The organism is Marinomonas alcarazii (assembly GCF_003208215.1).
Lineage (GTDB): Bacteria > Pseudomonadota > Gammaproteobacteria > Pseudomonadales > Marinomonadaceae > Marinomonas > Marinomonas alcarazii.
The window spans coordinates 1-230686 of sequence record NZ_QKLW01000005.1 but is presented as its reverse complement, the minus strand read 5'-3'; the positions used below and the strand labels follow the sequence as shown (position 1 = coordinate 230686).

Genomic DNA, 230686 nt, shown 5'->3' with positions numbered 1-230686 from the left:
TTACTGTTTTCGGTGAAGAAGGTCGAAATAGTATCAAGAGGTCGAGTCATCAAGGCATAGCTTATCGTCCCGATAACACCACCAATCAGAGAGGCCAGACCCAGATCTCGTACAACGCGACGCGGCGATGATTCTTTTGGGGTTTTTTGTGGCAAAAAGAACAAGGCTAAAATTAATAGAATGACTGTCACAACCTCGACCGATAACTGCGTCAACGCAAGGTCAGGAGCGGAGAACTGAGCGAAAGCCAATGAAACAATCAGCCCCACAACAGACAAAGTAAGCAGTGCAACCACACGACGTCTGTGCCAGATTACCGTCGCCAAGGCTGAAATACACAGCAATACGGCACAGGTAATCGACAACGCATCCAAAGGTATTTCAGGACGATGACCTGCGGTGGCGTTTAGCTTCATCAGAGAAGAGGCCGTCATCACCACAGCCAAAACAAGAGTAAAGAACACATAGCGCTGCAAAGAGCCATTTTCCGTGAAAGCAATAATCCGACCTGCTTTCGCCACAAGGTATTGAACAATGCTTTCAAACACCAATTTTGGATCACTGGTTGGGAACTGAGCTTGGAACTTAAACATATGAGAGCGGTTGTAATACATCACCAAACCGCCAATCAAAGCCACCACACTCATTAATAGAGGGAAGTTTAAACCATGCCAAATTGCTAAGCTGTACTCAGGGGCAGGGCCATTTAGAGTAGCGTTGGCGGCGGCAAATAATAGATCGCCCACAATTAAGCTTGGGAATATCCCGACAATCAAACAAAGAGCAACCAGTATTTCAACCGGAACGCGCATATAGCGAGGCGGCTCATGAGGCGTTTTTGGCAGGTTAATAGGCTCGCCATTGAAAAACACATCGTGGATGAAACGCGTCGAATAAGCGACCGCAAACACACCGCCCAATGTCGCCAAAACAGGAATAAACCAAGACAAGGAGCCAAGTGATGCTTGATGCAAGGTTTCTGTGAAGAACATTTCTTTCGATAAGAAACCATTCAACAAAGGAACGCCTGCCATCGACGCCGATGCCACCATGGCTAGCGTGGCTGTATAAGGCATGTACTTCCATAAACCGTTTAGCTGGCGCATATCACGGGAGCCAGACTCGTGATCGATAATACCAGCCGCCATGAACAAAGACGCTTTGAAAATCGCGTGGTTGATTATGTGGAATATGGCGGCCACTGCCGCAAGGTCTGTCCCCATGCCCAGCAGCAAGGTAATTAAGCCTAAGTGACTGATGGTCGAGTTCGCCAATAACCCTTTTAAATCGTGCTGGAAAATTGCGATGTACGCGCCGACAAGGAAAGTCGCCAGACCTGTCAGACTCACGATCAAGAACCAAAGGTCCGTATCCGCAAGCGCAGGATAAAAACGCGCCATTAGGAAAATACCGGCTTTTACCATTGTCGCCGAGTGAAGGTACGCACTCACTGGTGTTGGGGCCGCCATGGCATTGGGTAACCAGAAATGGAACGGGAATTGCGCGGATTTGGTAAAAGCACCAAGCAATACCAAAATAACAATCATTGGGTAATTTGCACTGGCTTTGATCAAATCGCCACTGTCTAAAACATCTTGAAGGCTAAAGCTGCCAACCGTATTACCCAAAATCAACAAACCAGCCAACAAGGCTAAGCCGCCAGCACCCGTGACGGTGAGCGCCATTCTGGCCCCTTTCCTAGCGTCTGATTTATGTCCCCAGAAACTGATCAATAGAAAAGAGCTGATACTGGTCAATTCCCAGAAAAACCATATCTGGATTAAATTATCAGACAGCACCACGCCGAGCATGGCGAACATGAACAGGATCAAATAGGCGTAGAACTTACCAATCGAGTCGCTCGCGGAAAGGTAATAGCGAGCATAAAGAATAACCAGTAAGCCAATGCCCAAAATAAGTATGGAGAATAATAAGGCTAAACCGTCTAAGCGGAAGGCGAGTTCTAATCCGATCGCTGGTATCCACGGTAGTGCGGCTTGGAAACGTTCGCCCTGAAATATATCGCCAGCATGAGACAGCACAAGAAACAGCGTCAGCGCAGGCAATGCGGCCGTCATAAACGCACAAGCGGTTCGACTAAAGCGCGCAGTGAGAAGGGGGATTAATGTACCTAATAAGGGGAGAAAAGGTAGCCAAATCAGTGAGCTCAAGAGCAAAACTCCTTTCTTGTAAACGGTAATGTCGTCTCAATATACTGTGCGAGCATGGTTGTTGTCCTAACAATCGATCTCTTAGTGTGGTTTGTTACTTAGCTTATCGAATAAACAAACAATATCAAACTTTGTAAGCATAGCCTTTTACTAGTTTAATCAATAGCCTAAAACAGCCATAAGACAAAAAAAAGCTCGCGCTTTTTTGCTTATCGGCACAGGGTAAGAGCATGGAGTAGTGGAAAAGTTCCACAAAAATGGACGCAGCGATAGCGCGACCAGAATGGATAAAAGCGAGAGCGAGATTTGTAAAACACGAAAGGGCAATTAAGCTTCGAAATGCAGCCAAATTGTCGTAAGACGGTGAAATAACACAGAGTCATTGGAATGAGTACAGTGTCGCCTTTATAGCAAGGCGGCACTGTACTCATTTCGTGAAAGGACGTTCATTATCTTTTTTCGTACATTAAACTAGCTGGCTACTGAAAAAAGCGCCATACAATACTGTGTTCAGAGCCAAGGCTCCACAGTAAAACAACCGCAGCCAGTAAGGCTTCTAAGACTAAAACACCAATACCAAGGGTGGTACTAGACAGGATGAAACCTTGTTTATGGCTAATTCCCAAGAAACTAGGCGTGCCTTTGTATAATAAGTATCCGGTATAAGCGATACCCGCTACACAAGCCAATAGACAAAGCCAAATAACAGGGTAAATAGCGAAAATACCACTCAAGAACATGGGTGTGGCAATATAACCCGCAAAGACGATACATTCTTGGCGTGGTGGGCGACTGTCAAAGTTGCGCGCCATCCAATGGATTAGGCTGCCAACTGCCGCCACCGCCACCAGTATCAGCGCATAGAACATAATACCCAAGCCAATGCCGTCCATTATGGACACCTTAATGGCTTCCTCACCGCCGAACGTCCAACCAAACTGTGTCGTCCCTATAAAGGTACTAACAACCGGAATAGCCGCCATCCAAAGAACATGGTGAAAGTACAAATGACTAACCGACTCATGCTCCTTATTTATTTCGCGCCATTCCTTATCTGGATGATGAATAAGACCCCAAACATGATTGATCATGGATTCCCCCTTGCAACACAACGTGAGCATAATGGATTTGGAAAAAGTCCTGATACAGCCACGCCCAAACAATAGTGGCTTATAATCAGTATAGATGGATACGCAGAAATAGACTGAAAAGATGATAACGTTTTTTTATAAGTGTTTTGCTGTTCAGACGAATTGGTTGTAAGCAGAGAGGGGAAAAACAACAGCCAAGAACACAATATGGCGTCTAGGCTGTTGTTTCAAATAGCGTTATTGGCAACTATAGTCTTCTGTCATTTCCACCGTGTAAGGTTTGTCGACTGGGTCGTTAAAGTTGGCTCGTAAAATGGCGTCTTTTGCCAAGAACTCGAACATCTTCCATTTTGAACACTCCTCATGCATCACAGTGTTGCTTGAATCCAGAATAAGATTGCCCGCTTTATCCGTTAGCTTATATTGAAAAGTGTAAAGGTTAGTGGGTGTTTCTACCTTGTCGTAGCCTTTCACAATAGGCTCCATAAAATGGCGGTAGCGCGTGTAGCAGGTTCTTGCGTTCGTTGTTGGGTTTCTATGGCAAACGGTATAAGGAATATTCCGTTCATTATTAAAAATAGGCACCTTCTTCGTTTCGGTGATTTCTTCCGAAGTAAAGTTGATCGCTAAGCGATAGTCGGGATTGCTGGTGGAATCGGACACATTGCTAAACCCACGTTCTTTCAGCGCGTTCATAACATCGGCAATGTAGCGCTTGTTGGTCAACTGATCACCATCCTTATCCGGAACCACAGTAATGCTGGCCGATTTATCGATATCGACAGTGGCGTCCACATTACTAACATTATGGCCCGACAGCTTCACATTAGATGAACAGCCCGTGAGAAACACTGAAAACAGCACCAAAAAAGAGAAAAACTTCATAACCCCGAACTCCATGGCGTATCAAACACAACAAATACCAGAACGATATCAAAGCACAAATTATCCACAAAACCGAGTCATGTCATTCGTCTTACACGCGTTTTTCAAAAACCTTACTTAAATAGGAGCGTTTCAGTGTGACAGGCTTATTCGGATGATTATTGAAACATGCATGATATAAAGTTACCCAAATTCGCATTGAATTTTTTGGTCGAGGTGCTGACGCGGCTTGGGGAAGGAGATATTGTTCAAATGACGCCAATGCACGCTGAGCTTATTGCTCAGCAAGCTGCCGACATACTCAATATGTCACGCCCGACTTCAATTAAGCTTTTAGACGATGGTGCGACACCGTTTAACCCCATAGGAAATCATCGAACTGTCGCCTATGTTGATGTCATGAAGTACAAAGAAACGTTATTAAATTAATGGTTAGCGGGCTTAAAAGAGCTAACTGCACTCGATCAGGAAGACGATATGGGGTACTAATGATGATACTATTATTATGCTTATCTAAATTAAAAATGATTGGCTGCGTCGTGCGGTCAGATCATCCGATGATATAGGGAAGGGAGTAGAAGGGAAACATGAATATTTTAGACAATTTAATTGTACAGACTGTGGACGATTTACTTCCTAAAAAAATCACTGCAACTATCTATAAAGTCTGTAATTTCTTTGATCTTAGAAACAAAGAAATTTCTGAAGTAGGAATTAAACTAACAATAATTTACTTTGTTTTTGTACTTGTAATAATTTTTTTCCTTGATGCGAAAAGACCCACTGAGTTGAGTGGATATGGTGATTTTCTAGCTGGATTCTTTAGTCCTATAGCTTTTGGGTGGCTGGTAATTGGCTATTTAATGCAAAATAAAGAGCTTAAAAATAGTGTGGAGCAAACAAATGAGGCGCAAAGACTAGCAAGGGATCAGCTGGAATTTCAAAGAAAGTGTAAGGAGCGTGAAGAGCTAAGTATTTACAATAATTCTCAACCAATATTAGATGTAAAAAGCTTAATTTTAGAGGATGAAGTCGATGATGGCTTTTTTGCAAACTTTAAAGCAGAAATAAAAAACTATGGATCGACTATCTATGACTTATGTATTTATGACTGTGAAATTAATAAAGAAAATGAAGATTTATTTGTGCCTACGAGTTCTCCTATAGGAAAGCTTGTGGAAAATGAAACTGCTGAAGTCTATTTTTCGTATCGACTTACAACTTCAGATTTTGGAAGTGAATCAGTTATAAGAATAAAATTGCCTTTGACATTTCTTGACTCCAATAGGAATAGACAACATACATACATACAAATTACTACGCTAGAGCTCATTGCAGATAATGAGTTTAGTGCGCATATTGGGAAAACGTTTAAGGAGTACGCTTACAAATAAGAGGTAATAAATTTTAAGAAAATCGCCTTTTTCAATTGTAGGGTTATTAGGTCTTTAAAGTATGAAACCCAGTCTGGCACTAAGCCATGGCTAGAAAAGCCCAAGGACTCGCGCAAGTTAAGTGAATTGATAGAGCTATGGGACGACACGCACGGCCATTTTTTGCGAGATGGTAAGCGCCGTAAAAGTAAGTTACTGATGATAGCCGAGCAATTGGGCGATCCCGTAGGCTCTAACCTTACTCGCTTGGAGTACACTCGATGGCGCACCCAGCGATCCAAGGAAGGCAAAAGCCCCAAAACGTTAAACAATGATCTGGGGTATTTGTCGTCTATGTTTAATACCTTGGTCAAAGCGGAAGAGATTCACTACCCGAACCCGTTAACCGCCGTCGATAATGTGAAAGTTCCAGAGAATGAGCTTTCGTATTTAACACACGACCAGATAAAAGAATTACTAGACGAAACTAAGAAGGGCGACAACCCACACGTTTACCTGATAACAAAGATTTCACTTTCAACGGGTGCAAGATGGGGCGAGGCCGAAGGCTTAACCGTACAGCGTGTGCGAAATAATCAAGTCAGCTTTACCGATACCAAAAGCGGCAAAAATAGAAGTGTACCGATCACCCAAGCGCTGTACGACGAAATACACGAACACGCCAAACTAACAAGCGGCAATGCGATTTTTACTAGTTCAATCAGCAGCTTTAGAAGAGCATTGAAACGAACGACAATTGGGCTGCCTAAAGGCCAGCCAGCCCATTTTCTAAGGAGCTCTTTCGCTAGCCATTTTATGATTAATGGCGGCAACATATTAGCATTGCAAAAAATACTTGGTCATAGCGACATTAAAAGACCATGCGATATGCCCACCTATCGCCAGACTTCCTAGAAGAAGCGATTAGGTTAAATCTCTTGTCGTTCGCCTAGGGGATAAAATGACTTTTAAAAAGAAAACTTCAAATTACATAGATCATATACTTGCTAGAAATAAAGAAATAGAAAAGCTATCAGAAAATGGAAAGTCAAAAATTCATTCCTATTTTGAAATATTAAAATCTAGGTGGGTTCACTATTTGGGTTTTTTAACTGTAAATTGCTGGCTGGTTGGGCATGTTGCAGCATGGGGGTATTATCAGAGTATTGGTGTAAATTATCAGCATTTCGCGAATATCGATACAGGGCTAGGTTTTGCTATTTTTAACTCTCCAGAATATCTTCTGTTTGGAGTGTTTTGTGTGATTTTCCTTTCGCCATTATTTAGTATACCTGCATTAGTGGGAGTGTGGTTTCCAAAGCGTTTCGTTATTGTAGACTACTTGGATTATTTGGGAAGGTCATATCAGAATCTGTTTTACTTTGCAGTTATTGTTTTTGTTTTAGATTTTTGTCTATTATACGCGGCATTTTGTGGTGAGCATGATACTGCCAAAAAAGGCTACTTAATTAGTTACAATGGGAGTGCACAAGAATGCTTGATGTACATGGGAGAGCTTGGTGATTATCAAGTCTATTTAGCTGAGAAGTCCAAGCCTGTATTATTGCATGCTAGTCAAAATCCTGTCTTAGTTGGTTGTGAAATAAAAAAAGCCGCTAAAGATTAGCGGCTTTTTTTATTTGGTGCCCCATATGTGCACAGACTTCATTTAAAAAGTGCAAACTCTTTTAAAATCAAGCGCTTGATTGGTGGAGATGGGGGGATTCGAACCCCCGTCCGCCAGTCCTCTGCCATTGGATCTACATGCTTAGTCACTTCTATTATTTGACCACGAACCGCCCGAAGGACAGGGTGTTAATGGCGAGCCTACTTAATCTTATAACCTTATCCCTAGGCGGGGCATCAGTTAGCATCTTGTAATTTATGATACTGCAGAATCTCTGGCTACAAGCAACCTGAGGGCAGCACACTAGCAGCGGTTTAGGCTGCTAAAGCGTAGTTTTCGTCGTTTGCGACTATTAAATTGATACGGGGGATTTACGAGATCACGTATCACTCTCGACATGCACCTCAGGTTTTGTAACCGGCGTCGAAACCAAGTCATCCCCGAAGTTGGCGTTATACTAGCGGAAACAATTAATTTACGCCAGCGGTAACGCATAAATGCTAACTATCTACACGTTTAATCTTACGATTAAATGTTGTGCTTCATTAGTCTTTCTTTGTCTCTTGACCAGTCGCGATCACGTTCGGTATCCCGTTTGTCGTGATCTTTTTTACCGGTTACTAGGGCTACTTCGCATTTGATCTTATTGCCTTTCCAGTACAGCGCCATGGCCGCACAGGTTTTGCCTTTTTGCTCGGTAACTTGGATGATGCGATCAAGTTCTTTGCGGTTAAGTAATAGTTTGCGCTGGCGTAACGGTTCGCACACTACGTGCGTGGAAGCACTTAGTAGTGGAGTGATACGGGCGCCAACAAGCCATGCTTCGTTTTGGTGGATAATAACGAAGGAATCGACAAGTTGGGCTTTGCCTTCTCGCAGACTTTTTACTTCCCAGCCAGATAAAACCAATCCGGCTTCGAACTTCTGGTCGACAAAGTAGTCATATTTTGCACGTTTATTAAGCGCTATAGTGCCCGTGCTGTTGGATTTTTTCTTTGCTTTACTCATAGTCAGAAATTATACGGTCGATAGAGGCAAAAACCTATGCTTTTCTTGAGGTATGCGCCTGAATGTTAGAAAATTCGTACTTGTTGATTATTTTGTCTGGGTAGGAGAGGCGGATGTGTTGGCCACGTTCGCGTTTTCTTCCTATCCTTAACCAATGTTGTGCAATTAGAGCCTAAATTTATGCCGGAAAGTCGATGTTTACAAGGTATCTGGTCAAGTCCGTGGATATTTATTTTTGCGGCCAGTGGGTCGGCTGTTGGGTTGGGGAATATTTGGAAGTTCCCTTATGTGCTCGGTGAGAACGGTGGCGGTGCATTTTTGCTGGTGTATTGCCTTTGTTTGATATTGGTCGGTTTGCCTGTTTTGATGGCAGAGGTTGCTTTGGGGCGGACGGTTCGTTCTAACCCTGTTGATACTGTGAATGATTTAAGCGAACGCCGGATTATTCACCCTGCGTGGGTGTGTGTGCCTTGGTTGGCTGGTTTTACGGGCTTTTTGATCCTGACGTTTTACAGTGTGATCGCAGGGTGGTCGTTGGCTTATTTAGATCGTGCTGTAACAGGCGATTTTGTGGCGGTTACGCATGATGGTGCCTTGAGCATGTTTGAGACATTGCTTTCGACGCCAGCGGAAATGCTGTTGTGGCACACGGTGTTTATGGGACTTGTGGTGCTGACAGTAGGGCAGGCTGTAACACGCGGTTTGTCTGCTGTGGTTCGTATTTTGTTGCCTATTTTGGTGGTGACTTTGCTGCTACTGGCGGCTTATTCCATGATGATCGGGAATATGAGTAAAGCGTTGAGCTTTATGTTTCGCTGGTCTTGGGAAGACATTACGTTTGATGTGGTGTTGTCGGCGGTAGGTTTGGCGCTGTTCAGTTTAAGTGTGGGCATGGGGGCGATGTTTGCCTATGGAGCCTACATGAGTAAGCGTATGTCGATCGCGCGAGCGTGCAGTATTGTCGTTGCCGTAGATTTGTTGGTTGCCATATTGGCGGCGTTGGTTATTTTTCCGTTGGCTTTTGCGTTTCAAATAGACGTTGAGGCGGGGCCTAGTCTGACGTTTGTGTCGCTTCCTATTATTTTTGGTGGTTTGCCTGGCGGACAGCTGTTTGCGGGTGTGTTCTTTTTATTGCTGGTGGTGGCTGCGTTAACTTCTGCGATTTCTATGTTGGAGTTGTTCGTCGCTTGGTTGCATGAAAAGTTTTACATGGCGCGATTGAAGGCGGCTTTTTTAATGGGGCTTGCGGTTTGGTTTGTTGGTATTGCTGTGTTGTTGTCTTTTAACCATTGGGACAGCAAGTTTTTGTTTGGCTTAAACTTTTTTGAATTGTTGGATAGGTTTACCTCGTTGATCTTGCTGCCCGTTGGCGCGATTGGGTTGTCCATTTTGGTTGCGTGGTTCATTCCTCACACTATGTTGCAAAATGAGATGATTACTAACAAGGTTAGCCATTTTCAGTGGTGGTATAAGACGTTAAAATACATCAGTATTCCAGCAATGATTGTTATTACATTTGCAGGTTGGATAGGAGTTTAGTTTGAGTCATATAGAGCGTTTTGCTCATGTAAATTATAGCTGCGAGCAGATGTTTGCTCTGGTGAATGACATTGATTGTTACCCTGAATTCTTGCCAGGCTGCTTGGACTCTACGTTGATTTCTCAAACGCCTACAGAGATTGTGGCGTCTTTGGAAGTAGGCAAAGGGCCTGTTCGTCAGTCGTTTACAACTAAGAACTTCTTACAGCCTTGTCATAAAATAGAGATGACTCTAGTGAAAGGGCCGTTTAAAAGCTTGCATGGCGTATGGACATTCACGGAATTGTCTCCAACCAGTTGTAAAATTATGCTTAGCATTCAGTTTGAATTGAGCGGGATGCTAAAGTTTGCTTTTGGGGGCGTCTTTAGCCAAATTGCGAATACGATGGTAGATTCCTTCAGTAAGCGTGCAAAAGTGGTATACGGTGAATAGTATGAGAGTTGAAGTAGCTTATGCTTTGCCCGAAAAGCAAAAGATTATTGCTTTAGAGGTAGAGGAAGGTTGTAGTGTTCGCGACGCTGTACGTCGTTCTAATATTAATGCTTTTTTCCCTGACGTGGATCTGGAAACCGTGAAAGTCGGGATTTTTGGTAAAGCGGTTAGAAATGCGGAAGAACAAGTGTTAAAAGAAGGTGAGCGAGTAGAGTTGTATCGTGAACTGAAGGTCGACCCTAAACAAGCTAGGGCCAACCGTGCAGCAAAAAATGGCTAGTTGTTTTTGATTTCTTTCAAAATGCCATTGTCGAAAATGAGCACTAAATCGTCGACCTCACTTTTTTGAGTGTCTGGTGTTCCATGGATTGATGTGAACATGTAGTGCCATTCATTTGGTTTGAAGGTGTCTCTTAGCATGGGGTTACCCAGTAGATAAGTGACCTGAGACTCTGACATGCCAATTTGTAACTGTGATAACTGATCCTTTGTTACTAGGTTCCCTTGCGATACTGGAACTTTGTAAGGGTCTGGAAATAAACTGCAGGCGCCAAGTGAAAGCGCTGCACATAATATTAAAACTGTTTTTTTCATTTGTATTATCCTTACTCTGGTATGCTAATGATAAAGTAATTATCAACAAGATCGAATAGAGAATGACTCATGACTAGCGAAAATCAAGAGCTAAAGAAAGCGGGACTCAAGGTTACCTTACCTAGAGTGAAAATTTTACAGATTCTTGAAAGTGCGGGAGACCGTCATATGAGTGCTGATGATGTTTATCGCACTCTATTGGATCAAGGTGAAGATGTGGGTCTGGCAACGGTTTACCGTGTGTTAACTCAGTTCGAAACGGCGAGTTTGGTTCAGCGTCATCATTTTGAAGCAGGTACGGCTGTATTTGAATTGGCAAAAGGCGATCACCACGATCACATGATTTGCTTAGACTCAGGTAAAGTTATTGAATTTGTTGATCCGATCATCGAAAAACGTCAGCACGAAATCGCAGAAGAACATGGCTTTGAAATCGAAGACCATAGTTTGATCTTGTACGTGCGCCCTAAAAAGAAGTAATCGCGCGCTTACTTTTTAGTTGCAGATAAAAAATGCCCAAACTGTCCAGTTTGGGCATTTTTGTTTGCTAAGCGATTAGTTGCTTATGCTTGATATCGTTTGCGCTGGTCGCTCTTATTGTAGTTGGACGTTGCCCAGCATTTCGCGGGCGTGGGCTAACGTTTGTTCTGTGAGTTCTAATCCACCCAGTAAACGTGCGATTTCCTGTGCGCGGTCTTGATCTTTGAGCAGTTCCACCTGAGAAGAGGTTGCTTGGTTTTCGACCAACTTGCTAACACGTAAATGCTGGTTACCCTGCGCGGCGACTTGCGCCAAGTGTGTTACGCAGAATACTTGTCCTCGTTTGCCGACCGAGCGCAGCATACGACCCACCACCTCAGCGATGCCACCACTGATACCAACGTCGACTTCGTCAAAGACTAAGGTTGGGATAATAGAAGTGTGCGCAGTGACTACCTGAATCCCCAAGCTGATACGAGATAGCTCACCACCAGATGCTACTTTGCGTAGTGGTTGCGCTGGTTGCCCTGGGTTAGAGGCGATCATGTATTCGATGTCTTCAAAACCGTTGGCAGACACTTGAGTGAGTGGTTGGCACTGAATATAGAAGCGGGCATGGGGCATGCCTAAGCCGTGTATTTGCTCTTCTACTTTCTTGGCTAATATGTCTTTTGCCACAATGCGTTTTTCGGTCAGCGTGGTCGCCAAGGCTGTGAGCTTTTCGTAGGCTTGTTCTTCTTTTTCTTTCAGTGATTCGATGCTTTCTTCGCTGCCTTGTAGGCTGGCTAGCTCCGCTTCAACACTTTCACGAAGGGAAATTAGGCCTTCTGGTAAGGTTCTGTGTTTGCGAGCGGTGTCGTAAATTTCTGATAAACGCTGTTCTATGTCGTTTAGACGTTCTGGGTTTTGTTCTAGCGTGTCCTGATAATGATGCAAGCTGTCGGCGGCTTCTTGCGCTTGTATTAAGGCGACGTTCATCATTTCGAGTGCGTTTTCTAGTTCTTTGGTTGCAGGGCGGATTTGGCTTGCGCTGTTAATCGCTTGGTGCAGCAAGGAGCACACGTTGCCTTCGTCGCTATCGATCAGGATGCCGCTGGCTTGATACGCTTTAAATTGTGCATCGGCGATGTTTGACAAGAAAGCTTGCTCGTTTTCTAGCTCTTCGATTTCGCCTTCTTTTAAATCAAGCTGCTGTAACTCTTGTGCTTGGTAAGACAAGAGCTGGATCTTGGCGTCTTGTTCGGATGAACGGTTTTGTTGTGCTGATAGCTCTTCTTTAAGTTGGCGCCATGTGGAATATTGGCTGCTGACTTTTTTGCTTAGCTCGGTGAGTTGACCGTATTCATCGAGCTGTTGTCTTTGGGCATTCTTTTTAAGTAGGGACTGGTGTTCGTGCTGACCATGAATGTCGACAAGGTAGCTGCCTACTTCTTTTAGGTCGCTGAGCGTGCAAGGACGGCCATTAATATAGGCTTTAGAACGACCTTCTTTGCTGATGACGCGACGCAGAATACAATGTTGTTCTTGCTCTAAATCTCTCTCTTCAAGCCACTTAAAAACATGCGGGTATTGCTGAATATCAAAACTGGCACTGATATCGGCTTTTTTTTGTCCATGTCTTACTACCGCGGCATCGGTACGATCGCCTAAGCAAAGTGACAGGGCATCCACCATGATGGATTTACCTGCACCGGTTTCACCAGAAATCACGGTCATGCCTTTTTTGAACTCCAGTTCTAGGGATTCAACAATGGCGAAGTTGGAAATAGCGATGCTGGTCAGCATAGAGTGCTCCAAAAAAGAGAATATATTTATATGGTTATTTATACAGTACTTGGTTGTTTTTTGACAAGTACTGTCAGTAAATTAAATTCCCATGAAATTAATGCGGCTATAGTGTTGAAAGGTAAAAAGCTGTCCCCATATAACCAGCACAGACAAAGAATTGTTTCTGTTATTTGGAGTTGAAGAATGAGTGAGCAGCAAAAAAATCCTAACCTAGACGCGGAGCAAGATTTGAAAAGCGAAACGCAAAACGAATCAGTAGAAGAACTTTTAGAGCCAGAAGTAGAGACTTTAGAAGAAGTTACTGAAAATGATGAGCTTGCAAAAGCATTAGAAGAAGTCGCTCAGTACAAAGAAGCGGCACTTCGCGCTCACGCTGACGCGCAAAATGTTCGTCGTCGTGCAGAACAAGATGTCGAGAAAGCGCACAAGTTTGGTTTAGAAAAGTTTGCTAAATCCGTGGTGAACGTGGCGGACAATCTTGAACGTGCTTTGGCGTCTGCACCGGATACAGGAGAAGAAGACCCTGTACGTGAAGGCGTTGAGCTGACATTAAAAGATTTGCTAGAAACCTTGGCGCGTTTTGAGGTGAAAGTCGTTGATCCACATGGCGAACCTTTCAACCCAGAATTGCATCAAGCAATGACTATGGTGCCAAACCCTGAGCTAGAACCTAACACCGTAATGGATGTTGTACAGAAGGGTTACACCATCAATGGCCGCCTATTGCGCCCAGCTATGGTAGTGGTTTCAAGCGCGGCTTAAAAATACTGTCATTTTTTTGACACTGGACGCTTGAAATACTTTTAAGCGTACCCAAATACAGAATTATCATTGTTATAAACGAATTTATTGGAGATACAAACCATGGGTAGAATCATTGGTATTGACTTAGGTACAACGAACTCTTGTGTTGCTGTGTTGGATGGCGAAAAAGCGCGCGTTATTGAAAACGCTGAAGGCGATCGCACCACTCCTTCCATCGTTGCATTTGCAGAAGATGGCGAAGTATTAGTAGGTCAATCAGCTAAGCGTCAAGCGGTAACCAACCCAACAAACACTTTGTTCGCGGTTAAGCGTTTGATCGGTCGTAAATTTAAAGATGACGTTGTACAAAAAGACATCTCTATGGTGCCTTACAAAATCATCAGTGCAGACAATGGCGATGCGTGGGTAGAAGTGAAAGGCGACAAGAAAGCGCCACCACAAATCTCTGCTGAAGTTCTTAAGAAAATGAAGAAAACTGCAGAAGACTACCTAGGCGAGAAAGTAACAGAAGCGGTTATCACTGTGCCTGCTTACTTTAACGATTCTCAGCGTCAAGCAACAAAAGATGCGGGTAAAATCGCAGGTCTTGAAGTTAAACGTATTATCAACGAGCCAACAGCGGCTGCCTTGGCTTACGGTCTAGACAAGAGCTCTGGCGATTCTACTGTTGCGGTTTATGACCTTGGTGGTGGTACATTCGATATCTCTATCATCGAAATCGCTGACGTAGATGGCGAGAAACAATTCGAAGTATTGTCTACAAACGGTGATACTTTCCTAGGTGGTGAAGATTTCGACATGCGCGTTATCGAATACCTAGCAGCTGAATTTAAGAAATCGTCTGGTATCGATCTACACAACGATCCACTAGCGCTACAACGTTTGAAAGAAGCGGGTGAGAAAGCGAAAGTTGAGTTGTCTTCTTCTTCTCAGACAGAAGTTAACTTGCCTTACATCACTGCTGATGCAACAGGCCCTAAACACTTGAACGTTAAATTGACTCGTTCTAAGTTGGAGTCTTTGGTTGAAGAGTTAGTATTGAAATCTCTTGAGCCTTGCCGTCAAGCTCTAAAAGATGCGGATCTTTCTGCTTCTGATATCGACGAAGTTATCTTGGTCGGTGGTCAAACTCGTATGCCACTAGTACAAGCGAAAGTAACGGAATTCTTCGGTAAAGAGCCACGTAAAGACGTGAACCCAGACGAAGCTGTTGCAATCGGTGCATCTATTCAAGGTGCGGTACTTTCTGGTGATGTGAAAGACGTTCTTCTTCTAGACGTTACGCCTCTGTCTCTAGGTATCGAGACTATGGGTGGTGTGATGACTACGTTGATCGAGAAAAACACAACGATCCCAACGAAGAAATCTCAGACGTTCTCTACAGCAGAAGACAACCAAAATGCGGTAACTATCCACGCATTGCAGGGTGAGCGTAAGCAAGCGGCTCAGAACAAATCTCTAGGTCGTTTCGACTTGGCTGACATTCCACCTGCTCCACGTGGTGTGCCACAAATCGAAGTAAGCTTCGACATCGATGCCAACGGTATCTTGAGCGTTTCTGCGAAAGACAAAGCGACAGGTAAAGAGCAGTCTATCGTAATCAAGTCTTCTTCTGGCCTAAGTGATGAAGAAGTAGAAAAAATGGTTCAAGACGCTGAAGCGAACGCGGAAGAAGACCGTAAGTTCGAAGAGCTTGTACAAGTTCGTAACACAGCTGACGGCATGATTCACGCGACTCGTAAAACCTTGACTGATGCTGGCGATAAAGCAACAGCGGAAGAGAAAGAAGCGATTGAAACTGCGATCACAGAACTTGAAGAAGCACTAACGTCTAACGACAAAGAGAAGATCGAAGAGAAAACCAATGCGTTGACTCAAGCGTCTGGTTCTTTGGCTCAGAAGATGTATGCCGATGCTGAAGCGGCTGAACAACCAGCAGGCGAAGGCGAGCAAGCTAAGTCTCAGGACGACGCTGTTGATGCAGAGTTCGAAGAAGTAAAAGACGATAAAAAATAAGCGTTAAACACTTATTTTGCCTCTATTGATGGGGCGGTTTATGGCAAGCACGGTTTTGAACCGTGCTTTGCTGTTTACACTATCTTCGATTGATGAGCGCTTAGCGGCATGGTTTTATTCTGACGTTTTTCGGCTCTGCCATCTTAGATAAAGAAGACTTTTAAATTCAGACTTTTCAAAATTCAGGAATGCCTGCGATGAGCAAAAGAGACTATTACGACGTTCTTGGTGTCGCCAAGAGTGCGGATAAGAAAGAGATTAAAAAAGCTTATCGTTCTTTAGCGAATAAGTACCATCCAGACAAAAACCCAGATAACCCAGAAGCGCTTGATAAGTTTAAAGAGCTGGCTGAAGCGTACGAAGTACTGTCTTCTGATGATAAGCGTGCTGCCTATGATCGATTTGGGCATGAAGGCGTAAATGGTCAGGCTGGTGGCGGTTACGGCGGTGGTGCCGGTGGCTTTAGCGACATTTTTGGTGATGTTTTTGGCGATATTTTTGGCGGCGGTGGTGGCGGTCAAAGCCGTACGCGTCGTGGTTCAGACCTACGCTACACACTAGAGCTAGATCTTGAGCAAGCTGTCTGGGGCTGCGAAGAAAAAATTCGCATTCCAACGCTGGTTGGTTGTAAAACGTGTGATGGCTCTGGTGCGAAAAAAGGCTCCTCTCCAAAAACGTGTGGAACTTGTGGTGGCGCTGGTCAAGTGCGTATGTCACAGGGCTTTTTCTCTGTACAGCAAGCGTGTCCAGAGTGTCATGGTCAGGGCCAAGTAATCAGTGATCCTTGTAAAGATTGTCATGGCCAAGGCCGTGTTCAGGAATATAAAACACTGAATGTTAAGATTCCTGCGGGCGTTGATACTGGTGATCGTATTCGTTTGTCAGGTGAGGGTGAAGCTGGAACACATGGCGGTCCTGCTGGCGACTTGTTTGTTCAAGTGTCCGTTAAGCAGCATGCTATTTTTGAGCGCGATGGGGCGAATCTGTATTGTGAAGTGCCGATTAGTTTCACTACCGCAGCATTGGGTGGCGAAATTGATGTTCCTACACTGGATGGCCGTGTGCGATTAAAAGTCACCCCTGAGTGTCAGTCAGGTAAGTTGTTCCGTTTGCGTAACAAGGGTGTTAAACCTGTTCGTGGCGGACCAGTAGGTGATTTGATTTGTAAGGCGGTTGTTGAAACACCGGTTAACCTTACTGCTCGTCAAAAAGAGTTGCTTACGGAATTGGCTGATAGCATGGGTGAAGGTACAGACCATTCGCCTAAGCAAAAAAGCTGGTTTGATGGCGTAAAACGTTTTTTTGATGACATCAAAAAATAGCTAGTTACGGCTTATGTAATATAGAAAAGGCGCCGGTTTTGGCGCCTTTTTTTATTGTCTTGCGTTGGGTTATTTTTGAAGGTTTTTTTGAAGGTTTTTTTGAATGGTTTGGGTGTACCACTCTAGGAAGTTCATTACACCGAATTCAAACGTTTCAGAATATGGGCCAGGTTGATAACCTATCGAATTGATTCCCCGTTGATTTTCCTCACCAAGTACTCTGTCTTGATCGTTGGTGGCATCCCAAACTTGACGTAGACGCTCTGGATTATAGTCTTCGCCTTCTACTGCATCTTTGTGCACGAACCATTTTGTTGTCACCATAGATTCTTGTGCTGAAATCGGTAGCACGCGAAAGACAATAAAGTGATCGGATTGCATGTGGTTCCAAGAATTCGGTAAGTGCAAAATTCGCATTGACCCTAATTCTGGGTTTTTGATGTTACCAAGTAATTTTTTGCAGCCTGCTTCACCGTCGATGGTCATGACTTTTGTGCCTTTCTTCAGCGGCATACGAACAATGCGGTTGCGTTTGCCTGGACCGAAGCTACGGTGCTGGTGGGGAATGCCTTCAGCGTCCCATTTGGCAGCTTGCTCTGCGTAGTGGTCGAGAAAGTCCTGTGGTGCTCTTGGGTCGTTTGTGTCGTCCCATTCGAGGATGGTGTTTAGTAGTTCTGGATGGCTGCCAACACAGTGATAACACTCACGGTTGTTTTCGAGTACGAGTTTCCAGTTGGCCTTTTCGTACATACTGGATTCTACCGCTAGCTTGGTGTTTTCTACATCGTAAGGTGACATGTATTCTTCCAGAGTAGCAAGAAATTCGTCGAAATCACCTTGAGGCTCTTCTTTGCCTAGCGCAATAAATATGAAGCCGCCAGCGGTTTTGCAGTGTGCTTTTTTTAATCCATGCTTGGATTTATCGAAGCTATCGCCCATCTCAGAGCCTGCAAACAGTAGGCTTCCTTTTAGGTCGTATGTCCACTGATGATAAGGGCATACTAGATTCGCTGCTTTACCACGATGTTCTAGGCAGATTCGAGACCCACGATGGCGGCAGGTATTGTGGAATGCATTAACTGAACCGTCAGCGTCGCGAACAATAAGGATTGGGTTTTGTGCGATCTCAACAGTGAAATAGTCGCCACGCTTTGGTATTTCACTGGTCATGCCAACAAATAGCCATTCTTTCTGGAATACTTCTTCCACATCGACGCGGAACATATGTGGGTCGTTGTAAAGTGGTGCGTCCAGCGAGTAGTTTGCTGGACGTGCCTCAAGCAATGTTGACATTTCTGTGCGAGCTTCTTGAATAGTCGCGTAACGCATGTTTAACAGATCGTTTTGATTCATTAGAGTGGTCCTCTATAAAAGCCTAGTTGATGTGGCTTCTCTCGCTAGTTCGGTGATTCCAGTCGGGCGTTTAGGCGCGCCTTTTTCACCGTTATAATTATGGCTATATCCTTACTTATTTTAAGGATATTGGAATGACTAGGCGCGACACGTTCCTGTGCATAAATCGACGATCTTGTTGTGGATGGCGCAATGTTGGCAGGGTGTGACGAGGAGGGAATGGATAATCTGTTTTTGACTGTGTAGCCAGAAGGCGCCTATTTGGCGCCTTTTTCTTTTAATAGATAGTCGATGTAGTTACGTAATAAGCTAGCGGCATTGGTGAAGCTTTTATTGTTTGGAATAATAAAGTCCGCTTTGCTGCGAATGTCGATGGTCTTTAGGGACGCTTGGCGAACGTGTCGCATGTATCGGCTGGTAACTTCGTTTACATCGCGACCGCGCTCTGCGATATCGCGTTTTAGTCGACGTACGATGGCAATGTCCATGTCGGTGTCAACGTAAAGCAGGTAATCTACGGCATCACGAATTGCTGCGTCTTGGAACATCATGTGACCTTCGACAAGCACGACATGAGTTGGATCAAGGTTACGATAACCAACGCGTTTGTGCTGAGAGTGGTCGTAAACTGGGATTTCGTTAGGCTGTTGACGATTTTTGCAATTGTGAATAGCAAGGGTGATGCTTTCTAGATCGAGCGAGCTCAGGTCGTCGAAATTGTATACGTCAGGGTCGATGCTGCCGCAGCCATTATAAAAACTGTCTTGGCATAATACGGTGATTTTATCGCCTTGGTCTTCTGCCAATAGGGAACATAGTCGGCTTTTTCCACTTCCGGAAACGCCAGTAATGCCAATTACAAGTGCCATTGATTACCTCTGAAAATAAAGTGCTAGCGCTTCTTGAAATGGAGGCGCTTATAGTGTGATATTATATATCAGCTTTGACTGATTTTGCCTGATAAACTGAATTAAGACTTTAAATTGAGATGATTAATGCCTAGAAAAGTGGCTCCAATGTGGATGGCGTTTGCTTTGGTTGCTTTAGTGAGTAAACCGGTTTTTGCTATGGCAGAAACAAACGAAAGTGCAACATCTTCAGATGTGGCGGAACTGTTTGGCTTGCCTGTGAACGGATTGTCATTGGCTAAGTTAGAGTCTCGGTTAGAGAGTATGGGGCTGCAAAGTTATCCTTCCTATAAACCCGGTATTGTAAGCTATAGCTTAGGTCCCGAAGGTATTTTAGGCGTAACGAACGCCACAATTTATTTCAACAGTTCTAAATACGTTAGCCAAGTGCTGTTATCGGGCGTGGTAGAAAGTAGTGAGAAACGGAAAAACTTAGGTGAGTTATTGGGACGTAAGTACGGCGTTCCTACTGAAGGGTCTTTGAAGAATGGCTTGGGGCGTTCGACATGGAGCTTTCGAGATGGGACGACAATCAATCTTCGTAATACGACCTATGATGTGTCTATTTTGTATGTGGATGAGCAGCCAGAAGTCATGACTCGTTCTAACAAAATTGATGTAGAAGCCTTGTCTAATAGAAAATAATGGAATTTATTCTGCCTTGTTCTCGGTGTAGTTAGCTGTATATGTTTATTTTAGATCTCAACCTTCGTTTAGCGCATTTCATTCAACCTCACTTACAAGATATTTCTTTGGCGCTGGTGGCGACCTGTTTGGTGGTTTATGGCGACAAGGTGAATGGCATTTTGAAGCGATGGGTATCTTCTTGGGTTTTTATCGCTAGGGTATCGGCGTTTATTCTTATGTGTACATTTGGTTATGGCTTGTTAACCTTGTGGAGTCAGCCTCTGGTTTATTGGGGAATTACGCGTATCGATTTTGTCTATCGGCCTGCTTTTGTCTTCTTATGCTTTTGTATTTTGGGGATTTTGGCTGAAAGAAAGCGTCATTTGTAAAATAATTCATGAAAGTTCCTGTCAGTTTTTGTTGCCCAATTACCACATAATCCCGTTGTTCTGAGTGATATGCCATTAAAAGTCGGGATTATGTAGTAAAGTTTCTAGACCCTTCTGTTTATTTCGTTATTTCTATAAAAAAACGCTCTAAAGTCCCGATTTTAAAGGTTTTTTGTAGTCTTCTTACAATTTGTTTTTGTCCCATTCTGCCGTTAGACTGCGCCCATATTGATACAACAAAGTCTTTTTTCGGGGGCAGAAAATGACAAGCACTTGGTTACAGGCACTTTCACAAGCAGAATCTATGATTCCTCTTTTGGGTAAACTAGGTCGTGAGAAAGCGGTAAAAGTTCAACTAGCAGGCAACACCTTAATGGCGGATTCTGTTACTGGACTGATGGCTGCATTCGATCAGCATCCTGAATTAGACCTTGTTCAAGTCTATCAAGTGTTAGAGCAAGTATTGGCAAGCGACGTTTCTAATACGGTGGTTGAGCTAGAGTCTTTGATTGCAGAGGCGGATGTTGCAACCGTATTGGCGAACCAATCCACTGATGGTTCTGAAACTCCAGTTGTGCTTTACGGTTTTGGCCGCATTGGTCGATTGCTTGCGCGTCGTATGTGTACTCTTGGTCACACAACTCCAGGTATGTCACTTGCTGCTATCGTTGTGCGTAAGGCTTGCGATAACGATCTTGCGAAGCGTGCTAGCTTGCTTAAGTACGATTCTGTCCATGGCACTTATGACGGACTGGTTAAAGTTGATGAAGCAAACCAATCTTTGATTATTAATGGTTCGCCAGTAAAAGTTATCTACGCATCAGACCCTGCTGAAGTGGATTACCAAGCTCACGGTATTAACAATGCTTTGTTGGTTGATAATACAGGCCGCTGGCGCGATCACGATGGTTTGAGTGTTCACTTGAATCGTCCTGGTATTGAGCGTGTTGTGCTAACGGCGCCAGGTAAAGAGATGAAGAATATCGTCTTTGGGGTTAACGATGGCGATGTCACGGATCAGGATCGTATTGTGTCTGCCGCGTCTTGTACGACAAATGCGATTACGCCTATCTTGTCTGTACTTGAAGAAAAATTCGGCATCGTATCGGGCCATGTTGAAACGGTTCACGCCTACACCAATGACCAAAATCTAATTGATAATATTCACAAAGGTGATCGTCGTGGACGCGCTGCCGGAATGAATATGGTGATGACTGAAACCGGCGCTGCAAAAGCGGTATCTAAAGCGATTCCTTCTTTAGAAGGTAAGCTAAGTGGCAGTGCGATTCGTGTTCCAGTGATTAATGTGTCTATTGCAGTACTGAGCCTGAACCTTAAATCAGCCACTTCTGTTGATGAGATCAATCAATTGTTGAAAGCCGCATCAGCGAGTGCTGAGCTGACGGGACAGATTGGTTACAGTGATGAAGCCGATGCTGTCAGCTCTGATTTTATCGGTTCTCAGCAAGCGGGCGTAGTCGATTCTTTATCAACTAAGGTGCGCGACAATCAAGCGATCTTGTATGTTTGGTACGACAATGAGTACGGTTACAGCTGTCAGGTTGTTCGCTTGATGGAGAAACTGGCACAAGCAAATTTTATGAGTGCTGAGTTGCTTAAGGATGAAGCAGCTTAAGCAAGTGAAGAGATGACCGAACACATTTATGTGTTGTTGTACGGCGGCCTTAGGGTCGCCGTTTTTTTTTGCCTGTTAATTAGGTGAATTTAGGCTAAAAAAAAAAGCCGGACAAGTGTCCGGCTTTAAAAAAGTAACTAGCAGTTGCGAATAACATCATCCTGTGGGAGATGGTGTTATTCATCTAAATCATGACTGTGGGGGCATGATTTAGGGGGGATACAGTTAGGGCTGTATCGATACATATTAGGCCGCTGTTCAACCTAAGAGATGAGCGTATTCTAGCTTTTCGAGCTGTTCTTACAAGCGATATAAATTGATTTGTTGGATTAGAATAATTAATGCAAAATACGCTGTATGGCTTCTATTGAAGCAATCGAATTTCGATATTTTTTAATTTTTTTGTGATTTTCCTGAAATTACTATCATATAGCGTTCTTTCACTGTCTGTTCTAGGGTGTTTTTCTTAGAAGTCTGTGCTGTATTGGAGGCTTGGTTAGTTAGTTGAAGGTTTTGCAGTAGCTGAGGTTGTCTTATGGTGGGACTTATATGAAGTCTATTCCTTTGTCTGGTTTGGGTACGTTTGCTATTGCTGCACGTCATTTGAGCTTTACGAAAGCCGCTCAAGAAATGCATTTAACGCAAGGTGCAGTTAGCCAACAAATTCGGCAATTAGAAGAGCGTTTAGGTTTAACCTTATTCGTTCGTTACCATCGTCGACTGGAGCTGACTGTGGCTGGGGTTCGGCTGGCGGTGCAGCTGAATCATAGTTTTACTGAGATTAACGATCTGATTCTTGAATTGCAGGAAGAAGAGACTTCCAATATTTTGACAGTGTCTGTGATGCCTTCTTTTGCAACCAAGTGGCTGATTCCTCGATTGGGAAGTTTGCAAGAAGCGTATCCAGATTTGCAGTTGCGAATTCAGGCGAACGATAGGGAAGTGAATTTTCAGCGAGATCGTATTGATGTGGCCATTGTGCATAGCCATGTTCACAGTTCAAAAGGCTACATTGTGCCATTAATGAAAGATAAGGTGTTTCCTGTTTGTAGCCCTGCTTTTGCCCATGCTCGCTCGTTAAGCGAGGCGAATCAGTTAGCGCAAGTGCCTTTGTTAAATGATGACTCTGAGTGGCGTTTTTCTAGTCCATATGCCGAATGGGAAAAGTGGCTTTTATTAGCCAATGCTAAGGGGGTCAAACCTTCCCGTGGCATCAGTTTTAACCGTGGTGATCTGGCTGTGCAAGCCGCCGTAGCGGGTCAAGGTGTCGCGTTAGGGCGAACCCCCTTGGTGATGGATGATATCCAGCAAGGCCGATTAATGCGGCCATTTAATGAGACTCTAGACGAAGGTCACGCCTACTTATTTGTCTGCCCTGAGATGCAGCGTCAGCGGGAGCCTGTTCAGCAGTTGCTGCGCTGGTTAGTGACAGAATGTTATGAATATTCACCCGGTGATGCGCTGACGATGTTGAGCGAGCTTGGCTAGCTTGTTGAAAAATTAGTTATCCAATAACAATTTGATTGAAATCGCCAAACACATAATGATCACCATTGGGCGAATGAGCTTCGAACCTTTGGTGATCACAAGGCGAGAGCCTAGTTGCGCGCCAAACCATTGTCCTATTCCCATCACAATGCCTAAAGCCCAAATAAGATGACCGCTAAAGATAAATATGGCTAAAGATGACAGGTTACTCGTTGCATTGAGTACCTTGGTGTGAGCGGTTGCTGAAACGACAGTGAGTCCCATTAGACACAAGTAGGCGGTTGAAAAGAAAGCGCCAGTTCCAGGGCCGATTAAACCATCATAAAAACCGATGCTGGTGCCGATAATTATCGCAAACTGTATATGGGTTAACGATAATTTGCTGGCAATATATGGCTGAATTTTGGGAAGGAATAAAAAGAAAATGGCGACAGCGATCAAGATGATAGGAACCGCTTTGAGCAACAAACTGCTGTCCAAATACGAAACCAATAAAGTACCTAATATTGCTCCAGTGGCTGTCATTGTTATGGAGAGCCACATTTCTGACAGCTTAACTTGCCCTTTTTTAATAAAATGATAGGACGCTGATACCGTTCCTGCGCAGCCTTGAAGCTTATTCGTGGCGAGCGCTTCGGCAGGAGATAGGCCCGCAGCCAATAAAACAGGAACCGTAATGAGTCCGCCTCCGCCTGCTATCGCATCAATAACGCCGGCAAAAAAAGCGGCGCAAAACAGAGCAATATAAATCCATATAGAGAGATCGAAAAATACTAAATCCATGAAGTGCTTATTCCTATTGATGCTGCTGTGCGGCGTGGTGTGGGTAGGGGGTTCCTTTCTAGTAGATCAAAAAAAGCCTATCTAGACAATGAGCTAGATAGGCTTTAGTGATGATATTGTGTGAGAAGAGGTTATAGCTTGCTTTGTAGATAACTCTCTAATGCACTGACTTGGTCTGCAGTGAATTCAAGGCCAAGTTTGGTGCGACGCCATAAAATGTCTTCTGCTGAACGTGCCCACTCGTGGTCGATCAAATAGTCGACTTCAACCTGATAAAGCTGGTTGCCGAAGTGTTGACCAAGGTCGCTTTCGGAATTGGCTTTGCTCAATAGTGTGTGAGTCAGTGAACCGTAGCTATTGGCAAAGCGATGAGCAAGGTGTGCACCGATAAATGGGTAGTCTTGTTGCAATTTCATTGCGAAAGCATCAAGAGACATGCCCAAGTCACCTCCAGGCAAGGGTTTTGAGTGTGTCCACTCATCGCCTAGGTTGTCAAAATAAGGCGTCAGCTTCTTCATTGCTGATAATGCAAGCTTACGGTATGTGGTGATTTTTCCGCCAAAAATACTGAGCAACGGTGCCTGATGGTTTTGGTCATCAAGATGAAGCGTGTAATCGCGAGTTACCGCTGATGGATCTGAGGATTCGTCTTCTAATAAAGGACGAACTCCAGAATAGCTCCAGATAACATCCGCAGGAGTTAACGTTTTTTTGAAATGATCGTTAGCCACTTTTAGGATGTATTGCGTTTCTTCTTCGGAAATCGACACACCTTTTGGATCACCTTTGTACTCAACGTCCGTAGTGCCCAATAATGTGTAATTTTCGCGGTAAGGAATAGCGAACACAATACGTTTGTCGGTGTTTTGCATGATGAAGGCATTGGAGTGTTGGTACATTTTAGGTACAACAATATGGCTGCCTTTGATCATACGGATTCCGTATGGTGCTTTTTCTTCGACTTTGCTTTCGATAAAGGAAGATACCCATGGACCCGCAGCGTTAACCAAGGCTTTGGCGGTTATTTCTTGCGTTTCCTTAGTGATTTGATCTTCTAAGGTGATTTGCCATTGGCTGTCGACACGTTTTGCAGAGGTACAGCGTGTACGCGCAAAAATAGACGCTCCATTCTGTTGAGCGCTTAGGGCGTTGGTTACCACTAGGCGAGCATCGTCAACCCAGCAATCAGAGTATTCAAAGCCCTGTTTAATATCGTCTTTTAATGGGCTGTCTGAACCGTATTTAACGCCTTTCGAACCTAAAAGAGTCTCGCGCTTGCCGAGGTTGTCATAAAGGAATAAACCAATGCGAATTAGCCATGCAGGGCGTAGATGTGGTCTGTGTGGCATTTGAAAGCGCAAAGGAGTCACAAGGTGCGGAGCAACTTTTAACAATACTTCTCGCTCTGTTAGGGCTTCTTTTACAAGGCGAAATTCATAATGCTCAAGATAACGCAAACCACCATGAATTAGCTTACTGCTTGACGATGATGTTGCATGGGCTAGGTCTCCCATTTCACAAAGGCCAACATTTAAGCCGCGTCCGGCCGCATCTGCAGCGATTCCTGTACCGTTAATGCCGCCGCCAACAACAAATAGGTCGAAATGGGAGTGATTCATGTAAAGCCTCACGATTAAATTCGAATGTATATGTTCGAAAATGAACATTTAGTTTCGATATTAAACCTCTAAGCGGCTTATGACAATAACGCTTTGTGAAGTTTTGATGATTATTCATGCTTAATTTGCAAGCAAAGGGGAGTGTCTGGGACTGGATGATGAGGTGTTATGTTGCCCAAGGGGTTACTTGGGCGAGCATATTTCTAGGCGTATTTTGTGTTCTTTGATGAGTTTCAAAATGGCTTTTGGTGGTTGTTCATCCGTAAAAAGTCTATCGACTTGTGTGATATTGCCTAGGCGTACAACCGCATTTCTACCGAACTTTCCACTATCCGCGGCAAGAAAGACCGTGCGGGAATTAGAAATGATGCTCTGCGCAACACGCACTTCTTGGTAATCGTAATCCAGCAAAGAGCCGTCGTTTGGATCGATACCGCTGATGCCAATGATGCCAAAATCGACTCGGAATTGGTTTATGAAGTCGATGGTTGCTTCCCCCATAACACCACCATCTCTGGAGCGTACCGTGCCGCCAGCGATGATGACGGTAAAATCTTCCTTGCCACTTAGGATGGCTGCGACGTTAAGGTTGTTGGTGATGACTTGTAAACCTTGATGGTTGAGTAGCGCTCGAGCAACGGTTTCGGTCGTAGTACCGATGTTGATAAACAAAGAGGCATGATTGGGGATTTCAGCAGCGATGCGTTTGGCGATTTGCTCTTTTGCAGGGAGTTGCAAAATTTGTCGAGTCGCATAAGCCACGTTTGTTGTGCTGGAGTCATAGCTTGCGCCACCATGATGTCGGCGTATTTGGCCGGCTTTGGCTAGCTCATTAATGTCGCGTCGAATTGTTTGCGGCGTAACAGCAAATTGGCTGGCCAATTCGTCAATGGTTACATAACCTTTTTCTTTCACTATGGCGACAATTTTGTCTTGGCGAGATAGCTGGCCCATGTTGTTTTCTTCTCCTGAAAAAGGTTACTACTTGCTAAACGAGTACTCATTGGTTTTTAATAGAGATATTCGTATTTGAATATTTATGTTCAAAAAACAAAATAACAATGTAAGTCGCTTACTATCAAGCGACTGTGACTTCTAAGAGCATTCATCATGACTCATTATATTCTTGCTATCGACCAAGGCACCACAAGTTCTAGGGCTATTTTATTTGATGAGAAAGGTTCACGAGTTGGCCAGTCCCAACAAGAGTTCCCGCAAATATTCCCTGACGACGGTTGGGTTGAACATGACCCAGAAGACATTTGGTCATCTACTTTAGCTGTGTGTCAGTCTGTTCTCAAGGATACAGGCATAGATGCGCAAGCGATAGCAACAATAGGCATTACCAATCAGCGTGAAACGACCATCTTATGGGACACTGAAACAGGTAAGCCCGTTTACAATGCGATTGTATGGCAAGACCGCCGCACAAGTTCCTTTTGCCAAACACTGACTGATCAAGGTTTGAGCGAAAAGGTACAAGAAAAAACCGGTCTACTGATTGACCCTTATTTCTCTGCTACCAAAATTCGTTGGATATTAGACAACGTTGAAGGTGCTAGAGAAAAAGCGCAGGCTGGCAAATTGGCGTTTGGGACCGTTGATAGCTTTTTATTGTGGCGGTTAACGAATGGCAAATCTCATAAAACCGATGCCACCAACGCGGCTCGAACCATGGCGTTCAATATCCACACTCAGGAGTGGGACGATGAGCTAATTGAATTGCTTGGTATTGGTGATGTGTTGTTTCCTGAAGTGATGGATTGCAGTGCCGATTTTGGTGTGATTGATTCATCTTGGCTAGGTGCTGAAATACCAGTCAATGGTATTGCTGGCGATCAGCAAGCCGCTTTGGTTGGTCAGGCATGCTTTACTCCAGGTATGGTGAAAAGTACTTATGGAACAGGTTGTTTCATGATACTCAACACGGGTGACAACGCCATTCGTTCCGAGCATAAGTTGCTGACGACGGTAGGTTATCGTTTAAACGGAAAAGTGACTTATGCCCTAGAAGGCAGCATTTTCGTGGCTGGCGCTGCCATTCAATGGCTCAGAGACGGTTTGAAATTGTTTTCTGACGCCAAAGAAACACAAAGTTTGGCGAAAAAAGCGCTAAACGATGACTCTGTTTATTTGGTGCCGGCATTTACTGGTCTAGGAGCGCCTTATTGGGATCCTGATGCGCGTGGTGCCATGATAGGTTTAACACGCGACACGAGTGTGTCTGACATAGTGAGTGCTGGTTTGCGTTCTGTGTGCTATCAAACTCGAGACCTTGTCGGTGCTATGGCGCAAGACGGTGCGACGTTTAGCTCGTTGCGTGTTGATGGTGGCATGGTCATTAACGATGTGATGGTGCAGTTTTTAAGTGATCTATTAGAGATCACGGTAGAGCGTCCTTGTGTGACAGAAACCACCGCTTTAGGAGCGGCGTTTTTAGCGGGCTTGCACGTTGGTCTTTATAAATCTTTGGACGAAGTGGGTGATTTATGGGTTGCTGACAAGCGCTTTGAGCCAACGATGGAGAAAGGGACGGGCGATAAATTGTATCAAGGTTGGCAAAAAGCCGTTGATCGTGTGAGAACTCGTAACTAGTTTTTTACGATTTAATACACTCTTAGGCTTGTACGATTAAGTGATTATGGCTACTTTAAAGACAAGGATATCTTTTATAAAGGGTTGAGAGAATGTCAAAGCAGTTTGCCGAAGTACAGCAAGAAGATTTTATGAAATTTGGTGGTGAGCGCCCAAGCTATTTAGAGATCGAAGATGCTTTGATGAAGCTAGGTGGTCATGGGGTTAACGGTAACAATTTCAAAAATGAAATGGTGAAATTGGCTGGTTGGACTGGTGGTGCGTTAACGACTTATGCCCAACGTGCAGCGGTTGCTCAGGCGGCGTTTAACCGTATTCGCGAAGTATTGCCTAAAGTGAATACGCCCGAAGAATTAAGAGCGCTTCTGAAAAGCTTAAAATAACCTTTTCTTGCAAGCTTAAGCCTTTAAAAAAAGGGGAACAGATATTTGTCTGTTCCCCTTTTTTATTGGTAATTTTTAGCCAAGTTACTCAGCGTCAGCAATAGCCTTCATGCCGTATTCTTCATCTAAGATGCGGCCAATCACATTGTTGCCCGCTAAATGATGGGCGTATTGCATATGTAGACAACGCACTTGGTCCCAATTAGCGATACCGCCAATGCCAAGTTTATCAAACAGAGGCTTGAAGCCTTTTTCTTCAATAATGGCTTTGTGTTCATCGCTCATTACGGCCCAGCGTCTGGCAATGTAATCGCGGTGGGAAGCATGATGGGCTTCTCGTAATGCTTCGTCTTCCTTGATTCGCTGTTCAAGTTCTTTTACAACACCGCGGCTTTCTATTTTTGCCAAGGCTTTGTCTATGGCTTTGCTGGAAAGCCAATACAGAGTAGGGAAGGGCTGGTCGAAAACCCAGGTTTCCATTTCTAATACTTGCGGAATACCGTTAGGCGAATAGTGTGCAATCGCACTTATTCCACTCGGGGTGCGTCCGAGCTGTGCTGTGATGATGTCAATATCACCTTGAGAAAGAGTTTTCATAATGTCTTACTGAGTTGGGTCTTCTAAGTAGAAGAATTAAATAACAAACGCAGGGAAACTTGCGGCGAATTTCTGTATCCATTCGGCGGCGGCTTCATTGTAGTTTAGTCGTCGACCTTGGATTTTTTCTTGGCGTCGATAATGCTCTATCTGGGAAAGCTGCTCTATCATGCGAACACAGTAACATTCTTCTTTGGTCGGAAACTCGATGGCGATGTGGTAACCGTCATCTTTTTTGTTGCACCAAACTACACGGCCAGACACGCAAAAATTTGGGTCAATTTCTTCCAATGTAATTCTTACTGATCGTCCATTATCAAACGGACGAAGGGCAACATATGTGATACCGACAAACCCAACTCTTTCTTCACTAATGGGAGGGAAGGGTTGATCTTCTATTAGTGTAATTTCTAAAGGAAGATCTTTCGGATGTGCAACAAATTCCATCGCAACAAGCCAGCTACTATTTCAGATATTTATGTTATCGGCCAATGTGGCAGAGTGTTTAAAAAAGAATGGGAATTGTACGCTTTTTGCTCTGCCTGTACAGACGAATTTTAAGATGTGTTGAGGCAAAATCATAACTTTTACTTATATAAGTGATTGCTCTGTATTGCCCCCAGCGTACGGGATTGCCCTGTTTTTATAACTCGTAACGTTTAGCTTAACTGCTGTTGGCAAAGTTTGCCTAATTCTTTTAGTGCGGAGTCGGTTTTATTGTCCCAAGTGAGTGCGTAATTTAGTCTGAAATGATGGTCAAATTGGGCGGTTAAACTGAAGGCTAAGCCGGGTAATAGACCTATGTTTTTTTCTAGCGCTTGGACGTGTAGCGTCATGGCGTTTACTGAGCTTGGGAGCGTCACCCATAGTAGGAACCCACCTTTAGGGTGTGAAGAGGTTGTGCCTACTGGGAAGTGCTCGCGAATGATCGCTTGGCAACGAAGCAGGTTATCTTGGTAGGTTTGTCTGGTTTTACGCAAATGACGGTCGTATGCGCCATTTTCGAGAAAGTTGGCGATGGCGGTTTGAGTCAGTGTTGGAATCGCAAGAGATTGCACGTAGGCATAATGTTCTATCTTAGCTTGGAATTGACCGCCAACGATCCAACCAATGCGGAATCCTGGAGCAATACTTTTGGAAAATGAACTGCAGTAAATAACCGTGTTATTGATGTCGTCTGCTTTCAATGCGCGTTCACGTTTGTCTTTGTAACTCAATTCTCCGTACACGTCGTCTTCAATGAGTGTAAAGCCAAACTGTACAGATTGTTGAATTAGGCGTTGTCTTGCTTGATGGCTCAGTGTTGCGCCAATCGGATTCTGGTTATTGGGTGTAACAATACAGGCTTTGATATCCCATTCTTTGGCCGCATTCTCTAATACGTCTAAGTCTATCCCTGTTTCAGCATGGCAAGGGATCTCAACGGCTTTTAAATTTAACACTTCAATGGCTTGGAGTACGCCATGATAAGCGGGACTTTCGATGGCGATCGTGTCGCCTGCTTTGGCGACAGCCTGCAATGACAGCATTAAGGCATTTTGACAGCCAAGGGTGATGGTGATGTCGTCTGGTTGTAACTGGCAACCGCTGTCTAGCATTCTTATCGCGATTTGACGGCGTAAGTTCAGAGAGCCTGGAGTGAATTCATAGGCTGCACATATTTCTGGCTCTAAGCGCATTAAGCGACCAACTGAACGTTGCAACTGTCGGATGGGCAAGAACTGGCTTTTCGGAATCGCAGCACCGAATTGAATGATGTCGTCATTTTGTGACGCGTGAAGCAAACGGCGCAATAACGTGTGAATGCTCGCGTCGTTCTGGGTCGGTGTGATTTTTGCAGGTTCTTTTTGTTGTAATTGGTTCTCTTGAACAAAGTAGCCTTTTTGAGGGCGAGCTTTGATGACACCGCGATCTTCTAACAAGCTATAAGCCTGTAGAACCGTAGCGACACTGACTTCCATTTGTTTGCTGGATTTACGAACCGATGGGATTTTTGCTCCAGGTAAGAAAATACCTTCATGAACTTGTTGTTCAATCTGGTTAGCAATTTTTTCGTATAAGGGGCAATCCATAAAGCGCAGGTCGAATTCAAAATGAGAGGCAGTAAATTTACCAGATTGGCGGATTGAAAGAAATCAATGGAGGAGCGGATCACTCGTTAAGTAAGTTTATTTGCATTAAGTCAGTTTTAAGATTTCATGGTGTTACTAATTGTAAGTAAATTGTTATCTTTTTCCTGTATGATTGGTCAATTTTGATTGTTTTGTATGTGCTCTTACGTGCGCGCAGGCAAGAAATACATTAGCTTTTATTTAGAGGTCGATTTATGTCGTTATCCGTAATCCAAAGGATTCTGTTTGGCTTTGGTATTTTGTTATTGCTCTTATTGATGATCGCCGCATCGGGTTTTTTTGGGATCAATAAGATTGAAGACAGGCTGAATGTCGTGACAGGTAATGTTGCGTCTATCTCATCGACCAGTAATGCTTTAAAAGACGATTTAAATTTATCTAATGCGGCGGTATTACAGTACTTATTGAGTAAATCACCAGATTCATTAGAGAGCTTATCAGAACGTTTTTTGAATTATAAACAAAGCTTTAATGATGTTTCAGAGCAACTTGCTACTCAGTTGCAAGATTTGCCTGCTATGCGCAGCGTCTTGGAAAAAATCAATACAGAGGTAACGGATTTTTTCAGTTTGACCGATATCGCTTTCTCTAATCATAAAACAATGTTGCAGCTACAGGCTGTGATTCCAAATGAGAAACTCGATCTAAAGGACTCTATCTTATTTGCAGCAGAGGACTTAGAGCTGTTGGTATCGGATGGGGATACTCCTGAAATTCAATTTGCCGCTTCTTATATGCATAGCCAAGTGGAAAGCCTACAGGTGACTGTAAATGACTATTTTGATCTGCGCAGCTTAGAGAGAATGCAAGGGCTTCGAGATTCAATGGCGTCGATTATTTCCAGCCTGAAAGATAAGCAACCGTACCTAAAAGATGACAATATTAATGAGTTGGTAAGCGAGATTGAGACGGGCGTTATCTCTGATGATGGGGTAATCGCTAAGTTTTACAAAAATGCCAGCTTAGTCCAAGAGTCTGAAGTGCTTGCTAAGCAATTATCAGACAGAATGGATGTGGTGAATGCCTCTGTACAAGAGTTACTTGCTGAAGCTTCTTCTATCGGAGAGACCGCAAAACAGGAAGCAAATGATGCTGCGTCTTTGTCTACTTTGATTATTCAGGCCGTGCTCGTTATTTCTGTAATTATTGCTGTACTGGTAGCGATGTGGGTAAGCCGTAGTATTCGTCTGCCACTAAAAGAAGTGATGTCGGTACTTGGAAAGATTGCCGATGGCGATTTTACCCAGCGCAGTAGAGTAAAAACCAAAGATGAGTTTGGTGAATTATCTAATTGGGTGAACGGGCTGGTGGCGAAACTGCAGACGGTGATGTCTGAAATTGACCAAGCATCGAATGAAGTAGCGGAATCTGCTGGCAGCAATGTTCGGTTGGCGAGTGACTCTAAGCGTTTGATGAGTGCGCAAAATGAAAGAACGACGGAAGTGGCTTCCTCTATGTCCGAGATGGTGTCTACGGTGGACCAAGTCGCACAAAGCTCGGAAGTGATTTTACGTCAGATTCAATCGGTTGATGAAAGAGCCAGTCAAAACCGTGAGCAAATGGATACTAATATTCATAAAATCGAACACCTTCTCAAACAAATTGAAGCCTCCACAACCGTAGTGAATGAGCTTGATGAACACTCGAAAAGCATTGATCGTATTTTAGAGGTGATTCAAGGCATCGCAGAGCAGACGAACTTGTTGGCATTGAACGCGGCTATTGAAGCGGCTCGTGCTGGCGAGCAAGGTCGAGGTTTTGCGGTTGTTGCTGATGAAGTTCGGACTTTGGCGACTCGAACGCACAGCTCTACGGAAGAAATTCAGACGGTTATTGCACAATTACAACATGGCGTAACCAGAACTGTTGGCAGTATGGAAGAGAGCCGTCAAAGCGCTACTTCTAGTGTTGAAGAAGCTCGAGCGGTAGGGGCATCGCTGATTGAATTGCAAGGCAGCATGGCTGAGATTCGTGATTTGAGTACGCAAATTGCGACAGCGGCTGAAGAGCAATCGGCTGTAGCGCAAGAAATAAAACAGAATGTGTTGGAAATCTCAGAGATGTCTGAAGAAGCAACCTTAGGAGCGGATCAAACTGAGCAAGACAGTCAGGGATTATCAAAACTGGCTTCTCATCAAAAACAGTTGTTGAGTCAATTTAAGATTGTTTGATGGTTTTTTTAAGACGTGTTGCGTTAATATGAGAGCAACTTAATTCTCAGGAGATACGGTCTATGTCAATTCTTGTTGGTGATATGTTGCCACATGGTGCGTTTCAGGTGATGGGGGAAGAAGGGCCTGAAACAATTGATGTCACCGAGTTTTTTTCAGGAAAGACGGTATTGATGTTTGCCGTTCCTGGTGCGTTTACCCCAACGTGCAGCGCTAGCCATTTACCGGGTTATGTTGTGCATTATGACGCTTTAAAAGAGAAAGGCATTGACGAAATAGTCTGCCTTTCCGTTAACGATGTTTTTGTTATGAACGCATGGGATAAAGCCAATAACGCTGAAAAACTTGTTATGGCAGCGGATGGCTTGGCTGAGTTTACTTGCTCAATGGGCTTGGAGCTTGATATTTCAGCAGCAAAAATGGGGATTCGCAGTCGCCGTTATGCCATGTTAGTCTCGAATGGCATCATTCAGCAGTTATGGTTGGATGAGCCGGGTGAATACAAAGTTAGCTCTGCAGAATACGTTTTATCTCAGTTATAAGTTTTTTATTAAATCTTTTTAGTTAGGTTAAAAACAGTTAGTCAAAAAAAACGACGCATCGCGTCGTTTTTTATCTCTAAAATTTATAGCGAATTACTTCATCGTCAGTAACCAAATAGCGTTGGTAAAAATGTTACCGTGCTTGGCACAAAGGTTATTAAGATCAAGACGGCCAGTTCTACTAAGAAAAGTGGCATGATCTGTCTCGAAATAGCAGCTATCCCTACATTTGCTATCGAGTTAGAAACGAATAGACAAATTCCCATCGGCGGTGTGACAAGTCCTATCATCAGGTTGAAAATTACCACAATACCAAAGTGGACTGGATCAATACCAAGGCTCATTGCAATAGGGTGCAGAATCGGTAGCAATATTAGCATTGCTGCTATCCCTTCAAGGAACAGACCAACGACCAACAAAATGACGTTTACTAGGATCAAGAACATCCAAGGACTAGAGACTTGTTCCAACACCATTTGGCTGACCGTTTGCGGTACTCTTGAGAAGGTTAATAACCAGTTCGCAGCTGCGACCACACCTATCACAATCAGAATCACAGACGAGTCACGCATTGCTCGAATGAAAATGCGTGGCAAACTCGATATTTTCAGGCTTTTCAGGATGAATATACCTGCCAATAAAGCATAAGCAGCAGCAAAGGCAGCGGCTTCTGTTGGTGTCACAATACCGGTAAGGATTGAGCCCACAATGAAAATTGGCATGAATAGCGGAATCCAAGCCTCAACAAAGGCCTTCCAGCGCTCTTTCATAGACAGTTTTGCTTTTAGTGGTGCGTAGTGACCTGCAAAAACGTAAACATACACAGATAAGCCGACTGCAAGTAGCAGGCCTGGTGCCACGCCTGCAAGGAAGAGAGCAGGAACAGAGACGCCGGTGGTGATAAGTGCGTAAATGATGACCGGAATGCTTGGTGGAATCATCGGCCCAATAACGGACGATGCGGCTGTTAATGCTGCAGCAAAAGCACGCGGATAACCTTCTTTTTCCATTGTCGGGATAAACACACGTCCAAGTGCTGATGTATCTGCCACGGCTGAACCTGATAATCCTGCAAAAATGACCGACGCCCAGATATTTACGTGAGCAAGCCCCGCTTTCATGTGACCAACTAATGCATTAGCAAAGTTGATTATTCGGCCAGTGATGCCACTTTCATTCATTAGCTCGCCGGCCAGAACAAAAAGCGGAATCGCTAAAATAGAGAAAGAATCTAGCCCGCTAAAAATGCGTTGAGCGACGAGACTGACATTAAAAGGTAGTGTGTAAATATGACTTACGACGCCTAATAAAATGGCGAACGCAATAGGGCTGCCAATAAACAAAAGAACAAGAAGAATTCCAAAACCTAGCATGATTATTGTCCTTTCTCTAACTTTTCAGATTGAAAATACTCGACGAGACGGATGAGTGCCGCGATCGCAAGGCACGCACCACCTATGACCATGGCTACTTGGAAATAGTACATTTGAATACCTGTGCCAGGCGCTTGTATTGCACCTCGTTTCATCATGAAAATGTAGCCAGAATAGGTTAGTACACAGCCACTTACGAGTGCGATAACGTCAGATATGAAATGCAAGGCATGACGAATTTTGGCGGAAACCATATCTTCTAAAAAAGTAAAACGAATATGAATACCTTCTAAATAACACAATGCCATACCAAACATAGTGCCGTAGATCATGGCGTATTTTGCGACTTCCTCGCTCCATTGGATCGGTGAGTTAAATAAGTAACGGCTCAAGCTACTGACTAAAACAACGCCAAAGATAACGAATAAGGAGGTGCCAGTTAACATTGTGAGAGTATTTTTGTAGAGGCGCTTCATGGTGAGCTTTCCGGGTTGTGACAAAAGAAAAATAATCGAAAGCTATAAAAAGCTTTCGATTATTTGATATCAAGTATTGAACTTATTGCGAATTACTAACAACTTTTACAGACATTTGAGCGCGTTCGATCCACTCTGGCTGTACTTCACCTTTCAACCAGTTGATAACCGCTGGCTGCGCAATATCACGGAACTTAGCCATTTGTGCTGGTGTTGGAGTGGTGATTTGCATGCCGTTTGCTGCAAGAGATTTAAGGCCTTTCGCAGAGTTAAACTGCTGAACTGCGCGGCCTAAAGTGCCTGCAACTTTTGCTGCACGGTCAATAATAGCACGGTCTTCATCACTTAAGGATTGATAAATATCTTCATTGATTAGCAAGAAGTCTGTGCCGTATACGTGACCGTCTAGTGTTAGATATTTTTGGAACTCGTAGAATTTATTCGCTTCGATAACACTTACAGGGTTTTCCTGTCCGTCAACTACACCCGTTGTTAATGCAGAAGGCACTTCAGGCCAAGCGATTGGCGTAGGTTCTGCTCCCATCGCTTTTACCATTTCTACGTACAGAGGTAATGTTTGAACGCGAATCTTTAAACCATTCAAATCTTTTGGTTCTGCAACAGGACGTTTTGAGTTGGTGAAGTTACGGAAGCCTGTTTCGCCATAGGCAAGTGTGCGTAGTCCACTTTCTTCTAAGCAATGTTCAGACAATGCTTTACCGAATTCGCCGTCTAGAACTTCCCAGGCCACTGGGGCTGATGGGAATAGGTAAGGAATTTCTAGTACAGATGCTTCTTTACAAACTTTAGCAAAAGCGCCAGATACCATAGCCATGCTTAATGTGCCTTCCTGAGCAGACTGAACAAGATCAGTTTCACCGCCAAGCTGGCCAGAAGGGTATACATTGACCTCAATACGGCCGCCAGACTCGGCTTCAACTAAGTTTTTGAACACTTCAGTTGCGGCGCCTTTTTTAGAAGTTGTCCAATCTTGAGGATCTACGTGACCAATCGTCAGGGTTAGGTCTGCTGCACTAACACTGCTTACGGCACCTGCGGCAATCAAACCAAGTGTGATTTTTTTTGTTAGATTCATTTTTACGTCTCCAAGCTCGGGATCTTGTGTCCCGGTTGTTTTATTTTTGTATTTTCTACCCTGCTTTGCAGTAAGGTAGGCTGTCCTGTATTGAAACTAGCATTTATAAGCCCCCTAAATAATATAGGATCATTTTAAAAATGCCCTATATTTTTTTCTCGAGGCCCACAATTACCTCAATATGAGCTGGGTCTACATTTCGCCTTTGAGTTTCACTCAAAATTTACTTTTCAGTCCGCTTTGATAAGCAACATAACCAAAATGTCGTAGTTTTTGCTTTTTTAGAAATGAATTTTTTATGTCTCTTATATATCGGAAAAGGAATATAAAAAATGAATAAGTTTTTGATTATATATAAAAAGTCATATTAATCATAATCTTACGATTTTTATTAAGCAGGCTTAGACGTTTTTTTGAGTCAGGTTCTTCCTAATAAATATATGAAATGAGCAGATGTTCTCATTGTACTAAAAACAGCTATATCAAAATGCAATACTCTTTCGGCTAAATTGAAATAGCCAAGTTGTCCGTACATAAAGAATACTCTCCTTAGATGATGATCGAATGGCTGTAAAAACAAGCAAGACTTAGCGACGACAGCGAGTCTTCTTTTTTGCAGCGTTTGTTACCTTAAATAAGAATAGAGAGTAGTGACATGATTATAGATTGCCATGGACATTATACGACGACGCCACCAGGTGTTGGTGAGTATCGTGATAAGCAAAAAGCGCAGGTTGCTAAAGATCCTGCCTTTGTTGGTGAAAAAGGCAAAGTTATTGTTTCGGATGACGAAATTCGCGACAGTATTATCAATAACCAGCTACGTTTACAGCAAGAGCGCGGCACGGATTTAACTATTTTCTCTCCTCGTGCTAGCTGGATGGGACACCATATTGGTAATGAGTACACTAGCCAATATTGGACTGAACATCAAAACGATTTGATTCGCCGCGTTTGCGACCTGTTCCCCGAAAACTTTGCCCCTGTTGCGCAATTGCCGCAATCTCCTGGTGTCGACCCGGCTAAATCGGTTGGTGAGATTGTTCGTACTGTCGAAGAAATGGGGTTTATCGGTATTAACCTTAATCCAGATCCAAGCGGTGGTTATTGGCAGGATAAGTCTTTGGCGGATCGCTCTTTCTATCCTATTTACGAAAAAATGTGTGAGTACGATATTCCAGCCATGATTCACGTGAGTGCCGCGTGTAATGATTGCTTCCACACGACTGGCTCACACTATTTAGGTGCTGATACCACAGGTTTTCAACAGCTGATGATGTCGGATGTTTTTAAAGATTTCCCCGACCTAAAAATCATTATTCCTCATGGCGGTGGTGCGGTTCCTTACCATTGGGGGCGTTTCCGTGGCATGGCGCAAGACCAAGGCTTTGATCTTGCTGAACGCGTTCTAAATAATATTTATTTTGATACCTGTGTTTATCATCAGCGTGGTATTGATCTACTACTAGACATTATTCCAACGAAGAATATCTTGTTTGCCTCTGAAATGATTGGCGCTGTACGTGGTATTGACCCAGAAACAGGTCACTATTTTGACGATACAAAACGTTATATCGACAACAACACAGTGCTATCCGCTGAACAAAAACAAGCCATCTTTGAAGACAATGCTCGTCGCGTCTTTTCAAGACTAAAAGCATAAGACGCTTACTAGGAGTGAGGAAGGAATCATGCGAAACAATGTAGTAGTACAAAATATAGAACGTGCAGACCAAGCGGTAATCGACGGTCTAGCTGAATGCGGTGTCGCGACAATTCATGAATCTCAAGGTCGTGTTGGGTTATTGGCCCATTACATGCGCCCAATCCAAATGGACAAAACTATTGCGGGTTCAGCGGTCACAATTTCAGGTGCCGCGGGCGATAACTGGATGATGCACGTGGCGATTGAACAATGTAAAGCGGGTGATGTGATGGTGTTTGCTCCCACATCTCCGTCTAACCATGGTTTTTTTGGCGATCTATTAGCAACCTCTGCACAGTCTCGAGGCGTGGTTGGCTTGATCATTGAAGGCGGTGTGCGTGATACGCGAGACCTGCGAGAAATGAATTTTCCTGTCTGGTCAAAAGCGGTGTTTGCTGAAGGGACGATCAAAGAAACGGTTGGTTCTGTTAACGTCCCCATCGTTTGCGCAGATGCCCTAGTTAATCCTGGTGATGTTATTGTGGCTGACGACGACGGTGTGGTGGTTGTGCGCCGAGAGAATGCCGCTGAAGTGTTAGAGCTTTCTCGTAAACGAATGGCGAATGAAGAAGCAAAACGTGTTCGTATGGCAAATGGTGAATTGGGCTTGGATATCTATGAAATGCGTCCACGCCTAAAAGAGAAAGGTCTAAAGTATGTCTAATCATGCAGGCGTAATAAAAAGTGCGCCTTGTATGTGGATGCGTGGCGGCACATCAAAAGGCGCGTATTTCCTGGCTGAAGATTTACCCGCTGATGCTGATGCTCGTGCGCAGTTTTTATTGCGTGTGATGGGCTCGCCAGACGAACGTCAGATCGATGGTATCGGCGGTGCAGATCCATTGGCATCCAAAGTCGCTGTGGTTAAAAAATCTCAGCGTGATGACGCTGATGTGGATTATTTGTTTCTTCAGGTTTTTGTGGATCAAGCCATTGTGACGGATTCACAAAACTGCGGCAATATCCTAGCGGGCATTGCGCCGTTTGCCATTGAGCGAGGCTTGGTTGAAGCGCAAGAAGGCGAAACGTCTGTACGTATCTTTATGGAAAATACGGGTCAAATTGCGGAAGCAAGAGTCGCAGTAAAAGACGGTGAAGTGCAGTACGAAGGCGATGCTCGCATTGATGGCGTGCCTGGGTTTTCTGCAGCGGTGCCTATTGTGTTCCAAGATACGGCAGGGTCAAGCTGTGGGGCTTTATTGCCGACAGGTAATGTGGTCGATGTGATTGACGGCGTAGAAGTGACCTGCATTGATAATGGAATGCCAGTGGTGATTATGCGAGCGGCGGATATGGGCATTACCGGTACAGAGTCTCGTGAAGAGCTTGAGGCTAATGACGCCTTACGTGCCAAACTGGAATCCATTCGTTTGCAAGTTGGGCCGATGATGAATCTGGGGGACGTGAAAGAGAAATCTGTGCCTAAAATGACCATGGTGAGCGCTGCAACAAACGGCGGTGCGATTTCTACGCGTACGTTTATTCCTCATCGTTGCCACGCTTCGATTGGTGTATTAGGTGCGGTGAGTGTGGCGACGGCGGCGGTCCTGAAAGGCTCGCCTGCTAACGAAGTCGCTACGTTTCAGCCAAGTGCTCGTATTACCTTGGATGTTGAACATCCTATTGGCGCGATGACAGTGATTTTAGATCAAGAAGAAAATGGCGATGTGGGCTCAGCGGCAATCCTACGTACCGCAAGAAAGTTGTTTGATGGGCAAGTGTTTGCTCACAGTAACGGTCTTTAACACGCTAGTTTTCGTCATCGACTGGTTAATTAGAACGAATAATAAAACAGGTATTTGAACATGATGGACAAAGATTATATTCCATTTCATCCAAGCCCAAGCAAGCCAACTTTTATTGCTCCAGCGGGGGCGGTTGATGCCCATTGTCACGTTTTTGGCCCAGCGGATAAATTTCCCTATCATCCAAAACGTAAATACACGCCTTGTGACGCCTCTAAAGAACAGCTGTTTGCATTGCGTGATCACCTAGGTTTTTCTTGCAACGTTATTGTTCAAGCATCATGTCACAGTACGGATAACTCGGCTTTGATTGATGCCTTAGAAACAGCGGGGGATTTGGCTCGTGGTGTGGCGTTTGTTGATGATTCAATAACGCATGAAGACATCGAAAAAATGCACGCTGTGGGGATTCGAGGTGTGCGTTTTAATTTTGTGAAGCGTCTTGTTGATAGTACGCCAAGAGAAGTATTCTTTTCTATTGCTGAGAAAATTCGTCCTTTTGGTTGGCACATTGTTGTTTATTTTGAAGCAGCCGATCTAGAGGATTTGATTCCGTTCTTGAAAGAATTGAATACCACCATCGTGGTTGACCATATGGGCACACCAAATGTTGCTAACGGTGTGGATCACCCCGATTTCCAGCGTTTTGTGAACTTTATGGCGGATAACGATAATGTGTGGTGCAAGGTAAGTTGTCCTGAGCGCTTAACGCAGCACGCACCGGATTATTCTGATGTTTATCCTTTTGCTCGTACGTTAGTAGAAAAATTCTCTGACCGTGTATTGTGGGGGACGGATTGGCCGCATCCTAACATGAAAGTGGAAGCGCCAAATGATGGTCATCTTGTGGATGTGATTCCTCATATCGCCCCAACACCAGAGCTACAGCAAGCTTTGTTGGTGGATAATCCAATGCGTCTTTACTGGTCATAACGTTTTAGTCGAAAGACCAATAAATAAAATAAAAGGTGTTTACCATGACAGCAAACGATCCTACTCAACCTATACCAGGAACCTATTTGTTCGACGGTAAGATGGCAAAGAAAGGCTATGGTCTGAACAAAATGTGTTTTTCTTTTAACGAGCAGTCTGCTCGCGATGAGTTTAACAAAGACCCAGACGCTTATTGTACAAAGTTTGGTTTAACCGACGCGCAGATTAAAGCAATTCATGAGCGAGACATTATCGGTCTATTGCAGCAAGGTGGCAGCATTTACTATGTGGCAAAATTTGCTGGCCTTCTTAAATTGAACATGCAAGATATCGGTGCGATTCAAACAGGCATGAGTCTTGACGAATTCAAAGCTATGTTGGTTAGACGTGGCGCAGGAGAAGAATAATGGCGAATATTATTGGTGCAGTTACAACCTCACATATTCCAGCGATTGCCAATGCAATGGCAAACAAAGCGGAAGAAACGCCTTATTGGAAGCCTTTTTTTGATGGCTATCCGCCAGTGCGTAAATGGTTAAATGAAAAGAAACCCGATGTGATTGTGTTGTTTTACAACGATCATGGTTTAGAGTTTTTTATCGATAAAAAACCGACATTTGCGATTGGTGTAGCGGATGAATATCACAATTCAGATGAAGGTTGGGGGATTGCTACTATTCCGCCCGTTACTGGTGAATCTGAATTGTCTTGGCATATTGCGAACAGTCTAGTGGAAGACGGTTTTGATATGACCATTTGCCAAGAAATGAAAGTCGACCATGGTCTCACTGTGCCACTGAGCTTGATGTGGCCCGGTAATGATTATGGGCATGTGAAAGTTATTCCTGTTTGCATAAACTGTGAACAACATCCAATGCCGCAGCCAAAACGTTGTTATGCATTAGGCCAAGCGATCGGTAAAGCGATTGAATCTTTTGACTCAGATATGACTGTAGCGATTTTCGGAACAGGCGGCTTATCTCATCAATTAGATGGTGAGGCAGCTGGCACACTTAACCGCAAGTTTGATCTTGAGTGTATGGATAAGCTGGTGACGAATCCTGAAGAGTTAACAAAATACTCTAATCTGGATTTGGTGAAAATCGGTGGCGCGCAAACTGTTGAGCTAAACATGTGGATCGCCATGCGTGGTGTTTTACGAGGTAAAGTGACAGAGTTGCATCGTAATTACCATGCGCCTATTTCGAACACAGGCGCTGGTCTTTTATTGCTTGAGCATGAAATGCCTAAATAAGACATCTTCTTGTTAGTAGGTTTGATGGCAAACATAAAAAATCCGCTATCTATTGTCGTAGATAGCGGATTTTTTTTTAGCTCTTCTCAATATCCAGTAATTTGTTGACGGTATTGGAGACGTGTATTGCTCCTTTTAGTATTTCATCAATGATGCCGGATGCTTCGTCTATTAATTGGGCATTTTCTGCGGAGCGTTCGCTCACTTTGCTCATACTTTCTTTGGCTTGACGAGTTAAGTTGCTGTTCTGTTTTACCATGTCATCAATTTCGATTGTTGACTTGCTTGTTCTTGCAGCGAGTGTTCGAACCTCGTCGGCCACTACAGCAAAGCCACGACCATTTTCACCTGCGCGAGCTGCTTCAATGGCGGCGTTTAACGCCAGCAAGTTGGTTTGATCGGCAATAGAGCCAATGGTTGTTACTATCTTGGCTATACTTTCAGACTGATGATTTAATTGCTCAATCAGCTCTGTAGAAACTTCAACATCAGCGACAATCTTGTCAGATGTTTCGACGGTGCGGCGTAAAATGTCTGCCCCGTTTTCCGATACTTGCGCTGTTTCTACTGATGTTGCGTGAGCAACTTCAGCCGCATTTTGTATTGCTAGTTGCATGTTAACGCGCTCCGTAATATCGGAGGCAACTTTTAGTACCTTAAACACTTTGCCAAATTGGTCAAAAATCGGATTGTAGCTGGCTTCTAGCCAGACAATATTGCCCTGTTTGTCGATGCGTTTAAATTGCCCGGTTTTGAATTCGCCACTGGCAAGTTCAGCCCAAAAGTGTGGGTTTTCTTGATAAAACTCGGGAGAGCAAAATTGTTTATGGTGCTTGCCCTCAATTTCGCTGACGGATCTGTAGCCCATGGCATTAATGAAATTATCATTGGCTGTAATAACGGTGCCATCGGGTAAAAATTCTATGGTGGCTGAAGATCGGTCTATGGCGTTATAAATAGCGGTTTGACTATCTGAAACTATTTTATGTTGGGTCACATCCGTGGCAATTTTGACCACTTTGGTCACCACGCCATCGACTTCAACGGGAAAATAAGTTGCTTCAAGCCAAATGTCTGAGCCATCTTTGTGTCTGCGTAAGACGGTTCCTTGTTTGCTTTTGCCTGCAGCTAAATCTGACCAGAAATGTTTGTAGTCTGGGCTGGAAGTCACTTGGCTAGGACAAAATAGTGCATGTTTTTGCCCTTTAATTTCTTCTAGGGAATACCCTACAGTATTCAAAAATAATGAGTTCGCATCGAATATCGTGCCATCAGGAGAAAAGCTAATTGTTGCGCAAAATTTTTCCATGGCTTTTATGAAGGCTTTGTCTTCATTCTGAGAGGCTGCCTGTTCAATCGCTTTATTTTTAGCGATTACTTTATCTTTAGTGTTAAAAAACATAGCGCTTCCTCAATCATAGTTGTCATGGTGTTGACATATGTCTTGTAGGTTTTTCCCTACAAGATCGAGCAAACTTTAAACGATTTTTACTGCTTTTAATGTTGTTTATTTGTTAAATCCTTGTGACGTGTTGTATACGTGCGATACGAATAAAGTAAATTCATCAACTTTTTGTTCAGAAGAGCTCGAATTAATTCTATTTACCTTTCATTCGAGAGAACATGGTTTCAAACTGTCCGATATTTTGTTGAATATATTCAATAAAAGAGCGCATGGTTGGAGTTGGGTGTCGACTTTGAGGGTAGATCAAACACCAAGATCGACGCAGGGGAAAGTCTTTGACTGGTACTTCAATTAAGCTTCCAAGTGTCAGTTCAGAGAGAACGCCTAGCTTTGGAAGTACTGCAACACCAAGCCCTGCAATGACGGCATGTTTGATCGCGTCGTTAGAGCCAATTTCCATTTCTGCTTGCAGGCGGACTCTCTGCTTTTGACAATGCAGTTCGAGTGCTAATCGACTGCCAGAGCCTGCTTCTCTGAGTAATAGATTTTGTTCAAGGAAGGTGCCAAGCGTTATGTCTGGCAGGGTTAATATTGGGTGATCTTTGGGGGCTACTGCGACCAATTCATTGTTCAGAAATGGAATACTAACCATTGGCTTATCATTGGGAACCATCCCCATGATAATCAATTCGTCATGATTTTCGTTGAACCGTTCAATGGCGGCGGCGCGGTTCATTACTTTTACATTAATTGTAACCTTGGGATGAAGGTTGGAGTAGGCCCGCAGCAAGTAAGGTACGACGTATTGCGCTGTGCTAACGGCAACTAAAGTTAATTCACCTGCGACTAATCCTGTCTCTGCCGATACGTCGTTCTGAAATCGCTGTATTTCATCAAACATGGTATCAATACATTGCGCCAAGCGGTTGGCCGTCGCAGTGCTATAAAGTTGGCGACCAACGTATTCAAACAGCGGTTGTTCTAATGCATTTTCAAGCTGTCGTATTTGATTGCTCACAGCCGGTTGGCTAAGCCCCAGCATATCTCCTGCTCGACTGTAACTATTCAATTCATAGACACTTTTAAACACCTGTAATTGTCTAAAAGTAAGTCGATTGACTAAACTTTGTACGCTTTGAGGCATCGCTTTTATCTCTTTTTAATTTATCTATCACGAATAGCTTATACATAAACGCTGCAATATCAATTTTTACTTTGGTTGTTCTTTGAGTAGTCTGAATATTCAGAGATATTTGTACAAAAAATGTTCTCGCTACGTTGTGCAGTGATCTCTTAAAACAAGAAAGGAGTGACTCATGTTAAAAAAAGTGTTGATCGCTAACCGAGGTGAAATTGCGGTTCGTATCATTCGCGCTTGCTCAGAGGCTGGGATTCGCTCTGTCGCGATATTTACGGAACCGGATCGATATGCGTTGCATGTTAAGCGAGCAGACGAGTCTTACTCGTTAGGCGATGATCCACTTGCCGGTTATTTAGACCCTTTGCGTCTAGTGAACCTAGCCATAGAAACGGGTTGTGATGCGATTCACCCAGGTTATGGTTTTTTGTCTGAAAATGCGCATTTTGCCGAGTTGTGTGAGCAAAAAGGTGTCGCATTTATTGGACCTCATTCTTCCGTTATTCATAAAATGGGGGATAAAACTCAAGCTCGCGATAGTATGCGTGCTGCTGGTATTCCGGTGACACCAGGCTCAGAAGGAAACCTAGCAAACTTAGATGAAGCATTAGCCTTAGCTGGGAAAGTAGGTTATCCGGTGATGATTAAGGCTACTTCAGGTGGTGGTGGTCGAGGTATTCGTCGCTGCGATACGCCGGAAGAGTTAGCCTCTCAATATCCTCGTGTTATTTCTGAAGCGACCAAAGCATTTGGTTCAGCTGAGGTGTTTTTAGAAAAATGCATTGTTGATCCTTGCCATATTGAAGTGCAGATATTGGCTGACACTCAAGGCAATGCAATTCATTTATATGAGCGTGATTGTTCGATTCAGCGCCGTAATCAAAAGTTGATCGAAATTGCGCCAAGCCCACAACTTACTCCAGAGCAACGCCAGTATATTTGTGATCTTGCGGTTAGAGCTGCCAAAGCAGTGGATTACGTTAACGCAGGCACTGTTGAATTTTTGTTGTCTGGCAACGAAGTGTATTTCATGGAAATGAATACGCGAGTACAGGTCGAACACACGATTACCGAGCAAATCACGGGTGTCGATATTGTGCGTGAGCAGCTTCGTATTGCTGCAGGCTTGCCCCTTAGCTTCCGCCAAGAAGACATAAGTTATCGCGGTTATGCGATGCAGTTCCGTATTAATGCGGAAGACCCGAAGAACGATTTCTTACCTAGCTTTGGGCGTATTACTCACTACTACGCACCGGGTGGTCCGGGGGTTCGTGTTGATACGGCGATTTATACAGGTTACGAGATTCCACCTTACTTTGACTCCATGTGTTTAAAACTGGTGGTGTGGGCGCTGACCTGGGATGAGATGGTAGCACGTGGTCGTCGTGCCATTGATGACATGCGTTTGCATGGTATTAAAACAACCGCTAATTATTATCAGCAAATCCTTAAGCATCCAGACTTTATTAAAGGGGAGTTCAACACAGGGTTCGTTCCGGCGCATCCCGAGCTATTAAATTATTCCGTTAGACGCCATCCAAGTGACATCGCTTTGGTGTTGGCAGCCGCTATTGCAGCGCATGTTGGTCGATAATCCGCAGGAGGAAAAAATGAGTCAAGTGAAACAAAAAATAGAAGTGACAGATGTAACCTTGCGTGATGCTCACCAATCCCTTATCGCTACACGTATGCGTACGGAAGACATGTTGCCGATTTGTGAGAAACTCGATCAAGTAGGCTTTTGGTCTTTAGAAGTATGGGGCGGCGCGACCTTTGATGCTTGCGTTCGTTTTTTGAAAGAAGATCCTTGGGAGCGTTTGCGCCAGTTGCGTGCGGCTTTGCCAAATACCCGTTTACAAATGTTATTGCGTGGTCAAAACCTACTGGGCTATCGTCATTATGCGGATGATGTTGTCGAAGCATTTGTACAAAAGGCAGCGGATAACGGCATCGATGTGTTCCGTGTGTTCGATGCATTAAACGATCTGCGTAATATCGAAACCGCGATGAAAGCGGTGAAAAAAGCCGGCAAACATGCCCAAGGCACCATTTGTTATACGACCAGCCCAGTGCATACGCTCGCTTTGTTTGTCGAGCAAGCCAAAGCCATGCAGGCCATGGGGGCCGATTCTATTGCCATTAAAGACATGGCGGGGTTGTTAACGCCTTATGCGACCTATGATCTGGTCAAAGCCATCAAAGAAGCGGTGGATTTGCCTTTAGTAGTGCACAGCCATTCAACCTCAGGTTTGGCGCCTTTGTGTCAGCTTAAAGCCATTGAAGCGGGTGCAGATCGTATTGATACCGCGATTTCATCCTTTGCCAGCGGCACCAGTCATCCAGCGACGGAGACTCAAGTAGCGGCGTTAAAAGATACGGACTACGACACTGGATTGGATTTGGCTCTGTTGTCAGAGATTGCTGACTACTTTCGTGATGTTCGTAAAAAGTATCATCAATTTGAAAGTGAGTTTACTCGCGAAGATGTGTCTGTGCAGATCAATCAAGTGCCGGGTGGTATGATGTCCAACTTGGCGAATCAGTTAAAAGAGCAAAATGCGTTAGACAAAATTCGTGATGTGTTTGCCGAGATTCCTCGTGTTCGTGCTGACTTAGGCTATCCACCTTTGGTGACACCAACGTCGCAAATTGTGGGAACGCAGGCGGTTTATAATGTGTTAGCTGGTCAGCGTTATAAAACCATCACCAACGAAGTAAAACGCTATTTATTGGGTGGTTACGGTCAGCCTCCAGCAGCGGTGAACCCAGAAGTGCAGAAAAAAGCTGTAGGCAATGAAGCGGTTAACGACGCTCGCCCAGCGGATTCCTTGTCGCCGGAGCTGTATAAGTTGCGCAATGAAATCGGTGAGTTAGCGAAATCTGAAGAAGATGTACTGACCTTTGCTATGTTCCCTGAACTAGGCCGTGAATTTTTACAGCAACGTGCTGACGGGACCTTGGTTCCAGAAGTTTTGCTGCCGCCAGAACAATCGGGTCAAGGTGCAGCCGCAGGAGGCTTGGCTACTGAGTTCAAGATTGATGTGCATGGTGAAGTCTACAACGTGGAAATTACCGGCGTGGGTGATTTTGGTGTTGGTAAGCGTAAGTTGTATTTGTCTTTGGACGGTATGCCAGAAGAAGTGGTGTTTGAATCGCTGAATGAATACGTTGCGGAAGGTGGTGCGGGTCGTTCTCGTGCGACAGAGCCAGGCCACGTCAGTGCTGCTATGCCGGGCAATATCATCGATGTCTTAGTAAAAGAAGGCGAAACCGTTAAAGCGGGTCAAGCTGTGCTTGTTACAGAGGCGATGAAGATGGAAACCGAAGTTCACGCCAATGTGGCAGGTACGGTAAAAGGGGTTTTTGTTAAGAAAGGTGATCGAGTCACACCGGGTGAGCTATTGATTGAGATCGGCTAGTTTAGGCGCTGTTCGTCTTTAGATGTGAAAATCCCCCTTTGCTTTGTCTTCCCTTGTTGGGTGACTGCAAAGAGGGATTCTTTTTTTGATAAAAGTCTTAAGGCGTGTTTAGAACTCTTCCGTATCGATTTCCGCTTGTTGTGCGGCTGTATAGCGGGTGCCGTGGACGTTATTTTGATTAATCATTTCGTCTAGCAAGCTGACTTGTTTGGCATCCAGCTTTAATTGCGCCGCTTCAAAATTGTCTCTCATGTGATTAACCGAACGAGTGCCTGGAATAGGGACAATATTATCGTCCTTTGCTGTTAGCCAAGCTAAAGCCAATTGCGCTGGTGTGCAGCCAATGTCTTTTGCTAAAGCAAAATAATCATTTAGCAAGGCAAGGTTATGCGGATAATTCTCGGCGTTAAAACGCGGCATGTTGTTACGAATATCTTTGGCTTCTAAATCGGCAACGTCTTTTAATGTGCCTGTTAAGAAGCCGCGTGCAACTGGACTGAAAGCAACAAACGTAATGCCTAGTTTCTTACAGGCTTCTAACACAGCAATTTCTGGGTTGCGGGTCCATAAAGAATATTCAGATTGAATCGCGGTAATCGGGAATTCGTTATGAGCGCGAGTTAGTGTTTCAGCGGACACTTCGGATAAACCGACAGCGCCTATTTTGCCTTCTTTCACTAACTCACCCAGAGCACCTGCACTTTCTTCGATAGGCACATTGAAGTCGCGGCGATGTAAATAATACAAATCAATGTGGTCGGTTTGCAGGCGCTTTAGGCTGTCTTCACACTGTTTGCGAATGTTTTCTGGTCGGCCGTTAATCTCTTTTTTGCCGTCGACCATCGCCATGCCGCATTTGCTGGCAAGGAAAAACTCATCACGGCGATCTTTCAGCGCTTTGCCGACCAAAAGTTCGTTTTTACCACCGCCATATAAAGTGGCGGTATCAAAATGGCGATAACCCATTTCAAAGGCTTGATGAAGGGCTTTAATGGCTTGTTCTTCTTCAACAGGTGAGCCGTACGCATGGGATAAATTCATGCAGCCTAGGCCGATGTTTGGATTGGCTAAATATGGGTGTTTTGACATAACAATATCCTTAATAAAACAGGGAGCCGAGGCTCCCCATTTGAGTGTTGTTGAATCACTTTAAAGTATTGCGACTTAGGCTTCTAGGCATTCTTCTAAACGATGCAGTGTTTCCATTGCATCAATGGCTTGAGTAACGCAAGCATTGGGTGCACGGCCTTCTTGAATGGCAGAAATGAACTCGCGGTCTTGCAGCTCGATACCATTATTTGAAACGGCGACACCAGATAGGTCAATTTTGTTTTCGCTGCCATCAAACAGATCATCATAGCGTGCGATATAAGTGCCATTGTCACAGATATAACGGAAGAAAGTCCCGAATGGACCGTCGTTGTTGAATGACAAGGATAAAGTACAAATCGCACCGTTAGGCACTTTCATACCAATACTCATGTCCATGGCAATGCCAAGTTCAGGGTGGATTGGGCCTTGAAGAGCTTGTACTTGACTGGCGGTTTCGCCAGTTTGGTATTGGAACAAATCTACTGTGTGGCAAGCATGGTGCCATAGTAGGTGGTCTGTCCAAGAGCGGGCTTTACCAAGTGCATTTTTGTTAGAGCGACGGAAAAAGTAAGTTTGCACATCCATTTGTTGAACCTTTAACTCACCCGCCATGATTTTATTATGGATCCATTGATGAGAAGGGTTGAAACGGCGTGTGTGGCCAGCCATAGCAACTAAGCCCGTTTTTTTCTGAACTTCTACTACTTTGCGGGCGTCTTCAATGTTGTCTGCCATTGGAATTTCAGACATTACGTGTTTGCCTGCTTCAAGGCATTGAATCGTTTGTGCGGCGTGCATTTGTGTTGGAGTCGCTAGAATAACAGCGTCCACGTCGTCACGAGCCAAACTCTCGGCTAGGTCTGTGGTGTAGTGAGGTACGCCGCGTTCTTGCGCAAAGGCTTTAATCGCATCGATTTTTGTGCCAACAACAGAAACGACTTCTGCACCTTCGATCGCCGCAATGGCGTCCATGTGTTTCATGCCGAAAGCGCCAGATGCGCCAGCGATACAAATTCTCATTAGTCTACTCCTAAAAGTGCGAGTGTTTATTGTTAGGGCGTGAACTTGCCCGAGCCTTATGTTATTCACAAATCTATCATTCGCTACTCAATGGGGATAATCAATAAACCGCATTAGCTATTCAATTTTTGCAATAGCGTTTTTTTTACGCTATCTAAAATGTTCGGAAATCTCTCTCAGCAAGCTTAAAAAGTGAGACTGAGTAACGGTTGGAAGCCAGCTTTTACGTACACAAAGACCAATAGGACGGCGAGTGTGTTCCAGCGGAAAGTTAATAACATCGAGCAATTTAATATTAATTTCTCGCTCTACTTGGTGAGCAGAGATTAACGTTAGGCGGTCACTTTCGATCAGCAGTTCACGAATCAGTATTTGTGAGCTGGACTCAACCAGTCTTTTGGGCAGAGCGACACCAGCATCGTGGAAAATGTCTTCAAAAGCTTGTCGAGTTGGTGTGCCTTTGGCGGGAACGACCCAAGCATACTCGGCGAGATCTTGTGCGCTGATAGTGTCTTTGTCCATTAAGGGATGGCCGTTACGTGCAACCACAGACAACGGCGGCGACCATAATTCTTCTTGTACAACATCATCAGCTGGCGCCGGATGACGCAGGGCGCCCAATATAATATCTATGTCGCCTTGACGTAAGTGATGAAGCAAATCAGCGTACGGGCCTTCTGTCACATTGATGTTTACGTCGGGGTGGCTTTCGTTAAATTGCAATATGGATTTAGGCAGAATGGTCATACGTGCAAGAGGCATGCTTCCAACCGTTATCATGCTGACATCTTTGCTTTGTAAGGCGTTGATCTCATATATGCCTTGGCGTAATTCACTAAAGGCCAGTTTGGTCGCTTTGGATAAGGTCTGCGCTGCTTTCGTTGCGCTGGTGCCAAGGCTGTTTTTTTCAAATAACACCACACCCAGCAGTCTTTCTAAGTCTCTGGCTGCACGATGGACTGATGATTGAGAAACGGCCAAATTCCGGCTAGCAATGCTAAAGTTTTGTGCTTCGCTTACGGCAATTAAAGCTCTTAATTGGGTCGTGCTGATTAAAGCGATTAAGTTCTTGGGGGCACGCTCTTTTGGAGAACTGTCTTTGACAATCTCTTGTGTCGCACGTTGGATGTGCTCAATCGCACGACCAACACGTTTTTGCCAAACTTCGCCGGCCGTTGTGGGATACATGCCATCTGAATGTCTCTCAAACAAAGGTGAGCCCAATAAGGCTTCAAGTTTCGCAATGGCTTGAGTGATGGCAGGTTGAGAAAGAAAGATATGCTCAGAAGCACGTGTAATGCTTTTGAGTTCAGCCACGGCAAGAAATACGCGCAGATGTCGCAAGTTTGGTATCGCTATTTCCATATGACCTCCTTATGTTCTCCTAACTATATCAAAAATGAATGGCAAATAAATTATAAAGAAGGGGGAAATGCTCACTTTATAATGTATTAGCCTAAAATAGTCCTCTTATTAGAAAATTGCCAAAATTCATACGTTCTATTTTTTAAATGGAAAAAGGGTTATGAATGAGAGTCTATGACCAAGTTATCTGTTTTGGCTTGAAAGGAAAATGGCTTTAAAGGTGTTGAGTCTGGCTATGCGTGGTGCATTACAGAGCACGTTAACTGAGCTGCATCTTAGTTATCATTTGCCGATTTCAAACACAGGTGCTGGTTACAATTGTTGGCTACAACAGAGGCACTATAAAAAGAATCTATGCTGATATAATTTTTCCAATTAAAATACATGCCAAATTGTCATACAACAAATCATGAGTTTTGGTATACGCTTCCTCTACTTTAGTAAAGGGAGCGTTTTTTTATTCCCTTTAGGACTCAAGCAATAACATTATTACATTCTTTTTGGGAATACGTAGGAGGCAATCACAATGTTACATTTAGGTCTAATTGGTCAGGCTATTGCTGCTTCTCGATCTCCTTCTTTACACATGATGTTGGGCGAACTGAATAAGTTGCCAGTGGATTACCAGTTACAAGTGCCTGAAGACGATACCGCCGAATCCTTTAACGCTAAGCTTGCTGAAATTCGTGCTTTAGGTTTTGTCGGTACGAATGTAACGTTTCCCTATAAGCAAATCGCTATCGACAGTGCAGACGAAGTTAATGACGCCGTAAAAAAAGTCGGTGCCAGTAATACCTTATTGCTAAAAGACGGCAAAGTTTGTGCATTCAACACCGATTACACTGGGTTTATTCGCGGCTATAAAGGCCGTGTGGGAGATTTGCCAGCAGGTAAGGTGTTAATGATTGGTGCTGGTGGCGTGGGTCGAGCGATCGGTTTTGCCTTGTTTGAAGTGGGCGCAACAGAAGTATTGGTCACCGATTTAAGCGAACGCAGCGCACAGTCTTTGGTCGATGCTATTAATGAGGCGGGCTATAAAGCGCGCGTTGTTGCGAAAGAGGACGTTGCTTCCTCCGCAGCAGAAGCTGATGGCTTGGTTAACTGCACGCCTGTTGGGCACTTGAAAACGCCTGGCATGCCATTAGCGGCAGAGCTAATTAAAGGTCAAAAATGGGCGTTTGATGCGGTTTATACGCCAATGGATACTGAGTTTTTGATAGAGGCTAATAAAAAAGGTTTGCAAATAGTATCTGGCTTTGACTTATTTTTTTATCAAGGCATTGATGCCTTTGAAATTTTTACCGGTCAAGAAATCACTGATGTGAAACCTGTTTGGGATCAATTTCGTGAGAAATACGATGTTGTGAGTTCGCTCATCTAGAGTTTATTAACCAATAGAATACATGACAAAAAAGACGTCAGATGGCGTCTTTCTGTTTGCCTATACATTAGAATGCCTTTGCTCGTGTTATAGTACAGATGTCTTAAAAGAAAAAGAAAGGCCCTTTGAATTTTCTATGATTAACTCCGATGACCGTAAATTGGTTGGGCAATCTGTTTATGAACAGTTGCGTTCAGATATTGTGACGGGAAAGCTTTTGCCTGGCGAAAAGCTTAAATTAAACGCTTTACGAATCCGTTATAGTGCTAGTGTGAATACCTTACGTGAAACCTTGATGCGTCTTGTATCCGATGGTTTTGTGCTATTCGTTGATCAAAAAGGGTTTACTGTAAAACCTGTATCAACGGCTGATTTGCATGAATTATTAGAGCTGAGACAGATGTTAGAGCTGTCGGCTGTACGTAAATCCATGGAAAATAAAACGGGTCAAATGGAATGGAAATCGGCGTTGATCAGTGCACAGTTTCGCTTGAACTGCGTTGAAAAACAGATGATGGAAGATGAGGCAAGTCATGTTGAAGCATGGGAAAAAGCCGACCGAGATTTTCACGTTACTATGGTGTCCCATTGCGGTTCTCAGCAGTTAATTCGCTATCACGCTTCGGTCATTGAACTTTATATGCGTTATCAGGTTCTTGCCTTAAATCGTCGTCCATTTCGTGGTCAAGCCTCAATGGAAGAACATCAGCAATTACTAAAACACCTTCTTGATGATGAAACAGAGTTAGTACTGTCCATTTTGGATTCGCATATTCAAAAAGGGTTGTTTTTACCTGATGCTGAGAAAGTGCCATTAGACATGAAGTCGAAAGCCATCGCCTAATATTCATCCGCGAGGATATTGTAACGAATGAAAAACACAAAGATCCTATGTCAGGCTGCTGTGTGTAATCACGAGGTGATTATTGCATGGAAGCCGTAATCAGCATCATAGCTCCAATATTTTTTATCATCCTCATTGGTTTTCTAAGTGTTCGATACGCTTTTTTGCCGCAAGCGGCGATACCTGGATTAAGTCGTTTTATCTTATATCTTGCTTTGCCAGCATTGATTTTTATAAAGCTCTCCAGCATGGAGCTCAACGAAGTTCTGCATTTTGACTATCTTGCTGTGTACGCTGCGAGCGGTTTAGCGACCTTTTTTATTATTGTGTTGCTGAGTTGGCGATTACTGCAAAGTGGATTGGTAGAGGCTGGTGTGCGAGGCGTTGGGGCGACTATGTCAAACAGCGCCTTTATTGGTTTTCCTATCCTATTGCAGTTCTTTGATGATTCATTGACTCAGGCCTTTGTCATGTCGTTGATGGTCGAAAATATTATCTTATTGCCGGTTTGCCTCATTTTTATCGAGACTATGCAGGGGAAGAGCGAGAGTAATGGGAAAAACCTATTTATGGTCGTTTTAAAGCGTATCTCGACGAATCCGCTATTAATCGCTTTGGGCGCAGGTCTGGTGTTTTCTGTATTTGGGTTTAGTTTGCCGAGCTTTGTCGGTAAAGGTTTTGATTTATTGGCATCGGCGGCTTCCTCGGTGGCTTTGATTGTTATTGGTGGGTCTTTGGTCGGCGTATCGATTAAGGGTCAATGGACTCCGATATTATTAGTGGCGATTGGCAAGTTGATTCTGTTTCCTGTGATTGTCACCTTGTTCTTGTTCCTTACACCTAGTATGCCCAACGACTTAAAAGCGGCATTGGTTATATTTGCTTCGGTATCCATGTTTAGTTCTTATCCAATTGTTTGTGGAGAATATGGCGCGCGCAGTTTTTGCGCCAGTACCTTGTTGATCACCACCGTATTGTCATTTTTTACTTTGAGTGTCTTGTTACGCTTCTTTGTGTGAATGTTTGGCTATACAGTGGATTGAATATTTATGCTGATTTATAGGAGAAAGTAATATGTCTACCATCATGGTATTAAATGGCCCAAATTTAAACTTGCTGGGCACGCGTGAGCCTGCAACCTACGGCTATGAGACGCTCGCTGATGTGGAAGTTATGTGTCGCGAAGCCGCTTTGTCATTAGGTCATGAAGTGGAATGCCATCAATCTAACCATGAAGGCGTATTGATCGATCTTATTCATGAGGCGGGTCGCCGTATTAAAGTGGGTGAAGTCTTGGGCGTGGTATTCAATCCAGGTGCTTATACTCACACATCTGTTGCGCTGCACGATGCGATAAAAGGCGCTGATGTGCCTGTTATTGAAGTTCATATTTCTAACGTTCATGCTCGCGAAGCTTTCCGTCACCACTCTTATATCTCGCCTGCCGCGGCCGGAATCGTCGTTGGTATGGGCGTGAAAGGTTATGTGTTGGGGATTCAAGGGTTAGTGCATAAACTTAAAGCTTAGCGTTTTGTGAATGTAATGCTGCTCCTTGTCTCTAGGATGGGAGCGGCAAAGCAAAAGACATTAATTTTCTTTCCTATTGCAGCGATTACTTATTGTTCATCAAATGGCTGGGCCATCTTTATGGTGATGATCAATGGGTTTGTAATAGCTGTCTAACGTTTGTGCCGTATCTCGAATCGCATTCATAAAGAGTTTAAGGGCCATAGACGGAACCGAATCCGCTCGTGTTGTTAAGCCAACCGCTCCTAATGTTTCTTTTGTGTCGACAGGCAATTCATCCAATTCGCCATCCGAAATTTCTCGCGCGACTACGCCGCGGGAAATGATCCACACTGCGTCGTTGTTACGAATAAACTCCTTACCAAACGAGTCCGAAACGGTGTCAATTCTGTCCGTTAGCGTCCCAACGCCTTGTGACAATAGGAAGCGATCTACATAGGGAGCTGTTATAGAACCTTTTGGTGGGTAGAGCACAGTGTAATCAGCGATATCGCTGATTTGGAAGTTTTCTTTTGTTAGCAATGGGTGGTTTGGGCGAACGGTAAAAGTGACTTGTTCAGAGTATAAATGCTGAAATGACAAGCCAGACATGGCTTCCGGAACCCCTAAGCGGCCAACCACTAAATCTAATTCACCAACGCGTAACTGGCTCATTAACAAGGCGTTTGGACCAGAGACTAAATGCAGACGAACATCAATTCCCCCAGTACGAAAGCGCTTCACGGATTCTGGCAAAATACTGGTCGCGACGGTCGGTAACACACCAATACTAATACGGCTGATGCCTTTTTGTTGCGCTTGGGCGACACGTTCGGTGCCTTCTCGTAATGCGGCGACACTGGTACTGGCATGCTCTAGGAACACATTGCCGAACGGTGTGAGTTCAACGCCTTTTTTACTGCGCTCTAAGAGCCTGACACCCAAAATGTCTTCTAGTTCTTTGAGTTTTTTTGATACGGCGGGCTGGGTGAGCGCCAAGACATCTGCGGCGCGAACAACGCTGCCTTGGCGAGTGACTTCTAAAAAGCATTGAAGGTGGCGATATTTAATACGGTTTTCTAACATAAAAAGTCTCCCATCGTACACGCATGGTTTCAGTCGCTGCTAATTGGTTATTAGGTAGTCAGCGACTAAGTAAGAAACACTAAGGAATTAGGCTCGTTACAAGCGCTAATAAGGGAATGATTTTCCTATATTACACTCCTATGTCACGTTTTTGGAAAGATGCTATGTATTCCTTTTTCGATATATTTTTGGCGCTTTATTTCATTCTTAAGATGACGTTCAATCTCAAAATCTTGTGCTAGCATCAATATTAGTAAATATAGAAGCAAAAAACAGGTTTGTTTCTCATATATCGTTTTCGTTATGAAATGTAGACAGTCAGGGCGTAAGAATGAAAACAGCACTCGCAACCGTAACCATATCTGGCACGCTGAGAGAGAAATTCGAAGCGGCGGCAAAAGCCGGTTTCCAAGGCGTGGAAATCTTCGAAAATGACTTAACTCAGTTCGATGGTACGCCAAAGGATGTACGTCGTATGGCGCAAGATCTAGGCTTGGAAATTATTGCTTTGCAACCATTCCGTGATATGGAAGGTATGCCTGAGCCAATGCGCTCTCAAAAGGCAAAGATGCTGCAGCACAAAATCGATGTTGCCCATGAATTGGGTACCAATCGTTTGTTGTTTTGCAGTAATGTTCAGCCTTACTCTTCTGCAGATCGTGACGTTTGCGCGGCGGACTTATTTGCTCTTGCTGAAATAGCCAAGAAAGAAGGCATCATGCTGGGTTATGAAGCCCTTGCTTGGGGTTACCATATTGCTGATTACCATGACGCATGGGATTTGGTTAAACGTGTTGATCATCCGAACTTGGGGATAATTTTAGATACCTTCCACATGTTTTCCCGTGGCAACACCTTAGATGTGTTACGTGATGACATTCCGCTAAACAAGATTGCCCTTGTGCAAGTCGCTGATGCGCCAAGTCTACAAATGGACGTGTTGCAATACAGCCGACATTTCCGTTGCTTCCCTGGCCAAGGCGACATGCCAGTGGTCGAGTTTTTACAAGTTCTGAAAGATAAGGGCTTTGATGACTATTTGTCTCATGAAATCTTCAACGACGAATTTCGTTCATCTTCTCCTTTAGAAAAAGCCATTGATGGCATGCGTTCATTGATTTGGCTTGATGATCAAACGGTGAGCAAACGTGAAGAGAAAACGGCTCCAATTGAAGCGCCACAAGTGAGCGATGTTGAGTTTATTGAGTTTGCCATTGAAGGCGAGAGCGGAGAAGCGTTAACCAATACTTTGGCCCAGTTAGGTTTTCATGAAACCCATAAACACCGTTCTAAAAACGTTAGCTTGATGCGCCAAGGAAATATTAATCTGATTTTAAACCGCGAACCGAAAAGCCAAGCCCACGAGCATTATCAAAAACATGGTGTGTCAGTTTGTGCAATGGCGTTTGCTTCTGAAGATGTTAAAGCGACCTTGTCACTGGCTGAGCGTTATCGAGTAGAGCGTTTTGAAAACCAAGCCGGTCCTGGGGAATTAAACATCCCAGCGCTTCGAGGTATTGGTGATAGCTTGGTGTATCTTGTTTCTGCAGACGCTGCGGTACGTTTTTTTGAGGTGGACTTTAAACCCATTCAAGGCATTCAAGGTGAAACAGGCGTGGGCTTAACTCGCTTTGATCACATCGGCCAAACCGTTTCCAATACTGACTTTTTGTCGGCGTCTTTCTTCTATAAATCCGTGTTTGGTTTCGATATCGATGCCAGCCAAGATTTGCCCGATATTCACGGGTTAGTGGTAAGTCGTACCGCACTGAGCAAAGACAAACGTGTGCGTATTCCATTGAACATGACCAATGCTCGTGATGCTTCAGCACAGCGTTTTATCCAAAAATCCAAAGGCTCTGGTGTGCATCAAATTGCGTTCGCTTGTGATGATATTTTTGCTGCGGCAAAAAACATTGATAGCGAAAAACAGCTGCCAATCCCACAGAACTATTATCGTGATATTGAAGCGCGTTTTGGCTTGTCTTCAGAGATGATTAAGAAACTGCAGTCACACAACATCATGTATGACCAAAATGACGAAGGTGAATTCTTCCATTTCTATACAGAGGAAGTGCATGGCGTCTTTTTTGAAGTGGTACAACGAGTTGGTGATTACAGTCGTTATGGCGAAGCGAATGCATTTGTCCGTCTTGCCTCACAGGCGCGCCAAGAGAAAAAATAAATCATTGTCATTGCGGGGAATGATGTATTTTAGGCGTATCCTTTTGTGAGGAAACTATGCCGGAGGAAGTTAACTTCCTCCGGTTTTTTTTATGCTAAAAATAGTACTGCTGTCAGGCTTTTCGCTTTGGTAACGAATAGCCTTGTTTTAGCTTTTTATAGCGCGTTTTCAAAAGCGATTCGAGTGAGGTTCTCGGGCTGGTCATTTTTCACTACTACGTTGTCTTCGATGCGAATGCCGCCATAAGGCATGAAGTGTTGGATGCGCGTCATGTCACAACCATGATTAGGGATTTCAGCTTGCATTTTATCCAGTAGCATCGGAATAAAGTACAGTCCCGGTTCTATGGTGATCACCATGTTTTTTTCTAGTGTTCTGGTAAGACGTAAAAAGGGAGCGTGCTCGTCAGGCATGCTCATAGTGTCCATCTTATCTGCTTGATGTCCGCCAACATCATGAACTTGTAAGCCTAGTAAATGCCCTAAACCATGAGGAAAGAAGACTTGTGGGATGCGCTTGGCTAATTGTTCTTCAACACTTAAAGAGCAGATTTTATGCTCACTCAATAATGTCGCAACGCCTGCGAGGGTGTCTTGATGCAAATCTTTAAAAGCAACGCCAGACATGGCGCTGCGGCAAAGCTTTTGCTCCATTGTATCTAGATCATTGATCAAAGCGTTAAAGTCATCATCATGACGAGTAAAAGTGCGAGTAATGTCACTTGCGTACCCGTGTTGGTTGGCACCAGCGTCAATTAGTAATGTGCGAGAGTCAGAAAGTTTCTCGATGGATTTATGCTCATAGTGCAGAACGGCAGCGTGCTCGTTTAAACCGACGATTCCTGGGTAAGGCTCTTGTGTGGCAGTTTGTTGGCTGGCTTTTAAAAAGGCTAAATGGATCTCTAGCTCGCTCATGCCCGCTAAGAAAGCTTCTTTCGCCGCGATATGACCAGCTGCGCCGCGAGTACTAGCTTGGCGCATGGCTTGGATTTCGAAGTCTGTTTTTACTGCTTTATCGAAATCTACATAGGCTTTTAAGCCTTCACAAGCAACAGCGAATGACATGGCTTGAGGGCCAAGCCATGCTGTTTGTTTTGGTAAGTTTGCAAACCATTTGTCTGTTTTTCTGGCGGTAATAATGTTCCAGTTCTGTTGCCAATCCCCACTAGGAACAGGGTTGGGAGCGTGCCAGAAATCGTCACGAATAGGCCAAACTAACGTTGGTTTTTCGCCTGTTTTTAGCACCACATAGGTTTCTGCGCCTAGGGTAAAAGGTAGCCACTGTTGAGCGCCAGAATAGGCATGAAAAGGGTGAGTGTGGTCATCCTGAAAGTAATAACTTTTTTCCCCTGAAGCTAAAACAATGGCGTCTAAGTCGAAGTGCGCCATAGCGGCTTCGTAGCGATGTGAAAGAACGCTAAGGTGTTCTTGGTAGGCTGTCGTCATAGAAAACTCATGTATATCAGTAGTGTTAGATCGAACGCAGGCTTGTGTCCTTTTAGCCTGCGTTATGTCGTATTCAGGGGGAATGATGTTCGTTAGGATACGCTAAAAATGGCGTGTTTTGACATTACTTTTTTGTTGTCACTTTATTGAACGCAAACATTAAAATACGAAAAGTCACGAACCCACAAAGTACGGAAATGAAGGCCAACAATAAGTCGTTTTCTGTATGCCAGAAAAGCTTAAAAATATAGAAAAATACGATGGTTAGAAGGATGCGTACCAGGCTATCGATCAATGGATAAAGTTTTGTCACGGTTGTGTTTCCTTATGGTCCAAAGGAGAAAATAAAGACTGTCCCATAAAATGTCTATTAAGCCAATTATTTGATCGGCAAATACACGCAGGTTACGTAATCTTTGGTGATATGCGTTTGTAATGGCCCGACTTCGAAAAATTCCACACCATAGCGTCGGCGATTCACACGTATGTTGTTTAAGCGCATAAAGGTATAGAGCACGTGCCAAGCTAGGGACAAGTTCTGATAACACCCTGTGTAGCGTAGGTGCAAATAGTTGCCGCGTAAAATGATTCGCTCGGGAGTGAGTTCACAGGGCGCTAAATTCTGTATAGGGATGCCAAGCTTGCCCGAAAAATAATGATGGATAATGTCTGCTTTCTTATAAAGAGCGAAGCTGGGGCCCGCTGGTGGGTTTTCTGGGCCCAGTTCGGTCATTAAATCATGAAATCCTTGGTCCATTTTTTGAGACATTGGCTGATTGTTTACAACGAAAGGGCGGGTGACGGCATCGATATGATCTAACTTGGTTTGCGCCAACCATTCGAATGTAGGGGCGTTGTATTCATGGTCTGATGTCGTGTTGTATTTGCTCAGATATGACAGGACTTTTAATAGTGCCAATTCCGCGTCTTTATCCGCTCGGATATTAAAAGCACGTTGTTTCCAGCGTTGAAAGAATGGCAAGTTTCCGGCGATTTGGATGGTCACTAAAGTGCGATCTTTTTGTTTGGTTAGATCAATATTGAAATGCACGTCGCATGGGTAAAAAGCGGGCGCTTCTAATAATGTATGAAAGTAATGAGCCCCAGAACGTGACGGTTCTAAAGTGATATACCCATCTTTAATCAACGTCCCTTGCCATGCTAAACAAGAAGGCGATATGGAGTGAATACCCGAATTTAAGTATTCATAATCAATGTGGGCTTTCGGCTCATAAAGCAGCCAAGGCAACCAGCTTTGCCAGTTGGTTAAGTCGCTTAGGTCTTCTGAAATAATATCGATAGGGGCGTCAATAACCGCATTTTGACGGCTAAAAAACCGACCTTTTAAGAAAATAAGATACGCAAATATTAGAGCACTTAAAAACGTAACCAGTAGTAACATGACAACCATATTTGCCTCACTTTTCATGTGCGTATGCAGCATTCGATTTAGCGTTTATCAGCTAATTTTTATCATTAGGCAATCAGAATCTTGCTTTTTACAGCATAGTGTTTAATGTCACTATTTTGCAAGAGAGCGTTTTTTGAACAAGTTTTGTGATACCTAAGAGGCTATAAGGAGATCGTTAAGATGAAGTCGACATTAGTATGGGATTGGCCTGTGCGAATTAGCCATTGGCTGATAGTGCTTTTGTTTACTGGACTCATTGTCACAGGGAAATCAGAAAGCGATTATGTCCAGTACCATTTTTATATGGGCTATGGTTTGTCTGCGGTGATTATTGCTCGTGTGCTTTATGGTTTTTATGGTTCTTATTACGCGCGTTTTAGTCAGTTTGTGAAAGGCCCAAAAGCGGTTTTTCGTTTCGCTAAGTCTATGTTGTCTGGTCGACCTAAAAAGTATTTAGGTCATAACCCTGTTGGCGCTTTAATGGTGGTAGTGTTGTTTCTAGCCCTTTCCATTCAGTGGGGAACAGGGTTATTTACGAGTGATGAAATCTTTTGGTTTGGGCCGTTTTATTCTTTGGTTTCAGAGGAGTTGGCGAGCCAGTTGGCCTCTATCCATCATTTCTTGCCTAACGTCTTGCTTGGCTTAGTCGCCATACATGTTCTGGCAGTGCTTTATCATGAATTATGTCTTAAAGAGCGCCTTATTGATGCTATGGTGCACGGTCGTAAAAAGCATCAAACGATGGCATCGGTTGAAGTAAAAACGCCTCGTTGGGGTGTTATTTTCTCATTATTAATGGGGCTTTCTTGGTTAGCGGCACTTTGGATGATGCCCATTTAATAGCCCATATTTTAAGATGTATAGACAAGTTGATTGTTTGTTATAATCGACTCGCTATATAATCATTTTTTAATCTTCTGACTATTTGGAATCTTGAGTGTCTGACGTAACAATTCACAATTTAGCGAATCTATTTGATGATTTACCTGATGCGCCTTTGCCTATATATGCCAAGCTTAAGCAGGCCATTTCGCTGAAAATCTCATCGGGTGAATGGCAGACAAACCAACGTATTCCATCTGAATCGGAAGTGGTAAAGGCATTGGGCGTGAGCCGCATGACGGTGAATCGAGCATTGCGTGAATTAACCGCAGAAGGTTTTCTGGTTCGTCATCAAGGCTTGGGAACTTTTGTTGCGGAGAAAAAAGCCCATTCCGCCTTATTTGAAGTGCATAACATTGCGGAAGAAGTGGCGGCACGAGGCCATAAGCATCGTTCAGAGCTACTTGTTTTAGAGTCGACTAAAGCGAGCATGGAAGAGGCCATGACATTGGGAGTTCGTACCAATCATGGGATTTTCCGTTCTGTTGTGTTGCACTTTGAAAATGATTTGCCGATTCAAATAGAAGAGCGCATTGTGAATGCCACATTGGCACCTGATTACGATAAACAAGATTTTGCCAAACACACGCCTTATGAATATTTAATGAGCGTGGCACCAATGACAGAAGGTGAGCACTTGGTAGAAGCCATTTTACCAAATGCGGTTGAATGCGAGCGCTTACAAATTCAAGCCTCAGAACCTTGTCTACAAATAAAACGCCGCACTTGGGCGGGCGATGACATTGTCACCGCCGCGCGTTTATTGCATCCTGGTTCTCGTTTTCAATTATTTGGTCATTTTGGCCGCTAATTCAACTTGTCAATTTTGATAAACACGCCACGGCCATTTTTTAATGTGGCGTTTCTACTTTCTGTACCAATCACCATACTGTGTGCTTTGACCTGCAAGGCGTCTGTCTTCTCTGTTGCCAATACACTGTCTTCAATGGCGTAAAAACCACTGAACAAGGTGTCGTCATTTGTAAATGAGAGAGAATGGGGCGCAGTGCATGCTTGAACTATGGCTTGCGTGTCAGTGTCTCTCACCATGATGTTCAGGTCTTCAATCTTGCCGTTTTTCAGTGTGGCACGAGTTTCATCCCCGCCGGAAAAGCGCGCCATGTCCAATGGCTTGTTGAGAGTATTAAGTTGGCGCTTGCTACCACTTTTGTGTTCCAGGTTCATGCCTTCGCCAGACAGCAAGACCAAAGTGCGATGCAGTCCGCTGAAATCAGAAAATACGCCATCTTCCACGACAGAGGCTTGGCTGATACGAAAACGAAGGCCTATTTCATCTTCATGGCGTTGAATTTCTAAGGTTTCCCCAAGGCCATTTTTCCATGGCATTCGCTGGTATTGTGATTGTTCGATAATGGTGAGATTAGGCATGGTACATGGCCTTTTTAATGACTTGAGTAAAGGCTAGCCGGCTGCTTTCTTCTTGCTGGTGGTGGAAGTTTTGGATGGTGTGATTGCCAGCGACAAAAACGTCTTTCACTAGGTTTTCATTGGTGGCGAATAACCAGCGGTTGAGTAGATCTTTTGCTTCGCTTGCGGCGATAAAAGGATGAGACTCATCCAGCACCATAAAGTCCGCTCGGTTGCCTTTGGTTAATCCTAATGACACGTTGCAGGCTTGGTTGCCGCCCAGCAAAGCCTGCTGATAAAGATTGTCGCCAACGCTGGTTTGGTCGAGACGATACAAGCGGTTGCGCTGCTGATCCCGTAGACGTTGTCCGTATTCATACGTCCGTAACTCTTCGACAATCGATAAACTCACGTGACTGTCCGAGCCGATGCCCCAGCGGCCGTTTTCTTGCTCGAAGGCGACGCCTGGGAAAATACCATCGCCTAAATTCGCTTCGGTAGTAGGACAAAGTCCTGCTACCGCTTGGCTCCTCGCAATGGTTTGGCGTTCGGCATCAGTTAGGTGGGTAGCGTGAACCAAGCACCAACTCGCATCTAAACCGATTTCATTATGCAGCCATTCCACTGGACGTTGTCCGCTAAAGGCTAGACTGTCTTGCACTTCTTTTTGTTGCTCAGCAATATGAATGTGAACCGGACAATCTTTGGCAAGAGATTGTAATACCCTTTCTATTTGCGGTTTGGTCACTGCGCGCAGCGAGTGAAAGCAAATACCCAATTTATGAATAGGATGATTGGCGAGTGTTTTATCGCAGGATTGATGTAACGCCAAATAAGAATCTGTGCTGTTGATGAAGCGCGCTTGTCCGGCGTTCGGTGCTTGTCCACCAAAGCCCGAGTGAGAATACAGCACAGGCAACAGTGTTAAACCCATTCCTGATTCGTTCGCAGCAGAAATGATCTGATTCGCCATTTCTCCGATCTGGCCATAATGTTTGCCGCCAGCATCGTGATGCAAATAGTGAAATTCCCCGACCTGTGTGTAACCGGCCTTCAGCATGTCTATGTAAAGTTGTTTGGCGATAATGTACGCATCTTCTGGCGTGAGTTTTTGTACGATTTTGTACATTAAATCGCGCCAACTCCAAAAACTATCGTTTGGGTTCAAACTGACTTCTGCTGCGCCTGCCATGACTCGCTGGAATGCGTGAGAGTGAACGTTGGCAATGGTTGGTAAAACGGGACCAGATAAAACGTGACACTCAGCCGTCGGTGCACAGTCTGTTTTAAAAGAGTGAAACTGGCCATCTTTTACAGAGAAAAGTACCTCTTTTGCCCAACCAGATGAAAGCAAAGCGCGTTGTGCAAAAAAGTATTGAATGCTATCGCAATGAGTTGATTGTTGGCTCGTCACAAGTCATTTCCTAATGAATATCGATGATTCGAGTGTAATAGAAAATATAATGTATATACAAGTGTGTTTTTTAGCAGTTTATGAGCTTGTAATTCTACTGTGTATTTTGTGGTTGTTTCTTAAGGTTTTTTTCATTTCATGAGTGATGCTTTGCCCATTTATGTGGATTTTTACTCGATCTATTTTAAAAAATGGCTTGCATCTATAAAAATTAGATTTTATCTTAATGTTAATTGTATATACATGTTCGTTAAATCTTCCTTTAAGCAGAATAAAAAAGACATTCTTTGATAGGTGAAAAAATGACTAAACAAACACTCGCTCAAAAACGTTACCGCGCTGGTGTCGTGAAAGCCGCAACAGGAACGACATTAACCGCCAAATCTTGGCTTACAGAAGCGCCAATGCGTATGTTGATGAACAACCTAGATCCTGATGTGGCTGAAAACCCAGAAGAATTGGTGGTTTACGGCGGTATCGGTCGTGCAGCGCGTGATTGGGAGTGTTATGACAAAATCGTTGAATCCCTAAAAGAGCTAGAAGAAGACGAAACCTTGTTGGTGCAATCGGGTAAGCCAGTAGGCGTATTCAAAACCCACAGCAACGCACCACGAGTACTGATAGCGAACTCAAACCTAGTGCCACATTGGGCCAACTGGGAACACTTTAATGAGTTGGACGCGAAAGGTTTGGCAATGTACGGCCAAATGACAGCGGGCTCTTGGATTTACATTGGTAGCCAAGGCATTGTGCAAGGTACTTACGAAACTTTCGTTGAAGCCGGTCGTCAGCATTACGATGGCAAGTTAGCGGGTCGTTGGGTATTAACAGCGGGTCTTGGTGGCATGGGCGGCGCTCAGCCTTTAGCGGCAACCTTGGCTGGTGCGTGTTCATTGAACATCGAATGTCAGCAAAGCCGCATTGATTTCCGCCTTCGTACTCGCTATGTTGACGAGCAAGCGACAGACCTAGACGACGCTATGGCACGTATCAAAAAATACACCGCAGAAGGCAAGGCTGTGTCTATCGCGCTTTGCGGTAACGCGGCCGAAATTCTACCAGAAATGGTAAAACGTGGTATTCGCCCAGACATGGTGACAGACCAAACCTCGGCCCACGATCCATTAAACGGCTACTTGCCATTAGGCATGAGTTGGGAAGAATACCGAGCAAAATCTCAGACAGAACCTCAGGCCATTGTAAAAGCCGCGAAACAGTCCATGGCGAAACACGTTCAAGCCATGTTGGACTTCCAAAAAATGGGCATTCCAACCTTTGATTATGGTAACAACATTCGTCAAATGGCGATGGAAGAAGGCGTAGAAAATGCGTTTGATTTCCCAGGCTTTGTCCCTGCTTACATTCGTCCTTTGTTCTGTCGTGGTATTGGGCCTTTCCGTTGGGCCGCTTTGTCTGGTGATCCAGAAGATATTTACAAAACCGATGCCAAAGTAAAAGAATTGATTCCTGATGATGAGCATCTACATCACTGGTTAGACATGGCCCGTGAACGTATTCAGTTCCAAGGTTTGCCAGCACGAATTTGTTGGGTGGGTCTTGGTCAACGTGCGAAACTTGGCCTAGCCTTTAATGAAATGGTTCGTAGCGGTGAGTTGTCTGCCCCGATTGTTATCGGCCGTGACCATTTGGACTCTGGTTCTGTCTCCAGCCCAAACCGTGAAACAGAAGGCATGCAAGATGGCTCTGATGCGGTATCGGATTGGCCACTATTGAACGCGTTGTTAAACACAGCTTCTGGCGCGACTTGGGTCTCTTTGCACCACGGCGGCGGTGTGGGGATGGGCTTCTCTCAGCATTCAGGCATGGTGATTGTGTGTGATGGCAGTGACGATGCGGCTGAGCGTATTGCTCGCGTGTTGCATAACGATCCAGCGACCGGTGTGATGCGTCATGCGGATGCAGGTTATGATATTGCCATCGATTGCGCGAAAGAGCAGGGGCTTAACTTGCCAATGATTACTGGTAAAAAATAAGGCGTTTCATAACCATAGCCACGATTGTCATTCCCGCGAAGGCGGGAAACCAGTGGTGTTGTATAAATAGGGTTATTTTCGATGACCATAAGTAATTGATTCCCGCCTTCGCGGGAATGACGTATGTACATAACTTAGTGTTAGTCCTATGAAACACCGATACCTCGCCCCGTAGGGCGATGTGGTTCATTAAATCAATAACTAAAAACTTAAAATAATATTGCAGAACATCGCTTAGAAACTGGAGAACACCATGTTTGAATTAACCATAAAACCAGGCCAATTGACGCTGAATGAATTGCGTCAAATCAGCCGTCGTCACGTTAAATTGGCCCTAGACGAAAGCGCTTTCCCTGCGATTCACGCCAGCACACAAGTGGTTAACGATGTGATTGCACAAAACCGCACGGTATACGGTATTAACACTGGTTTTGGGTTGTTGGCGAATACACGTATCGCGCCAGAAGATTTAGACGAGTTACAACGCAGCATTGTGTTGTCTCATGCGGCGGGCATTGGCGAATTAATGGAAGACAAAACCGTTAAATTGATCATGGCGCTGAAGGTAAACAGCTTGGCTCGTGGTTTCTCGGGCATTCGTCTGGAAGTGATTCAAGCTTTGCTGACTTTGATTAATAAAGAAGTGTATCCATGCATTCCGAAGAAAGGATCGGTAGGCGCATCGGGCGATTTAGCACCGTTGGCGCATATGAGTACGATTCTATTGGGAGAAGGCAAAGCTCGCTATCGTGGCGAAGTAATCTCTGGCCAAGCGGCTTTGTCTATCGCAGGGCTTGAGCCAATTGCTTTAGCGCCTAAAGAAGGTTTGGCGTTGCTAAACGGTACGCAAGCATCAACTGCGTTTGCCTTAGAAGGTTTATTTGAAGCGGAAGATTTGTTCGCTTCTGCTGTTGTGTGTGGCTCTTTGTCTGTGGAAGCGGCGCTTGGTAGCCGTAGCCCATTTGATGCGCGAATTCATGAAGTACGTGGTCATCAAACACAGATAGATGCTGCAGCAGCGTATCGTCATCTATTGGGGGAAACATCAGAGCTAGGCGATTCTCACCAAGGTTGTGAGAAAGTCCAAGACCCGTACTCTCTGCGTTGTCAGCCGCAAGTGATGGGCGCATGCCTTGAACAAATTCGTAGCACAGCAAAAGTACTGTGTGTCGAGGCCAATTCCGTATCGGACAACCCATTGGTGTTTGCAGAAGAAGGCGACATCATTTCTGGTGGTAACTTCCACGCAGAACCGGTTGCTATGGCGGCCGATAACCTTGCCTTGGCGATTGCCGAAATTGGTAGTTTGTCTGAGCGTCGTATGGCGTTATTGATCGACAGTAACTTGAGCAAACTGCCTCCATTTCTAGTAGACAATGGTGGTGTGAACTCTGGTTTCATGATTGCGCAAGTAACGGCAGCGGCCTTGGCGAGCGAGAATAAAACCTACGCACACCCTGCGTCTGTTGATAGCTTACCAACATCAGCGAACCAAGAAGATCACGTTTCTATGGCGACTTTTGCGGCACGCCGTTTGAAAGACATGGCGGAAAATACTCGCGGTATCTTGGCTGTAGAGATTCTATCTGCCGTACAAGGTTTGGATTTCCGTGCGCCATTGAAGTCTAGCAAACGGTTAGAAAATGCTCGTGCAACACTGCGTGCTCGTGTGCCTTTCTATGATAAAGACCGTTACTTCGCGACTGACATCGAAAAAGCCAATGAGCTGTTGTTGGAAGCGGTGCATAACGACGTTATGCCAGAAGGTTTGTTGCCAAGTTTAGCGGTTTAAGAAAAGGAAAAGTTATGACAAGCGATACTCCAATGAAGTTAGACAGCTTATGGCGCGGTGCTCATATCGCTACCATGAAAGATGGCTTGTATAGCGTGATTGAAAACGCAGCGATGGGTGTTGTCGACGGGCGTATCGTTTGGATTGGCGAAGCGCAAGATCTGCCCGTCTATGAGGCTCAAACAGAGCATGAGTTAGAGGGCGGTTGGATTACGCCAGGCTTGATCGATTGTCACACGCACCTTGTGTTTGGTGGTAATCGAGCAGGTGAATTCGAACAACGATTGAATGGGGTAAGTTATCAGGAGATTGCCAAGCAGGGAGGTGGCATTGCTTCCTCTGTTAAGGCAACTCGTGATGCCAGCGAAGCGGAATTAATCGCCAGTGCATCGCGTCGTTTGCAAAGTCTAATGGCGGACGGCGTGACCACAGTTGAAATCAAATCTGGTTATGGTCTGTCCCTCGAATCAGAGCTGAAAATGCTGAATGCGGCGACGGATATTGGCAAACAGTTTCCCGTGACGGTGAAGCGCACCTGCTTGGCTGCCCACGCTATGCCGCCAGAATTTGACGACAAAGACGCGTACATTGATTATCTTTGTGACACCGTTTTACCAAAAGTTGCCGAGCTTGGCATAGCGGATGCGGTTGATGCCTTCTGTGAAGGTATTGCCTTTAGCACGGAACAGGTCGCACGCTATTTTAAAACAGCTGACTCGCTAGGCTTGCCGGTGAAAATCCATGCGGAGCAATTGTCTTCGTTAGGCGGCACTGCTATGGCATCGTCTTTCAAGGCTTTGTCAGCGGATCATATTGAATTTATTGAAGAATCAGACGTAAAAGCCATGGCAGAATCGGGCACGGTTGCTGTGTTATTGCCGGGCGCGTTTTTCACGCTAAAAGAAACACAACGCCCACCGATCGCCTTGCTGCGCCAATATGGTGTGCCCATGGCGATAGCTACGGATGCAAACCCTGGAACCTCGCCCGCGTTATCGCTTCGACTGATGATGAACATGGCTTGCACCTTATTTGCTCTAACCCCCGAAGAATCCCTTGCTGGCGCGACGATTCACGCTGCAAAAGCATTGGGAATGGAAGCGTCTCATGGTAGCTTAGAAGTTGGAAAAGTTGCCGACTTTGTGTGTTGGGACGTAGAAAGTCCTGGCGAGCTAAGCTATTGGTTGGGAGGCAACTTAGTAAAAGAAAGGGTTTATGAAGGTAAAAGTAGCTAAGGGGAGATCGTATAATGACCACGCATGCATCATTAACTGTGCCTGCATTTGAATTTAGCCAAGGAGATTCGCCGTTATTGGTGAGTATGCCGCACTCAGGGTTAAATTTAACCTCGGAAGTACAAGCAGGACTGACCGATCAAGCCAAAAAGTTACCAGATACGGATTGGTTTATACCTGAGCTTTATGACTTCTTAGAGTCATTGGGAGTAGGTTGTATCAAGGCAAATTACTCTCGCTTTGTCATCGATCTGAATCGTCCTTATGATGATAAGCCGCTTTACACCACTAAAACGACAGGTTTGTTCCCTGATATTTTGTTTGAAGACAGTCCCGTCTTTGTGGAAGGCAAAGCGCCAAGTGACGAACACAAAGCGTTTTGTAAAGAGCATATTTGGACGCCATATCATGGCACGATTGAGCAAGAACTCGCTCGACTCAAAGCCAAATTCGGCTACGCAATCTTGTTCGACGCACACAGTATCGCCGCCGAAGTGCCGATGTTGTTCGATGGGAAACTTCCTGATTTCAACTGGGGGACAAACGAAGGCAAGTCATGCCACGAAGACCTTGCCAATGTCGTCACGCAAATACTGCGACCGAACTACACGCAAGTACTCAATGGGCGTTTTAAAGGCGGCTATATCACTCGTCATTTCGGTCAACCAAGTGAGGGAATTCATGCTATTCAGCTCGAGCTTTCTCAAGCGACTTACATTAATGATGAACTGGCAAAACAATCGGAATACCAGCTCGACGAGAACAAACGTCCTTACATTATGCAGCAGCTGAAAGACGTGATTGAGGCTTGTCAGCACATTCGTTTTTAGCCTCAGCTGTTTTATAGCTTAAGAATCCCTATGTTGTGAAAACGGCATGGGGATTTTTGTTTTTATGGCATTTGGCCTCTTCTCCCTTGATGATAGTGTAATGGCGTGTCATTGTTGTTGTATCAAATTTTATAAGAAAAGGAATTCTTATATGTTCAAAGGCTATTTTTTAGCGTCTTCTGCTGTTGTCAGTCGTTGTTCAATTATTAATCGACAAATTACGCCATTGGCGTATAATTTGGAGATATCATGGTAATTGTTGAAACACCCATTTTCACCAAACTTATTAATGAAATAATGAGCGACGATGAATACAAGGAATTGCAGGAAGCTTTGGTTATAAAGCCAGATCTTGGTGTGTTGATTAAAAACAGTGGTGGTTTAAGGAAGATTCGCTGGTCTGTGGACGGTCGTGGGAAAAGGGGTGGCATACGAATCATCTATTACTGGATGACTGAGAATGAGCAGCTTTACATGATGTATATTTTTCCTAAAAACACACAAGAAAACTTAACCGATGCGCAAACCAAAGCGCTAAGACAAATAGTAGAAAGGTGGTCACAATGAATGACGACATGTTCAATGAATTGCTGGAAAGCGTACAACAAGCCGATAGCATCATAAAAGGCCAAAATATAGCGGCACGAATTACGGAATTTGCAGACCCAGAAGTGAAGGCTATTCGCACCAAAACAGGCCTAAGTCAAAGTCGTTTTGCTAACTTGCTTGGTGTCAGTAAACGTACGTTAGAAAACTGGGAGCAAGGTCGCCGTCACCCAACTGGACCAGCACGAGCTTTGCTTAAAATCGTCGATGCCGACCCAGAGTATGCGCTGAAAGCGCTGCATGGTTAGCTCACGTAATATAAACCCTCTTAGATAAGTGTGCTTTATGAACCCCAAAGTTACTGCTGTTGAACCAATGGACTCTTATATTCTCAGACTTACGTTTGAGAATAATGATGTTCGTGTGTTTGATGTGTCACCTTTTTTGGAGAAAGGTATTTTCCAAGAGCTAAAGGATAAGAATTACTTTAGGCAAGTCTCAGTGGCGTTTGGTGGTGTTCAATGGCCTCACGAACAGGACTTCAGTAAAGATACGCTGTATGTATTAAGTGCACCTTTTAAGTGATCTAAAGGATCTCCATAAATCTTCCGCTCTGATCATTGATGTACAAAGCATTCTATTTGACCCTGCCTTTCGGCCGTTCGAGGCGCATCTTGTTGTTGAGCGGATAAACGTGTCATGTCGAGTTGTTGTGATACATGCAGCATGAACAAACGGGCTTTGAAGTTGAGTTTTGTTCCGCTGGCTGCAGCTGCAGACGTGATTAAGGTGTTAATGGCGATTAAGCTTTAGTTTTCCTACGATATAAAAAATACAGTGATTGGAATTTAACAGTTCTAACCACTATATTTTTAGTTACTCTGTAAGTGCGAGGCTGACGTTATGTATCAAGATGTTTTGGACTTTTGGTTTGATGATATTGAACCAAAGCAATGGTTTCAGAAGGACATCGACTTTGATAATAAAATCATCACTAGATTTGGCAAACTTCATCAACAAGCGGTTCAGAGTGAGCTGTCCGCTTGGCGTCATTCTCCTAAAAGCGCCTTGGCCGAAATAATCATACTGGACCAATTCTCACGTAATATTTACCGCGATCAGCCAGAATCCTTTGCTGTTGATCCAATGGCTTTGGCGTTGGCTCAAGTGGCTATTTCCAATGGTTTCGACAAAGAACTAACACCAACTGAACGTAGCTTTTTATATATGCCCTTTATGCACAGTGAATCCGTCGTGATTCATGAAGAAGCAGTCAAATTATTTAGAGATTTGGGAATAGTAAATAATCTGGATTTTGAGCTAAAACACAAAAAAATTGTGGATCGTTTTGGTCGTTATCCACACAGAAATGCCATTTTAGGTCGACAATCTTCTCCTGAAGAGTTGGCATTTTTGGTTGAACCGAATTCTAGTTTTTAAAAACTCTATATTTAGCTTATTTTGCGTGCGATATTTTTAAGTATAAAAAAAGAGCAAGTCACTTTCATGGTTTGCTCTTTTTGCTTTTTAAAGAGGCTTTAAAGTACGGTGACTACGTCTTCCATAGCTAGGCGCGATTTTGGCAATGCGGCGTTGTAGTCTTCGTCTTTGTGGTGATAACCGATCGCGAGGGCGACGTCGCATTGGTAGCCTTCCAGTTCTGCACTGAAAATTTCTCCGATTAATTCTGGATCAACACCTTCCATCGGCGTGGAATCAATACCAAGGCGCGCTGCCGTGTGCATGACGTTACCAAGGGCGATGTAAACTTGAGACTTTGTCCATGCCGCGTTGTTGCCGTTATCGTCCATGTGCATTTCTGCAAACACAAAACCGCCGAAAGCTTGCTCTCTGTTTTCAAGTTTGGTGCGGCCATCCTCAATGCCTTTATCGACAACTTTTGCGTAATCATCGCGGCTATAGTGCGTTTTGTGAGCAAATAGGATGATGTGTGACGCATCTTTGGCGTGCTTTTGGTTGAACTGGAATTTGTTTGCAAAGGTGTCATGAAAACGTTGTTTTGCAGCGTCGCTTTCAATCACGATAAATTTCCATGGCTGCGAGTTAATAGAAGAAGGGGACAGGCGCATTGCTTCGTAGATAACGTCTAAGTCAGCTTGAGAAATTTTCTTCGAAGCGTCGTAATGTTTTGCCGTATGACGGTTTTCTAGATCAGTAATAATCTGGTGTGACATGTTCTCTCCAAAATAAGTAAAACTGTTTGGCACCCTAAAAAGTTAGAGTCGCTCAATTCAATGGCGCTATAGTAACGAGGCTCAGTTAAATGAAAAACAGGGTTTTCATTGAATTATTATCAAATATTAATTGATAATGAGTGATGTTTTTCTTATCCAATAGAGGCTAAATCCATGCAACTTGAAGATCTTCGAGTCGTGCTTAAGGTCGCAGAGTTTCGCAGTATTACCGCTGCAGCCACGCATTTAGACATGCAAATTGCGACAGCCAGTGCTGCTGTTAAGCGAATAGAGGCCGCACTTGGTGTTGAGTTGTTTGTGCGCACCACGCGTCATTTACGCCTTTCTAGTGCGGGGGAGCGTTACTTGCCCAAGTGTATTGCTGCTATGTCTATGTTGGATCAGGCAAAACAAACTATTCATAACGATTTGGATATTATCAGTGGTGAAATTCGCTTGGCTGTTTCATCTGATCTGGGGCGCAATATTGCTATTCCTTGGGTAGATGATTTTATGAAGCAACATCCACAAGTGACTTTAAGAGCGCATGTTAGCGATAGTAATGTCGACTTTTATCGAGATGCCTTGGATATCGCTCTGCGTTATGGCGCGCCAGCAGATTCCAATTTGTATGGTTTTAAAATCTGTAATGTGCCTCGATTGCTGGTTGCTAGCCCAAGTTATCTTGAATTAAAGGGGACGCCGGAACAGCCAAAAGACTTGCTTAATCACCAAGGCTTATTTTATCAGCTGCAAGGCATTTTGAACGATACCTGGCACTTCTCATGTAAAGAGTCAGACGTGGAACGATCTTATAAGATTAAGCCGAAAGCCTATTGTGCTGCGAATGATGGTGATTTAGTTAGGCGTTGGTGTGTGGCTGGAAAAGGTGTGGCGATAAAGTCTTCGTTAGATATTGCCAATGATCTGCTTGCTGGCCGAGTGGTTTCTCTTATGCCGAATTATAAAATTTCCCAAGTTGAGCTTTGGTTGATAAGCCCAAGTCGTCAGTCTATTACGCCAACGGTGCGTTTATTGCGTGATATGTTTCGAGAGCGTACTAAGGCGCTTTTGACCCAATTGGTGGAGCAGGGATTTTTGGAACAAAGCGTGTTGAAAGAGTGAGTGAGCTAAAAGTAGTTGTTCATAAAAAATATTTATTTATATAGGAATTTTTTTTCTATAAAGAGTGCTTGAAAATTTTCTTGTCGATCCTATTTTGCATAATGTGACCGCTTCGTCTGAATGAGAAGTTGGTTACGACTTTTGATGATTAGTATTTTGCTTCAAATTAGGAGGAATTATTATGAACTCAATTGATTTTACCCCACTTTATCGCAGTAGCATTGGTTTTGATCGTTTGGCGTCGTTGCTTGACAGTGCGCTAACATCCGACAATGTTTCTGCTGGTTACCCACCTTACAATATCGAAGTAGTCGATGATAACCGCTATGCTATTTCACTTGCTTTAGCGGGGTTTGAAGAAAGCGATCTCGATATTAAGGTGGAAAAAAATGTGCTGACGGTCCGTGGTGATAAAGCGGATTCTAGTGAGCACAGATATCTCCATCAAGGCATTGCGAACCGCTCGTTTGAACGCAAGTTTAACCTTGCTGATTATGTTGAGGTGACCGATGCTGTGCTGAAAAATGGGCTGCTTACCATTAGCTTGGTGAAAGAAATCCCCGAAGCAATGAAACCAAGAAGCATTGCGATTAATCAAGCAAGTAATGGGGTTCTTGAGCATCAAAAAGACGACTCAAGAGAAAGTAAGTCTAAAGTAGCGTAAGCAAAAATCGCTTATTAAGCTCAAGGGCTGTGAGAAATCACGGCCCTTTTTTGTTTTTGTTTGTGTTGTTCTCTCTAATGTCGTTTGGCTCATCTATACTTGATCTTGCTATAGTATTGAGAGTAAAAAATTCATTGGAATGATGTCGAGGAAGGGATATGGCGGAGTTTCTTGTGTTAGGCGCAGGAATGGTCGGAGTGAGCAGTGCGTTGGCGTTGCAGGCGCGAGGTCATCAGGTAACCATTGTTGATCGAACTGGTGCTGGGTTAGAAACGAGTTACGGCAACGCAGGCATGATTCAAGTAGAGGCTGCTGAGCCTTATGCGTTACCACGAGATATGGCAACCTTGTTCAAATATGCGCTGGAAATCAGTAACGATGTGACTTGGAAAATGAGCGGGGCGTTACCAATGCTGCCTGCTTTATGGTCATATTTTCGTCATTCGTCATCCGAAAAACACGCCAAGATTTCTCGTATTCATTCTCAATTAACCATCCGTTCCACGGCAGATCATGCTCCTTTAATTCGTGATTCCGAGTCTGAAGATTTGATCTCACGCTGCGGTCTTGTCATGTTACATAGAGACGAGGCGGAATTTGAAAAAGCCTCTAAAAAGGCCAATTTTCTGCTACGTGAATATGGTGTGACGTCGAATGTTTATGACGGCAAAAGCTATATGAAAGAAGAGCCTGCGCTGAAAAAAACGCCAGCGGGGGCTGTGCATTACACCCAAAGCTGGAGTTGCTCTTCACCGGGAGGATTGACCCAAGCGTATGGGGATTTGTTCATCAAGCGAGGCGGTCGTTTTGTTACGGGTGACGTGCGTACTTTGCAACATACCACGCAGGGATGGAAAATACTTACCAGTGAAGGTGAGCTTCATGCTGAGCAAGTTGTTGTCGCGCTTGGGCCTTGGTCGCCAGAGCTATTAAAGCGTTTTGGTTATCGAATTCCTATGGTGTACAAACGTGGCTATCACGGGCATTTTAATGCACCAAAAACGCTTCAACGCCCCTTCTTAGACGTGGCAAATGGCGTACTGGCAGCGCCCATGGTGAAAGGGTTAAGAGTGACAACAGGCGCGGCCTTGGTGTCACTTGATGCGCCAATGGACACCAAACAGCTTAAACGTGGAGCGGCAGCGCTTAACGGCATAATTGATTTAGGTGAGCAGGTAGAAGAACCGCAATGGATGGGGACGCGTCCATGTATGCCTGACATGTTGCCGCTTGTGGGTGAAGCGCCTAATCATAAAGGCTTGTGGTTCCACTTTGGGCATGGACATCAAGGTTTTACGCTTGGTCCGACAACCTCTCAGTTGTTAGTTCAAGCGATTGAAGGGGAGCGAAGTGAGTTGCTAGATGCGCTTTTACCGATTAATCGTTTGTCATGACCATAAAAAAGCAGACGCTTGTTAAAACGTCTGCTTCTGTTCTATTTCCCATGTTAACGGATTTCAGAAAAACTCTGAAATCGTCTTAATGTGAATTAGTTGCTTTTCAAGTAGTTCAACATGGTATCGGCATCAGATACTTCAAATGGATCGCTTGGAGCGTCGTCTTGGAAGCCTGGTTCAGAGAACATTTTCTTGATCTCGCCGTTTTCGACAAGCATAGAGTAACGCCAGCTGCGCATACCAAAACCTAGGTTGTCTTTCTTAACCAGCATGCCCATTTGACGTGTGAAGTCGCCGTTGCCGTCAGGTAGAAGGAAAACATTTTTTGCGTTTTGGCTTTTGCCCCACTGGAACATAACGAATGCATCGTTTACAGAGACACAGATGACCGCATCAACGCCTTGCGCTTTGAATTCTTCGTAAAGCTCTTCATAGCGAGGTAGGTGAGAAGTTGAGCAAGTCGGAGTGAATGCACCTGGTAAAGAGAAAACAACGACTTTTTTATTGTTGAACAAGTCGGCAGTAGTAACGTCTTTCCACTCGAATGGGTTTGGTCCGCCTAGCTCTTCATTGCGAACACGAGTTTTAAAGACAACACTTGGTACATTAGAGATCATGTTTTTTCCTTTTCCTTAGTAGAGTTAACTGTTTATTTTTTGCATCTTAGCGTTTTAAGAAACCGCGCTTCTGTAAGAAGCTTAACATATGCTCGCGTTTCTTTTTCTGTACTGCCGCGGCTGTCTGTTCTGACCAATTGCTGCTTTTCTGATTATCGCCACGGCTTTGGTAATAGGCCTGCATTTGAGTATCATAGGCTTTTACATCCTGTGCGCAACGGCTGTTATCGTAGCTGTCTTTATGCAGTATAACATCAACTGGCAAACGTGGTTTTAGATCAGGTTCTGCGTCAGGGTAACCAAGACACATTCCGAAAATTGGGTAGACCTGATTAGGAAGATTTAATAACTCGGCAACTTGTTCGGGGTCATTACGGATACCGCCGATAAATACGGCACCAAGGCCAACGGATTCGGCTCCCAGCATTAGGTTTTGCGCAAAAAACGTAGCGTCAGTTGTTGCGGCAATAAAGTGTTCAGTATTGCCTTCTAGTGCGCCCAAGCCTTGTTCTAGGCTGCAATGCTCAACACGAGTTAAATCGGCACAAATGATAAAGAATTCCGCGGCTGATTCGACCCATTTCTGACCGCCGGCAAGCGTAGCAATTTTCTGGCGATTGTTTTTGTCTGTTACTTGAACAAGGGAGTATGCCTGAATAAAACTTGAAGAAGCTGCGCCTTGAGCACATTGAATCAGCTGCGTGAGTAGGTCTTCCTCAATGGCTTGGTTGGTATATTGTCGGATAGATTTATGGCTAGATTGAGCTTGAAGAATAGGATTCATAATTAGCATCTTTTTTAAAACGATGCATAAATATTAGAGGCTTAGCCTTGTAGCGTAAAGGTTATGTTGTTGATATAACAAGGAGATATAAAGAAAGGGCTTACTCAAATGAGTAAGCCCTTTCTTATGCGGGTGACGCGCTTTTTTAGAAGCGGTATTCTGCACCGACACTCGCTTGGTTGAAATCTGTCTCGAATTTCGAATCAGAGTCGACGTTATCTGCGTTTAGGTCAACATCGTACCAAGTATACTGTGCATTAAGTAGAAGGTTTTCTGTGACTTTAAAGTTCACACCCGCACCAGCGAATAAGCTTTTATCGTCGGAGCTGCCTTTAATAGACGCGACTTCATAATCTGTGTCGTGCCATAGTTGGCCTGCTTTAACAAACAATTCAGTGGTTTGCGTGATAGGCAAGGTTCCTTTTAAAGCTGCGGTGTAGCCAGTAGTGGATGCATTCGCCAGACTGCCGCCATATTTACCAAAATCAATGTAACTACCTTCTAAAGCAAGAAATGAATTGAATCGATAACCGACAATCCCTTGTACAACATCGTTGTTGTCATCGAAGTCATCTTCGCTATCAACTTTCAGGTAACCGTAGTTACCACCAACATAAAGGCCGCTGTCGTTTGACATGTCTTCCGCTTTTACTGCTGCACTAAATGATGCGATGGCAATACTGCTGGCGATGATTGGAATGAATTTTTTCATAGTAAAACTCCTTTTCGTTGTTTATAAGAACTTAGCGAGTTGAGTAACCAATGTGATGTATGGGGGGCGGAAAGGCTAGGATTTCGGCGTTACTTACCTATTAGCTTCAACTTCTATGCGCTTAATGGAGAGAAAAAACGCTTTGCTGATAGTACGAAAAGTCAGAACACATTGTGTGCAGTTCATAATCGATTAGTGAGCCGCGTTGGAGCTGATTGATGAGTGTGATGGTAAAAAAAGGGGGGAGAGGGAAAGAGCTCAGCCAAAAGCAGGGTGAGCTCTTTTTGCTATTTTAATGATGCTTTTTGCTGGCGACCTCGCCCCATAGATCTTCAATGCGACTGTCACGGCCACAGCTTACGCGATAGTACGCGTAGCGAATTGGATTCTTTGTATAGTAGCTTTGATGGTATTCCTCTGCGGGGTAAAAGGTTTTGGCAGGTAGAATCTTGGTCACAATATCGTCTTTAAAGGGTTTTGATTTTTCCACTTGGGCTAAGGACGCTTCAAAAACAGCTTTTTGTTGCTCATCTTGGTAAAACATGGCGGTTTTATAAGGTGAACCTTTGTCACAGAATTGACCTTCATCATCGGTTGGGTCGATGGTTTTCCAGTAATAATCCGCCAGAGCCTTGAGTGACACTATCTCGTCATCAAAATAAATCATTACGCCTTCAAAGTGGCCAGTATCTCCAGCAGAGACTTGTTTATAGGTTGGGTTTTCTGTGTGTCCGCCGATATAACCAGAGACCACATCACTGACGCCTTGAACCATTTCGAAATCAGATTCCACACACCAAAAGCAACCGCCAGCCACTATCATGGTTTGTGGTGCCGAGTGTGAAACCTGACTAAATGTCGTCGCACCGGTAAAAAGTAGCAAGCCTAAGGCGCTGTTGAGAGCGTGTCGGATAATCATATTGAATGTCCTTTCGTTGATAAAAATAGAGGTTTGATGAGCATTCTTGAATGCGATTTAGTTATTAGTCGTGTTGTCTCGTCTATTTATTACAGATCACTTTACCCACAAAAGCAGAAGATAAAAACAGATTCTCAGCTGATGGCTTCTGTATTGATACGTTCGCTCAGCTAATGCATTAATCTTCCTACTTAATGACCCATTTTTTGTACATTTAGATGGCACACTAATACCACTTGTTAGGCGGTAGTCTTAACAATAGTTTGTTTTTTCTATATATGCTGAGCATATTAAATACATCTAGATAATCAATTAAACAAATATAGAGCTGTCTTGTAGTATGTTTATTAGACAATTCAACTCTCACCTGTTCATGGATACGATCACTGCTAACTCGCACTGTTAGGTAAGCTAGTTTTACCAAGGTGCTGTTTGAGGTTTGAAAAGAAATATTCTTTGTTACCAATTTTAATGAGGTAGTCATGAGTGCATTTGTTACAGAGCGCGTATTAAGTGTTCACCATTGGGATGAAAATCTATTCAGCTTTAAAACCACACGTAATCCAAGTTTGCGTTTCGATAATGGTCAGTTTGTTATGATCGGCTTAGAGACGGAAACACGTCCTCTAATGCGTGCATATAGTATTGCTAGCCCGAATTATGAAGAGCATTTAGAGTTTTTTAGTATCAAAGTACCCAATGGGCCATTGACGTCACGTCTACAGCATTTAAAAGTGGGCGATGATGTTTTAGTGAGTCGTAAACCAACTGGTACCTTGGTAACACGTGACTTACATCCTGGTAAAAACTTGTATTTGTTGTCTACTGGTACAGGTTTAGCGCCTTTTTTAAGTGTGATCCAAGACTTTGATGCCTACGAGCAGTACGAAAAAATTGTACTGGTTCACGGTGTTCGCCATGTGAGTGAATTGGCTTATGCAGACTTTATTGAAAAAGAACTGCCTGAAAATGAATTTTTTGGTGAGCAAGTTAGAGACAAGCTAATTTATTACCCAACAGTGACCCGAGAGCCTTTTCGTAACCAAGGCCGCCTGACAGACTTGATTCGCAGCGGCAAACTAGCAGAAGATATTGGTCTGCCTCAGTTGAATCCGGCACAGGACAGGGTCATGATTTGTGGTAGCCCAAGTATGCTTAAAGACACATCAGCTTTGCTTGATGAGCTTGGTTTTACGGAATCGCCAAAAATCGGTGTACCAGGAGATTATGTAATCGAGCGAGCTTTTGTTGAACATTAACTGTGAAACTTACCTTTTCGCCGACTAATAAATTTAGGAGATGTTATGAGTTCTGATGCAACAAAAAATGAAGAGTACGTCCCACCAAAAGTATGGCAATGGGATGCAGAAAGCGGTGGTAAATTTGCCAGCATAAATCGTCCAATATCTGGTGCAACACACGAAAAGGTTTTGCCAGTAGGTAAGCACTCACTGCAACTTCATTCCTTAGCAACACCTAATGGTCAAAAAGTCACCATCATGCTGGAAGAGTTGTTGGAACTAGGAATCAGTGCTGCAGAATACGATGCTTATTTGATTAATATCGGCGAAGGCAACCAGTTTGGTTCTGGCTTTGTAGAGATCAACCCAAATTCTAAAATTCCAGCGTTAATGGATCACAGTACGACACCACCGACTCGCGTTTTTGAGTCTGGTTCTATTCTGCAATATTTAGCGGAAAAATTTGATGCCTTGGTACCAAAAGACCTAGCCGCAAAAACAGAATGCCGTAACTGGTTGTTTTGGCAAATGGGTTCTGCACCGTATTTAGGGGGTGGTTTTGGTCATTTTTATGCGTACGCACCGACTAAAATGCAATACCCGATCGATCGTTTTACCATGGAAACCAAACGCCAGTTGGATGTGCTGGATAAGCAATTAGCGAACAATACTTATATGGCGGGTGACGAGTACTCGATTGCGGACATCGCGATTTGGCCTTGGTATGGCAATTTAGTGTTGGGTAATTTATACGATGCGGCTGAGTTCTTAGATGTCGCCAGCTATAAGAATGTTTTGCGTTGGGCGAAAGCGATAGAACAACGCCCAGCTGTAAAACGTGGTCGAATTGTTAATAAGTCTTTTGGCGACGGTGCACAGCTTCAAGAGCGCCATGACGCATCAGACTTTGATGGCCTTATTGACTAACAGATGAGCTAAGCAATATTGTCTATAAAGGGGTTAGCCATTTACTGGCTTGCCCCTTTTTCATTATTACAAATTAAGCCTTGAAGAAGGTATCATTGGAAACCTTTTGTAAGATGGCCCTTTATGTATTTTGAATGGCTAGAAAGCAACCGATAGATTCCCTATCAGATCAACTCAGTGACGAGTTGACCCACCCAGAATTGACTCGTTCGATGATTAGACTTAGCCACTACTTGTATCAGCTAAGAGATCTTCATTTACGGATATTTAAATGCTAAGCAATGTCACTGAACTCCAGCTTGAACCAATTGATGCCGTCATCACTTGGGTTGATGGAAAGGCTGAGAAACACCGTCAGAAACGACAAAAATACATGGCAAGGGAAGCTTTGCCTCTACATGAAAATGCAGCTAATCCTCATAGATGGATGTGTAACGACGAAATCTTATATTGCATTCAATCGATTGAAAATAATGCACCGTGGATAGGTAAGATTTGGATTGTTGTTGATGATAAAGGCCCCGATTTATCAAGCCTTTCAGAAAACATCAGAGCCAAGGTGCATCTTGCTTATCATGCGGAAATCTTTGACGGTTTCACACAAGTGTTGCCCACTTTCAATTCTCTGACCATTGAAAGTATGTTGTGGCGCATTGACGGTCTGAGCGAGCGTTTTATCTACTTCAATGATGATGTGTTTTTGGCCGCACCTCTAGAACCGACAGACGTTTTTGACGGTTTGGTTCCTATTTTACGAGGCAAGTGGGTCGATTATAGCGGCTTGCTGGGCTGTACCGATACACGAGAAGATCCTGCGAAATTTCATTATTTCATGCAGATAAATGCCGCTAAGATGATTGGTTTTTCTGCAACAGAACTGTTTTCTGCTGCTCACGTGGTACATCCTTTTCTACGTTCAAAGATGGCTGAGCTATTTGCGCTTTATCCTGACGAGTTTCTCAATAATATAAAATACCGATTTCGGAACTTGGATCAATTTCTGCCGCAGGGGTTACATAATCATGCATGCATCAGGGACAAAGAGGCCAAGATCAACACAACAGATGACCATCTTCATATTTATAGCGGATATGGTAAAGGGCAACCGCCTGCTGATACCTTGGCAATATTACAAAGAGCAACGGATCCTGACATCAAGTTTCTATGCGTTAATGACCTTCCTCAACTCATTGAGGTCATTCCAAATGCAGCAGAGTGGGTGGCTCAGGCCGTTGGTGGTTTTCCGTCAAGCGATAGCCATTCACCAGTGATGGATAACGTCTGTGAGCAGGTAGAGGCAAGATAGAGTCAGCAGCTCATGGGCAGAAAAAAGCCGAAAATCAATGATTTTCGGCTTTTTTGTATTTCGTTACCAGTGGTATGCAGATTAGTACTGAGAGTCTTTTAGCACTCGTTCACCGTAGATACCATTTTTTGGAATCGGCGTGTAGCTAGAGTTCGCTGAGCGCATTACACGAATGCCTTCAGCGCCCGCATCACGTGCTGAAATAATATCGCCATCCGCATCGCCATAATAAATTTTGATGTCATTCTCTTTTATGTACTTGGTTTTTGTGTATTCAGTACGGCTTGATCCGGCAAAAATAACATCATGCATGTCTTTGATATCAAATGCTTTTTTCAAGTAGTCTGTGGTGAAACTACAATCAGAACCAGTACGGCCTGTGATGAAATAAATGCTATCACCACGTTCTTGGTGCATCGCAATCAACTCTCTAGCAATGTTCTTAGGCATGCTGAATGCATCCCAACCGCAGTTTGCTTTATCCCAAAAGTCTTGATTGGTTAAGTAAGAATAGCCATTTGGGGAGAACTCTTGTTGACCGCGGTAAAAAACTGGCGTGCTAAACAAGCTAGTGTCATCAATATCTAAACCCACGGCAAACGGCGCCTTACCTTCTAGTTCTTTCTTGATGTCCGCAACAGAAATCATCTTCACATCTGCTGGCATACCTGCCGTCGTCATATCAATAGTGGAATAGCCTTTATGAGTGCCAGGTGTTTTTGGATCCGCGTTAGCAGACAAGCTAGCGACACAAGCAAGCGCAAGCGTTATAGAGCGTAGAGTATGATTCACATTGTTTCCTATAGGTTTCATTATTAATCGCACGCGCATTCTATATCTAAAATATATGACTTTCTAGCTTCTGGTTTTATGTTTATGAGCTGCAACAACCTAGCTATTTTTCTTCAACCCCAAGTAGTTCTCTATCCCTTTGGTCTTATCTTCTGCGTATTTATTTTTGTGCTAACAGCTCAACTAAAGTAAGGATATCCTGCTTGGCTTGCTTAACCGATGAAATATGTCGATTGTCTGCAAATTCTTGGTACTCTGAGCCAATCTCATAACAATGTCCCACTCCTAAGTGCTTAGCTAGCTCTTTGATATGTGAATTAAGGTGATTCATATTTTCGCGGACACCTCCTTCCCCAAAACCAAATTCTCCGGATGAGGTAAGTAAAACCAAAGTTTTTCCAGAAAGGACCGTTTCTATTGGAAAATCGCCTCGTGATAGATCGAAGGTAAAGGTTTTATTTACTCTTAGAACTTGGTCAAACCAAGCTTTTAAAACGGCAGGCATTCCATAATTATACATAGGTGCTGTAATCACGATGATATCCGCCTTGGCGACTTCATTAAAATATCTATCGGATTCAGACAATATTAAGTTTTGAACAAGCGTTCTTTCGGATTTTGGAGTAAAGGCAGCAGCAATCCAATCTTCTGATATAAACGTGGGAGGGTTTAGGCCAAGATCTCGATAGATGACTGTATTCTGATGATTTTTATTCATCCATTCTTCAATGAAGATACGCCCGAATGACTTTGATATGGAGTTATAGCTTTCTTTTGAATGGTTGGTATGACGCACGCTTGAGTCGATATGAAGAATATTTTTCATGGTTTATGCCTATTTATAGATATTTGATAGGCATAGTCTGTGGGCAAAGTATTTTTGTGACAAATGATCTTAATTAGTCTATAAAGTAGTTTTTCTCATCTATTGTGTTAACTTATGTTCCAGAAGCTCCCTCCATTAAATGCGATAAAAGCCTTTGAATCGGCAGCGCGCTTAAACAGTTTTAAAGCGGCGGCTAATGAATTGCATGTTACGCCTACCGCGATCTCTCATCAGGTTAAGCAGCTAGAAGAGTCTTTGAATGTTCGCTTGTTTGAACGCAAAACCCGAGCCGTAATACTGACGTCAGAAGGTGAGCAATTGGCAGCGGCGGCTAACCAATCTCTACAGAATTTAATGTTGACGGTAAATCAGCTTAAAAGTGCTCCACGAACCTTGACGATTAGTATGACAAATTCGTTCGCCTCTATGTGGTTGGTGCCCAATCTTGCCAGTTTTCAACAAGAATATCCGGATATCGACATTCAGATACGGGCGGAAGAGTCTCTGATTGATATTGAGTATGATCGGCGTGTTGATATGGTGATAAGGTACGGCGAGCTGGCGCATTTAGGGAAAAACGATTCCTTGAGTTATATCCCTTTGAGACAGGATTCAATCGGCTTCTTTGCTACATCAAATTATTGGCAAACACAGCTTGATAAAGCATCCGATGCGGTTTGGTTTTGTACTCGCTGGAAAAACGCTCATCTACCCAATCTTGGTTTAGAGAAAGAAATTGAACGAGTATCGGGCACAGGCATTCCCAATATCCGATATTTTAATGATGAAAACTTAACTGCCCAAGCGGCGCTCTCTGGGCAAGGCATTGCAGTTATCAGTGAGCTTGCCGCAGAGAATGCAGTACAGCAGTCTTGGTTAAGTAAAGGGACGAATACCATGGCGACTACCATTACCGGACTGTATTACTATCTTGTCATCCCGAGAAGGCAACTTGCCAACCCCGCAGCCATTTGTTTTAAAGACTGGCTATGTAAAAAATTGGCGACAGGTTCAGACCAACCCGCTATTAAGAATCTAATTTCTTGAGTTTTAGGTGCTTATGAATCCGTTGGATCGGTTAAAAAAAGTTGCTTGAAAAATGATCATCTGAAAATTAAAATGACCTTTTATTAGGTCGATTAAAGGTACTTTAAAATGACTTCTAGAATCCTTTCCGACGTGGCTGCAAGTATTACGGAATTTAAAGCCAACCCAATGAAAGTTGCCGCCAGTGCACACGGTAAAGCGGTTGCTGTATTAAATCGCAATGAACCTGCGTTTTACTGCGTCCCAGCTGAAGCGTATGAAGCCTTAATGGATAAATTGGAAGATATGGAACTGATAGCTCTCGCGAAGGAACGCGCCAATGAAGAAAGCATCTCAGTCAGCATCGCTGACTTATAAACTCGAATTCAAAAAGAGCGCTCTGAAAGAATGGCAAAAACTTGGAGCCACTTTACAGCAGCAATTCAAAAAGAAGCTGATCGAGCGTTTAGACCAACCACATGTTCTTGCTTCAAAGCTTTCAGGCGCTGACAGCCTCTACAAGATCAAATTACGCCAATCAGGTTATCGCCTTGTCTACGAAGTACAAGATGATGTCGTTATTGTCACTGTGTTGGCAGTAGGAAAGCGGGAGCGTAATGAGGTTTATAAAAATGCTATTAAACGGGTTTAGATAGCGAAGTCGTGCGTGATTAACTACTTTCTTTTTTTTCTGTTGTTTTATCGATCATATCAATTCCTGGAAGGACAAATGGGGCAACCGCTTCGGACATTTCTATGTTGTCTAATTTATGGTTTGCCAGTTCGATTACTAGTGGCGTTATTTTATTATCGGTTAGGAATTTTTCTTGTTCCTCGCTGAAAGTAGCGTTTCCAACATTAATCAGTTTTTTCAATGTGTATCGCTTTTGCATATCATCAAGATTATTTAGGTATTCAAAGGTAAATAACGTCACCATCATTGGAAAAGCATTTTCCGCTCCTACATCTTTGGCTGTAATTTTATTAATAATTTTGTCTTGACCATAGAAGTTTTGTAATAGATTAAAGCTGTTATTCAAACGCTTTATCTGGCGAGGATTGGATAGCTTGAAATGATTCAGCCAATATGAGAAGGCACGTTTTTGTTTTGTGGTAAGTTGTTCTACTTGTTTTACTTTATGGATTATCGTTTTTCTATTATCTGACTCACTAGATGGTTCGCTAGTATTTGTTTGAGCAATAGGTGTCGTTGGTTCTGTCTGGTTTGATGTTGTCGCTTTGGATAAAGAGCTAGGAGCCTGAAAATCATCAGCTGACTTAGCTTGTAAATAATCGAATTTATCTCCTGTTTCAACTTTACTTTTTAGCTCTTCACTTTTTTGTGGACCGTCATTCTTCCAGAGAGATTTTAGGTAGCCTAAGACAGACGCTTCGTCAGGCTCTGTTAATACGATAGGAAGGTGGATGATTTTTGCCAAGTAATCGCGGGCGATGAGTCGAGGATCTTCAATATGATGTTGTGTGGCGAGTTCTTTGTAATTAAGTGCCAGTGCCGCTAGGGCAATCCGCTGGTCTACAGCTATTACTACAATTACATTGTCTAAATCTAGAACCATACGAACTGCTTCGAGCACTTTGACAATCCCTTTGTGTCCACAGCGGTCTAAATCATCCACCACATACAGCAAGCGTTTCTCATTGCCCAAACGTACTTTGGTGAGTTTCTTAATGTGCTCACGCATTACCGGAATTGTTCCTAAGTGTTCTCCATAATCGGGTAATTTCAAATAGGTCAAAAACTCTTTTGCTAGTGGTCCTGCCAACACCTTTTTAATTTCCTTCCACGTAGGGTACAAAAAACCGATGAACCAAGTAGTAGCGAAAATATAAGTAATGGACTTATTGATCTGGTTAAATTGTTCTTTAAAGAAATATGAAAACCAAATAGGTACAAGAGCGAGAAAAAGAGGGATTAATGGCGCTAATATTTTTAGGCTATGTAGGCTCCATGCAAATCGTAGTGTTAGGCAAAGTTTTCTAAAAGGCCAATAGATTTTTTCCCAACAAATTGGTTTTGGCTCCGGACTAGAAAGTGCTTTTATCATTTCTTGAGCGATACCTGCTTGCAGGTTATCTGTGTGCTCGTATTCCCAAGCATTAAACTCAGCAAATAAAAATTCTGGTTTATTCTCTAGCTTTTTAGGTCTAAGAGCTTTCTCTAGTAATTTGATGACCGATGTTTTTCCCACTCCCCAATGGCCTAATAGACCAATAGTTTGATGGTGATGATTATTTTGGTCTTTTAATAAGACTGCTAAAGAATCTACAAGCTTTTGACGATTGAGTTTATCTTTATTAGCTGGTTTGTCGCTGTTGTGGCGACTACCTGAGATGGACTCTATGTCATCGTTTGTTCCATAAAAAAGCTCGTTGTTCTCTCCATAAAGTGGTTCATCATCTTTACCATAGAAGAGCTTGTTGCTTTCTGCTTCGTCAATGTCCTTATTGGAAAAATACTCTTCCAGTTGATCGAGTGCGTTATCTATTGCTTTCTGGTCTGGCTTGCCATCAAAAATTCCCTTATAAATGGGCCAAATACTATTTAGAATGCCTACAGTCAATCTATCTTCTTGCTCTGTCGATAGCTGGCGAAATGCTTCAGGAAGATGCTTTTCTAACCAAGTTAGATAGTCTAGTTCAGGCTTTTGCCATAAAGATGATTGTTTGAATAGACTTGGTTCCTTATTTTCTAATTGAGATATATCACTATCTAATGCTGCTTTAATGTCTGGAAAGTGTATGTGTTTATTATTGCTGGTAGCGATGGCTGCAGCGTCGATAGCAGTGGCAATAGATTCCTTCGCTGGAGCTAAAGCTCCATGTCTATCTAATTTGGCAGCACTCGCTCTGCCTGAAGCGTAGGCAATATAACTAGCGATAAATGACCCGTTTGCTGGAACTGATCCGATGGTTTCTGAGGTGCTAATTGACTTGTTACTTAGGGAGTAATTAATTAGTAATTCATGCCAAATAGCTAATAGGTACTTCGGCTTATCTTTGTCTGACCAGTAATAAAAATAGTCTTTATTATCTGCTTTATCGGCAAGTAATGGAAATACTCGTAGAACAGAGCGCGTAGCACAAAGCAATATGGCCTCTTTTTCGAGATTTTTTAATTTGTCTTCAAATTGCGCCATTTCATTACTAGTTAAATCTTGGCTTGTTTGCACAGCAATGTCCTTTTGCGACAATTTTTGTAGGCTAGTTAACATAATGTATCAGCTTTTGAAAACAAGTGTGACGCTTCATGTGAGGTAGGCGGTAGTTTCGAAAATGAAGCGTCACACGGTTTTCTGTCTAAGGCAGTGAGTCATCTAAAAGCTTAGTTCTTCTTCAACCCCAAGTAGTTCTCTATCCCTTCAATCTTATCTTCTGCGTGGTGGTTGACGTAGAGGACGGTGGTCTCTGAGCCTTGGCATATTTTCTCGATCAACGCGAGGACGAGCTGTCGGTTCATGTCGTCTAGTCCGAGGCAGGGCTCGTCTAGGATCAACAGCGGTGGGTGTTTGACCATGGCGCGGGCGATGAGTAGTAAGCGCTGGTCGCCGTAGGATAGTTTGTTAAATGGCTGGTCGGCGCGGTCTTTCATGCCGAGCAGTGCAAGCCATTGGTCGGCGATTTTCTTTTGGTTATCGGTGGATTTTGTGTACATACCAATGCTGTCGTAGAAGCCGGAAATGATTACGTTTTTGCAGCTGGTGCTGACGCGGTATTCCCATTGTAACGCTGTCGATACATAGCCGATAAATTGTTTGATCTGCCAGATGCTTTCACCGTTACCACGTTGGAATCCAAAGACGAAAATGTCGTTGGTGTAGCATTGAGGATGATCGCCAGTGATCAAAGAGAGTACGCATGTTTTGCCGCTGCCGTTGGGGCCGCTAAGTTGCCAATGTTGGCCTTGCTGAATGGTCCAATCCAGTTTATCGACAATGACAGTATCGCCGTATTTAATGGTGGCTTGGTTAAGTTTCACCAGTGGCTGGCTTGGGTCGAGTGCTGGCAGCTTGTTGGCTGGGTCTGCCTCAGGCACGCTTAGGTCGGTGGTTTTCAAATGCAGTAGTTGGTAAAGCTCGTTGAATGCATTGTCGTCTTTTTTATCAACCGTCAGAGTCAACTTGCCTTGGTCAACATAAGCTACATGGCTGATAAAGTCGGGCATTTCATCAAAGCGATTTAACACCATGACCATAGGTGTGGTTTCTATGATGGAGGCTAGGTGGGCTTGCAGCATAGCAAGGGTGTCGACATCTAAACCATCAAATGGCTCGTCCAAAATCAATAAATCTGGCTTGCTAGACAGCGCACGGATCAGCATGACTTTTCGAGTCTCACCCGTGGAGAGTTTACGAAATGCGCGATCAAGTAGTTTGCTTAGGCCGAATTTTTCTACTAAAGAGTGAGCCAGTTCTGGATCTTGGCAGTTGTCGAAGATCATTTCATAAACGGGCGTGCCAAGGGAGATAACATCCATGATGTCGGCATCGTCTTTCTTCAATTCTTTAGCAATCAGCTCAGCTTGCGCTTCAAATGAGACCAATCCAACATTATTTGGCAGACCTGTTACTGTACCATTTTCAATATCACCCACACCGGCTAGGACAGCAGCTAGAGCTGATTTCCCCGCTCCGTTTGTTCCTGTAATCACCCAATGTTGGTTTGGTTCAATCGTCCACTCTATGTTGTGCAGATTAAAGCGATCGTCAAAGTTAACGCAAAGATTTTCAAGGCGAATGATAGAGCCCATGGGGGATTCCTTATCGGTTTTTAGCGAATAGCAAAAAGAAAGCGACAAAAAAGCCGAGTACTCAATGAGTCACTCGGCTTTTTATTAGTAAATTACGATGTCATGAGCGAAGCCAAGACGAGGCAAAAATAGACGAGAAAGCAGAGTTTATAAGCATAAATGAGCATTTCGAGTCTATTTTTAACAAAGTATTGGCGAGCGCAATAATCGTATTAAACGATTTTTTTCATGTCCGCCATATGACCACGAAGTACCGCACCAACCGCTTCAACAGGATGAGAGCGTAGCGCTGTGTTGACTTCGATCAAGCGCTTGTTATCAACGCCAGTATCTTCTACAGAAAGACCTTTACCGATAACGTCGGTTTTGATGCCTTTCATGAAGTCCGCTAGTAGAGGAACACAAGCGTGGTTGTATAGGTAGCAACCGTATTCCGCAGTATCAGAAATTGTCGCGTTCATTTCGTACAATTTCTTACGAGCGATTGTGTTCGCAATAAGCGGTGTTTCGTGTAGAGACTCGTAGTAAGCAGATTCTGCAACAATGCCTGCTGCTGTCATTGTTTCGAAAGCAAGTTCAACACCGGCTTTAACCATAGCAACCATCAAGATACCGTTGTCGAAGAATTCTTGTTCAGAAATCTCTACATCGCCAGCTGGTGTTTTCTCGAAGTTAGTTTCTGCTGTTTCTGCACGCCATTTAAGAAGGTTTGCATCGTCGTTTGCCCAGTCTTCCATCATCACGCGAGAGAAAGTTCCGTCGATGATGTCATCTTGGTGTTTGTTGTACAAAGGACGCATGATGACTTTAAGTTCTTCAGAAAGATCAAATGCTTTGATCTTAGCTGGGTTAGAAAGACGATCTAGCATGTTTGTCACGCCACCGTATTTCAATGCTTCTGTGATGGTTTCCCAACCGTATTGGATCAAGCGAGACGCATAACCTGGGTCGATGCCTTCTTCAACCATTTTGTCGAAGCAAAGGATAGAACCTGTTTGCAACATACCACAAAGGATAGTTTGCTCACCCATAAGGTCAGATTTTACTTCCGCGATGAAAGAAGACATCAAAACGCCTGCTTTGTGACCGCCAGTGCCAACAGCGTACGCTTTTGCTAGTGCAAGACCTTCACCTTTAGGATCGTTGTCTTCGTGAACAGCGATAAGTGTTGGAACACCGAAACCACGAACGTATTCTGCGCGAACTTCAGAACCTGGGCACTTAGGAGCAACCATGATGACAGTTAAGTCGTCACGGATTTTCATGCCTTCTTCAACGATGTTGAAACCGTGAGAGTAAGATAGGCAAGCGCCTTCTTTCATAAGAGGCATAACGGCTTTAACAACAGCTGTGTGTTGCTTATCAGGAGTAAGGTTTAATACAACGTCAGCTGTTGGAATCAATTCTTCGTAAGTGCCAACAACAAAGCCGTTTTCAGTCGCGTTCTTCCAAGACTGACGCTTTTGTGCAATGGCTTCTGGACGCAAAGCGTAAGAAACATCTAGACCAGAATCACGTAGGTTTAGGCCTTGGTTAAGACCTTGTGCGCCACAACCGATAACAACCATTTTTTTGCCTTTTAGCGCTTCTACGCCATCAGCAAATTCAGAGCTGTTCATGAAGCGACATTTTGCTAGTTCTGCTAGTTGCTCACGTAGCGGCAAAGTATTGAAGTAGTTAGCCATGTTAAACACACCTTATTAAATTAATGTATCTGCGATGAAAGCACGCCGATATTAAAAATGGATTACACAGTCGCCAACAAATGATTTTGATGCCGTCCTGCGAGTAAGGTTAATCTATCCTAGTGATACCTTTTCGTAAATTGATATATTCGCAATATAGTATCCCATTTTTTGCAATCATGATTTATCATTGCCTTATCCTAATAAAATTGATGTTGCATCATGAATATAAAGACACTGAAACAATTTCTCGCGTTAGCGGAAACGTTGAATTTCGGACGCGCCAGCGATGAATGTCATATTAGTATTTCTGCTATGTCGCGTAACATTCGGCACTTAGAAGATGAGCTGGGGGTTGCGCTGTTTAATCGTGATAATCGCACTGTGGTATTGACTCAAGAAGGTCAGAAATTCCTCAAGTATGCCCGAGACACCAGCCGACAGTGGAACTTAATTCGTCACGAGCTGACGGATAATTCCGATCAGCTCAGCGGTGAAATCAGTCTCTATGGGTCGGTAACGGCGAGTTACAGTTTCTTATACGAGTTGCTGCGTCGTTTTCGAATTGCCTATCCAGCGATTGAAATTAAGCTGCGTACTGGCGATCCTGAGCATGCGATTGCACATATTTTGGATGGCAAAGAGGACATCACCATTGCGGCTCGCCCCGCTAATTTGCCTCGTGGCTTGGCCTTTAAACCTATCGCCATCTCGCCATTGTTGTTTATTGCGCCGCTTGAACAGCAAGTGCCGAACGTGCCAACGCATACGCCAAGTACGCCAGAAGAATGGGCAGATATTCCGATGATTCTTTCGGAAAGTGGTGTGTCTCGTACGCGTGTTGATGAGTGGTTTCGACATCATGACATCGCACCTAAGATATACGCGCAAGTAACGGGTAACGAAGCGATTGTGAGTATGGTGAGCTTGGGCTTTGGTATCGGCGTAGTGCCAAAAATTGTTCTGGATAACAGCCCATTGGTGGATCGAATTAAAGTGCTAGATGTACAGCCCGAATTGGAGCCATACGATATTGGTCTGTTTACGATGAAGAAAAGCTTGAAGAACCCCTTGGTTGAGGCGTTTTGGGAACTGATGTAAAACGGAACGAAGCTCAATAAATGACACTATATAAACATACGCTGAATTATAACAATATTGCATTTTCTATTATTGTTACTTTATTCAGGACACTGAAACGATTTTAGGTCAGTCAGCACTGCATAGTAAGTTAGCCCTTTATTAGAGGTTTCTTGTGATTTGTTACCTGATTTTTTACCTATTAAGTATCCGCTGGAGGCAATATTAGAAGAACTGGCAAGCGCTGCATTTATGCTTGCCTCTATATCCGAGTCAAAAATATTTTTAAGTGTTTTTAACTCATTAGGCGAGAAGGTTAGATTAGCATTAAAGGCTGCAGTTTTATCTTCACGAGCATCATAGTAAAGTTCATCTGCGCTTAGGGTCATGGTAACGATTTTAAGGCGATCATGATCATTATGCTTTGCGATGAGTCCTTTTATAGCTTCACAATTGATTTGAACACGCTCAATACGAATGCCATTAACGACTGTGTAACCACTTGCTTCTTTATTATAACTCCCAGAAGCTGCATTTTTTGGCTGCTCTAGAACCACTGCACCTCCTTCAAACTTTAGTGATTCTGCCCAGTTGTAAATAACTCGATTGGGAACCAAAGAGTGTTTCTGTACAGCAATTTGCTTAGTACTTAGTGCGTTGTATGTAGCGTCTCGCATATTTTTCTCGTTAACACATATACTGCCATTGTCGATTTTCTCTTTAGTGGCTTGCGTTGACTTCTTAGTGTCGAGGTTTTGTTCCTTGTGTATTTTTGTATTTTCTTCGGTAACACATGCATAGTAAATTCTGCTCGCTTTCACATAGGCTGCCGCCGCTTCACGCTCTGTATATATTGCCGAAAGCAACACAGAGAGTTTCTCTCCACCGTTGTTTGTAGACGAGGGGTAATACTCGCTATAAAACGAAACATTTACCGCTTGATTCTGATCCATATTCAAATCTTGGCAGTTGTTGGTGAAGGGTGAACGAAAACGGCTGGCAATACACACTTGACCTGCTCTTAGGCCAAGTTGTCCATTGAGTGATACATAGGTCGTTTGCACTGGGTGCCCCGAAACTATCCAACGAGAAGGGTTCATTCCTATACCATCATTGGCTGCAACGAGTGTTAAACCGTCGACAACATTTAATTGAGAGTTAGTCGAGCAAGCGGATAATAGCAGCACAGCAGGCAGTAGAGCGGAATGTTTCATGAACCTCTCCTTGGCAAAGCTAATGGGGATACTTTTAAATTAAGCAAATAATCGTCAAAAATCCAGAAAATAGTAAAAAATACATATTTATATATTTACATGTTAAATCTGAGATAAAGCGTAATGCCCCTATTGTTTGCTTTCTACCACCTGCATTTTATTTAGATATCGTGACTCGCTTTTGATGGCTTTACAACGTCCATTTGGTTGAGGTGTTTATTTTTTACTTAGGGGATGAAAGTGAATAGAAGTGACAAGATGTAACCGGAAAGTACTTTGGTTTGCAGTAACGTTTTATGAAGGATCTGCTTTGTAACGCTCATTGCTTTATATAGAAAGCAAAGAGCTTTTCAAGCATCTACTTGAAAAGCTCTTGCGTTTAAAAGACAACTTTAATCTTTTTATTAAAAAGGATTTACTTCCAACCACCTTGGTCCATTAATTTAACCGCTTGGCGATTGTTTTCACCTAATACGCTTAAAGATACCTGATCAGCTTTAAACTCACCGAATGTTGATAAACTTTTTGGTGGCGCAACGCCTTCAATAACAGCGTATTCATTGTTAACCTTCGCGTACCATTCTTGGCTTTGTTTATTGGTTAAGAAATCGATTAATTGCTTAGCGTTTTCAGTGTTTTTAGAAGATGCCGTGATACCAATACCACTGACATTAACGTGAGCACCACGTTCGTTAGCCGCTTGGTTAGGCCAGAACATTTTTAGCTTGTCAAAAACGGCGCGATCATCCGCTTTGTCACTTAAGCCTAGGCGACCAAAGTAATAAGTATTCGCCACGGCGATGTCACAAACGCCTGCTGCAGCGGCTTTAATCTGGTCTGTGTCACCGCCAGCTGGTGGACGGGCAAAGTTAGCAACCAAGCCTTTGATCCATTCAAGAGTTTGTTTTTCACCGTTTGCATCGATCATGGAAGCAACCAAGGATTGGTTGTAGATGTTGCTAGAAGAGCGAATGCAAATTTTGCCTTTCCACTTAGGATCCGCTAAATCTTCGTAGGTTGATAGATCATCAGCAGATACTTTTTCAGGGTTGTAAAGCACTACGCGAGCACGCTGAGACAAGCCATACCAGTAACCGTCACGGTCTTTTAGATGATCCGGTACTACTTTATTGAGGTGGCTTGTTTCAAAAGGCTGAAGCACACCGGCTTCTTTTGCTCGATACAAACGTCCTGCATCAACGGTAATGAATACATCCGCTGGGCTGGCATCACCTTCAGATTGTAGGCGGCTTAGCAAAGCGTCAGCACTGCCTGTGATTAAGTTTACTTTGACGTTATTTTCTTTTGAATAGATATCAAGCAGAGGAGCAATCAGCGCTTCACTGCGTGCTGAATATACGTTGACTTCACCACTGGCGTGGGCAGATGTGCTGCTTAATGCGAGTAGGGTTGTTGCGCCCGCTAGGGTGAAAAGCGATGTTTTTGTTGTTGGACGTTTCATTACAAGGTTCCTATCTATCAGGGTGGGATTTATCAGTTTCTTTTTCTGTGACAGATAGTAATGTAAATCGTTCCCGTTAACATTTATTTTTTTTGATTTCAATTCACGCTGTTGGGTTATGTGGTCTAGTTTTAGTAGAAAAGAAAGACGCCTATCAATGTGACAAAATCGATAGGCGTGGATGAGAAATGCTGGGCGTTTTAAAGTTTAAAAAAGCCGAGTTGTTTTTGAACATCTACACTGCTTTGGGCCATATCAATACCTGAACGTTTGGCCATTTCTGCGCTTTGGTTCGTCAGGCTCTGTACAGAGTGCATTTTCTTCGTAATGTCTTCCGATACTTGAGTTTGTTCTTCGATTGATTGTGCTATTTGCTGTGCTTGCTCAGAGACTCGTTCAATTCCCATGAGAATATTGCTAGTAAGCTTGTTTGTTTCCTCAACTTGCTCCTTAGATGAGTCGGCTAATAATAAGCTGGACTCCATGCTCTTCACAGCTTGACCACTGGCGGTACTGAGTTGTGCTAGGAGTGTTTCGATCTCATTAACGCTGTCTTGTGAGCGCTGCGCTAGCGTTCGCACCTCGTCAGCAACCACTGCAAACCCTCGTCCTTGCTCTCCAGCGCGGGCGGCTTCAATAGCTGCGTTAAGAGCTAACAGATTCGTTTGCTCAGCAATACCACGAATAACTTCTAAAATGGTTTCGATATTGTTCGTTTCTTGGCGTAACTGAGTGACAACTTCTCCCGTATTTTTAAGAGAAAATACTAATTTATTGATGGCGTCTAAGGTGCCATTTGCCGTGGATAAGCTGTTTTGTGCCACGGCTCGGATATCACCGGCGGCCTCGGCTGATTGCTGTGTATTATCGGCGATGGTTCGATTATTGGCTGACATCTGATCTAACGCGACGACCACCTGAGTTGTGTTATCCATAATCTGCACGGAAAACTCACCAACCTCTTGATTCACCTTCAATACCTCTTGGCTATTTTCATTCACCTTGTCTACCGAGCTTAGAACACTTGATATAACAGAACGTAGATTTTTGGTTGATGTATTGATGGCATTGCCAAGCTCTGCGATTTCATCACTGCCTGATATTTGCACTGGCTTGTTAAGATAGCCTTGCGCCATGTTCTGTGCAGCATCACGAACCGCCAAAATGCCTCGTACTATGTTGTTAGAAATTAGGTAACTGAGCGTGATTGAGATGGCGATAGCGATCAGAATAGACGTCCAGAAACCGATTTCAATGTCGCCAATTAGGTCTTCTGTTTGTTGCTTTGCTTGTTTTACTTCTTGGTTTGTTTTGTCCGTTAGTGTCGAGAAATAAGCTAATAGTTCATTGTAGGAACCTATGAAAGCCGAAAATACAGGGAAGGGTGCTTTGTTATCCGCTGAATTTTCCATGGCGGTGACGAAGGTCTTGGTTTTGCTTTGGAAATCATTAACGAGAGTCTGAAGTTTTTTAGATTCGCTTGGCTTATTAGTTAGGCCTTTATTTAGCTCATTGATCAGCGAAGGCGTTTTGTTGTAACTGTTGGAAATTGCCTCTAGGTAACCCGGTATTTGTTTATCGAGTGATAATAGATACGCAATTTGTAAGCCTCGCACATTTAGCATGATATCTATTTGAGCTTCCTTCACGCGTTCTACATTGAGTGAGACGTTATGATTCTCTTCATAAAACCGATTAAAGCGATCTGCTAACTCTGTGCTTTTTGACTTTATTAAACTTAATGCCACCAAGAATATAATAATAATTGAGAAAATAAGGGTAATAAATTTCGCTTTCACAGATAGACTGTTCATGTCGGTTCCTTCAACGTAGGTGAGTTTTTTTGGTGCGATTGTTTGCTTTGTTTTAGTGCATACCTTGTAGGGCATTTCTCATGAAAAATCAAAGTAATTCTTATTAAAGAAACATTTACTTTGTCAGAGAAAATGAGAGGTTTGGAATTTCTGTATTTATGCGAGTTTGTATGAGTGTAACTATCAATAAACATTCATATTTCACTATTCCGTTAGGCTTCAAAAAGTGGACAATAGTGGCTCTCTTATCGCTCACTAGTCCATAGGCCATCATGATATCAACCCACTCTACTGAAGATACGGCTTCCCGCCGCGTCCAATACCTGCGCGTGTTTATTTTGGGATTCAGCGCTTTTATCTTTAATACGACAGAGTTTGTTCCTGTTGGCTTGTTATCTGATATCGCGGATAGCTTTTCAACTTCCCCTGCTCAAGTAGGCTGGATGCTGACGGTTTATGCCTGGATAGTGGCGCTGATGTCATTGCCTATGATGCTTCTGACTCGCAAGTTAGAGCGAAAATCTCTGCTAATGGGATTGTTCGCACTTTTTATTATGAGTCATATCTTATCGGTGATTGCGTGGGATTTTACGACCTTGCTGATTAGTCGTATTGGTATTGCTTTTGCGCACGCTGTATTTTGGTCTATTACGGCTTCTATTGCGATTCGAGTCGCTCCACAGGGGAAACATACTTTTGCTTTGAGTGTTTTAGCCACAGGCACTGGATTGGCTATGGTGCTTGGTGTTCCGGCTGGTCGTATTATCGGTCAGTTTATGGGCTGGCGTACTACTTTTGCAGTTATTGCTGTGATTGCGCTGATCATCATGCTGCTTATATATAGACTGTTACCAAATTTGCCTAGTTTGTTTTCTGGCTCTATGAGTAAAGTACCTGAAGTCTTACGCAATCGTGCGTTATTGGTAATGTATTTATTTATCTTCTTGGTGTTCTCCGCTCATTATACTGCTTACAGCTATATAGAACCTTTCTTGAAGGAAGTGGGTGGAGCAAGTGGGCAATTTACTACCACGATTCTACTGTTGTTTGGGATGGCTGGGATTCTGGGGAGTGTGCTATTCAGCTATTTTGGTGATAAGGCTAATGCACAAATGTTGGTATCTAGCGTTATGATCGTCACATTGTGTATGGGCGTGTTGTATCTTGTGACCCCGAATAAATACTCGCTTATAAGTTGTGTGCTGCTGTGGGGAGCGGCCCTCATGATTATTGGTCTGAGTATGCAGATTCGAGTACTTAATGTTGATGGCAGTGCGGCGGATATTATTATGTCTTTGTACTCAGGCATCATTAATTTAGGTATTGGTGCTGGGGCATTGATTGGCAGCCAAGTTATTCAGGTTGTTGGTTTAGAAAGTGTTGGATTCTCTGGCGCTGTATTAGGAGTATGTTCTTTGGGTGTCGCTGTTATGATAGTCAAAAACACGAAAAAATCGGATGGATAGCAGGCTCTTATGTTTACTTGGTTAAATGCGTCTATGACCAGAAAAATCAGCAGCCTTTCATTTGTGCTGTTGGCGTTTCTTTTTATTGTGATTCTCTACACAGCTTATAAATCCCAGAAAATCCATAAAGATATTCAAGAAGTCTCTAAAATAGATATTCCTCTATTGGAAGTGATTGCTGATATCGAGATCTTACAACTTAAACAGCATCTACAGATGGAAACTATCCGTTTGAAAGGCGATGCTTTCTTTAAAAGTGAAGCATTAAAGTCCAAGAGTGTAAAAAGGTTCAATGAGTTTAATTATCATTTGTCAGGACAACTTGATAAAGCGGTTAACATTCTTCATCAAGGCATGAAGTTTGGCACTGTTCGCATTGGTGTGGATGAGCATTTGTCCTTGATTGAACAAATCAATAAGTTACACAGTCATCGCATCGCTTTTGAAGATGAATTTTCACAGTTTATTGAGAGTGACAATACAGGGTATGAATCGTCTTGGGAAGCGTTGGAGAAGCAGGATAGCTTATTAGATGACGAAGCGAATGACTTGTTGATTAACATTGATCAATTGACTGTAAAAGTCGCCTCGCTGGTTGAGCAGCAAGAGCTTGATTTTATGATCATGAATGCGATTTTGGGTCTTTCCGCTTTGGTTATCGGGGGCTATTTAACGCTTTATACGATTTTGTCTTTTCGACGTAAGGTAGGGGCTTTGCGTGGGCAAATAGAAACGCTGCATCGTACTATTTCTCCTGATGAAGATAGCCATATCTCCCGTCATCAAGGCTCAGACGAACTCGATGAACTGGAAAGAGACTTAAAGCTATTAATGGGACGTTTGTTCCTTGAAAAAGAAAACCGTGATGAAGTCGAAACTCAACTGCTTGAATTAGCAACCCGAGATAAACTCACGGGTGTGTTTAATCGCCATAAATGGGATGAACATATTAAAGATGAATTGGCGTTGGCCAATCGCGGGCATCATTTTAGTTTGATCTTGCTCGACGTCGATCATTTCAAAAAGATTAACGACACTTATGGTCACGATGTGGGCGATACGGTGTTAAAGCTGTTGGTTAAGGCTTTAAAAAGACGGCTTCGTGAAACCGATATTCTTTTTCGTGTTGGTGGGGAAGAGTTTGCAATTTTACTAAGGGACACGCATCTTGAAGATGCAAGTCGGTTGGCTGAACAACTGCGTAGAAAGGTTGAAGCAATTGACGAAGACAATGTGCCTCAATTTACCATCAGTTTAGGTGTGACCGAATACCAAAATTCTGATAATCAAAAAAGCATCGTAAAACGTGCTGATGTGCTGTTATACGAAGCCAAAGATGCAGGGCGTAATAGCGTCTTTTCAGGCTGATATTGCTCTGTTTTTTTGTTTGGCCTTATGGGATATCGGTCGATATAAAGAAGAAACTTTTAAAAATCGACAGACCATTCACAAGAATGTCTACTTCATGCAAGCTATCGTAATACACCCGAGTGGTGATGGCTTTGTAAGGGGTTGGTCTATCATCAATTGTTCAGCAGTGTCTGCTAAAAGGTCTGGGTTTTTGTAATAAAACCCTTTTCCCTGTATTAATGCTACACTGGTTTGTCACCGCAATGATCCATGCCTGCCATGACCGACTAGCGTTTACCGCTAAGAATTTCTTTCAGTCCACTTCATATCTTTTATCCATCAATAAATGACGTAAGCATTTTAATATTACTTTAAACATCAGTTTGTCAGCGTTCTGATCGCGCGTTCATGAACTCAAACAGGTTTTATTTTTTTAAGGAAACAGTATGAGTCAATTAACTTTCGGCGTGATTGGTACATCTAGAAAAACAGATGAGCGACGTTACCCTATTCATCCAGAACACTTAGCGCGTATTCCTGAATACCTTCGTCACCGTTTAATCTTTGAAGAAGGCTATGGCGCAGCATTTAATATTTCTGATGATGAAATCGCTGCGCAAACAGGCGGTATTGCCACAAGGCATGACATTTTGGCCGACATTGGTGCCGTGATTATTGCCAAACCTGTCTTGGCTGATTTAGAAGAATTACGTGAAGGCGGTATTTTGTGGGGGTATGTTCATTGTGTTCAGCAACGTGAAATTACTCAAGCAGCATTAGATCGCAAACTCACTCTGATCGCTTTTGAAGATATGTTTGTCTGGTCACCATCAGGGCAAGTTGGTCGTCATACGTTTTATAAAAATAACGAGATGGCTGGCTATTGCGCGGTGATTCATGCCTTGCAGTTAAAGGGGATTGATGGTCATTATGGAAATCAACGTAAGGTCATTATTTTTAGTTTTGGCGCAGTAAGTCGTGGTGCGATTTATGCCCTAAAAGCCCATGGCTTTCGTGATATCACTATCTGTATTCAGCGGCCAGACCACGAAGTGCGAGAAGAGGTGCTTGATTGCCATTACGTAAAAATACGCGAGGGTAAAAAGGGGGAAGCCCGTATGGTTGTTGTCGAACACGATGGTATGGTTCGTCCTTTGACGGAGTTGATCAGTGAAACGGACATTATCGTGAATGGTACTTTCCAAGAAACGGATCATCCGACCAATTTTATTATCGAATCCGAAGCGGATTCATTGAAACCGAATTGTTTGATCATAGATGTGAGCTGCGATGAAGGCATGGGCTTTTTCTTTGCTAAGCCGACCAGCTTCCAAGAGCCAATGTTTCAGTACAACACTATCGACTATTATGCGGTCGATCATACGCCAAGCTACTTGTGGGAAAGCGCTACACGCTCGATTTCTGCCGCTTTGATTGTCTACTTAGAAAACGTCTTAGAAGGCCGTGAGCATTGGCAGCAAAACGAAACCATTCGCCGCGCGATAAACATCGATGAAGGCGTGATTAAAAATCCGTTGATCTTATCTTTCCAGCATCGAGAAACCACACCGCCTTATGCCGCTTTAATGGCTTAATAAAAACGATATTGGATAACCTAGCGGGCTATTTTTCTTAGTCACGTTAGGTTTATGCCATGATATTTTGATCAACGGTTTACACTGTTTTTAACTAGTACTAGATGCGGAAACGATCTACTAATTTGCTTGTGTTGATAGATCTTCGGTCAATTTTCTGTGAAGAGCGCATAACTTGTGCGCCATCTTCTTAGTCTCTCTGGGTACGTTCTACATCGAGCAAAAATGAAAAGTATCTATATATGCCCCTGGAGTGATTGAGCTAAACCAACGGGGTTCTATTTAAAGTAGTCACATGTCTGAGTTGCTTGAACATATAATGTAACAAAGTGTTAATGTTTGTTATTATTTGAAATACTATTTTAATGCATAAACGCTATACGAAATGTCAGTGACCAAGGGGTAAAAGATGTTCATCGCTGTTTATGAGTTTGAAATCAAAGAAGGGACAGAAACGTCTTTTCGTGCTGCATGGCTTGAAGTTACGAAGGCTATTTATAAGAACTGTGGTAGCTTTGGCTCAAGGCTGCATACGTCCGATAAATCGAATGTTTTGGTGGGTTATGCGCAATGGCCCAGTCGAGAACAATGGGAACAAATTAGCGACCTTGATGACGAGAGTTACCAACGTGCCCGTAAAGAAATGCGTAATTGTTTAGTTAAGTCGAAAACGGTTTACGAGCTGGATGTATGTGAGGATTATTTGCAAACTTCTGCTGCATTAGAGTGATATCCAAAGTTTTATAAAATGGTCAGCTTTACATTTGTATTTAATCTAAAAGGATCTTTAGTTGGGGCAACTATACAATAAACTCTTTCATCCCGTGAAAGATGATACCTCTAATTGGACGCCTATTGGTCGTTATAATAAACGAGTGAAGAATCTCATCTTGTTTGGTGGTTATGCGACCGTTTTTTGCAGTCTTATTTGGGGCTTATATTATTTGAGCCGAGAAAACTGGCCACATTTCATTATTAATCTGATTTCTATCATTACCGGTATCACAATACTTTTGCTGGCCTATGGCAACCATTTACGCAGTGGTGCAATTATTATGTGTCATGCTCTGCTGTTTACAGTGGTGATGGCGTCTTTGAGTGATATCCCAATGAATGGCGTGCCTCGTTCTGTTCATATGAACCTGCTGCCAGTCATTGCCGCTACCTTTCTTATTTTCCATCGAGAAGGGTTTTATCTGCGTTTGATTTTACCGATTATTGGTCTGATTTTCTTTCTTGCTCTCGCTCTCAATGTGATGCCAATTCCCTCGACTGATTTGGCGGCTCCTGCTGAGGGGCGTTTAGTCGGTGTATGGATAAATCATATCACCGGAATTGTTGGTGTGAGTATTGTCATCGTTATGATGCAGTCGGATATGAATGCACGTAGCGCTTTGGAAAAGGATATGCGCCAAGCGATTGCCCGTGGTGAATACCGTTTTCACTATCAACCACAGATTGATGAATCGGGCCGTGTTTTTTCTGTAGAGGCGCTTTTGCGCTGGTACCATCCTTCTCGGGGGAGTGTCTCTCCGATGGAGTTTATTCCGTTAGCGGAGGAAACCGGGCTAATTATTCCTATTGGTGAATGGGGGTTGCGAACGGCTTGTGCACAGCTGGCAGAATGGGCGAAGTCTCCACAAACCGCTCACCTTATTATCGCGGTTAATGTTAGTGCCACGCAGTTTCGTCAGCCAGACTTCGTTCAGGAAGTGAAGAGTATTCTATTATTGAATGGTGCTGAGCCTTCAAGGCTGAAGTTGGAGCTTACTGAAACCGCATTGGCGGATGATATCGACGCTGTTGTGACAAAAATGCAGGCTTTGAAAGAGATAGGAGTTACTTGGTCATTAGATGACTTTGGGACAGGCTATTCTTCGCTAAGTTTACTTAAGCGTTTACCTTTGGATCAGCTGAAGATTGATAAGTCTTTTGTCAGCGATTTGTTGTCTGATGAACGTAGTGTTGCCATTATTAATACACTTGTTGATTTAAGCAAAACTTTGAATTTGACGGTGATTGCCGAAGGGGTTGAAGATGAAAAACAGCTCTCGGCGCTTAAATCAATAGGCTGCTTGTCCTATCAAGGGTATTTGTTTAGTCGTCCTTTACCTATCTCAGAACTAAACGATTTAATTATGAGTGAACATGCGGTGAGTCACACTCCTAACTCTTTAGAGTTGGTGTACTGACACATTTAGTGGTCACTGCCATCATTAAATAAATGGATAATTTATGCAGTACGTATTTGTGCTGCTTATTCCTTTAAATGAATCTTGTTTGCTGGCCTTTGCCCTTAAAAGAATGGACGAAAGCACGTGTCGAAAATACTTGTATAAGAAAATAAGTACTTAGAGTCACTATTGGTAGGTTTTAAAGAATGGTCGATTAGACGGATAAACTCCGCCTAATCTGTTTTATATCGATTTTTGTTAGCTATTTCTTATAGCCTAGCTTCTCAGAAATACTGCTCGCTGCTTCTTGTAGCAAGTTGACATACTGATCGAATTTTTCGCTAGAGTGGCGCAATGTCGGAAAGGACACGCTAAGCCCAGCTATAACATTGCCGAGTCTGTCATATATAGGAGCCGCGATGCAGCGCAATCCTTCTTCTTGTTCTTCATTATCGACGCCATAGCCCTGGCTTTTCACCTCTTTTAATTCTTCCAATAGTGAATCAACAGAGACGTGGGTCTTTGAGGTCGAAGGAATAAAGTCTACTTTTTCAAAAATTTGTCTAATGTCACTCTCTGAGCGTTCAGCTAAAAGCACTTTACCAATCGCCGTTGAATACAACGGATTGCGCCCACCGATACGTGATTGCATTCGCAGATTGTATTGCGCATCGACTTTGTAGATGTAGATAATACTATCGCCATCCCGAACACCTAAATGCAGTGCTTCTTTTGTCTTCTCGCCAATGCTTGCCATGTAAGGCTCGGTCAAAGACACTAGATCAACATACTCCAAAGCCTTTGAACTGACTTCAAATAACTTTAGTGTGAGCCAGTAACGGTCATCGTCGCCTTCTTGGGAAACAAACCCTAGCATCTTCATGGTTTGTAAGAAGCGATAGACTGTGCTCTTTGAGCTCATGACTATTTGTGATAACTCGGTGATGCCAAGCGATTTGTGTTCAGCTAAGGCTGTGATAATGGCGAACATTTTCATCACAGATGAAACTGGTTCAATTTGCAGGCCGTTTTCTTCGTTTTTCATAAATTTCATTTTTTTTGAAATGGGATTTTGTCTGTCAACTATATGACATTTTTATATCTAACAACACCCCATTCCATTTAAATGCACGTTAACGTGCAAGCCAACCGCCATCTACAGCTATGGTATAGCCATGAACATAACGAGAAGCTTCTGATGCTAAAAAGACGATTGGGCCAGCCATGTCGTCAGGTGTTCCCCAGCGAGCGGCAGGGATTCGGCCTAAAATTTCTTCAGATCTACTTTCATTGGCTCTTAGGGCTTCCGTATTATTAGTCGCCATGTAGCCCGGAGCAATGGCGTTTACATTAATGCCATGTTTTGCCCACTCGTTAGCGAGTGATTTTGTAACGCCCATAACCGCACTTTTCGATGCTGTGTATGAAGGGACTCGAATACCGCCTTGGTATGACAGCATAGAGGCGATGTTAATGATATTGCCTTGCGTACCTTGAGCAATGATTTGTTTGGCAAAGCCTTGAGACATAAAAAAGAGCGTTTTGATATTGAGATCCATGACCTCATCCCAGTCTTTTTCGGTAAAATCTATTGCATCGTTACGACGTATGATTCCAGCATTATTCACAAGAATGTCGACTTTTCCAAAAGTGGAAACAGCTTCTTTTAGAACATGATCAATGCTTTCCATTTTGCTCATGTCTGCATTCACGTTATGAAATTTTCGCCCTGTTTTTTTTATCAAATCAATTGTTTCTGCAGGGTTGCTTCGATTAACCCCAACGATGTCTGCGCCAGCATTTGCAAGTGCGAGCGCCATGCCTTGTCCAAGACCTGTATTGCATCCAGTGACAATGGCTACTTTACCTGTCAGATCGAACATAGTAATTCCTCTTTATTATAGTGACAGCTGTATGCATCACGGCTGTATGACGTATTGTAGAGCTATACTAGAAGAACAGAGCATAAATGACAATGTTGATTTTATTTTATTAAAACATCATTTCATTTTTATTTTACTTGCCTATGAAAAATATTGAATATTGTTTTTCTATTGGTATAGTTGGGTGGCGTGATATGAGCATATAAATCATGGCTGTTGCCTAACCAAAAAGCTGGAATGCAGTGGTTTTTGCATGAAGCGAGTGTCTTGCTTATTAATTCAGAACTGCGATACCGCAGCTTCTACAACAATAATCACTTAGAATTATTCAGACAAATTAGGAGAAGATGATGAAAATTGCACTAATGATGGAGAATAGCCAAGCGGGGAAAAACGCAACGATTTTGGAGCAACTCAATACAGCGGTAGAGCCATTTAATCATGATGTATTCAATGTCGGAATGGATGGCGAGAACGATCATCATCTGACTTATATCCACTTAGGCATCATGGCAAGTCTGTTGTTGAACTCAAAAGCGGTGGACTTTGTTGTTTCTGGCTGTGGCACAGGGCAGGGCGCTATGATGTCGCTTAATGCTCACCCTGGCGTAGTATGTGGTTACTGCTTAGAGCCATCTGACGCGTTTTTGTTTAATCAAATCAACAACGGTAATGCTATTGCTATGGCATTCGCTAAAGGGTTTGGTTGGGCTGCAGAACTGAATGCTCGCTATATCTTTGAAAAAGCCTTCTCAGGCCCTCGTGGTCAGGGCTATCCAGTAGAGAGAAGAGAGCCGCAAGTGAAAAATGCGGGTATTCTTAATCAAGTGAAAGCGGCGACAATGAAAGACAGCTATTTAGATGGGCTAAAAGCGATGGACCAAGAATTGGTTCGTACAGCCGTAGCAGGAAGTCGCTTCCAGCAATGTTTCTTTGATAATAACCAAGACCCAGAGATCGAAGCTTACGTACGTTCATTGATTTAATCTAAGCAGTATCCTTCATTCTTAAATAATAAAGGCGCTTCAGCATTGAAGCGCCTTTATTTTTTCGACTTTTTTCCAGCGATTCCTAATTGAGCTTTAAACCAACATCCTCATAGACCGAAGAATTTCGGTAAGAATAGCGTGATCACTGGCACATAAGAGATCAGCGCGAGCAAGCTAAATAGAACGAAGTAGAAAGGAGCAAGGGCGACGATGACTTTTTCGACTTTCACCTTGGCAACAGTGGCGCCAACGAACAAGCCAGTCCCGACAGGCGGAGTGATGGTACCGATGGCGAGGTTGAACACCATGACAACACCGAAGTGCACAGGGTCGTAGCCAACTTTCATGGCTATCGGAAGCAAGATCGGCGTGAAGATCAAAATCGCCGGCCCAATGTCCATAAAGCAACCAATAACCAGTAATAAAATATTGATGATCAGCATAACCATGATCGGATCGTTAGAAATTCCTAGAATCAAAGCCGATATCGCTGCAGGAATGCCAGTGAATGCCATGGCGAAGGATAAGGTGGCTGATGCCGCTAAGAGCAACATGATGGTGCCAGTAATGTGTGATGTTTCAATTAGGAACTTAGGCAAAGCACGAAGCGGTGTGGTCTTGTGAATGAAAAATGCCAAGATCATAGTGTAAATGACCGCAATCCCAGAGGCTTCTACTGGCGTCACTACGCCCATGACAATCCCACCAATAATAAAGACGATGAGAAATAAGCTAGGAATCGCATCAAGAGTGATCTTAACGGCTTCTTTAAACGGTACTCGATCCGATAAAGGGTATTTGCGTTTTTTGGCAATAATAATTGTGACCAACACTAATCCTAGAGCCCAAATAACACCAGCCACAGCACCGCCCAAGAACAAGGCCGCGACAGATGTCCCACCGGAAATTAACGAGTAAATGATAAAAGCCGTGGTTGGTGGCACCAACATGCCCGTTGGGGCCGAGGCAATATTTACAGCCGCAGCAAATGATCTGTCATAGCCTTCTTTGGCTTGAATCGGCACCATGACGCTGCCAATAGATGTTGACGCCGCAATGGCAGAACCTGAAATACAGCCAAATAATACATTACCCGCGATGTTGGTTTGGGCTAAAGAACCAGGAATGCGTCCAGCGAGCAGTTTGGCGAAATTCACCAAACGAATAGCAATGCCGCCAGAGTTCATGATGACGCCAGAGAGAATGAAAAACGGTACGGCTAGTAGAGAAAAGCTATCTAAGCTTGCCACCATTTTTTGGGCGGAAGTAAAGAGCGCCATGTCCACAGGCACCATCATAGTGACAGCGGCTAGTGACGAAGCAACTAAGGAAATGGCCAGTGGTAACCCTAAAAGAGACAGGATAGAAAACGTAATAATGAGCACAAGGCTCGCTTCACCCGCCATGTTTATTCTCCCATGCTTAGTGGTTGATCGATATCAGAGTCAGTCTTGGTGTTCATTGGCTCTTTTAATACATCAATCAAATTCAAAATAGCGTACAAAATCAGCAATACTCCGCAGACGGGTAAAGCAGCGTAAAAACTCGACATCGGCATTTGCAGTACAGCGGTGAGTTGTTTAGATGCGATTTGCATGCTGTGCAAACCACCCAGAATCAGTACATAGATGCTGAAAATAATAAAACTAATAGGAACTAACATCTTAAGGAGTTTTTGAAATCTACCGCGCGAAAGATCGCGCAGTAGATCAATGGCCATATGAGAACCACGGCCAGCAGAATAAGCAGCTCCTAATAGAGACAACCAAACCAATCCTAACCTTAGTAACTCTTCTGTGTAGGTCGAAGGGTCGTTGAATACATAGCGGCTGATTACCTGCCAGCTAAGTATCACGACCATACTAAGAAGTAAGAAGGAACACGTTGTCCCTAGACAGATGTCTAAGAAACGTCTTATTTTGGGCATTATTTTGACTCCGCTTGCTGGCGGATTGCCTGATAAACCTTATATTTTTCCGGATCTGATTTTAGCTCGTCATACATCGGCTGAACGGCTGCCTGGAACTCGCTGACATCTGGATAATAAAAGGTTACGCCAAATTGCTCTTCGCTCATGGTTTTCGCGTCGTTTACGGCTTTTGTCCATGCTTGCTTTTGAAACTCAGTAGACTCTTGTGCCGCTTCTTTAACCGCTTTGCGCTGATCTGGCGTCAAGCGATCCATGGTGGCTTTAGATATCAAAACGATATCAGGTACACGAGAATGCACATCGTAAGAGTAGTGCTTAGCCACTTCGGCATGACGAGCAATTGTTAGGGCAAACTCGTTATTCTCTGCACCATCTAGTACGCCTTGTTGAATCGACGAATAGACATCAGCTTGGCCCATAGCGATAGGTGAGCCACCCAGCATTTTGACCATCTTAATGGAGGTCGGGCTTTGCATTACGCGGATTTTAAGACCTTTTAGGTCATCCACATTGCGAATGATTTTTTCTGAGGTATAGAAGCTACGAGCACCACTGTCGTAATAGGTTAGTCCCAAAATGCCTTCGTCTTTTGATGACTCATAAATCGGTGTGGTGATTTTCGGGTTATCCATCACATTATAGAAATGCTCTTGGCTATCAAATAAGTATGGCATAGAGAAGACACCATACACAGGGGCGAAGCTTTCCATTAGGCCACCACTGACTTTGGTCATATCCAAAAGGCCTGCTTGTAGTAGTTCGACCATTTCTCGCTCGCCGCCAAGTTGGCTATCAGGAAAAAAGGTGACGGTCACATCGCCTTTTGTTTTCTGATCAACCAATTCGGCAAATTTCTTCATCGCTTCTACGGTTGGTGTCGCGTTGCTCGCGTAGCCAAAACGTAAGTTTTCCGCATAAGCGGATGCGGAGGCTAGCCCTAAGCTTATTAGGGTAAGTGCGGTAGTAAATAATTTGGTTTTCATTTTCTTATCCTTTTTATGTTTATTGTTGATCTAAGAAATTGATAGCTAGATTTCCAATTAATCTCAGCTAGATATAGCGACGTAGATACTCGCTAAGACATAAAATCGCCATGGCTTGTCCATAAGGCATCGAGGTGATTTTGATGTTTTTGTAATACTCTAAATCGTCACCCATAGCGGTCCCGAAAGAGGTGTTTTGCAGTTCGCCTTGTGCGTCAATGTTGCCATAGACCGCTTTGATGGCTTTTTCTGCAACAGGTAAGTAATCACTGGAGAGATAACGTTTGCGTACGGCTTTTAAAATGCCATAGGCAAATCCTGCGGAGGCAGAGGCTTCTAAATAAGTGCTGCTATCGTCTAGTAATGTGTGCCAAAGGCCGTCACTGTGTTGTAGTGCGCTGAGTGCTTTCACTTGGCGTTCTAAAGTAGACAATAAGAAACGGCGAATCGGATCGTTTTCGGCCAAATCCAATAGTTCAATGAATTCAGGAATCACAATGGTGACCCAGCTATTACCGCGGGCCCATAAAGCATCGGCAAAGTTGTGGTTACCTTCAAACGTCCAGCCGTGAAACCACAGGCCACTTTTTGAATCCATCAAGTATTGAATATGAGTTAAAAATTGGTATTTTGCTTCTTCCACATAATCGGGTTTATTAAGCAATTTACCTATCTTGGCGAGCGGTAAAACACTCATCATTAAGGTGTCGTCCCACATTTGGTTGTGGTTCACGCTGTTGTAAACGATATGTTGCAAACCGCCTTCTTGAACGCGCGGCATTTCGTACATCACCCATTCTGCCCATTCTTCCAGATAAGGAATCCAGGACTCTTTTGGTGTGCGTTCATGCAAACAGGCCAGCGTTAAAAAGGGCGCAACTGTATTGATGTTCTTGGTTGGCGTGCCTTCGCTGAGGCGTTCTTCAAACCAGTCGTGAATAATTTTTAGCGTGTCTGGGTTATTGGTTATTTGCCAATATTTAAACAAGCCATATAAGCCAATGCCATGGGTCCATTCCCAGCCAGCCCAACCTTTGGTGTCAATAACTCGACCATCCTCAAGGCGTAGCAAAAAATCGCCAGTAGTGTCTTCAATATTGATAAGGTTTTGAGTCAAAAGATCGATTGCTTCTACGGTTTGAGGCTTAGAAATAACGTACTTCTTTTGTCTTAGTAGTTCATGCATTTTTAATCCCTTTATTATTTTTGGATTGGCTTCATGTCTTGTTGACTATAAATGACAATATACCTATTTAAAACGAACGTCTAAAATTATGCTTTTGTCATTTATATTTTAATAAAACATCGTTTCTAAATTGAAAAAAAACTAAAAAAATATAGCCTCTATGCAAGACTATATTTTCTCTTATGCTTTCTCGCTTGCTAGTTACACAATTCCCGACCCTGTTTTAGTCGGGTCTGCAGGTCGAGATTTAGCAACGGCAGCACGATAGCCACTTGCTCGGTAGCAGCCAACTGGATCAATGGCGCCACCTGTTTGTAAACGGGCCATTTGTAAGATAGGCTCAACATCCAAATTGTAGGCCTGCTTTAAGCTGGCCTGTGCCATCATTGGATCATTTGCTTCTTGATATTGAGCTAAGGCTTGGCGATCAACGAGTAAACTTTTCACGAAGGCGCGTTGTACTTCGGCCGCACTGTACATCAAACTTTCGACAGGATCAGTCACGTTGTGGGATTGATCCAGCATATAGAATGGGCTGTACGCAGGGTCTTGGCTGCGGATGTCTGTTAGCTCGTTGAATATCAAGAACAGCTGATAAGGATTGATAGAGCCACTGTCTAAATCGTCATCACCGTATTTACTGTCGTTAAAGTGGAATCCGCCAAGCTTGCCGAATTGCGCAAGACGGCTAACGATCATTTCGATATTGACGTTAGGTGCATGATGCCCTAAATCGACTAGAGACAAACAACGTTCACCCGTTTCTTTGGCGGCAAGATAGCTGCTGCCCCAGTCCTGAATCACGGTCGAGTAGAATGCAGGTTCAAAGATTTTATGTTCCAACAGCATGTTCCAATCGTCTGGCAGGTTGTTGTAGACCTCTTTGATGCTTTCTAAATAATGCGTGAAGCTGTTTTTAAAGTGTTGTTGGCCGGGAAAATTTGAGCCATCACCTACCCAAACTGTTAATGCTTTAGAACCGAGCTTTTGGCCTAATTCCACCACGTCGATATTATGAGCAATTGCTTGCTCTCGCACAGCTTTGTTGGTGTGCGTCAAACTGCCGAATTTGTATGATTCTTCTTGGCCAATTTGGTCCTGGAAGGTGTTGGAGTTCATCGCGTCAAAATGCAGGCCGTATTGTTCGGCATACTGGCGAAGTTCGTTTGGATCGTTTGGACGATCCCAAGGGATATGTAGAGACACAGCTGGTGTCGCTTGTGATAACAATTGAATAACTGAACAGTCATCCAGCTTTTCAAAAATATTGCGTGGTTCGCCTAAGCCTGGGAAGCGAGCGAAACGGGTGCCACCTGTGCCAACACCCCAAGATGGAACAGCAACGGTAAACTGCTTAGCTTGCTCCAAAATAGTGTCGATTTTCACACTGGAGCGATCCAGCTTTTCCGCCAGCGCGTTGTAATCACTTGTGACGGCGGCTTCCTGCTTGGCGTTGTGTTCTTGCAGCAAGTTTTGATCAATGAGCTGTTTCATGATGAATCCTTTTTTATTTTTAGGGACTTTGCGCAAAGTTTCTAGTGCGCAACGTCCTCGTTACTCTTTGGGTGCAAGTTTCTTTTCACTAAACTAGCGAGTAAAAGATGGCGCATGCCCCGCATCGACATTAAGAATATTCCCCGTCGATTTCGACGACGCATCAGACGCAAAGAAGTAAATGGCCTCGGCAATGTCTTCAGGGAAAACATTCAGCTTCAGCATACTGCGTTGGCGATAATGTTCTTCTAAATCATCGGTAGACAGTTTGTATGCACTGGCTCTTTCTTCTTTCCATTTGCCGGTCCAAATTTTTGAACCACGTAAAACCGCATCTGGGTTTACCACGTTTGAGCGGATGCCAAGCGGCGCACCTTCCAAAGCAACACAGCGAGCAAGCTGAATCTCAGCGGCTTTTGCTACGCAATATGCGCTGGCGTTTGCACTGGCCACCAAGCCATTTTTACTGGCGATAAACACCATATTGCCGCCCATGTTCTGTTGTTTTAGCAGACTAAAGGCTTCACGAGCAACTAAGAAGTAACCAGTTGATAAGATGCTTTGGTTTTTATTCCAGAGAGCAAGAGTGGTTTCTTCTAATGGTGCAGAAGACGCGATGCCTGCGTTGGAGACAACAATATCCAAACCACCAAAGGCGACAGCGCAATGTTTCACTGCACGGATAACATCGTCTTCGTTAGTCACATCCATCTTGATGCTAGAAGCGGAATCTTTACCAAACTCGCCGATGATATCTGTTTGTGCCGTCGTCAGAGCGTCTTCGTCTATGTCCATCAATACTATGTTGGCACCTTCTTTGGCGAGACGTTTAGCCGTCGCCAGACCAATGCCGCCAGCGGCACCTGTTACCAAGGCGATGTGGCCTGCTAAGGATTTTGGTTTTGGCATACGTTGCAGCTTGGCTTCTTCCAATAACCAGTATTCAATGTCGAAGGCTTCTTGTTCTGGCAAACCAACGTATTCGCTCACGCTGTCTGCGCCACGCATGACATTGATGGCGTTAACGTAGAATTCCCCTGCGATACGAGCGGTGGCTTTGTCTTTGGCAAAAGACAGCATGCCGACGCCAGGTATCAAGTAAATCACTGGGTTTGGATCGCGCATGGCTGGGCTGTTGTCGCGTTTACAACGGTTGTAGTAACCCGCGTAATCTTCACGGTAGTCAGCAAGGCTTTTGTCTAGCGATTCAATCACTTCATCTAGGTTGTCTTTCTGGGGATCATAAGCCACCACAAATGGACTAATTTTCGTGCGTAAAAAATGGTCTGGGCAAGACGTACCAAGCTTGGCAAGACGGTCTAAGTCTTTGGAATTGACAAACTGCAATACTTCTTCGGACGCATTGAAGTGACCAATTTGACGTTGTTTTTCACTGGTCTTTCCACGAATCAATGGCATCAGGCTTGAAACCACTTGTTGGCGTTTGTCTTCAGGCAGTGTTTTAAATCGCTCGCCCCCAAATGCGGCTTTGCCAGCGCTTTTTTGTTCTAGCCAAGTTTGCGCTTTGTTGATTATGTTTAGTGAGTTCAGGTAACAATCTTTGTTGCCATTGGACCAAGTGAATAGGCCGTGACTTTCTAGTACGACGCCTTTCAAGTGTGGGTTTTCGGTGGCGATTTTATGTAAGTCCATGCCTAACTGAAAACCCGGACGACGCCAAGGAAGCCAGCCAATTTCGCCATTAAAAATCTCTTCTGTTAGCTGCTTGCTGTTTTTGCTTGCCGCAATAGCAATGACAGCATCTGGATGAAGGTGATCCACATGTAGGTAAGGCAAATAGGCGTGAAGAGGTGTATCGATACTGGCTGCGCGGGAGTTTAGGTTATAAGTACAGTGAGGCAGGTAGGCTACCATCTCATCTTCAAATTCTACGCCACGATAAAGTGGTAAAAGTTGGTTTAGCTTATCCATATAAAGTGTTGAAAAGCCGTCTAACCCCATAGAGCCAATGTCACCGCCAGAGCCTTTTACCCATAATACGGTGGTCTTTTCTCCAGTAAGTGTGTCGTTCATTTCGATTTTTGCTGAGGTGTTGCCGCCACCGTAGTTGGTCACGCGCATGTCAGAACCAAGCAAGTTTGATCGATATTGCAATAGTTCAGGTTCGCTTAGAAGAGCTGCTTCAGCATCGTTCCAAAGATTGGGGAGTAGATTAGTAGACATCGTTTAACCTCAAGTTTTGTCTTATTTAACGGCCTATAGCTCTGTTTTATGGCCATTTATCAAAGACTTAAATTTTATTTTTGTTATGAACAATCAGCGGGTTAGAATGATTGATAGATTTCATGTTAAAACAAAAATAATCATTTTCAAGCATTATTTATCTTTTTATATGTTTTTATGATTGATAGTGCTTGATAATGATTGAAAATTAATTATATTGATTATCGAGGATTGAATCGATGCACGAAATTGAAAGGCATAGAGTGATCTTGTCTGAAGTTGAAGCTCGACCGATTGTGACGGTAGCGCATTTAGCCGATGTGTTAGGTGCTTCAGAAGCAACGGTTCGAAGAGATATCAGCTTTTTAGACAAGCAAAAGAAACTGCGTCGGGTGCGAGGTGGGGCGGAAGCCATTAACCCTCCTTCGGATGTGAGTTTGTTGGGAAGGCCTTACTCAGTTAGTCAAACGATTAACATGGACATAAAGCGCTGTATTGCAAAAGCGGCGGTGGATTTATTATCTGACAATATGTCAATAATGATCAGCGGCGGCACAACGACAGCGGCTATGTCTGAGTTTATGCGTGGCTTAAAGCTGCAGGTGCTGACCAATTCGTTTTCGATTGCTGATCAATTGATTAAAAAGAGTAAGTGCAGCGTGACCGTGCCGAGCGGAAAGATCCATCGGGAACAGAACATTATTTTGAGTCCGTTCCCAGATGATATTTCTAACCACACGTACGCTGATGTTCTTTTTATCGGTGCATACGGCATTAATTCTCACGGTGTGATGGAGACAGATCCACAAATCGTACAAGCGGTAATGAAATTGATAAATCGAGCAGATCAGCGGGTGCTTTTGGTTGATAGTACAAAGTTTCAAAACCGATCAAGTATGATCATTTGTCCTCTTTCACAGATAGATATCGTCATCACGGACGATGGGATAGATAACAAGAGTAAAGAAGTGATCAAAGCGGCAGGGTGTCGATTGATCATAGTAGAACAACAAAAACAATAAACCGCGTCTCTGATCCGACAATTTCCTGTTGTGTGATGATGAGCGCGCTCTTGGAGATAATTATGAAAAACAAACTCATCACGGCATGTGTGTTGGCTTCTGCAACTTTATTTGCTTCTGCTACGTATGCGGCGGATCAGGTTCGGGTGGCGTTGTTAGTAAAAGCGTTAGGTATTGGCTTTTTTGAAGCGGCGTACCGCGGTGCAGAAGAAGCTAAAAAAGAGTTGGGTGATGTAGAAGTTATCTACACCGGGCCAACTTCAACGACAGCAGAAGGTCAGATTGAAATAATTAACTCGCTTATCGCGCAACGTGTTGATGCCATTGCCGTATCAGCAAACGATGCGGATGCCTTGGTTCCTTCCTTGAAAAAAGCCCAACAGCGTGGCATTAAAGTCATTTCTTGGGATTCAGGCGTAGGCAAAGAGGGACGCCAAATTCACTTAAATCCTTCCAGTAATAGCCTAATTGGCGAAATGAACGTACAGCTTGCGGCTGACGCCATTAAAGCCAAAGGCAAGGAGTCTGGTACTTTTGCCATCTTGAGTGCAACGCCAACCTCCACCAACCAAAATATTTGGATTGGTGAAATGAAGAAATCCCTTAGTAAATTCCCTAATCTTAAACTTGTCGATACGGTTTACGGTGATGACTTAGCGGATAAGAGTTTCCGTGAAGCCACTGCCTTGATCAAAAATCACCCAGACCTAGATGTTATCGTGGCACCGACTACTGTCGGTATTTTGGCCGCAGCACAAGCCGTTAGCGACTTAGGCTTAACAGGCAAAGTGTATGTGACAGGTTTGGGTCTTCCTTCTGAATTAGCAGGTCATGTGCACAGTGGTGCCATTCATAGCTTTGCTATCTGGAACCCAATCGATCTTGGTTATTCAGCAACGATGCTGGCGTACAACCTTGTGAAAGGTAAAGGTACGAAAACTGAGATTCCAATGGGTCGTATGGGCACGCTTGAAGTAGACAAAAATGGTGATGGCGCAATGGCGAAGCCTTTTATCTACGATGCTTCAAATGTTGATGAATTCTCTTCAATTTTCTAGTGGCTATTGACCCCCTCCCAACCTCCCCCTTAGCAGGGGGAGGAGCTAAGAGCTTTTGTTCTTTCTACTTATGAAGGGAGGGCTAGGTTGGGGATTTAGAACGGACCCCCTCCCAACCTCCCCCTTAGCAGGGGGAGGAGTTAAGAGCTTTTATTCCCTCCCCCTTAGCAGGAGGAGCTAAGAGCTTTTGTTCCCTCCTCTTATGAAGGGGAGGGCTAGGGTGGGGTTTTACTTGTTCAATAATTTCATAATGAATAACAATAAGAGCAGCCGTTATGAACAATGCAATTTTTAGTCTAAAAAAGGTGAGTAAGGTTTTCCCCGGTGTGAGAGCGCTGGATGGTGTCGATCTTCACCTTTATCCTGGCCAAGTGACCGCTTTGATCGGTGAAAACGGCGCAGGTAAATCGACTCTAGTAAAAACCATGACTGGCATTTATCAGCCGGATGGTGGGGAGATTATTTTTAATGGCAAACCTGTGCAGTTTCACTCCCCTCATGATTCCCATGCTTTAGGCATCACAGCGATCCATCAAGAAACCGTGTTGTTTGATGATCTAACGGTGGCGGAAAACATCTTTTTGGGTAACTACCCAATGACCAAGCATTTTTCTATTGATTGGTCGACTATGGTGACACGTTCGCAAGAAATTTTATCCTCTATTAATGCTCAAATGGACCCCAATCAAATTTTACGCGAACTCAGTATTGGCCAAAAACACATGGTTGGTATTGCTCGTGCTTTATCTGTCGATGCCAAAGTGGTGATTTTAGATGAGCCAACAGCGGCGTTATCTCATCATGAAATTCATGAGCTTTATGAGCTGGTAAATACGTTAAGAGATCAGGGCAAGGCGATTCTTTTTATTACCCATAAGTTTGATGAAATTTTTACCTTGGCAGATCGCTATACCGTGTTCCGCGATGGTTGTTATGTGGGAGAAGGCTTCATCAAAGATACTAACGAAGCGCAGCTGGTGGAAATGATGGTGGCGCGCAGTATCGAAGCCACTTATCCGAAAAAAGACGTAGAAATTGGCGAAACACTTTTAGAAGTGAGTAACTTATGTCACACAACGGAATTTGCCGATATTAGTTTTAGTTTGAAAAAAGGCGAGATCCTTGGTGTTTATGGTCTGGTAGGTTCGGGCCGAACGGAAGTGATGCAAGCTTTGTTCGGCACCACGGATCATGTGACTGGCACAGTCAAAATGAATGGTAAAGAAGTGATTATTCACTCACCAAAAGAAGCTATCGATAACGGCATTGTGTATGTGCCAGAAGAGCGTCAGAAACAAGGCATCGTGTTGGAATTACCCATTTATCAGAACGTTAGTTTGCCGCAAATGGAGCGTTTGGCGAAGCATGGACAAATTGATGAAGAAGGGGAAATGGCACTGGCTCGCCAATACTGTGAGCGCTTGCAAGTCAAAGCCTCTTGTTGGGATGAGAAGGTGATGAATTTATCTGGAGGCAACCAGCAAAAAGTGGTTATCGCTAAGTGGCTCGCCACTAATCCTAAAGTCATTATCTTGGATGAGCCGACAAAAGGCATTGATATAGGCTCGAAAGCGGCGGTGCATGAGTTTATGTCTGAGCTGGTGGATTCAGGCTTGTCTGTCATTATGGTGTCGTCGGAGTTGCCAGAAATTCTTGGTATGTCAGATCGTATATTGGTGATGAACGAAGGTCTAATTGTCGGTGAGTTATCACGTGCTGACGCGACACCAGAGAAGGTGGTTTCTCTTGCCACGGGAGGAAGTGTCGCATGTTAAAACGTTTAATTTATTCCCGTGAAGGCGTGCTCAGTATCATTGTGCTGGCGATGTTTTTTGGTGTTGGCGTGATCAGTCCTGATTTTATTAGCCTGTCGAACAGTGTCAGTATTTTCAATGATACTTCGATTTTGATCATGCTGGCACTGGGACAGATGTTAGTCATCCTAACGCGTTGTATTGATTTGTCTGTGGCCGCTAATGTGGCGTTTACTGGCATGTTTGTCGCTATGGTGAATCAATATTTTCCAGAACTTCATATGTCACTTTTGATATTTTTATCGCTGTTTATTGGCGCTTTGTTGGGGGCGATTAATGGCTTATTTGTTTGGCTATTAAAAGTGCCTTCTATTGTTATTACTCTCGGCACCATGAGTATTTATCGCGGTGCGACGTTTTTATTATCAGACGGTGCGTGGGTGAATTCTCATCAAATGAGCGAGTCTTTTATAGGCTTGCCCCGCTATGAAATTTTATCCATGCCCGTGCTTGGCTGGATGGCCATTGCCGCCATTATTCTATTTTTCTGGGCAATGAAGTTCAGTGTATGGGGGCGTAATTTTTATTCGGCTGGTGGCAATCCAATGGCCGCTTTCTATTCCGGTGTGAACGTGGGTAAGGTGCAGTTTTATGCCTTCTTAGTGTCCGGTACCTTGTCCGGTTTGTGCGGGTATTTGTGGGTATCGCGTTTTGCAGTGGCCTATGTTGATGTAGCCAATGGCTTTGAACTGCAAGTGATAGCAGCCTGCGTAATCGGCGGCGTCAGTATCGTCGGAGGTTTGGGTACTGTGGTGGGCTGTGTGATTGGTGCTTTGTTTATTGGCGTGGTGAACAACGCTTTGCCGATTATTGGCGTATCGCCTTTTTGGCAAATGGCAATTTCAGGTTTGGTGATTATTATCGCCGTCATTGCTAATGCCACATCTGATAAAGACAAAGCGCGGATTATCTTACGTAATCCCAATGCAAATGACGAAATACGAGCTAATTAGAGGCGCATATGGATACAACAATAAAAAAATCAGCAACGCCGGATTCAATGTTTACTAGCAAACTACAGGGCTTGCTACGCTGGGAAAGTTTTTTGGTCTTAATCGTCTTTTTAGTCTGCGTGATGAATTCTTATCTATCACCTTACTTTTTAGACCCTTGGAATCTCTCGGATGCGACCTTTAACTTTACCGAAAAAGCCTTAATCGCTTTGCCAATGGCGATGCTGATTATCGCCAAAGAAATTGATATTTCTGTTGCCGCTATTATCTCGCTTTCCAGTACCTTGATGGGGTTAGTCGCACAAATGGGCGCACCCGTTTATGTCGTCGCATTTGTTGGTGTTTTGGCGGGTGCGGCTTGTGGGTTGTTTAATGGCGTATTGGTGACGCGTTTCAAGATTCCCTCCATTGTAGTGACAATCGGTACCATGAGTTTATTTCGTGGTATTAGTTATATCTTGTTGGGTGACCAAGTAGTTCGTGATTATCCAGACGGTTTTGAGTTTTTTGGACAAGGTTACGTTTATTGGGTGTTTTCGTTTGAACTGGTGTTGTTTGCCTTCTTCGCTTTGGTCTTTTATTGGTTGCTGCATCGCACTACGTTTGGTCGTTACACCTATGCGATTGGTAATAACCCGACAGCGTCTTATTACTCAGGTATTAAGGTAGATAAACACCGTTTGATTCTTTTTACCTTGGTCGGTGTGATGTCCGGAGTGGCGTCTGTTTTGCTTACTTCACGTTTAGGTAGCACGCGCCCGAGTATTGCTATGGGTTGGGAGCTTAGCATTATCACCATGGTTGTGCTCGGTGGTGTGAGTATTCTTGGTGGCAGTGGAACCATTGCTGGCGTGGTGTTGGCGGTTATTTTAATGGGCTTGGTTACCTTTGGTATGGGCCTACTGAACATTCCTGGCATCGTCATGACGATTATTGTTGGTGTGATGTTAATTACGGTCGTGAGCTTACCAGTGCTGATTACTTTATATAAAAACAAAAAGGCAAAAGCGTTATGAGATACGCCTCAGTGATGTATTTACACAAAGGCTGTGAAGAAGAATACAAAAAACGTCATGATGAACTCTGGCCAGAGCTTGCTGAGCATCTTAAGCAACATGGCATTCGTAATTATTATATTCATCTTGATCGAAACGAAAACCGATTATATGCCACTTTTGATGCAGACGATCTGGATGCACAATCATTAGCTGATCATCCTGTTATGCAGCGCTGGTGGGAATACATGGCGGATATTATGGCAACTAAAACGCCATCGTTTGAGCCAGTCGCTGATGCTTTGGAAGAGGTATTTCGCTTTAATGTGTTGCAACCAGATAAAACACGTGTTGTCGCGGTTTTAGATATTGGGAAAACCAACATTAAAATTTGCCTGATGGATGGGCAAACAGGCGCGTTATTGCATATTGAAAAACGCGTTAATGGTGTTGTTGACGCACCGCCATATCCTCATGTGGATGTGGATTCTATTTGGCGATGGATTAAAGACACGCTGGCGGATTTAGCACAGCGCTATTTTATTTCCAGCATTGCTATCACCACGCATGGCGCGACCATTGCTTGCATGAAGGGTGATCAACTGGCCTTGCCTATTCTAGATTATGAATACGATGGCGTGTCTGAGTGTAAAGACGAATACGATGCAGCACGTCCAGATTTTAGTGAGTCTTTTAGCCCGAGGTTGCCCCAAGGCTTAAACCTTGGGGCGCAACTTTTTTGGCAGCAAAAGCGCTTTGCAGATGAGTTCTCAACAGTCGATTCATTACTTTTGTATCCGCAATATTGGGGCTATAAACTCAGTGGAAATAAAGCCGCTGAAGTCACCTCGTTAGGTTGTCATACCGATCTGTGGAATCCGACTAGCTGTCAGTTTTCTACTTTTTGCGAACAACAACAGTGGGCAGAGCGCTTTCCAGAAGTGATCGAAACTGGCGCGAAGCTTGGCACTATTTTGCCAGACTTAGCCAAAGAAACTGGCTTACCAGCGAGTTGCGTTATCTTCAACGGTATACATGACTCTAACGCTTCGTTGGTGCCTTATATTGGCCAGCCGATGGAAAAGCTCACTGTCGTGTCTAGCGGTACTTGGACGGTCATCGCCACTATTAACGGTAAGCTGGATGCGCTACAAGAAGACAAAGACATGCTCGCCAATGTGGACGCCCTTGGCCGTGCTACACCGACGATTCGCTTTATGGGTGGACGTGAATGGGAGCAACTTCGCAGCGACAGCAAAGCCACCTTGAGCGATGTGAACTTCATTTTAGAAAACGGTATTTTGGCGATGCCTGCCTTTGCCAAAGGCGGCGGGCCCTTTGCCCACTGCGAAGGGCGTATTGTTGATCGTGGTATTGCATTAACGCCTGCTCAGCAGTCTGCTTTAGCCGATGTGTATGTGGCCTTGATGACGGATTATTGCTTGGATCTAATGGACACCAGCAATACTGTGATTGTCGAAGGCGCGTTCAGCAATAACCTCAACTTTCTTACCTTATTGGCTTGCATGCGTAGCCAAAATGAAATCTACGCCTCTCGGGATGTTACCGGCACCTCCGGCGGTGCAGCCTTGCTGTCTAACAAGAGCCTAAAACTAAAAGGCCGGCTCAGCCTCGCTCTGTGCGACCCACAGATAAAACCGCTGCTTAATCTTTATCGTCAGCAATGGCGGGATTTAGTGGGAGAGTTGTAGCTTTGGCTGTATGATAAAAACCACGAACAACGCCTCATTCCGACACTGGCGCGAATACTTCGTGAGGCGTTGTTCGTGTTTTTATAGTTTTGTAGATGGAAAAATCACACCAAACGAATTTCGAGCTTTTTACCTAGAGCGCTAGCAAAACGTTCAAGAGTCGATAGCTTTATATCATCAGAATGGTTTTCAATTCGAGAAATAGCGCTTTTTTGAGTATGCAGTTTCAATGCTAATTCATCTTGTGTTAAACCTGCGTTCTTGCGAGCTTCTTTGAGCAATATGCCAAATTTAAAGGCCTGATAACCCTCGTCGTAACCTTCAGCAAAATCCTTATCGATGGCTTTGCGGTCTGTTAAATACTTTTTTAAATCACTCATGTTTCTTCCTCGTTAAATAGTCGTGGCGACGACTCTCCGCAATTTTGATGTCTCTTGGTGGTGTTTTTTGAGTCTTCTTTTGAAAGCCGTGATTTAAAACGACTAAGTTGTCACCATCAAAGAATCCTAATAAACGAAATATATTGCCACCGACTTGTACGCGTACTTCCCATATATTATCGGTGTTCACCAATTTTTTAAGATAAGTAGTTGGAACTGAATCAAGCTCTTCAACCAATTGAAGTACCCAAGCAACTTTCTGTGCTTGTTTGCTAGAAAGCGAATCTAGAAACTCTGTTACTGGGGACTTACCATCTTCCGTGATGTAAAAATTTATATTCCTCATGACTTAATGTTAACACTAAAGTGAACTTTCTCAAGGATAAATGTATACTTTAGTGTTAACTTTATAGTGATTGAGAAAGTGGTAACTTTGACATTAAAACCACTAACAATGCCTCATTCCGACACTAGCCGAACACTTCGTGAGGCGCTGTTTGAAGAACTTGGCTTTATTCGTACTGTTTATCAAGGCTTGGAAGAAGCTCGTGACGGTAATACACTTTCACTTGAGGACGCGAAGAAAAGTTTAGGGATTTAGGTGTTATCAGTACAAATTGACCCCTCCCTAACCCTCCCCTTGGAAGACAAAAGGGGAGGGAATTGTTAGCTCTAAGACCGAAACCGTTAAGACCGAAATCGCAAGTTCTCTCTGGTCAGTTGATCAATCGAAGTTTTGCCCATGAGTTTCATGTCGCGTTCGAGTTCGGCTTTCATTAAGCCTAGGGCGCGTTCAACGCCAGGTTGTCCTGCGGCAGCGAGTGGGTATAAGTACATGCGGCCGATGCCGACGGCTTTTGCGCCGAGGGATAAGGCTTTGAGTACGTGGGTGCCGCGCTGTACGCCGCTGTCAAAGATGACATCGATTTCGTCGCCTACTTCATCAACAATTTCTGCGAGCTGATCGAAGGAGCTGCGCGAGCCATCAAGCTGGCGACCACCATGGTTGGAAATGATCACGCCAGTGCAGCCAATTTCTACGGCTTTGCGGGCGTCTTCTCGGCTCATGATACCTTTTAGACAAAACTCTCCGTCCCAGAATTTCACCATTTCCGCCACGTCGTCCCAATTCATGGATGGGTCGAGCATGTTGGTAAAATAGTCACCAATCGAAGTGGCGCCTGAGCCCATGTCTATGTGTTCTTCAAGCTGCGGCAAACGGAATTTTTCGTGGGTGACGTAGTTAATGCCCCACATGGGTTTGAGAACAAATTGCAGCATGCCTTTTAGGTTTAATTTAAAAGGAATGGCGAATCCTGTGCGAAGGTCGCGTTCTCGGTTGCCGCCAGTAATGGAATCGACCGTTAACATCATGACTTGTACGCCTGCGTCTTTGGCGCGTTGCATCATGGCACGGTTCAGTTCACGGTCTTTATGAAAGTAAAACTGATAGACCTGAGGTGTGGTGGTTTGCTTGGCAATTTCTTCCATGCTTACAGTGCCAAGGGACGACACGCCAAACATGGTGCCGTATTTTTCGGCAGCATTCGCAACCGCTCTTTCGCCATCGTGATGAAATAATCGTTGTAAGGCGGTAGGCGAACAGTAGATTGGCAGGGCGAGTTTTTGTCCCATCACGGTAACGGACAGATCTACGTCTTTTACGCCAGTGAGAACACTGGGCACTAGGTCGCAGGTTTCAAATGCGGCCGTGTTGCGGCGGTAGGTTGTCTCGTCGTCGGCGCCACCATCAATGTAATTGAAGATCGGGCTTGGTAGGCGTTTTTTGGCTAGGGTGCGAAAGTCTTGGAAGTTGTGGCAGTCTTTGAGACGCATGGATTCAGCTCCTTTTATTTTGTTTATTAACTATAGACACTGTTCTATTTGCGATAAATACGACATAAACTAATAAACTCTTTCCTAAAACGTCTTAATAAAAAAGGGGCACGACATTGAACGCAGCCGATTTAACGCTTTTCGTGAACGTTGCCGATGCGGGTTCGTTTAATAAAGCAGCGCAGCAAGCGGGTCTATCGACGCCAGCGTTGAGCAAACGAATTAGTAAGCTGGAACAAGACCTAGGTGCGCAGCTAATTCATCGTACTACAAGACGACTCAGCCTGACCGAAGCGGGTGAGAGCTTGTATGTTCACGCCAAAAATATAGAAGGCCAAGTGAGCGATGCGATTGCGTCGGTGTCGGCCTTTAGCCAAGGCTTAACTGGGACAATCAAAATGTCCGTACCAACTATTTCTGGTGAGTTGCTGTTGGCCGAAGCGGTGGCGGAGTTTTGTCAGAAATACCCCAATATCAACGTGGATATGCGTCTTGAAAATGATTTTGTCGATCTTGTCGGAGAGGGGCTGGATCTGGCGATTCGCACCGGCAAACTGGAAGATTCAAGCCTAATTGCCAAGCCTTTGATTCAATCTAACTGGATTGTTTGCTGTTCGCCAAGTTACATCGAGCGTCATGGCGAAGTCAGAGATTTAGATGCACTGAAAGAGCATAATTGTTTGGCGTATACCTACCAAGCGCAAGGTTCATTTGATTGGCGCTTTACCAAGCAAGGTGTTGGTCAAAAAAGAGTTGAAGAAAGTGTGCGCATCAGTGGTAGCTTTGCTACAAATAACGCTCAGGCTTTACGCAAGGCCGCCTTGGCTGGTTTTGGTATCGTCTATGTGCCGCGTTGCTGTGTGTATGAAGATTTACAGCAAGGTAAGCTGGTTGCTATTTTATCCGATTACCAACCACGGCAGCTCGGTGTCTATGCTATCTATCCCTTTACCAAATACTTGCCAGAAAAGTTGCGCTTATTAATAGAGCATATCAAGCAGGCTTATCAGGATAAAAAAGAGTATTTTTAGGTCTAACAAGGCAAATAAGGTACTTTCTATTTATTGGCTTTGTCCTTATTCTTATTTTTTTGTGGTTTTATGATGGGAGCACTTATGTCTGGTCAAGGTTCAGGCGGCAATGTGATTGCTGCACTTTGTAATGTTTTTATTCCTGGATTAGGTCAACTGGTGCAGGGGCGTTTTTTTATGGCGCTGTTCTTTTTTGTGACTGTCTGTGTGAGCTATGCATTAGGGGCAACAGTGATTTTGTTCTTTATGTGGCTAGTTGGTGGGATATTGCACCTTTGGTCGATTATTGATGCCGCTCGTTTTTCTCGGTTTCGTTCAGTTTTATGATGCGCAGGTAAGGCATCATAAAGTAAAGAAGAGCTTTATTAATGGGTGAAGGGAAGCAAAGCGTGAAGAAGAGAAGCCCCAGCTGGGCCTTGATGTTGTCTATCTTGTCGCCGGGATTCGGGCATGTATACGCAGGGGATTTGAAAAAAGGAGTATGGCTTTTTTTTCTGCAAGTTGGTGGGCTTATAGTCTTCGCAAAGCTGGGCTATCTTTCGACAGCTTACGGAATTTGGCTTTTTGTTGTCTTTATACTCTGTCTCTATTCGTACGCCATACTCAGCGCTGTGCGACTTGCTTTATCAAATAAAACCTACGAATTGAAGCCTTATAACCGCTGGTATTGCTATCTGGCTATACTGGCGTTGATTCTGACTTTTGGTCAAACACTTATCTCGTCTCGTGGTTCGTTGTTGGGCTTTGAGCTTTATAGTATCCCCTCTCGCTCTATGATGCCGACTTTACAGCCGGATGATTATATCGCCGTCGATACCCAAGACTTGTCTTTAAAAGTGGGCGATGTGGTGGTGTTTCGATACCCTAATAATAGACAAACCTTGCTAACCCAGCGAATCGTTGCTTTAGGCAACGACAGAGTGGCTATTGAAAATGGCCAAGTGATATTAAATGGCGAGCCTGAAATAGTAGCTTCGGTTGATGACAGTTTTAGGCGCAACGAGGTTTCTATTTCTATGGCTGAACGAGTTGTGCCAGAAGGGCAAGTGTTTGTCTTGGGTGATTGGCGAGATAACAGTAATGATAGCCGTTATTGGGGGACGTTTCCTGAATCGGATGTCATTGGTAAAGTGACGTATATTTGGTTTTCTAAAGAGTCTAATCGGCTGGGAAAGAAGATTAATCTGTAAAAGGTTTAAGACTTAACATAAGGAAATTAAAAGAGTTGTAATATTAGGGACGTTCTTAGCCAAGCAAAAGAATTAGCAAAAAAGAAAAATACTCGGAAGCTCTAGTCCAATATGAGTATTTCTTCGATCATGCCTTAGCTGAAGACATTTCATTAAGTGGCATTCATGCGTCTTATGGTTTGTCAGAATGGGCCGCTCTTGGGGATAAACTGCCTGAGACCAAAATTCATTTAGAAGTGAGGGGAATAGAAGTTAAGCTATATTTTCTTCGTATACAACAACTTTGTTTCGACCTGATGTTTTGGCTTGATAGAGAGCTGAGTCTGCTTGTTGAGCCAATTTATCATATTCTCGATTACACTCTTTGGGGACCATAACTAGACCAATACTGACCGTCGAGGGCAGATAGAATGTGTGGTCAATGTAGCAGGGACTGTTGGCAAAGGTGTCGCAAATTTTTTGTGAAATTGCCATAAGGTCTTGTTCTCTTTGTGATTGTAGGATAATAGAAAACTCTTCTCCACCGACTCGTCCTACGATGTCATTCTGTTTAATACAGTGCCTAATCGTCTGTACAAAATGTCGCAATACTTGGTCACCAGCAGAGTGCCCATATCTGTCATTAATAGATTTAAAATGATCTAAATCGAGCATTAATAATGCTGTAACACTAGAGTCTTTATGTTGAAGAATTTCCTTTGCTTTCTTATAAAAAGCTCCCCTGTTTAATGTCCCAGTGAGTGAATCGTGACTGGACGAATATTGTAGTTCTTCTATTTGTCTCAAACGCAATTGAGTATTACTGACGTTGATTAATGGGATAAGAGCGATGAAAGAAATGCTCAATCTAAGGGACATTAAGTTTCCCCAAGAAGAAAGCTCTGAAAATATATGGATGTAGCCAACAGAAATTGCAATTAATATCCAATAACAGAATGCAAAGGTGAGTATCGCAGTATGGAATATACTGTAACGCATACCACACCAAAGTAGACCTAAAATAGGGATTGCTATGGCACCAGGCCCTTCGATAACAGTGGCAAGAATACATAATAAAATGACGGAAAGAGCAGGACATAAATGAAAAAGAAGCGCTAGATTGAGTTTAGGAAGCGAACTTTTTTTGATAAAAAAAATGAGGTTAGGAGTCGTAAGAACAATGGGCAAAAACACTATATAGTTAGCGAGTTCAGTTATTCCCCAGTAAATGGCACCCTCGTGAATTTTCCCACCCCATAATAGCGGATAGGCGAGCATACCCACAAAGCTTGATCCTATTGATGCAGCTAATGCAGCCCCAACTAACTTTAGAATTCCAAAAGGCTGTGTGATAGGAAAGATACCTGAGGGTAATTTCTTTATGAAAAATAATCCCGCTAAAGTACCAATTAAGTTTCCTAAATTAAGAAAAAGATTCTTTTCAATAGGAGTTCCTACCAATAAGTCTGAGATAAAATAGCCAATAAAAGCGGCAAGGTAGCCTTTTATATTTCTTAAATTACTATATCGAGCCATCATCCCAAGTAAGAAGGCATTCGCGGGCCAAATAGCCGCTAGCGAACCCGCAGGACGAGAAAAAACACCAATAAGTGCAAGAGCACAAATCGGTAAGGTGATAAAAATAATCAGCTGAAGAAGTGTAAATTTCTTCTTTGATTGAGTGTTAATTATTTGATTTTTATCGAGTAAGAAGTTCAATAACAGTACCTTGGTAAGATAATTAAGTAACCATTTTTACATAGATTTTATTTTAAAGTATATGGTTTATTTTCCGGAAGGAGAGCTTGTATTTCTTCAAGTAGAAAATAGTAATCAGCCTCTACATTCATAGGATAAATAGATGCTGATTATTAACGGTGTGCTCTCTTAGAACTGTTTCCTAAATAGGCGATATAGCGATAAATCGCCCCTGCCAAACGCGGCAAGTAATAGTGCGCCAGTAGTCCAGAAGAAAGAAGCGCGTCACCGCCATCACCAAACGTTTTATGCCAGAAGTCACTTCCAGCGTTTAGTGCGTCTATATCAGCTTGAGTTAATATAAGGGTGAGCAGCATGGAACCGTAAAGTAGTGGCCAACATAACAGCGTTCGCGATTGCAAGTGATCGTGTGATTAATCCCACAGTAATGAACATATTGCCAAAGAACTGCATGCCAGCTTACATGGGCGAGCAAAGCTAACCGGGATAAAAGCCTAGGGTTTCCATAAAGCCGACTTGAGCAATAGGAGCAATGATTTTGGCCAGCTTTCCACAACCAGCATACCGCCGATAATAATGCGGAACAGCGTCCAGCCAAATGGTTGAGCGAAAGGCGTTATAGAAGTTGCTCATAAATGGCAAATAAAGGTGATCTTCTTCGTTTTTTAAGAACCGGTAAGTTAGACATGCTATCCCTCTCTACTATAGTCGTTTCCATAAGCTGAAGAGTGGCATTAGTCATTTTTATGGCTGCTGACTTGGGTTAAGTTATTGTTATTATTAGGAGAAAAAGAGTGGGTATGATGTAGTAGATAGCCTCTTGGCTATCTACTTAACAAATGTTGATTGGCGCAGTTCTTGGAAATATCGTCATTCAATGCATTAATAAGGTTGTCGACCGCACAGGTAACCATGGCAAGGTGTGTTTCTGTTGTTGCAGACCCAATGTGAGGAAATAGTACCGCATTGTCCAGTTTGCAAAGTGGTGAGTCACCAGGTAGAGGTTCGACTTCAAAGACATCTAAGCCAGCTGCGCGATAAGACCTTCTGCTTCCACTAGGGCCGCGATAAAGTCTTCTTCATGTTATGACTCCTTTTCTAGCTTATTTAGGGCCTCTCTAGTAGGTAGACCTTCGCTGTCGCCACGTACTTGAACGGTTATAGAGCCTAGTAAATTTCCTCGGCGAGCGGCCTGTTCAATGGTTTTTCCATCTAATAGAGCCGAGATCACACCAACAGCAAAGCTATCGCCAGCACCGACCGTATCCACTACTTTCTCTACAGGGAAGCCTGCAACGGTACCTGATTCACCGTTACTGGTTTTAAAGTAAGCACCTTTACTACCGAGTTTGACGATCACTGTTTTGACACCATGCTGAAGATAAAAGTCCGCAATCACTTCAGGTTCATCACTGCCCGCGAGAATTTTACCTTCTTCTATACCAGGTAGAACGATGTCACAGGCAAAGGCAAACTCATTAATGGATGCAACCATAGTGGCTTCATCAGGCCACAAAGTAGGGCGCAAATTGGTGTCAAAAGACACGCTGCAGCCTTGCTCTTTGGCTAGATTTAATGCATGTCTGGTCGCTTCACGCATTGTGTTAGATACCGCTATCGAGATGCCAGTTAGATGCAAATGGGTACCCGCTTTAAATAGTGCACTGTCAATGTCTGCCGTACTTAATGTTGAGGCTGCTGAGTTACGACGGAAGTATTCGACTTTAGGGTCGCTACCATCAGTTACGTTCGATTTCAGCATAAAGCCAGTAGCGTGATTTGCACCTTCAGAAATCCAATCAGTACGAATGTTTTCATTGCTGATTGCTTGACGAATGAATTGACCAAAGCTGTCTTTACCCACTTTACTGATATAGCAGGACTCAAAACCTAAACGCGCCATACCAATAGCAACGTTGACTTCCGCCCCAGCTAAAGAGCGATGAAACTCTTCTATCTGTGCCAGTTGTCCTGGTGTTTTGGCCACAAACATAGCCATTGCTTCACCAAGAGTGACAAAAGAGTGTGATTGATTGTTTTGCATGTTGATTGCCCCTGAGGTTTTTGTGTTTATGGAGGTCAAATAGTATGCGAAGAAAGTATCATGGAATCGATTCCATGAATAGGCTTTAACCACATCTGAGCAGTATTTTTATGAGGCTTTTTTAGTCAATAGGAGCTAAGTGGAATGTCGAATAACAAGTTCAGCTTTGAGCTTGATGTGTTGCGCTGGTTCTTCGTTGCCTTGTACTCTTGAAAGCAAACGTTCGCATGCGGTTTGGCCGATAAGCTGAGTGGGTTGGCGCATGACGGTGATGCCGCCTTCAAACAGTTGCGCCCATTCAGGGTCGTCTATACTGATTAAACCTATTTGCGAGCCGATACGAATGTCTAACTGCTTCAAGGCTTTCGCGGTACTCATCATAGCGACACCATTCGTCGTGAATATAGCGGTTTTGCTGTTTGGGTGATTAGTCAAAAAGTCTTGAATCAGGTTCACTAAAATACTGACGCTCAGCTTGTCTATTTCGATAACATCACATGTGATGTTTGGGGTTGTTTTACAGAAAGCTTGAACGGCTCCGACTCTTGCTTGGCGGGGCTCAATTCCAATGGATTCGGTTACGACCAGAATCGAATCGTAGCCATTAGCTTCTAAGTGTTGGCAGGCTTCTTTTACAGCGGTTTCGTTATCCAAGCCGATTGTGTCGAACCCGAGGGAAGTATTGATTCTATCAACCAGCACTAAAGGGCAGGACAGTTGTTTTAAATTGTTAATCTGTTTTTGTGCCATGCCTGCAGTGTTGACGATGATACCATCGACTCTGTGAGCTTCGAGTAGTGATAAATAGCTGTCTTGAAGCTCTTTTTTATTATCCGTGTTACAGACCATTAGCATGTAACCTTCACGGCGACAGACGTGTTCTATCCCTTGCAAGACATCGATAGAATACGGGTTAGTGACATCCGCCAGTAGTAATCCAATGAGTTTGGATTGTCCTGCCCTTAGCATACGAGCCGAATGGTTTGGACGAAAATCAAGGTGTGCAATGGCTTGGGCGATTTTTTCTCGAAGCGCTTCTGATAGCTTATCTTGTTCCCCATTGAGGTAACGTGAAACACTGGTTTTGCCAACTTTTGCGTGTTTTGCAACGTCTGAAATCGTGGTGAAGTTTTTATTGTTTTTCTTCAACAATGTGTCGTCTCAATGGTTGTATTAGCGGGTATTGGAATAAGTGATTTGCCGTACTGTAAACTATGATCCTAGCAAGGCGCAATTTTATTGAACGAATCAACAGCTAGATTCATTTTCATATTTTCTCTTTTAACATGGTGTTATATGAGAATACTCACTGTGGTCAATCTTGTTTGTCATTGGGTATTTACTCACATTTTTTAAGGGGTTGCCCAATTAAGTAAAAACCTTAACCTTCCTTCAAGTCTTGTTTCCTTTTTCCTGACTCTTTAATCACTTGTTCATGCATGCCGTAGCCATATGATTAAGTTATCGCAGGCAGCTTTTCATTTGCCTGCTGACTATTTGAGTTTAGTGGAGACATGAAGATGAGTAACGAGGCAAAGGGCTTAATTGATAGTTTGTTTGAACGTATTAATACCGCAGAGAAAAACACTGGTGAGCGGGACAAAGAAGCAGAAACGCAGATAAATAAACACCTTGTGGCGAATCCTGCCGCACCTTACTACATGGCACAAACCATTATTATGCAAGAAGCCGCGTTAAAGCAGTTGAATGCCCGTGTAGAAGAGCTCGAACGTAATGCATCGACTAAGCCCAGCTCTGGCGGTTTCTTATCTGGGCTATTTGGTGGAGAACAGGTTTCTTCTCAAACGTCCGCTCAGCAAGCTTCCGGTTGGGGCAATGGCAATGGTTCCCAGCAAGGCTTTGGTCGGTCGAGCAATCAACAGGCAAGGAATCAAACTGACAGTCAAACGCAAGCCTTTGCTCGGAATCGTTCTGGAGCGGGTAGCTTTTTAGGTGGTGCCTTACAAACCGCAGCTGGTGTGGCAGGCGGTGTTGTTGTCGGTAATATGCTGATGAATATGTTTAGCCATCACTCTGATGCAGATATGGTCAATGCCATTAACGAAGCGCCTACCGATTCGGACGTTGGACAAGAGTCTGATATTGGGTCAGCATCAGATTCTGAACAGAATGGTTTTGCTGATAGCGATAGCGCAGATCAAGGTGGTTTTGGTCAGGCAGGCTTTGATCAATCAGATGATGGTCTGGATCCTAACCGAGGCTTTGGGCAGGCTGGGTTTGACCAAGCCAATATGGATCAAAGTGATCTAGATTCAGGTGGCTTTGATCAAGGTTTTGATGATATTGGCGGTTTTGATGACTTCGGCAGCGATGATTTTATTTAGTCATTCGCTTTAAAAACACATCTCCAGATCGACAGTTTTCGATTTGGAGATGTGTTGATCGAGCAGACCATTTTTACGTCACCTCAACAAAGCTCATAAAGCCTGTTTTTAGGTGTTCGATTATATGGCAATGATACATCCAACGGCCTGGATTATCTGCCACAAACGCGGCCAAAACCGTTTCGTTTTCTCCCAATAAAACGGTATCTGAATGGAATGGTGTGATGGCTTTTTTATTGGATTTTAAAACTGTGAATGTATGACCATGGATGTGGATCGGATGGTGATACTGGGTCAAATTCGACAGCTCGAAGATATAGGTTTTGCCTCGCTCTAGTGTAGCAAGAGGGTCTGGAATATGGCCTTTTGACATACCTTCCCAAGAGCGGCGATTCATGGTCCAGAAGTTATAACTTACCTTGCCATCTTTTTCGATTGGCGTGATGTTGGCGTTCCATTCAAAAGCAAACTTAATGGTTTCTGCGTTATCTAAATCTGGTGCCGTAATTGGGTTGAGTGGTAGCTTAGGCAACTGACGATTTTTGAGCTGACTTGCTACTGTCTTGATCGTCACTAATGGTTTGTTCTTGTGCTTAAATGTGACCGTTTCACCTACTTTGCTAGGTGCAATAACACCAAGGTCAAGACGCATGCCTGGCGCGGTCATGTGATTGGTTAACGCAACAGGGTTGGCGATAGGGTTGCCGTCAATGGCGATAACTTGTGCTGCTGGATCGGTTGTGTTTATCTGGTACATCACTGTGTTATCTACGTTCAAAAAGCGAACTCGAATAGCGCCGCCAGCAGGCACTTCATAGGTAGGGTTGATCTGACCATTGACTGTCATCACGCGTCCAGGTGTGCCCATGCGAAAAGCATTTTGCGGTGTCGTTAGAGCGGTGAAAGAACCATCGTCTTTGATATGCCAGTTCTTCATGCACAACACCAGGTCTTCATCGAAGTCTGGCTTCTCTGCTTCCTCCACTATTAATGCGCCAACCAAGCCTTTTCCAAGTTGTTCGACGCTGTTCATGTGTGGGTGATACCAGAAAGAGCCTGCATCTGGCGGTGTGAATTCGTAGTCGAACGTTTCACCTGGCATGATGGGGGGCTGGCTTAAAAAGGGCACGCCATCCATCGCAATGGGGATTCTCATGCCATGCCAATGAATTGTTGTTGGTTCGTTTAGTTTGTTGATGACGCGAATACGAACAGGCTGATGCTGTTTGGCGCGAATAACTGGAGCTGGGTAGCCGCCGTTAAAACACAGCGCTGGCGTGCTGCCGCCAGGGACAATGTTCACATCGGCCGCTTCGACGATTAATTCATAGTCGAAACCTGCAGAAGGTGTTGCGGCGAGTACGACTCTAGGCAGTGTGCTCGTCATAGCGACTAGCAAGCTGGATTTTATAAAATTACGTCTGTTCAAAACGTCTGTCCTGTAAATTATTTTTCGTAAATTTAGCCAAGTGCGAATTTAATGATGCTGAGCATAGCAAAAAAGTTATCGTTATAATTTGGCCTTGATCAGGCTTTTAACGATATCCCTGCGCCTGTAAAGTAAATAAATGCGCATATTGGCCTTGTTGCGCTAGTAGTGAATCGTGGGTACCACGTTCTTGGATCTGTCCGTGCTCCATAACAATGATCTCGTGAGCGAGTCGTACGGTAGAAAAACGGTGAGAAATCAGAATCGCCATTTTATCCTTAGTATGCTCTTGGAAATGCTGGAAAATATTGGCTTCAGCCTGAGCATCCATGGCCGCTGTAGGTTCGTCTAAGACTAAAATATCAGCGTCTTCGCGCATGAAAGCACGGGCCAAGGCGATTTTTTGCCATTGTCCCCCCGACAATTCTTGCCCGCCACGGAACCAGCGTCCCAGTTGGGTCTGATAACCTTGTTCCAGTTCATCAATAAAGTCGGTCGCCTTACCAAGTTCAGCAGCTTTTTTCCAACCTGCTTGATCGTTAAATCTGTCATTGTCGCCAGCGCCAATGTTTTCGCCAACGATAAATTGATAGCGTACAAAGTCTTGGAATATAACGCCAATACGTTTTAGTAGTGCGCTTTCCTCCCATTCTAATAGATCTAAACCATCCAATAAAATTCGCCCTTTGGTGGGGTTATAAAGACGAGTGAGCAGTTTAATCAGCGTGGTTTTGCCGGAACCATTTTCGCCGACAATGGCCAGACTTTGACCAGGTTTAATATGCAGATTGATATTGGCAAGCGCTGGGCGCTCACTACCCGGATACTGGAAAGTAACGTCTTCAAAACGAATACCATCGTTTGGCATAGGGCCTACTAACAAACCGGATGTTGAAAGCGGCGTTTCTTGTTCTAGATATTCGTAGAGATTAGATAAGTATAAGTTGTCTTCATACATACCGCTGATGGCGGTGAGAGAAGCGGATACCGAGCTTTGCCCTTGTTTGAAGAGCAATAAATACATGGTCATTTGACCCAAGGTAATCGCTCCAATAATAGTGTCGCTGACGATCCAACCATAAGCGCCATAAAACACCAATGTGCTTATTACGCCAAGGGCAAAGCCCCAGCTTTCTCGACGTAAGATAAGTCGCTTACTTTCTTTGAATAGTTTGATGAATATTTCTGTGTAGCGTTGTAGAAATCGATCACCTAATTGGTACAGGCGGACTTCTTTGATGTTGTCTTCTCGAGCCAGTAGCGTTTCTAAATAGTTTTGTTGACGGACTTCAGGTGAGCGCCAACGAAACATTAAAAAAGCGTCACCGGAAAACTTAGCTTCAGCAATGAAGGAAGGTAAGGCGCCACATATTAATAGAATGAGTGCCCATGGCGAAAATTGCCAAAGTAGAACGGCAAAGCTAGATAAGGAAATGGCATTTTGCAGCAGAGCAAAAGTCTTATTAACGAGCGCGAGTGGTCGACTGGATGCTTCGCGACGAGCTCGAACCAGTTTGTCGTAAAACTCAGAATCTTCAAAATGAGACAGGGTAAGGCTTTGGGCTTTTTCTAAAATCATTAAATTAACTTTTTGACCTAGCAAGCCTTGTAAAATGGCTTGTTGGGCTGTCAAAGCACGTTGCGCTGCGGCAATTACCAATACTAAAAGACCTTCTAATAGCACGTAATTGAGTGCGGTCTGATAATGCACAACTTGATCTTGCTTGTAGCTTTCCATGGCGGCAACAACCGCGTCCACTATCAACTGCCCGACATACGCCATTGCCGCTGGAGTGACACCGGCAATCAGAGTCGCCAGTGCCAAGCCAATGGTTAACTTTGGAGAGGTTTTCCATACTAAATCAATGGCGCGTCGACTATAACGAAAGACGCCAAGCATGTTTTTATCGACAGTGTTATTCGGCGAAGCAACAGGTTTCATTAAAGACCTTAAAACGTTAGGAAATACATGCAGAGGAACGAATAGTATAAGTTATTCTGCCGATCTTTTATCCATTTTAAAAACACGACACTTGGTGCTTGATAAGATGCTCTTGTGTTTGCGTCGTTTGCCTATGAGTTTTTTATTGGTTAGTAAGGCTAGTGAGTAAACCTATTCGGTGCATAGCAATCGCTAGAAAATAGTTGATCCGTTGACCTTATCCTTTCGTATAACGCTCATTATGGTTACTGCTTAAGGAATGATTTTGACTCCAGACACGTCACGAATTATCGAAATGGCTTGGGAAGATCGTACGCCATTTGAAGCCATTCAAATGCTTTATGGGCTTTCTGAGCCGGATGTTATTTTATTAATGCGAAAAAATCTTAAATCTAAAGTTTTTAGAAACTGGCGAGCTAGGGTCTCTGGGCGTGCGAGTAAACATTTGGCGTACCGCAACCCTGAAATTTCGCGTGGCTACTGTAAAACACAGTATAAAATTCGTGCTAACAAAGGGCGCTAATAACGATTGGAAGACTGGTTGCTCCTAATCGTTATAAGTGGATGTGGTGTGCGCAAGAGAGGAGCTTATTTCCCTACACTCTGTGCTTTTACGAAATCAGCCAAGATATGAGTTGAATAAAGCCAACAATAATCCCTGCAATCGCTAAAAGCAGCAAGCTATTTACTGTGTATTTTAGACGCTTATAGGCTTTTCTATTTGTCTGCTTCAGCTCTTTACTTTGCTGCAATAGCGGTGTGACATTTTTGAAAATTCTATTTGCCAGTCCGCCTTTATCTTCACCTGTATTGGGTACGACAGACGCTCTCATCAACATTTTGTAGCAGAAATTAATGATCTTCCCGAAAATATTGACCGGTCGATTGAAGTCACACATTAAAATTAAGCGACTCTGATCTGTATTGTTCTTTACAAAGTGAAGGTACGTTTCATCAAACAGCAAGTCTTTGCCATCTTGCCAAGCGTATTCCTCTCCATCTACGTTAATGAAACAATCTTTCGAGTTAGGGGTTTCTAGCCCTAGGTGGTAGCGTAAAGAACAGGCGACAGGGTCTAGATGACGCGTCAGTTCTGAGTTTCCTGGCATGTAAGCAAACATGGCGCCATTGATATTTTTAATTTTGCTGAGTATCTCAACGGTTTTTGGGCATTGTTTTTGAGCGGAAACATGGTTGTATCCATACCATTTCAAGTAATACTTTCTCCAGCCGTATTTATGAAATGTTCTAAACCCCAAGTCATAGGACGCGTCAGAGCCTGGTTTGTTAATGTTTTCTAGTTCACCACAATGTTGCAGTGCCAGTGCTTCATCTCTTATCACTTCCCAGTTTTTGCGGAGTTCGTCTAACTCTTTGTATTGAAGCGTATCGATAATAGGGCGACGGACTTTTTTGGTGGAAAACAAATACAGTAAGCAATTTAAAGGGGCAAATATCGGCCAGCCTTTACGGAAGTATTCAGACCAGCTGGTGTATCGAGTGTTTCCTCTATACGTATAAATGTAGTACATGGAACACATGCTGAAAGTAGCAATAAATAACATGATAACGGCAAGCTGCATCTTTATTTCCCATTTCTTGACGATTGGTCTTTTTATTTGCTAATTATTTACTATTGGTCATGAAATGTGAATACCCAAAATAGGGGATGCGCTTATCCGCTTTTAAATTTTACATGGATGCTTCATTTTGAATGTTTCTTGTACTAAAAGAGGGGATGATGCAGCTTTATGCTGCATCACTTTCTGGAAAATCGCTGCTTTCATCAAGGTCAAATGTGAGAGCGCTATCGTCTTCGCTATAAATCATCTCTTCATCGGTTTCTATGACAAGGTCTTCAAGTGTCTTTTTTTCAGTAACTACTGCTGATGACGCTGTTTTTCCACTGGATTCTTTTGATGATGATTTTTTGGCTTTTGGTGACGTTTTCTTTTTGTTGCCTAATATATCTAATAGAGAATCCTTGTTCTCTGCTAGGTACATAGATAAAGCTTCTTTTTGATTGTGGTCTCCAGCTAAATTGCTCTGATCCAATACTTCATAAAGCGCTTCAGCGGTATCTAGAAGTTTGTCGTATGCATCGGCCTCGACTTTTGAAGTAAATGTCATTTTTTCGATTCCATCGCGTTCTACAACATATTTGATAATTACAGGCATGATCCACCTCATGAAAAATAATACTGTATAAATGTACAGTATTATTTTCCCGTTTGTCTAGTGCTTTTATTTGTTGATATGAGCAATGGTTGTTAAAGTTACGCCCTTGATGAAGGAAACCATTTTATGTCGATCGATTTCTCCCAGTTAGACTTTTCTATTGTAATGGATCATGTTGAGATCGTTTTAACACTCGCTTGGGTTTTGCTGTCCTACATAGTGAGACGTTATACAAAGCGAGCTATACGTCTTCACCAAAAAATCGAACATGATAAAAAACGTCAGAGAATCAACACGGTAGATAACATTTTCAACCTGTTTTTAGTGGTTGGTTTGGTGCTTATTTGGTCTTCTGAGCTGCAAAATATCGCCATTTCAATTGCCGCATTCATGGTGGCTTTGGTCATTGCCACAAAGGAATTTATTGCTTGCATTATTGGTGCATTTTATCGAGCAAGTACTCGCCCTTATCAGGTTGGTGATTGGATTCGAATTGCTAACTATGAAGGTGAAGTAACAGATAGCGATTGGCTATCCACTACTTTATTTGAAGTGGACTTAAAAGGTGGCACATATTCCTACACGGGTCGAACCACAGTTGTGCCCAACAGTGTGCTGTTATTACAAACGGTTCAGAACTTAAACTATATGCGTCGTTATGTGACTCACACATTTTCTATTGCGCGCGCCACGGATGATGTGAATTTGTTTACCATAAAAGAGCAAATACTGGAAAAAATTCGTGGTTACAGTGAGCATTTTCATGACGTTGCTATTCGTTATAACAGCCTTATTGAAAAACGTTTGGATATCAAAATTTCTGGTCCTGAACCTCGAGTGCGTATTACGACCACGGTGGAAGGCTTTAACATTTTTACGATTTCTCTTTTTTGCCCGACAGAAGAAGCGGTCGAAATTGAACAAAAAGTGACGGAAGATTTTATGGCGTTTTGGTACGCAAGTCGTGATGCTAGGTTAGATGCAGCGAGGGCAGATCAATGAGTCAAACTCGTACATTAACGCTAGTATGTTTAATTTGTATCACTTTATTAACAGCGGGCTGTAATAGTTTTCGTGTCACAGAAAGTAAGGTTAACGAAGAAGTCGCACAGCAACTTGCTAAACCTCAACAAAATCAAATTGAGCTAACACTAGATGGTAATACCCTAAACTTGGATTTTTTGGTTAGCTCTGCAAATATTGATTTTACTGAGCGTGATGGCGGTTTAGTGTTGGTGGATCTTATTGGCAAAATCACAGGAACCGTAACCGCATTCGGTCAGAACTTTTCGCTCACGACAAGAGTGAACCCTTCTTTTGAATCCGGTGTTCGGATTGAAGAAGATCGACTTTATTTAGTGGCACCAAAAATTACTAAGATTGAAGTCGAAGGCTCAAGCTTTAGTGATAAGTTGCTGCGTTCTACTTTAGGGCCATTACATGAAGATTTTGAAAGGGCTTTTGTACAGTACTTTGATGGGCATCCTGTGTATGTTTTGAATCACTCGCCATTTGAGAAGGCAGCAGCGGTTATGGTGAAAGACATTATTATCAAGGAAGACTCGTTAGAGCTTTCTATCTTTTAGGTAAGACTTTGGTTAAGGGTCTAGGTAAGTTTCTTCATAGCCACTATAATGCCCGAATATTATATAACCAGATATTAAGGAAACATCATGTCGATTGCAGACAATCAAGTCGTTCAATTTCATTATACTTTGCGCCATGGCGAAGAGCTGATTGAGACTTCTGCAGGTAAAGATCCTGCGGCGTATTTACATGGCCACGGTAATGTTATTCCTGGGCTTGAAAAAGCAATGGAAGGCAAAGAGGTTGGTGACGAGTTTGAAGTCACTGTTGCGTGTGCTGATGCCTATGGCGAGCGCCATGAAGATCGTCAGCAACAAGTGCCGGTAAAACATTTACAGGGTGCGAAACGCTGGAAAGCGGGCATGGTCGCTATGGTACAAACTGACAAAGGCATGCGTCAGGTGACCGTGGTTAAAGTTGGTTTGAAGCACGCTACTGTTGATTTGAACCACCCATTGTCTGGTAAAGATCTAACGTTCAATATTCAAATTGTTGATGCTCGTGAAGCAACGAATGATGAAATTGCGCACGGCCATGCGCACGGTGTTGGTGGTCATCACCACTAAGAGCAAGAGTGCTTTAACAACAAAATAAGGCTATTTCCCAAAAGCCCCTGTTGCGGATAACGCAGCGGGGGTTTTTGTATTTCTGAGCTTGTATTTTTTAAATGAGCAGAGAAAGACTGATTTTAATCAAGTGATTGCAGCAAATATTAAAATTTAATAAGAATCGTTATCAACTGCTTGACAGATCTCGTCGCCGTGCACATTATTGATAATAGTTATCATTTATATTTTGTGTGTTCTATTTTAGAGGGCGAAGCAATGAGTCATTATTTAGTGCCATTTTCAGTGCTCGAGCAGACTATTCAGGGAGGGCAGTGTGCAGACTCCCCAGAAGTGCTCTATCATTATTTGAAACTAACGGAAGAGTATGCCGAACGCTTAAGCATCCCCGATGCGACGTTATTGCATCAAAGAGTGTTTAATGTGTTGCTGGACACTGTATGTGATACCAGAGTGGTGCCTCATTGGCGACAAACGTGTTTAGACAAGGTGTATTTGCCTCTGTCGCATCTTAAACAATTAATTGTGACGTATCAGGATGCAAAAAATTATTTCAAGATGGAGCACAGTTTACGCATTTTGAGTCACTACTTTATCTCTTCCTTTGAATAATAAGGACCACATAGACTAATGAAAATGCGTATTGAAAAAGACAGTATGGGCGAACTAGAGGTCCCTGAAAAAGCACTTTACGGTGCTCAAACCCAGCGCGCTATTAATAATTTCCCAATCAGTGACGAGCCCCTTCCAGAAGCTTTTATTCGCGCACTTATTCTTATTAAAGCGGCCGCGGCACGAGCGAATGAGTCCCTTGAATGCATTACCCCAGAGATGTCGAAAGCGATACAAAACGCCTGTGATGAGCTGTTAGATGGTGACGACCTTATGCAGCACTTCCCTGTCGATGTTTTCCAAACGGGCTCTGGCACCAGTTCGAATATGAACGCCAATGAAGTGATAGCCACATTAGCCAACGCGTATTATCGTTCAGAAGAAGGCGGTTCAACGGTTAATCCCAATGATCATGTGAATTACGGACAGAGTAGTAATGATGTGATTCCAAGTGCTATTCATGTGAGTGCGACATTAGAATTAACTGGTCATCTGTTGCCCGCCTTGGTTCATTTGAAAGAGACGATCCTTGAGAAGGGTCATGCATTGGCTAAGTACACCAAAACAGGTCGAACACATTTGATGGACGCTATGCCTGTACGTTTGGATCAAACTTTTCATTCGTGGGCAGCGCAACTTCAAGACAATATTGATAACTTAACGTACCTAGAAGCCAAGACAACGAAACTTGCTCAAGGCGGAACCGCCGTTGGTACTGGCATTAATGCACACCCAGAGTTTGCTGAACTATTTGCCAAAGAGTTGTCTTATTTAACAAATGTGACCTTTAGCAAAGGCGATAATTTTTTCGCTTTGATTGGCTCTCAAGATACGGCCGTTGCCTTATCAGGTCAGTTAAAGGCTGTTGCTGTGACCTATATGAAAATTGCCAATGACCTGCGTTGGATGAATTCTGGACCACTAGCGGGGTTAGGGGAAATTTCTTTACAAGCTTTGCAGCCAGGTTCGTCTATTATGCCGGGCAAAGTGAATCCGGTGATTCCGGAAGCAACGGCTATGGTCGCTGCGCAAGTGATTGGTAACGATGCTGCTATCACCATTGGCGGTCAGTCGGGCAATTTTGAATTGAACGTCATGTTACCAATGATTGCTAAGAATCTGTTAAACAGCATTAAGTTATTGGCCAACAGTGGGCAAGTGTTGGCGGATAATGCCATTGCCACGCTAACCGTCAATGAAGATAAATTGAATGAAGCATTACATCGTAACCCAATTTTAGTGACAGCATTAAACCCAATTATAGGTTATGGTAAAGCAGCAGAAATCGCGAAAAAAGCCTATAAAGAAGGTCGCCCAGTGGTGGATGTTGCAGAAGAAGAAACAGAGTTAAGCCGAGAGGAATTGCTCTCCTTACTCGACCCTGCTAAGTTAACTCATGGTGGGCTATAGTTTCTTTATTTGGTTGTTCCCTTTCCAAATATAGAAAACCCGAGCCAGCGTTCGCGCTGGCTTTTTTTATGCTTAATTACTCTAGCGCTTTATCGACAGCGGCTTTAGCGTGAATATAAGTGGTGTCAAATAAAGGCACGGCAACGTGTTCTTGTTTTAACAATAATGTGATTTCCGTACAGCCTTCGATGACGGCTTGTGCTCCGGCTGCTTGAAGTCGATTAACGATGTCGATATAAATTTGTCTCGATTCAGGAAGAATTTTACCGAGACATAATTCCTCGTAGATAATTCTATGTATCTCGTCCCTGTCTTGCTTCGATGGCGTGATAACCTCTAAGCCATATTGATCTTCTAATCGCTTAATATAAAAATCTTCTTCCATCGAATAGCGTGTGCCGATAAAACCTACTTTTTGATGTTTCTGCTTCACAAGTTCCTTGGCTGTGGCATCGGCAATATGCAGCAACGGAATTTGCACCGCACTTTGAACAACGTCAGCCACCTTGTGCATGGTGTTGGTCGCGATAAGTATGAAATCAGCCTGAGCTTGCTCTAAACGTTTGGCTTCTAGAGCGAGTATTTCGCCTAACTGTAACCAATCGCCTTGATGTTGTAAGCGCTCAATTTCCGCAAAATCGACACTGGATAAAATAATTTTAGCGGAATGCAGTCCACCAAGTTTTTGTTTGGTCAACTCGTTGATGCTTTTGTAATACAGAGCAGAAGATTCCCAACTCATGCCTCCAATAATGCCGATCGTTTTCATGCTTGCGCCCTTTAGAATTTATAATAAGTTCATGAAGTCTAACGCGCTAACACACAGGTCGTAATGCACAGTTTGAAAAAATAAATAGCGTAACTGTGATGGATTGTTGGTTTAAATTTGTCTAGTCATAAATACGCTATGAGGATCCAGTTTGTAATTGGAAAAGGGGCCGCATTCTGAAAAGGCGTGTTTAGCGTACAGCTTCCTGGCTGGCGCGAAGAAGTCTTGTGATCCGGTTTCTAGGCTGATTTTATTGAGGCCTTTTTGCTTGGCGGTATCGAGAATGTGGCAAAGTAGGGTAGAAGCAACGCCCTTGTTGCGAGCGGCGCTGGTGGTGCGCATGGATTTAATTTCGCCATGTGTTTCGTCTAGTACTTTTAGCGCGCCACATCCGAGTAATTGGCTATCTTCCCAAACCGTCCAAAAGGTGACGCTTGGCTGTTTTAGACCAGTCAAATCCAAGGCATGTACGCTTTCTGCCGGTGATGTTGCGAACATGTCTTCAAGGTGTTCTGTGAGTATTTGTTTGACTTCTGGGCCAGATAAATCGTCGATTCTGATGTCCATTTAGTGTTCTTTCCTTACTGAAAATAATGGGCTATTTGATACGCCAAAGTAAGCAATTTTTGTACCTTAATTTAGTGTATTTTAGTCGTTAAACAAAAGTGTATACTGAAACGCAAACAGGCTAAAAGAGGAGACAGAGGCAGTATGGCAATTCCGTTTCGTTTACGCCCCGCTGAAATGAAAGACGCCGCATCTTTGCTTGCATGGCGTAATGATCCTGCCACGCGGGAAGCCTCTCATAATCAAGATGTCATTGGTTTAGATGCCCATATTAAATGGTTGAGTAATTCTCTGAATAAACCAGACTTACGCTTGTTGTGGATTGCTGAGATGGATGGTCTGGCGGTCGGAACCTGTCGTGCTGACAGATTAGAATATGCGTGGGAAGTGTCTTGGACAGTTGCACCAGAAGTCCGCGGAAAAGGCATTGCTCATCAAATGCTGTCCAAATTGGTGCATAACTTTAATGAACCATTAGTGGCGCAAGTGAAGCCTGATAACATTGCGTCTATGAAAGTGGCAGAGCGAGCCGGTTTTGTTCTAGATAAACAAGAAAACGGTGTGCTGCTTTATATTTATCCTAGCACCCCGTCTATTGCAGATTAATCATCAAAGCGAATGCGAACCTTAGGCTCGTCTGGCTTTTTCTCGGCAGGTTTACGCAGAGGATCGACCAGCTTTTCCAATCCATTGATTTTGATTTCCAATGCCAGCTGCAGCCATTGCCCCAGATTGCCATTCGGCCAGCCTTCGTGGGCAAACCATAATAAATAGGCTTCTGGCAGATCGATCAAAACACGACCTTGGTATTTCCCAAATGGCATGGTTTGACGAGCAACTTGGACGAGATCTTCTTGTGAAAACATGGGCTTCGCTTAGTGATGCTTAAAGGGTGAGTGTGTGGGCGTATTTAACCATACGTGAGTTATTTGGCAAACGGTGGATCTTGTTTAAAACGCTGAATCAGATAATCACAAATGCTTTGTAGCTTAGGCGATGGCTGACGTACTTTAGGGTAAACCAGCCAAACACCGCTGTAGGGATACTGATATTGCGTCAACAAGGGAATGAGCTTGCCACTGGCAAGGTCATCGGCGACGTAATAATCTGGTAGCTGAGCAATCCCTAAGCCTTTGCGAACGGCATCGAGCAAAGCGGGCCCAGAATTGCTGCGCCAGTTACTGTTTACTTTTACTTCTTTGCGCTGTCCATCTTGCTGAAACAACCAGTGGGTTTTTGAACCAATTAGGCAGCTGTGTTTGCTTAACTCAGCCAGAGTATGCGGCATGCCGTGCTGGTCTATGTATTCTCTCGACGCACACAGGTATTCCTCACGGTCACATAAGCGGCGTGACAAATGACTCGAATCCTTCATAGCACCCATGCGAATGGCAAGATCGTAACCTTCTTCTATCAAATCTACCGATCGGTTCGTTAGGTGAAAATCCAGTTCTATCTTTGGATGATTCAGCAAAAAGTCATTCATTAATGGTGCAATGTAACGTTCGCCAAAGGTCGTGGCACAAGTCATTTTAAATGAGCCTATTGGCGCTTGATTGAGTGTTGAAATAACTTCTTCGGCGCTACTTAAGGCTTCAGGCAAACCTCGGCAGTGTTGGTAATACAGCTCACCCGCATCACTTAAACGAATACGACGTGTGGTTCGAAACAGTAGGGTTGTTTCAAGTTCCGCTTCGAGCTGCGTAATCAATCGACTAATGTGCGAAGCGGATACGCTAAGTTTGACTGCCGCAGCGGAAAAGCTGCCCTGCCTGACAACTTCGACGAATGCTTCCATGGCTTCCCAGTTTTTCATAGTCTTTGGTACCGATAGGTTGAAGGTTAGCTTGTTGCTGGAGTTGTTATATTATAACTAAATTCATCGTTTTTAAAATGATTGTTGCTGTATGGCAATAATCATTTTCCAAATTGAGCATTATCCCTGTAATCATTTGCGTCTACACTGATTGCATCGAAAGTAAATTAAAAACATTTGGAGTGCGCAATGAAATGTAAAGCAGCTGTTGCTTGGGGCCCAGGCCAACCTCTTAAAATCGAAGAAGTTGATGTTCAAGATCCACAAAAAGGCGAAGTGCTTGTTCGCATGGTTGCTACCGGCGTTTGTCACACAGATGCGTTCACTTTGTCTGGTGAAGATCCAGAAGGTATTTTCCCTGCTATTCTAGGTCACGAAGGCGCGGGTGTTGTGGAAGCCGTAGGTGAGGGTGTAACTTCTCTTAAAGTAGGTGACCACGTTATCCCACTTTACACAGCGGAATGTGGCGAGTGTAAATTCTGTAAGTCTGGCAAAACAAACCTTTGCCAAGCCGTTCGTGAAACACAAGGTAAAGGCCTTATGCCAGACGGTACTAGCCGTTTCAGCATTAATGGCGAGCCAATTTTCCATTACATGGGCACGTCTACTTTCTCTGAATACAGCGTGGTTCCGGAAATTTCTTTGGCAAAAATCCATGTTGACGCACCACTAGAAAAAGTTTGCCTACTAGGTTGTGGTATCACAACAGGTATCGGTGCGGTACTAAACACAGCGAAAGTCGAAAAAGGCGATACCGTTGCTGTTTTTGGTTTGGGCGGCATTGGTTTGTCTGTCATCCAAGGCGCTCGTATGGCTGGCGCTTCTCGCATTATCGCCATCGATATCAATGAATCCAAGTTCGAGATGGCTCAGCAGTTCGGTGCGACAGATTGCGTGAATCCGAAAAACTTCGATAAGCCTATTCAGGAAGTGATCGTAGGTATGACTGACGGTGGCGTTGATTACTCTTTCGAGTGTATCGGTAACGTACAAGTGATGCGTTCTGCGCTTGAGTGCTGCCACAAAGGTTGGGGCGAATCTATCATCATCGGTGTTGCTGGTGCTGGCCAAGAAATCTCTACACGTCCGTTCCAATTGGTAACTGGCCGAGTCTGGAAAGGTTCTGCTTTTGGTGGTGTAAAAGGCCGCAGCCAATTGCCAGGTTACGTAGAAGATTACATGAACGGCAAGATCGAAATCGATCCATTCGTGACGCACACTATGCCGCTTGAACAGATCAACGAAGCGTTTGATTTGATGCATAAAGGCGAGAGTATTCGTACTGTTATCCTTTTTGACAAATAAACGAGATCTCACCGTTTTGATAAGCCCGCTAAGCGGGCTTTTTTAACACAGTTAAGGAGACAGCTATGGAATTGTTATCCAGTACCAAAAGCTTCGGCGGTTGGTTGAAGCGCTATAAGCATGAAAGCTTGTCAGTGAAAAGCGAAATGACCTTTGCTATTTACCTACCTCCGCAAGCAGAAACGCAAAAAGTGCCAGTCTTATATTGGCTGTCAGGTTTGACTTGTAATGACGAAAACTTCACACAGAAAGCAGGGGCGTTTCGTAAAGCGGCAGAATTAGGCTTGGCCATTGTTTGTCCTGATACCAGTCCTCGCGGTACAGATTATCCAAACGAACATGAAAGCTACGACTTTGGTTCTGCCGCAGGGTTTTATATCAACGCGACAGTTGAGCCTTATTCAAACACTTACCACATGTACGATTACGTGGTTCAAGAGCTGCCGCATTTGGTGGAAGCCAACTTCCCTGTGACGGACAAACGTTCTATCTCAGGTCACTCCATGGGCGGTCATGGCGCTTTGATTTGTGCCCTTAGGAACCCAGGCAAGTATCAATCTGTCTCGGCTTTTGCGCCAATCGTTAACCCAACAAACTGTCCTTGGGGCGAAAAAGCCTTCACCGGATACTTGGGCGAGGATAAGAGCACTTGGAAGGAATGGGATGCGACTTTGCTGGTGGAAAACGCAAGTGAACGCTTACCATTGTTTATTGATCAAGGCGAAGCCGATAACTTCTTGGTAGAACAACTTAAACCAGAAGCCCTAGAAGCAGCCTGTGAAAAAGCCGGACACCCGATTACGCTACGTCGTCAACCGGGCTACGACCACAGCTACTTCTTCATCGCCAGCTTTATCGATGATCACCTAGAACATCATTCTAGAGCCTTGAGTTAACACTTAGTTTTTCTTCATTGGAATCAAAAAAAGCGAGCCGCGGCTCGCTTTTTTATTGCTTGAAAACCTATTTAAAACAACGCGTAGGGCAGCATGAGCGAAGCGTGATCCGCCACTTTGTAGATTGGTCTTTAGGCCAACAACTGCAGATAGAGCAGGTCCGGCGTCTAATTAATTCAATAATGTATGAAGAGAAAAACCAATGTGCTTCTAATATTAGTAATATCTACTAAGTGCAAAGATGTAGTGAAGCAGTCAGATAATTTCGGCTGTATTTTTGATTTAATAAAAAGGAGCGTTAGATGGAAATTAATTATTATATTCCTAAAGACTTACCAATGAATTTTTTGCGTAGGATTAATTGTATTCCTATTGAAGAAGTAGAAATACAGCAATTTGAAAATACAATCCAAAACTACTGCTTGGATAATGTGACAAAGTATCTGAATTCAAACAATGGATCAATTCAATATGGTTGGATATTTTCAATGTTAGGGCGATTTGTCTTAAAGACACACGCTCATGCTGTAGTTCATATGGAGGATGGAAGATTAATTTGTGTTACTCCACCAGAATCAAAAATAGCGAAAATAAAGTTTGTCAGAGATGAATCAGTTAAAGACTTGATTGTTAATAATAGATTGCCAGTGAAAAGCTACGCGCTAGTTGAGAGTTTAATTATAGAAAAATTCGTTAGTTTTGAAAACGAACAAGATGTAGCAAGATTGAATGGAGATAGTGCTAAAGTTAATGAAATATATTCAGAGAAATTGCTGCTAGCATCAGAATTTTTTACTTATGTTTCTAATAATACTCGAAAAGACGATCCTTGTTATTGTGGATCATCTAAGAAGTTTAAAAAGTGCTGTGGAAAAAACGCTAGGTATGTTTAAGTAAAAATGCATTTAACAAGGAAAGTAATCCTATGAACTTCACCATCCGAACAGCAAGAATCGAAGACTTAGAGTTGATTCAAACATTAATTAATCGCTCGACTCGCGAGCTTCAGCGTGGGTTTTATGAGGAATCAGAGATTGACGCGGCGTTGGAGTTGATTGGTGGTTTAGATGTTCTCATTCAATCTGGACAGTATTTTGTTGCTGAAAATGATGGCTGTATTGCTGGCTGTGGCGGTGTATCTCTTTTATTGGATGAAGAAACGAGTGCCGAGATTCGAGGCTTCTTTGTTGCTCCTGAATACGCCAGAAAAGGTGTCGCTTCAAGTGTGTTTGATTATTGTGAAAAGTATTGTTCTGAAAGAGGTGTTAAGTCGTTATTTTTAGCCTCTACTTTGTCGGGTGAGCCTTTTTATAGTAAGCGAGGATTTACCGAGATTGGACGAGTGAAAGAGCCGCTTTCAAATGGCCAATTTTTTGAGTTGATAAATATGGAAAAGAGGCTTTAATATTTCAATAGTCGCAAAACGTGCGTCTTGATGTACGTACTTTAATAAGTATAAATTGCTCATAATTCAAACAAATTCGAGGTGTGTGATGGCTGGAATGACGGCAACAGAAGCACGTAGTAATTTGTACCGGCTTATTGATGAAGCGGCTGATTCTCATCAGCCTATAATCATTTCTGGTAAGCGTAATAATGCGGTTTTAGTATCGGAAGAAGATTGGTCTGCAATTCAGGAAACGCTGCTTTAACTATCAGTGCCTAATTTGCGTGAGTCTATCCGAGAAGGGATAGATGCTTCTGCTAGAGAGTGTGATGGGGAGCTTGATTGGTGATCTTTTTTAGCTGAAACTGTCTCTAAATCTGTTTCTCAGCGAAATATCGGTATCCAAGCCACAGGACCAATTATGCAATCTTTTGATGAGCTAATCGCATTTCGTAAAACCCTTCACCAGAACCCTGAGCTGTCTAATCAAGAGCAAGCCACGGCGGCCCGAATTCTCGAAGAGTTTCAAGCTTTCTCGCCGGATGACGTGATTACTGATCTTGGCGGAACGGGGCTGGCGTTTGTATTCAATGGTTCTGAAAGTGGTCCAACGACTTTGATTCGTAGCGAGCTGGATGCTTTACCGATTGAAGAAGCCAATAGCTTTGCACATCGCTCAAAAGTGAATGGTGTTTCTCATAAATGCGGTCACGATGGTCACATGAGTATTGTGACCGCGCTGGGTGCGGAATTGGCGAAACATCGTCCTAAGAAAGGACGGGTCGTGCTGTGTTTTCAACCTGCAGAAGAAACGGGCATGGGAGCGATTCAAGTCGTAAACGATGTGCGCTTTGTTAACCTTATTCCAGATTATGCTTTTGCTTTGCATAATTACCCTGGTTTAGAACTGGGTAAGGTTGCCGTACGAGCAGGCACGTTTAATTGTGCGTCTCGGGGGATGATTATCCATCTAAAAGGCAAAACTTCCCACGCGGCGCATCCTGAAAATGGCGTCAGTCCTGCCAATGCCCTGTGCAAAATTATTCAAGAACTGAATTCACTGCCAGCAAAGATTCCGCAACAAGTGGCCGCAGGGCGAAATTGGGTAACGGTTATTCATGCCAAATTGGGCGAAATTGCTTTTGGCACAGCGCCGGGTGATGCGGTGATCATGGCGACGTTGCGTAGTGAAACCAATGAAGCGATGCAAATTTTAATTGAGGAAGCCGAGCGATTGTCTCAAACGGTGGCTAAGACCGAAAATTTAAGCATTTCGTTTGAATACGATGATGTGTTTCAAGCCAGCGTTAATACTCAACAGGGTTGTGATTTGGTCGTCTGTGCTTGTGATAATACCCAAACGCCTTTTGTGTTGTTGGATGAGCCAATGCGTTGGTCAGAAGATTTCGGTCAGTTTACCGCAACCGCAAAAGAAGGCGCTATGTTTGCCTTGGGCGCTGGGCAAGCTAGCCCGCAATTACACAATCCTGATTACGATTTCCCAGATAGTTTGCTTCCCGTTGGTCGTGATTTGTTTCTGGATATTATTCGCCAGTTGAATGGGCTGTCTGTCGATAGTGCAATAGATACCAGCCGATGGACGTGACTATTGGCTGGTATCTATTACGAGTTGTTTGTTCATGACTACGTTGAAGTGCTACTTAAGCAAACACAAAGTATTTACGAACGGTTTCAACCACTTCCCAAGTACCTTTCATGCCAGGTTCGATGACGAACACGTCACCGGCTTTTAAATGCTTTGGCTCTTCGCCTTCTGGGGTGATGATGCAGTAACCTTCTAGGAAATGACAAAATTCCCATTTGTCGTAGTTCACTTCAAATTTACCAGGAGTACAGATCCAAGTACCCATGATTTTGCTGCCGTCTGCTGAAAGATAAGCGTTTAGATTGACAGTATGTGGATCGCCACCAATGCGAGTCCATTTTGTGGCGTTTACCACAGGAGTTGGGCAGGTTTCACGCATCACGGTGATAAAGTCAGACATAGTCGCTCCGGATTCTAGATAAGTTAAAGGAAAACCATTGTAGGGTGGTGGTGTGTGGCGAGTTTGTCTGTTTACGTCATAAATGCCTCTAAACAGTTATGAATAACAGCCGTGGCTCTTCATCCTGTTTAGCGCTAAAATTAATGCGTTTTTAATATATGATTTTACAAATCATTTAACGCATTTTGATAAGTGCTCATTTTGAAGGATTCACAATGAAAGGAATGTTTTTTAAATCGGCGGCTGTTGCGGTTTGCCTGTCTTCCAGTGCAGCGTTTGGCTTTAACTTGGATGTTTTTGGCTGGTTCCAAAAAGACAATTCGATCGACAGCATGATTGAATATGTCCCTGCTGACACGGCACTTTTTTTAGGTGGCGTCTCGAATGAAGAACTTATCACCAGCTCTGATGAGCTTATGGCGCAGCTTAAAGATAACGGTGACGCAGAAGTGATGATGGAGTTGCTTGGGTCTTTGCAACCTAGCAAGGGCTTGGACCTTGTTTCTTGGTTGGTGAAAGACTACTACGATGTCGCCCACAATGGTGGCTTAGAAATATACCAGCATTACGGTCTTGATATTGAAGGCGCGAGTGTTATTTATCTGGATGGGGTTTTTCCTGTTGCGCGCATCGCGTTAGAAAATGAAGAAACGTTTTTGAGCTTGATAAAGCAAGCTGCACAAGAAACGGGCGTTACCCTTGGCTCTGAAACGGTAGGTGGTCAAGCGTTAACCACCGTTGAATTAGTAAATGAAGATGGCATCGTGCTGAAGCTAGGCTTTATGATCAAGGATAACGTGCTTACCGCGGCTGTGATATCGGCGAAAGAGAGCAAAGTTGAGCAGGAGCAACGTTTCGCCTTATCGAAGCCTGCGCTGTCAATGCCGGCGGACAGTTGGAAGAACGATGGTGAGGCTTATAATTTCTTAGCTGCTTCCCATGGTTATATTAGTCTACAGAACATCGCGAATGCGATCTTAGATAAAAATTCTCGCGCTCACAAACAAGTAAAAGCATTGGCGGGTGATGACTTGCCAGAATTGAGTGCTGCACAAATGCAATGTAAAGCAGACATCGTCAATATTGTGTCTGGTGTGCCTCGCCTTGTGTTTGGTGTTAACCGCTATGACGTTCAGGGTGACGATATGGCACTGGACTTTTCTTACGCATTAGAAATTAAAGATGCCAATATTCTCGGTGAGCTAAACAAATTACGCGGGTTTATTCCAAGCTATTTGAATGCCAGTAACGATTTGGCTCTTGGCGTTGGTGTCGGTGTCTCATCTGATGCGTTATCGCCTGTTTTAACCAGCTTGTGGAAACAATTCACAACAGCTGACTTTAGCTGTGAACCATTACTAAAAGCGCAAGCAAAATTGCGTGAACAGAACCCTGCCGCACTTTCTGTATTTACCAGCATGGCGCAAGGTTTATCGGGTGTGAGTGCTGGTATCTTTGATCTTGCAAAAGATGAGAGCAGCCAAATAGGCGTGAAATACGATGCTATTGCGACTCTGACCAGCGATAAGCCAGACGTATTGGCTGCACTTGCCGCTCAGTATATCCCTATGCTTCGCGGTATACAGATTCCAACCGACGGAAGTGCGGTAAATCTAGCTGACAGCGGCTTGCCGATTGATGCGTTCGTGGCGATTAAGGGTAAGCATTTAGTCGCTTACACTGGTGAGAAAAGTCAGCAAATTGCTGAGCAGTTAGTAACGGAAGAAGTGACTCAAAATGGCATGGCTGCCATCGCCGTTGACAGCACCAAGTTAGGTGATTTGACCATGAATATAGGGCGACTAGGCGCCAACATGGGTCAAGATTGTACCGATCTGTACACTGTCTCAGCGGCACTTACTAGCTTGCCATTTAACTTAAATATTCAAGAAGGCTTTAATGACAAAGGCTATGAAAGTAATTGGTCTATGTATTTTAAAGACGTATCAAATTTCAAAAATATTCAGCGTAAGGATTTGCTAAACAGCTTCAATGTAGAGTACCTAAACGAGCAGTGTGAGTGGGTCGCGGCCGGTGTTGAAACCTTTAATGAAGGTGGCGAGGGGATATTTGTTGATCAGGATGAAGTAAACAGCTGTAATATTTACGAAAGCCGTTTCGAATGGCAGTATGCTTTCAGTATGATCGAAGAAACTGGTAGCGAGAGCCAGTACCGTAGTAGCTGCGATAGCGAATGGGAACAACAGGAAGAAGTTGATTTTGCTTGTCAGATTCTGGGAGCGAAAGAGAACAGCTTTTATTGCCTACACGATGATGGGTACAAGACACTTTATCGCTACACTCGATTGTAATTTATAGGTAAACGCGATAATTAGGGTAGGTGTGCCATCTGAGCCACCTACCATTCTAGTGTACTTGTAGAGTTGTTTAATGAGTCTTATTTAAACGCATTCAATGGAATTTTTAGATAAGACAACCCATTGTCTTCTGGTTTCGGCATGTGTCCTGCTCGCATGTTGATTTGTAACGCCGGTAAAATCAGGCGAGGCATGGCCAAGGTTTTATCGCGAGTTTCACGCAGTTCAACAAAGGTTTTTTTGCTGATACTTTCTTTCACGTGGATATTTAATTCACGCTGTTCTTTTACTGTGGTTTGGTATTTCAACTCACGACCATTCGGGCAGTAGTCATGGCACATGAAGATTCTGTACTCTTCAGGAAGTGCCAATATTTTTTGTACGGAATCGTATAGCACGCCAGCGTCTCCACCGGGGAAGTCTGCACGTGCCGTGCCAGCATCTGGCATAAATAAAGTATCACCAACAAAAACCGCATCACCTAAAACATGGGTGAAACAAGCTGGTGTGTGGCCCGGGGTGTGAATCGCTGTGCATTGCATTTCACCAATATAAAATTGCTCGCCATCTTCGAATAGAAAGTCAAATTGAGAGCCGTCATGCAAGAAGTCAGCGCCTTCGTTAAAGACTTTGGCAAAGGTCTCTTGCACTGTGGTGATGTGTTTGCCAATTGCAATTTTGCCACCCAATTTTTTCTGGATATAGGGTGCAGCAGAAAGGTGATCTGCGTGAACATGTGTTTCGATTAGCCATTCCACTTTTAACTTGTGCGTGGTGACGTATTCAATGATGGCGTCAGCGCCTTTGTGTGAAGTACCGCCAGAGGCATAGTCAAAATCCAATACGCTATCGATGATGGCGCAGCTAGAAGAGGCTGGGTCTTTCACCACATAGGAAAAAGTACTGGAGTCTTTATCAAAAAACGCGACAACACTGGGCTGGAAGAGAGAGTCAGTAGTCATTTTTTGCCTCGTTGAAGTTGTTGAGTCAAAGATGTCTTAATATTAGTTATATCTAATATAATTGAGTGTCGATATATTTAAAAGATATTTTTTAGCCCTGTTGATGTAAAACTTAACTCTTGTCTGCTCTGTCCTTGTTTGAAAAAATGAAAAAACAGTGTCTTATTACGAAAAGTATCAAATAAGTGATTATTGTTTGAAATAAGATACTCTTGGTCGGGTTTATGCTGTCTGAGCTCTTTACTATAACGACTTTAAAGGTTGAAACAGTAAGGTGAAAAACATGAAAAGAGTATTTCTTATAACGGCAGCGTTAAGCGGATTGGTCTCCATGAGCAGCAATGCGTTTGAGCTAACAAGCCAAGACATTCAAGAAGGGCAGAAAATCCCACAGGCGTTTGAATTTAATAGTTTTGGTTGTGATGGAGAGAATAAATCTCCTCAATTAGCCTGGACGGATCCACCTAAGGAGACGAAGAGCTTCGCTATTACCGTGTACGATCCAGATGCGCCGTCCGGTAGTGGCTGGTGGCATTGGTCAGCGTTTAATATTCCGGCTTCTGTGACGTCTTTGGCTCAAGGTGCAGATGTAACCAAACTTGGTGCGACAGAGCTGAAATCAGATTACGGCAGTGTTGGTTTTGGTGGTTTCTGCCCACCGAAGGGCGATAATATGCATCGTTATCAGTTTACTGTTTGGGCGTTGCCTGTGGAGAAGCTGGATTTAAATGCTGATGCTTCAGCTGCGTTAGCAGGTTTCACGGTCCGCAGTATGGCAATTGGTAAGGCTATCTTGGTCGCACCTTATAATCGTTAATCGATCACCTATTAGGAGTAAAAATGCGTCCTGCTTTTAAAATCAGTCAAATGTATGGTTTGCAAACACAGCGACTGCGCAATGTGGCCATTCTTACTCCTAGCCTTTTCAAAATTCGTTCAGGGCGCAAGCGCTTATTTTGGCAAGATGATGTGTTGGAGTTTGATTCTTCTACCTTGTTATTAACGAAAGCAGGACAACAACTGACGTTTGAAAATGAGCCAAGCAAAGAGCGTTTTTTGTCAGCACAGATGAGTTTTCAACGGCCGCCTCCAGAAGCGATGATAGAGCTTAGTATCACAGTGAATGCTCAGCGAACGCCAAGCTTAAAACCCAGTCGATCTTTGATGGCGAGTCTCGATTTTTTGTTTGAATTGGATACGGATGGATTGAGTGAAACGACTCAAGCGTATTGGTTAAATGGTTTTTACCAACAACTGGCCGAAGTAGGGAAGTTACATCTACTCTTTGATGGGCATTTTGTGCCTTTTGCGCAAAAAGTGACTGAACTGTTGCAACAAACGCCATGGCAAGGTTATCAATTGGATCAAGTTGCTGCGCATTTTTCAGTGAGTCGAGCAACATTGATTCGTCGTTTAAAAGACGAAAATACACAGTTTAGAACGCTGTTAACTCGTGTGCGAATGAATCATGCGATTAGTTTGATGCAACAAGGATATCGACAGCAAATAGACATTGCCGTTCGTTGCGGTTACCAGTCTCAAGAGCGCTTCAGTCAGCGTTTTTACAAGTCATTCGGAATAACACCAAGTGAATACATAAAGACACTTTAAGAGCTGTCTTTGAATGAAAAATTACCCTAGTTTCTTCTTGAAGCGTAACGATGCAATGATGATTCCTCCTATGGTAAACAATCCTAGCCATAGAGCATCTTTGCCTAATAAAAGCAGGCTGGCGTCGCGTAAAGCGATGGCGCGGATCATGCGCATGAAATGCGTGACGGGCAGGGCTTCGGCAATCCACTGGGCGGCGACCGGCATGGCATCATAAGGAAACATAAATCCCGATAGTAGTATTGATGGCAAGAGAATGAAGATTGTCATTTGTGTTGCCTGCAATTGCGTTTTGGCAATGGTAGAAAGCACCAACCCAAGGGTTAAACTGGCAAAAATAAACAGAATGGAACCACCTAGCAGTGATAAAAAACTACCCTGTATTGGTACTGAAAACATCCAATGACCCACGCTTAAAATAATGGCGACTTGTAATAGTCCAACTAAAACATAGGGCGCAATTTTTCCTATCATCAACTCCATTGATCGTACTGGCGTGGTAATGAGAAATTCCATGTTGCCATGTTCGTGTTCTCGAACAATGGCAGCGGAGGTGAATAAAATCATTGTCATGGTCAGAATAACGGCCACCAAACCAGGAACGATATTCACCACGGTTCTTTGTTCTGGATTGAAGTATTGCACCACTTCGAAGCTTGGTGCGGTGCGAGTCGCAGTATGGTTTGCCACTTCGTCCAATGGCATATTGCGCAGCGCTCGAATGGTGGAGGCAATGACCGTATCCGAGCCGTCTACTATCCATTGACCTATTGGCAAAGTAAGTGCTGAATCTAGCTGTTTATGATCGTAGAGCGGGTGATTGAATAGACGACGAGTCATATCGCTTGGCAGGTAAAGAGCGGCCCTTATTTCACCCTGGGTGATTGCAACTTCAGCCTCTTTTATGGAGCGATACCGAGCAATAAAGTCAACGGATTGCGTGGCCACCAAGGCTTGCTCCACAGCTCTGCTTTCTGCCGTCTGGCTGAGATCGACAAGACCGACAGGAATGTGTCTAGCGTCGGTATTAATTGCATAGCCAAATAGCATAAGTTGTACCAGAGGTATCATGATAATCATGCCGAAGGTCATTCTGTCTCGTGACAGCTGCTTTAGTTCTTTGATGAAGATGGCATACACTCTAATCCACATAGCGTTCTCCAGTGCAGGTGACAAAAACGTCTTCAAGACTAGGGCGAGCTAATATGCTTTCTCTGCCATTGCTGAGTTCAGATATGAAGAGCAGAGGATCGTGTACTTTTTTCTTCACCAAGACTCTAAGGTGGGCACCGATTTGTGCAGCACTGAGAATGTCTGGGTGATCAGTTAATGTCTGTTTAAGCTGCCTTAACTTATTGCCGCTGACTTCCACCACAGTGGCTGACATTGACTCCATTAAGGCTTGCGGTGAGCCATCAGCACGTTTATTTCCTTCTTCCATAATCGCTAATGCATGGCACCGCTCAGCTTCATCCATATAATGGGTGGACACCAAAATGGTGGTGCCTGCAGCGCACAGGTCAAACAATCTTTCCCAGAACTCGCGACGATTTTCTGGATCAACCGCTGAGGTTGGCTCATCGAGAAAGAGTAACTCAGGGGAGTGCAAGGTGGCACAGGCGAGCGCAAGGCGTTGTTTTTGTCCACCGCTCATGGAACCTGCGAATTGTTTGGTTTGTTTTTCTAGATCATACAATGCAAGCAATTCTTCGATACGGGCTTTTTTACGTTTTCCAGCAAAGCCATAAATAGCGCCAACAAAATCCAGGTTCTCTCGTACTGTGAGATTGTCATATAGGGAAAATTTTTGCGTCATGTAACCGATGCGTGTTTTTAGCGACTCTTCGTGGCCTTGTAGTGGTTTGCCCAAAATAGTGACGTCACCTTCGCTGGCTTCTAATAATCCAGTAAGCAGGCGAATGCTAGTGGATTTTCCGCAGCCATTGGGACCAAGAAAGCCATAAATACTGCCTTTGGGAATTTTTAAATCGAGCTTATTTACGGCAATGTTCTCGCCAAAGCGTTTGCTCAGTCCCTTGGCTTCGATGGCGTATTCTATTTGCTCTGAATTGTTGGAGGTCATGGTAAACGTACCTCAACCGCCAAGCCTGTGGGCAGTTTTTCGGCGTCGATGAGGTCGATATCTGTTAGGTACATTAGTCGAGCTCTATCTCGTTCGTTAAGTGCATAAAATGGTGTATAAGCAGGCTGTGAGCGGATATTTCGTACACGGCCTTGTATAGGTGCTTCGATGCCATCGGCAAACACGTTAATCGCATCGCCCGTTTTTATCTTGGTTAATGCGCTGGCCGGTAAATAGACTCTGGCATAAGGGTGATCAGAAGACAGCAAACTAATTAACTGCGTGTCGGCGCTAATACGGTCGCCCACGTGCCAAGGTAGCGTATCAATTGTTCCGTCAATGGGGGCTGTGATAGTGAGATCTTCGCGAGCTTTAGTTTGCCATGCAAGGGCGGCTTGGGCAGCTTGTACTTTAGCATTGGACTGAGCGATATCTTCCTCACGGGCACCATTTTTTAATTCTAACCATTGGTCATGGGCTTGCTGCGCTTTAGCTTTGTTGCTGTCTCTAGTCGCCTTGGCTGTATCGAAATCGGCTTTGCCAACGACATTGCTTTTATAGAGTTTTTCAATGCGTTGGTACTTGAGTTCCGCTTCTTTACTGGCGGCCAGGGTGGCTTTTAATGCAGCTAAAGACGCACTTAACTGTTCAGGTCGTGTGCCTGCTGTTAGGACGCTGAGGGCTGCATTGGCTTGGGCAAGTTCTGCTTCTCGTTGTGCTATTAATGCATCAAAGCTGCGAGTGTCTAGTTTCAACAAAATGTCGCCTTGGGAGACTTGTTGCCCTTCATTGACATTAACTATGACGATCTGCTCAGCAGCGGGAGCTGACAAGATAATTCTATTGCGCTCAATATTGCCCATGGCATAAGTCGACTCTTCTGATTGGCAAGCCGTCAGTAATGTTACTAGCAGTGCGGATAGTAGAATGTGATGTACTTTCATTCATGCTCACCTTTTTTCTTGTTAGAGGCTGACTGAAATGCAAAGAGGCCTTGCTCTAGCAATGTTTGATTGTGATCTGCAAGACTTAATAGACAGTCTTCTTTGAGTTCGACCCCAAGTTGTTGCTGAAGATATTTAGGTGCCAGTATTGGAAAAATCATTAAGCTGACAAAGCTAAGACGAAGCCATGCTGGATTAAGGTTGGGGTTAATGTGTTTTTGCTGTTCAAATGCCTCTATCCATTTTTCGGAACGTTTTAAAATATTGTCAATAATGCCTGTAACAATGCCAAAGGCTTGAGGGTTATCTTGTTGGCTGATGACTGGCAAAATCAATTTTGGCAGCATGGGGTTGTTGGCGATCATACGATAATAAGTCTGCATCAGCCGTAATGGATCGGGGGTTGTATTTGGGTCTATATCGACTTGGAATTGTTCAATTACTGGTGCCAAGGTTTCTTCTATTACCGCTTCAAATAACCCCGCTTTGGAGCCAAAGTAATAACGAATCATCGCGGCATCAACGCCTGCTGAAAGAGCAATTTTACGTGTTGATACCTTGTCGAAACCCTGTTCGGAGAAACAGCGCTTGGCGGCAGTAATTAAATGACCGCGAGCTGAATCTTGATGCTTGTTAGATTGTTTAGGGCGACCTATTCGAGTAGTCATTATTGGTTCCAACTATTAATTCATCTACTGATGAATATAGGCTATTTAGTCCCAATAAGTTATTAAGATAATTCCTCAAAATAGTATTAAGTGGGGGATTTGTTTAAATGCGGATTTGATTTGTGCTAGTTATGGACTTGCAAAAAAAGAGATGAGTATTTTTACCCATCTCTTTTTTATTGGTTGGGTGGGAGAATCAAGAAAACTGAAATTGTTTGATTTTTTTGCTTAAGTCGTCAGTCATTTTGGCAATCATGGTGCTACCTTCGGATACTTGTTGAGAATCTTCGAGGACTTTTTCAGAGACCTCTCGAATGCCCATGATATTGTGATTCATTTCTTCAGCAACGGTGCCCTGTTGTTCTGCCGCAGAAGCAATCTGATGACTGCGGACGGAGACATCATCAACTTGCCCCAGCATATTTTTCAATTTTTCGGCGGCATCATGCATTATGTCTGCACCGCGTTCAGCTTGTGCTGTACTGGCTGCCATGGACGTAGAGGCTTCTTTTGATTGGTGTTGAAGCTTTTCGATAATAGTACGAATTTCAACAGTGGAGCCTTGAGTTCGGCTGGCTAGGGAGCGGACTTCATCGGCGACAACGGCAAATCCGCGACCTAGTTCACCAGCTCGTGCGGCTTCGATGGCCGCATTTAAAGCAAGTAAGTTGGTTTGTTCAGAGATATCACCAATCACACCTAATACAGAGTCAATGTCGCCTGTTTGCTCAAGCAGCTTAATGATGACGTCATTTGCTCCTTCGATATTCTTGGTTAGGCTTTGAATGTCTGCGTTAGTGGCATCCAAATCTTGGCTGCTCTGACGGGTGATGTTTTGTACTGTCTGCGTAGCCTCAGCTGTGTCTTTGGCGTGCTGCGCGACGTCACGAATGGAATAAGACATTTCATTCATTGCAGTGGCAAGCATTTCGACTTCTTGGAATTGGTGATCCATGCCTTCCTTCGTGTGTAGGCTGTTGCTTTGCATTTGTACGCAAACGGCTTGCAGCTCGGTAATGGCATGATCAACTTCCAACAGGGTATCATTTAGTGAAACCGATACATGGTTTGCGGCATTGGCTAAAATGCCAATTTCATCTCCACGTTGCATATCTAATTGCTTAGTGAGATCACCATCCGAGATGTGTTGAAGATGTTCAGTGACGGACTTCAGTGGACGTGTGATGTTTCGAACAATGGTGACACTCGCAAGTAAGGCAAGAAGTATAAGAATGAACTCAATCGCAGCTGATTTTTGTGCAGCACTCCAAAAGATCGTTTTTACATCGCTAAACAGTACACCGCTGCCGATGACCCATCCCCATGGTTTGTAGCCTTTTACGTAAGAGACCTTGTCTTCAGGCTGTGAAACTTGTGGGCCTTTATAGGCGTAATGGACATAGCCTTCGCCCTTCTTTTGCACCACAGAAACCATTTCTTGCCAATGATGAAAGCCATTGACGTCGGTGACTGTCGACATGTCTTTACCTGTTATTTCAGGTTTGAAAGGGTGCATGAGCAGTTTTGCGTTCATATCATTAACCCAAAAATAGCCATCCTTTCCAAAACGCAGGGCAGCAATTGCCGCTAAAGCGGATTTTTTGGCTTGCTCTTCGCCAATGATAGACGCTTGATCGCCGTAATATTCTACGAGGGAGTAGGCATTATCGACTTGCTCTTTCACTTGTAGCTGTCGAGCGTTTAGCAATTCACTATGGAGTTCGCTATAGGCAATAGCACTGAATATGACGAGGAGCATTACCAAAGCACTTATTAGTGCCCAGAGCTTATAGCTTACTTTGATAGAACTAAGATTCATTTAGTATTCCCTCACTGAGTCGTTATTCGCTTTATAAGAAATGATTATGAGCCTAAGGGATCTTGCTGACTGTGATTGAAATCAAGGTAAAGGCACTTTGCCTGACATTTTGTTAACATCTAAAAACGACTGTTTCTCATCAAAAGGAATCGCAATGCAATACTCTGTACTTATCACTGGCTGTTCATCAGGGATCGGCCTTGAGGCCGCAAAAATGCTCCAAGAGCGTGATTTCATCGTAGTGGCAAGCTGCCGTAAGCAAGAAGACGTAGAGAGCTTGAAAGCAAAGGGCATAAAACACGTTGTACAGTTGGATTTAGCGGATTCCGCTTCTATAGAAAAGGGCTTGCAAGAAACACTGACCATCACTAACGGTCAGCTTTTTGCTTTGTTTAATAATGGCGCTTACGGTCAACCTGGGGCCGTAGAAGATTTACCCGTTGATGCGTTAAGAGCGCAGTTTGAGTGTAATTTCTTTGGTACTCATGAACTCACAACCAAAGTACTAAAAATCATGTTAGCGCAAGGTTTCGGCCGTATTGTGAATAACAGCTCTGTGCTTGGTTTGGTCGCTGCGCCATTCCGTGGTGCTTACAACGCGAGCAAATTTGCCTTAGAAGGCTTAACAGACACGATGCGCTTGGAGTTAGCAGATACTCCAATTAAAGTTAGCTTAATTGAACCAGGCCCTATTGAAAGTCGCTTTAGAGCGAATGCTTTGGTGGCTTTGCAAAACAATATTGATATGCAAAGCAGTCGTCATCAGGCTGGCTATGAAGAGGCGATTGCTCGCCTGAGTAAAGAGGGTGTGACGTCATCACAAACCTTGCCAGCCAGCGCTGTAGTGGATAAGTTGATTCATGCACTAGAGTCGCCACGTCCGAAAGCCCGTTATTACGTAACCTTACCAACGTATGGTGCCGTTATTATGAAGCGTGTATTGCCAACCTGTTTGTTAGATTGGGTGATGCGACGTCAAGGCGCTTAATCTAGGTGTTATCTTGTGTTTCCAGCCAGCTTGTCATTGCCGATAAGTAGGCCGTTCTGGCTGGTGGTTGGGATAAGTAAAGGTCGTGAAAGCCTTGCGGTATGACAGCATTTGATAGGTTGCTAAAGGTTTTATCTGCGGCGGCTTGCATACTGTCAATGTCTAACACCGCATCGCCTTGTTGAGTTTCCTGAACGGTTTTTTTGCCGATGGTGCTGCTGTCTGAGCGACACAGCAAGGTTGGAATTGTGATGCGCTGATTGGATAAGTTTCTCTGCGCAATAATAATTTCTCTTAGCCAATGGAAGGATAAATCAAAACCTTGCGCAGGTTTCCAATCTAACCGGTAATCCCATTCACCACCAAATGCACAGTGTATTGTTTTGGCATAAAGCGTGAACTTCTTGGCGCGTAAATAAGAAAAAGGCAACAATGATACTAGGATTCGAATAGGCCAGCTAACGCGCTTAAGCACCGCAGGAGGGAAAGGGAGAGCCAAAAATGGGCTGTTTAAAATTAAGCCGCTAATAGTTGGAAAGGCTTTTTGATAGTAACTTTCTCGTTCTGGTAAAGCATAAGGCTGAGCTAAATAAGTGGAGACGACAAGTCCGCCTGTTGAGTGTCCTAAAATGACAACATCGTCCACCCCATCTGCTTTCATCGTAGCCAGTGCAATGTCTAAATCTTGCCCGTATTGCTCAAGGGACTCGCACCAATTCGGCGGTGTCGAAGGGCGAATAGAGCGTCCGTAGCCTTGAAGATCAATCGCATAGAAACGATAGCCAAGTTGAATAAAATGCTCGGCTAATCCGGCTTGAAAAAAATAATCCGTATAGCCATGTACGTATAATATGGCTTTGGTTGCCGATGGGTTACCAAGGTGATTAATTAGAGTTGTGTGTACTTGTGTTTTTGGCCCAGCAAAGGCAAAGGTGCGTGCTCTAAAGTCGGCACCTAATAGGTCTTCACAGTCATTAATCAGTTTCCAGTGTTGTCCTATTGGTGCGCTCATAATTGCCTTATTTATCAATTATTTGAAAATACTATCGCCAAGTTGGTCAATCGTAAGCTTGGCTTTGCGTAATGTAATCTCAATACACTCGTCACGGTTTGGCATTAAATCTGAGCGAATGAAATTGTGTACTTTTTGCTCGTCGCCTTCACCTTTGGTAATGGTTGCCGCTATTCGGTATTGACCGCCATCTTTCATTGGTGCTGGTACAATTGAAAAGCCTTTGTGCTCTACGACGTCTTCTGTTTTTTCTGGTGCGCTTTCGCCGCCAGCAAATAGCCCTTTAAGGCTAGATAAGATACCCATTAATACATTCTCCTATACTTTTCTCTATTTTTCGGGGATTTATTGTAATAGTCAAACACCGTCGTATTATTTATTTCTATCGATTACAGAATTACCACAGGATAATCCTTCTGTCGAAGTATACTAACTTTTTGACGTTTCTTTTTCTTAGGATATTAGTTTGAAAAAAGCGATGAGTACGATTAGCCAAGTTGCAACCCTAGCGGGTGTGTCAAAAGCTACAGTTTCCCGAGTGTTAAGTGGTGTGGTTCCAGTTAAAGATGAGACGAAATCTCGTGTATTAGAGGCGATTAAGACACTATCTTATAGCCCTAATCAGGCGGCTAGATCTCTTGCCAGTAATAAAACTTATACCATTGGTTTGGTGGCGTCTCGTATCGATACTGCCTACTACGGACCGGCGGCAAGTGGTGTTGAAAAGGCCCTACGTGGCGGCGATCGTCATGTCATTATCGCCAGTGGCAATGGCTCGTTGGAGGGAGAGCGTGATGCGGTTGAGTTTTTGATTAAGCGTCAAGTCGATGCATTAGTTATTATTACTAATTTTTTATCAGAAGAGGAAATATCACAGATTAATTTACGCTGTCCTGTCTTTGTTTTGAACCAGACTTTTCCAGGTGGTGATGATCATGTTATTTCTTTTGATAACTTTGCGGGTGGTGAAATGGCGACCCAATATCTTATTGATAAAGGTCATCGAAAAATTGCGACAGTTACTGGTCCACTATGGAAGCATGATGCTAATCAGCGATATTTAGGTTGTCAAAAAGCGCTGCAAAATGCGGGTTTAAATCTGTATTTTCAACTCGAAGGCAACTTTAGTGCAAATTCCGGTATGACTCATATGCAATCTATTTTAGAGCGTGAAGATAGGCCAACGGCAATCTTTTTTGCTAATGATGTTATGGCGATGGGAGCACTGCATGTATGTGCTGAGCAAGGTATTAAGGTCCCTGAAGATATCGCAATCATAGGTTTTGATGACCTTGATATGTCTAAGTATTATTCCCCAAGTATTACCACCATAAAATTGCCGCTATACGATATGGCTGAAGCCACAGCATACCTGCTTTTAAACCGTGTTTATGATATTCAATTTCCTGTAAAAAACAGCTTTTTCCCAGAGCTAATCGTTCGCCAATCAGCTTAGGTCAAACATCCATACTGTAAAAAACAAATGAATGAAATGTATTGACGGGGTCATATTATTGTCTAATATTTGTTCATGTAAGCGGTTTCATTTCAAGTTTTACCGTTTTCAACTCAAGTCTTTCTTAAGGAAGTTTTGAGGACAAAAACCCAATAGAGGATAAAAATAATATGATGGGTAAAAAACTGTTTGCTGCCACAATTGGGGCAGGATTTATGAGTGCGTCGGTCCAAGCGGCCAATATTGAAGTCATTCATTGGTGGACATCTGGCGGAGAACAAAAAGCCGTCACAGTGTTGGCCGAGGAATTTAATAAACTGGGCAACGACAAGTGGATGGATACCGCTGTCGCATTAGGCGAAAACGCGCGAGCACTTACTATGCAGCGCATTCTAGGTGGTGATGCACCGGGCGCCGCACAATTCAACACCTCTCGTCAGTTCGAAGAATTGATTGAAGAAGGTCTTCTCCTAGATCTCACTCCGGTTGCAGAGAAAGAAGGTTGGACAAACTTTATTCGTCCTTCGAGTATCTTAAATCCTTGTATGAAAGACGGCGGCATTTATTGTGTGCCAGTCAATATCCATTCTAATCAATGGCTTTGGACGAATAAGAAAGTTTTTGCTGATGTTGGCGTGAAAGAACCTCATACATGGGAAGAGTTTTTGACTGTTGCGCCTAAAATTCGTGACGCGGGTTATATTCCTTTGGCCTTTGGTGGGCAAGGTTGGCAGGAACGCCATGTTTTTGATGTAGTGATGATTGGCGTGACAGATGAAAAATTCTGGAACAGTGTATGGAAAGATAAGGACCCAAAGGCTGCTAGCAGCGATAAAATGCGTAAGGTGTTTGAAACTTTTGGTGCATTACGACAATTTACCGATGAGGGTGCGCCTGGTCGAAATTGGAATGATGCCACTAACATGGTTATCACTGGCAAAGCGGCTGCACAAGTAATGGGTGACTGGGCTCGTGGTGAGTTTGCTGCGGCAGGAAAAGTTGCCGAAGTCGATTATGGCTGTATTCCGGGACCCGCTAAACGTCCTTCTCTCACTTTAGGCGGAGATGCGTTTATCTTTCCTAAATCCTCTAATAAAAACCTTGAAGCTGCGCAATTGAAGCTGGCTTCAATGATGTTAAATCCAACTATTCAAGCAAAATTTAACAATACTAAAGGCTCTTTGCCAGTACGTGCCGATGTTGACTTAAAAGTGGCGGATGCGTGTATGAAAAAAGGTCTCGCTTTGTTGGATGATCCCAAAGCGACTATTACACCTGCAAATAATTACATTACGGAAGATACGAATGGGCAGGTTCAAGATTTAGTCTCTACTTTTTGGAACGAACCAAGTATGTCTGTCGACAATGCACTTAGCATTTTCAAAGGCATTATCGAAGACGCTGAGTAACCTTCGATAATCAGAATAACCACCAGTTTTCTCTAGTATTTAGTGCTGAAGATGCAGTACTGGCGGTCAATTCTTGTGTTTCAAAAAGGAGTTTAAGATGGAAGAGACTATGGCTAATACAGCAAAAGTATCGACCCCGCGACGTACGAAACGAATTCAAATTTCTTCGTTATTAGCAAGTGCGCCCATGGCGATTGTTGCAATTGGCGTATTTGTGGTTTGTGTCGGTTATTCGGTGATGCTTTCGTTCACGAAATCACGCTTGTTTCCAAACTTTAATTGGGTCGGATTAGACCAATATGAACGCCTCTGGGGAACGTCCCGGTGGGTGGTGTCTGTAGAAAACTTATTTTTGTATGGAATTTTATTCATTGCCTTTTGTTTAGTCTCGGGCTTTTTTATGGCGGTGTTTCTTGATCAGAAAGTCCGTTTTGAAAGCGGCTTTAGGACTTTGTTTTTGTATCCCTATGCGATGTCCTTGGTCGTGACTGGCTTGGTGTGGCAATGGATGATGGAGCCTTCTCTTGGCGTTCAAAATGTTATTCAACGTATGGGTTGGGAATCATTTGAATTCGCGCCTTTGGTTGATCCGCAGTACGCACTTTATGGTGTATTAATCGCCGCCGTTTGGCAGTCGTCTGGGTTAGTAATGGCTCTGATGTTGGCAGGTTTACGAGGCATTGATGGCGAAATCTGGAAAGCGGCTCGTGTGGATGGTATTCCAGCGTGGAGAACCTACCTCTTTATCGTTTTGCCAATGATGCGACCAGTAATGATTACCTCCGTCGTATTACTAGCCGTTGGTGTCGTGCGAGTGTATGACCTGATTGTCGCGCAAACTGGTGGCGGCCCTGGTATGTCGACGGAAATGCCTGCGAAGTTCGTTATTGATCACATTACAGCCCGTGGCAATGTGGGCTTGGGAATGGCGGCGGCAACCATGATGTTGCTTCCAGTGCTCTTGGTAATTGGTCCCTGGATTTATCGCGAATATGTTCGTCCAGCCAAACATTAGGAGTCGATCATGGAACAGATTCAATTAACTGGTCCACATGGGCCAAAACCGAAAAAAACCACAGTCTCACGGCTTGGTGTTTATGCATTTTTATTCAGTGCTGCCGTTTTCTTTTGTATTCCTTTGTACGTGATGTTGATTACATCGCTAAAAGGCATGTCTGAGATTCGCTTAGGGGAGCTTTTTTCGTTACCTGGCGACCCAAGTTTTGCTGCATGGGTAAAGGCATGGGGCGAGGCATGTTCTGGGGTGGAATGTAATGGCATTCAAACAGGCTTTTGGAACTCGGTGAAGATCACCATTCCGAGTGTGGCGATTTCTATCATCCTAGGTTCGATTAACGGTTATGCTTTGTCCTTTTGGCGCTTTAAAGGCTCTAATTTATTGTTTGGCATTCTCTTGTTTGGGGCTTTTGTGCCATTTCAAGTGGTGATCTTTCCACTGATTATTTTCCTTCGTGAAGTGGGACTTTATGGTTCTTTAACTGGGATTATTTTGATTCACACCATCTTTGGTATGCCGATCATGACCTTGTTATTCCGCAATTATTTTTCATCGTTACCCGATGAATTATTTAAAGCTGCGCGAGTAGATGGCGCAAATTTTTGGCAGATCTTCTTTCAAATCATGATGCCGTTATCCATTCCTGTGACAGTCGTTGCGGTGATTTTACAAACTACCGGGATTTGGAATGACTACTTATTGGGGTTAATTTTTGCGGGTCGTGAGAACTTACCCATGACAGTGCAATTAAACAATATAGTGGCAACAACATTTGGCGTACGTGAATACAACGTGAATATGGCCGCAACGATTCTTACGGCGCTTGTGCCGTTGGCTATTTACTTGTTGTCTGGCAAATATTTTGTGCGTGGCATAGCGGCTGGCGCGGTGAAGGGGTAAGACTATGAACAGTATATCTATTAAAGAATTGGATCTTAAGTACCAAGATGCCCATGTTTTAAAGCAACTTAATCTTAATATTAAAAAGGGTGAGTTTTTGGTTCTTTTAGGGTCTTCCGGTTGTGGAAAATCGACTTTGCTTAATTGCATCGCTGGCTTATTGGATATCTCTGCAGGGCAGATTTGGATCAATGATCGCAATGTGACTTGGGAGGAGCCTAAAGATCGTGGTATTGGCATGGTATTCCAGTCTTATGCTTTGTATCCGCAGATGACAGTGGAAAAGAATTTGTCTTTTGGTTTGAAAGTGAAAGGCATGGCCAAAGGTGAGATTCGCGAGCGAGTCGATCGTGCTTCTAAAATTTTGCAAATAGAGCCTCTATTGCACCGCAAACCTTCAGAATTGTCTGGTGGGCAGCGTCAACGTGTGGCGATAGGGCGAGCCTTAGTACGAGATGTTGAGGTGTTTTTATTCGATGAGCCTTTATCGAATTTAGACGCTAAGTTGCGCGCGGATTTACGGGTAGAAATTAAGCGTTTGCATCAAAAATTAAAAAATACCATGGTGTATGTGACTCATGATCAAGTAGAAGCGCTCACCTTAGCGGATCGGATTGCCATCATGAAAAATGGCGAAATTCAGCAATTAAGTACGCCAGCGGATATTTATCATAAGCCCTGTAATCTCTTTGTAGCGCAGTTTATTGGCTCGCCAAGCATGAATTTGTTGGAAGGCCGCATCGTAGGCGAAAATTTCGTTTATCAAGATTACCGAGTCAACTTAATGGGCTATGAGTTTATTAATCAAGGTGATCATGACGAGAACGCTTTTTTGGGAATTCGGCCTGAGCATTTGGCGCTTGAACCTCGTGATGGTTATGTGAAATTGATTTCTGCCAAGATTGATATCTTAGAACCAATGGGGGATGAAACCATTGTTTGGTTTGATTTTATGGGCCGTAAATGGTCGGTAAAAGTTCATGGAGATCATCAGCTTAAATGGGATGAAGACGCTGATATTTATCTTGATCCGAAAAAAGCTCATCTCTTTGCTAAGCAAGGTGAAGTACGCCTTTAAGCCAATAATTATCGCAATAAAAATAAAAAGGAAACGATATGACCGAATTTTCATTTCAGCTTTATAGTGCCCGCAATACACAATCTCTTGATGAGGTATTTAGCCTTTTACATCAAGTAGGTTACAGAGAGGTAGAAGGTTATGGCGGCTTGTATGGCCAATTGGATGAGCTGAAAAGCTTATTAGTTAAGCATCAGTTAACTATGCCAACCGGACATTTTGATTTGGCTATGTTGGAAAATAACATTCAGCAAGCTTTGTATATCGCTAAGACGCTAAATATGCACACCATTATTTGCCCCTTTATTATGCCCGATCAACGGCCAGATAGTGCACAAGGTTGGTTTGAATTCGGGCAGCGCTTAGAAACTATTAGAGAAAAAACCATCAATGCTGGTTTTGAATTTGCTTGGCACAATCATAATTTTGAGTTTGAACCGTTAGCCGATGGCTCTTTGCCAATGTCGTTGATTCTAGAAGGTGGCCCGAATATTAAATGGGAAATGGATGTGTCTTGGGTAGTCAGAGGGGGTCAGGATCCGGCTGAGTGGCTCTCTAGGTATCGTGACCGAATTTGCGCTGTGCATTTAAAAGACATCGCCCCAGAAGGCGAATGCCAAGATGAAGATGGCTGGGCTGATTTTACCCACGGAACTTTGCCTTGGCGAGACTGGTGGCCAGTAGTGCGTTCAACGCCTGCCAACGCGTTTGTGATGGAGCATGATAACCCTAATGATTTATCGCGTTTTGCCAATCGAGCCCTAAAAGGGGCGCAGGCCTTAGCAAAAGGAGCAACAGTATGAAAACGATTTTAAATGTTGGGCTGATTGGTTGCGGAAATATTTCGGACAGTTATTTGTCTTTGGCGCCACAGTTTTGCGGTTTCAAAATTTTAGCCTGTGCGGATTTAAACACTGAATTGGCGGTAACGAAAGCACAGAAGTACGGCATTGAATCGCGTACAGTAGATCAATTATTAGCCTCACAAGATATTGATATTATTGTTAATTTAACCATCCCCGCAGCGCATTATGCCGTGAGTATGCAGGCTCTAGAAGCGGGTAAGCATGTTTATTCAGAAAAGCCTTTGGTTTTGAGTCTTGAAGAAGGGCAAAAAATGAAAGCGCTCTCACTCAAGAAGGGGTTAAAAGTCGGGAGTGCCCCTGACACCTTTATGGGTGGCTCCCATCAGTTTGCACGGCATTTATTGGACAAGGGAGAAATTGGCGAAGTGTACTCAGGTACTTGCCATGTGATGAGCGCAGGAATGGAGAGTTGGCATCCCAATCCGGACTTTTTCTTTAAACCTGGTGGTGGCCCTATTCTTGATTTAGGTCCGTATTATATTGCTAATTTAATTCAATTATTAGGTCCTGTGGAATCGGTAATTGCCAAGACAGCGATTCCTCGTAAACAACGCAAGATCACCAGCCAACCAAGATCTGGCGAGATGATAGACGTCGAAACACCGACGACTATACATGCTATTTTGACTTTTGAAAGTGGCGCAGTCATTACGTTAGGAGCAAGTTGGGATGTAAAGGCTCATCAACATTCCCATATGGAGCTATACGGCAGTAAAGGTTCTATGTATTTGCCTGACCCTAATTTTTTTGGTGGGAAAGTATCGCTGATTCAGGATGGTCGTGAGACACCCTTGCAAGTATGGGATCACCCATTTGGCGTGCCCAATCAAATTCATGGCGAGCTAGCAAAGGCGAATTATCGCACTGCAGGTTTGGCAGAAATGGTAATGGCGATCCATATGGGGCGAGATCATATGTGTGCGCTGGACAGAGCTTTGCATGGTGTGGAAGTCATGACGGCGATTTTGGCTTCAGGTGAGAGTGGGCAATCTATCAAGATGACCACCCATTGTGATCGTCCACGAGCGCTTGATCCAATAGCTGCTAAAGCCTTACTTGCTGCTTGTTTCTAGGAGGGAATTATGAAGACGATACAAGGACCCGCTATTTTTTTAGCGCAGTTTGTGGGCGATGAAGCGCCCTTTAATAGCTTTGATGCCATTTGTGGCTGGGTTGCTGCTTTGGGTTATAAAGGCGTGCAAGTTCCTACTTGGGATAAGCGTTTGATGGATCTGGAGCGGGCGGCGAGCAGCCAAAAATACTGTGATGAGTTAATTGCGACGGCAGCGAAACACGGCGTGGTTATCTCGGAGTTGTCTACGCATTTACAAGGTCAGCTGGTGGCAGTGCATCCTGCCTATGACGATGCGTTTGATGGTTTTGCGGATGCTAGCGTAAGAGGCAACCCTGCTGCACGACAAGCTTGGGCTGTGGAGCAACTTAAAATGGCAGCCAAGGCGTCACAGCGTCTTGGCTTGACGGCTCATGCGACGTTTTCTGGTGCTCTGGCGTGGCCTTATTTTTACCCTTGGCCACAACGACCAGCAGGCTTAGTTGAAGAAGCCTTTGCTGAATTAGGGCGTCGCTGGAAGCCGATCCTTGACGCTTTTGATGAGGTCGGTGTCGATCTGTGTTACGAAATTCATCCCGGTGAAGATCTTCATGATGGTGTAACCTTCGAGCGTTTTCTCGAGGAAGTAGATCATCATCCACGAGCGAATATCCTTTATGATCCGAGCCATTTTGTATTGCAACACTTGGATTATTTGGCCTTTATTGACCATTATCATGACCGCATCAAGATGTTCCATGTCAAAGATGCAGAGCTTAATTTGAATGGAAAATGTGGTGTTTATGGAGGTTTCCAGAACTGGGTAGATCGCCCTGGGCGTTTTCGTTCTATTGGCGATGGTCAGGTGGATTTCAAGGGGATCTTCTCTAAGCTCACCACTTATGATTTTGTAGGCTGGGCGGTGTTGGAATGGGAGTGTTGTTTGAAGCATCCAGAAGATGGAGCCCGTGAAGGCGCACAGCATATCCAAGACTTTATTATCCGCGTGACCGATAAAGCTTTTGATGATTTTGCTGACAGCGGTGTCGACGCGCAAGCGAATCGTCGTATGTTGGGGCTCTAATAGTTTGGAGGGAAAGAACATGTCGGGAAAACAAGAAAACACACAAAAGCGCCGTTTACGTCTTGGCATGGTTGGCGGCGGTGAAGGTGCGTTTATCGGTGAAGTTCATCGGTTTGCTGCTCGCCTTGATGATCATTATCAGCTGGTGGCAGGAGCTTTATCGAGCCAGAAAGATAAAGCAGAGCGATCAGCGAAGGTACTTGGCCTTGCTCGATCTTATGTGGATTTCGAGCAAATGGCACAGCAAGAAAGCGAGCGTAGCGATGGTATTGAAGTAGTGTCCATTGTGACACCTAATCACCTACATGCTCCCGTAGCGATGGCGTTTTTAAAGCAAGGGATTCACGTGATTTGTGATAAGCCTTTAAGCGCGACTCTTGAAGAGGCAGAAGCACTTTATCAAGTTGCACAAGCAAGCCAAGCGCAGTTTTTATTAACCCATAATTATTCAGCTTATCCTATGGTACGCGAAGCACGATCCATGGTGAAGGCGGGAAAGCTTGGCAAAATTCGTTCTATTCAAGTGGAATACGTGCAGGATTGGTTAACACATTCGTTAGAGCAAACTGGTAATAAACAAGCGGCTTGGCGGTCTGATCCGAGTCAGGCAGGTATTGCAGGTTGCATGGGAGACATTGGCAGCCATGCTTATCAGCTGGCGTGTTTTGTTGGTAATACTCAGGCAAAAGAAATCTTAGCGGATTTATCCACTTGGGTAGAAGGTCGAGCTTTGGACGATGATGCTAATATTTTGCTGCGCTATGAAAACGGAGCCAAAGGCCATTTGTGGGCGAGCCAAGTGGCGCCAGGTAATGAGAATGCCTTGTCATTGCGGATTTATGGCGATAAAGCTGGCATAGAATGGCATCAGGAATCACCTAATGAGCTGATTTATTCTGTGTTAGGTGAACCAAGCCAACGTCTCCGACGCGGTAATGGTTATCTAAGCGAAGCGGCCACATTGGTTTCTCGTATTCCTTCTGGTCACCCTGAAGGTTACTTAGAAGCGTTTGCTAATTTGTATGCTGAGTTTGCAGAGCAGCTATTGTCATCTACTTTTAACCCCGATTTACCGACTCTAGCAACAGGGTTACATGGAATGCGCTTTATCTCAGCGAGTGTACTTTCGAGCCAAAGAAATGGTCAGTGGGTGTCTTTAGAGCATTAGGTGTTGAGACTAAGTTAGGTTGAAACAAGGATAAGCCGCATGATCTTTAAAGCGGCTTTTTCTTGCTTGCTGTATACTCTTGCTACTTCGTTAATTGAATCACAGGAATAAGTAGATATGGTCGGAACACAAGCTAATAACCCATTGCATGGTGTCAAACTAGAGAAGGTTGTCACCGATTTGGTGGAACATTATGGTTGGGAAGAGTTGGCAATTCGTATCAATATTAACTGTTTTAAAAGTGATCCATCGGTTAAATCCAGTCTTAAATTTTTACGTAAAACGCCTTGGGCGAGAGATAAGGTTGAAGCGCTTTTTCTGGAAACCTTTAGCCGTTAACTACAAACTTTATTTCGACCCTCATGTTTTGCTTGATAGAGCTTTTGATCCGCAGCTCGAAGAAAATCGGCAAATTCATGGTCGGGGTGAAGTGAACTCACGCCTATACTTACAGTCAGTTTGATGTCTTCCTTGTGGCTGTAGAATACACTTTTTTCTATTGCTATGCGTATTTCTTCTGCCTTAGTGTAGGCTTCCATATCACTAATATCTATATATAAAACAACAAATTCCTCGCCTCCTAAGCGATAGATTTCTTTGCCTTGAACACACTCTTTCAACACATTCGCGACGTTAATAAGCACAGAGTCGCCAATATCATGCCCATATTTATCATTGATGTTTTTGAAGTGGTCAATATCAATAATCAGCATGTGCAGACAGTCGAAGCTGTTATGGAAGGCTCTAAAATCAGCTTTAAGAGCGTGACGATTTTGCAAATCTGTCAGGCCGTCTTGTAATGCAAGAGAGCGTAGAAACTTACTCGTTTTTTGGTTTTGAACTTCGTAAATATGACACACAAGCCAAATAGAACAATAGACAAGTGTGAAGTTAAACACCGTTCTAAACGGCATGAATATATTTGTATCGGTGCGAATAAGTATGACCACCGCAGACAATAAAATCACCACAGCGCTAAAAATAAAGCCTTTTTTTAAACCAAATAGACTGTAGTACCAGAAGGGTAAGGCGAGTCCCCAATAGGTTGCGCCGGCTACGAGCTCCATTATTGAGATAGACAGTAAAATGTTGAGAGTGAGTAATGAAAGCAAAGTGTAGCTGTGCCAAGGTCGGTATAGGCCTTTTGATGAAGTATAAAAACAATAACCACTAAAAATAGCGACAATAAATTGTACGGCACCAATTCCCAGTTTTTGCATTGTAATCATGTTAAGTAGGAAATATATGCTGTTCAATGCACAAATTAGGATGCTTAACCATTTGTGGAATGATGCCGGACTGACTGCCGTTTGGGGAAGATGTCTTGTGGTCATCATGAATTAATTCGCTTAAGAGGATGTGTCAAAAAGTCGTAGATCAACATAGTCGACTAAACCGCCTCGGATACATTCATGGGACCATAATGGACCAAATTACGGCCTTTATTTTTTGCGGAGTAGAGATTTTTGTCGGCGTCTCGTAAAAACTCTCTGAAGGATTGCCCTTTTTGAAGTTGTGCTATACCAATACTAACGGTGATTCTAATGCTTTGTTGATGGGCTCGGAACACTGTTTTTTCGACTTCTTTTCGAATTTTTTCAGCAAAATCATAAGCCTGGTTTTGTGTGTGGTTTTTCAAAGTAATCAGAAACTCTTCTCCGCCTATACGATAAACGTGCTCATCATGTATCAAATAGTGAAGTAGCTCAGTCATTTCAAGTAACACTGAATCACCAACATCATGACCAAATTCATCATTTACGCTTTTAAAATAGTCAATATCAATGATCAATAAGCGAGTTTCTTCTGTTTCATATTTTAAGAATGGATCAACCGGTACGTTATTAAAATTGTCAAAAAACAGTTTTAATGCATGACGGTTTTGCGCCCCTGTTAATGGATCTTGGAAAGCCATTCTTTCGAGTAGTAGACTGCTTTTTGCGTACTGACTCTCGTATAAATAGCAAATACCGTAGGACAAAAAATAGGCTAATACGAAATTAAGAATGGACCGATAGGGAAGGAAGTCTTCTGTATCTGATTTAATGAATAAAATAGCAAGGGCAGGTAAGGACAAGATAATTGTATAGAAAAGACCAAGTTTAGGACCTGCTAATAGACAATATAAAGGCGGTAGAATAAGAAGCCAATAGATAGAACCTGCTCTTAGATCTGCAAAATAAAAGGAAGATAAAACAACGACAGTCATTGAAAAAGCCAACATATAATGATGCCATTCATGCGTTTTTTCTAATAAAGCTTTTCTAAAAGAATATAGATTCAGTAGCCCAAAGACGCTATCAATAACCCCGATAGTTACTTGGTTTAACATAACGATATTTACGAAGCAGAAAAAAATCATAATGGCACTGGTGGCAAGGCTAAGCCACTTATGCAGTATGTCTCTTGTCTCTAATAATAAGGAGCTGGTCTGAGTTATCATGTTTTACTTTTTGTATATAAAATAATCAGTAAGGGGGCTTAAGGCGACATATTCTCTCTTAAAATATAGATGAGTTTTATCTATTTAAGTAACAATTTGTTACCGATAGCGGTGAAGTCATCTGCGGCATTGATTAATGACTGTGCAGTTAAGGATTCAACACCGTAGACTTCTACCCTAGTTTGGTATTTCTCTCTCAGCGTTTTGGCGAGGATATCGAAATCGCCATCCCCAGAAAGCAACACCAGCACATCGCTGTCTTTGCCATATTCGATACCATCGATGGCAATACCTACATCCCAGTCACCTTTTGCTGAACCATCAGAACGTTGGATAAAAGGTTTTAGTTTTACCTCGAATCCAATGGCTCGAAGGATATTTTGAAATTGACGTTGTTTTTCATCACCTCTGTCTATGGCGTAAGCAATGGCTTTGACGACATTTCGACCTTCAGTGGCCTGTTGCCAAAAGGTGTTGTAATCGAAAGAGCGTCCAAAAGCTTGTCTTGTGGTGTAATAGACATTTTGAACATCGACTAGAATAGTTATATTGGTCATCGTCTTCCTAGATTTGTTGGTGGTTGCTATGAACTGAAAGGTGGTGTTTGAGGACACGTTACAAGTATTCGAAGTGAAAAGAAATCATAAAACAGGATAAGAAGAGGCGATAATTTTCAAAGTGCCCCCATTATGGCTAGTAAATAAGTTTTATTACAGAACGGAGTGTTTTTTATATGTCTGGATTTGACCCCGACAACCGGATTCGACCGCTGACAGCGCGAGAAGAGAATGCAAAGAGCAATGTGGTGATTGCTTATATATTTATGTTGCTAGGCGTCTTTACGGGTGTATTTTGGTTGATTGGTGCTATTTGGGCCATGGTGAAGGCTGACGAAGCGCGCGGAACATTTTTTGAAGATCATTATTCCAATATCATTAGCACTTTCTGGTGGGGGATTTTCTGGAGCGTGATTGGTGTGATACTGGCGTTCTTTTTTATCGGCTATATTGTGTTATTTGCTGTCTGGATTTGGTCGATTTTCAGAATGGTGAAAGGTATTGCCAGAGCAACGTCTAACCAGTCTTATCGCGAAATGTTTAACCCTTTTTAGACTCTGCTGGTTTATACAGCCCATGCGCTTCGGCGCTTGGGCTGTAAATAAGCGTTCTACTTATTTGATAGTTCCATCTTACTGTCTTTATAAAGCTTGCCTTCGTTTACCATTAGTGCGATCTCTTTTAAGCTGATAGCAGAAGTGGGTGATAAGGTTAGGTTTAGTTTTTCTGGCTTTTGCAAAAAGGTCAGTAACGTATTCGCAATATGTTCTGCTTCTTCCGAGTTGGCAGGTGCCAGCCCCAGAGCCTGGCTTGCGTACTTTATTCCGTTTAGCTGATTTTCTCTTGAGTCGAGGGTGATCGTTGATTTAGGAACTAAGTGAGCGATTAACCCCGACTCTTCGTATTCCACCTCCAAAGAATGCACCTCAATAGCATCGCCATAGATGATCGGGAGCGCTTCTGGTTGGCCTAATGCAAAAGAGGCAAGAACATCGGAGCGCAGATTATCCATCGCAATGTTTTTATTCAATAAGCTGATATCTGACGCCCATGCCAGCTTGCCAATATCTTTAATGTCCAACTTGAAGCTTGATGAGACCTTGTTGCCCTCAACTTTCGACGTAAAAGAGCCTTTACCCAGTAAGGTTTCGATCCCAGCAGCGCGCATTAGTCTTCTTGTATCGCGGGATAGGCTGTCTATTGGGCTTTCTTGAATCCAAAAATCCACATCGAGATCTGGGTAGTTAATCGGATAACTGTTCAAAGAAATTCTGGCAAATCTTAGCCAAGGAGAATACTCGTTACCGAAACTAACATTTTCTAACGAAGGGGTGAGGGTAAAAGGGTCTAAATGAACGCTTTCGTAATGAACAAAAGGAGCGAGACCAGATAGCTCTAGTTGTTCTTGAATCTTTTGTTCTGCGTAATCCCCACCAAAGCGTTGCACCGCGTAGATAACTAAAACAGCCATGCAGGAGAGTAAAATAAAGTAGGTGATGGCTTTGCCAAGGCCGTTCTTAAGTTTGTTTCCGATATTGTCCAATTTAAAATCCATCGATAAATAACAGTGCTTACAAAGAGAGGCAAAAAGCATTTCGCCTGATTTCTAAGCTGAGATATTATCGGAAAGTGCGTAGTATAGACACACAACAGGCTACTTTTCTGTTTTGATTCACAAGGAGTGCGTTATTTCATCTTTGATTCCCTCACAAGAGGATTTGTGGTTTTTGCCTTTAGGTGGCACTGGCGAGATAGGCATGAACATGAACCTTTATGGTCACGATGGTCAGTGGTTGATGGTGGATTGTGGCGTTTCTTTCAATGAGCCATTAACGCCTAATGACCTACGTACTTCCGAAATTGTTTGCGCCGACCCGCGTTTTATCAGCGAGCAAAAAGAGCGATTGGCAGGCATCGTTATTACTCATGCCCATGAAGACCATGTGGGCGCTTTGCCTTTTTTGTGGCGACGTTTCAAATGTCCAGTTTACACCACGGCGTTCACCGCCGAAGTGCTGCGCCGTAAGTTGGTTCAAGTTGGGTTGACAAATCAAGTGCCAATCATTGAAGTAAAAGATAATGAAACCAAAAAGATTGGCGTATTTAATGTTAAGTGGTTGGGATTAACACACTCTGTGCCTGAACCTTATGCCATGACCATCGACACACCTGCAGGAAAAATCTTTCATACAGGCGATTGGAAAATCGATAAGACTCCGATTCTTGGTGACGGTTTTTCTCCCTCTGGCTTTAAAGCCCTAGCCAAAGAAAACATTCTCGCCATGGTTTGCGACTCTACCAATGCCCTGAAAGACGGTTTTTCGCCTTCTGAAAGCGATTGCTATCAGGGCTTATTAAAAACCATTGAGGCAGAAAAGAACCGTGTTGTAGTCGGTTGTTTTAGTAGTAATGTTGCTCGTTTAGTGGCATTGGGGCAAGTCGCAAAAGAAACGGGTCGATATCTTGCTTTGATTGGAAGGTCGCTAACGAATATGGTCAGTGCAGCTCGAGCCACAGGGCATTGGCCAGATGATTTACCGATTATCGACGCCGCGCATTTAGGGTATTTGCCGAGGGAAGAAGTATTGGCGGTGGTGACGGGAAGCCAAGGGGAGCCAAGAGCAACCTTGAATCGGTTAGCCGCAGATAACTGTTTTGACTTGAGCTTGGAAGCCGACGATTTGGTGATTTTCAGTTCCATGCGAATTCCAGGTAATGAACACGCCATAGACAGATTGGCTGAACAATTTAAAGGCCGAAAAATCCGCACCTTGCAAGCCCATGAAACGGACTTAACCATTCATGTAAGTGGTCATCCTTGTCGTGAAGAACTTAAGCAGCTTTATACGTGGGTTCAACCACAATTGGCCATTCCCGTTCATGGCGAACCGCAACATTTGGATGCTCACGCTGAAGTGGCCAAACTCAGTCATGTGCCGGATCAGTTAATTGGTCGAAATGGTGATTTATATCAGCTAGCGCCGAATGTGAGTATTCGACGCCAGCAAGTAAAAGTAGGCCGTATTGCGCTGTTAAGGTAGCGAATATTAAGTATCGAGAAGAGGTGCGAAGACGCTTTTCGCTGATTTTCCAGGGATCTCTTTGGCAAGCCTTGGCACTAAGTAGCCTGGTAGCTCAGCAGCGACTTTACCCATTAAGCGTTGTGCGTCTTCGATACTGATATCAAAGTGTGCTGCGCCCTCTACCGGATCTAGCGTGAACATGTAGTAAGGCAAAATGCCGGCACTGAACACCGCCTCGCTCAAGTTCACTTGAGCTTCTACGGAGTCGTTCACACCTTTTAATAAGACGCCTTGGTTGAGCAAGGTCACCCCTGCTTTTTTGAGCTTGTAGGCTGCCTGAGCAAGCTCTTCATCCATTTCGTTGGCATGATTTATGTGCCAAACCATGACGATGTCTAGGCGACTGGCTTTGACCCACGCCAACATGTCGTCGCAAACACGATCAGGAATCACCACCGGCAAACGTGAATGAATGCGTAGGCGCTTTATTTGCGGTAAAGCATCAAGCTTACGGACTTTATCAGCGAGCAAGCTATCTTTCATCATCAAGGGGTCGCCGCCACTTAAGATGACTTCGTTAACCTCTGGGTGCGCTTTTAAATAGTCGATTACCGAGTCCCACTCTGCTTGCGCCAGCTGATTATCACCATAAGGAAAATGACGACGAAAGCAGTAACGGCAATTTACTGCGCAAGTGCCCGTGGTGATGACTAATAAACGGCGTTTGTATTTGTGCACAATGGCTTTTTGCGGGTTGTGGTCAGCTTCTTCTAATGGATCCTTTGTGTAACCTGCAATTTTTTGCATTTCTACGACGCTTGGCAGCACTTGTAAAAGTAAGGGGTCATTGGGGTTGCCATATTCAATGCGAGACAAATAAGGGCGAGGCACCAGTAATTTGAAGCTTTGGTGAGCCTCAATGCCTTCTTGAGCGAGACTTTTTGGTAAGCCTAGGTGCTCAACTAGCTCAGGTAAGGAGGTTAAGGCCTGTGATAGGTGCTGAGACCAGCTTAAATTGTTCTTTGTTTGAATAGGGATCACGTCAAATATCTGCAAAATTGTGTTCATTTGGGTTATGATTGCGCCAACTTATTTGGGCCGATTCGGCCAGTGGCTCTCCGAGATCTTTGCAAACGCTCTTTTTACTTGCCTATTTAGTGGTTCTAAATGGTGTAAAAAGAAGTTCGCAGAGATCTTGGGACTGACATGATACGCCAGTCAGAGCCTTTTCTCTAAAAATATACTGTGAGGATGTATGGCTAATATTTCTACCAGCGATATGCGCAGCGGCGCTAAAGTAATGGTTGATGGTGATCCATGTGCGATTATCGATAACGAACACGTTAAACCAGGTAAAGGCCAAGCCTTTAACCGCTTGAAATTGCGTAACTTACGTTCTGGTCGAGTGTGGGAACGTACTTTTAAATCAGGCGACACGCTTGAATCTGCCGATGTTATGGACACCGACATGGAGTACTTGTACACCGACGGTGAGTTCTGGCACTTTATGGCCGTTGATGGTTCTTTTGAACAGCATGCGGCAGATGAAACTGCGGTAGGCGAAACGGTTAAGTGGCTAAAAGAGCAAGAAAGATACGTTGTGACTTTATACAATGGCGCTCCGCTGGCCGTTGCTGCACCGAACTTCATTGAACTTGAAGTGAAAGACACAGATCCTGGTGTAAAAGGCGATACCGCCAACGGTGGTTCTAAACCTGCATACTTGGTAACTGGTGCTATGGTTCGTGTACCTCTGTTTATCAACATCGGTGAAGTGTTACGTATTGATACTCGTACAGGTGAATACGTTTCTCGCGCTACAGGTAAATAATTCCTAATTTAGCGTGATGAATGAAAAAAAGCCCCGATAGGAAACTATCGGGGCTTTTTGTTTCTAAACGGCTTTTTGTTTCTAAACGGCTGTTTTTTCATTAAACGGCATTTTGTTTAAATTCTGCACGTGCGGCACGGATTGCATCGTGGTTGGCGTCAGCCCACTTGGTTAATTGTTGTAATGGTTCAAGCAGCGAGTGGCCAAGTGAGGTTAGTTTGTATTCCACGCTTGGTGGTACTGTCGGGTAAACATGGCGACTGATAAAACCATCATGCTGAAGATCTCGTAATGTTTGAGTCAGCATGCGTTGTGAAATATCGGGAACGGCGCGACGCAATGCGCTAAATCGGTGAGCTTCGCTGGCTAGCGTCAGAAGAAGTAACAGGCTCCATTTGTTTGCAACTCTATCTAGCACGTCGCGAATTGGGCAAGCCTCAAATGCTTTAGTGTTCTGTTTATTACGCAATGGCGTTTTTGACTTAGGGCTTGTTTGATCTGAATTGTCCATTAGGTAGTTACCTCTATGTTACTTACTGCTTAAAAACTGCCTTATTTACAATGGGTCATTACTCTCTAATATACATCTAGTGTTGTTAACAGACTAATCAAAGCGTAACGATTTTATGCAGGAGATAACCCAATGAAAAGAGTGTTTTTGGCGGCCTTCCTGGCTGCTGTGACAAATATTCCAGCGTACGCCGATCAATCTGCCGCCATTTCCCCTGCTACTCCTGTCGTGGCTAGAGCGGATGCGGATGCTTTGTTTGTAAGTGATGATCCAAAACTCCATGCGAATAAACAGGTGGTTTACAATATTCTGAAAGTGTTATTAGAAGCGAATCAGTGGGATAGGGCGCCAGAATTTATTGACAAAGATTATATTCAACACAATCCAAATGCGGCGAATGGGCGTGATGCCGTGGTGTATTTCTTTACTGAAATACTGAAAACTAAGCCTAAACCCGTTGCGGATAAGTTGAATTGGCCTGTAGCAGAAGTGATGGCGGAAGGTGATCTAGTCACCGTGATCACACGACGTAAGGTAAAAACTGAAAATGGCACTTATACCACAGCTTGGTTTGATACTTGGCGTATTAAAGATGGCAAAGCGATGGAGCATTGGGATTCTTCATTGATGAATGAAAGCCCAGATTTGAGTCCATAATCCTTGGTTGTGCTATTCGTATTTTCGCTCTTCTTATTCTGATCTTCATAAAGCATAAAAAAACCTCGATTCCTTCTACAGGGATCGAGGTTTTTATTTACAATAATGACAGCTTAGTAAAGTGATTCGTTATTTAGCTGAAATGACTTTATCAACAGAGTAAGAACCTGCGCCGCTGAATACCAAAGAAACTGCAACGATTAATAGCGTTAGGGCGTATTCGTAGCCGTTGTTTGCCATGAATAAACCGTTTGAAATATGCACAGTTACGATTGCAATTAGCATAGTGAAGGCAATAACGACAGAAGCTGGGCGAACCAATAAACCGATAACCAAGGCTAAGCCACCAAAGAATTCAGCGCTGCCCGCTAAAAGCGCCATCAAATAGCCAGGCTCTAAACCAAGAGACGCCATGAACTGACCTGTCCCTTCAAGACCGTAACCGCCAAACATAGCAAATAGCTTTTGTGCACCATGTGCCATAAGAATGAGACCGACTGGAATACGCAGAATAGTGCTAGCAATACCAGACGTCGTGCTTGTAATGTTTTGAATGAAAGATGCCATTTTTAGTTTCCTTATTGTTAGGGGGAGGTTTTGGTTCAGTGATATGTACTATATATAAAAAAAAGAAATAGAGTAACGGAGTTTTTTGAGGTAAATGATCAATAAAATTGAACATTGCCTGAAACACCCACTTGAAAGTGGTTTTATTGGGAAATCTCCCTATTTGGTTTAGTTATAAGCAAAAAAGTAGCAGAACCTTGGGTGACTAGAATGATAGCGTGTTGATATCTTTTAAAAACAATAAGCAGAATCAACATGTCTAAAGCATTAATCGGAAAAGTCGCCGTGGTAACGGGCGGTGCGTCAGGAATTGGGTTGGCAAGTGTTGAAGGCATAATAGCCGAAGGGGCTAGAGTCGTCATCGTTGACCGCGATGAAAAGGCACTTCAAGTCTTACAAGAAAAACATGGCGATGCTGTCATGACTCTGGCGATAGATTTGCTGGACCCTGTGGCTTGTTCTGCAATGGTGTCTAAAATTTTAGAAAAATCTAAGGTGATTGATATTTTTCACGCGAATGCCGGTTTGTATGTGGGCGGTGATTTAGTGGATGCAGACAATGACGCCATAGATAGAATGTTGAACCTGAATATCAACGTGGTCATTAAAAATGTGCGTGATGTTTTGCCGCATATGATTGAACGTGGTGTGGGCGATATTTTAATAACCAGCTCGTTAGCCGGCCACTTTCCAACGCCTTGGGAGCCCGTTTATGCATCGTCAAAATGGGCGATGAATTGTTTTGTGCAAACCGTGCGTAGGCAAGTCAGCAAACATGGCATACGCGTTGGCTCAGTATCGCCAGGCCCAGTGATTACCTCTTTATTATCTGATTGGCCTGCTGACAAACTGGCAGAAGCTAAGGCAAAGGGGAGCTTGATGGAAGCCAGTGATGTGGCCGACGCTCTGATTTTCATGTTAACGCGTCCGCGTCATGTGACGATTCGGGACGTGGTGATGTTGCCGTCGCAATTTGACCTTTAGCTCGCTTCACTGGGTTCCCGCCTTCGCGGGAATGACAACAATGGTTTGGTTATTAATGCCAAAGTTGGTTAGGAATTAAATGGTTAGGAATTAAATGGTTAGGAATTAAACTGATATAGACTAGAAAGGGGAATGGTCGTTTAACCATTCCCCTTTTACGCTTCTACTAAATCTTATCGTCGAAAAGCTTTACAGTTTAACAATCAGCTTGCCGGTATTTTTACCTTCAAATAGCAAGTTAATGCCGCTGGTTGCGCTTTCGATGCCTTCAATCACATGGGCACGATATTTCAGCTCGCCTTTGCCTAGCATGGCACCCAATGCCTGACCGTATTCTGGAATACGATGAAAATGATCTGGCATGGTGAAGCCTTGGATTGTTAGTCGGCGTTTGATTATGCCTATCCAGCTTGGTCCTGGGGAAGCTTCTTCTTTTTGATACTCAGCGATGAGGCCACATACAGCAATCCGGCCATGAGGGTTCATGCGCTCAAAGATCGGACCTTGTGCTGTGCCGCCGGTATTTTCAAAGAAAAGATCGATGCCGTTTGGAGTGGCATTTGTCAGTTGTTCAACAAAATCTGCGTCTTTGTAATTAATCGCATGATCGAAGCCGAGTTCTTTGGTGAGCCATTGGCATTTCTCATCAGAGCCTGCCACGCCTATCACGGTTAAACCGAGATTCTTAGCCATTTGCCCCACTAGTGAACCAACGGAACCTGCCGCTGCTGTGACAATAAGTGTTTGACCTGCTTCTGGTTTAAGTACTTCAAACACACCGTGATAAGCGGTAATGCCGGGCAGGGCAATGACAGATAAAATTGCTTCAGCGGGTAATTCTTTTGGAATAAAGTTTAAGCCATTGCCATCACTGATGACATATTCTGTTAGACCCATAAGCCCCATGACACGAGAGCCGACAGGGAATTTCTCATTATTGGATTCAACTACTTCGCCTATGCCACTGGCACGCATGGTATCCCCCAACTTTACTGGCGGAATGTAGCTGTTTTCATCTGGGCTCATCCAACCACGCATAGCAGGGTCTAAAGAAAGATGGGAAAGTTTAACTAATACTTCGCCTTCTGCTGGCTTTGGAATGTCTTGAGTCACAATGTTGAAGACATCTTCAGTGATTTCTAGAGTAGGGCGTTTAACCAATTTTACCGAGCGATAAGACATATCAAATAATCCTCTTAGTGTTTCTCTTAATATTTATCTACAGAGTTTGGGGCGCTTTTGTTGATCTAAAGGTTAGGATTAAAGGAGTAAAGGTGCAAACACTCCTGCCTAGTTAACTTTCTGTTTTTATCAAATCACTGATTTTGTCGCACAAACTGATCAATTGTTGATAAGTACTGTGTTTATCCCCAGTGTTTTCGAGCGGCCAGCCGCAGTTGATGCGGAAGCAATCGTGATAAAAATCATGGGTGCTGAAACACGCACCGCTGCGGATGTCGATGCCCTGTTTATTGGCTTCTTTTTCAAGCTGTACCGCATTTAGCCCGGGGACTTGCACCCACAGTACAATCCCGCCTTGTGGTGCGCTGATTTTGGCTTGTTTAGGCAAATGCTCGATTAAACATTGCTGATAATGATGGATGTGCTGGTTCAAAACCGTACGAATTTTATTCACATGAGAACGATATTCCCCAGTGTTAATAAATTCCGCCATGCAGGACTGCATCAGTCCATTCACGCCAAAGCTGGTTAAGGCGTGTTGATTGAGGTAAGACGTCAAATATCGCCCAGGAATACACCAACCAAGACGCAGTCCTGCCGCTAAGGTTTTTGAAAAAGACCCACACCAAATCACGTAACCTTCTTTATCCCAATATTTAGCTGGCAGCGTTGATTGTTTCTGGTGGCTTAATTCGAAATAGACGTCGTCTTCTATCATCGGCGTTTTGTATTGTGCAGCGAGTTTGGCGAGCTTTTGCTTTTGTTCAGCGGGCAGTGTCATGCCGGTTGGGTTCATGTTCGATGTGCTAAACAGGGAAGCTTTAATTAGGTCTTGTTGCATCAGGGTTTCCAGATGGTCTAAATCCAAGCCTTGATCGCTCATAGGAATTTCAATCACTTTGCGCGACAAAGCACTCAGCAAATCGAGCAAGCCACTAAAACAGGGTGAGCTAATGGCAATGGTGTCACCTTCTTTGGTCACGCTTTCTATCGCCAGTCTTACCGCATCGATACAGCCATTAGTGATCACAAAGTCCGCGGCTGAAAAGGAAATACTGTTGTGACGAAAGTGCTCGGCTAGAGCACTTCTTAATCCCTTGTCGCCTTGTGTTTCTGGGTATTGAAATAGGTAGTTTCCGGCTCGTTGGGTGACACGCTTAATGCTGCGTTGTAATGCGACGCTCGGCTGTAATTCTGGCGAAATCATCGAGGTGCCAAGTGGGCTGAAAAGCGCTGAAGCAGGGTTATAGCCATTTAGTGGCGCGAAGCGTTTTGGGTCTCGTTGTTCAATCCCTCTGATATCGAGACTTGGAAAGGTTGTACTTTCTATTTGGTTGGCAACGAAGTAACCAGATTGAGGCTGAGCATAAATCCAACCTGTTTGCTGAAGGTAATCGTAGGCTTTAGTCGCTGTGGTCATGCTGACTTGATGTTGTTTCGCCATGGTTCGTAAAGCTGGTAAACGACTTCCCGCTGGCAGTCTTTGCGCTTGTATGTCGTCAATAAAATGCTGAGCAAGCGTTTCGTAAAGCGCCATAACCTCTCCAGAAATATTTCTCTTCCCTGAATTGTACTCTTATTTTTGTTGAAAATTGAATCTGTGTTCTTTTTTGTTTTCTAGTGATACTTGTGGACATGTTGAGCCAGTGTGGTGCTTCTTCTCGAAACTCGCGCCTACCTCAATAATCACCACACTGACTCAGCACGCGAGTTCGTTGTGATACTGGAAAGCTATGTTTTTTCGAAATTAGTGCCTAGCCCATCGAAATACGGCGTTTATTGGAATGTTGTGGTGCACATCTACGATTAGAAAATTTAGGAACGAATAATGAAACTACGAGACTTTGGGTTGCTGTTTGCCTTGATGGCGTTATGGGGATTGAATTTTAGTGTGATCAAGCTGGGTGTGAACAGTGTTCATCCTTTAGTGCTCACTGCGTTGCGATTCAGCTTTGCGGTGTTTCCTTTGATCTTTTTTATTAAAAAGCCAGATGTTCCATGGCGTTATCTGATTGCTTATGGTTTGTCTTTTGGTGTCGGCGTGTGGGGATTCACGACGTTATCGATTGGTGCGGGTGTTTCGGCGGGAATGGCGTCTTTGTTATTGGATATGAGTGTTGTCAGTAGCTTGCTGGTGGGTTGGTTATGTTTAAACGAAACCATTACTCGTAATAAGTTGCTGGGTGCTGGATTGGCTCTAATTGGCTTGGTGTTGATTATGCAAGCTGATGGTGGTTCGGTGACGGGCAAAGGTTTGGTGCTGGTATTGATGGCGTCGGTTTTTTGGAGTGTGAATGGCTTGATTGTAAAACGTGCGAACACCAAAGCGATCTTTGCTTTTAATATCTGGGGAATGGCGTTTGCGCCTTTGCCGCTATTATTGCTTGCGGTTATTTTCGAAGGAACATACGTTGTTACCGAGCTGCCGAGCCAATTTACCTCGTGGACGTTATTTTCGGTTTTATTCCAAGCTTACCCGACGACATTATTGGGTTACTGGTTTTGGAATAAGATGATCATGAAATATTCAGTTTCGAGCGTGGCTCCAATGACCTTGTTGGTGCCTGTGTTTGGTATTTTAGGCGGTTATTGGTTTTACCATGAGCCAATTGAACCGAGTCAGATAATCGCTGCGGTGCTGATATTGCTAGGTCTGTTTGTCGGGCAAATGGCATTGCCGAAATTGATGTTTTTTAGACGAACGAAAAATATATAAATTAAGAGCGTGAGGAACAAGCTTACTATGAAGCCAATAGCGGTGATTGTGGCCGGTTAGTTTTATGCCTAGCCAAGAATTGTCGATCGCTCGTAAAGATGGTAACTAAGGCATTGAAGGGGAAATAAGCCCATTTTTCACGCTGTATTTGCTATCATGCATTTTATTTTTCAGAGTGCTTTTCTATGTACGACGCTTCTTTATGGCAACCCAGTGCTGACCTTTCGATTTTACAAAAGCGCGCGCAGTTACTGAAAGCCATTCGCGCTTTTTTCGATGCCCGTGAGGTGATGGAAGTGGACACTCAATGTCTGTCTTTGGGAAGCATTACGGATCCACATATTGAAGTGTTGACCAGTCAAACACGTTCCCAAGGCCAAGACCTTACTTATTATCTGCAAACCTCTCCAGAATTCGCTATGAAGCGTTTATTGTGCGCGGGTTCGGGTTCTATTTATCAGTTGGGAAAAGTATTCCGCGCTGAGGAAATTGGCCGTCGCCATAGCATCGAATTTACGATGTTGGAATGGTATCGAGTAGGGTTTGACCATTGGCAATTGATGGATGAGATTCAAGATCTGTTGTCGGTGCTATTGAATGATGAAACGCTGATTTGCGAGCGGCTGAGTTATCAAATGGCGTTTTTACGCCATACCGAACTGGATCCTTTCAACGCAACCTTACTTGAATTGCAAAAATGCGCCCATGAACACACGGAATACGGCTTGCAAGAAGAGGACCGAGACACCTTGCTTGAGTTGCTTTTCTCCAGTGTGGTCGAACCTGCAATTGGTCAGTCCTCCCCTTGCTTTATCCATAGTTATCCTGCTTCTCAGGCGGCGCTTGCCAAGACTCATTTAGATGAGAAAGGGCAGTTGGTGGCGGCGCGCTTTGAGCTGTATTGGCAAGGCATGGAGCTGGCAAACGGCTATCATGAATTGACCGATGCTAAAGAACAAGCCAGACGATTTGCCGAAGATAAAGCAGCGCGTACGGTAATGCGTTTGGCGAACCGTCAATTTGATGAGCGCTTAATTACCGCGTTAGAAAATGGCTTACCAGATTGTGCAGGCGTGGCGTTAGGTGTGGATCGTTTGTTGATGCTACTGTGTCATAAGTCACACATTGCTGAGGTTTTGCCTTTTGCCCATAATCGAGCGTGAGCAAAAGGTCAGTTAGTCTGACCTTCTCTGCCTTTCATAAAGTTCATAAAAGGTGCACAATTTTACCTGTTATCCAAAAACGCCTGAAAGACCTAATGAATTCAATCGAAGACATGTATTCGTTGGCACATATATTAGGACACACACTTGAATCAAAGTAATCGTTTTGTTGCGAAATTGTTCGATGCTAACAACATGAAAAAGCATGTTTTTTGGCTATATATCGTTATTTTTATCATCTCTGCTTTGTCTATTTGGAAGGGGGGAGAAGCGTTACGAAATCAGCAAGTGAAAGAATTGCGGATTGATTCTTTTGGGCAACTAAATCAGCTTGCCAGTGTGTTAGAAAATGCGATTGCTAAATACCAACATATGCCAACATTATTGGCATCCAATGACCGTGTTAGCAAAGCGCTTCGCGACGGTTTTGAATCGGATATCAATCAACTTAACCGTGAACTAGAGCAAATTAACCGCATTACAGAAGCGTCTGATAGCTACATTTTGAACACTGAAGGTTTGACTATCGCTGCTTCCAATTATCGAGAAACAGCCAGTTTTGTCGGGCGTAATTTTGCTTTTCGCCCTTATTTTAAAGACGCGATGCAAGGCAAGCCGGGACGTTATTATGCCCTTGGTACAACATCAAATCGCCGTGGTTATTATTTCTCATATCCTGTTTATGAAGGCGATTCTATTATAGGTGTCGCTGTTGTAAAAGTTGACTTAACACAGTTCGAAAAGCGGTTTGCTAATCAACATTACGAATTCTTACTATTAGACCCTGACGGCATTGTATTTAGTAGCTCACGTTCTAGCTGGCTGTATCGAGTATTGGGCGAGTTGTCACATACTGAGTTACAACGTATTGCGGAATCTCAGCGTTATTACGGTAAATCCATAGAGAAGTTGGCGATTGTTTATCAGAAGCCGTTTGATGATAAATCCCAAGAAATTGATATTCTGGAAAACACTGTCGTTGATGGCGTGGAGGTATTACAAAGGCAGTCTTTTTTACGAATGAGTCGCCCTATTCGGTTATTGAATTTTAAAATATCCATATTAGCGCCACTGAAAACCATTAACGAAGAAATTTCTCTATGGCGAGCGATTTTTGCTGGCGGTGTGACTATCACTGGGTTGCTGTTTGGACTTGCACTGTTGCGCAGCCGTATGTTGCGCGAGCGATCAGACGCCAATGAAATGACTCGTCATAATCAAGCTTATATTCGTGAAGTAATACAAAATACACAGGCTGGTTTGGTGACCTTAGATGAGCACTATAGGATTGAATCGTTTAATCCCGCGGTTGAGAAATTGGTTGGTCAACCATTAGCACCCTTGGTTGGAGAGCCTTTGGATAAGCTATTTCAGCCCTATAATAAAAGTGGTCCAAAGGTGTCCTCCCATGACGATCTGTTAACGGTCGCTAATGATCTGGGAGTCAAAGTCCTAACCCGCGAAGGGTATCTGTGTTATTCAGATCAAGCGGTAGCGGTAGAGATGGCTTTGTGTCAGATGCAGTTACCGAATCGTCTAAGTTACTTGGTTACTTTCCATGACATGACAGAGCGCAAACGCTTTGAACAAGACATTACTCAGGCCAGAATTGAGCTTGAAGAACGAGTAAAAGAACGAACATTTGAATTGGAAGACGCTAACATTCGACTTCGTCAAGAAATTGAGGAACATAAAGGCACCCAGAGAGAGCTTATTCAAACGGCAAAATTAGCCGTATTGGGGCAATTAAGTGCGGGTTTAAACCATGAATTGAACCAACCATTAACAGCTATTCGGGCCTTTGCTGGAAATGGTTTGAAGTTTTTAGACCGTGGTCAATATGAACAGGCTCACGCTAACTTGCAGCATATAAGTCAGCTGGGTCATCACATGGGAGACATTATTGCGCGTTTTAAGGTATTTGCCCGAAAAGGCGATGTGCAGCAAGGTCCTATAGCGGTTCAAACAGCGATTATGGGGGCATTAAAAATAATGACTCCACGTTACAAGGAAGTGGGAATCGAGCTGGTAGTGGCCGAAGATAAAGGCTTTCTTGTAAATGGTGATATGGTCTTTTTAGAACAGGTTTTGGTAAATCTATTAGCCAATGCTGCGGATGCGATTTTAGAAGATATAAATAATGAACGACGAGTGTTTATCAAGCAAAGAGCCACAGAAGATCAGATTGAGATTTGTGTGCAAGACACAGGCAATGGCTTGAGTGAAGAGGCGACCAAACACCTTTTTGAACCATTTTTTACCTCCAAATCTTCTGGGGTAGGTTTGGGGTTAGGCTTATCCATTAGCCAGCGAATTGTAGATGTGATGGGCGGTCAAATTAGCGCCAAAAACCTAACTGAAGGCGGTGCCGAGTTTTGTGTTAGTCTACCTCGTTTTAAGCATCAGTCATCTCAGTCAGTTGTAACAGAGGAATCTTAATGCCGGACAGTAAGAAAGTAATATTAATTGATGATGAACAAGCCGTACGCATGGCGATCTCGCAGACATTGCAGCTCGAAGACTTCGATGTTGCTGAGTTTGTATCGGCTCAGGGAGTCATTGAAAAGCTTTCTCTTGATTGGTCTGGCGTGATTGTCAGTGATATTAATTTGCCGGGTAAAAGCGGCTTAGAGTTGTTTGAAGAAGTCAAAAAAATAGATGCGGAAATTCCGTTTATTTTGATCACTGGGCACGGTGATATCAGCATGGCGGTGAGTGCAATTCGTGATGGCGCGTACGACTTTATAGAGAAGCCATTTTCGAATGAAGACTTTCTAGAGGTTGTTCGTCGCGCTTCTGATAAGCGTCGATTGACATTAGAAAACCGTAATTTGCGCTTGGAATTGGCGGCTCAGAATGCACCTGGCCCTCGGATTATAGGCAACACACCGGGAATTCATCGTTTGCGTCAGGCTTTACTGCATGTAGCAGATACCGCTGCAGATATTTTGATTCAAGGTGAAACTGGCACAGGTAAAGAGCTAGTGGCACGTTATATTCATGAGCATAGTTCTCGTAGAGGTCATGCTTTTGTTGCCATCAATTGTGGCGCAGTGCCAGATTCGATTATGGAATCTGAATTATTTGGTCATGAAAAAGGTGCGTTTACGGATGCGAAAACTCAGCGTATCGGCAAACTAGAGCATGCGAATGGCGGTACGCTATTCCTTGATGAAATTGAAAGTATGCCGATGTCGATGCAAATTCGATTGTTGCGAGTTTTAGAAGAACGTCGCCTAGAGCGTTTGGGGTCTAACACGGCAATAGATCTGGATTTGCGAATTTTGGCTGCGACCAAAGTTGATCTGAAACAGCTCAGCGAAGGCGGAACCTTTCGAGAAGATTTGTACTATCGGCTCAACGTAGTACGAGTCGATATTCCGCCACTAAGAGAGCGTAAGGACGATATTTCTTTGCTCTGGCAGCACTTTTGTTTGGTGGCTATTGCTCAATATAAGCGTGAGGCAGAAGCGCTTTCAGCCGCAAGGATGCACAGTTTATTAAATTACGACTGGCCGGGGAATGTCCGTGAGCTGCGTAATCTTGCTGAACGATATGTGTTGATGGGCGAAGCGGGGTCATTTGAATTTGATCAAATCATCATTAATGAAAACAACCCAGGAGTGATGACGTTACCCGAACAAATGGAGCGTTTTGAAAAAACCTTGCTAGAGCAAGAGCTATTACGTCAAAAAGGCTCTATCAAAGGCACAATGGACGCGTTAGGCCTACCGAGAAAAACGCTCTACGACAAGATGCGCAAGTATGGTTTAGATAAGGATATCTACAAGCAATAATTTTCTGTATCACTAATTGGAATGGGCTTGCTGATATTTCAGGGGCCCATTTTGCTATTCTGCTACTTTCATTTCTTTTGATGTTATTGATTTTATGATTCTAGTTTCCTTGTTCGAGCAAGTTTCAGTGCATGTTTTCCTTTTACTCGTTGTCGTTTCAGGGCTGACGTCTTTTTTTACGGCGAGTTTTGGTGCCGGTGGCGGTGTAATGTTGCTAGGTATTATGGCGCAAGTTCTGCCACCACAATTAATTATCCCTCTGCATGGTGTTGTGCAATTAGGCTCTAACGCTGGAAGAGCGGCAATGAGTTGGCGTCATATAGATTGGAAACTCATTGCCACGTTTTTGCCTGGCGCTTTGTTGGGGGCGTTTATTGGTAGCTTTGTCTTGGTTTCCTTACCACCTGCTATTATGTATTTAACCATTGCGTTATTTATCTTGTATTTATGTTGGGGGCCAAAGTTACCTAAGGTCGTGCTTGGTCCTTGGGGAACCGCCATGGCAGGTGGCGTAACGACCTTTATTACGTTGTTTGCTGGCGCTACAGGCCCTTTAGTAGCGGCCTTTATAAAGCAGATTCATGCGGATCGTTTTCGTACCGTTGCTACGTTTGCAACCGCTATGTCGTTACAACATGTCTTGAAAATAGCGGTGTTTGAAGCGGCTGGGTTTCCGTTACTCGCTTGGTTGCCTTTGTTAGCTTGTATGATAGTGAGTGGTGCAATAGGGACTTGGGTTGGCCTTAGAGTATTAAAACGTATGCCAGAGCGTTATTTTCATCGCGTGTTTAACATGATATTAACGTTAATGGCGTTTAGGTTAATTTGGCAATCCATGACTTTACTAACGGTGTAACAGCGATGTTTTCCCGAGGGAAATAAGTATGAGAGAAAAGCTCCAGACCATTGGTCGAGTCAAACTTGTCGGTGTCATTACTTTTTTAGCCGTGATTTTGGCGAATGTTGCAAACGTTCTCATTTCTGTCTTTTGGGGTTTTGAAACAACTTGGTTTGAAGACATTCTCCGTGCCACTTTGATCCCGATCTTTCTTGCGCCATTGCTTTCTTGGCATCTGGTTAGCATGTTTTATAAGTTGGATCTTTTAGAAAAAGATATGACCTTGTTGGCAAGGACTGACAGCTTAACCCTTACTTCTAATCGTCGATACTTTTATCAGCAAGCCAGTGATTGGCTGTCTGATGAGTTTAATCAAAATCGTTTTTTTGCTTTTTTAATTCTCGATATGGATTTCTTTAAAAGTATTAATGATCAACACGGTCATCTGTGTGGTGATAAAGTGTTGGAGACATTGGGCTGCGTGTTAATAAAAGTGGCACCAAGTCCTAGTTTTGTTGGTCGTCTTGGCGGTGAAGAGTTCGCTTTATTTTTGCCAAATGTTAAGCAACAAGACGCTGAGGTTGTTGCCGCTCAAATTTGCCAAACCATGCGGGAGTGCGTAATAGAGCAGGACGATAAAAAAGTATCTTGCTCTGTGAGTATTGGCATCTCGATTAATAAAAATAACTCAAAAAACGTTATTGAAAGCGCTTTTAAATACGCAGATCTCGCCCTTTACCAAGCCAAAAACTCAGGGCGAGATTGCTATCAAGTTTATCTACCTGAGAGTAGACATTAATCTCCTAACACTAAACCTTCACGTCTTGGATCAGCACCACCGAGTAAACCATCTGGCTCAATGACGATACCTTGTATTCCAGAATTTAAGTCTTGAATCGATACCTTATAGCCCATTTCCTTGAGCGCACTTTCGTAAGACGCTGCTTCAGTGCCTTTTTCGAGATCAAATGTACCAAAGCGATTTAGCATATTTGGCAGGTTGATGGCTTGTTGAATATCCATTCCCCATTCAAGGTGTGCGATAAGCGTTTTAGCAACATAACCAATAATACGAGAGCCGCCTGGCGAGCCTACGACTAAATAAGGCTTGTTGTCTTTCATCACAATAGTTGGCGACATAGAGGAACGAGGACGTTTGCCTGGTTCTAAGCGGTTCGCAATTGGGTAGCCATCTTGGTGAGATTTAAAGGAAAAGTCAGTCAGCTCATTATTAAGCAAAAAACCATTGCTCATCATATGTGAACCAAAGCCATTTTCAATGGTGGTGGTCATAGATACAGCATTGCCATCTTTATCGACAATGGAAATATGGCTGGTGGAAGGGAGTTCAATTGCAATATCGTCAGCTTGTTTGATCGGATGACGCCACTCAGGCTCACCAGCATCTACACTGTCTAAAGCCTTGCCTTTGGTGATAAGTTTCGCTCGGTCGGCTAAATAAGACGGATCCAATAAGCCTTGGGGCATAGGCACAAAATCAGTGTCTGCCATGTAACGACCACGGTCGGCAAAAGCAAGGCGTGAAGCATCGCCAATAATTTGCCATGCTTCGGGTGAGTTTGGACCCAAAGCCGCAAGATCGAACTGTGCGGTAATGCCGAGAATCTGCCCAACCGTTAATGCCCCCGAGCTTGGTGGTCCCATACCGCAAATATCGTATTCTTTATAAGGTAAGCACACCGGAGCGCGCTCTTTGACGCGATAACTGAGAAAGTCTTGCTCAGACAGAACGCCAGGATTGTCTAGAGCGCCACGCACCTTAGTGACAATCTTATTAGCGATTTGCCCAGTGTAGAACTCATCCGCCCCGTATGTGGCAAGATAACGCAGAGTGTCATAATACTGTGTGTTTTGTAAGCGGCTTCCCGCTTCAATAGGTGTGCCGTCTAAGTTGAAGAAGTAGCCCTTGGTTTCTGGGTAGCGGGACAATTTTTCGGCGCTGCCTTTGACTGCGTTTGCTAAGCGCGGTGAAACAATAAAGCCCTCTTGGGCAAGCTCTGTTGCAGGTGTTAATAAATCTTCCCATGGCAAAGTGCCATAGCGTTCATGCAGTACCCCCATTAATTTGACTGTGCCAGGAGTACCAACAGAACGCCCACCAACAACGGCATCGTAAAAGGCAAGCGGTTTACCATTTTCATCTTGGAAAAGCTCGGGTGTGGCTTCTTGAGGGGCGGTTTCTCGGCCGTCAAAGGTCGTTAGCTTCTGATTAGCGGCATCGTAATACACTGCGAATGCACCACCTCCCAACCCTGATGATTGAGGCTCAACCAAGCCAAGAACCATTTGAACAGCCACTAGAGCGTCAATCGCGGAACCGCCCGCTTTGAGAATATCATAGCCCACTTGTGTGGCTTCAGGGTTGGCAGTTGCTACCATAAACTTCTCAGCGTGAGCTAGGGTTTTCTTTTCTACACCGCTGGCTTCTTCTGGCGCGACAGCGTCCGCGGCTTGCTCTGCAGCAAAAGTAAAAGAGCTAAAAGCAAGTAAGGGGATAAGGCGAAATGTTTTTAACCAACGTGTTGTTAGCATCAGTAAAATCCTTATAGATGCAGATGAATGAAAAGTACCTTAACGCATCAGAACAAAAAACTACCATAGAGTGAAGAGGAAAAAGTGCTGTAAAGTTGTAAACAATAAACAAAAAAAACGCCCCGAAGGGCGTCAAAATTTATAAATTTATTGAGTACTGTATTGAGTACGGTTTGGGTGGAAATGGTTATTGAACGATTTCTGGTCCCATAATGCTGTACGGCAATGCAGTAGATAGAGCTGGGATGTAAGTGACCATCACCAAGAACACCATCAGTACTAATACAAATGGCATCGCCGCTTTTACTACACGCGCCAAGCTCATGCCGGTAATACCAGAGGTAACAAATAGGTTCAAACCAATCGGCGGCGTGATCATGCCGATCTCCATGTTTACAACCATGATGATACCAAGGTGAATTGGATCAACGCCCAGTTCCATCGCAATAGGGAATACCACAGGAGCCACGATAACCAGCAAACCTGATGGTTCCATGAATTGACCACCAATCAACAACAAGATATTCACCGCGATCAGGAAGGTGAACCAGTTAAAGCCAACGCCAAGCATCCACTCTGTGATCATTTGCGGAATACGCTCTGCAGATAAGGTATGAGCAAACAACAGAGCGTTGGCGATGATAAACATCAACATAACCGTTGTTTTTGTACCTTCTAGCATAACTTTACGAGACTCTTCACCAAACAAAGAAGGGAAGAAACCACGAAGCATCATGGACAAGTTACGGCCCCAGATTGGCATGCCGGCAGCCAAACAAGCGCCAATAGACTCTTCTAGCTTGCTAGAGCGTTTGTAGACATAAAATATAGCCAAAGCGACAGACATGATCGCGCCCCAAATCGCACGGTCGCCACCAGTGACGGTTTCGCTGTCAGCGAACACGAAGAATGACATGATTTCCCAAACAAGGAAGAAAGACACGCCATATACCGTTCCGTTGAAGCCAACACGTGCATGAGGTGCGTCATTGTCGTTCGTCCATGTTTTGCCTTTTAAAGGCCCCATGTCGCGATAAACAAACAAGGCGATAAACATTGAGTAAACAGCAGCAACAACCGCGGCTTCTGTTGGCGTAAATACACCACCATAAATACCACCCATGATGATAACGACAAGGAACAAGCCCCAGCCAGCTTCTTTACCACCACGGATTAAGTTGCCAAAGCCTTTCCATTCTTCAGCTGGTAGCTTTTTGATACGAGCAACCACATAGATCGCCAACATCAGCATACCGCCCGCCATCAAACCAGGTATAACCCCAGCCAAGAACATACGGCCAACCGATACGTCAACAGATGCGGCATATACCACCATCACGATGGATGGTGGAATCAAAATACCCAATGTACCAGCGTTGGCAATGATGCCTGCCGCGAATTCCTTTGAGTAACCCACCTGCGTCATACCCGCAATGGCGATAGTACCGATGGCAACAACCGTTGCTGGAGAGGATCCAGACAGAGCTGCAAACATCATACACGCCAATACCGATGCCATCGCCAAGCCACCACGAAAGTGACCGACACTGGCAATGGCGAAGTTAATCAAACGTTTCGCTACGCCACCAGTCGACATGTAAGACGAGGCAATGATGAAAAACGGGATAGCAAGCAAGGTATAGTGTTGACCTGCCCCGAACAGAGAAATAGCCACAGACGACAAGGAGTCGTGCGAGAAAAAAGTAATAAACAGTATGGACGATAAGCCCAAAGATATACCAACGGGTAAGCCCACAAATAGCAGGACGATTACCAATGAAAATAGAATGATTGATTCCACAATGATGCTCCTGCGCTAGTCTTTCAAGACGTTTTGGTTTTCTTTGACAAGATCTTGTGCCTCATGGCCACTGATCAGCATGTCTCGTTTGCCGCGGGCAATATCGATAAATGCTTGCAAAGAACGATAAGAAAGGAGAGCCAAGCTGATTGGCAGGATAACAAGAACAATCCAACGGTGAACGCGTGGGCGTAAACCAAACATTTCTTGTACAAATTCTGGGTAACGAAGCTCTTCGGAGCCTATGCCAATTTTGAACATTTTCAACCAGTACTCGATGGCGCCGCCACTTACGTCTACGCCAAGCATCGCGAGCCACGTAGAGTCGAGTAAGATAAGGCCATAAAGCATAGCGGCCGCTGCACCAAACAAAGAAAGTGCTTTGGTTATAGGCTTTGGAACCGCGTTCAAAACAATATCGACGCCTAGGTGAAGGCCGGTTTTGATACCGTAACTCATGCCCAATAGAATTAACCAAGAGAAGGCGACGGTATTGAATTCAAGTGCCGCATCCCAGCCTGTGTTAAAACCATAACGAGCCACAACTTGCCCGAATGATACAGCCATGATGGAAGAGATAACGATGATTAGCAGGTTTTCTTCAGCCCGTTCCATGACTTTTGGGAAGCGTTTCTCTAATGCCCAAAGGATAATAATAAAAATAAGTAAATAAAGGTGCGGCCAAAGTGCCATGGGGGGTCTCCTTAACTAAGTGGACCAGAACAAGTTAAAGTGCAGCGGTGGGATATCTTGTAGGATCTAGGACCGATCTCTGGTGAAGAGGAAGGGATCAAGAAAGCACAGGATAAATCCACAAGAGCTGACCGGTTAAGGTCAGCTCACTGCGGGATAAGAAAGGATTACGCGCCAGCAGCAGCGTCAATCAAATCTTTACCGATGTAGCTTTCAAATTGCTTCCAAACAGGCTTCATTGTATCAACCCATTCTTGACGTTGTTCAGGTGTCAGCACGTTGATTTTGCCACCAGCATCCAAGATGTTTTGACGGTTAGCCGCTTCAGCTGCTTTCACGTTCAAGTTTGCTTCTTGTGTAACTTCATCAGCAATTTGCGTGAACTGCGCACGATCTTCAGGAGAAAGGCTCTTCAAGAATTCAGAAGATGTCATGAACAAGTAAGCCAACAACTGGTGGTTAGTTTCCGTTGTGCTGTCTTGTACTTCGTAGAATTTTTTCGTGTAGATGTTTGACCAAGTGTTTTCTTGACCATCTACAACGCCTGTTTGCAAGGCACCGTATACTTCAGAGAACGCCATCGCTTGAGGAGACGCGTCCATTGCCGCAATCATTTGTTTAGCAACGTCAGACGTTTGTACACGGAATTTCATGCCTTTTGCATCGCTAGGCACTAAAAGAGGTTTGTTGGCAGAAAAATATTTCATACCAGACATCCAGTAACCTAAACCAACGAAACCAGCGTACTCATCCATTTCAGTAAGTAGCTTTTTGCCTTCTGGAGTTTTGGTAAAACGGATAGCGTGGTCCATATCTTTAAAGATGAAAGGTAGATCGAATACACCGTATTTATCGGTATAAGAACCAAACTTAGATAGAGAAGGAGCAAGTAGCTGAACGTCGCCTAAAAGTAGGGCTTCAAGTTCTTTAGAATCACCAAATAATGTGGAGTTAGGGAAAACTTCAACACATAATTTGCCGTTCATTTCTTTGTTAACACGATCCGCGAAGCTATTTGCAGCAACCACTTTAGGGTGAGTAGTACCACCAGTAACGTGGCTGAATTTGACAACACGCTCACCTGGATCACAATTCGCAACTGCAGTGCCAGCAGAAAGAGCAAGAGCTAATGAGGTTAGAGCAAGGCTGATTTTTTTCATTTTTATAAAACTCCAAAAACTGAATTATTATTGTTTACCTGATTTTTAGCCTGATATTTCTCCAAGTTCATATTTGAAGCAGACAGAGCAAAGCAGGTGATGCTAACCATACTGTTTACACAATCCATGCCAAATCTTTAGATTTTTATTAACTTATTGAATTTAAAGAATTAAATTTATTTTCAAGTCTTCGATTAAGAGCTTTGACTTATTTTGTCGGGGGGGATTGCACACATATAAGAGATGCAAATGGGTGGTTTTTCGCCTATTTTGATGGCGGAACGGTTGAAAGAAGCTTTTTGAAACTTTGGTGCATGGCTTTTTTGCCTGTTAGGTTCGCATTTCGACGAGTTTGCTCAGTGTTTCGTCCTAATGCTGCTTCTAGTAATAGTTGATGGCTTGGCTCTTTAGGTATTAATTGGCCTTGTAAGGCAAGAGACAGCGCTTTTTTAAAGAAAGCAGGACGAATACTGTCAAAGGGACGGTGATGGTCTACAAATAACGCAAGATTATGGGCGTCTTGAGCAGTTAGTTTCACGAAAGACGGTATGTCAGATTGGTAGAAAGAGTATTGCTTCAAAATAAGTAAAATTAACTCAACGGATAAATCGTCATATTGCAGAAGTAGATTCATCAACAATTCTTCAAGCAGTTGTGATTGCCATTTTATTGCTTGCTGAGTGGCGAGCTGTGTTAGTGGCTTTACCATCATGATTGAATAACTGCCGCTGGCTTGGTCTTTAGCTGTTCCTAATCGAACCGGTAAAAAATCATTTTTGAGCCAAAATGAAAGCACATCAGGTGTAGCTGCAAAACTTGAGCATAAAAAATCACAGTGCGTATTTGCCGATTTTTCTATGTAACTTAGCAACTGGCTTGCTAAGCCCTTATTTTGTTGAGATTGTTCCGTTGCAATACGGCTGATCCGCCAATAGCCATACTGTCCCGCGTTTTCAAATCCTTCGTGAGCAAGCAAGGATTGCGGTACTAAGTGTCCTCGTGGGCGGCGTTTTCCTTGCATCACCGCTAGACTCAAATCTTCTGGCAAATGCCCTTCTTCTGTCACTATGGCGACACTGTGTATTTGCTCTGCTGTCATTGAAATGAAGCTGGTAACGGATGGATCATCCAGCACCCATCTTAAATTATCTGCTGACGTCTGATAGTGGGCGCTTACTAATAACTGGAAGGTATCATGGAGTAAATTGTTTTCTTTTATCCAGTCTTTGCCTACCAGCATCTTATTTGTGATGTCATCTTTGATGGGGAAAGTGATTCTGGTATCAAAGCTTTGCTTTGCTTGTTCTTTAGGTGCCAGCAAGAGTGTGTTGTTGATCCAATTTTCAAGTGGGTCATTTTCCCCCCATCGAATAGGTTGGCTCAACACAAGCGGTTGTAACGCCAATGGCTTAGTGGTTTTTTGTGATGCCAAATGTTGGCAAAAACGAATGCCAAAACCCTTACCAGAGCCTTCGTAACCATAATCTGTTGTACTAAATAGACAATGATTGGCTTTTTGATTTAGTGCCATCAGCAAAGGCAACGGGATCATTGAAGCTTCATCGACAAAGAGAAAGTCCCATTGGTTTGAGTCATCCATTAGGGCGTCGGGTGCATAAAAAGGAAGCGTAACAGTGTTTGCCTCAAAATGGCTTTCGAATCGTGCTTTAAGACTCACAATTGCATCTTGGTTGGGTGCGGTAATGGCTACACGTTTGCCAGCTTGTACAAGCTTGGCCAAACTGTCTCCTAATAGCGTGGATTTACCGCGTCCACGGGGTGCAATCAACACATAAGACTGTGCTTGCTCGGCAAATAAACAAGCTTGGGCATTTGCTTGTTCATCTGTCAGTGGCGCATTGTCATCCAAAAGGGTGAGTGCTGGTAGCGGGGCGACCTGATGGGCTTTTAGCTCTTGGAAAGGGGAAGTGTTTTTTAAGTGATCAAGTAGATAACGTTTGAAATTGGAATACACTTGTTCTGGTTCGTAGGGCCAAGGTAAATAACGAGAGAGTTCTTGGTCTGCCATACTTAACCAATCGGCGTGCGGTAAGACGACAGCGAACAGGCCATTACCCCGAACAGTGCCCGATAAAATAGCTAATGCGCTGGCTGACACGCCTTGGGTTAGATCGACTAAGACAGCGTCATAGCAGCTACCAAGCTCTTGTCGAGTTTGTTTAAAAGCGCAGGTTTTAAATGGCTTTCTTTTTAAAGATGGAATGAGTAATTCGTCATATTGGCTCACATCATGAGCAGCAATAAGAGGTGTAGAAAAATTTTCGCACAACTGAAGAAAGTCTGGCAAAACCTCGCGAGGCGAGCCTTTTAAAATAAAACAGTGACGATGGTTGTCAGACATTAAAATAAATTCCCTTGTGGTCGTACGACAGAGACTTTCGTCTCGCCTTTGCGCGTTACTCATGCAAAGACCTCTATCATACTGTGACCACAAGGTAGCGCCAATGCTTATGAGGCCTAAGCGATAACAAATAAATCCATGAAGCGATTCACTGCGGTGCTTTCAAGAGCGGCTTGATCTTTACAAAGCGAAAAAATCTGCTGGCACTGACGGTTTGGGAAGCGCGTCGCCAAGTTGTTTTTGAACTTCTGTTCCAACAATGGAATGCCTTCTTCGCGACGGCGGCGATGTCCGACTGGATATTCCACCACCACTTCCTCTGTGCTGCTGCCATCCTTAAAGAACACCTGAATCGCATTGGCAATGGAGCGCTTGTCGGCTTCTAAATATTCGGCAGTGAAGCGTTTGTCTTCGACGATTTCCATTTTGTTGCGCAGCTCATCAATGATGGGATTGGCAGCATGAAAGTCGTCTTCGTAATGTTCGGCAGTTAAATTACCGAAAGCGAGTGGCACTGCCGCCATGTACTGCAAGCAATGGTCACGATCTGCAGCGTTCGCTAATGGGCCAGACTTGGAAATAATGCGAATCGCCGATTCATGAGTACGAATAACGATTTTGTCGATGTCGGCTAAGCGGTCTTTCACAAGAGGGTGCAAAGTAACGGCCGCTTCAGCCGCGGTTTGAGCGTGAAACTCGGCTGGGAAAGAGATCTTGAACAAGACGTTTTCCATTACGTAAGTACCGTAATCTTGTGAGAAAGAAAACTCACGTTTGTCATCAGGCTTAATGGCTTGGTCTTTATTGGTTTTTGAGAAAGACACGTCATAAAAACCCCATTGCTCTGCGGTAAGCACACCGGGAATGCCCATTTCGCCTCGCATCGACATATCGGCCAAACGCACCGCACGAGACGTTGCATCGCCAGCCGCCCACGATTTACGAGAGCCAGCATTAGGTGCATGACGATAAGTACGCAGAGCAGAGCCATCGACCCAAGCTTGCGAAATCGCCGCCATGATCTGTTCTCTGTCGCCGCCCATCATTTTAGTCACCACAGCCACAGAGGCTACGCGCACTAATAACACGTGACATAAACCCACACGGTTAAACGAGTTTTCCAGCGCGATAACGCCTTGGATTTCATGGGCCATTACCATGGCTTCTAATACTTCACGCATGGTCATCGGGCTTTCGCCATTCGATAGACGAACTTGTGAAAGGTGATCGGCAACGGCCAAAATTCCGCCTAAGTTATCGGAAGGATGTCCCCATTCTGCCGCTAACCACGTGTCGTTGTAATCCAGCCAGCGAATGATGCAACCAATGTCCCACGCGGCTTTCACCGGGTCGAGAGACAAAGACGTACCTGGAACGCGAGCACCGTTCGGCACCACTGTGCCTTGGACAATGGGGCCAAGGTGCTTGGTACATTCTGGAAAGCGTAGGGCCAGCAAGCCACAACCGAGTGTGTCCATTAAACAGTTACGTGCTGTGTCTAGGGCTTCTTGGCTTTCAACTTTAAAATTCAATACATAATCTGCAATATCTTGTATGACTTGGTCGTAATCTGGGCGGTTGTTTAGGTCTACGTTGTTGCTCATTAGTGATCCTTAATCGTCAAGTTTTGATGCTGATGCTGATGCTGATGTTGAGTTAATGACGGTCGTCAATATCCACCCACTCAGAATGGTCAGGCCCTGTGTAATCAGCGCTAGGTCGAATAATGCGGTTTTTCGCTCGTTGTTCCATGACATGGGCGGCCCAGCCGGTGACCCGGGAGCAAACGAAAATAGGGGTAAATAATTTGGTGGGAATGCCCATAAAGCGATACGCGCTGGCATGGAAAAAATCCGCATTACAAAAGAGTTTTTTCTCGCGCCACATGACTTCTTCACAACGTTCTGATACCGCGTATAAATGATCGTCACCGACGTCTTCGCTGAGCTTTTTGGCCCACTTTTTAATGATGCCATTGCGTGGATCGCGTTCACTGTAAATAGCGTGACCAAAGCCCATGACTTTTTCTTTATTGGCGAGTTTTTGCAGCAAGGCGGCTTCGGCTTTGTCTGGGGTTTTCCATGGTTCTATCATGTCCATCGCGGCTTCATTGGCGCCGCCATGAAGTGGCCCGCGTAAGCTGCCAATGCCGCCAGTGACGCAGGAAAACATGTCTGACAAGGTGGAAGCACAAACGCGAGCAGTAAAGGTCGAGGCGTTAAACTCGTGTTCAGCGTACAAGATCAAAGACGCGTTCATAACCTGGGTATGAAGGGCGCTTGGCTCTTTGTCATGCAGCATGGTGAGAAAATGACCTGCTAAAGAAGGAACGTTGGCATTGTGCGTATTTACGCGAACGCCATCGTGGCTAAAACGATACCAATAAACCACCATAGCTGGCAGGGTGGCAATCAATCGATCGGCACTATGTAATGCCAACGAGGGTTGTTTTTCAAACGGCAGTTCAGGTTCAAGATTACCTAAAAAGGAACACCCTGTACGCATTACATCCATTGGGTGCGCACTGGCGGGAATCAGCTCTAATACCGCTTTTAGCTCGTCAGGTAAGCTACGTAAACTCATCAGTCTTTGTTCATAGTCATGCAACTGAGTACGGTTAGGTAACTTGCCGTACAGCAGGAGATACGCGACTTCTTCAAAGCTTGCTTTGTCCGCTAAGACATCAATGTCGTAACCGCGATAAGTTAATCCTGAGGCTGCTTTGCCTACGGTACAGAGTGCGGTTTCGCCTGCGCTTTGGCCTCTTAGACCTGCGCCAGAAAGTACTTTAGCCATTTTTCTACTCCATTTTGTTATTGTTTAGAGAAGTAACTTGTTCTTTCTTAGACCCTTATTTTTAGGCTCTTATTTCTTATAGAAGAGCGCGTCTAATTTGTCTTCGTATTCATGGTAGTTGAGAAAGTCATAAAGCTCGTTACGAGTTTGCATAGTGTCGATCACATCGCGCTGGTGGCCTTCGTTTAATAAATGCTGATAGACATTGAGGGCGGCTTTGTTCATGGCGCGAAATGCGCTGAGTGGATAAAGCACCAAATCTACGCCAGCACTGGCCAATTCCTCTCTGCTGAACAGCGGCGTTGCGCCAAATTCGGTGATGTTCGCCAATACCGGCACTTTTACGGCAGCGACAAATTCTTGGTATTGATCCAAAGTGATCATGGCTTCTGGGAAGATCATGTCGGCGCCAGCTTCGACGCAAGCAATGGCTCGTTCGATAGCGGGTTCCATGCCTTCTACAGCCAGAGCATCGGTGCGCGCCATGATGACAAAATTGTCGTCAACGCGGGCATCAACACAAGCTTTTACGCGGTCGACCATTTCGTCTTGACTGACAATGGCTTTATTCGGTCGGTGCCCACAACGTTTTTGTTGGACTTGGTCTTCAATATGCACCGCCGCCGCGCCGGCTTTTTCCATTTGTTGAATGGTTCTGGCGATGTTAAAGGCACCACCAAAGCCAGTATCAATATCGACTAACAGCGGCAACTTAGATGCGGACGTAATGCGTCTCACATCTTCTAGTACATCATGCAAATCAGTCATGCCAAGATCAGGTAAGCCATAGGAGGCATTCGCGACCCCACCACCTGATAAGTAAATGGCATGATGACCTGTTTGTTCCGCCATCATTGCGCAATAGGCATTGACGGTTCCGACGACCTGTAAGGGAGATTGTGTGGCGACGGCTTGTCTAAAACGGGCACCAGCTGAAAGTGTGGTCATTGGATTCCTCTCTTATTGTTATCAATGTATGGCTAGAGTGAGGTGGCAACGGCGTGTTGCATTGCTTGTTCTAGTAGTTTGCTGGCACGGCTGATATGACGTCGCATCAGTAGTTCAGCAAGATCGCCTTCGTGATTCGCTATCGCATCCAGAATGGCTTTGTGCTCACGTAATGCTTGGCGTGGATCGCTGCGTTGATCTGCAGTATGGCGACGATACATGCGAATCACTGCATACAATTCTTCCGTTAACAAACGGATTAGCTTGCCGTTACCGCTGGCGTGAATAATGCGTAAATGAAAATCGTCGTTGCCGCCTTGTTGCACATAATGTTCGTCTTGGTTGGCATCTAGGTGAGCTTGGTGTTTATCGAGTAGCGCGTACAAGCTGTTTATTTCATCTGTCGGCATGCTGCTGGCAGCTAATCGAGCCGCCATGCCTTCTAACGCTTCGCGCATGGCAAAGGTATCAAGCATATCTTGTGTGTTTAGCTGGATAACTCGTGCACCCACATTAGCGGTACGCGTGACTAATCCTAGTCCTTCTAATTTAACGATGGCTTCCCTTAATGGCCCACGAGAAACGCCATATTGTTTGGCCAGTTCTGGCTCTGATATTTTGCTGCCTTGGGGGATATCACCCTGCACTATCGCATTGGTTAGCTGTTGAGCGATGTCTTCCGATAGTGTTGCAGATTTAATTGAAATAAGGTTGCTCATAATAGGAGAAAACACTTTATTGTTGACAATATTAGGATTTATAGTCGTATTTTTGCGGTTTATCAAGTTGGATTGTCAACAATCTTATGGTTTCTATCTTATCCTTTAGTCGTATGTTTGATCGTTGTAGGCGAGTGTAACACTGCTAACACTGTGTTTATTCAGAGGTTTTTGGCGTTTATTGACGAGAAACGCTTGGTTGAATATCAAAAGCTGATAGAGTCATAAGAATCATTTGACTATCAAGTGTGTCGACCATCCTTTTAAGAGGTTTGTTTGATCGCGCAACTAAATAGGGAAAGCTATGAAAAAAATTAAAAATGAAGCCGCTCTTAGTAAAAAAGCCATTCAAGTTGGCGAGAACTACGCGCTCAAACGTGGCTATGCTGGCTTTTCTTCGACCATGTCGGCGAATGAGAAGACCGAGGCGATTTATCGTTTATTGGTGCTGGATAAGTTGATCGTGGGCTTGCCTGCTGACAAGGAAGATTTGCCAAGCATGAAGCACAAGTTGGCGTTGTGGATTCAGAAACTGTTGCCAAAAGACGATCCTCTTTTGAAGTAATAAGGCGTAACGCGCCAGGTATCTCCTTTCTCACTTCATGCTGCCGTTACGGTGAAGTGATTTTGTGCTTGTAACTTCTCTCTTCTTATAACCGATTAGTCTTCGGTCTATTTTCCTTTATTCAATACCTTCAAGATCATGATTTTCTTCATCATACTTTTACTCTCTTAAAATTATGTTATAACATAACATAATCGATGTTTATTTATTTCTTGAAGGTGTTGATGTGAGAGAAAATCTTAGTTTTCAAAAAGTGCCTCATTCGGTGGATTTGAAAAACAGTCACTATAATTTGATTGATACCAATGGCTTGGATCAAGAAGAGGGTCTAGCGACAAAGCCAGCCTTGTTGGGTGTGGTGAAGTCTTCTCACCGAGAAGTGCTCGCTGATATTTATCAAAACAACATTAGTATGGCGGTTTGGCAAAGGTCGCTGGGCTCTATTTCGCAATATGCTGAGAGCTTACTTGAGTCTTCCCCGCACTTCGCTTTCACATCTCAGGGAAGTTTGGAGTACTTAAGCTCCATGTTAGGAAAACTGCTTCCCGAGGCTCAGGGTAAAGCTCTATTCGTTGAGGATGTCGCGCTACTGGTCGACATGTTTGCGTGTCTATTTGACCTTGAAGAAGTGGGTCTGCGATTAAATGTGCTTTCAAACGCAATGTGTCCTCGCTTTCATGTCGATAAAATTCCCTGCCGATTAGTATCGACATACGCTGGCAGCGGTAGTGAATGGCTGCACGAGGCACATGTGGTCAGAGACCGTCTGGGACGAGGTGGACGAGTGAATGACCATAATAGTGGCTTGAATGAAAAAGGGCGCATTAACCAGCTTAATGTGGGTGACGTTGCTTTGATGAAAGGGGATGAGTGGCCTACCTCTTTGGGGCGAGGTGTGGTGCATCGCTCACCGTCAGCAAGCCTTGAAAGTAAACGCCTATTTTTAAGCTTGGATATGATTTAGCAATAGACTCTTATTAAGAGTCATTACCACTCAATGGCTTGATTGTTCCAGTCTAAGTAAGCGGCTTTGTTGTCCATAGTGATACTTTCCATAATGGATAAAAGCTGTGTTGCCACAAACTCCGCTGTAAAGAGCTTATCTTTTGGGACGGATCGTTGGAATGGTTTAGACAACGGCGTATCTGTGGTGCCTGGATGAAAAGCGATAAGTTTTACATTTTTAGCTCTTCTTGCGTATTCCACCGAGCTGGTTTGAATGAGCATGTTTAGAGCGGCTTTAGAGGCGCGGTAGCTGTACCAGCCGCCCGTTTTATTGTCGGAAATACTGCCAATACGAGCGCTGAAAAGTGCCACTTGAGTATCATGCTTACCTTGTAAAATAGGCAATAAACGGCTTAGCCATAGCATAGGGATGACCGTGTTGGCGTGTAAAACCGTGGTTAACTGAGAGGCGCTAATTTCTTCTAACTTTCTTTCTGGCATCATACTGTCGTTGTGTAGTATGCCATTACAAATCAGCACTTTGGTGATTGCGCCCGAATAAGGGGTAAGTGTTTGGCAAACTTGTTGGATGCTCGCTTCACTATAATCAGATTCAATCCATTGTGTTTTACTTGCTTTGTCTTGGCTTGGTGAAACGCGGCTAATGGCAAAGATGCCAAGGCAATCTTGGTTATCTTCAAATTGCTTAATGGCAGCTTGGGCAATGACACTGCTTGCACCAATCACAAGGGCATAGAAAGACGACATAGCGGGCTCCTACATTAATCGTGGCGAATTAAAGATCACAACGATCTTTGGCACAGGGTTCACATCGCGGTTTGCCAGTGACAAAAGATGAAATCTGGTGGCGATAGCGAGCAAATACTTTGTAGCCCATATCGGCGAAAACGCGGATGATTGGCCAGCGTAGCATTTGCATCCATTTGTGCTTTCCAACAAGTTGCCATGCGAGACACGTGACGTCTAACCCCTTGATAACCTTTCCGTCAGCCAGCTGGCCGTGAAGTAGCCTATCCGCTTCAATCGGATCAATATGGGGATATCTTTCTGTAAAATCATTGGCGTGGATGTCTTCTAGCTGCAATCTGTTGTTTCTGTCTAAAGATTGCAGTGTGCGCATTTCGGCTGCGCAAAGAGGACAATAGCCATCGTAGAAGATTGTTAACATGGATCATTACTCTAAACATTAAAGTGTTAAGTAATGATACGTGACTAGAAGTGTTTTAGATCAGTCTGCGGTCGTTAGTGTGATTAATAATGTGGGTATAACACCAGCAAATGCATGACACAAACGATAGAGGTTAGGCTAAAGTGAAGGGTCGCGTATGCTTTGTTTACATAAGAGGGTTTTATCCATCGTGCTTCCAGCCAAAAAAGACTGATAAAACCTAATAGCAGCAATACGATTGATAATTCAGGTGTTTTCAACAGTAACGAGCACCAAGCAGATAACAAAACGATATTAGAAGAAACCAATAATAGTTTACCTGCGCCGTTTTCTGGTTGTTCTATGACTCGACCCCAAATAACGCCACTGAGAAAACTTAGGATAACGGCCCCATACGTCGCAAAAATAGTTACGCCCGTATAACCAGCTAATGTGTTATTAGAAAAGTTTAGGTAAGTGGCCAAAGTAAATGGAATGATGCTTAATGCAGCGAGAGTGACCACTACAGGCTTATAAAAACGCATGTTGTTACCTTTAAAAAGTACCGAGAAAAAAGAAATATGAAAACAATGAGAATTATCTAACAAAATGAACTTTAAAACAGTACCTAACATCCTTCTTTTGTCCTATTTATGTACAAAAAAGTGTAAAGTTTTTTGTGGCGCTCTAATCAAGAATCGCCATTGAGCGAAATAGGGTCAACGAGTACAATGGTCGGCTATTATTACTTGAACGTGATGCCAAATCGGCTCTCATGTCCTTATTTAACGAATTTTGCTTAAGGTGTGTTTAGAAATGCCAGCTAAAACAATGGATGAACTCGTCTCCCTATGTAAACGTCGCGGATTTATTTTCCAAGGCAGTGAAATCTACGGTGGTATGCAAGGTGCTTACGATTACGGTCCGCTAGGTATTGAATTAAAAAACAACCTAAAAGCCGCTTGGTGGCGCTCAATGGTTTATGAGCGTGATGATGTAGAAGGTTTGGATGCTGCGATTATTCAAAACAAACACGTCTACAAATACTCTGGTCACGAAGATACTTTTACCGATCCAATGGTAGATTGTCACGAATGTAAATCTCGTATGCGTGCTGACCACATGAAAGACATTAAAGTATGTGACAACTGTGGCTCAACTAATGTAACAGAGCCACGTGATTTCAATTTGATGTTCAAAACCAACGTTGGCCCAATGGTGAACGAAGAGTCTTATACTTACCTTCGTCCAGAAACAGCACAAGGTATCTTCACTAACTTTAAAAACGTTGTAGATTCGACTTCTCGTACTTTGCCGTTTGGTATTGCGCAGATTGGTAAATCTTTCCGTAACGAAATCACGCCTCGTAACTTCATCTTCCGTGTTCGTGAATTCGAACAAATGGAATTGGAATTTTTCTGTAAGCCTGGCGAAGATGAAAAATGGCACGAGTTCTGGGTTGGAGCGCGTAAGCAATGGTGGTTGGATCAAGGTCTTTCTGAAGAGAACATTGAGTTTGAATATGTGACCGGTGATGATCTTGCGCATTACTCTAAATCTACTGTGGATATTTTGTACAAGTTTCCACATGGTTTTGAAGAACTAGAAGGTGTTGCGAACCGTACCGATTACGATCTAGGCTCTCACACAAAAGCACAAGAAGAGTTTGGTCTTTCTGCAAAAGTGAAAAAGAACGAGCATTCTACTGCTAAGTTAGCGATTCGCGATTTAGAAGAAAATAAATGGGAAGTTCCTTTCTGTATCGAACCTTCTGCTGGTCTAGATCGTGGTCTATTGGCTGTCATGACCGAGGCTTACACAGAAGAAGAGCTACCAAACGGTTCTACTCGTACTGTGTTGAAGTTTAAGCCTCATCTAGCGCCTATCAAAGTGGCTATTATGCCGCTTAAGAAAAACAAGCCTGAAATCGTAGCGCTTGCGAAAGAATTGAAAAACAAGCTTCAGAAACTAGGTCTGGGTCGTATTCTTTATGAAAACACAGGTAACGTTGGTAAAGGTTACCGTCGTCATGACGAAGTAGGTACGCCAATCTGTGTCACCGTCGATTTCGATTCCATCGAGCAAGAAGGTGCGCCAGTAACGGTTCGTGATCGTGACACAATGGAGCAAATCGTTGTGCCAGCGGCAGAGCTACCAGCTTACGTGATTAACTACTTTATCAACCAAAACTAATTTTTGTTGATGACTTAAAAGCCGCGATTCTCGTCTGAGAGTCGTGGTTTTTTTATGCCTGCGATTCAGTCTCTATTAATAATGCCTGAAGATAAAAAAAAGACCGCAGCTATGGCTGCGGTCTTTTGTGTGCATACTGCACAAAGGGAAATTGTGTGCATACTGCACAAAGGGAAATAAAGTAGAACCATTAATTAAAAACGACTTGTCACGCCCATATAGAAGACTCGTGGATTACCATCTCCGTGATCATCGCCTGTTTTTACAATCGTTTCTGTTATGTTGTCGATACCTGCACGCAAACTTAAATTCTTATTCACATTATACGTAGTACCTACATCAAGCGTTGTATAGGCTTCTGCAAAACGAATGCTGTCTTCTTTGTTATAAGCTTGCTTGCCTAGATACTGTACTTTGGTAAAAGTATTCCACTGTTCATTAATATCCCAGTATAGGCCGACATTGGCTGTCACTTCAGGAACGTTCATAAGTGGTTCGTCATTATCTTTTCTTTTAGACTCGATAATGTATGTTAGGTTTCCATTTAATTTAACTGTGTTACTGATTGGTGCTGCAAAAGAGGTTTCAATACCGCTTGTAGTCGCTTTACCCACGTTACGCTGAATGGTGAACCATTGACCGTTTCTGATGCCGTACAGACTATTTTGCATTAGGTCTTTTACATCGTTGTAGAAAAAAGTTGCATCAAACTGGTATCCAGATCTCTCGTAGTTAGCACCTATTTCATAGTTGGTGCTTACCTCAGGTTTTAAATCAGGGTTACCCAACATGGTACAACCTCCACTGGTATAACCGAGCGGAGCGAGAGATGTACAACCATTACCACGCGAGTAAGTACCTGAACTAGGAGAGCGTTCTTTTAATGTTGGGGCTCTGAAGCCTTGAGAAATGCCTCCTTTGATTGTCCAGTCAAGGTTTGGGTGATAAACCAAGTAGGCTCTTGGACTTAAGTGGGCATCAAAGCCGTCTGTTTTATCAAAACGCGCACCTAGAGTTAGAATCAGGTTATCTTGCAGATACAGTTGGTTTTCCGCAAAAAGGGAACCAGACCACCCGTCAGGATTTAAGTCGGGATCAATGGTATTTCCATCTTTATCAGCACTTAAATTACCAATTACTGCTCTGTTATAAATATCCTCTTCTTTATATTGCAGGCCGATCGTTACATCTTGATCAACACCAAAAGTTAAAGGGATATTTGTTTTAGCATCAAGTACCGTTTCGTTCGCTTCAGAGTCGCCAGTGGTGTAACCACCGCGACCATTCGGTACTGATTGGTCGTTATTATTGTATTGGTTATGATACAAATTGACCGTGTTTTTTACGTTTCCAATATAGCCTTCATAACCGACACCATAGCCTTTATGTTCTAATTCCCCTGCGCGAAACTGTTCATATTCTGCGTTAGGTGCGGATTCAGACTTCTGTAAACCATAATTGAGATTGAGAGTTACTTTATGGTTCTTATTTATTTGCCAATCAATTTCTGAATTGACACTACGGTTGTCTAATCCTGAGCTGCCTCGAGGGTTTGTGTCTGCCTCACTGTCTGTTTTATTTAAGCCCAGTTTTATTCCGACTTTTTCTGATATAGGACCAGCTATAGTTGCTCCTAATTGTTTGGTGTCACCATAGGAGCCGCTGTCAGGTTTCTGGTAATTTGCGCTCAATGTACCTTTCCATTGCGCGGGAACTTTTTTGGTGATGATATTGATAACGCCGCCCATGGCTTCAGAACCATATAGCGTTGACATTGGACCTCGAATAATTTCGATGCGTTCTATCATGTCTGGAGAGATCCAATCAATATCTTGTCCAACAAGGTCTGGGCGGTAGCCTGTGAGTGAAGATCCGCCTACACGTCTACCATCGACCATGATCAAGGTGTATTTGTCAGGCATGCCACGAAAAGTGATTTTTGAGCCTGCACCAGCAGTGGTATAACCGCCCGTTACGCCAGGTAAATCAGCTAGTAATTCGGATATGCTGGTAACAGGTGTTCTTTCAATATCTTCGCGAGTTATAACACTAATAGAAGCTGGGGCGTCTTTTATATCAACTTCACTTCCCGAAGCAGACACAACTAATTGATCTAGGTTGACTGTATTTTCTTCTGCTAAGAGCGTTGTTGAATAAGTGGTAGCACTTATTAAAGCGGCCAGTGTTGTAAGTCTATAATTGCGAGCTGAAGGGGTCATTATGAACAATTTCTCCATAGTTGTATTGGAACTAATTTTGTATAATTAATGTATGAATGGTGTTAAGAATGCTTATCATTTGTATTATCTAGTATTATTGTTTTTTTGTGTTGGTACGCTCTGTTCCATTTTTTGCAACAACATGTGAAAGAGTGCAGTGCTCAGTGCACTTAAAAATGAGTCAAGGGAAAGTAAATGTACGATTTGAATGAAGTAAGGACGTTTGTATCTGTAATGGAAACAGGCAGTCTCAAGGAAAGTTCTCAGGAACTTGGGGTATCGAAATCCACGTTAAGTCGTCGCATTAGTCACTTAGAAGAAGCGTTGAAGCAACCTTTGTTACGCCGCCAAGCGAATCGATTGATTGCCAATGAAGCAGGTCTAAAATTTTTACCTTTTGCAAAAAAACTGCTTCATGTCGCCGATGAAGGGCACAAAGCCGTCGATGAGCTAAAAGACGAAGTAAGCGGCTCTTTGGTGGTTTATGTTCACACTACATTGGTGCGAGGCTGGTTTTCTGGGTTGATGTTTAATTTTTTGGATGAATTCCCTCAAGTAAACATAGAAGTACGTACAGGCAATCAGCTCTTTCAAGAAATAAAAAGTAATGATGTGTGTGTATGGGTTGGTGAACCCACAAATGAACAATTAAGGACAGAGAAAATAGGCTCCTTGAGCCAAGGCCTTTATGCCAGCGCCGACTATCTAGCAAAAATGGGAACCTTGAATCACCCAAATGATCTTAGTCAGTATGCATGGGTAGACACTCTTAAAAGCGAGTGTAATAACATAGTGCTAGAACACGAGGAAGAAGGATCTTTATCGGTGGATTTACCTAAGTCACGCCTAACGGTAGATCAATATATATTGCATGCCGAAGCCATTATCCAAGGTAAAGGGGTTGGCTTATTGCCACATTATTTTGCGGAGAAACACTTAAATCGCCATCCTGATATTTTTGTTTCTTGCTTACCTGAGTGGAAAGGCAACCCGTTACCTGTTTACTTGCAGTATCCTTTTGGGCATTTACCGAAAAAGATGCAGACATTGATCCAGTATTTACGAGAAGAAGCGAAAGTATTTTGTTAATCGCAGCTCCAGTGCTCAGTTATCTATGGATAGCAAAGCACTGGAGTCTAACGAAAGGTGCGGCCTAAGGTGTTTGTTGCCACCAAGGTGTAAGTGGTGGCAGATTATTAATCGAGAAGACTTGCCCAAACTCAGGTGTGCTTAACGTCACATTTCGACGTTCTGATTCGGCAACCACTCGGTCAAACGGATCATGCCAAGTATGAAAAGCCAAATCGAAAGTACCATTGTGAATTGGCATCATCACCTTCCCCTGTAGGTCTATATGAGCCTGAACACTGTCCTCTGGTTTCATGTGTATATCGGCCCAGTTTGAATCGTAAGCACCTGTTTCCACCATAGTTAGATCAAATGGCCCGTATTTGTCGCCAATCTCTTTGAAACCTTGGAAGTAGCCAGAGTCGCCACTAAAGAAAAGGCTTTCTTGTGGCGTTTTTATCACCCAAGAACCCCATAAGGTCATATTGCCATCACCCATGCCTCGGCCAGAAAAGTGTTGAGTTGGCGTAAAAGCAATCAAGCTTTGGGGAGTCTGAATTTCTTGCCACCAATCCAATGTAATGATTTTACCTTCCTCGACTCCCCAATCGATTAGATCGCCATCTACGCCCTTTGGCACCATAAATTGCTGCGTTTTCGCGAGCAAAGCCTTAATACTCGCTTTGTCTAAATGGTCATAATGATTGTGGGAGATCAATACCTTATCGATAGGCGGTAAATCTTCTAAACTAATTGGCGGCTGGTGGAAACGTTTTGGACCAATAAGCTGAAAGGGTGAGGCGCGATCAGAAAATACTGGGTCGATCAGCCAATATTCGCCATACACCTTCAACAAAATAGAAGAGTGGCCCAGTTTAACTAAATGCAATCTATCGCTACTTAGAGCATCTAAGTCTGCTCGACTAACGGTTCGTACCGGAATGTTAATATTGGGTGTAGTGTCGACTTTTTTCTCGGTAAAAAATCGTACCCATAACGTGACGGTATCAGAAAAAGACATCGGGCTACGTGGCGCTGTATTGTGAAACTTTGAACCTTCGTAAGGAGCCGATGTGGCCTCGTTGATCGGATTCACCTTTGCTTTAATACTGTTATTTACGATATAAATCGCCAGACTCAGCATAATGATCAAGGCAACAATTAGCTTGATAACAAACATAGAACACCACTTTTAGATTGGATAGCCGATTATAATTTGGGCTAATGGAATAAATACAACAGGCTAAAAAAGAAAAGAATTAGAAGGAAAGGGCATGGTTATTATTGAAAAGATGACCACAAAACACTTAGCAGACGTCATTACACTGAGTGTTGTGGAAGAACAGAAGCAGTTTGTTGGCACAATCGATGACATTCTAAAAAACGCCAATGCACAAATTCGTCCTCACGTTATTTTCGCAGAGGAACAAATGGTTGGCTTCTTTCTTATTGATACGAACTATTCGAAAACTCATGATTTTGCTAGCCAGTCCCATTCAATTGGCCTGCGAAGCTTCTTCATCAGCAAAGAACATCAAGGCAAAGGTTATGCAAAACAGGCCATTTTGGCGCTACCAACTTACCTTCGTGAAGCCTACGCCAATTATAGCCAAATTTATCTAACCGTTAATTGTCAAAACCCGATTGCCAAAGCGCTTTATTTAAAAGGCGGATTTGAAGACACCAACAGCCTTTATCATGGTGGAGCCGCTGGCCCACAGCACATTATGGTAAAGGCGTTGGTTTGAATGATTCGGTTTTTATAGCACCATTGCGGCAACCCAAGCAAAGATAACCATGCCAAAGTTTGCGTGCATAAAGGTTGGAATCACTGAATCGCGCACGTGGTCATGTTGACCATCCGCATTCAGGCCAGAGGTTGCGCCAAGCGTAATAGTTGAAGCTGGCGAACCCGCGTCACCCAATGCTGCAGAAGCGCCTAACAAGGCAACCGCCGCCATTGGCGAAAAGCCTAGCGTCAGAGCAAGGGGAATATAAATGGGCGCAAGAATCGGCACACTGGCAAAGGAGTCACCAAAACCTATGGTAATGAATAAGCCAACAATCAACATAATCGCAGCGGCCAGTGCCTTGTGATCGCCGATCAGTTCAGCCGATGCTTGTACCAAAGGTTTGATTTCTCCAGTCGCCTCTAAAACGCCAGCAAAGCCAGACGCTATGGTAATAATCACAGCAATCTGCACCATCATACGCATGCCTTGCGTGAAAACATCATCTTGCTGATCCCAACGGAAAATACCAGCAAGAGATAAAATCATAAAGCCAATCATGGCGCCGACAAGCAATGAATCAAACGTGATTTGAAATGCCAAGGTGACTGCAACCGCAATCAGCGTCATTATCAGTTGAAATGGCTTGATTACCGTGTCTTTGGTTTTTTCAAGATGTTCTAAGGCAACATCATTCGTTGTGTAGTCGCGTGGCTTGCGGTACGAGAAAAACACCGCTACCAACATACCCGCAAGAATCCCCATTACTGGCAAAAACATTGCCTTGGGCACCATATCTGCCGTTACTGCCAGACCATAGGCTGAGCCAACGTCATTGACGTTTGCTAGTAGGATTTCATTTAGGAAGATAGCGCCAAAGCCTGTTGGTAATAACAAATAGCTTGAGCTAATAGAACACGCCAATACACAGGCAATGGCGCGGCGGTCGATACGTAACTTATTAAAAATTACCAACAGAGGAGGAATCATTACTGGAATGAAGGCAATATGAACCGGCACCGCATTTTGTGACAAAATCGACGCCACCATGAAAATCCCATAAAGCAGCCACTTCACCTTAGTTTGGTGTTTTGTATCTTCATTACCCAACATGCTCACCAGCTTTCTAGCCAGCAAATCCAGCAAACCACTGCGAGCAAGAGCAACCGCAAGCGCACCAACCATAATATAGGTCATACCAACTTGTGAGCCGACCAACAAATTATCATTGATCGCCGCAATCGCTTCTTGAGTAGAAAGACCACTGTGCAAACCACCCACTAAAGCGGATGCGATCAAAGCAATAGTAACGGGAACACGCACAACGCACAGAAAGATCATTAGACCAATCGCCAACACAACAGAGTTAATTGGCAAACTTCCAGGATTTAGAATTCCAAAACCTAATATTAGACAAACCACACAGGCAATAGCGATCACCTTGAATGGTGGCTTATTAGGCACATTCACAACGTTTTCGTTCATAGTATCCACATTTTGTATTTGGGGAGAAGAGATAGGCAGCGCCGTTAGCACGGCAGAAGAATTGAGCAAAAACCTATTCACAGCAAAATAACGCGACTAATTTAATTTCTAATCGGTTGACTGTAAACGCTTTATCGAAGAAAAATATTGAAAATGCCTCTGCTGGATAGAGAGGCACTAAAAGTGGGCAGAAAACAGCGTACGCCTATTAATTTACCCGACCATAAAAGGTCTTGCTTGCTGCTTCTGATAGGGTAATGCCAGGTTGTGAATTATAGGCGAGAACTGCCAACATACGTGTGGTATCGCCTTGTGTTGGCGTGACTCGGTGAATGGCATTTCGGCCACGGAAAAGCACCAAAGCGCCCTATACGTCAAATGACGTATACCTGTAAGTCATTTCGCGCATACCTTTCTATTGGTGATTTTTTAATACTGGCTCTACGGATTTGAGGTTCTAAAAAACTCATCCGAAGACTCAAAAATATTATAAATCACAATAGGACGGCTCCAACTATGAAAATCAAAACGCTTACTTCTGCGATTGTGCTCTCTGGTGCAACGCTTATTGCGCTTCCTTCGCTGGCAGCAGACACAATCAAGGTCGGTGTGTTGCACTCCTTGTCTGGCACCATGGCAATTTCTGAAACCACGCTAAAAGACACTGTCTTGATGATGGTGGATGAGCAAAACAAAAAGGGTGGTTTGCTAGGTAAGAAGATCGAAGCTGTGGTGGTCGACCCAGCATCAAACTGGCCATTGTTTGCAGAGAAAGGTCGTGAGTTATTAACCAAAGATAAAGTGGATGTGATTTTTGGTAGTTGGACATCGGTTTCTCGTAAATCGGTGTTGCCTGTATTGGAAGAATTGAACGGTTTGATGTTCTATCCAGTTCAGTACGAAGGCGAAGAGTCGTCTAAAAACGTTTTCTACACAGGGGCTGCGCCAAACCAGCAGGCGATTCCTGCTGTGGATTATTTGATGAACGAGTTGGGTGTAGAGCGTTTTGTGCTAGCTGGAACCGACTACGTTTACCCACGTACTACGAACAAAATTCTTGAAGCCTACCTAAAAGGCAAAGGCGTTGCTGAAAAAGACATCATGATCAACTACACGCCATTTGGTCATTCGGATTGGCAATCTATTGTCTCTGACATCAAAAAATTCGGTAGTGAAGGTATGAAAACCGCAGTGGTTTCTACCATCAATGGTGATGCCAACGTGCCTTTCTACAAAGAATTGGGTAACCAAGGTATTTCTTCTGAAGACATCCCTGTAGTGGCTTTCTCTGTTGGGGAAGAAGAGCTTTCTGGTTTAGATACAAAACCATTGGTTGGTCATTTGGCGGCTTGGAACTACTTCCAAAGTGTTGAAACACCAGAAAACGAAGAATTTATCAAAGCGTGGCATGCCTACACTAAAAACTCTGATCGTGTAACCAACGACCCAATGGAAGCGACTTACATCGGTTTCAAAATGTGGGCTAACGCGGTAACGAAAGCAGGTACAACGGATGTTGATGCGGTTGAGCAAGCCATGATAGGTCAAACAACACCAAACCTAACCGGTGGTGTTGCGGTGATGAATAAAAACCACCACTTGAGTAAGCCTGTGCTGATTGGCGAGATCCAAGACGACGGTCAGTTTGAAGTGGTTTGGGAAACCGATGGCGTGGTGGCGGGTGATGCGTGGTCTGACTTCTTACCTGGTTCTAAGGATCTGATTTCAGATTGGACGGCGCCGATCAAGTGCGGTAACTACAACACCAAAACTAAGACGTGCTCTGGTCAGAACTATTAATTTGACCCATTCCCAGGGGTAACCTCGACTCTCTGTCTAGGGGCTAAATTGCTTGTCTAGTCAGGGAGTCCTTTTTCCTTCAGTTACGCTCTGTTTCCGAAACCTTCCTATACATGGAGTACTACCTTGAGACGTATTACCTTGAGACATTGCATTGCACTCTGCTGCTGTCTTTTTGGGCTTTTATCCCTTCCAAGCTCTGGAGCCGAGTCGACGTCTTTAGACCCTCTTTTAGTGGAGTTGGGTGAAGCCAAAATGAAAGACGTAGAGCCAATTCTAGTCCGAATTGAAGCAGCATCCGACGACAGTATTTTGCCCCTTTTTCGTACATTACTAGAGGGCAATTTGTATTATATCGAAGCGGAAGGTCAGGTTGTTGGTCAGTTCGATGTGGATGGTCAAACGGTTTATAAAGACGTATTTACTCAACAAGTTCGATCTGACCTTCAGAAAGGAGATGTGGGTAAAATTCGAGTAAACAACAAATTACGTGGCTATTTGCGCAACGCCATGGCTCGAATTCAACTAACCGCAAAGTCACCTAGTGTGCGTGAAAGAGCAGTTAGAGAGCTTTTATCTAAATTAGATGACGACACGGTTGAGGTCTTAGAAGGTCTTTATCCGAACGAACCGAATAAAAAAGTAAAAGATGTCATGGGATTAGCACTGGCTATGAGTACAGCATCACAGACCCAGTTGGCACCTTCTAATCGAATTGCGGCAATTGAAAAAATGTCGACTAGCTTAGAAAGCGATGTGCGAAACCTGCTGAATCGACTTACCCGCGACGACAGCGCTGCTGTAGTGGATGCAGCAAATGTCGCGTTAGAAAAAATAGCACAACGAGTTAATCGTTTTGCTTTTGTCGATCAGTTGTTCTTTGGCTTGAGCCTTGGCTCGGTCTTATTGTTGGCGTCTATTGGTCTGGCGATTACTTTTGGCGTGATGGGCGTTATCAATATGGCTCACGGCGAAATGATTATGTTAGGCGCTTACACAACTTATGTAGTGCAGCTGATCATGCCGAATTACATCGATTATTCAATTTGGGTAGCGATCCCAGCGGCCTTTTTGGTGTCTGGCTTGATGGGCGTATTGATCGAGCGTTTAGTGATTTGCCGTTTGCATGGGCGTCCATTAGAAACCTTGCTCGCTACCTTTGGTATCAGTTTGATTTTGCAGCAATTGGTACGAACTATTTTCTCTCCTCTAAACCGTCAGGTATCAACTCCCAGCTGGATGAGCGGCTCTTGGGAAATTAACCCCGTTTTATCTTTAACGCTAAACCGTTTGTATATTTTAGCCTTTGCCTTGTTGGTGTTCATCGTCTTGGTGATTGTACTGAAGAAAACCTCTCTAGGACTAAATGTTCGTGCAGTCTCGCAAAATCGCAATATGGCAAAAGCCATGGGTGTGAAAACCAATTGGGTCGATGCGATGACCTTCGGCCTGGGTTCTGGTATCGCTGGTATTGCGGGTGTTGCCTTGAGCCAGTTAACCAACGTTGGACCAAACTTGGGTCAGTCTTACATTATCGATTCCTTCATGGTGGTGGTGTTCGGCGGCGTGGGTAACTTGTTGGGTACTTTAGTTGCAGCCTTCACTTTGGGCATAGCGACGAAATTTCTTGAGCCAACCACTGGTGCGGTTCTCGCGGCTATTTTGGTGTTGGTGTTTATTATTCTCTTTATTCAAAAACGTCCTAAGGGACTCTTTCCACAAAAAGGGAGGGCGGCAGAATGACACGTCTTACAGCTTGGTTTTCTGAAGGACGCTCGACTGGCAAACACACTCTGCCATTTGTGGTGATTTTATTGAGTGTGACGATTCTGGCTTCGGCAGCGAATCTATTTTTACCCGCCGACTCTATCTTCTATGTCAGCACTTACACCATCACGCTTTTGGGTAAGTATTTGTGCTACGCCATGTTGGCGTTAGCGGTGGATATTATTTGGGGCTATTGCGGCATTTTAAGTTTAGGGCACGGGGCATTTTTCGCCTTGGGTGGTTACGCGATGGGCATGTATTTGATGCGCCAAATCGGTGATCGCGGGGTTTACGGTAACCCTTTGTTGCCTGACTTTATGGTGTTTTTGGATTGGAAAGAATTGCCATGGTTTTGGCTTGGTATGGATCAGTTTTGGTTCGCTATGTTAATGGCAGTGCTGGTGCCTGGTTTGTTGGCTTTTGTGTTTGGTTGGTTGGCGTTCCGTTCTCGCGTGACTGGCGTGTATTTATCCATCATGACGCAAGCCTTAACTTATGCCTTGTTGTTGGCGTTCTTCCGCAACGAAATGGGCTTTGGCGGCAACAATGGTTTGACCGATTTCAAAGAAATTCTTGGTTTTAACTTACAAGCTGACAGCACCCGCGTTGCTCTGTTTTTGATCACAGCGATTCTACTGGCAGTGATCTTCGTGGTCAGCCAGAAGATCTTGTCCTCTCGTCTTGGCAAGGTGGTGTTGGCGATTCGTGATTCGGAATCTCGCTCACGTTTTATTGGTTATCGCACTGATAGATATAAGGTGTGGTTGTTTGTTTATTCCGCTGTCATTGCTGGCATTGCAGGCGCCTTGTATGTGCCGCAAGTGGGCATTATCAACCCAGGTGAATTTTCTCCAATTAACTCTATCGAAATGGTGATTTGGGTAGCCGTGGGTGGTCGTGGCACCTTGATTGGTGCGGTTATTGGTGCCTTGTTGGTGAATTACGCGAAAACCCGTTTTACCGCGATTATGCCGGATGCTTGGCTGTTCGCCTTGGGCGCCATGTTTGTGCTGGTGACATTGTATTTACCAAAAGGTTTGATGGGGTTGTATGGGCAGCTAAAGGCCAAGCGAAATACAGTTATGAATAAGGAGTCGCAAGCATGAGCACTTTAGATAGTACGCGTGAATTTTTCCGCCGTGATCAGGTTTGGCCTTTTCTGGCGCCAGAACAAGCCGCTGTTAATGTCGACAATCAGGTGATTCTGTATGTAGAAGGTTTGAATCTGAGCTTCGATGGCTTTAAGGCTTTAAATAATCTCAACCTTTATGTGAACGATGGCGAATTACGTTGTTTGATTGGTGCCAATGGTGCGGGCAAAACCACCTTGATGGATGTGATTACCGGCAAAACTCAGTGTGATTCCGGCACAGTGTTCTTTGGGCAGAATCACAACTTATTGAATAAAGACGAAGCTGAAATTGCTCAGCTTGGTATTGGTCGTAAATTCCAAAAGCCAACCGTGTTTGAAGAGCAAACCGTGTTCGACAATTTAGAGTTGTCGCTTAAAACGGACAAGCGCGTCTTGCCGACCTTGTTCTCGCGTTTAACACCGACACAAATCGACCACATTGATGAGGTATTAAAAACCATAGGTTTGGCTAAGCATAGATTCATGTTGGCGGGTGCTTTGTCTCACGGTCAAAAACAATGGTTAGAAATTGGTATGTTGCTGGTTGCTGAACCAAGGCTGTTATTGATCGATGAGCCTGTGGCGGGTATGACTGCACAAGAGACCGAGCGTACGGCTGAGCTGCTCACGTCTCTAGCGGGTGAGCGAACTGTGATTGTGGTTGAACACGACATGGAGTTTGTGCGCAGTATTGCTCGCACGGTAACGGTATTGCATCAAGGTTCTGTGTTGGCCGAAGGCACGATGGATCAGATTCAAAGTAACAAAGACGTGATTGAGGTATACCTTGGTGAAGAAGCAGCGGCAGGAGAACAGGCATGATTTCAATTAACAAGGTTGATCAACTTTACGGCGGCACGCAGATTCTTTGGGGCTTGGATTTAGAAATCGTCCCCGGTTCGATTACTTGCATCATGGGCCGCAACGGTGTGGGTAAAACCACTTTGCTAAAAGCTATTATGGGATTATTACCGATCCAAAGTGGCGAGATCACCATGGAAGGCGAAACCCTAAACAAGCAAAGTGCCGAAAAGCGCGCTTACTCAGGTATTGGTTACGTTCCTCAAGGACGAGACATTTTCCCTATGCTCACAGTGGAAGAAAATCTACGTATTGGTTTGCCTGTGCGTGGCAAGCGCACAAAAGGCACTCTAAACGATAATCCAAAAGATATCCCAGACAAAATCTTCGAACTTTTTCCAGTGCTGAAAGATATGTTGCATCGTCGCGGTGGTGATTTATCTGGCGGGCAGCAACAGCAGCTTGCCATTGGTCGGGCCTTGGTATTAGAACCAAAAGTTTTGATTTTGGATGAGCCAAACGAAGGCATTCAGCCCAACATTGTTAAACAGATTGGCGATGTGATTTTAAAGTTGAACGAAGAAGAAGGCTTAACCGTTATCTTGGTAGAGCAAAAGCTTGGCTTCGCTCGCCGTGTAGGGAAAGAATTTCGCCTGATGGAAAAGGGGCGCATTGTGGCGGCGGATAAAATGGAAAACCTTAATGATACTTTGATAAAGCAGTATTTGGCGGTGTGATTTTTGCATTAGGTGGAATCAGCAGCCACGCGAAAGACGCTTATAGGGCATCCATGAATAATAAACATAATCTTGCTTTGGCAGAACAATACGACATAAAGCCGTTGCCAGAAACAAACATGTCAGTGACGGGGGAAGCTTCACACTGGCATGCGTTTCTGACCTTAGGCTTTTGTCAAACCACTCGCGGTACCGTGTTGAAAACCTGTGATCACAAAGGGCCTTTGTACGTGCAAAAGCCCTTTTATCCTGAAGGTCGAGACACGGCACACGTATATTTATTGCATCCACCGGGCGGTTTGGTGTCGGGTGATCGCCTCACGATTACGGCAAATTTAGCCGAAAATACTCACGTTTTAATCACTACTCCTGGGGCTGGGCGTGTTTATCGTGCTCGTAAAGATAAAACCCTACAACATCAAATTACCCAGTTGAACGTAGCTGAAAACAGCTTAATGGAATGGTTACCTCAAGAAACCATTCTTTATCCGAATGCCCACACTCGTCTTGAAAACTGCATTGATCTTGCGGATAACGCCAAATTTATCGGTTGGGAAATTACTTGTTTTGGCCTGCCAGCCAACCAAGAAAATTTTGGCGAAGGCCACGCAGAGCAAGGTTTTCAGATTCGCCAGAACGGTCGTCTTAAAGTGCGAGAGCGCTTGGTGATAGACGATAGCAGCCGAGCTATTTTTAGCGCCAAAGCCGGACTAGATAGCAAGCCAATCAATGGTTTGATGATCGCTGGGCCGTTTGATTCAGCCAATCAGGACGATTTGATCGATTCTTTACGTCAGCATTGTACCCAACATGGGTCACTAAGTGGCGTAAGCATGGTAGGTGAGTACATCTTAGTTCGCAGCCTTCACGATGATTCAGAACAAGTAAAACAGCTATTTATTCAGTGTTGGCGAGATATTCGCCCGGCATTAATCAACAAAAAATCCAATGAACCGAGGATCTGGTCGACCTAAAAAAAGCGCGGTCGACCTAAAAAGGTGCGTACGCTCTTTTTTGGTTCAACGAAAACAATCATAAAGATAAGTAACGGAGCATAAAAATGGAACTCCTCCCAAGAGAAAAAGACAAGCTGTTGGTATTTACCGCTGCCTTACTAGCCGAACGACGTTTGAATCGCGGCCTTAAATTGAATTATCCCGAAGCCATGGCGTACATCACTATGGAAATTATTGAGGGTGCTCGCGATGGTAAAACGGTGGCGGAATTAATGGCCTATGGCAAAACCTTATTGAGTGCCGAACAAGTAATGGACGGTGTGGTGGAGTTGATCCATGAAGTACAAGTTGAAGCCACATTCCCAGATGGGACGAAACTTGTCACCGTTCATAATCCTATAAATTAGGGAAGGAGAAGTCTCATGATTCCAGGTGAAATTCAGGTAGCCGTAGGAGACATTGAACTCAATGTAGGCCGTAAGACGGTGAAGATTCGTGTCGAAAATACCGGCGATCGTCCTGTGCAAATTGGCTCCCATTATCATTTTTATGAGGTGAATCCTGCTTTGTCTTTTGATCGCACCGTGACTAAAGGCTTTCGCTTGAATATTGCTTCTGGCACCGCAGTGCGATTTGAGCCCGGCCAAGGCCGTGAAGTGGAATTGGTCGAATACGCGGGCACGAAAACCATTTATGGCTTCCGTGGTGACGTCATGGGCACATTGGCAGGAGCAGAATAATGGCGACGATGGACAGACAAAGTTACGCGCAAATGTTCGGCCCAACCACGGGCGACCGCGTGCGTTTAGGCGATACCGATATTTGGATTCAGGTGGAAAAAGATTTCACCGTGTATGGCGACGAAGTGAAATTCGGCGGCGGCAAGGTTATCCGCGACGGCATGGGGCAAAGCCAAGTGACCAATGACGTAGCCGTGGATTTAGTGATTACCAATGCCTTGGTGTTAGATCATTGGGGCATTGTGAAAGGCGACGTTGGCATTAAAGAAGGCCGTATTTTTAAAGTCGGTAAAGCCGGCAATCCAGACGTGCAAGATAACGTTGATATTGTGGTTGGACCGGGCACCGAAGTTATCGCTGGCGAAGGTTCGATTTTGACTGCGGGTGGCATCGATGCGCACATTCATTTTATTTGTCCGCAACAAATTGAAGAAGCTTTGACCTCTGGCGTCACCACCATGATTGGCGGCGGCACAGGGCCTGCAACAGGAACCAAAGCGACCACTTGTACACCTGGGCCTTGGTATCTTGGCAAGATGTTACAAGCCACCGACAGCATGCCGATGAATTTGGGCTTTTTGGGCAAAGGTAACGCCAGTCTGCCAGAAGCCTTAGAAGAACAGCTAGAAGCGGGCGCTTGTGGTCTGAAATTGCACGAAGATTGGGGAACCACGCCAGCGTCGATTGATTGTTGTTTGAGTGTCGCGGAAAAATACGACGTACAAGTGGCGATTCACACCGACACCTTGAATGAATCGGGCTTTGTCGATAGCACCATTGATGCCTTTAAAGATCGCGTAATTCACACCTACCATACCGAAGGCGCGGGCGGCGGTCATGCGCCGGATATTATTCGTGCGGCGGGTAATCCAAATGTTTTGCCATCGTCGACCAATCCAACGCGCCCTTATACGCGCAACACGGTAGACGAGCATTTAGACATGCTGATGGTTTGCCATCATTTGGACAGCAATATTCCAGAAGACGTGGCCTTTGCCGATTCGCGTATTCGCAAAGAAACCATTGCCGCGGAAGATATTCTGCATGATCGTGGTGCCTTCAGTATGATTTCGTCTGATTCCCAAGCTATGGGTCGAGTAGGCGAAGTCGTGACTCGTACATGGCAAACGGCTCACAAGATGAAGCAGCAGTTTGGCTTATTGCCAGAAGATCAAGAGCTTGGCGCGGACAATTTCCGTGCTCGTCGTTACATCGCCAAGTACACCATCAACCCAGCGATAGCCCATGGTATTAGCCATGAAGTGGGCTCGATTGAGCCAGGGAAAATGGCGGATTTAGTTTTATGGAAACCCGCTTTTTTTGCGGTGAAGCCTTCGATGATTATTAAGGGGGGCATGATTGCCAGCGCGCCAATGGGCGACCCAAATGCCTCTATTCCGACGCCACAGCCAGTGCATTATCGTCCTATGTTCGGTTCGTTCGGTAAGGCGGCAGCCGCAACGTCTGTGACCTTTGTTTCTCAGGCGGCATTGAATAATGGCTTGAAGGAAAGTCTTGGTTTGGATCGTACTTTGGTGGCCTGTAAAAATACGCGCAATATTTCCAAACTCGACATGATTCACAACGATTGGCTACCAAATATTACCGTTGATCCGCAAACCTATGAAGTACGTGCCGATGGTGAATTATTAACTTGCGAGCCAGCGGAAGTCTTGCCCTTGGCTCAGCTTTACACTCTCTTTTAGGGAAGTTTATTTTAGGAACATACCATGCTAGATATTTACGAAAGATTAGGCACTCATTGTCACGATCCAGTCCACACCACAGTGACCTTAACTCATGAACAGCGTGATCGTGGGCGTTTAAAGTTGGTGGGCGATAACAAGGAAGAGGTTCGCGTTTTCCTTGAGCGTGGTAAGCCACTGTTAGTCGGAGAGTTTTTAAAGTCCGAATGCGGCAAGATCGTTCAAGTGACTGGCGCAGTAGAAGACGTTGCCCATGCCAGCTGTGACGATTGGGAAGCTTTTTCCAAAGCCTGTTATCACTTGGGCAACCGTCACACCAAAATCCAAATTGGCGAACGTTGGCTACGCATTAAACCTGATCACGTTTTAGAAGACATGTTGCACATGCTTGGTTTGATCGTCACTCATGAAGAAGCCGTGTTTGTCCCAGAATCTGGAGCTTATAGTCATGGACATAGTCACCACTGACATCAGCTTATTGCGGCTTTTGCAATTAAGCAGCGTCGGCTTACCTGTGGGCGGTTTTGCCTTTTCACAAGGTATGGAATATGCCATCGACCAAGGCTGGGTGAAAAATAAAGCGGAAGTGTCCGCTTGGATCGGTTTGCAACTACAACAGTCTGTAGCGAGGGTCGATTTGCCCGTCTTGCAGCGTTGCATGGCAGCAGCTAAACAACAGGATACTGAACGCTTAATCGAACTGAATGATTTGATCCTTGCGTGCCGAGAAACCAAAGAACTGCGTTTAAACGACACTGCCATGGGTGAAGCTTTGTTTCGCTTGTTGGGTAGCTTGCAAATAGACACACCATTTAAGCGTTTAGATGAAATGAGTTTTGTCACCTTGTTTGCCATTGCCGCGAGTCATTGGAATTTGAAATCTGATCTTGCGTCGTTGGGTTTTGCTTGGTCTTGGTTAGAAAATCAAATCGCCGCCGCGACCAAATTGGTTCCCCTTGGGCAAACTCAAGCACAAGAGTTGTTAGGTGAATTACAGACAGACATTCGACAGGCCATTGCCATGTCTTTAACCGTTGAAGAAGACCGCATTGGCGCTGGGTTACCTGCCATCGCCATTGCCAGTGCTCAGCATGAAACACAATACTCGCGGCTGTTTCGCTCTTAATTCCCTCCTCTTATGAAGGGAAGGGGAGAGCTAGGGTGGGGTTTTAGGGCTTTTTGACCCCCTCCCAACCTCCCCCTTGGCAGGGGGAGGAGCTAAGGGCTTTTGTATTTATTCCCTCCCCTTATGAAGGGGAGAGCTAGGGTGGGGTTTTAGGGCTTTTTGACCCCCTCCCAACCTCCCCCTTGGCAGGGGGAGGAGCTAAGGGCTTTTGTATTTATTC

General features: G+C 43.9%; 219 protein-coding genes, 1 other RNA gene and 3 pseudogenes (1 of these 223 cut by a window edge). 123 read left to right on the top strand and 100 right to left on the bottom strand.

Annotated elements, in window-relative coordinates; all coding sequences use genetic code 11:
- The 3 genes from DFP75_RS12360 to DFP75_RS12350 all read right to left on the bottom strand — a co-directional run.
- A protein-coding gene (locus DFP75_RS12360) for a monovalent cation/H+ antiporter subunit A (RefSeq protein ID WP_110576089.1) crosses the window boundary here: on the bottom strand, positions 1-2171 show its 5' portion. Its footprint begins 628 nt before the window's first position; the window shows 2171 of its 2799 coding nt (coding positions 1-2171); it begins with the start codon at positions 2169-2171; its stop codon lies beyond the left edge, outside the window.
- Between the two features lie 479 nt (positions 2172-2650).
- Positions 2651-3262 carry a Yip1 family protein gene (locus DFP75_RS12355; protein ID WP_110576088.1) on the bottom strand — a complete coding sequence of 204 codons (612 nt, stop codon included), beginning with the start codon at positions 3260-3262 and terminating at the stop codon, positions 2651-2653.
- A 237-nt stretch (positions 3263-3499) separates the two neighbouring features.
- Positions 3500-4147 (bottom strand): hypothetical protein, encoded by a 648-nt coding sequence (locus tag DFP75_RS12350; protein ID WP_110576086.1) that lies wholly within the window; start codon positions 4145-4147, stop codon positions 3500-3502.
- Between the two features lie 252 nt (positions 4148-4399).
- Here DFP75_RS12350 and DFP75_RS18435 point away from each other — a divergent pair, with 252 nt between their 5' ends.
- From DFP75_RS18435 to DFP75_RS12330, 4 genes are all read left to right on the top strand, one after another.
- Complete coding sequence (locus DFP75_RS18435; RefSeq protein WP_181417026.1) at positions 4400-4576, top strand: MerR family transcriptional regulator; 177 nt, start codon at positions 4400-4402, stop codon at positions 4574-4576.
- A 158-nt stretch (positions 4577-4734) separates the two neighbouring features.
- Entirely contained in the window at positions 4735-5541 is an 807-nt protein-coding gene (locus tag DFP75_RS12340) for a hypothetical protein (RefSeq protein ID WP_110576083.1), read from the top strand.
- A 6-nt stretch (positions 5542-5547) separates the two neighbouring features.
- Positions 5548-6435, top strand: a complete 888-nt coding sequence (locus DFP75_RS12335) for a phage integrase (RefSeq protein ID WP_425451227.1) — start codon at positions 5548-5550, stop codon at positions 6433-6435.
- A gap of 46 nt (positions 6436-6481) precedes the next feature.
- Entirely contained in the window at positions 6482-7147 is a 666-nt protein-coding gene (locus tag DFP75_RS12330) for a hypothetical protein (RefSeq protein WP_110576079.1), read from the top strand.
- A gap of 80 nt (positions 7148-7227) precedes the next feature.
- On the opposite strand, the gene ssrA is transcribed toward DFP75_RS12330, so the two are convergent.
- Together ssrA and smpB are read right to left on the bottom strand one after the other, a co-directional pair.
- Positions 7228-7589, bottom strand: a transfer-messenger RNA (tmRNA) gene (ssrA, locus tag DFP75_RS12325).
- An 86-nt stretch (positions 7590-7675) separates the two neighbouring features.
- The gene (gene smpB, locus DFP75_RS12320) at positions 7676-8155 is read right to left on the bottom strand and encodes an SsrA-binding protein SmpB (RefSeq protein WP_110576077.1); all 480 of its coding nucleotides are present in this window, start codon (positions 8153-8155) and stop codon (positions 7676-7678) included.
- Positions 8156-8335: 180 nt separating this feature from the next.
- On the opposite strand from smpB, the gene DFP75_RS12315 reads away from it, so the two are divergent.
- From DFP75_RS12315 to DFP75_RS12305, 3 genes are read left to right on the top strand one after another with little or no spacing between them, the layout of a single operon-like run.
- On the top strand, positions 8336-9694 hold the full coding sequence (locus tag DFP75_RS12315; protein ID WP_110576075.1) for a sodium-dependent transporter: 1359 nt from the start codon (positions 8336-8338) through the stop codon (positions 9692-9694).
- A 1-nt stretch (position 9695) separates the two neighbouring features.
- Positions 9696-10127, top strand: coding sequence for a type II toxin-antitoxin system RatA family toxin (locus DFP75_RS12310; protein ID WP_110576073.1), 432 nt, complete (start codon positions 9696-9698; stop codon positions 10125-10127).
- A 1-nt stretch (position 10128) separates the two neighbouring features.
- Positions 10129-10407, top strand: coding sequence for an RnfH family protein (locus DFP75_RS12305; RefSeq protein ID WP_110576071.1), 279 nt, complete (start codon positions 10129-10131; stop codon positions 10405-10407).
- Here DFP75_RS12305 and DFP75_RS12300 read toward each other — a convergent pair.
- Positions 10404-10721 carry an outer membrane protein assembly factor BamE gene (locus DFP75_RS12300; RefSeq protein ID WP_110576069.1) on the bottom strand — a complete coding sequence of 106 codons (318 nt, stop codon included), beginning with the start codon at positions 10719-10721 and terminating at the stop codon, positions 10404-10406. The two genes, DFP75_RS12305 and DFP75_RS12300, sit on opposite strands and share 4 nt — an antisense overlap.
- Before the next feature lie 69 nt (positions 10722-10790).
- Here DFP75_RS12300 and fur point away from each other — a divergent pair, with 69 nt between their 5' ends.
- Positions 10791-11201, top strand: coding sequence for a ferric iron uptake transcriptional regulator (gene fur / locus DFP75_RS12295; RefSeq protein ID WP_110576067.1), 411 nt, complete (start codon positions 10791-10793; stop codon positions 11199-11201).
- A gap of 114 nt (positions 11202-11315) precedes the next feature.
- Here the strand turns inward: fur and recN are convergent, their stop codons facing one another.
- Positions 11316-12986, bottom strand: coding sequence for a DNA repair protein RecN (recN, locus tag DFP75_RS12290; RefSeq protein ID WP_110576065.1), 1671 nt, complete (start codon positions 12984-12986; stop codon positions 11316-11318).
- Between the two features lie 186 nt (positions 12987-13172).
- Here recN and grpE point away from each other — a divergent pair, with 186 nt between their 5' ends.
- The 3 genes from grpE (at position 13173) to dnaJ (ending at position 17092) form a co-directional block, all read left to right on the top strand.
- Positions 13173-13751 carry a nucleotide exchange factor GrpE gene (gene grpE / locus DFP75_RS12285; protein WP_110576063.1) on the top strand — a complete coding sequence of 193 codons (579 nt, stop codon included), beginning with the start codon at positions 13173-13175 and terminating at the stop codon, positions 13749-13751.
- 102 nt (positions 13752-13853) lie between these two features.
- Positions 13854-15770: a molecular chaperone DnaK gene (gene dnaK / locus DFP75_RS12280; protein ID WP_110576061.1), complete on the top strand. Its 1917-nt coding sequence runs from the start codon at positions 13854-13856 to the stop codon at positions 15768-15770.
- Between the two features lie 197 nt (positions 15771-15967).
- Positions 15968-17092 (top strand): molecular chaperone DnaJ, encoded by a 1125-nt coding sequence (dnaJ, locus tag DFP75_RS12275; RefSeq protein WP_110576059.1) that lies wholly within the window; start codon positions 15968-15970, stop codon positions 17090-17092.
- Between the two features lie 69 nt (positions 17093-17161).
- Here dnaJ and DFP75_RS12270 read toward each other — a convergent pair whose 3' ends face one another.
- Together DFP75_RS12270 and DFP75_RS12265 are read right to left on the bottom strand one after the other, a co-directional pair.
- Positions 17162-18445, bottom strand: a complete 1284-nt coding sequence (locus DFP75_RS12270) for an aromatic ring-hydroxylating oxygenase subunit alpha (protein ID WP_110576057.1) — start codon at positions 18443-18445, stop codon at positions 17162-17164.
- Positions 18446-18702: 257 nt separating this feature from the next.
- The gene (locus DFP75_RS12265; protein WP_110576055.1) at positions 18703-19314 is read right to left on the bottom strand and encodes a uridine kinase family protein; all 612 of its coding nucleotides are present in this window, start codon (positions 19312-19314) and stop codon (positions 18703-18705) included.
- A 126-nt stretch (positions 19315-19440) separates the two neighbouring features.
- On the opposite strand from DFP75_RS12265, the gene DFP75_RS12260 reads away from it, so the two are divergent.
- The 4 genes from DFP75_RS12260 to gcvA all read left to right on the top strand — a co-directional run bounded on the left by DFP75_RS12260 (position 19441) and on the right by gcvA (position 23493).
- On the top strand, positions 19441-19998 hold the full coding sequence (locus DFP75_RS12260) for a uridine kinase (RefSeq protein ID WP_110576053.1): 558 nt from the start codon (positions 19441-19443) through the stop codon (positions 19996-19998).
- Between the two features lie 41 nt (positions 19999-20039).
- A complete protein-coding gene (locus DFP75_RS12255; RefSeq protein ID WP_110576050.1) occupies positions 20040-20369 on the top strand; it encodes a DUF3392 domain-containing protein in 330 nt (109 codons plus the stop codon).
- A gap of 262 nt (positions 20370-20631) precedes the next feature.
- Positions 20632-22005, top strand: a complete 1374-nt coding sequence (locus DFP75_RS12250; protein WP_110576048.1) for a glyceraldehyde-3-phosphate dehydrogenase — start codon at positions 20632-20634, stop codon at positions 22003-22005.
- 549 nt (positions 22006-22554) lie between these two features.
- Positions 22555-23493: a transcriptional regulator GcvA gene (gcvA, locus tag DFP75_RS12245; RefSeq protein ID WP_110576046.1), complete on the top strand. Its 939-nt coding sequence runs from the start codon at positions 22555-22557 to the stop codon at positions 23491-23493.
- Between the two features lie 12 nt (positions 23494-23505).
- Here gcvA and DFP75_RS12240 read toward each other — a convergent pair whose 3' ends face one another.
- From DFP75_RS12240 to DFP75_RS12230, 3 genes are all read right to left on the bottom strand, one after another.
- Positions 23506-24276, bottom strand: coding sequence for a TSUP family transporter (locus DFP75_RS12240; RefSeq protein WP_110576045.1), 771 nt, complete (start codon positions 24274-24276; stop codon positions 23506-23508).
- Positions 24277-24407: 131 nt separating this feature from the next.
- Entirely contained in the window at positions 24408-25895 is a 1488-nt protein-coding gene (gene glpD, locus DFP75_RS12235) for a glycerol-3-phosphate dehydrogenase (RefSeq protein WP_110576043.1), read from the bottom strand.
- 183 nt (positions 25896-26078) lie between these two features.
- Positions 26079-26849: a DeoR/GlpR family transcriptional regulator gene (locus DFP75_RS12230; protein WP_110576041.1), complete on the bottom strand. Its 771-nt coding sequence runs from the start codon at positions 26847-26849 to the stop codon at positions 26079-26081.
- A 156-nt stretch (positions 26850-27005) separates the two neighbouring features.
- On the opposite strand from DFP75_RS12230, the gene glpK reads away from it, so the two are divergent.
- Both glpK and DFP75_RS12220 read left to right on the top strand, forming a co-directional pair.
- Complete coding sequence (gene glpK / locus DFP75_RS12225; protein ID WP_110576039.1) at positions 27006-28490, top strand: glycerol kinase GlpK; 1485 nt, start codon at positions 27006-27008, stop codon at positions 28488-28490.
- 92 nt (positions 28491-28582) lie between these two features.
- Positions 28583-28873, top strand: coding sequence for a hypothetical protein (locus DFP75_RS12220; protein WP_110576037.1), 291 nt, complete (start codon positions 28583-28585; stop codon positions 28871-28873).
- An 84-nt stretch (positions 28874-28957) separates the two neighbouring features.
- Here DFP75_RS12220 and DFP75_RS12215 read toward each other — a convergent pair whose 3' ends face one another.
- From DFP75_RS12215 to DFP75_RS12205, 3 genes are all read right to left on the bottom strand, one after another.
- Complete coding sequence (locus tag DFP75_RS12215) at positions 28958-29470, bottom strand: DUF501 domain-containing protein (protein WP_110576035.1); 513 nt, start codon at positions 29468-29470, stop codon at positions 28958-28960.
- Between the two features lie 36 nt (positions 29471-29506).
- Positions 29507-29917, bottom strand: a complete 411-nt coding sequence (locus DFP75_RS12210) for a PilZ domain-containing protein (protein WP_110576033.1) — start codon at positions 29915-29917, stop codon at positions 29507-29509.
- Between the two features lie 212 nt (positions 29918-30129).
- A complete protein-coding gene (locus DFP75_RS12205; RefSeq protein ID WP_110576031.1) occupies positions 30130-31542 on the bottom strand; it encodes an aminotransferase-like domain-containing protein in 1413 nt (470 codons plus the stop codon).
- Between the two features lie 254 nt (positions 31543-31796).
- On the opposite strand from DFP75_RS12205, the gene DFP75_RS12200 reads away from it, so the two are divergent.
- On the top strand, positions 31797-33773 hold the full coding sequence (locus DFP75_RS12200; protein ID WP_110576029.1) for a methyl-accepting chemotaxis protein: 1977 nt from the start codon (positions 31797-31799) through the stop codon (positions 33771-33773).
- Between the two features lie 62 nt (positions 33774-33835).
- The gene (locus DFP75_RS12195; RefSeq protein WP_110576027.1) at positions 33836-34315 is read left to right on the top strand and encodes a peroxiredoxin; all 480 of its coding nucleotides are present in this window, start codon (positions 33836-33838) and stop codon (positions 34313-34315) included.
- Positions 34316-34419: 104 nt separating this feature from the next.
- On the opposite strand, the gene DFP75_RS12190 is transcribed toward DFP75_RS12195, so the two are convergent.
- From DFP75_RS12190 to DFP75_RS12180, 3 genes are all read right to left on the bottom strand, one after another.
- Entirely contained in the window at positions 34420-35688 is a 1269-nt protein-coding gene (locus DFP75_RS12190; RefSeq protein WP_110576025.1) for a TRAP transporter large permease, read from the bottom strand.
- Positions 35689-35690: 2 nt separating this feature from the next.
- Positions 35691-36164 (bottom strand): TRAP transporter small permease, encoded by a 474-nt coding sequence (locus DFP75_RS12185; protein ID WP_110576023.1) that lies wholly within the window; start codon positions 36162-36164, stop codon positions 35691-35693.
- Between the two features lie 82 nt (positions 36165-36246).
- Positions 36247-37260 carry a DctP family TRAP transporter solute-binding subunit gene (locus DFP75_RS12180; RefSeq protein WP_110576021.1) on the bottom strand — a complete coding sequence of 338 codons (1014 nt, stop codon included), beginning with the start codon at positions 37258-37260 and terminating at the stop codon, positions 36247-36249.
- 655 nt (positions 37261-37915) lie between these two features.
- Between DFP75_RS12180 and DFP75_RS12175 the strand changes: the two genes are divergently transcribed.
- The 6 genes from DFP75_RS12175 to DFP75_RS12150 are packed head-to-tail and all read left to right on the top strand — an operon-like array spanning position 37916 to position 42898.
- The gene (locus DFP75_RS12175; RefSeq protein WP_110576019.1) at positions 37916-38923 is read left to right on the top strand and encodes an amidohydrolase family protein; all 1008 of its coding nucleotides are present in this window, start codon (positions 37916-37918) and stop codon (positions 38921-38923) included.
- Between the two features lie 28 nt (positions 38924-38951).
- Positions 38952-39629 (top strand): 4-carboxy-4-hydroxy-2-oxoadipate aldolase/oxaloacetate decarboxylase, encoded by a 678-nt coding sequence (locus DFP75_RS12170; protein WP_110576017.1) that lies wholly within the window; start codon positions 38952-38954, stop codon positions 39627-39629.
- Positions 39622-40710, top strand: a complete 1089-nt coding sequence (locus tag DFP75_RS12165) for a 4-oxalomesaconate tautomerase (RefSeq protein WP_110576016.1) — start codon at positions 39622-39624, stop codon at positions 40708-40710. Before DFP75_RS12170 ends, DFP75_RS12165 begins: the two co-directional genes overlap by 8 nt.
- Before the next feature lie 60 nt (positions 40711-40770).
- A complete protein-coding gene (locus DFP75_RS12160) occupies positions 40771-41643 on the top strand; it encodes an amidohydrolase family protein (RefSeq protein WP_110576014.1) in 873 nt (290 codons plus the stop codon).
- 44 nt (positions 41644-41687) lie between these two features.
- Complete coding sequence (locus tag DFP75_RS12155) at positions 41688-42050, top strand: protocatechuate 4,5-dioxygenase subunit alpha (RefSeq protein WP_110576012.1); 363 nt, start codon at positions 41688-41690, stop codon at positions 42048-42050.
- Positions 42050-42898, top strand: coding sequence for a class III extradiol dioxygenase family protein (locus tag DFP75_RS12150; protein WP_110576010.1), 849 nt, complete (start codon positions 42050-42052; stop codon positions 42896-42898). The genes DFP75_RS12155 and DFP75_RS12150 overlap by 1 nt, the downstream gene beginning before the upstream one ends.
- A 76-nt stretch (positions 42899-42974) precedes the next feature.
- Here the strand turns inward: DFP75_RS12150 and DFP75_RS18805 are convergent.
- From DFP75_RS18805 to DFP75_RS12140, 3 genes and pseudogenes are all read right to left on the bottom strand, one after another.
- Positions 42975-43400 (bottom strand): annotated as a pseudogene (locus DFP75_RS18805) (methyl-accepting chemotaxis protein); the annotation flags it as partial.
- 117 nt (positions 43401-43517) lie between these two features.
- Positions 43518-44207, bottom strand: a pseudogene (locus DFP75_RS18800) (PAS domain-containing protein); the annotation flags it as partial.
- 289 nt (positions 44208-44496) lie between these two features.
- A complete protein-coding gene (locus tag DFP75_RS12140; protein ID WP_110576006.1) occupies positions 44497-45447 on the bottom strand; it encodes a LysR family transcriptional regulator in 951 nt (316 codons plus the stop codon).
- Between the two features lie 172 nt (positions 45448-45619).
- Between DFP75_RS12140 and DFP75_RS12135 the strand changes: the two genes are divergently transcribed.
- Both DFP75_RS12135 and oadA read left to right on the top strand, forming a co-directional pair.
- Positions 45620-47035: an acetyl-CoA carboxylase biotin carboxylase subunit gene (locus DFP75_RS12135; protein WP_110576004.1), complete on the top strand. Its 1416-nt coding sequence runs from the start codon at positions 45620-45622 to the stop codon at positions 47033-47035.
- A 16-nt stretch (positions 47036-47051) separates the two neighbouring features.
- Positions 47052-48860 carry a sodium-extruding oxaloacetate decarboxylase subunit alpha gene (gene oadA, locus DFP75_RS12130; RefSeq protein ID WP_110576002.1) on the top strand — a complete coding sequence of 603 codons (1809 nt, stop codon included), beginning with the start codon at positions 47052-47054 and terminating at the stop codon, positions 48858-48860.
- A gap of 108 nt (positions 48861-48968) precedes the next feature.
- On the opposite strand, the gene DFP75_RS12125 is transcribed toward oadA, so the two are convergent.
- From DFP75_RS12125 to DFP75_RS12115, 3 genes are all read right to left on the bottom strand, one after another.
- Complete coding sequence (locus DFP75_RS12125) at positions 48969-49949, bottom strand: aldo/keto reductase (protein WP_110576000.1); 981 nt, start codon at positions 49947-49949, stop codon at positions 48969-48971.
- A 75-nt stretch (positions 49950-50024) separates the two neighbouring features.
- Complete coding sequence (locus tag DFP75_RS12120; protein WP_110575998.1) at positions 50025-50972, bottom strand: Gfo/Idh/MocA family oxidoreductase; 948 nt, start codon at positions 50970-50972, stop codon at positions 50025-50027.
- A 150-nt stretch (positions 50973-51122) separates the two neighbouring features.
- Positions 51123-52337 carry a LysR family transcriptional regulator gene (locus DFP75_RS12115; RefSeq protein WP_110575996.1) on the bottom strand — a complete coding sequence of 405 codons (1215 nt, stop codon included), beginning with the start codon at positions 52335-52337 and terminating at the stop codon, positions 51123-51125.
- A 526-nt stretch (positions 52338-52863) separates the two neighbouring features.
- On the opposite strand from DFP75_RS12115, the gene DFP75_RS12110 reads away from it, so the two are divergent.
- From DFP75_RS12110 to aroQ, 4 genes are all read left to right on the top strand, one after another.
- Entirely contained in the window at positions 52864-53718 is an 855-nt protein-coding gene (locus DFP75_RS12110) for a shikimate dehydrogenase family protein (RefSeq protein WP_110575994.1), read from the top strand.
- A gap of 136 nt (positions 53719-53854) precedes the next feature.
- Positions 53855-54562 carry a GntR family transcriptional regulator gene (locus DFP75_RS12105; protein ID WP_110576151.1) on the top strand — a complete coding sequence of 236 codons (708 nt, stop codon included), beginning with the start codon at positions 53855-53857 and terminating at the stop codon, positions 54560-54562.
- A gap of 86 nt (positions 54563-54648) precedes the next feature.
- The gene (locus DFP75_RS12100; protein WP_110575992.1) at positions 54649-55581 is read left to right on the top strand and encodes an AEC family transporter; all 933 of its coding nucleotides are present in this window, start codon (positions 54649-54651) and stop codon (positions 55579-55581) included.
- 55 nt (positions 55582-55636) lie between these two features.
- Positions 55637-56089, top strand: coding sequence for a type II 3-dehydroquinate dehydratase (aroQ, locus tag DFP75_RS12095; protein WP_110575989.1), 453 nt, complete (start codon positions 55637-55639; stop codon positions 56087-56089).
- A 99-nt stretch (positions 56090-56188) separates the two neighbouring features.
- On the opposite strand, the gene pcaQ is transcribed toward aroQ, so the two are convergent.
- The gene (pcaQ, locus tag DFP75_RS12090; RefSeq protein WP_110575987.1) at positions 56189-57154 is read right to left on the bottom strand and encodes a pca operon transcription factor PcaQ; all 966 of its coding nucleotides are present in this window, start codon (positions 57152-57154) and stop codon (positions 56189-56191) included.
- A 331-nt stretch (positions 57155-57485) separates the two neighbouring features.
- Between pcaQ and DFP75_RS12085 the strand changes: the two genes are divergently transcribed.
- The gene (locus DFP75_RS12085) at positions 57486-59339 is read left to right on the top strand and encodes a bifunctional sugar phosphate isomerase/epimerase/4-hydroxyphenylpyruvate dioxygenase family protein (RefSeq protein ID WP_110575985.1); all 1854 of its coding nucleotides are present in this window, start codon (positions 57486-57488) and stop codon (positions 59337-59339) included.
- Between the two features lie 155 nt (positions 59340-59494).
- Here DFP75_RS12085 and pepQ read toward each other — a convergent pair whose 3' ends face one another.
- On the bottom strand, positions 59495-60784 hold the full coding sequence (gene pepQ, locus DFP75_RS12080; protein WP_110575983.1) for a Xaa-Pro dipeptidase: 1290 nt from the start codon (positions 60782-60784) through the stop codon (positions 59495-59497).
- Positions 60785-61163: 379 nt separating this feature from the next.
- Positions 61164-62195, bottom strand: a complete 1032-nt coding sequence (locus DFP75_RS12070) for an SRPBCC family protein (RefSeq protein ID WP_110575979.1) — start codon at positions 62193-62195, stop codon at positions 61164-61166.
- Between the two features lie 180 nt (positions 62196-62375).
- Here DFP75_RS12070 and DFP75_RS12065 point away from each other — a divergent pair, with 180 nt between their 5' ends.
- Together DFP75_RS12065 and hutC are read left to right on the top strand one after the other, a co-directional pair.
- A complete protein-coding gene (locus tag DFP75_RS12065) occupies positions 62376-63035 on the top strand; it encodes a cytochrome b/b6 domain-containing protein (RefSeq protein WP_110575977.1) in 660 nt (219 codons plus the stop codon).
- Positions 63036-63132: 97 nt separating this feature from the next.
- Entirely contained in the window at positions 63133-63888 is a 756-nt protein-coding gene (hutC, locus tag DFP75_RS12060; protein ID WP_110575975.1) for a histidine utilization transcriptional repressor HutC, read from the top strand.
- Here hutC and DFP75_RS12055 read toward each other — a convergent pair.
- Together DFP75_RS12055 and DFP75_RS12050 are read right to left on the bottom strand one after the other, a co-directional pair.
- Entirely contained in the window at positions 63885-64466 is a 582-nt protein-coding gene (locus tag DFP75_RS12055; RefSeq protein WP_110575973.1) for a HutD/Ves family protein, read from the bottom strand. The genes hutC and DFP75_RS12055 overlap by 4 nt on opposite strands.
- Positions 64459-65859, bottom strand: coding sequence for a formimidoylglutamate deiminase (locus DFP75_RS12050; RefSeq protein ID WP_110575971.1), 1401 nt, complete (start codon positions 65857-65859; stop codon positions 64459-64461). Before DFP75_RS12050 ends, DFP75_RS12055 begins: the two co-directional genes overlap by 8 nt.
- Positions 65860-66161: 302 nt before the next feature.
- Between DFP75_RS12050 and hutU the strand changes: the two genes are divergently transcribed.
- The 8 genes from hutU (at position 66162) to DFP75_RS12010 (ending at position 73696) form a co-directional block, all read left to right on the top strand.
- Positions 66162-67853 carry a urocanate hydratase gene (gene hutU / locus DFP75_RS12045; RefSeq protein ID WP_110575969.1) on the top strand — a complete coding sequence of 564 codons (1692 nt, stop codon included), beginning with the start codon at positions 66162-66164 and terminating at the stop codon, positions 67851-67853.
- Between the two features lie 253 nt (positions 67854-68106).
- The gene (gene hutH, locus DFP75_RS12040; RefSeq protein WP_110575967.1) at positions 68107-69645 is read left to right on the top strand and encodes a histidine ammonia-lyase; all 1539 of its coding nucleotides are present in this window, start codon (positions 68107-68109) and stop codon (positions 69643-69645) included.
- 14 nt (positions 69646-69659) lie between these two features.
- Complete coding sequence (gene hutI, locus DFP75_RS12035; protein WP_110575965.1) at positions 69660-70880, top strand: imidazolonepropionase; 1221 nt, start codon at positions 69660-69662, stop codon at positions 70878-70880.
- A gap of 14 nt (positions 70881-70894) precedes the next feature.
- Positions 70895-71710, top strand: coding sequence for an N-formylglutamate deformylase (gene hutG, locus DFP75_RS12030; protein WP_110575963.1), 816 nt, complete (start codon positions 70895-70897; stop codon positions 71708-71710).
- Between the two features lie 249 nt (positions 71711-71959).
- Complete coding sequence (locus tag DFP75_RS12025) at positions 71960-72277, top strand: type II toxin-antitoxin system RelE/ParE family toxin (protein ID WP_110575961.1); 318 nt, start codon at positions 71960-71962, stop codon at positions 72275-72277.
- Positions 72274-72564: a NadS family protein gene (gene nadS, locus DFP75_RS12020; protein ID WP_110575959.1), complete on the top strand. Its 291-nt coding sequence runs from the start codon at positions 72274-72276 to the stop codon at positions 72562-72564. The genes DFP75_RS12025 and nadS overlap by 4 nt, the downstream gene beginning before the upstream one ends.
- A gap of 37 nt (positions 72565-72601) precedes the next feature.
- Positions 72602-72841 carry a DUF2442 domain-containing protein gene (locus DFP75_RS12015; RefSeq protein WP_110575957.1) on the top strand — a complete coding sequence of 80 codons (240 nt, stop codon included), beginning with the start codon at positions 72602-72604 and terminating at the stop codon, positions 72839-72841.
- Between the two features lie 318 nt (positions 72842-73159).
- Positions 73160-73696, top strand: a complete 537-nt coding sequence (locus DFP75_RS12010) for a DUF924 family protein (protein WP_110575955.1) — start codon at positions 73160-73162, stop codon at positions 73694-73696.
- Positions 73697-73794: 98 nt separating this feature from the next.
- On the opposite strand, the gene DFP75_RS12005 is transcribed toward DFP75_RS12010, so the two are convergent.
- Positions 73795-74451 carry an NAD(P)H-dependent oxidoreductase gene (locus DFP75_RS12005; RefSeq protein ID WP_110575953.1) on the bottom strand — a complete coding sequence of 219 codons (657 nt, stop codon included), beginning with the start codon at positions 74449-74451 and terminating at the stop codon, positions 73795-73797.
- Positions 74452-74625: 174 nt separating this feature from the next.
- Here DFP75_RS12005 and DFP75_RS12000 point away from each other — a divergent pair, with 174 nt between their 5' ends.
- The 3 genes from DFP75_RS12000 to DFP75_RS11990 all read left to right on the top strand — a co-directional run bounded on the left by DFP75_RS12000 (position 74626) and on the right by DFP75_RS11990 (position 77634).
- Entirely contained in the window at positions 74626-75576 is a 951-nt protein-coding gene (locus DFP75_RS12000) for a LysR family transcriptional regulator (protein ID WP_110575951.1), read from the top strand.
- A gap of 181 nt (positions 75577-75757) precedes the next feature.
- Positions 75758-76240: an Hsp20 family protein gene (locus DFP75_RS11995; protein WP_110575949.1), complete on the top strand. Its 483-nt coding sequence runs from the start codon at positions 75758-75760 to the stop codon at positions 76238-76240.
- A 158-nt stretch (positions 76241-76398) separates the two neighbouring features.
- Positions 76399-77634: an NAD(P)/FAD-dependent oxidoreductase gene (locus DFP75_RS11990; RefSeq protein ID WP_110575947.1), complete on the top strand. Its 1236-nt coding sequence runs from the start codon at positions 76399-76401 to the stop codon at positions 77632-77634.
- A gap of 95 nt (positions 77635-77729) precedes the next feature.
- Here DFP75_RS11990 and DFP75_RS11985 read toward each other — a convergent pair whose 3' ends face one another.
- The 4 genes from DFP75_RS11985 to msrA all read right to left on the bottom strand — a co-directional run bounded on the left by DFP75_RS11985 (position 77730) and on the right by msrA (position 80669).
- Positions 77730-78254: a peroxiredoxin gene (locus tag DFP75_RS11985; protein ID WP_110575945.1), complete on the bottom strand. Its 525-nt coding sequence runs from the start codon at positions 78252-78254 to the stop codon at positions 77730-77732.
- Between the two features lie 46 nt (positions 78255-78300).
- Positions 78301-79038 carry an oxygen-insensitive NADPH nitroreductase gene (gene nfsA, locus DFP75_RS11980; RefSeq protein ID WP_175404883.1) on the bottom strand — a complete coding sequence of 246 codons (738 nt, stop codon included), beginning with the start codon at positions 79036-79038 and terminating at the stop codon, positions 78301-78303.
- Between the two features lie 145 nt (positions 79039-79183).
- Positions 79184-79750: a porin family protein gene (locus tag DFP75_RS11975; RefSeq protein ID WP_110575941.1), complete on the bottom strand. Its 567-nt coding sequence runs from the start codon at positions 79748-79750 to the stop codon at positions 79184-79186.
- A gap of 292 nt (positions 79751-80042) precedes the next feature.
- Positions 80043-80669, bottom strand: a complete 627-nt coding sequence (msrA, locus tag DFP75_RS11970) for a peptide-methionine (S)-S-oxide reductase MsrA (protein WP_110575939.1) — start codon at positions 80667-80669, stop codon at positions 80043-80045.
- Positions 80670-81151: 482 nt separating this feature from the next.
- Here msrA and DFP75_RS11965 point away from each other — a divergent pair, with 482 nt between their 5' ends.
- The 3 genes from DFP75_RS11965 to DFP75_RS11955 all read left to right on the top strand — a co-directional run bounded on the left by DFP75_RS11965 (position 81152) and on the right by DFP75_RS11955 (position 84143).
- Complete coding sequence (locus DFP75_RS11965) at positions 81152-81928, top strand: ferredoxin--NADP reductase (RefSeq protein ID WP_110575937.1); 777 nt, start codon at positions 81152-81154, stop codon at positions 81926-81928.
- Positions 81929-81973: 45 nt separating this feature from the next.
- Positions 81974-82837 (top strand): glutathione-dependent disulfide-bond oxidoreductase, encoded by an 864-nt coding sequence (gene yghU, locus DFP75_RS11960; RefSeq protein ID WP_110575935.1) that lies wholly within the window; start codon positions 81974-81976, stop codon positions 82835-82837.
- A gap of 271 nt (positions 82838-83108) precedes the next feature.
- Positions 83109-84143 (top strand): Stealth CR1 domain-containing protein, encoded by a 1035-nt coding sequence (locus DFP75_RS11955; RefSeq protein WP_110575933.1) that lies wholly within the window; start codon positions 83109-83111, stop codon positions 84141-84143.
- Between the two features lie 81 nt (positions 84144-84224).
- Here the strand turns inward: DFP75_RS11955 and aphA are convergent, their stop codons facing one another.
- Entirely contained in the window at positions 84225-84935 is a 711-nt protein-coding gene (gene aphA / locus DFP75_RS11950) for an acid phosphatase AphA (protein WP_110575931.1), read from the bottom strand.
- A gap of 160 nt (positions 84936-85095) precedes the next feature.
- Positions 85096-85761 (bottom strand): FMN-dependent NADH-azoreductase, encoded by a 666-nt coding sequence (locus tag DFP75_RS11945; protein ID WP_110575929.1) that lies wholly within the window; start codon positions 85759-85761, stop codon positions 85096-85098.
- 114 nt (positions 85762-85875) lie between these two features.
- On the opposite strand from DFP75_RS11945, the gene DFP75_RS11940 reads away from it, so the two are divergent.
- From DFP75_RS11940 to DFP75_RS11930, 3 genes are all read left to right on the top strand, one after another.
- Complete coding sequence (locus DFP75_RS11940; RefSeq protein ID WP_110575927.1) at positions 85876-86808, top strand: LysR family transcriptional regulator; 933 nt, start codon at positions 85876-85878, stop codon at positions 86806-86808.
- A 108-nt stretch (positions 86809-86916) separates the two neighbouring features.
- On the top strand, positions 86917-87165 hold the full coding sequence (locus DFP75_RS11935) for a type II toxin-antitoxin system Phd/YefM family antitoxin (protein WP_110575925.1): 249 nt from the start codon (positions 86917-86919) through the stop codon (positions 87163-87165).
- A complete protein-coding gene (locus DFP75_RS11930; protein WP_425451223.1) occupies positions 87128-87439 on the top strand; it encodes a type II toxin-antitoxin system RelE family toxin in 312 nt (103 codons plus the stop codon). The genes DFP75_RS11935 and DFP75_RS11930 overlap by 38 nt, the downstream gene beginning before the upstream one ends.
- Positions 87440-87458: 19 nt before the next feature.
- Here the strand turns inward: DFP75_RS11930 and DFP75_RS11925 are convergent, their stop codons facing one another.
- From DFP75_RS11925 to ilvC, 3 genes are all read right to left on the bottom strand, one after another.
- Complete coding sequence (locus tag DFP75_RS11925) at positions 87459-90020, bottom strand: KAP family P-loop NTPase fold protein (protein ID WP_110575923.1); 2562 nt, start codon at positions 90018-90020, stop codon at positions 87459-87461.
- A 110-nt stretch (positions 90021-90130) separates the two neighbouring features.
- Positions 90131-91555, bottom strand: a complete 1425-nt coding sequence (gene modF / locus DFP75_RS11920; RefSeq protein ID WP_110575921.1) for a molybdate ABC transporter ATP-binding protein ModF — start codon at positions 91553-91555, stop codon at positions 90131-90133.
- A 212-nt stretch (positions 91556-91767) separates the two neighbouring features.
- Entirely contained in the window at positions 91768-93240 is a 1473-nt protein-coding gene (ilvC, locus tag DFP75_RS11915; protein WP_110575919.1) for a ketol-acid reductoisomerase, read from the bottom strand.
- Between the two features lie 222 nt (positions 93241-93462).
- On the opposite strand from ilvC, the gene ilvY reads away from it, so the two are divergent.
- Complete coding sequence (gene ilvY, locus DFP75_RS11910) at positions 93463-94341, top strand: HTH-type transcriptional activator IlvY (protein WP_110575917.1); 879 nt, start codon at positions 93463-93465, stop codon at positions 94339-94341.
- An 80-nt stretch (positions 94342-94421) separates the two neighbouring features.
- On the opposite strand, the gene DFP75_RS11905 is transcribed toward ilvY, so the two are convergent.
- From DFP75_RS11905 to DFP75_RS11895, 3 genes are all read right to left on the bottom strand, one after another.
- Positions 94422-95534: a hypothetical protein gene (locus DFP75_RS11905; protein WP_110575915.1), complete on the bottom strand. Its 1113-nt coding sequence runs from the start codon at positions 95532-95534 to the stop codon at positions 94422-94424.
- 415 nt (positions 95535-95949) lie between these two features.
- Complete coding sequence (locus DFP75_RS11900) at positions 95950-96996, bottom strand: Fe(3+) ABC transporter substrate-binding protein (RefSeq protein WP_110575914.1); 1047 nt, start codon at positions 96994-96996, stop codon at positions 95950-95952.
- A 200-nt stretch (positions 96997-97196) separates the two neighbouring features.
- Positions 97197-98810 carry a methyl-accepting chemotaxis protein gene (locus DFP75_RS11895; protein WP_110575912.1) on the bottom strand — a complete coding sequence of 538 codons (1614 nt, stop codon included), beginning with the start codon at positions 98808-98810 and terminating at the stop codon, positions 97197-97199.
- 272 nt (positions 98811-99082) lie between these two features.
- Between DFP75_RS11895 and DFP75_RS11890 the strand changes: the two genes are divergently transcribed.
- The 5 genes from DFP75_RS11890 to DFP75_RS11870 all read left to right on the top strand — a co-directional run bounded on the left by DFP75_RS11890 (position 99083) and on the right by DFP75_RS11870 (position 105413).
- A complete protein-coding gene (locus DFP75_RS11890) occupies positions 99083-100276 on the top strand; it encodes a sugar transporter (protein ID WP_110575910.1) in 1194 nt (397 codons plus the stop codon).
- Positions 100277-100285: 9 nt separating this feature from the next.
- The gene (locus DFP75_RS11885; protein WP_110575908.1) at positions 100286-101644 is read left to right on the top strand and encodes a GGDEF domain-containing protein; all 1359 of its coding nucleotides are present in this window, start codon (positions 100286-100288) and stop codon (positions 101642-101644) included.
- A gap of 428 nt (positions 101645-102072) precedes the next feature.
- A complete protein-coding gene (locus tag DFP75_RS11880) occupies positions 102073-103221 on the top strand; it encodes a N(5)-(carboxyethyl)ornithine synthase (protein ID WP_110575906.1) in 1149 nt (382 codons plus the stop codon).
- A 409-nt stretch (positions 103222-103630) separates the two neighbouring features.
- Positions 103631-103951, top strand: coding sequence for an antibiotic biosynthesis monooxygenase (locus DFP75_RS11875; RefSeq protein ID WP_110575904.1), 321 nt, complete (start codon positions 103631-103633; stop codon positions 103949-103951).
- A 61-nt stretch (positions 103952-104012) separates the two neighbouring features.
- Entirely contained in the window at positions 104013-105413 is a 1401-nt protein-coding gene (locus tag DFP75_RS11870; RefSeq protein WP_110575902.1) for a putative bifunctional diguanylate cyclase/phosphodiesterase, read from the top strand.
- 244 nt (positions 105414-105657) lie between these two features.
- Here the strand turns inward: DFP75_RS11870 and kdgR are convergent, their stop codons facing one another.
- Both kdgR and kduD read right to left on the bottom strand, forming a co-directional pair.
- Positions 105658-106440: a DNA-binding transcriptional regulator KdgR gene (gene kdgR / locus DFP75_RS11865; RefSeq protein WP_110575900.1), complete on the bottom strand. Its 783-nt coding sequence runs from the start codon at positions 106438-106440 to the stop codon at positions 105658-105660.
- Between the two features lie 88 nt (positions 106441-106528).
- Positions 106529-107278 carry a 2-dehydro-3-deoxy-D-gluconate 5-dehydrogenase KduD gene (gene kduD, locus DFP75_RS11860; protein ID WP_110575898.1) on the bottom strand — a complete coding sequence of 250 codons (750 nt, stop codon included), beginning with the start codon at positions 107276-107278 and terminating at the stop codon, positions 106529-106531.
- Positions 107279-107628: 350 nt separating this feature from the next.
- On the opposite strand from kduD, the gene DFP75_RS11855 reads away from it, so the two are divergent.
- The gene (locus tag DFP75_RS11855; RefSeq protein ID WP_110575896.1) at positions 107629-108264 is read left to right on the top strand and encodes an RpiB/LacA/LacB family sugar-phosphate isomerase; all 636 of its coding nucleotides are present in this window, start codon (positions 107629-107631) and stop codon (positions 108262-108264) included.
- Positions 108265-108374: 110 nt separating this feature from the next.
- Here the strand turns inward: DFP75_RS11855 and DFP75_RS11850 are convergent, their stop codons facing one another.
- From DFP75_RS11850 to DFP75_RS11825, 6 genes are all read right to left on the bottom strand, one after another.
- Positions 108375-109673, bottom strand: coding sequence for a TRAP transporter large permease (locus DFP75_RS11850; protein ID WP_110575894.1), 1299 nt, complete (start codon positions 109671-109673; stop codon positions 108375-108377).
- A 2-nt stretch (positions 109674-109675) separates the two neighbouring features.
- Positions 109676-110194: a TRAP transporter small permease gene (locus DFP75_RS11845; RefSeq protein WP_110575892.1), complete on the bottom strand. Its 519-nt coding sequence runs from the start codon at positions 110192-110194 to the stop codon at positions 109676-109678.
- Entirely contained in the window at positions 110194-111180 is a 987-nt protein-coding gene (locus DFP75_RS11840; RefSeq protein ID WP_110575890.1) for a TRAP transporter substrate-binding protein, read from the bottom strand. Before DFP75_RS11840 ends, DFP75_RS11845 begins: the two co-directional genes overlap by 1 nt.
- A 67-nt stretch (positions 111181-111247) precedes the next feature.
- Positions 111248-112366, bottom strand: coding sequence for a beta-galactosidase BglB (gene bglB / locus DFP75_RS11835; protein WP_110575888.1), 1119 nt, complete (start codon positions 112364-112366; stop codon positions 111248-111250).
- 201 nt (positions 112367-112567) lie between these two features.
- Positions 112568-113860 carry an L-rhamnose catabolism isomerase gene (gene rhaI / locus DFP75_RS11830; protein WP_110575886.1) on the bottom strand — a complete coding sequence of 431 codons (1293 nt, stop codon included), beginning with the start codon at positions 113858-113860 and terminating at the stop codon, positions 112568-112570.
- A 93-nt stretch (positions 113861-113953) separates the two neighbouring features.
- Complete coding sequence (locus DFP75_RS11825; RefSeq protein WP_110575884.1) at positions 113954-116044, bottom strand: bifunctional rhamnulose-1-phosphate aldolase/short-chain dehydrogenase; 2091 nt, start codon at positions 116042-116044, stop codon at positions 113954-113956.
- Between the two features lie 239 nt (positions 116045-116283).
- On the opposite strand from DFP75_RS11825, the gene DFP75_RS11820 reads away from it, so the two are divergent.
- The 6 genes from DFP75_RS11820 (at position 116284) to DFP75_RS11795 (ending at position 123598) form a co-directional block, all read left to right on the top strand.
- Complete coding sequence (locus tag DFP75_RS11820) at positions 116284-117066, top strand: DeoR/GlpR family DNA-binding transcription regulator (protein ID WP_110575882.1); 783 nt, start codon at positions 116284-116286, stop codon at positions 117064-117066.
- A gap of 62 nt (positions 117067-117128) precedes the next feature.
- Positions 117129-118124, top strand: coding sequence for a rhamnose ABC transporter substrate-binding protein (rhaS, locus tag DFP75_RS11815; protein WP_110575879.1), 996 nt, complete (start codon positions 117129-117131; stop codon positions 118122-118124).
- Between the two features lie 275 nt (positions 118125-118399).
- Positions 118400-119899 carry a sugar ABC transporter ATP-binding protein gene (locus DFP75_RS11810; protein WP_110575877.1) on the top strand — a complete coding sequence of 500 codons (1500 nt, stop codon included), beginning with the start codon at positions 118400-118402 and terminating at the stop codon, positions 119897-119899.
- Positions 119893-120891 carry an ABC transporter permease gene (locus DFP75_RS11805; protein ID WP_110575875.1) on the top strand — a complete coding sequence of 333 codons (999 nt, stop codon included), beginning with the start codon at positions 119893-119895 and terminating at the stop codon, positions 120889-120891. The genes DFP75_RS11810 and DFP75_RS11805 overlap by 7 nt, the downstream gene beginning before the upstream one ends.
- Before the next feature lie 8 nt (positions 120892-120899).
- Positions 120900-121907, top strand: a complete 1008-nt coding sequence (locus DFP75_RS11800; protein WP_110575873.1) for an ABC transporter permease — start codon at positions 120900-120902, stop codon at positions 121905-121907.
- On the top strand, positions 121904-123598 hold the full coding sequence (locus DFP75_RS11795; RefSeq protein WP_110575871.1) for an L-rhamnose mutarotase: 1695 nt from the start codon (positions 121904-121906) through the stop codon (positions 123596-123598). Before DFP75_RS11800 ends, DFP75_RS11795 begins: the two co-directional genes overlap by 4 nt.
- A gap of 104 nt (positions 123599-123702) precedes the next feature.
- Here the strand turns inward: DFP75_RS11795 and DFP75_RS11790 are convergent, their stop codons facing one another.
- The gene (locus tag DFP75_RS11790) at positions 123703-123978 is read right to left on the bottom strand and encodes a helix-turn-helix domain-containing protein (protein ID WP_110575869.1); all 276 of its coding nucleotides are present in this window, start codon (positions 123976-123978) and stop codon (positions 123703-123705) included.
- Entirely contained in the window at positions 123971-124324 is a 354-nt protein-coding gene (locus tag DFP75_RS11785) for a type II toxin-antitoxin system RelE/ParE family toxin (RefSeq protein WP_110575867.1), read from the bottom strand. Before DFP75_RS11785 ends, DFP75_RS11790 begins: the two co-directional genes overlap by 8 nt.
- Before the next feature lie 87 nt (positions 124325-124411).
- Between DFP75_RS11785 and DFP75_RS18430 the strand changes: the two genes are divergently transcribed.
- Complete coding sequence (locus DFP75_RS18430) at positions 124412-124579, top strand: hypothetical protein (RefSeq protein ID WP_181417025.1); 168 nt, start codon at positions 124412-124414, stop codon at positions 124577-124579.
- A gap of 86 nt (positions 124580-124665) precedes the next feature.
- On the opposite strand, the gene DFP75_RS11775 is transcribed toward DFP75_RS18430, so the two are convergent.
- Positions 124666-125814, bottom strand: coding sequence for an alpha-hydroxy acid oxidase (locus tag DFP75_RS11775; RefSeq protein ID WP_110575863.1), 1149 nt, complete (start codon positions 125812-125814; stop codon positions 124666-124668).
- Between the two features lie 116 nt (positions 125815-125930).
- Here DFP75_RS11775 and DFP75_RS11770 point away from each other — a divergent pair, with 116 nt between their 5' ends.
- From DFP75_RS11770 to lepB, 3 genes are all read left to right on the top strand, one after another.
- Entirely contained in the window at positions 125931-126845 is a 915-nt protein-coding gene (locus tag DFP75_RS11770; RefSeq protein WP_110575861.1) for a LysR family transcriptional regulator, read from the top strand.
- A gap of 84 nt (positions 126846-126929) precedes the next feature.
- Positions 126930-127172: a hypothetical protein gene (locus DFP75_RS11765; protein WP_110575859.1), complete on the top strand. Its 243-nt coding sequence runs from the start codon at positions 126930-126932 to the stop codon at positions 127170-127172.
- A 62-nt stretch (positions 127173-127234) separates the two neighbouring features.
- Positions 127235-128035, top strand: coding sequence for a signal peptidase I (gene lepB, locus DFP75_RS11760; protein ID WP_181417024.1), 801 nt, complete (start codon positions 127235-127237; stop codon positions 128033-128035).
- A gap of 252 nt (positions 128036-128287) precedes the next feature.
- Here lepB and DFP75_RS11755 read toward each other — a convergent pair whose 3' ends face one another.
- From DFP75_RS11755 to DFP75_RS11735, 6 genes and pseudogenes are all read right to left on the bottom strand, one after another.
- Positions 128288-129733 carry a GGDEF domain-containing protein gene (locus DFP75_RS11755; RefSeq protein ID WP_110575855.1) on the bottom strand — a complete coding sequence of 482 codons (1446 nt, stop codon included), beginning with the start codon at positions 129731-129733 and terminating at the stop codon, positions 128288-128290.
- 152 nt (positions 129734-129885) lie between these two features.
- Positions 129886-130089, bottom strand: a complete 204-nt coding sequence (locus DFP75_RS18535; protein ID WP_220032639.1) for a hypothetical protein — start codon at positions 130087-130089, stop codon at positions 129886-129888.
- 121 nt (positions 130090-130210) lie between these two features.
- Complete coding sequence (locus DFP75_RS18530; protein WP_220032638.1) at positions 130211-130366, bottom strand: hypothetical protein; 156 nt, start codon at positions 130364-130366, stop codon at positions 130211-130213.
- Between the two features lie 191 nt (positions 130367-130557).
- Positions 130558-130764: pseudogene (locus DFP75_RS11745) on the bottom strand (NAD(P)-dependent oxidoreductase); the annotation flags it as partial.
- A 53-nt stretch (positions 130765-130817) separates the two neighbouring features.
- The gene (locus DFP75_RS11740; protein WP_110575853.1) at positions 130818-131777 is read right to left on the bottom strand and encodes a sugar kinase; all 960 of its coding nucleotides are present in this window, start codon (positions 131775-131777) and stop codon (positions 130818-130820) included.
- 135 nt (positions 131778-131912) lie between these two features.
- Entirely contained in the window at positions 131913-132929 is a 1017-nt protein-coding gene (locus DFP75_RS11735) for a LacI family DNA-binding transcriptional regulator (protein WP_110575851.1), read from the bottom strand.
- 368 nt (positions 132930-133297) lie between these two features.
- Here DFP75_RS11735 and DFP75_RS11730 point away from each other — a divergent pair, with 368 nt between their 5' ends.
- On the top strand, positions 133298-134122 hold the full coding sequence (locus tag DFP75_RS11730; RefSeq protein ID WP_181417023.1) for a DUF2076 domain-containing protein: 825 nt from the start codon (positions 133298-133300) through the stop codon (positions 134120-134122).
- Between the two features lie 73 nt (positions 134123-134195).
- Here DFP75_RS11730 and DFP75_RS11725 read toward each other — a convergent pair whose 3' ends face one another.
- Positions 134196-135551 carry a multicopper oxidase family protein gene (locus tag DFP75_RS11725; RefSeq protein ID WP_245927049.1) on the bottom strand — a complete coding sequence of 452 codons (1356 nt, stop codon included), beginning with the start codon at positions 135549-135551 and terminating at the stop codon, positions 134196-134198.
- 106 nt (positions 135552-135657) lie between these two features.
- Positions 135658-137493, bottom strand: coding sequence for an ABC transporter ATP-binding protein (locus tag DFP75_RS11720; RefSeq protein ID WP_110575848.1), 1836 nt, complete (start codon positions 137491-137493; stop codon positions 135658-135660).
- Between the two features lie 265 nt (positions 137494-137758).
- Here DFP75_RS11720 and DFP75_RS11715 point away from each other — a divergent pair, with 265 nt between their 5' ends.
- Positions 137759-138016 carry a TIGR03643 family protein gene (locus DFP75_RS11715; RefSeq protein WP_425451222.1) on the top strand — a complete coding sequence of 86 codons (258 nt, stop codon included), beginning with the start codon at positions 137759-137761 and terminating at the stop codon, positions 138014-138016.
- Positions 138017-138104: 88 nt separating this feature from the next.
- Here the strand turns inward: DFP75_RS11715 and DFP75_RS11710 are convergent, their stop codons facing one another.
- Positions 138105-139076 carry an aspartyl/asparaginyl beta-hydroxylase domain-containing protein gene (locus DFP75_RS11710; RefSeq protein ID WP_110575844.1) on the bottom strand — a complete coding sequence of 324 codons (972 nt, stop codon included), beginning with the start codon at positions 139074-139076 and terminating at the stop codon, positions 138105-138107.
- A 166-nt stretch (positions 139077-139242) separates the two neighbouring features.
- Positions 139243-139671, bottom strand: coding sequence for a YebG family protein (locus DFP75_RS11705; RefSeq protein ID WP_110575842.1), 429 nt, complete (start codon positions 139669-139671; stop codon positions 139243-139245).
- Positions 139672-139797: 126 nt separating this feature from the next.
- Between DFP75_RS11705 and DFP75_RS11700 the strand changes: the two genes are divergently transcribed.
- The 5 genes from DFP75_RS11700 (at position 139798) to DFP75_RS11680 (ending at position 143846) form a co-directional block, all read left to right on the top strand.
- Positions 139798-140673 (top strand): mechanosensitive ion channel family protein, encoded by an 876-nt coding sequence (locus DFP75_RS11700; protein ID WP_110575840.1) that lies wholly within the window; start codon positions 139798-139800, stop codon positions 140671-140673.
- Positions 140670-141257: a DUF1439 domain-containing protein gene (locus DFP75_RS11695; protein ID WP_110575837.1), complete on the top strand. Its 588-nt coding sequence runs from the start codon at positions 140670-140672 to the stop codon at positions 141255-141257. Before DFP75_RS11700 ends, DFP75_RS11695 begins: the two co-directional genes overlap by 4 nt.
- A gap of 87 nt (positions 141258-141344) precedes the next feature.
- Positions 141345-141824: an FKBP-type peptidyl-prolyl cis-trans isomerase gene (locus tag DFP75_RS11690; protein ID WP_110575835.1), complete on the top strand. Its 480-nt coding sequence runs from the start codon at positions 141345-141347 to the stop codon at positions 141822-141824.
- A gap of 258 nt (positions 141825-142082) precedes the next feature.
- On the top strand, positions 142083-142436 hold the full coding sequence (locus DFP75_RS11685) for a hypothetical protein (RefSeq protein ID WP_110575833.1): 354 nt from the start codon (positions 142083-142085) through the stop codon (positions 142434-142436).
- Between the two features lie 18 nt (positions 142437-142454).
- A complete protein-coding gene (locus DFP75_RS11680) occupies positions 142455-143846 on the top strand; it encodes a class II fumarate hydratase (protein ID WP_110575831.1) in 1392 nt (463 codons plus the stop codon).
- A 76-nt stretch (positions 143847-143922) separates the two neighbouring features.
- Here the strand turns inward: DFP75_RS11680 and DFP75_RS11675 are convergent, their stop codons facing one another.
- Together DFP75_RS11675 and DFP75_RS11670 are read right to left on the bottom strand one after the other, a co-directional pair.
- The gene (locus DFP75_RS11675) at positions 143923-144615 is read right to left on the bottom strand and encodes an aspartate/glutamate racemase family protein (RefSeq protein ID WP_110575830.1); all 693 of its coding nucleotides are present in this window, start codon (positions 144613-144615) and stop codon (positions 143923-143925) included.
- A 111-nt stretch (positions 144616-144726) separates the two neighbouring features.
- Complete coding sequence (locus DFP75_RS11670; protein WP_110575828.1) at positions 144727-145182, bottom strand: GNAT family N-acetyltransferase; 456 nt, start codon at positions 145180-145182, stop codon at positions 144727-144729.
- 144 nt (positions 145183-145326) lie between these two features.
- On the opposite strand from DFP75_RS11670, the gene DFP75_RS11665 reads away from it, so the two are divergent.
- Positions 145327-145788: a GNAT family N-acetyltransferase gene (locus DFP75_RS11665; RefSeq protein WP_110575826.1), complete on the top strand. Its 462-nt coding sequence runs from the start codon at positions 145327-145329 to the stop codon at positions 145786-145788.
- On the opposite strand, the gene DFP75_RS11660 is transcribed toward DFP75_RS11665, so the two are convergent.
- Together DFP75_RS11660 and DFP75_RS11655 are read right to left on the bottom strand one after the other, a co-directional pair.
- Entirely contained in the window at positions 145785-146048 is a 264-nt protein-coding gene (locus tag DFP75_RS11660) for a DUF3820 family protein (RefSeq protein WP_110575824.1), read from the bottom strand. The two genes, DFP75_RS11665 and DFP75_RS11660, sit on opposite strands and share 4 nt — an antisense overlap.
- Before the next feature lie 59 nt (positions 146049-146107).
- Positions 146108-146998, bottom strand: coding sequence for a LysR family transcriptional regulator (locus DFP75_RS11655; protein WP_110575822.1), 891 nt, complete (start codon positions 146996-146998; stop codon positions 146108-146110).
- Positions 146999-147187: 189 nt separating this feature from the next.
- Here DFP75_RS11655 and DFP75_RS11650 point away from each other — a divergent pair, with 189 nt between their 5' ends.
- The 6 genes from DFP75_RS11650 to DFP75_RS11625 all read left to right on the top strand — a co-directional run bounded on the left by DFP75_RS11650 (position 147188) and on the right by DFP75_RS11625 (position 152192).
- Positions 147188-148303: an S-(hydroxymethyl)glutathione dehydrogenase/class III alcohol dehydrogenase gene (locus DFP75_RS11650; protein WP_110575820.1), complete on the top strand. Its 1116-nt coding sequence runs from the start codon at positions 147188-147190 to the stop codon at positions 148301-148303.
- Between the two features lie 65 nt (positions 148304-148368).
- Complete coding sequence (gene fghA / locus DFP75_RS11645) at positions 148369-149199, top strand: S-formylglutathione hydrolase (protein WP_110575818.1); 831 nt, start codon at positions 148369-148371, stop codon at positions 149197-149199.
- Between the two features lie 302 nt (positions 149200-149501).
- On the top strand, positions 149502-150092 hold the full coding sequence (locus tag DFP75_RS11640; RefSeq protein ID WP_110575816.1) for a YecA family protein: 591 nt from the start codon (positions 149502-149504) through the stop codon (positions 150090-150092).
- A gap of 32 nt (positions 150093-150124) precedes the next feature.
- Positions 150125-150604 (top strand): GNAT family N-acetyltransferase, encoded by a 480-nt coding sequence (locus tag DFP75_RS11635; protein ID WP_110575814.1) that lies wholly within the window; start codon positions 150125-150127, stop codon positions 150602-150604.
- A gap of 88 nt (positions 150605-150692) precedes the next feature.
- Positions 150693-150851 (top strand): type II toxin-antitoxin system Phd/YefM family antitoxin, encoded by a 159-nt coding sequence (locus DFP75_RS11630; RefSeq protein ID WP_425451220.1) that lies wholly within the window; start codon positions 150693-150695, stop codon positions 150849-150851.
- 156 nt (positions 150852-151007) lie between these two features.
- On the top strand, positions 151008-152192 hold the full coding sequence (locus DFP75_RS11625) for an amidohydrolase (RefSeq protein ID WP_110575812.1): 1185 nt from the start codon (positions 151008-151010) through the stop codon (positions 152190-152192).
- A 55-nt stretch (positions 152193-152247) separates the two neighbouring features.
- Here the strand turns inward: DFP75_RS11625 and DFP75_RS11620 are convergent, their stop codons facing one another.
- Entirely contained in the window at positions 152248-152592 is a 345-nt protein-coding gene (locus DFP75_RS11620; protein WP_110575810.1) for a cupin domain-containing protein, read from the bottom strand.
- A gap of 215 nt (positions 152593-152807) precedes the next feature.
- Between DFP75_RS11620 and DFP75_RS11615 the strand changes: the two genes are divergently transcribed.
- Positions 152808-154904, top strand: coding sequence for a hypothetical protein (locus DFP75_RS11615; protein ID WP_110575808.1), 2097 nt, complete (start codon positions 152808-152810; stop codon positions 154902-154904).
- An 86-nt stretch (positions 154905-154990) separates the two neighbouring features.
- On the opposite strand, the gene DFP75_RS11610 is transcribed toward DFP75_RS11615, so the two are convergent.
- On the bottom strand, positions 154991-155872 hold the full coding sequence (locus DFP75_RS11610) for an MBL fold metallo-hydrolase (protein ID WP_110575807.1): 882 nt from the start codon (positions 155870-155872) through the stop codon (positions 154991-154993).
- Between the two features lie 283 nt (positions 155873-156155).
- Here DFP75_RS11610 and DFP75_RS11605 point away from each other — a divergent pair, with 283 nt between their 5' ends.
- Positions 156156-156689, top strand: coding sequence for a YbhB/YbcL family Raf kinase inhibitor-like protein (locus DFP75_RS11605; RefSeq protein WP_110575805.1), 534 nt, complete (start codon positions 156156-156158; stop codon positions 156687-156689).
- A 23-nt stretch (positions 156690-156712) separates the two neighbouring features.
- Positions 156713-157483, top strand: a complete 771-nt coding sequence (locus tag DFP75_RS11600; RefSeq protein ID WP_110575804.1) for a helix-turn-helix transcriptional regulator — start codon at positions 156713-156715, stop codon at positions 157481-157483.
- Positions 157484-157504: 21 nt separating this feature from the next.
- Here DFP75_RS11600 and DFP75_RS11595 read toward each other — a convergent pair whose 3' ends face one another.
- The 5 genes from DFP75_RS11595 to DFP75_RS11575 form a co-directional block, all read right to left on the bottom strand.
- A complete protein-coding gene (locus DFP75_RS11595; RefSeq protein WP_110575802.1) occupies positions 157505-158635 on the bottom strand; it encodes an ABC transporter permease in 1131 nt (376 codons plus the stop codon).
- On the bottom strand, positions 158625-159566 hold the full coding sequence (locus DFP75_RS11590) for an ABC transporter ATP-binding protein (RefSeq protein WP_110575800.1): 942 nt from the start codon (positions 159564-159566) through the stop codon (positions 158625-158627). Before DFP75_RS11590 ends, DFP75_RS11595 begins: the two co-directional genes overlap by 11 nt.
- Positions 159563-160510, bottom strand: a complete 948-nt coding sequence (locus DFP75_RS11585) for an HlyD family secretion protein (protein ID WP_110575798.1) — start codon at positions 160508-160510, stop codon at positions 159563-159565. Before DFP75_RS11585 ends, DFP75_RS11590 begins: the two co-directional genes overlap by 4 nt.
- Entirely contained in the window at positions 160507-161178 is a 672-nt protein-coding gene (locus DFP75_RS11580; protein WP_110575796.1) for a TetR/AcrR family transcriptional regulator, read from the bottom strand. Before DFP75_RS11580 ends, DFP75_RS11585 begins: the two co-directional genes overlap by 4 nt.
- Before the next feature lie 196 nt (positions 161179-161374).
- Positions 161375-162997 (bottom strand): methyl-accepting chemotaxis protein, encoded by a 1623-nt coding sequence (locus DFP75_RS11575; RefSeq protein ID WP_110575793.1) that lies wholly within the window; start codon positions 162995-162997, stop codon positions 161375-161377.
- 154 nt (positions 162998-163151) lie between these two features.
- Here DFP75_RS11575 and DFP75_RS11570 point away from each other — a divergent pair, with 154 nt between their 5' ends.
- Positions 163152-163985, top strand: coding sequence for an SDR family NAD(P)-dependent oxidoreductase (locus tag DFP75_RS11570; RefSeq protein ID WP_110575791.1), 834 nt, complete (start codon positions 163152-163154; stop codon positions 163983-163985).
- Position 163986: 1 nt separating this feature from the next.
- On the opposite strand, the gene DFP75_RS11565 is transcribed toward DFP75_RS11570, so the two are convergent.
- Both DFP75_RS11565 and DFP75_RS11560 read right to left on the bottom strand, forming a co-directional pair.
- On the bottom strand, positions 163987-164997 hold the full coding sequence (locus DFP75_RS11565) for an alpha/beta hydrolase (protein WP_110575790.1): 1011 nt from the start codon (positions 164995-164997) through the stop codon (positions 163987-163989).
- Between the two features lie 18 nt (positions 164998-165015).
- Positions 165016-165303: an HlyU family transcriptional regulator gene (locus tag DFP75_RS11560; protein ID WP_110575788.1), complete on the bottom strand. Its 288-nt coding sequence runs from the start codon at positions 165301-165303 to the stop codon at positions 165016-165018.
- A gap of 160 nt (positions 165304-165463) precedes the next feature.
- Here DFP75_RS11560 and DFP75_RS11555 point away from each other — a divergent pair, with 160 nt between their 5' ends.
- The 10 genes from DFP75_RS11555 to DFP75_RS11510 all read left to right on the top strand — a co-directional run bounded on the left by DFP75_RS11555 (position 165464) and on the right by DFP75_RS11510 (position 175366).
- Positions 165464-166453, top strand: a complete 990-nt coding sequence (locus DFP75_RS11555) for a LacI family DNA-binding transcriptional regulator (protein WP_110575786.1) — start codon at positions 165464-165466, stop codon at positions 166451-166453.
- Between the two features lie 170 nt (positions 166454-166623).
- Positions 166624-167862, top strand: coding sequence for an ABC transporter substrate-binding protein (locus DFP75_RS11550; RefSeq protein WP_110575783.1), 1239 nt, complete (start codon positions 166624-166626; stop codon positions 167860-167862).
- A gap of 97 nt (positions 167863-167959) precedes the next feature.
- Positions 167960-168877, top strand: a complete 918-nt coding sequence (locus DFP75_RS11545; RefSeq protein WP_110575781.1) for a carbohydrate ABC transporter permease — start codon at positions 167960-167962, stop codon at positions 168875-168877.
- A gap of 9 nt (positions 168878-168886) precedes the next feature.
- Complete coding sequence (locus DFP75_RS11540; protein ID WP_110575780.1) at positions 168887-169780, top strand: carbohydrate ABC transporter permease; 894 nt, start codon at positions 168887-168889, stop codon at positions 169778-169780.
- Positions 169781-169784: 4 nt separating this feature from the next.
- Positions 169785-170858 (top strand): ABC transporter ATP-binding protein, encoded by a 1074-nt coding sequence (locus DFP75_RS11535; RefSeq protein WP_110575778.1) that lies wholly within the window; start codon positions 169785-169787, stop codon positions 170856-170858.
- Between the two features lie 38 nt (positions 170859-170896).
- Positions 170897-171661, top strand: a complete 765-nt coding sequence (locus DFP75_RS11530; RefSeq protein WP_110575776.1) for a sugar phosphate isomerase/epimerase family protein — start codon at positions 170897-170899, stop codon at positions 171659-171661.
- Positions 171658-172797: a Gfo/Idh/MocA family protein gene (locus DFP75_RS11525; protein WP_110575774.1), complete on the top strand. Its 1140-nt coding sequence runs from the start codon at positions 171658-171660 to the stop codon at positions 172795-172797. Before DFP75_RS11530 ends, DFP75_RS11525 begins: the two co-directional genes overlap by 4 nt.
- A gap of 9 nt (positions 172798-172806) precedes the next feature.
- On the top strand, positions 172807-173859 hold the full coding sequence (locus tag DFP75_RS11520; protein ID WP_110575772.1) for a sugar phosphate isomerase/epimerase family protein: 1053 nt from the start codon (positions 172807-172809) through the stop codon (positions 173857-173859).
- Between the two features lie 19 nt (positions 173860-173878).
- Positions 173879-175027 carry a Gfo/Idh/MocA family protein gene (locus tag DFP75_RS11515; RefSeq protein ID WP_110575770.1) on the top strand — a complete coding sequence of 383 codons (1149 nt, stop codon included), beginning with the start codon at positions 173879-173881 and terminating at the stop codon, positions 175025-175027.
- Between the two features lie 117 nt (positions 175028-175144).
- Positions 175145-175366: a VF530 family protein gene (locus DFP75_RS11510; protein ID WP_110575768.1), complete on the top strand. Its 222-nt coding sequence runs from the start codon at positions 175145-175147 to the stop codon at positions 175364-175366.
- Here DFP75_RS11510 and DFP75_RS11505 read toward each other — a convergent pair.
- From DFP75_RS11505 to DFP75_RS11495, 3 genes are all read right to left on the bottom strand, one after another.
- Positions 175363-176361 carry a GGDEF domain-containing protein gene (locus DFP75_RS11505; protein ID WP_342767511.1) on the bottom strand — a complete coding sequence of 333 codons (999 nt, stop codon included), beginning with the start codon at positions 176359-176361 and terminating at the stop codon, positions 175363-175365. The two genes, DFP75_RS11510 and DFP75_RS11505, sit on opposite strands and share 4 nt — an antisense overlap.
- A 56-nt stretch (positions 176362-176417) precedes the next feature.
- The gene (locus DFP75_RS11500) at positions 176418-177470 is read right to left on the bottom strand and encodes a GGDEF domain-containing protein (protein ID WP_245927048.1); all 1053 of its coding nucleotides are present in this window, start codon (positions 177468-177470) and stop codon (positions 176418-176420) included.
- A gap of 80 nt (positions 177471-177550) precedes the next feature.
- Positions 177551-178027 (bottom strand): NYN domain-containing protein, encoded by a 477-nt coding sequence (locus DFP75_RS11495; RefSeq protein ID WP_110575764.1) that lies wholly within the window; start codon positions 178025-178027, stop codon positions 177551-177553.
- 176 nt (positions 178028-178203) lie between these two features.
- Between DFP75_RS11495 and DFP75_RS11490 the strand changes: the two genes are divergently transcribed.
- On the top strand, positions 178204-178581 hold the full coding sequence (locus tag DFP75_RS11490; RefSeq protein WP_110575762.1) for a DUF4870 family protein: 378 nt from the start codon (positions 178204-178206) through the stop codon (positions 178579-178581).
- Positions 178582-178637: 56 nt separating this feature from the next.
- On the opposite strand, the gene DFP75_RS11485 is transcribed toward DFP75_RS11490, so the two are convergent.
- Entirely contained in the window at positions 178638-179570 is a 933-nt protein-coding gene (locus DFP75_RS11485; RefSeq protein ID WP_137169168.1) for a hypothetical protein, read from the bottom strand.
- Between the two features lie 184 nt (positions 179571-179754).
- On the opposite strand from DFP75_RS11485, the gene DFP75_RS11480 reads away from it, so the two are divergent.
- The gene (locus DFP75_RS11480; RefSeq protein WP_245927047.1) at positions 179755-181068 is read left to right on the top strand and encodes a ribonuclease J; all 1314 of its coding nucleotides are present in this window, start codon (positions 179755-179757) and stop codon (positions 181066-181068) included.
- A 6-nt stretch (positions 181069-181074) separates the two neighbouring features.
- Here the strand turns inward: DFP75_RS11480 and epmB are convergent, their stop codons facing one another.
- Complete coding sequence (epmB, locus tag DFP75_RS11475; RefSeq protein WP_110576141.1) at positions 181075-182091, bottom strand: EF-P beta-lysylation protein EpmB; 1017 nt, start codon at positions 182089-182091, stop codon at positions 181075-181077.
- A gap of 214 nt (positions 182092-182305) precedes the next feature.
- Here epmB and efp point away from each other — a divergent pair, with 214 nt between their 5' ends.
- A complete protein-coding gene (gene efp / locus DFP75_RS11470) occupies positions 182306-182881 on the top strand; it encodes an elongation factor P (protein ID WP_110575758.1) in 576 nt (191 codons plus the stop codon).
- A 100-nt stretch (positions 182882-182981) separates the two neighbouring features.
- On the opposite strand, the gene DFP75_RS11465 is transcribed toward efp, so the two are convergent.
- Positions 182982-183392, bottom strand: a complete 411-nt coding sequence (locus DFP75_RS11465) for a winged helix-turn-helix transcriptional regulator (protein ID WP_110575756.1) — start codon at positions 183390-183392, stop codon at positions 182982-182984.
- 132 nt (positions 183393-183524) lie between these two features.
- Here DFP75_RS11465 and DFP75_RS11460 point away from each other — a divergent pair, with 132 nt between their 5' ends.
- Complete coding sequence (locus DFP75_RS11460) at positions 183525-184049, top strand: nuclear transport factor 2 family protein (RefSeq protein WP_110575754.1); 525 nt, start codon at positions 183525-183527, stop codon at positions 184047-184049.
- Positions 184050-184178: 129 nt separating this feature from the next.
- Here the strand turns inward: DFP75_RS11460 and DFP75_RS11455 are convergent, their stop codons facing one another.
- Positions 184179-184616: a DoxX family protein gene (locus tag DFP75_RS11455; protein ID WP_110575752.1), complete on the bottom strand. Its 438-nt coding sequence runs from the start codon at positions 184614-184616 to the stop codon at positions 184179-184181.
- 255 nt (positions 184617-184871) lie between these two features.
- Here DFP75_RS11455 and DFP75_RS11450 point away from each other — a divergent pair, with 255 nt between their 5' ends.
- Entirely contained in the window at positions 184872-185600 is a 729-nt protein-coding gene (locus DFP75_RS11450; protein ID WP_110575750.1) for an SDR family oxidoreductase, read from the top strand.
- A gap of 189 nt (positions 185601-185789) precedes the next feature.
- Here DFP75_RS11450 and DFP75_RS11445 read toward each other — a convergent pair whose 3' ends face one another.
- Both DFP75_RS11445 and DFP75_RS11440 read right to left on the bottom strand, forming a co-directional pair.
- A complete protein-coding gene (locus DFP75_RS11445) occupies positions 185790-186782 on the bottom strand; it encodes an NADP-dependent oxidoreductase (RefSeq protein ID WP_110575747.1) in 993 nt (330 codons plus the stop codon).
- Between the two features lie 112 nt (positions 186783-186894).
- Positions 186895-188319: an aminotransferase-like domain-containing protein gene (locus DFP75_RS11440; RefSeq protein ID WP_110575745.1), complete on the bottom strand. Its 1425-nt coding sequence runs from the start codon at positions 188317-188319 to the stop codon at positions 186895-186897.
- 291 nt (positions 188320-188610) lie between these two features.
- Here DFP75_RS11440 and DFP75_RS11435 point away from each other — a divergent pair, with 291 nt between their 5' ends.
- The 6 genes from DFP75_RS11435 (at position 188611) to DFP75_RS11410 (ending at position 196095) form a co-directional block, all read left to right on the top strand.
- Positions 188611-189498 carry an EamA family transporter gene (locus DFP75_RS11435; protein WP_110575744.1) on the top strand — a complete coding sequence of 296 codons (888 nt, stop codon included), beginning with the start codon at positions 188611-188613 and terminating at the stop codon, positions 189496-189498.
- A gap of 185 nt (positions 189499-189683) precedes the next feature.
- The gene (epmA, locus tag DFP75_RS11430) at positions 189684-190661 is read left to right on the top strand and encodes an EF-P lysine aminoacylase EpmA (RefSeq protein WP_110575742.1); all 978 of its coding nucleotides are present in this window, start codon (positions 189684-189686) and stop codon (positions 190659-190661) included.
- 147 nt (positions 190662-190808) lie between these two features.
- Positions 190809-193100: an ATP-binding protein gene (locus DFP75_RS11425; RefSeq protein ID WP_245927045.1), complete on the top strand. Its 2292-nt coding sequence runs from the start codon at positions 190809-190811 to the stop codon at positions 193098-193100.
- The gene (locus tag DFP75_RS11420) at positions 193100-194458 is read left to right on the top strand and encodes a sigma-54-dependent transcriptional regulator (RefSeq protein WP_110575740.1); all 1359 of its coding nucleotides are present in this window, start codon (positions 193100-193102) and stop codon (positions 194456-194458) included. The genes DFP75_RS11425 and DFP75_RS11420 overlap by 1 nt, the downstream gene beginning before the upstream one ends.
- Before the next feature lie 94 nt (positions 194459-194552).
- Positions 194553-195314 (top strand): sulfite exporter TauE/SafE family protein, encoded by a 762-nt coding sequence (locus tag DFP75_RS11415; RefSeq protein WP_110575738.1) that lies wholly within the window; start codon positions 194553-194555, stop codon positions 195312-195314.
- A gap of 28 nt (positions 195315-195342) precedes the next feature.
- Complete coding sequence (locus DFP75_RS11410) at positions 195343-196095, top strand: GGDEF domain-containing protein (RefSeq protein ID WP_110575736.1); 753 nt, start codon at positions 195343-195345, stop codon at positions 196093-196095.
- Here DFP75_RS11410 and ggt read toward each other — a convergent pair.
- The 9 genes from ggt to DFP75_RS11365 form a co-directional block, all read right to left on the bottom strand.
- Positions 196092-197849 (bottom strand): gamma-glutamyltransferase, encoded by a 1758-nt coding sequence (gene ggt / locus DFP75_RS11405; RefSeq protein WP_110575734.1) that lies wholly within the window; start codon positions 197847-197849, stop codon positions 196092-196094. The genes DFP75_RS11410 and ggt overlap by 4 nt on opposite strands.
- A gap of 187 nt (positions 197850-198036) precedes the next feature.
- Positions 198037-199650, bottom strand: coding sequence for a TRAP transporter large permease (locus DFP75_RS11400; RefSeq protein WP_110575731.1), 1614 nt, complete (start codon positions 199648-199650; stop codon positions 198037-198039).
- A 15-nt stretch (positions 199651-199665) separates the two neighbouring features.
- Positions 199666-200343, bottom strand: coding sequence for a TRAP transporter small permease (locus DFP75_RS11395; protein WP_110575729.1), 678 nt, complete (start codon positions 200341-200343; stop codon positions 199666-199668).
- 167 nt (positions 200344-200510) lie between these two features.
- On the bottom strand, positions 200511-201503 hold the full coding sequence (locus DFP75_RS11390; RefSeq protein WP_110575726.1) for a TRAP transporter substrate-binding protein: 993 nt from the start codon (positions 201501-201503) through the stop codon (positions 200511-200513).
- A gap of 265 nt (positions 201504-201768) precedes the next feature.
- Positions 201769-203865: a tRNA(Met) cytidine acetyltransferase TmcA gene (locus DFP75_RS11385; RefSeq protein ID WP_110575724.1), complete on the bottom strand. Its 2097-nt coding sequence runs from the start codon at positions 203863-203865 to the stop codon at positions 201769-201771.
- A 116-nt stretch (positions 203866-203981) separates the two neighbouring features.
- The gene (gene prpD, locus DFP75_RS11380) at positions 203982-205469 is read right to left on the bottom strand and encodes a 2-methylcitrate dehydratase (protein ID WP_110575722.1); all 1488 of its coding nucleotides are present in this window, start codon (positions 205467-205469) and stop codon (positions 203982-203984) included.
- Positions 205470-205521: 52 nt separating this feature from the next.
- Complete coding sequence (gene prpC / locus DFP75_RS11375; protein WP_110575720.1) at positions 205522-206661, bottom strand: bifunctional 2-methylcitrate synthase/citrate synthase; 1140 nt, start codon at positions 206659-206661, stop codon at positions 205522-205524.
- A gap of 69 nt (positions 206662-206730) precedes the next feature.
- On the bottom strand, positions 206731-207609 hold the full coding sequence (prpB, locus tag DFP75_RS11370) for a methylisocitrate lyase (RefSeq protein ID WP_110575717.1): 879 nt from the start codon (positions 207607-207609) through the stop codon (positions 206731-206733).
- Positions 207610-207641: 32 nt separating this feature from the next.
- A complete protein-coding gene (locus tag DFP75_RS11365; protein WP_110575715.1) occupies positions 207642-208328 on the bottom strand; it encodes a GntR family transcriptional regulator in 687 nt (228 codons plus the stop codon).
- A 304-nt stretch (positions 208329-208632) separates the two neighbouring features.
- On the opposite strand from DFP75_RS11365, the gene DFP75_RS11360 reads away from it, so the two are divergent.
- Together DFP75_RS11360 and DFP75_RS11355 are read left to right on the top strand one after the other, a co-directional pair.
- Positions 208633-208893: a DUF5062 family protein gene (locus tag DFP75_RS11360; RefSeq protein ID WP_110575714.1), complete on the top strand. Its 261-nt coding sequence runs from the start codon at positions 208633-208635 to the stop codon at positions 208891-208893.
- Between the two features lie 226 nt (positions 208894-209119).
- On the top strand, positions 209120-209857 hold the full coding sequence (locus DFP75_RS11355; protein WP_245927044.1) for a DUF1826 domain-containing protein: 738 nt from the start codon (positions 209120-209122) through the stop codon (positions 209855-209857).
- A 23-nt stretch (positions 209858-209880) separates the two neighbouring features.
- Here DFP75_RS11355 and DFP75_RS11350 read toward each other — a convergent pair whose 3' ends face one another.
- The 3 genes from DFP75_RS11350 to DFP75_RS11340 form a co-directional block, all read right to left on the bottom strand.
- Entirely contained in the window at positions 209881-210606 is a 726-nt protein-coding gene (locus DFP75_RS11350; RefSeq protein ID WP_110575712.1) for an SDR family NAD(P)-dependent oxidoreductase, read from the bottom strand.
- A 28-nt stretch (positions 210607-210634) separates the two neighbouring features.
- On the bottom strand, positions 210635-211027 hold the full coding sequence (locus DFP75_RS11345) for a thiol-disulfide oxidoreductase DCC family protein (RefSeq protein WP_110575710.1): 393 nt from the start codon (positions 211025-211027) through the stop codon (positions 210635-210637).
- Positions 211028-211110: 83 nt separating this feature from the next.
- Entirely contained in the window at positions 211111-211551 is a 441-nt protein-coding gene (locus DFP75_RS11340; RefSeq protein ID WP_175404888.1) for a DUF3429 domain-containing protein, read from the bottom strand.
- 271 nt (positions 211552-211822) lie between these two features.
- On the opposite strand from DFP75_RS11340, the gene DFP75_RS11335 reads away from it, so the two are divergent.
- The gene (locus DFP75_RS11335; protein ID WP_110575706.1) at positions 211823-213199 is read left to right on the top strand and encodes a glycine--tRNA ligase; all 1377 of its coding nucleotides are present in this window, start codon (positions 211823-211825) and stop codon (positions 213197-213199) included.
- A 194-nt stretch (positions 213200-213393) separates the two neighbouring features.
- Here DFP75_RS11335 and DFP75_RS11330 read toward each other — a convergent pair whose 3' ends face one another.
- Entirely contained in the window at positions 213394-215418 is a 2025-nt protein-coding gene (locus tag DFP75_RS11330; protein ID WP_110575704.1) for a TonB-dependent receptor plug domain-containing protein, read from the bottom strand.
- Positions 215419-215613: 195 nt separating this feature from the next.
- Between DFP75_RS11330 and DFP75_RS11325 the strand changes: the two genes are divergently transcribed.
- Positions 215614-216507 carry a LysR family transcriptional regulator gene (locus DFP75_RS11325; RefSeq protein WP_110575702.1) on the top strand — a complete coding sequence of 298 codons (894 nt, stop codon included), beginning with the start codon at positions 215614-215616 and terminating at the stop codon, positions 216505-216507.
- A gap of 64 nt (positions 216508-216571) precedes the next feature.
- Here DFP75_RS11325 and DFP75_RS11320 read toward each other — a convergent pair whose 3' ends face one another.
- On the bottom strand, positions 216572-217666 hold the full coding sequence (locus DFP75_RS11320) for an MBL fold metallo-hydrolase (RefSeq protein WP_110575700.1): 1095 nt from the start codon (positions 217664-217666) through the stop codon (positions 216572-216574).
- Positions 217667-217760: 94 nt separating this feature from the next.
- Here DFP75_RS11320 and DFP75_RS11315 point away from each other — a divergent pair, with 94 nt between their 5' ends.
- On the top strand, positions 217761-218234 hold the full coding sequence (locus tag DFP75_RS11315; protein WP_110575698.1) for a GNAT family N-acetyltransferase: 474 nt from the start codon (positions 217761-217763) through the stop codon (positions 218232-218234).
- A 12-nt stretch (positions 218235-218246) separates the two neighbouring features.
- Here DFP75_RS11315 and DFP75_RS11310 read toward each other — a convergent pair whose 3' ends face one another.
- Complete coding sequence (locus DFP75_RS11310) at positions 218247-219587, bottom strand: Na+/H+ antiporter family protein (protein ID WP_110576135.1); 1341 nt, start codon at positions 219585-219587, stop codon at positions 218247-218249.
- A gap of 630 nt (positions 219588-220217) precedes the next feature.
- Here DFP75_RS11310 and urtA point away from each other — a divergent pair.
- The 11 genes from urtA to DFP75_RS11250 all read left to right on the top strand — a co-directional run bounded on the left by urtA (position 220218) and on the right by DFP75_RS11250 (position 230466).
- On the top strand, positions 220218-221501 hold the full coding sequence (gene urtA, locus DFP75_RS11300; protein ID WP_110575696.1) for an urea ABC transporter substrate-binding protein: 1284 nt from the start codon (positions 220218-220220) through the stop codon (positions 221499-221501).
- 255 nt (positions 221502-221756) lie between these two features.
- On the top strand, positions 221757-223244 hold the full coding sequence (gene urtB, locus DFP75_RS11295) for an urea ABC transporter permease subunit UrtB (protein WP_425451219.1): 1488 nt from the start codon (positions 221757-221759) through the stop codon (positions 223242-223244).
- The gene (urtC, locus tag DFP75_RS11290; RefSeq protein ID WP_110575694.1) at positions 223241-224374 is read left to right on the top strand and encodes an urea ABC transporter permease subunit UrtC; all 1134 of its coding nucleotides are present in this window, start codon (positions 223241-223243) and stop codon (positions 224372-224374) included. Before urtB ends, urtC begins: the two co-directional genes overlap by 4 nt.
- The gene (gene urtD / locus DFP75_RS11285; RefSeq protein WP_110575692.1) at positions 224371-225222 is read left to right on the top strand and encodes an urea ABC transporter ATP-binding protein UrtD; all 852 of its coding nucleotides are present in this window, start codon (positions 224371-224373) and stop codon (positions 225220-225222) included. Before urtC ends, urtD begins: the two co-directional genes overlap by 4 nt.
- The gene (gene urtE, locus DFP75_RS11280; protein WP_110575690.1) at positions 225219-225938 is read left to right on the top strand and encodes an urea ABC transporter ATP-binding subunit UrtE; all 720 of its coding nucleotides are present in this window, start codon (positions 225219-225221) and stop codon (positions 225936-225938) included. Before urtD ends, urtE begins: the two co-directional genes overlap by 4 nt.
- Positions 225939-225991: 53 nt before the next feature.
- Positions 225992-226912 carry an urease accessory protein UreD gene (locus tag DFP75_RS11275; protein WP_110576131.1) on the top strand — a complete coding sequence of 307 codons (921 nt, stop codon included), beginning with the start codon at positions 225992-225994 and terminating at the stop codon, positions 226910-226912.
- 86 nt (positions 226913-226998) lie between these two features.
- The gene (locus DFP75_RS11270) at positions 226999-227301 is read left to right on the top strand and encodes an urease subunit gamma (RefSeq protein ID WP_110575688.1); all 303 of its coding nucleotides are present in this window, start codon (positions 226999-227001) and stop codon (positions 227299-227301) included.
- Between the two features lie 15 nt (positions 227302-227316).
- Positions 227317-227634: an urease subunit beta gene (locus DFP75_RS11265; protein ID WP_110575686.1), complete on the top strand. Its 318-nt coding sequence runs from the start codon at positions 227317-227319 to the stop codon at positions 227632-227634.
- On the top strand, positions 227634-229340 hold the full coding sequence (gene ureC, locus DFP75_RS11260) for an urease subunit alpha (protein WP_110575684.1): 1707 nt from the start codon (positions 227634-227636) through the stop codon (positions 229338-229340). The genes DFP75_RS11265 and ureC overlap by 1 nt, the downstream gene beginning before the upstream one ends.
- 24 nt (positions 229341-229364) lie before the next feature.
- On the top strand, positions 229365-229808 hold the full coding sequence (gene ureE / locus DFP75_RS11255; protein WP_110575682.1) for an urease accessory protein UreE: 444 nt from the start codon (positions 229365-229367) through the stop codon (positions 229806-229808).
- A complete protein-coding gene (locus DFP75_RS11250; RefSeq protein ID WP_181417022.1) occupies positions 229789-230466 on the top strand; it encodes an urease accessory protein UreF in 678 nt (225 codons plus the stop codon). Before ureE ends, DFP75_RS11250 begins: the two co-directional genes overlap by 20 nt.
- Positions 230467-230686: the final 220 nt, after the last annotated feature.

What these genes read in the sequence shown, in the direction of transcription:
- DFP75_RS12155 (WP_110576012.1), top strand. Translation starts at nt 41,688, where the DNA reads ATGACAGCAAACGATCCTACTCAACCTATACCAGGAACCTATTTGTTC.
- DFP75_RS11435 (WP_110575744.1), top strand. Translation starts at nt 188,611, where the DNA reads ATGAAACTACGAGACTTTGGGTTGCTGTTTGCCTTGATGGCGTTATGG.
- DFP75_RS11785 (WP_110575867.1), bottom strand. Translation starts at nt 124,324, where the DNA reads ATGAGGAATATAAATTTTTACATCACGGAAGATGGTAAGTCCCCAGTA.
- DFP75_RS12180 (WP_110576021.1), bottom strand. Translation starts at nt 37,260, where the DNA reads ATGAATCTAACAAAAAAAATCACACTTGGTTTGATTGCCGCAGGTGCC.
- DFP75_RS12350 (WP_110576086.1), bottom strand. Translation starts at nt 4,147, where the DNA reads ATGAAGTTTTTCTCTTTTTTGGTGCTGTTTTCAGTGTTTCTCACGGGC.
- DFP75_RS11575 (WP_110575793.1), bottom strand. Translation starts at nt 162,997, where the DNA reads ATGAATCTTAGTTCTATCAAAGTAAGCTATAAGCTCTGGGCACTAATA.
- DFP75_RS11740 (WP_110575853.1), bottom strand. Translation starts at nt 131,777, where the DNA reads ATGCAAAACAATCAATCACACTCTTTTGTCACTCTTGGTGAAGCAATG.
- DFP75_RS11790 (WP_110575869.1), bottom strand. Translation starts at nt 123,978, where the DNA reads ATGAGTGATTTAAAAAAGTATTTAACAGACCGCAAAGCCATCGATAAG.
- DFP75_RS11495 (WP_110575764.1), bottom strand. Translation starts at nt 178,027, where the DNA reads ATGACCAATATAACTATTCTAGTCGATGTTCAAAATGTCTATTACACC.
- DFP75_RS11420 (WP_110575740.1), top strand. Translation starts at nt 193,100, where the DNA reads ATGCCGGACAGTAAGAAAGTAATATTAATTGATGATGAACAAGCCGTA.
- DFP75_RS11850 (WP_110575894.1), bottom strand. Translation starts at nt 109,673, where the DNA reads ATGGCGGGTGAAGCGAGCCTTGTGCTCATTATTACGTTTTCTATCCTG.
- DFP75_RS11705 (WP_110575842.1), bottom strand. Translation starts at nt 139,671, where the DNA reads ATGCCTGTAATTATCAAATATGTTGTAGAACGCGATGGAATCGAAAAA.
- DFP75_RS11895 (WP_110575912.1), bottom strand. Translation starts at nt 98,810, where the DNA reads ATGAACAGTCTATCTGTGAAAGCGAAATTTATTACCCTTATTTTCTCA.
- DFP75_RS11570 (WP_110575791.1), top strand. Translation starts at nt 163,152, where the DNA reads ATGCAATACTCTGTACTTATCACTGGCTGTTCATCAGGGATCGGCCTT.
- DFP75_RS11505 (WP_342767511.1), bottom strand. Translation starts at nt 176,361, where the DNA reads ATGACCACAAGACATCTTCCCCAAACGGCAGTCAGTCCGGCATCATTC.
- DFP75_RS11490 (WP_110575762.1), top strand. Translation starts at nt 178,204, where the DNA reads ATGTCTGGATTTGACCCCGACAACCGGATTCGACCGCTGACAGCGCGA.
- DFP75_RS12210 (WP_110576033.1), bottom strand. Translation starts at nt 29,917, where the DNA reads ATGGAATTTGTTGCACATCCGAAAGATCTTCCTTTAGAAATTACACTA.
- DFP75_RS18530 (WP_220032638.1), bottom strand. Translation starts at nt 130,366, where the DNA reads ATGAGCAACTTCTATAACGCCTTTCGCTCAACCATTTGGCTGGACGCT.
- DFP75_RS11580 (WP_110575796.1), bottom strand. Translation starts at nt 161,178, where the DNA reads ATGACTACTCGAATAGGTCGCCCTAAACAATCTAACAAGCATCAAGAT.
- urtD (WP_110575692.1), top strand. Translation starts at nt 224,371, where the DNA reads ATGAGCACTTTAGATAGTACGCGTGAATTTTTCCGCCGTGATCAGGTT.
- DFP75_RS11340 (WP_175404888.1), bottom strand. Translation starts at nt 211,551, where the DNA reads ATGCGTTTTTATAAGCCTGTAGTGGTCACTCTCGCTGCATTAAGCATC.
- DFP75_RS12185 (WP_110576023.1), bottom strand. Translation starts at nt 36,164, where the DNA reads ATGAAGCGCCTCTACAAAAATACTCTCACAATGTTAACTGGCACCTCC.
- DFP75_RS11335 (WP_110575706.1), top strand. Translation starts at nt 211,823, where the DNA reads ATGCCAGCTAAAACAATGGATGAACTCGTCTCCCTATGTAAACGTCGC.
- DFP75_RS11890 (WP_110575910.1), top strand. Translation starts at nt 99,083, where the DNA reads ATGATATCAACCCACTCTACTGAAGATACGGCTTCCCGCCGCGTCCAA.
- smpB (WP_110576077.1), bottom strand. Translation starts at nt 8,155, where the DNA reads ATGAGTAAAGCAAAGAAAAAATCCAACAGCACGGGCACTATAGCGCTT.
- DFP75_RS11345 (WP_110575710.1), bottom strand. Translation starts at nt 211,027, where the DNA reads ATGTTAACAATCTTCTACGATGGCTATTGTCCTCTTTGCGCAGCCGAA.
- DFP75_RS11840 (WP_110575890.1), bottom strand. Translation starts at nt 111,180, where the DNA reads ATGAAAACCAAATTATTTACTACCGCACTTACCCTAATAAGCTTAGGG.
- DFP75_RS11640 (WP_110575816.1), top strand. Translation starts at nt 149,502, where the DNA reads ATGGAAATTAATTATTATATTCCTAAAGACTTACCAATGAATTTTTTG.
- DFP75_RS12000 (WP_110575951.1), top strand. Translation starts at nt 74,626, where the DNA reads ATGCAACTTGAAGATCTTCGAGTCGTGCTTAAGGTCGCAGAGTTTCGC.
- msrA (WP_110575939.1), bottom strand. Translation starts at nt 80,669, where the DNA reads ATGATTATCCGACACGCTCTCAACAGCGCCTTAGGCTTGCTACTTTTT.
- ilvY (WP_110575917.1), top strand. Translation starts at nt 93,463, where the DNA reads ATGAATATAAAGACACTGAAACAATTTCTCGCGTTAGCGGAAACGTTG.
- DFP75_RS12170 (WP_110576017.1), top strand. Translation starts at nt 38,952, where the DNA reads ATGCGAAACAATGTAGTAGTACAAAATATAGAACGTGCAGACCAAGCG.
- DFP75_RS12100 (WP_110575992.1), top strand. Translation starts at nt 54,649, where the DNA reads ATGGAAGCCGTAATCAGCATCATAGCTCCAATATTTTTTATCATCCTC.
- DFP75_RS11655 (WP_110575822.1), bottom strand. Translation starts at nt 146,998, where the DNA reads ATGAAAAACTGGGAAGCCATGGAAGCATTCGTCGAAGTTGTCAGGCAG.
- DFP75_RS11845 (WP_110575892.1), bottom strand. Translation starts at nt 110,194, where the DNA reads ATGCCCAAAATAAGACGTTTCTTAGACATCTGTCTAGGGACAACGTGT.
- DFP75_RS11820 (WP_110575882.1), top strand. Translation starts at nt 116,284, where the DNA reads ATGCACGAAATTGAAAGGCATAGAGTGATCTTGTCTGAAGTTGAAGCT.
- urtA (WP_110575696.1), top strand. Translation starts at nt 220,218, where the DNA reads ATGAAAATCAAAACGCTTACTTCTGCGATTGTGCTCTCTGGTGCAACG.
- DFP75_RS12300 (WP_110576069.1), bottom strand. Translation starts at nt 10,721, where the DNA reads ATGAAAAAAACAGTTTTAATATTATGTGCAGCGCTTTCACTTGGCGCC.
- ilvC (WP_110575919.1), bottom strand. Translation starts at nt 93,240, where the DNA reads ATGGCTAACTACTTCAATACTTTGCCGCTACGTGAGCAACTAGCAGAA.
- DFP75_RS11325 (WP_110575702.1), top strand. Translation starts at nt 215,614, where the DNA reads ATGTACGATTTGAATGAAGTAAGGACGTTTGTATCTGTAATGGAAACA.
- hutG (WP_110575963.1), top strand. Translation starts at nt 70,895, where the DNA reads ATGACCACGCATGCATCATTAACTGTGCCTGCATTTGAATTTAGCCAA.
- ureE (WP_110575682.1), top strand. Translation starts at nt 229,365, where the DNA reads ATGCTAGATATTTACGAAAGATTAGGCACTCATTGTCACGATCCAGTC.
- DFP75_RS11775 (WP_110575863.1), bottom strand. Translation starts at nt 125,814, where the DNA reads ATGCGTCTCAAAGACTGCCACAACTTCCAAGACTTTCGCACCCTAGCC.
- DFP75_RS11665 (WP_110575826.1), top strand. Translation starts at nt 145,327, where the DNA reads ATGGCAATTCCGTTTCGTTTACGCCCCGCTGAAATGAAAGACGCCGCA.
- DFP75_RS12175 (WP_110576019.1), top strand. Translation starts at nt 37,916, where the DNA reads ATGATTATAGATTGCCATGGACATTATACGACGACGCCACCAGGTGTT.
- DFP75_RS12355 (WP_110576088.1), bottom strand. Translation starts at nt 3,262, where the DNA reads ATGATCAATCATGTTTGGGGTCTTATTCATCATCCAGATAAGGAATGG.
- DFP75_RS11545 (WP_110575781.1), top strand. Translation starts at nt 167,960, where the DNA reads ATGGAAGAGACTATGGCTAATACAGCAAAAGTATCGACCCCGCGACGT.
- DFP75_RS11320 (WP_110575700.1), bottom strand. Translation starts at nt 217,666, where the DNA reads ATGTTTGTTATCAAGCTAATTGTTGCCTTGATCATTATGCTGAGTCTG.
- DFP75_RS11445 (WP_110575747.1), bottom strand. Translation starts at nt 186,782, where the DNA reads ATGTCTTATCGCTCGGTAAAATTGGTTAAACGCCCTACTCTAGAAATC.
- dnaJ (WP_110576059.1), top strand. Translation starts at nt 15,968, where the DNA reads ATGAGCAAAAGAGACTATTACGACGTTCTTGGTGTCGCCAAGAGTGCG.
- DFP75_RS12115 (WP_110575996.1), bottom strand. Translation starts at nt 52,337, where the DNA reads ATGGAAATAGCGATACCAAACTTGCGACATCTGCGCGTATTTCTTGCC.
- DFP75_RS11385 (WP_110575724.1), bottom strand. Translation starts at nt 203,865, where the DNA reads ATGTCTGACAACCATCGTCACTGTTTTATTTTAAAAGGCTCGCCTCGC.
- DFP75_RS11675 (WP_110575830.1), bottom strand. Translation starts at nt 144,615, where the DNA reads ATGAAAACGATCGGCATTATTGGAGGCATGAGTTGGGAATCTTCTGCT.
- DFP75_RS12340 (WP_110576083.1), top strand. Translation starts at nt 4,735, where the DNA reads ATGAATATTTTAGACAATTTAATTGTACAGACTGTGGACGATTTACTT.
- oadA (WP_110576002.1), top strand. Translation starts at nt 47,052, where the DNA reads ATGAGTCAAGTGAAACAAAAAATAGAAGTGACAGATGTAACCTTGCGT.
- aroQ (WP_110575989.1), top strand. Translation starts at nt 55,637, where the DNA reads ATGTCTACCATCATGGTATTAAATGGCCCAAATTTAAACTTGCTGGGC.
- DFP75_RS12265 (WP_110576055.1), bottom strand. Translation starts at nt 19,314, where the DNA reads ATGGCACTTGTAATTGGCATTACTGGCGTTTCCGGAAGTGGAAAAAGC.
- urtE (WP_110575690.1), top strand. Translation starts at nt 225,219, where the DNA reads ATGATTTCAATTAACAAGGTTGATCAACTTTACGGCGGCACGCAGATT.
- DFP75_RS11885 (WP_110575908.1), top strand. Translation starts at nt 100,286, where the DNA reads ATGTTTACTTGGTTAAATGCGTCTATGACCAGAAAAATCAGCAGCCTT.
- DFP75_RS12230 (WP_110576041.1), bottom strand. Translation starts at nt 26,849, where the DNA reads ATGGGCCAGCTATCTCGCCAAGACAAAATTGTCGCCATAGTGAAAGAA.
- modF (WP_110575921.1), bottom strand. Translation starts at nt 91,555, where the DNA reads ATGGGCTCTATCATTCGCCTTGAAAATCTTTGCGTTAACTTTGACGAT.
- DFP75_RS12135 (WP_110576004.1), top strand. Translation starts at nt 45,620, where the DNA reads ATGTTAAAAAAAGTGTTGATCGCTAACCGAGGTGAAATTGCGGTTCGT.
- DFP75_RS11695 (WP_110575837.1), top strand. Translation starts at nt 140,670, where the DNA reads ATGAGTCAAACTCGTACATTAACGCTAGTATGTTTAATTTGTATCACT.
- DFP75_RS11810 (WP_110575877.1), top strand. Translation starts at nt 118,400, where the DNA reads ATGAACAATGCAATTTTTAGTCTAAAAAAGGTGAGTAAGGTTTTCCCC.
- rhaI (WP_110575886.1), bottom strand. Translation starts at nt 113,860, where the DNA reads ATGAAACAGCTCATTGATCAAAACTTGCTGCAAGAACACAACGCCAAG.
- DFP75_RS12240 (WP_110576045.1), bottom strand. Translation starts at nt 24,276, where the DNA reads ATGGATTTAGTATTTTTCGATCTCTCTATATGGATTTATATTGCTCTG.
- DFP75_RS12190 (WP_110576025.1), bottom strand. Translation starts at nt 35,688, where the DNA reads ATGCTAGGTTTTGGAATTCTTCTTGTTCTTTTGTTTATTGGCAGCCCT.
- DFP75_RS12220 (WP_110576037.1), top strand. Translation starts at nt 28,583, where the DNA reads ATGTCAAAGCAGTTTGCCGAAGTACAGCAAGAAGATTTTATGAAATTT.
- ggt (WP_110575734.1), bottom strand. Translation starts at nt 197,849, where the DNA reads ATGCTAACAACACGTTGGTTAAAAACATTTCGCCTTATCCCCTTACTT.
- DFP75_RS11795 (WP_110575871.1), top strand. Translation starts at nt 121,904, where the DNA reads ATGAGATACGCCTCAGTGATGTATTTACACAAAGGCTGTGAAGAAGAA.
- DFP75_RS12120 (WP_110575998.1), bottom strand. Translation starts at nt 50,972, where the DNA reads ATGAGAATTTGTATCGCTGGCGCATCTGGCGCTTTCGGCATGAAACAC.
- DFP75_RS11625 (WP_110575812.1), top strand. Translation starts at nt 151,008, where the DNA reads ATGCAATCTTTTGATGAGCTAATCGCATTTCGTAAAACCCTTCACCAG.
- DFP75_RS11945 (WP_110575929.1), bottom strand. Translation starts at nt 85,761, where the DNA reads ATGAAAAATATTCTTCATATCGACTCAAGCGTGCGTCATACCAACCAT.
- DFP75_RS11520 (WP_110575772.1), top strand. Translation starts at nt 172,807, where the DNA reads ATGAAGACGATACAAGGACCCGCTATTTTTTTAGCGCAGTTTGTGGGC.
- DFP75_RS11855 (WP_110575896.1), top strand. Translation starts at nt 107,629, where the DNA reads ATGAAAATTGCACTAATGATGGAGAATAGCCAAGCGGGGAAAAACGCA.
- DFP75_RS11585 (WP_110575798.1), bottom strand. Translation starts at nt 160,510, where the DNA reads ATGAAAGTACATCACATTCTACTATCCGCACTGCTAGTAACATTACTG.
- DFP75_RS11630 (WP_425451220.1), top strand. Translation starts at nt 150,693, where the DNA reads ATGGCTGGAATGACGGCAACAGAAGCACGTAGTAATTTGTACCGGCTT.
- DFP75_RS11690 (WP_110575835.1), top strand. Translation starts at nt 141,345, where the DNA reads ATGTCGATTGCAGACAATCAAGTCGTTCAATTTCATTATACTTTGCGC.
- recN (WP_110576065.1), bottom strand. Translation starts at nt 12,986, where the DNA reads ATGCTGACCAGCATCGCTATTTCCAACTTCGCCATTGTTGAATCCCTA.
- prpB (WP_110575717.1), bottom strand. Translation starts at nt 207,609, where the DNA reads ATGACCACACTTTCAGCTGGTGCCCGTTTTAGACAAGCCGTCGCCACA.
- DFP75_RS11680 (WP_110575831.1), top strand. Translation starts at nt 142,455, where the DNA reads ATGAAAATGCGTATTGAAAAAGACAGTATGGGCGAACTAGAGGTCCCT.
- DFP75_RS12055 (WP_110575973.1), bottom strand. Translation starts at nt 64,466, where the DNA reads ATGCCTAATCTCACCATTATCGAACAATCACAATACCAGCGAATGCCA.
- DFP75_RS11415 (WP_110575738.1), top strand. Translation starts at nt 194,553, where the DNA reads ATGATTCTAGTTTCCTTGTTCGAGCAAGTTTCAGTGCATGTTTTCCTT.
- DFP75_RS11800 (WP_110575873.1), top strand. Translation starts at nt 120,900, where the DNA reads ATGGATACAACAATAAAAAAATCAGCAACGCCGGATTCAATGTTTACT.
- kduD (WP_110575898.1), bottom strand. Translation starts at nt 107,278, where the DNA reads ATGTTCGATCTGACAGGTAAAGTAGCCATTGTCACTGGATGCAATACA.
- DFP75_RS11700 (WP_110575840.1), top strand. Translation starts at nt 139,798, where the DNA reads ATGTCGATCGATTTCTCCCAGTTAGACTTTTCTATTGTAATGGATCAT.
- kdgR (WP_110575900.1), bottom strand. Translation starts at nt 106,440, where the DNA reads ATGAAAAACGAAGAAAACGGCCTGCAAATTGAACCAGTTTCATCTGTG.
- DFP75_RS11685 (WP_110575833.1), top strand. Translation starts at nt 142,083, where the DNA reads ATGAGTCATTATTTAGTGCCATTTTCAGTGCTCGAGCAGACTATTCAG.
- rhaS (WP_110575879.1), top strand. Translation starts at nt 117,129, where the DNA reads ATGAAAAACAAACTCATCACGGCATGTGTGTTGGCTTCTGCAACTTTA.
- DFP75_RS11600 (WP_110575804.1), top strand. Translation starts at nt 156,713, where the DNA reads ATGCGTCCTGCTTTTAAAATCAGTCAAATGTATGGTTTGCAAACACAG.
- prpD (WP_110575722.1), bottom strand. Translation starts at nt 205,469, where the DNA reads ATGAGCAACAACGTAGACCTAAACAACCGCCCAGATTACGACCAAGTC.
- DFP75_RS11565 (WP_110575790.1), bottom strand. Translation starts at nt 164,997, where the DNA reads ATGAGCGCACCAATAGGACAACACTGGAAACTGATTAATGACTGTGAA.
- DFP75_RS12205 (WP_110576031.1), bottom strand. Translation starts at nt 31,542, where the DNA reads ATGGATTGCCCCTTATACGAAAAAATTGCTAACCAGATTGAACAACAA.
- DFP75_RS11315 (WP_110575698.1), top strand. Translation starts at nt 217,761, where the DNA reads ATGGTTATTATTGAAAAGATGACCACAAAACACTTAGCAGACGTCATT.
- DFP75_RS12065 (WP_110575977.1), top strand. Translation starts at nt 62,376, where the DNA reads ATGAAGTCGACATTAGTATGGGATTGGCCTGTGCGAATTAGCCATTGG.
- pepQ (WP_110575983.1), bottom strand. Translation starts at nt 60,784, where the DNA reads ATGACGACAGCCTACCAAGAACACCTTAGCGTTCTTTCACATCGCTAC.
- glpK (WP_110576039.1), top strand. Translation starts at nt 27,006, where the DNA reads ATGACTCATTATATTCTTGCTATCGACCAAGGCACCACAAGTTCTAGG.
- DFP75_RS11465 (WP_110575756.1), bottom strand. Translation starts at nt 183,392, where the DNA reads ATGGACAATTCAGATCAAACAAGCCCTAAGTCAAAAACGCCATTGCGT.
- DFP75_RS11530 (WP_110575776.1), top strand. Translation starts at nt 170,897, where the DNA reads ATGACCGAATTTTCATTTCAGCTTTATAGTGCCCGCAATACACAATCT.
- DFP75_RS11265 (WP_110575686.1), top strand. Translation starts at nt 227,317, where the DNA reads ATGATTCCAGGTGAAATTCAGGTAGCCGTAGGAGACATTGAACTCAAT.
- DFP75_RS11450 (WP_110575750.1), top strand. Translation starts at nt 184,872, where the DNA reads ATGTCTAAAGCATTAATCGGAAAAGTCGCCGTGGTAACGGGCGGTGCG.
- epmA (WP_110575742.1), top strand. Translation starts at nt 189,684, where the DNA reads ATGTACGACGCTTCTTTATGGCAACCCAGTGCTGACCTTTCGATTTTA.
- DFP75_RS12305 (WP_110576071.1), top strand. Translation starts at nt 10,129, where the DNA reads ATGAGAGTTGAAGTAGCTTATGCTTTGCCCGAAAAGCAAAAGATTATT.
- DFP75_RS11330 (WP_110575704.1), bottom strand. Translation starts at nt 215,418, where the DNA reads ATGACCCCTTCAGCTCGCAATTATAGACTTACAACACTGGCCGCTTTA.
- DFP75_RS11615 (WP_110575808.1), top strand. Translation starts at nt 152,808, where the DNA reads ATGAAAGGAATGTTTTTTAAATCGGCGGCTGTTGCGGTTTGCCTGTCT.
- DFP75_RS12125 (WP_110576000.1), bottom strand. Translation starts at nt 49,949, where the DNA reads ATGTCAAAACACCCATATTTAGCCAATCCAAACATCGGCCTAGGCTGC.
- DFP75_RS12160 (WP_110576014.1), top strand. Translation starts at nt 40,771, where the DNA reads ATGATGGACAAAGATTATATTCCATTTCATCCAAGCCCAAGCAAGCCA.
- grpE (WP_110576063.1), top strand. Translation starts at nt 13,173, where the DNA reads ATGAGTGAGCAGCAAAAAAATCCTAACCTAGACGCGGAGCAAGATTTG.
- DFP75_RS11455 (WP_110575752.1), bottom strand. Translation starts at nt 184,616, where the DNA reads ATGGCATCTTTCATTCAAAACATTACAAGCACGACGTCTGGTATTGCT.
- DFP75_RS12330 (WP_110576079.1), top strand. Translation starts at nt 6,482, where the DNA reads ATGACTTTTAAAAAGAAAACTTCAAATTACATAGATCATATACTTGCT.
- DFP75_RS11605 (WP_110575805.1), top strand. Translation starts at nt 156,156, where the DNA reads ATGAAAAGAGTATTTCTTATAACGGCAGCGTTAAGCGGATTGGTCTCC.
- DFP75_RS12070 (WP_110575979.1), bottom strand. Translation starts at nt 62,195, where the DNA reads ATGGTTGTCATGTTACTACTGGTTACGTTTTTAAGTGCTCTAATATTT.
- DFP75_RS12215 (WP_110576035.1), bottom strand. Translation starts at nt 29,470, where the DNA reads ATGAAAACTCTTTCTCAAGGTGATATTGACATCATCACAGCACAGCTC.
- DFP75_RS11990 (WP_110575947.1), top strand. Translation starts at nt 76,399, where the DNA reads ATGGCGGAGTTTCTTGTGTTAGGCGCAGGAATGGTCGGAGTGAGCAGT.
- DFP75_RS11710 (WP_110575844.1), bottom strand. Translation starts at nt 139,076, where the DNA reads ATGCAGCTTGCCGTTATCATGTTATTTATTGCTACTTTCAGCATGTGT.
- DFP75_RS11900 (WP_110575914.1), bottom strand. Translation starts at nt 96,996, where the DNA reads ATGAAACGTCCAACAACAAAAACATCGCTTTTCACCCTAGCGGGCGCA.
- DFP75_RS12260 (WP_110576053.1), top strand. Translation starts at nt 19,441, where the DNA reads ATGCCTAGAAAAGTGGCTCCAATGTGGATGGCGTTTGCTTTGGTTGCT.
- dnaK (WP_110576061.1), top strand. Translation starts at nt 13,854, where the DNA reads ATGGGTAGAATCATTGGTATTGACTTAGGTACAACGAACTCTTGTGTT.
- DFP75_RS12150 (WP_110576010.1), top strand. Translation starts at nt 42,050, where the DNA reads ATGGCGAATATTATTGGTGCAGTTACAACCTCACATATTCCAGCGATT.
- pcaQ (WP_110575987.1), bottom strand. Translation starts at nt 57,154, where the DNA reads ATGTTAGAAAACCGTATTAAATATCGCCACCTTCAATGCTTTTTAGAA.
- DFP75_RS12085 (WP_110575985.1), top strand. Translation starts at nt 57,486, where the DNA reads ATGAAAACAGCACTCGCAACCGTAACCATATCTGGCACGCTGAGAGAG.
- DFP75_RS12010 (WP_110575955.1), top strand. Translation starts at nt 73,160, where the DNA reads ATGTATCAAGATGTTTTGGACTTTTGGTTTGATGATATTGAACCAAAG.
- urtC (WP_110575694.1), top strand. Translation starts at nt 223,241, where the DNA reads ATGACACGTCTTACAGCTTGGTTTTCTGAAGGACGCTCGACTGGCAAA.
- DFP75_RS11730 (WP_181417023.1), top strand. Translation starts at nt 133,298, where the DNA reads ATGAGTAACGAGGCAAAGGGCTTAATTGATAGTTTGTTTGAACGTATT.
- DFP75_RS11825 (WP_110575884.1), bottom strand. Translation starts at nt 116,044, where the DNA reads ATGTCTACTAATCTACTCCCCAATCTTTGGAACGATGCTGAAGCAGCT.
- DFP75_RS11610 (WP_110575807.1), bottom strand. Translation starts at nt 155,872, where the DNA reads ATGACTACTGACTCTCTCTTCCAGCCCAGTGTTGTCGCGTTTTTTGAT.
- DFP75_RS11985 (WP_110575945.1), bottom strand. Translation starts at nt 78,254, where the DNA reads ATGATCTCTAATGTACCAAGTGTTGTCTTTAAAACTCGTGTTCGCAAT.
- DFP75_RS11410 (WP_110575736.1), top strand. Translation starts at nt 195,343, where the DNA reads ATGAGAGAAAAGCTCCAGACCATTGGTCGAGTCAAACTTGTCGGTGTC.
- DFP75_RS11930 (WP_425451223.1), top strand. Translation starts at nt 87,128, where the DNA reads ATGAAGAAAGCATCTCAGTCAGCATCGCTGACTTATAAACTCGAATTC.
- DFP75_RS11975 (WP_110575941.1), bottom strand. Translation starts at nt 79,750, where the DNA reads ATGAAAAAATTCATTCCAATCATCGCCAGCAGTATTGCCATCGCATCA.
- nfsA (WP_175404883.1), bottom strand. Translation starts at nt 79,038, where the DNA reads ATGAATCCTATTCTTCAAGCTCAATCTAGCCATAAATCTATCCGACAA.
- DFP75_RS11560 (WP_110575788.1), bottom strand. Translation starts at nt 165,303, where the DNA reads ATGGGTATCTTATCTAGCCTTAAAGGGCTATTTGCTGGCGGCGAAAGC.
- DFP75_RS11540 (WP_110575780.1), top strand. Translation starts at nt 168,887, where the DNA reads ATGGAACAGATTCAATTAACTGGTCCACATGGGCCAAAACCGAAAAAA.
- ureC (WP_110575684.1), top strand. Translation starts at nt 227,634, where the DNA reads ATGGCGACGATGGACAGACAAAGTTACGCGCAAATGTTCGGCCCAACC.
- DFP75_RS11460 (WP_110575754.1), top strand. Translation starts at nt 183,525, where the DNA reads ATGAAAAGAGTGTTTTTGGCGGCCTTCCTGGCTGCTGTGACAAATATT.
- DFP75_RS11275 (WP_110576131.1), top strand. Translation starts at nt 225,992, where the DNA reads ATGAATAATAAACATAATCTTGCTTTGGCAGAACAATACGACATAAAG.
- gcvA (WP_110576046.1), top strand. Translation starts at nt 22,555, where the DNA reads ATGAAGTCTATTCCTTTGTCTGGTTTGGGTACGTTTGCTATTGCTGCA.
- DFP75_RS18535 (WP_220032639.1), bottom strand. Translation starts at nt 130,089, where the DNA reads ATGCTGCTCACCCTTATATTAACTCAAGCTGATATAGACGCACTAAAC.
- DFP75_RS12255 (WP_110576050.1), top strand. Translation starts at nt 20,040, where the DNA reads ATGTTTATTTTAGATCTCAACCTTCGTTTAGCGCATTTCATTCAACCT.
- DFP75_RS11650 (WP_110575820.1), top strand. Translation starts at nt 147,188, where the DNA reads ATGAAATGTAAAGCAGCTGTTGCTTGGGGCCCAGGCCAACCTCTTAAA.
- DFP75_RS11390 (WP_110575726.1), bottom strand. Translation starts at nt 201,503, where the DNA reads ATGAAAAAAATCAGCCTTGCTCTAACCTCATTAGCTCTTGCTCTTTCT.
- DFP75_RS11670 (WP_110575828.1), bottom strand. Translation starts at nt 145,182, where the DNA reads ATGGACATCAGAATCGACGATTTATCTGGCCCAGAAGTCAAACAAATA.
- DFP75_RS11880 (WP_110575906.1), top strand. Translation starts at nt 102,073, where the DNA reads ATGAGTCAATTAACTTTCGGCGTGATTGGTACATCTAGAAAAACAGAT.
- hutU (WP_110575969.1), top strand. Translation starts at nt 66,162, where the DNA reads ATGACTAAACAAACACTCGCTCAAAAACGTTACCGCGCTGGTGTCGTG.
- DFP75_RS11955 (WP_110575933.1), top strand. Translation starts at nt 83,109, where the DNA reads ATGCTAAGCAATGTCACTGAACTCCAGCTTGAACCAATTGATGCCGTC.
- DFP75_RS12105 (WP_110576151.1), top strand. Translation starts at nt 53,855, where the DNA reads ATGATTAACTCCGATGACCGTAAATTGGTTGGGCAATCTGTTTATGAA.
- DFP75_RS11595 (WP_110575802.1), bottom strand. Translation starts at nt 158,635, where the DNA reads ATGTGGATTAGAGTGTATGCCATCTTCATCAAAGAACTAAAGCAGCTG.
- DFP75_RS11395 (WP_110575729.1), bottom strand. Translation starts at nt 200,343, where the DNA reads ATGGCACTTTGGCCGCACCTTTATTTACTTATTTTTATTATTATCCTT.
- fghA (WP_110575818.1), top strand. Translation starts at nt 148,369, where the DNA reads ATGGAATTGTTATCCAGTACCAAAAGCTTCGGCGGTTGGTTGAAGCGC.
- DFP75_RS12140 (WP_110576006.1), bottom strand. Translation starts at nt 45,447, where the DNA reads ATGCCTCAAAGCGTACAAAGTTTAGTCAATCGACTTACTTTTAGACAA.
- DFP75_RS11660 (WP_110575824.1), bottom strand. Translation starts at nt 146,048, where the DNA reads ATGTTTTCACAAGAAGATCTCGTCCAAGTTGCTCGTCAAACCATGCCA.
- DFP75_RS11635 (WP_110575814.1), top strand. Translation starts at nt 150,125, where the DNA reads ATGAACTTCACCATCCGAACAGCAAGAATCGAAGACTTAGAGTTGATT.
- DFP75_RS11525 (WP_110575774.1), top strand. Translation starts at nt 171,658, where the DNA reads ATGAAAACGATTTTAAATGTTGGGCTGATTGGTTGCGGAAATATTTCG.
- DFP75_RS11590 (WP_110575800.1), bottom strand. Translation starts at nt 159,566, where the DNA reads ATGACCTCCAACAATTCAGAGCAAATAGAATACGCCATCGAAGCCAAG.
- DFP75_RS11875 (WP_110575904.1), top strand. Translation starts at nt 103,631, where the DNA reads ATGTTCATCGCTGTTTATGAGTTTGAAATCAAAGAAGGGACAGAAACG.
- DFP75_RS12315 (WP_110576075.1), top strand. Translation starts at nt 8,336, where the DNA reads ATGCCGGAAAGTCGATGTTTACAAGGTATCTGGTCAAGTCCGTGGATA.
- urtB (WP_425451219.1), top strand. Translation starts at nt 221,757, where the DNA reads ATGAAAGACGTAGAGCCAATTCTAGTCCGAATTGAAGCAGCATCCGAC.
- DFP75_RS11515 (WP_110575770.1), top strand. Translation starts at nt 173,879, where the DNA reads ATGTCGGGAAAACAAGAAAACACACAAAAGCGCCGTTTACGTCTTGGC.
- DFP75_RS12195 (WP_110576027.1), top strand. Translation starts at nt 33,836, where the DNA reads ATGTCAATTCTTGTTGGTGATATGTTGCCACATGGTGCGTTTCAGGTG.
- hutH (WP_110575967.1), top strand. Translation starts at nt 68,107, where the DNA reads ATGTTTGAATTAACCATAAAACCAGGCCAATTGACGCTGAATGAATTG.
- DFP75_RS12110 (WP_110575994.1), top strand. Translation starts at nt 52,864, where the DNA reads ATGTTACATTTAGGTCTAATTGGTCAGGCTATTGCTGCTTCTCGATCT.
- yghU (WP_110575935.1), top strand. Translation starts at nt 81,974, where the DNA reads ATGAGTTCTGATGCAACAAAAAATGAAGAGTACGTCCCACCAAAAGTA.
- prpC (WP_110575720.1), bottom strand. Translation starts at nt 206,661, where the DNA reads ATGGCTAAAGTACTTTCTGGCGCAGGTCTAAGAGGCCAAAGCGCAGGC.
- bglB (WP_110575888.1), bottom strand. Translation starts at nt 112,366, where the DNA reads ATGCATGAACTACTAAGACAAAAGAAGTACGTTATTTCTAAGCCTCAA.
- DFP75_RS11440 (WP_110575745.1), bottom strand. Translation starts at nt 188,319, where the DNA reads ATGGCGCTTTACGAAACGCTTGCTCAGCATTTTATTGACGACATACAA.
- nadS (WP_110575959.1), top strand. Translation starts at nt 72,274, where the DNA reads ATGAATGACGACATGTTCAATGAATTGCTGGAAAGCGTACAACAAGCC.
- DFP75_RS11250 (WP_181417022.1), top strand. Translation starts at nt 229,789, where the DNA reads ATGGACATAGTCACCACTGACATCAGCTTATTGCGGCTTTTGCAATTA.
- DFP75_RS11925 (WP_110575923.1), bottom strand. Translation starts at nt 90,020, where the DNA reads ATGTTAACTAGCCTACAAAAATTGTCGCAAAAGGACATTGCTGTGCAA.
- DFP75_RS12250 (WP_110576048.1), top strand. Translation starts at nt 20,632, where the DNA reads ATGACAAGCACTTGGTTACAGGCACTTTCACAAGCAGAATCTATGATT.
- DFP75_RS11360 (WP_110575714.1), top strand. Translation starts at nt 208,633, where the DNA reads ATGAAAAAAATTAAAAATGAAGCCGCTCTTAGTAAAAAAGCCATTCAA.
- DFP75_RS11550 (WP_110575783.1), top strand. Translation starts at nt 166,624, where the DNA reads ATGATGGGTAAAAAACTGTTTGCTGCCACAATTGGGGCAGGATTTATG.
- DFP75_RS11765 (WP_110575859.1), top strand. Translation starts at nt 126,930, where the DNA reads ATGTCTGGTCAAGGTTCAGGCGGCAATGTGATTGCTGCACTTTGTAAT.
- DFP75_RS12015 (WP_110575957.1), top strand. Translation starts at nt 72,602, where the DNA reads ATGAACCCCAAAGTTACTGCTGTTGAACCAATGGACTCTTATATTCTC.
- DFP75_RS11905 (WP_110575915.1), bottom strand. Translation starts at nt 95,534, where the DNA reads ATGAAACATTCCGCTCTACTGCCTGCTGTGCTGCTATTATCCGCTTGC.
- fur (WP_110576067.1), top strand. Translation starts at nt 10,791, where the DNA reads ATGACTAGCGAAAATCAAGAGCTAAAGAAAGCGGGACTCAAGGTTACC.
- DFP75_RS11350 (WP_110575712.1), bottom strand. Translation starts at nt 210,606, where the DNA reads ATGTCGTCTTTCTATGCCCTTGTGATTGGTGCAAGCAGTGTCATTGCC.
- DFP75_RS11805 (WP_110575875.1), top strand. Translation starts at nt 119,893, where the DNA reads ATGTTAAAACGTTTAATTTATTCCCGTGAAGGCGTGCTCAGTATCATT.
- DFP75_RS12025 (WP_110575961.1), top strand. Translation starts at nt 71,960, where the DNA reads ATGGTAATTGTTGAAACACCCATTTTCACCAAACTTATTAATGAAATA.
- efp (WP_110575758.1), top strand. Translation starts at nt 182,306, where the DNA reads ATGGCTAATATTTCTACCAGCGATATGCGCAGCGGCGCTAAAGTAATG.
- DFP75_RS12165 (WP_110576016.1), top strand. Translation starts at nt 39,622, where the DNA reads ATGTCTAATCATGCAGGCGTAATAAAAAGTGCGCCTTGTATGTGGATG.
- DFP75_RS11940 (WP_110575927.1), top strand. Translation starts at nt 85,876, where the DNA reads ATGTTCCAGAAGCTCCCTCCATTAAATGCGATAAAAGCCTTTGAATCG.
- DFP75_RS11500 (WP_245927048.1), bottom strand. Translation starts at nt 177,470, where the DNA reads ATGATAACTCAGACCAGCTCCTTATTATTAGAGACAAGAGACATACTG.
- DFP75_RS11995 (WP_110575949.1), top strand. Translation starts at nt 75,758, where the DNA reads ATGAACTCAATTGATTTTACCCCACTTTATCGCAGTAGCATTGGTTTT.
- DFP75_RS11510 (WP_110575768.1), top strand. Translation starts at nt 175,145, where the DNA reads ATGGTCGGAACACAAGCTAATAACCCATTGCATGGTGTCAAACTAGAG.
- DFP75_RS11620 (WP_110575810.1), bottom strand. Translation starts at nt 152,592, where the DNA reads ATGTCTGACTTTATCACCGTGATGCGTGAAACCTGCCCAACTCCTGTG.
- DFP75_RS11935 (WP_110575925.1), top strand. Translation starts at nt 86,917, where the DNA reads ATGACTTCTAGAATCCTTTCCGACGTGGCTGCAAGTATTACGGAATTT.
- DFP75_RS11965 (WP_110575937.1), top strand. Translation starts at nt 81,152, where the DNA reads ATGAGTGCATTTGTTACAGAGCGCGTATTAAGTGTTCACCATTGGGAT.
- DFP75_RS12200 (WP_110576029.1), top strand. Translation starts at nt 31,797, where the DNA reads ATGTCGTTATCCGTAATCCAAAGGATTCTGTTTGGCTTTGGTATTTTG.
- glpD (WP_110576043.1), bottom strand. Translation starts at nt 25,895, where the DNA reads ATGAATCACTCCCATTTCGACCTATTTGTTGTTGGCGGCGGCATTAAC.
- DFP75_RS11720 (WP_110575848.1), bottom strand. Translation starts at nt 137,493, where the DNA reads ATGAAACCTGTTGCTTCGCCGAATAACACTGTCGATAAAAACATGCTT.
- hutI (WP_110575965.1), top strand. Translation starts at nt 69,660, where the DNA reads ATGACAAGCGATACTCCAATGAAGTTAGACAGCTTATGGCGCGGTGCT.
- DFP75_RS11270 (WP_110575688.1), top strand. Translation starts at nt 226,999, where the DNA reads ATGGAACTCCTCCCAAGAGAAAAAGACAAGCTGTTGGTATTTACCGCT.
- DFP75_RS11365 (WP_110575715.1), bottom strand. Translation starts at nt 208,328, where the DNA reads ATGAGCAACCTTATTTCAATTAAATCTGCAACACTATCGGAAGACATC.
- DFP75_RS18435 (WP_181417026.1), top strand. Translation starts at nt 4,400, where the DNA reads ATGACGCCAATGCACGCTGAGCTTATTGCTCAGCAAGCTGCCGACATA.
- DFP75_RS11535 (WP_110575778.1), top strand. Translation starts at nt 169,785, where the DNA reads ATGAACAGTATATCTATTAAAGAATTGGATCTTAAGTACCAAGATGCC.
- DFP75_RS12005 (WP_110575953.1), bottom strand. Translation starts at nt 74,451, where the DNA reads ATGTCACACCAGATTATTACTGATCTAGAAAACCGTCATACGGCAAAA.
- DFP75_RS12270 (WP_110576057.1), bottom strand. Translation starts at nt 18,445, where the DNA reads ATGAATCAAAACGATCTGTTAAACATGCGTTACGCGACTATTCAAGAA.